The sequence below is a fragment of the Micromonospora sp. WMMD712 genome, from assembly GCF_029581295.1.
GTDB classification, from domain to species: Bacteria; Actinomycetota; Actinomycetes; order Mycobacteriales; family Micromonosporaceae; genus Micromonospora; species Micromonospora carbonacea.
The window spans coordinates 4,578,185-4,804,867 of sequence record NZ_CP120743.1 but is presented as its reverse complement, the minus strand read 5'-3'; the positions used below and the strand labels follow the sequence as shown (position 1 = coordinate 4,804,867).

General features: G+C 73.8%; 212 protein-coding genes, 4 tRNA genes, 7 pseudogenes and 1 riboswitch (2 of these 224 only partly in view). Of the genes and pseudogenes, 105 read left to right on the top strand and 118 right to left on the bottom strand.

Going from position 1 to position 226,683, the window contains the following annotated elements; translation table 11 throughout:
• The 19 genes from nuoN to mqnC form a co-directional block, all read right to left on the bottom strand.
• Positions 1-1,538, bottom strand: the 5' portion of a protein-coding gene (gene nuoN, locus O7633_RS20935; RefSeq protein ID WP_074475425.1) for an NADH-quinone oxidoreductase subunit NuoN. Its footprint begins 16 nt before the window's first position; only the first 1,538 of its 1,554 coding nucleotides appear in the window; it begins with the start codon at positions 1,536-1,538; its stop codon lies off the left edge, out of view.
• Positions 1,535-3,070 (bottom strand): NADH-quinone oxidoreductase subunit M, encoded by a 1,536-nt coding sequence (locus O7633_RS20930; protein WP_278131026.1) that lies wholly within the window; start codon positions 3,068-3,070, stop codon positions 1,535-1,537. The genes nuoN and O7633_RS20930 overlap by 4 nt, the downstream gene beginning before the upstream one ends.
• 64 nt (positions 3,071-3,134) lie before the next feature.
• Positions 3,135-5,078 (bottom strand): NADH-quinone oxidoreductase subunit L, encoded by a 1,944-nt coding sequence (gene nuoL / locus O7633_RS20925; protein WP_178067032.1) that lies wholly within the window; start codon positions 5,076-5,078, stop codon positions 3,135-3,137.
• 26 nt (positions 5,079-5,104) lie between these two features.
• Positions 5,105-5,404, bottom strand: coding sequence for an NADH-quinone oxidoreductase subunit NuoK (gene nuoK, locus O7633_RS20920; RefSeq protein ID WP_007074133.1), 300 nt, complete (start codon positions 5,402-5,404; stop codon positions 5,105-5,107).
• Positions 5,401-6,171: an NADH-quinone oxidoreductase subunit J gene (locus O7633_RS20915; protein WP_278131023.1), complete on the bottom strand. Its 771-nt coding sequence runs from the start codon at positions 6,169-6,171 to the stop codon at positions 5,401-5,403. Before O7633_RS20915 ends, nuoK begins: the two co-directional genes overlap by 4 nt.
• Positions 6,168-6,809 (bottom strand): NADH-quinone oxidoreductase subunit NuoI, encoded by a 642-nt coding sequence (gene nuoI, locus O7633_RS20910; RefSeq protein WP_074475428.1) that lies wholly within the window; start codon positions 6,807-6,809, stop codon positions 6,168-6,170. Before nuoI ends, O7633_RS20915 begins: the two co-directional genes overlap by 4 nt.
• Before the next feature lies 1 nt (position 6,810).
• A complete protein-coding gene (gene nuoH / locus O7633_RS20905; RefSeq protein ID WP_278131020.1) occupies positions 6,811-8,163 on the bottom strand; it encodes an NADH-quinone oxidoreductase subunit NuoH in 1,353 nt (450 codons plus the stop codon).
• The gene (locus tag O7633_RS20900; protein ID WP_074475430.1) at positions 8,160-10,661 is read right to left on the bottom strand and encodes an NADH-quinone oxidoreductase subunit G; all 2,502 of its coding nucleotides are present in this window, start codon (positions 10,659-10,661) and stop codon (positions 8,160-8,162) included. Before O7633_RS20900 ends, nuoH begins: the two co-directional genes overlap by 4 nt.
• Complete coding sequence (gene nuoF / locus O7633_RS20895) at positions 10,661-11,977, bottom strand: NADH-quinone oxidoreductase subunit NuoF (protein ID WP_282323612.1); 1,317 nt, start codon at positions 11,975-11,977, stop codon at positions 10,661-10,663. The genes O7633_RS20900 and nuoF overlap by 1 nt, the downstream gene beginning before the upstream one ends.
• Positions 11,974-12,969 (bottom strand): NADH-quinone oxidoreductase subunit NuoE, encoded by a 996-nt coding sequence (nuoE, locus tag O7633_RS20890; RefSeq protein ID WP_282323611.1) that lies wholly within the window; start codon positions 12,967-12,969, stop codon positions 11,974-11,976. The genes nuoF and nuoE overlap by 4 nt, the downstream gene beginning before the upstream one ends.
• Complete coding sequence (locus tag O7633_RS20885; RefSeq protein ID WP_282323610.1) at positions 12,966-14,291, bottom strand: NADH-quinone oxidoreductase subunit D; 1,326 nt, start codon at positions 14,289-14,291, stop codon at positions 12,966-12,968. Before O7633_RS20885 ends, nuoE begins: the two co-directional genes overlap by 4 nt.
• Complete coding sequence (locus O7633_RS20880) at positions 14,288-15,025, bottom strand: NADH-quinone oxidoreductase subunit C (RefSeq protein WP_278131010.1); 738 nt, start codon at positions 15,023-15,025, stop codon at positions 14,288-14,290. The genes O7633_RS20885 and O7633_RS20880 overlap by 4 nt, the downstream gene beginning before the upstream one ends.
• Positions 15,026-15,080: 55 nt before the next feature.
• Positions 15,081-15,758, bottom strand: coding sequence for an NADH-quinone oxidoreductase subunit B (locus tag O7633_RS20875; protein ID WP_007074124.1), 678 nt, complete (start codon positions 15,756-15,758; stop codon positions 15,081-15,083).
• Positions 15,759-15,772: 14 nt separating this feature from the next.
• Positions 15,773-16,138: an NADH-quinone oxidoreductase subunit A gene (locus O7633_RS20870; protein WP_043961418.1), complete on the bottom strand. Its 366-nt coding sequence runs from the start codon at positions 16,136-16,138 to the stop codon at positions 15,773-15,775.
• Positions 16,139-16,274: 136 nt separating this feature from the next.
• Positions 16,275-17,549 carry a geranylgeranyl reductase family protein gene (locus O7633_RS20865; RefSeq protein WP_282323609.1) on the bottom strand — a complete coding sequence of 425 codons (1,275 nt, stop codon included), beginning with the start codon at positions 17,547-17,549 and terminating at the stop codon, positions 16,275-16,277.
• 133 nt (positions 17,550-17,682) lie between these two features.
• Positions 17,683-17,934, bottom strand: coding sequence for a hypothetical protein (locus O7633_RS20860; protein WP_282323608.1), 252 nt, complete (start codon positions 17,932-17,934; stop codon positions 17,683-17,685).
• Between the two features lie 65 nt (positions 17,935-17,999).
• Entirely contained in the window at positions 18,000-18,713 is a 714-nt protein-coding gene (locus O7633_RS20855) for a demethylmenaquinone methyltransferase (protein WP_074475436.1), read from the bottom strand.
• A 104-nt stretch (positions 18,714-18,817) separates the two neighbouring features.
• Positions 18,818-20,056, bottom strand: coding sequence for a cell wall anchor protein (locus tag O7633_RS20850; RefSeq protein WP_282323607.1), 1,239 nt, complete (start codon positions 20,054-20,056; stop codon positions 18,818-18,820).
• A 508-nt stretch (positions 20,057-20,564) separates the two neighbouring features.
• Positions 20,565-21,755: a cyclic dehypoxanthinyl futalosine synthase gene (mqnC, locus tag O7633_RS20845; protein ID WP_282323606.1), complete on the bottom strand. Its 1,191-nt coding sequence runs from the start codon at positions 21,753-21,755 to the stop codon at positions 20,565-20,567.
• 176 nt (positions 21,756-21,931) lie between these two features.
• Between mqnC and O7633_RS20840 the strand changes: the two genes are divergently transcribed.
• From O7633_RS20840 to O7633_RS20830, 3 genes are all read left to right on the top strand, one after another.
• Entirely contained in the window at positions 21,932-23,152 is a 1,221-nt protein-coding gene (locus O7633_RS20840; RefSeq protein WP_282323605.1) for an ATP-binding protein, read from the top strand.
• An 82-nt stretch (positions 23,153-23,234) separates the two neighbouring features.
• A complete protein-coding gene (locus O7633_RS20835) occupies positions 23,235-23,888 on the top strand; it encodes an RloB family protein (RefSeq protein ID WP_282323604.1) in 654 nt (217 codons plus the stop codon).
• Complete coding sequence (locus tag O7633_RS20830; RefSeq protein ID WP_278130994.1) at positions 23,885-24,322, top strand: hypothetical protein; 438 nt, start codon at positions 23,885-23,887, stop codon at positions 24,320-24,322. Before O7633_RS20835 ends, O7633_RS20830 begins: the two co-directional genes overlap by 4 nt.
• 65 nt (positions 24,323-24,387) lie before the next feature.
• Here O7633_RS20830 and O7633_RS20825 read toward each other — a convergent pair whose 3' ends face one another.
• Entirely contained in the window at positions 24,388-24,582 is a 195-nt protein-coding gene (locus tag O7633_RS20825) for a DUF397 domain-containing protein (RefSeq protein WP_282323603.1), read from the bottom strand.
• 7 nt (positions 24,583-24,589) lie between these two features.
• On the bottom strand, positions 24,590-25,438 hold the full coding sequence (locus tag O7633_RS20820) for a helix-turn-helix transcriptional regulator (protein ID WP_282323602.1): 849 nt from the start codon (positions 25,436-25,438) through the stop codon (positions 24,590-24,592).
• Positions 25,439-25,575: 137 nt separating this feature from the next.
• Here O7633_RS20820 and O7633_RS20815 point away from each other — a divergent pair, with 137 nt between their 5' ends.
• A complete protein-coding gene (locus O7633_RS20815; protein WP_282323601.1) occupies positions 25,576-25,938 on the top strand; it encodes a hypothetical protein in 363 nt (120 codons plus the stop codon).
• A gap of 525 nt (positions 25,939-26,463) precedes the next feature.
• Here the strand turns inward: O7633_RS20815 and O7633_RS20810 are convergent.
• Together O7633_RS20810 and O7633_RS20805 are read right to left on the bottom strand one after the other, a co-directional pair.
• Positions 26,464-26,883 (bottom strand): hypothetical protein, encoded by a 420-nt coding sequence (locus O7633_RS20810; RefSeq protein WP_278127552.1) that lies wholly within the window; start codon positions 26,881-26,883, stop codon positions 26,464-26,466.
• Positions 26,880-27,713, bottom strand: a complete 834-nt coding sequence (locus tag O7633_RS20805; protein WP_278127551.1) for an IS5 family transposase — start codon at positions 27,711-27,713, stop codon at positions 26,880-26,882. Before O7633_RS20805 ends, O7633_RS20810 begins: the two co-directional genes overlap by 4 nt.
• Before the next feature lie 238 nt (positions 27,714-27,951).
• Between O7633_RS20805 and O7633_RS20800 the strand changes: the two genes are divergently transcribed.
• The gene (locus O7633_RS20800) at positions 27,952-28,857 is read left to right on the top strand and encodes a Fic family protein (protein ID WP_282323600.1); all 906 of its coding nucleotides are present in this window, start codon (positions 27,952-27,954) and stop codon (positions 28,855-28,857) included.
• 244 nt (positions 28,858-29,101) lie between these two features.
• Here O7633_RS20800 and O7633_RS20795 read toward each other — a convergent pair whose 3' ends face one another.
• The 7 genes from O7633_RS20795 to paaA all read right to left on the bottom strand — a co-directional run bounded on the left by O7633_RS20795 (position 29,102) and on the right by paaA (position 34,313).
• Positions 29,102-29,752, bottom strand: coding sequence for a hypothetical protein (locus tag O7633_RS20795; protein WP_278130984.1), 651 nt, complete (start codon positions 29,750-29,752; stop codon positions 29,102-29,104).
• Between the two features lie 91 nt (positions 29,753-29,843).
• Positions 29,844-30,536, bottom strand: a complete 693-nt coding sequence (locus tag O7633_RS20790; protein ID WP_282323599.1) for an SDR family NAD(P)-dependent oxidoreductase — start codon at positions 30,534-30,536, stop codon at positions 29,844-29,846.
• Between the two features lie 64 nt (positions 30,537-30,600).
• Positions 30,601-31,740, bottom strand: a complete 1,140-nt coding sequence (gene paaE / locus O7633_RS20785; protein ID WP_282323598.1) for a 1,2-phenylacetyl-CoA epoxidase subunit PaaE — start codon at positions 31,738-31,740, stop codon at positions 30,601-30,603.
• Positions 31,737-32,237, bottom strand: coding sequence for a 1,2-phenylacetyl-CoA epoxidase subunit PaaD (gene paaD / locus O7633_RS20780; protein WP_282323597.1), 501 nt, complete (start codon positions 32,235-32,237; stop codon positions 31,737-31,739). The genes paaE and paaD overlap by 4 nt, the downstream gene beginning before the upstream one ends.
• The gene (gene paaC, locus O7633_RS20775; protein ID WP_282323596.1) at positions 32,231-32,956 is read right to left on the bottom strand and encodes a 1,2-phenylacetyl-CoA epoxidase subunit PaaC; all 726 of its coding nucleotides are present in this window, start codon (positions 32,954-32,956) and stop codon (positions 32,231-32,233) included. The genes paaD and paaC overlap by 7 nt, the downstream gene beginning before the upstream one ends.
• Positions 32,953-33,246 carry a 1,2-phenylacetyl-CoA epoxidase subunit PaaB gene (paaB, locus tag O7633_RS20770; RefSeq protein ID WP_282323594.1) on the bottom strand — a complete coding sequence of 98 codons (294 nt, stop codon included), beginning with the start codon at positions 33,244-33,246 and terminating at the stop codon, positions 32,953-32,955. Before paaB ends, paaC begins: the two co-directional genes overlap by 4 nt.
• Positions 33,243-34,313, bottom strand: coding sequence for a 1,2-phenylacetyl-CoA epoxidase subunit PaaA (gene paaA / locus O7633_RS20765; protein WP_282323593.1), 1,071 nt, complete (start codon positions 34,311-34,313; stop codon positions 33,243-33,245). The genes paaB and paaA overlap by 4 nt, the downstream gene beginning before the upstream one ends.
• A 375-nt stretch (positions 34,314-34,688) precedes the next feature.
• On the opposite strand from paaA, the gene O7633_RS20760 reads away from it, so the two are divergent.
• Positions 34,689-35,639 carry a hypothetical protein gene (locus O7633_RS20760; protein WP_282323592.1) on the top strand — a complete coding sequence of 317 codons (951 nt, stop codon included), beginning with the start codon at positions 34,689-34,691 and terminating at the stop codon, positions 35,637-35,639.
• Positions 35,639-36,631, top strand: a complete 993-nt coding sequence (locus O7633_RS20755; protein WP_282323591.1) for a hypothetical protein — start codon at positions 35,639-35,641, stop codon at positions 36,629-36,631. The genes O7633_RS20760 and O7633_RS20755 overlap by 1 nt, the downstream gene beginning before the upstream one ends.
• Positions 36,632-36,725: 94 nt before the next feature.
• On the opposite strand, the gene O7633_RS20750 is transcribed toward O7633_RS20755, so the two are convergent.
• A complete protein-coding gene (locus O7633_RS20750; RefSeq protein ID WP_282323590.1) occupies positions 36,726-37,577 on the bottom strand; it encodes a menaquinone biosynthesis protein in 852 nt (283 codons plus the stop codon).
• Between the two features lie 242 nt (positions 37,578-37,819).
• On the opposite strand from O7633_RS20750, the gene O7633_RS20745 reads away from it, so the two are divergent.
• Together O7633_RS20745 and O7633_RS20740 are read left to right on the top strand one after the other, a co-directional pair.
• Positions 37,820-40,063 (top strand): M4 family metallopeptidase, encoded by a 2,244-nt coding sequence (locus O7633_RS20745; RefSeq protein WP_282323589.1) that lies wholly within the window; start codon positions 37,820-37,822, stop codon positions 40,061-40,063.
• 152 nt (positions 40,064-40,215) lie between these two features.
• Entirely contained in the window at positions 40,216-40,680 is a 465-nt protein-coding gene (locus O7633_RS20740; RefSeq protein WP_282323588.1) for a hypothetical protein, read from the top strand.
• On the opposite strand, the gene O7633_RS20735 is transcribed toward O7633_RS20740, so the two are convergent.
• Both O7633_RS20735 and O7633_RS20730 read right to left on the bottom strand, forming a co-directional pair.
• Positions 40,670-42,058: an MFS transporter gene (locus tag O7633_RS20735; RefSeq protein WP_282323587.1), complete on the bottom strand. Its 1,389-nt coding sequence runs from the start codon at positions 42,056-42,058 to the stop codon at positions 40,670-40,672. The two genes, O7633_RS20740 and O7633_RS20735, sit on opposite strands and share 11 nt — an antisense overlap.
• 53 nt (positions 42,059-42,111) lie before the next feature.
• The gene (locus O7633_RS20730; protein ID WP_282328606.1) at positions 42,112-42,693 is read right to left on the bottom strand and encodes a winged helix-turn-helix domain-containing protein; all 582 of its coding nucleotides are present in this window, start codon (positions 42,691-42,693) and stop codon (positions 42,112-42,114) included.
• A 121-nt stretch (positions 42,694-42,814) separates the two neighbouring features.
• Between O7633_RS20730 and O7633_RS20725 the strand changes: the two genes are divergently transcribed.
• The 6 genes from O7633_RS20725 to O7633_RS20700 all read left to right on the top strand — a co-directional run bounded on the left by O7633_RS20725 (position 42,815) and on the right by O7633_RS20700 (position 50,638).
• Positions 42,815-44,113: an amidase gene (locus tag O7633_RS20725; RefSeq protein WP_282323586.1), complete on the top strand. Its 1,299-nt coding sequence runs from the start codon at positions 42,815-42,817 to the stop codon at positions 44,111-44,113.
• Positions 44,114-44,338: 225 nt separating this feature from the next.
• Positions 44,339-46,348, top strand: a complete 2,010-nt coding sequence (locus O7633_RS20720) for an AAA family ATPase (RefSeq protein ID WP_282323585.1) — start codon at positions 44,339-44,341, stop codon at positions 46,346-46,348.
• 124 nt (positions 46,349-46,472) lie between these two features.
• A complete protein-coding gene (locus O7633_RS20715) occupies positions 46,473-47,807 on the top strand; it encodes a serine hydrolase domain-containing protein (protein ID WP_282323584.1) in 1,335 nt (444 codons plus the stop codon).
• Positions 47,808-47,928: 121 nt separating this feature from the next.
• Entirely contained in the window at positions 47,929-48,873 is a 945-nt protein-coding gene (locus O7633_RS20710; RefSeq protein ID WP_282323583.1) for an ABC transporter ATP-binding protein, read from the top strand.
• 13 nt (positions 48,874-48,886) lie between these two features.
• Complete coding sequence (locus O7633_RS20705) at positions 48,887-49,624, top strand: ABC transporter permease (protein ID WP_278130951.1); 738 nt, start codon at positions 48,887-48,889, stop codon at positions 49,622-49,624.
• Positions 49,625-49,834: 210 nt separating this feature from the next.
• A complete protein-coding gene (locus O7633_RS20700) occupies positions 49,835-50,638 on the top strand; it encodes a VOC family protein (RefSeq protein WP_282323582.1) in 804 nt (267 codons plus the stop codon).
• Positions 50,639-50,779: 141 nt separating this feature from the next.
• Here the strand turns inward: O7633_RS20700 and O7633_RS20695 are convergent, their stop codons facing one another.
• The 4 genes and pseudogenes from O7633_RS20695 to O7633_RS20680 form a co-directional block, all read right to left on the bottom strand.
• The gene (locus tag O7633_RS20695) at positions 50,780-51,538 is read right to left on the bottom strand and encodes an ABC transporter ATP-binding protein (RefSeq protein WP_074475463.1); all 759 of its coding nucleotides are present in this window, start codon (positions 51,536-51,538) and stop codon (positions 50,780-50,782) included.
• A 74-nt stretch (positions 51,539-51,612) separates the two neighbouring features.
• On the bottom strand, positions 51,613-52,695 hold the full coding sequence (locus tag O7633_RS20690; RefSeq protein ID WP_178062955.1) for an iron ABC transporter permease: 1,083 nt from the start codon (positions 52,693-52,695) through the stop codon (positions 51,613-51,615).
• A gap of 42 nt (positions 52,696-52,737) precedes the next feature.
• Positions 52,738-53,676: an ABC transporter substrate-binding protein gene (locus tag O7633_RS20685; protein ID WP_282323581.1), complete on the bottom strand. Its 939-nt coding sequence runs from the start codon at positions 53,674-53,676 to the stop codon at positions 52,738-52,740.
• A 371-nt stretch (positions 53,677-54,047) separates the two neighbouring features.
• Positions 54,048-55,361 (bottom strand): annotated as a pseudogene (locus O7633_RS20680) (M14 family metallopeptidase); the annotation flags it as partial.
• A 217-nt stretch (positions 55,362-55,578) separates the two neighbouring features.
• On the opposite strand from O7633_RS20680, the gene O7633_RS20675 reads away from it, so the two are divergent.
• Positions 55,579-56,919: a peptidase C39 family protein gene (locus O7633_RS20675; protein ID WP_282323580.1), complete on the top strand. Its 1,341-nt coding sequence runs from the start codon at positions 55,579-55,581 to the stop codon at positions 56,917-56,919.
• A gap of 3 nt (positions 56,920-56,922) precedes the next feature.
• On the opposite strand, the gene O7633_RS20670 is transcribed toward O7633_RS20675, so the two are convergent.
• From O7633_RS20670 to mqnE, 3 genes are all read right to left on the bottom strand, one after another.
• Positions 56,923-57,189: a DUF4229 domain-containing protein gene (locus O7633_RS20670; protein WP_178062952.1), complete on the bottom strand. Its 267-nt coding sequence runs from the start codon at positions 57,187-57,189 to the stop codon at positions 56,923-56,925.
• A gap of 71 nt (positions 57,190-57,260) precedes the next feature.
• Positions 57,261-57,695: a hypothetical protein gene (locus O7633_RS20665; RefSeq protein ID WP_074475469.1), complete on the bottom strand. Its 435-nt coding sequence runs from the start codon at positions 57,693-57,695 to the stop codon at positions 57,261-57,263.
• Positions 57,696-57,717: 22 nt separating this feature from the next.
• The gene (gene mqnE / locus O7633_RS20660) at positions 57,718-58,887 is read right to left on the bottom strand and encodes an aminofutalosine synthase MqnE (RefSeq protein ID WP_178062951.1); all 1,170 of its coding nucleotides are present in this window, start codon (positions 58,885-58,887) and stop codon (positions 57,718-57,720) included.
• A 240-nt stretch (positions 58,888-59,127) separates the two neighbouring features.
• On the opposite strand from mqnE, the gene O7633_RS20655 reads away from it, so the two are divergent.
• The 4 genes from O7633_RS20655 (at position 59,128) to O7633_RS20640 (ending at position 66,214) form a co-directional block, all read left to right on the top strand.
• Positions 59,128-60,612, top strand: a complete 1,485-nt coding sequence (locus O7633_RS20655) for an NlpC/P60 family protein (RefSeq protein WP_282323579.1) — start codon at positions 59,128-59,130, stop codon at positions 60,610-60,612.
• Between the two features lie 1,698 nt (positions 60,613-62,310).
• A complete protein-coding gene (locus tag O7633_RS20650; protein ID WP_282323578.1) occupies positions 62,311-62,679 on the top strand; it encodes a hypothetical protein in 369 nt (122 codons plus the stop codon).
• Between the two features lie 659 nt (positions 62,680-63,338).
• Positions 63,339-65,447 (top strand): DEAD/DEAH box helicase, encoded by a 2,109-nt coding sequence (locus O7633_RS20645; RefSeq protein WP_282328605.1) that lies wholly within the window; start codon positions 63,339-63,341, stop codon positions 65,445-65,447.
• 104 nt (positions 65,448-65,551) lie between these two features.
• The gene (locus O7633_RS20640) at positions 65,552-66,214 is read left to right on the top strand and encodes a putative glycolipid-binding domain-containing protein (RefSeq protein WP_282323577.1); all 663 of its coding nucleotides are present in this window, start codon (positions 65,552-65,554) and stop codon (positions 66,212-66,214) included.
• A gap of 74 nt (positions 66,215-66,288) precedes the next feature.
• Here O7633_RS20640 and O7633_RS20635 read toward each other — a convergent pair whose 3' ends face one another.
• Entirely contained in the window at positions 66,289-67,380 is a 1,092-nt protein-coding gene (locus tag O7633_RS20635; RefSeq protein WP_074475475.1) for a PLP-dependent cysteine synthase family protein, read from the bottom strand.
• Between the two features lie 134 nt (positions 67,381-67,514).
• A complete protein-coding gene (locus O7633_RS20630; RefSeq protein ID WP_043961353.1) occupies positions 67,515-67,973 on the bottom strand; it encodes an Lrp/AsnC family transcriptional regulator in 459 nt (152 codons plus the stop codon).
• A gap of 268 nt (positions 67,974-68,241) precedes the next feature.
• Here O7633_RS20630 and O7633_RS20625 point away from each other — a divergent pair, with 268 nt between their 5' ends.
• A complete protein-coding gene (locus tag O7633_RS20625; RefSeq protein ID WP_043961351.1) occupies positions 68,242-68,508 on the top strand; it encodes a BldC family transcriptional regulator in 267 nt (88 codons plus the stop codon).
• A gap of 136 nt (positions 68,509-68,644) precedes the next feature.
• Here O7633_RS20625 and O7633_RS20620 read toward each other — a convergent pair whose 3' ends face one another.
• Entirely contained in the window at positions 68,645-69,274 is a 630-nt protein-coding gene (locus O7633_RS20620; RefSeq protein WP_282323576.1) for a UbiX family flavin prenyltransferase, read from the bottom strand.
• Between the two features lie 133 nt (positions 69,275-69,407).
• Between O7633_RS20620 and O7633_RS20615 the strand changes: the two genes are divergently transcribed.
• Positions 69,408-70,415: a terpene synthase gene (locus tag O7633_RS20615; protein ID WP_282323575.1), complete on the top strand. Its 1,008-nt coding sequence runs from the start codon at positions 69,408-69,410 to the stop codon at positions 70,413-70,415.
• A 60-nt stretch (positions 70,416-70,475) separates the two neighbouring features.
• On the opposite strand, the gene mqnP is transcribed toward O7633_RS20615, so the two are convergent.
• On the bottom strand, positions 70,476-71,387 hold the full coding sequence (gene mqnP / locus O7633_RS20610; RefSeq protein ID WP_074475479.1) for a menaquinone biosynthesis prenyltransferase MqnP: 912 nt from the start codon (positions 71,385-71,387) through the stop codon (positions 70,476-70,478).
• Positions 71,387-72,847, bottom strand: a complete 1,461-nt coding sequence (locus O7633_RS20605) for a menaquinone biosynthesis decarboxylase (RefSeq protein WP_278130923.1) — start codon at positions 72,845-72,847, stop codon at positions 71,387-71,389. The genes mqnP and O7633_RS20605 overlap by 1 nt, the downstream gene beginning before the upstream one ends.
• A 222-nt stretch (positions 72,848-73,069) precedes the next feature.
• On the opposite strand from O7633_RS20605, the gene O7633_RS20600 reads away from it, so the two are divergent.
• Positions 73,070-73,942, top strand: coding sequence for an alpha/beta hydrolase (locus O7633_RS20600; protein ID WP_282323574.1), 873 nt, complete (start codon positions 73,070-73,072; stop codon positions 73,940-73,942).
• Here O7633_RS20600 and O7633_RS20595 read toward each other — a convergent pair.
• On the bottom strand, positions 73,931-74,263 hold the full coding sequence (locus O7633_RS20595; RefSeq protein ID WP_282323573.1) for a hypothetical protein: 333 nt from the start codon (positions 74,261-74,263) through the stop codon (positions 73,931-73,933). The genes O7633_RS20600 and O7633_RS20595 overlap by 12 nt on opposite strands.
• Positions 74,264-74,292: 29 nt before the next feature.
• On the opposite strand from O7633_RS20595, the gene O7633_RS20590 reads away from it, so the two are divergent.
• On the top strand, positions 74,293-74,454 hold the full coding sequence (locus O7633_RS20590) for a hypothetical protein (RefSeq protein ID WP_282323572.1): 162 nt from the start codon (positions 74,293-74,295) through the stop codon (positions 74,452-74,454).
• Between the two features lie 112 nt (positions 74,455-74,566).
• On the opposite strand, the gene O7633_RS20585 is transcribed toward O7633_RS20590, so the two are convergent.
• The 3 genes from O7633_RS20585 to O7633_RS20575 form a co-directional block, all read right to left on the bottom strand.
• On the bottom strand, positions 74,567-74,755 hold the full coding sequence (locus tag O7633_RS20585) for a DUF397 domain-containing protein (protein ID WP_282323571.1): 189 nt from the start codon (positions 74,753-74,755) through the stop codon (positions 74,567-74,569).
• Positions 74,746-75,540 (bottom strand): helix-turn-helix transcriptional regulator, encoded by a 795-nt coding sequence (locus tag O7633_RS20580; protein WP_282323570.1) that lies wholly within the window; start codon positions 75,538-75,540, stop codon positions 74,746-74,748. Before O7633_RS20580 ends, O7633_RS20585 begins: the two co-directional genes overlap by 10 nt.
• Positions 75,541-75,729: 189 nt before the next feature.
• Positions 75,730-77,217 carry an ATP-binding protein gene (locus O7633_RS20575; RefSeq protein WP_282323569.1) on the bottom strand — a complete coding sequence of 496 codons (1,488 nt, stop codon included), beginning with the start codon at positions 77,215-77,217 and terminating at the stop codon, positions 75,730-75,732.
• A gap of 99 nt (positions 77,218-77,316) precedes the next feature.
• On the opposite strand from O7633_RS20575, the gene O7633_RS20570 reads away from it, so the two are divergent.
• Both O7633_RS20570 and O7633_RS20565 read left to right on the top strand, forming a co-directional pair.
• Positions 77,317-77,505 (top strand): hypothetical protein, encoded by a 189-nt coding sequence (locus tag O7633_RS20570; protein WP_282323568.1) that lies wholly within the window; start codon positions 77,317-77,319, stop codon positions 77,503-77,505.
• 111 nt (positions 77,506-77,616) lie between these two features.
• The gene (locus O7633_RS20565) at positions 77,617-78,978 is read left to right on the top strand and encodes a DNRLRE domain-containing protein (RefSeq protein WP_282323567.1); all 1,362 of its coding nucleotides are present in this window, start codon (positions 77,617-77,619) and stop codon (positions 78,976-78,978) included.
• A gap of 46 nt (positions 78,979-79,024) precedes the next feature.
• Here the strand turns inward: O7633_RS20565 and ccsB are convergent, their stop codons facing one another.
• From ccsB to hemL, 6 genes are read right to left on the bottom strand one after another with little or no spacing between them, the layout of a single operon-like run.
• Positions 79,025-80,014, bottom strand: a complete 990-nt coding sequence (ccsB, locus tag O7633_RS20560) for a c-type cytochrome biogenesis protein CcsB (RefSeq protein ID WP_282323566.1) — start codon at positions 80,012-80,014, stop codon at positions 79,025-79,027.
• The gene (locus O7633_RS20555; RefSeq protein ID WP_282323565.1) at positions 80,014-81,735 is read right to left on the bottom strand and encodes a cytochrome c biogenesis protein ResB; all 1,722 of its coding nucleotides are present in this window, start codon (positions 81,733-81,735) and stop codon (positions 80,014-80,016) included. Before O7633_RS20555 ends, ccsB begins: the two co-directional genes overlap by 1 nt.
• Positions 81,735-82,661 (bottom strand): cytochrome c biogenesis protein CcdA, encoded by a 927-nt coding sequence (locus O7633_RS20550; protein ID WP_282323564.1) that lies wholly within the window; start codon positions 82,659-82,661, stop codon positions 81,735-81,737. The genes O7633_RS20555 and O7633_RS20550 overlap by 1 nt, the downstream gene beginning before the upstream one ends.
• Entirely contained in the window at positions 82,661-83,236 is a 576-nt protein-coding gene (locus tag O7633_RS20545; RefSeq protein WP_282323563.1) for a TlpA disulfide reductase family protein, read from the bottom strand. The genes O7633_RS20550 and O7633_RS20545 overlap by 1 nt, the downstream gene beginning before the upstream one ends.
• The gene (locus O7633_RS20540) at positions 83,236-83,883 is read right to left on the bottom strand and encodes a histidine phosphatase family protein (protein ID WP_043961327.1); all 648 of its coding nucleotides are present in this window, start codon (positions 83,881-83,883) and stop codon (positions 83,236-83,238) included. The genes O7633_RS20545 and O7633_RS20540 overlap by 1 nt, the downstream gene beginning before the upstream one ends.
• Positions 83,884-83,886: 3 nt before the next feature.
• Positions 83,887-85,224: a glutamate-1-semialdehyde 2,1-aminomutase gene (hemL, locus tag O7633_RS20535; protein WP_278130902.1), complete on the bottom strand. Its 1,338-nt coding sequence runs from the start codon at positions 85,222-85,224 to the stop codon at positions 83,887-83,889.
• A 176-nt stretch (positions 85,225-85,400) separates the two neighbouring features.
• Between hemL and O7633_RS20530 the strand changes: the two genes are divergently transcribed.
• A complete protein-coding gene (locus tag O7633_RS20530) occupies positions 85,401-85,736 on the top strand; it encodes an STAS domain-containing protein (RefSeq protein WP_282323562.1) in 336 nt (111 codons plus the stop codon).
• Between the two features lie 134 nt (positions 85,737-85,870).
• Here the strand turns inward: O7633_RS20530 and O7633_RS20525 are convergent, their stop codons facing one another.
• Positions 85,871-87,520: an ABC transporter permease gene (locus O7633_RS20525; protein ID WP_282323561.1), complete on the bottom strand. Its 1,650-nt coding sequence runs from the start codon at positions 87,518-87,520 to the stop codon at positions 85,871-85,873.
• A complete protein-coding gene (locus tag O7633_RS20520; protein ID WP_282323560.1) occupies positions 87,517-88,434 on the bottom strand; it encodes an ABC transporter ATP-binding protein in 918 nt (305 codons plus the stop codon). The genes O7633_RS20525 and O7633_RS20520 overlap by 4 nt, the downstream gene beginning before the upstream one ends.
• 87 nt (positions 88,435-88,521) lie before the next feature.
• On the opposite strand from O7633_RS20520, the gene O7633_RS20515 reads away from it, so the two are divergent.
• Positions 88,522-89,034, top strand: coding sequence for a MarR family transcriptional regulator (locus tag O7633_RS20515; protein ID WP_278130896.1), 513 nt, complete (start codon positions 88,522-88,524; stop codon positions 89,032-89,034).
• Between the two features lie 151 nt (positions 89,035-89,185).
• Here the strand turns inward: O7633_RS20515 and O7633_RS20510 are convergent, their stop codons facing one another.
• Positions 89,186-89,740, bottom strand: a complete 555-nt coding sequence (locus O7633_RS20510) for a response regulator (protein ID WP_074475491.1) — start codon at positions 89,738-89,740, stop codon at positions 89,186-89,188.
• Positions 89,737-94,104 (bottom strand): HAMP domain-containing protein, encoded by a 4,368-nt coding sequence (locus O7633_RS20505; protein ID WP_282323559.1) that lies wholly within the window; start codon positions 94,102-94,104, stop codon positions 89,737-89,739. Before O7633_RS20505 ends, O7633_RS20510 begins: the two co-directional genes overlap by 4 nt.
• 212 nt (positions 94,105-94,316) lie before the next feature.
• On the opposite strand from O7633_RS20505, the gene O7633_RS20500 reads away from it, so the two are divergent.
• On the top strand, positions 94,317-96,398 hold the full coding sequence (locus O7633_RS20500; RefSeq protein WP_282323558.1) for a SpoIIE family protein phosphatase: 2,082 nt from the start codon (positions 94,317-94,319) through the stop codon (positions 96,396-96,398).
• A 221-nt stretch (positions 96,399-96,619) separates the two neighbouring features.
• Here O7633_RS20500 and O7633_RS20495 read toward each other — a convergent pair whose 3' ends face one another.
• A complete protein-coding gene (locus O7633_RS20495; protein ID WP_282323557.1) occupies positions 96,620-97,978 on the bottom strand; it encodes an FAD-binding oxidoreductase in 1,359 nt (452 codons plus the stop codon).
• Between the two features lie 110 nt (positions 97,979-98,088).
• Here O7633_RS20495 and O7633_RS20490 point away from each other — a divergent pair, with 110 nt between their 5' ends.
• Positions 98,089-100,185, top strand: coding sequence for a S9 family peptidase (locus tag O7633_RS20490; RefSeq protein WP_282323556.1), 2,097 nt, complete (start codon positions 98,089-98,091; stop codon positions 100,183-100,185).
• A gap of 55 nt (positions 100,186-100,240) precedes the next feature.
• Here the strand turns inward: O7633_RS20490 and O7633_RS20485 are convergent, their stop codons facing one another.
• Both O7633_RS20485 and O7633_RS20480 read right to left on the bottom strand, forming a co-directional pair.
• Positions 100,241-101,188, bottom strand: a complete 948-nt coding sequence (locus tag O7633_RS20485) for a threonine/serine dehydratase (RefSeq protein ID WP_282323555.1) — start codon at positions 101,186-101,188, stop codon at positions 100,241-100,243.
• Positions 101,189-101,218: 30 nt separating this feature from the next.
• The gene (locus O7633_RS20480; protein WP_282323554.1) at positions 101,219-101,788 is read right to left on the bottom strand and encodes a TIGR03086 family metal-binding protein; all 570 of its coding nucleotides are present in this window, start codon (positions 101,786-101,788) and stop codon (positions 101,219-101,221) included.
• A 32-nt stretch (positions 101,789-101,820) separates the two neighbouring features.
• On the opposite strand from O7633_RS20480, the gene O7633_RS20475 reads away from it, so the two are divergent.
• Entirely contained in the window at positions 101,821-102,726 is a 906-nt protein-coding gene (locus O7633_RS20475; protein ID WP_282323553.1) for a helix-turn-helix domain-containing protein, read from the top strand.
• Between the two features lie 56 nt (positions 102,727-102,782).
• On the opposite strand, the pseudogene O7633_RS20470 reads toward O7633_RS20475, so the two are convergent.
• A pseudogene (locus O7633_RS20470) lies at positions 102,783-102,872 on the bottom strand (DUF397 domain-containing protein); the annotation flags it as partial.
• A 204-nt stretch (positions 102,873-103,076) separates the two neighbouring features.
• Here O7633_RS20470 and O7633_RS20465 point away from each other — a divergent pair.
• Positions 103,077-103,316, top strand: coding sequence for a hypothetical protein (locus tag O7633_RS20465; protein WP_278130880.1), 240 nt, complete (start codon positions 103,077-103,079; stop codon positions 103,314-103,316).
• Between the two features lie 45 nt (positions 103,317-103,361).
• Here O7633_RS20465 and O7633_RS20460 read toward each other — a convergent pair whose 3' ends face one another.
• The 6 genes from O7633_RS20460 to O7633_RS20435 are packed head-to-tail and all read right to left on the bottom strand — an operon-like array spanning position 103,362 to position 108,957.
• Positions 103,362-104,903, bottom strand: coding sequence for a SpoIIE family protein phosphatase (locus O7633_RS20460; protein WP_282323552.1), 1,542 nt, complete (start codon positions 104,901-104,903; stop codon positions 103,362-103,364).
• 2 nt (positions 104,904-104,905) lie between these two features.
• A complete protein-coding gene (locus O7633_RS20455) occupies positions 104,906-106,231 on the bottom strand; it encodes a sensor histidine kinase (protein WP_282328604.1) in 1,326 nt (441 codons plus the stop codon).
• 32 nt (positions 106,232-106,263) lie between these two features.
• Positions 106,264-107,280 carry an ATP-binding SpoIIE family protein phosphatase gene (locus O7633_RS20450; RefSeq protein WP_282328603.1) on the bottom strand — a complete coding sequence of 339 codons (1,017 nt, stop codon included), beginning with the start codon at positions 107,278-107,280 and terminating at the stop codon, positions 106,264-106,266.
• On the bottom strand, positions 107,277-107,696 hold the full coding sequence (locus tag O7633_RS20445) for an ATP-binding protein (RefSeq protein ID WP_178062929.1): 420 nt from the start codon (positions 107,694-107,696) through the stop codon (positions 107,277-107,279). The genes O7633_RS20450 and O7633_RS20445 overlap by 4 nt, the downstream gene beginning before the upstream one ends.
• A complete protein-coding gene (locus O7633_RS20440; RefSeq protein WP_278130875.1) occupies positions 107,693-108,097 on the bottom strand; it encodes an STAS domain-containing protein in 405 nt (134 codons plus the stop codon). The genes O7633_RS20445 and O7633_RS20440 overlap by 4 nt, the downstream gene beginning before the upstream one ends.
• Complete coding sequence (locus O7633_RS20435) at positions 108,097-108,957, bottom strand: STAS domain-containing protein (protein ID WP_278130873.1); 861 nt, start codon at positions 108,955-108,957, stop codon at positions 108,097-108,099. Before O7633_RS20435 ends, O7633_RS20440 begins: the two co-directional genes overlap by 1 nt.
• Before the next feature lie 164 nt (positions 108,958-109,121).
• Between O7633_RS20435 and O7633_RS20430 the strand changes: the two genes are divergently transcribed.
• Entirely contained in the window at positions 109,122-109,478 is a 357-nt protein-coding gene (locus O7633_RS20430) for an STAS domain-containing protein (RefSeq protein WP_178062926.1), read from the top strand.
• Between the two features lie 9 nt (positions 109,479-109,487).
• On the opposite strand, the gene O7633_RS20425 is transcribed toward O7633_RS20430, so the two are convergent.
• Positions 109,488-110,642 carry an MFS transporter gene (locus O7633_RS20425; RefSeq protein WP_278136306.1) on the bottom strand — a complete coding sequence of 385 codons (1,155 nt, stop codon included), beginning with the start codon at positions 110,640-110,642 and terminating at the stop codon, positions 109,488-109,490.
• A gap of 290 nt (positions 110,643-110,932) precedes the next feature.
• Here O7633_RS20425 and O7633_RS20420 point away from each other — a divergent pair.
• The 4 genes and pseudogenes from O7633_RS20420 to O7633_RS20405 all read left to right on the top strand — a co-directional run.
• Positions 110,933-111,595: pseudogene (locus tag O7633_RS20420) on the top strand (FCD domain-containing protein); the annotation flags it as partial.
• Between the two features lie 40 nt (positions 111,596-111,635).
• A complete protein-coding gene (gene mscL, locus O7633_RS20415; RefSeq protein WP_282323551.1) occupies positions 111,636-112,109 on the top strand; it encodes a large conductance mechanosensitive channel protein MscL in 474 nt (157 codons plus the stop codon).
• Positions 112,110-112,190: 81 nt separating this feature from the next.
• Positions 112,191-112,430, top strand: coding sequence for a hypothetical protein (locus O7633_RS20410; protein ID WP_278130867.1), 240 nt, complete (start codon positions 112,191-112,193; stop codon positions 112,428-112,430).
• A gap of 45 nt (positions 112,431-112,475) precedes the next feature.
• On the top strand, positions 112,476-112,859 hold the full coding sequence (locus O7633_RS20405; protein ID WP_278130865.1) for a hypothetical protein: 384 nt from the start codon (positions 112,476-112,478) through the stop codon (positions 112,857-112,859).
• 155 nt (positions 112,860-113,014) lie between these two features.
• Here the strand turns inward: O7633_RS20405 and O7633_RS20400 are convergent, their stop codons facing one another.
• Positions 113,015-114,340 (bottom strand): benzoate/H(+) symporter BenE family transporter, encoded by a 1,326-nt coding sequence (locus tag O7633_RS20400; protein ID WP_282323550.1) that lies wholly within the window; start codon positions 114,338-114,340, stop codon positions 113,015-113,017.
• A gap of 56 nt (positions 114,341-114,396) precedes the next feature.
• Here O7633_RS20400 and O7633_RS20395 point away from each other — a divergent pair, with 56 nt between their 5' ends.
• The 4 genes from O7633_RS20395 (at position 114,397) to O7633_RS20380 (ending at position 117,831) form a co-directional block, all read left to right on the top strand.
• Positions 114,397-114,981, top strand: coding sequence for an XRE family transcriptional regulator (locus tag O7633_RS20395; RefSeq protein WP_278130861.1), 585 nt, complete (start codon positions 114,397-114,399; stop codon positions 114,979-114,981).
• A 126-nt stretch (positions 114,982-115,107) separates the two neighbouring features.
• The gene (locus O7633_RS20390) at positions 115,108-115,830 is read left to right on the top strand and encodes a protein phosphatase 2C domain-containing protein (protein WP_278130859.1); all 723 of its coding nucleotides are present in this window, start codon (positions 115,108-115,110) and stop codon (positions 115,828-115,830) included.
• Positions 115,827-117,023, top strand: a complete 1,197-nt coding sequence (locus O7633_RS20385; protein WP_282323549.1) for a GNAT family N-acetyltransferase — start codon at positions 115,827-115,829, stop codon at positions 117,021-117,023. Before O7633_RS20390 ends, O7633_RS20385 begins: the two co-directional genes overlap by 4 nt.
• A 61-nt stretch (positions 117,024-117,084) precedes the next feature.
• Positions 117,085-117,831 (top strand): ZIP family zinc transporter, encoded by a 747-nt coding sequence (locus O7633_RS20380; protein ID WP_282323548.1) that lies wholly within the window; start codon positions 117,085-117,087, stop codon positions 117,829-117,831.
• A gap of 23 nt (positions 117,832-117,854) precedes the next feature.
• Here the strand turns inward: O7633_RS20380 and O7633_RS20375 are convergent, their stop codons facing one another.
• Positions 117,855-118,937 carry an NAD-dependent epimerase/dehydratase family protein gene (locus tag O7633_RS20375; RefSeq protein WP_282323547.1) on the bottom strand — a complete coding sequence of 361 codons (1,083 nt, stop codon included), beginning with the start codon at positions 118,935-118,937 and terminating at the stop codon, positions 117,855-117,857.
• A 45-nt stretch (positions 118,938-118,982) separates the two neighbouring features.
• Positions 118,983-119,288: a hypothetical protein gene (locus tag O7633_RS20370; RefSeq protein WP_282323546.1), complete on the bottom strand. Its 306-nt coding sequence runs from the start codon at positions 119,286-119,288 to the stop codon at positions 118,983-118,985.
• Positions 119,289-119,381: 93 nt separating this feature from the next.
• Here O7633_RS20370 and O7633_RS20365 point away from each other — a divergent pair, with 93 nt between their 5' ends.
• A complete protein-coding gene (locus O7633_RS20365) occupies positions 119,382-120,290 on the top strand; it encodes an AraC family transcriptional regulator (RefSeq protein WP_282323545.1) in 909 nt (302 codons plus the stop codon).
• Positions 120,291-120,430: 140 nt separating this feature from the next.
• On the top strand, positions 120,431-123,196 hold the full coding sequence (locus O7633_RS20360) for a LuxR family transcriptional regulator (RefSeq protein ID WP_282323544.1): 2,766 nt from the start codon (positions 120,431-120,433) through the stop codon (positions 123,194-123,196).
• Here O7633_RS20360 and O7633_RS20355 read toward each other — a convergent pair.
• Positions 123,132-123,734, bottom strand: coding sequence for a ferritin-like domain-containing protein (locus tag O7633_RS20355; RefSeq protein ID WP_282323543.1), 603 nt, complete (start codon positions 123,732-123,734; stop codon positions 123,132-123,134). The genes O7633_RS20360 and O7633_RS20355 overlap by 65 nt on opposite strands.
• A 360-nt stretch (positions 123,735-124,094) precedes the next feature.
• On the opposite strand from O7633_RS20355, the gene O7633_RS20350 reads away from it, so the two are divergent.
• The 3 genes from O7633_RS20350 to O7633_RS20340 all read left to right on the top strand — a co-directional run bounded on the left by O7633_RS20350 (position 124,095) and on the right by O7633_RS20340 (position 126,091).
• Positions 124,095-124,400, top strand: coding sequence for an antibiotic biosynthesis monooxygenase (locus tag O7633_RS20350; RefSeq protein WP_074475517.1), 306 nt, complete (start codon positions 124,095-124,097; stop codon positions 124,398-124,400).
• 63 nt (positions 124,401-124,463) lie between these two features.
• The gene (locus tag O7633_RS20345; protein WP_178062915.1) at positions 124,464-125,465 is read left to right on the top strand and encodes an alpha/beta hydrolase; all 1,002 of its coding nucleotides are present in this window, start codon (positions 124,464-124,466) and stop codon (positions 125,463-125,465) included.
• Positions 125,462-126,091, top strand: a complete 630-nt coding sequence (locus O7633_RS20340; RefSeq protein WP_282323542.1) for an SAM-dependent methyltransferase — start codon at positions 125,462-125,464, stop codon at positions 126,089-126,091. Before O7633_RS20345 ends, O7633_RS20340 begins: the two co-directional genes overlap by 4 nt.
• A 53-nt stretch (positions 126,092-126,144) precedes the next feature.
• On the opposite strand, the gene O7633_RS20335 is transcribed toward O7633_RS20340, so the two are convergent.
• Positions 126,145-127,137: a P1 family peptidase gene (locus O7633_RS20335; RefSeq protein ID WP_282323541.1), complete on the bottom strand. Its 993-nt coding sequence runs from the start codon at positions 127,135-127,137 to the stop codon at positions 126,145-126,147.
• A 75-nt stretch (positions 127,138-127,212) separates the two neighbouring features.
• On the opposite strand from O7633_RS20335, the gene O7633_RS20330 reads away from it, so the two are divergent.
• Complete coding sequence (locus tag O7633_RS20330; RefSeq protein ID WP_282323540.1) at positions 127,213-128,250, top strand: LacI family DNA-binding transcriptional regulator; 1,038 nt, start codon at positions 127,213-127,215, stop codon at positions 128,248-128,250.
• Here the strand turns inward: O7633_RS20330 and O7633_RS20325 are convergent.
• Together O7633_RS20325 and O7633_RS20320 are read right to left on the bottom strand one after the other, a co-directional pair.
• A complete protein-coding gene (locus O7633_RS20325; RefSeq protein ID WP_278130840.1) occupies positions 128,192-129,103 on the bottom strand; it encodes a siderophore-interacting protein in 912 nt (303 codons plus the stop codon). The genes O7633_RS20330 and O7633_RS20325 overlap by 59 nt on opposite strands.
• Positions 129,100-130,149: an ABC transporter substrate-binding protein gene (locus O7633_RS20320; RefSeq protein ID WP_278130837.1), complete on the bottom strand. Its 1,050-nt coding sequence runs from the start codon at positions 130,147-130,149 to the stop codon at positions 129,100-129,102. The genes O7633_RS20325 and O7633_RS20320 overlap by 4 nt, the downstream gene beginning before the upstream one ends.
• A gap of 102 nt (positions 130,150-130,251) precedes the next feature.
• Between O7633_RS20320 and O7633_RS20315 the strand changes: the two genes are divergently transcribed.
• Genes O7633_RS20315 through O7633_RS20305 form a run of 3 tightly spaced genes read left to right on the top strand, consistent with a single transcriptional unit; the run spans position 130,252 to position 133,162 of the window.
• Positions 130,252-131,277, top strand: a complete 1,026-nt coding sequence (locus tag O7633_RS20315; protein ID WP_278130835.1) for an iron ABC transporter permease — start codon at positions 130,252-130,254, stop codon at positions 131,275-131,277.
• A complete protein-coding gene (locus O7633_RS20310; protein WP_278130832.1) occupies positions 131,274-132,296 on the top strand; it encodes an iron chelate uptake ABC transporter family permease subunit in 1,023 nt (340 codons plus the stop codon). Before O7633_RS20315 ends, O7633_RS20310 begins: the two co-directional genes overlap by 4 nt.
• Positions 132,297-132,340: 44 nt before the next feature.
• The gene (locus O7633_RS20305; protein WP_278130830.1) at positions 132,341-133,162 is read left to right on the top strand and encodes an ABC transporter ATP-binding protein; all 822 of its coding nucleotides are present in this window, start codon (positions 132,341-132,343) and stop codon (positions 133,160-133,162) included.
• Between the two features lie 137 nt (positions 133,163-133,299).
• On the opposite strand, the gene O7633_RS20300 is transcribed toward O7633_RS20305, so the two are convergent.
• The gene (locus tag O7633_RS20300) at positions 133,300-136,212 is read right to left on the bottom strand and encodes a BTAD domain-containing putative transcriptional regulator (protein ID WP_282323539.1); all 2,913 of its coding nucleotides are present in this window, start codon (positions 136,210-136,212) and stop codon (positions 133,300-133,302) included.
• Positions 136,213-136,479: 267 nt separating this feature from the next.
• Between O7633_RS20300 and O7633_RS20295 the strand changes: the two genes are divergently transcribed.
• The gene (locus tag O7633_RS20295) at positions 136,480-137,640 is read left to right on the top strand and encodes a hypothetical protein (protein WP_282323538.1); all 1,161 of its coding nucleotides are present in this window, start codon (positions 136,480-136,482) and stop codon (positions 137,638-137,640) included.
• A 338-nt stretch (positions 137,641-137,978) separates the two neighbouring features.
• Here O7633_RS20295 and O7633_RS20290 read toward each other — a convergent pair whose 3' ends face one another.
• Both O7633_RS20290 and O7633_RS20285 read right to left on the bottom strand, forming a co-directional pair.
• Positions 137,979-139,820: a tetratricopeptide repeat protein gene (locus tag O7633_RS20290; protein WP_282323537.1), complete on the bottom strand. Its 1,842-nt coding sequence runs from the start codon at positions 139,818-139,820 to the stop codon at positions 137,979-137,981.
• A gap of 370 nt (positions 139,821-140,190) precedes the next feature.
• Positions 140,191-140,571 carry a hypothetical protein gene (locus O7633_RS20285; RefSeq protein WP_178062903.1) on the bottom strand — a complete coding sequence of 127 codons (381 nt, stop codon included), beginning with the start codon at positions 140,569-140,571 and terminating at the stop codon, positions 140,191-140,193.
• Between the two features lie 256 nt (positions 140,572-140,827).
• Here O7633_RS20285 and O7633_RS20280 point away from each other — a divergent pair, with 256 nt between their 5' ends.
• Both O7633_RS20280 and O7633_RS20275 read left to right on the top strand, forming a co-directional pair.
• A complete protein-coding gene (locus O7633_RS20280; RefSeq protein WP_278130822.1) occupies positions 140,828-141,031 on the top strand; it encodes a hypothetical protein in 204 nt (67 codons plus the stop codon).
• A 534-nt stretch (positions 141,032-141,565) separates the two neighbouring features.
• Entirely contained in the window at positions 141,566-142,093 is a 528-nt protein-coding gene (locus O7633_RS20275) for a DUF6244 family protein (RefSeq protein ID WP_282323536.1), read from the top strand.
• 188 nt (positions 142,094-142,281) lie between these two features.
• On the opposite strand, the pseudogene O7633_RS20270 reads toward O7633_RS20275, so the two are convergent.
• Positions 142,282-142,710: pseudogene (locus O7633_RS20270) on the bottom strand (cellulose binding domain-containing protein); the annotation flags it as partial.
• 72 nt (positions 142,711-142,782) lie between these two features.
• Positions 142,783-144,033, bottom strand: a pseudogene (locus O7633_RS20265) (glycosyl hydrolase family 28 protein); the annotation flags it as partial.
• Positions 144,034-145,003: 970 nt separating this feature from the next.
• Between O7633_RS20265 and O7633_RS20260 the strand changes: the two are divergent.
• The 3 genes from O7633_RS20260 to O7633_RS20250 all read left to right on the top strand — a co-directional run bounded on the left by O7633_RS20260 (position 145,004) and on the right by O7633_RS20250 (position 146,076).
• Positions 145,004-145,075: transfer RNA gene (locus O7633_RS20260), tRNA-Lys, on the top strand.
• Positions 145,076-145,181: 106 nt separating this feature from the next.
• Positions 145,182-145,364, top strand: coding sequence for a hypothetical protein (locus O7633_RS20255; protein WP_282323535.1), 183 nt, complete (start codon positions 145,182-145,184; stop codon positions 145,362-145,364).
• 232 nt (positions 145,365-145,596) lie between these two features.
• Positions 145,597-146,076: a GNAT family N-acetyltransferase gene (locus tag O7633_RS20250; RefSeq protein WP_282323534.1), complete on the top strand. Its 480-nt coding sequence runs from the start codon at positions 145,597-145,599 to the stop codon at positions 146,074-146,076.
• Positions 146,077-146,940: 864 nt separating this feature from the next.
• On the opposite strand, the gene O7633_RS20245 is transcribed toward O7633_RS20250, so the two are convergent.
• Positions 146,941-147,216 (bottom strand): helix-turn-helix domain-containing protein, encoded by a 276-nt coding sequence (locus tag O7633_RS20245; RefSeq protein WP_282323532.1) that lies wholly within the window; start codon positions 147,214-147,216, stop codon positions 146,941-146,943.
• 168 nt (positions 147,217-147,384) lie between these two features.
• Between O7633_RS20245 and O7633_RS20240 the strand changes: the two genes are divergently transcribed.
• Positions 147,385-147,777, top strand: coding sequence for a helix-turn-helix transcriptional regulator (locus O7633_RS20240; protein WP_282323531.1), 393 nt, complete (start codon positions 147,385-147,387; stop codon positions 147,775-147,777).
• Positions 147,778-148,112: 335 nt separating this feature from the next.
• Entirely contained in the window at positions 148,113-149,744 is a 1,632-nt protein-coding gene (locus O7633_RS20235; protein ID WP_282323530.1) for a serine/threonine-protein kinase, read from the top strand.
• Between the two features lie 69 nt (positions 149,745-149,813).
• On the opposite strand, the gene O7633_RS20230 is transcribed toward O7633_RS20235, so the two are convergent.
• The gene (locus tag O7633_RS20230) at positions 149,814-150,350 is read right to left on the bottom strand and encodes a hypothetical protein (RefSeq protein ID WP_282323529.1); all 537 of its coding nucleotides are present in this window, start codon (positions 150,348-150,350) and stop codon (positions 149,814-149,816) included.
• 185 nt (positions 150,351-150,535) lie between these two features.
• Between O7633_RS20230 and O7633_RS20225 the strand changes: the two genes are divergently transcribed.
• Positions 150,536-150,793 (top strand): hypothetical protein, encoded by a 258-nt coding sequence (locus O7633_RS20225; RefSeq protein ID WP_278130745.1) that lies wholly within the window; start codon positions 150,536-150,538, stop codon positions 150,791-150,793.
• Between the two features lie 79 nt (positions 150,794-150,872).
• On the opposite strand, the gene O7633_RS20220 is transcribed toward O7633_RS20225, so the two are convergent.
• A complete protein-coding gene (locus O7633_RS20220) occupies positions 150,873-151,730 on the bottom strand; it encodes an SAM-dependent methyltransferase (protein ID WP_282323527.1) in 858 nt (285 codons plus the stop codon).
• A gap of 192 nt (positions 151,731-151,922) precedes the next feature.
• Here O7633_RS20220 and O7633_RS20215 point away from each other — a divergent pair, with 192 nt between their 5' ends.
• Together O7633_RS20215 and O7633_RS20210 are read left to right on the top strand one after the other, a co-directional pair.
• Positions 151,923-152,414: a hypothetical protein gene (locus O7633_RS20215; RefSeq protein WP_282323526.1), complete on the top strand. Its 492-nt coding sequence runs from the start codon at positions 151,923-151,925 to the stop codon at positions 152,412-152,414.
• Positions 152,415-152,702: 288 nt separating this feature from the next.
• Complete coding sequence (locus tag O7633_RS20210) at positions 152,703-153,314, top strand: phosphatase PAP2 family protein (protein WP_074475548.1); 612 nt, start codon at positions 152,703-152,705, stop codon at positions 153,312-153,314.
• 144 nt (positions 153,315-153,458) lie between these two features.
• On the opposite strand, the gene O7633_RS20205 is transcribed toward O7633_RS20210, so the two are convergent.
• Positions 153,459-154,169: an A24 family peptidase gene (locus tag O7633_RS20205; RefSeq protein WP_282328602.1), complete on the bottom strand. Its 711-nt coding sequence runs from the start codon at positions 154,167-154,169 to the stop codon at positions 153,459-153,461.
• A gap of 671 nt (positions 154,170-154,840) precedes the next feature.
• Here O7633_RS20205 and O7633_RS20200 point away from each other — a divergent pair.
• From O7633_RS20200 to O7633_RS20145, 12 genes are all read left to right on the top strand, one after another.
• Positions 154,841-155,380: a hypothetical protein gene (locus O7633_RS20200; RefSeq protein ID WP_282323525.1), complete on the top strand. Its 540-nt coding sequence runs from the start codon at positions 154,841-154,843 to the stop codon at positions 155,378-155,380.
• 98 nt (positions 155,381-155,478) lie between these two features.
• Complete coding sequence (locus O7633_RS20195) at positions 155,479-156,399, top strand: hypothetical protein (protein ID WP_282328601.1); 921 nt, start codon at positions 155,479-155,481, stop codon at positions 156,397-156,399.
• The gene (locus O7633_RS20190; protein ID WP_282323524.1) at positions 156,396-157,055 is read left to right on the top strand and encodes an SAF domain-containing protein; all 660 of its coding nucleotides are present in this window, start codon (positions 156,396-156,398) and stop codon (positions 157,053-157,055) included. Before O7633_RS20195 ends, O7633_RS20190 begins: the two co-directional genes overlap by 4 nt.
• 2 nt (positions 157,056-157,057) lie before the next feature.
• Entirely contained in the window at positions 157,058-157,858 is an 801-nt protein-coding gene (locus O7633_RS20185; RefSeq protein ID WP_043961256.1) for a hypothetical protein, read from the top strand.
• Positions 157,848-159,419, top strand: coding sequence for a CpaF/VirB11 family protein (locus O7633_RS20180; protein WP_282323523.1), 1,572 nt, complete (start codon positions 157,848-157,850; stop codon positions 159,417-159,419). The genes O7633_RS20185 and O7633_RS20180 overlap by 11 nt, the downstream gene beginning before the upstream one ends.
• Positions 159,416-160,321: a type II secretion system F family protein gene (locus O7633_RS20175; protein WP_278130734.1), complete on the top strand. Its 906-nt coding sequence runs from the start codon at positions 159,416-159,418 to the stop codon at positions 160,319-160,321. The genes O7633_RS20180 and O7633_RS20175 overlap by 4 nt, the downstream gene beginning before the upstream one ends.
• Positions 160,321-161,184 (top strand): type II secretion system F family protein, encoded by an 864-nt coding sequence (locus tag O7633_RS20170; RefSeq protein WP_278136301.1) that lies wholly within the window; start codon positions 160,321-160,323, stop codon positions 161,182-161,184. Before O7633_RS20175 ends, O7633_RS20170 begins: the two co-directional genes overlap by 1 nt.
• A gap of 28 nt (positions 161,185-161,212) precedes the next feature.
• The gene (locus tag O7633_RS20165; protein ID WP_278130732.1) at positions 161,213-161,422 is read left to right on the top strand and encodes a hypothetical protein; all 210 of its coding nucleotides are present in this window, start codon (positions 161,213-161,215) and stop codon (positions 161,420-161,422) included.
• A 284-nt stretch (positions 161,423-161,706) separates the two neighbouring features.
• Entirely contained in the window at positions 161,707-162,057 is a 351-nt protein-coding gene (locus O7633_RS20160) for a TadE family protein (protein ID WP_278136300.1), read from the top strand.
• Entirely contained in the window at positions 162,054-162,533 is a 480-nt protein-coding gene (locus O7633_RS20155; RefSeq protein ID WP_282328600.1) for a TadE/TadG family type IV pilus assembly protein, read from the top strand. Before O7633_RS20160 ends, O7633_RS20155 begins: the two co-directional genes overlap by 4 nt.
• Positions 162,534-162,709: 176 nt before the next feature.
• A complete protein-coding gene (locus O7633_RS20150) occupies positions 162,710-163,081 on the top strand; it encodes a hypothetical protein (protein ID WP_246384636.1) in 372 nt (123 codons plus the stop codon).
• Between the two features lie 16 nt (positions 163,082-163,097).
• The gene (locus tag O7633_RS20145) at positions 163,098-164,297 is read left to right on the top strand and encodes a LysM domain-containing protein (protein WP_282323522.1); all 1,200 of its coding nucleotides are present in this window, start codon (positions 163,098-163,100) and stop codon (positions 164,295-164,297) included.
• Positions 164,298-164,493: 196 nt separating this feature from the next.
• Here the strand turns inward: O7633_RS20145 and O7633_RS20140 are convergent, their stop codons facing one another.
• The 5 genes from O7633_RS20140 to O7633_RS20120 form a co-directional block, all read right to left on the bottom strand.
• A complete protein-coding gene (locus tag O7633_RS20140) occupies positions 164,494-165,345 on the bottom strand; it encodes a Rieske 2Fe-2S domain-containing protein (RefSeq protein ID WP_278130730.1) in 852 nt (283 codons plus the stop codon).
• A gap of 94 nt (positions 165,346-165,439) precedes the next feature.
• Positions 165,440-165,781 carry a hypothetical protein gene (locus tag O7633_RS20135; protein ID WP_278130728.1) on the bottom strand — a complete coding sequence of 114 codons (342 nt, stop codon included), beginning with the start codon at positions 165,779-165,781 and terminating at the stop codon, positions 165,440-165,442.
• Positions 165,782-165,854: 73 nt separating this feature from the next.
• Entirely contained in the window at positions 165,855-166,499 is a 645-nt protein-coding gene (bluB, locus tag O7633_RS20130) for a 5,6-dimethylbenzimidazole synthase (protein ID WP_278130726.1), read from the bottom strand.
• 35 nt (positions 166,500-166,534) lie between these two features.
• Positions 166,535-166,734, bottom strand: a riboswitch (cobalamin riboswitch).
• A 17-nt stretch (positions 166,735-166,751) separates the two neighbouring features.
• A complete protein-coding gene (locus tag O7633_RS20125; RefSeq protein ID WP_282323521.1) occupies positions 166,752-167,702 on the bottom strand; it encodes a helix-turn-helix domain-containing protein in 951 nt (316 codons plus the stop codon).
• Between the two features lie 156 nt (positions 167,703-167,858).
• Positions 167,859-168,890: an AraC family transcriptional regulator gene (locus O7633_RS20120; RefSeq protein WP_282323520.1), complete on the bottom strand. Its 1,032-nt coding sequence runs from the start codon at positions 168,888-168,890 to the stop codon at positions 167,859-167,861.
• A gap of 256 nt (positions 168,891-169,146) precedes the next feature.
• Here O7633_RS20120 and O7633_RS20115 point away from each other — a divergent pair, with 256 nt between their 5' ends.
• Complete coding sequence (locus tag O7633_RS20115) at positions 169,147-169,908, top strand: crotonase/enoyl-CoA hydratase family protein (protein ID WP_282323519.1); 762 nt, start codon at positions 169,147-169,149, stop codon at positions 169,906-169,908.
• A gap of 11 nt (positions 169,909-169,919) precedes the next feature.
• Here O7633_RS20115 and O7633_RS20110 read toward each other — a convergent pair whose 3' ends face one another.
• Positions 169,920-171,368, bottom strand: coding sequence for an NAD(P)/FAD-dependent oxidoreductase (locus O7633_RS20110; protein WP_282323518.1), 1,449 nt, complete (start codon positions 171,366-171,368; stop codon positions 169,920-169,922).
• A gap of 139 nt (positions 171,369-171,507) precedes the next feature.
• Here O7633_RS20110 and O7633_RS20105 point away from each other — a divergent pair, with 139 nt between their 5' ends.
• A complete protein-coding gene (locus O7633_RS20105) occupies positions 171,508-172,608 on the top strand; it encodes a serine hydrolase domain-containing protein (RefSeq protein WP_282323517.1) in 1,101 nt (366 codons plus the stop codon).
• Positions 172,609-172,672: 64 nt separating this feature from the next.
• On the opposite strand, the gene O7633_RS20100 is transcribed toward O7633_RS20105, so the two are convergent.
• A complete protein-coding gene (locus O7633_RS20100) occupies positions 172,673-173,935 on the bottom strand; it encodes a deoxyribodipyrimidine photo-lyase (protein WP_282323516.1) in 1,263 nt (420 codons plus the stop codon).
• Positions 173,932-174,855 (bottom strand): phytoene/squalene synthase family protein, encoded by a 924-nt coding sequence (locus O7633_RS20095; protein WP_282323515.1) that lies wholly within the window; start codon positions 174,853-174,855, stop codon positions 173,932-173,934. Before O7633_RS20095 ends, O7633_RS20100 begins: the two co-directional genes overlap by 4 nt.
• Positions 174,856-174,919: 64 nt before the next feature.
• On the opposite strand from O7633_RS20095, the gene O7633_RS20090 reads away from it, so the two are divergent.
• The 11 genes from O7633_RS20090 to O7633_RS20040 all read left to right on the top strand — a co-directional run bounded on the left by O7633_RS20090 (position 174,920) and on the right by O7633_RS20040 (position 183,406).
• A complete protein-coding gene (locus tag O7633_RS20090; protein WP_282323514.1) occupies positions 174,920-176,074 on the top strand; it encodes a polyprenyl synthetase family protein in 1,155 nt (384 codons plus the stop codon).
• Between the two features lie 28 nt (positions 176,075-176,102).
• Positions 176,103-177,584 carry a phytoene desaturase family protein gene (gene crtI, locus O7633_RS20085; protein WP_282323513.1) on the top strand — a complete coding sequence of 494 codons (1,482 nt, stop codon included), beginning with the start codon at positions 176,103-176,105 and terminating at the stop codon, positions 177,582-177,584.
• 25 nt (positions 177,585-177,609) lie between these two features.
• Entirely contained in the window at positions 177,610-178,236 is a 627-nt protein-coding gene (gene idi, locus O7633_RS20080; protein WP_282323512.1) for an isopentenyl-diphosphate Delta-isomerase, read from the top strand.
• Positions 178,226-179,185 carry a MerR family transcriptional regulator gene (locus O7633_RS20075; RefSeq protein WP_282323511.1) on the top strand — a complete coding sequence of 320 codons (960 nt, stop codon included), beginning with the start codon at positions 178,226-178,228 and terminating at the stop codon, positions 179,183-179,185. Before idi ends, O7633_RS20075 begins: the two co-directional genes overlap by 11 nt.
• A gap of 72 nt (positions 179,186-179,257) precedes the next feature.
• On the top strand, positions 179,258-180,055 hold the full coding sequence (locus O7633_RS20070) for a polysaccharide deacetylase family protein (protein ID WP_282323510.1): 798 nt from the start codon (positions 179,258-179,260) through the stop codon (positions 180,053-180,055).
• A 154-nt stretch (positions 180,056-180,209) separates the two neighbouring features.
• A tRNA-Glu gene (locus tag O7633_RS20065) sits at positions 180,210-180,282 on the top strand.
• 40 nt (positions 180,283-180,322) lie between these two features.
• Positions 180,323-180,396, top strand: a tRNA-Asp gene (locus tag O7633_RS20060).
• A gap of 103 nt (positions 180,397-180,499) precedes the next feature.
• Positions 180,500-180,573 (top strand) — tRNA-Phe (locus tag O7633_RS20055).
• A gap of 971 nt (positions 180,574-181,544) precedes the next feature.
• A complete protein-coding gene (locus tag O7633_RS20050) occupies positions 181,545-182,189 on the top strand; it encodes a hypothetical protein (RefSeq protein ID WP_282323509.1) in 645 nt (214 codons plus the stop codon).
• A 6-nt stretch (positions 182,190-182,195) separates the two neighbouring features.
• The gene (locus O7633_RS20045) at positions 182,196-182,654 is read left to right on the top strand and encodes a hypothetical protein (protein ID WP_282323508.1); all 459 of its coding nucleotides are present in this window, start codon (positions 182,196-182,198) and stop codon (positions 182,652-182,654) included.
• A gap of 233 nt (positions 182,655-182,887) precedes the next feature.
• Entirely contained in the window at positions 182,888-183,406 is a 519-nt protein-coding gene (locus O7633_RS20040; RefSeq protein ID WP_282323507.1) for an SRPBCC family protein, read from the top strand.
• 2 nt (positions 183,407-183,408) lie between these two features.
• Here the strand turns inward: O7633_RS20040 and O7633_RS20035 are convergent, their stop codons facing one another.
• Positions 183,409-184,116, bottom strand: coding sequence for a DUF2786 domain-containing protein (locus O7633_RS20035; RefSeq protein WP_282323506.1), 708 nt, complete (start codon positions 184,114-184,116; stop codon positions 183,409-183,411).
• 123 nt (positions 184,117-184,239) lie between these two features.
• On the opposite strand from O7633_RS20035, the gene O7633_RS20030 reads away from it, so the two are divergent.
• Entirely contained in the window at positions 184,240-184,674 is a 435-nt protein-coding gene (locus tag O7633_RS20030) for a hypothetical protein (RefSeq protein ID WP_282323505.1), read from the top strand.
• A gap of 42 nt (positions 184,675-184,716) precedes the next feature.
• On the opposite strand, the gene O7633_RS20025 is transcribed toward O7633_RS20030, so the two are convergent.
• Positions 184,717-185,106, bottom strand: coding sequence for a hypothetical protein (locus O7633_RS20025; protein WP_043961233.1), 390 nt, complete (start codon positions 185,104-185,106; stop codon positions 184,717-184,719).
• Positions 185,107-185,275: 169 nt separating this feature from the next.
• Between O7633_RS20025 and O7633_RS20020 the strand changes: the two genes are divergently transcribed.
• A complete protein-coding gene (locus O7633_RS20020) occupies positions 185,276-186,619 on the top strand; it encodes an ABC transporter substrate-binding protein (RefSeq protein ID WP_282323504.1) in 1,344 nt (447 codons plus the stop codon).
• 90 nt (positions 186,620-186,709) lie between these two features.
• Here the strand turns inward: O7633_RS20020 and O7633_RS20015 are convergent, their stop codons facing one another.
• Complete coding sequence (locus O7633_RS20015; protein ID WP_074475579.1) at positions 186,710-187,453, bottom strand: enoyl-CoA hydratase/isomerase family protein; 744 nt, start codon at positions 187,451-187,453, stop codon at positions 186,710-186,712.
• Positions 187,450-188,307 (bottom strand): 3-hydroxyacyl-CoA dehydrogenase family protein, encoded by an 858-nt coding sequence (locus O7633_RS20010; RefSeq protein ID WP_282323503.1) that lies wholly within the window; start codon positions 188,305-188,307, stop codon positions 187,450-187,452. Before O7633_RS20010 ends, O7633_RS20015 begins: the two co-directional genes overlap by 4 nt.
• Positions 188,308-188,468: 161 nt before the next feature.
• Between O7633_RS20010 and O7633_RS20005 the strand changes: the two genes are divergently transcribed.
• Positions 188,469-188,756, top strand: coding sequence for a hypothetical protein (locus tag O7633_RS20005; RefSeq protein ID WP_043961229.1), 288 nt, complete (start codon positions 188,469-188,471; stop codon positions 188,754-188,756).
• 60 nt (positions 188,757-188,816) lie between these two features.
• Here O7633_RS20005 and O7633_RS20000 read toward each other — a convergent pair whose 3' ends face one another.
• Entirely contained in the window at positions 188,817-189,596 is a 780-nt protein-coding gene (locus O7633_RS20000; protein ID WP_282323502.1) for a methyltransferase domain-containing protein, read from the bottom strand.
• A 53-nt stretch (positions 189,597-189,649) separates the two neighbouring features.
• On the opposite strand from O7633_RS20000, the gene O7633_RS19995 reads away from it, so the two are divergent.
• Positions 189,650-190,060: a PPOX class F420-dependent oxidoreductase gene (locus tag O7633_RS19995; RefSeq protein ID WP_278130672.1), complete on the top strand. Its 411-nt coding sequence runs from the start codon at positions 189,650-189,652 to the stop codon at positions 190,058-190,060.
• A gap of 72 nt (positions 190,061-190,132) precedes the next feature.
• Here the strand turns inward: O7633_RS19995 and O7633_RS19990 are convergent, their stop codons facing one another.
• Positions 190,133-190,342, bottom strand: a complete 210-nt coding sequence (locus O7633_RS19990; RefSeq protein ID WP_007073996.1) for a BldC family transcriptional regulator — start codon at positions 190,340-190,342, stop codon at positions 190,133-190,135.
• 286 nt (positions 190,343-190,628) lie between these two features.
• Positions 190,629-191,468 carry a hypothetical protein gene (locus O7633_RS19985; RefSeq protein WP_278130669.1) on the bottom strand — a complete coding sequence of 280 codons (840 nt, stop codon included), beginning with the start codon at positions 191,466-191,468 and terminating at the stop codon, positions 190,629-190,631.
• Positions 191,469-191,674: 206 nt separating this feature from the next.
• Between O7633_RS19985 and O7633_RS19980 the strand changes: the two genes are divergently transcribed.
• Together O7633_RS19980 and O7633_RS19975 are read left to right on the top strand one after the other, a co-directional pair.
• On the top strand, positions 191,675-192,757 hold the full coding sequence (locus O7633_RS19980; RefSeq protein ID WP_282323501.1) for a Glu/Leu/Phe/Val dehydrogenase dimerization domain-containing protein: 1,083 nt from the start codon (positions 191,675-191,677) through the stop codon (positions 192,755-192,757).
• 420 nt (positions 192,758-193,177) lie between these two features.
• The gene (locus O7633_RS19975; protein WP_036373645.1) at positions 193,178-193,393 is read left to right on the top strand and encodes a DUF3073 domain-containing protein; all 216 of its coding nucleotides are present in this window, start codon (positions 193,178-193,180) and stop codon (positions 193,391-193,393) included.
• Between the two features lie 145 nt (positions 193,394-193,538).
• Here O7633_RS19975 and amcA read toward each other — a convergent pair whose 3' ends face one another.
• The 5 genes from amcA to O7633_RS19950 all read right to left on the bottom strand — a co-directional run bounded on the left by amcA (position 193,539) and on the right by O7633_RS19950 (position 198,264).
• Entirely contained in the window at positions 193,539-193,775 is a 237-nt protein-coding gene (gene amcA / locus O7633_RS19970) for a multiple cyclophane-containing RiPP AmcA (RefSeq protein WP_074475586.1), read from the bottom strand.
• Positions 193,744-194,850: a cyclophane-forming radical SAM peptide maturase AmcB gene (gene amcB / locus O7633_RS19965; RefSeq protein ID WP_347405234.1), complete on the bottom strand. Its 1,107-nt coding sequence runs from the start codon at positions 194,848-194,850 to the stop codon at positions 193,744-193,746. The genes amcA and amcB overlap by 32 nt, the downstream gene beginning before the upstream one ends.
• 131 nt (positions 194,851-194,981) lie before the next feature.
• A complete protein-coding gene (gene purM, locus O7633_RS19960; protein ID WP_282323500.1) occupies positions 194,982-196,136 on the bottom strand; it encodes a phosphoribosylformylglycinamidine cyclo-ligase in 1,155 nt (384 codons plus the stop codon).
• Between the two features lie 65 nt (positions 196,137-196,201).
• A complete protein-coding gene (purF, locus tag O7633_RS19955) occupies positions 196,202-197,740 on the bottom strand; it encodes an amidophosphoribosyltransferase (protein ID WP_282323499.1) in 1,539 nt (512 codons plus the stop codon).
• 158 nt (positions 197,741-197,898) lie between these two features.
• On the bottom strand, positions 197,899-198,264 hold the full coding sequence (locus tag O7633_RS19950; RefSeq protein ID WP_043961208.1) for a sterol carrier family protein: 366 nt from the start codon (positions 198,262-198,264) through the stop codon (positions 197,899-197,901).
• Between the two features lie 160 nt (positions 198,265-198,424).
• Here O7633_RS19950 and O7633_RS19945 point away from each other — a divergent pair, with 160 nt between their 5' ends.
• Complete coding sequence (locus O7633_RS19945; RefSeq protein WP_282323498.1) at positions 198,425-200,650, top strand: carboxypeptidase regulatory-like domain-containing protein; 2,226 nt, start codon at positions 198,425-198,427, stop codon at positions 200,648-200,650.
• 149 nt (positions 200,651-200,799) lie between these two features.
• On the opposite strand, the gene O7633_RS19940 is transcribed toward O7633_RS19945, so the two are convergent.
• The 4 genes and pseudogenes from O7633_RS19940 to purS form a co-directional block, all read right to left on the bottom strand.
• Complete coding sequence (locus tag O7633_RS19940; protein WP_282323497.1) at positions 200,800-201,561, bottom strand: 2-phosphosulfolactate phosphatase; 762 nt, start codon at positions 201,559-201,561, stop codon at positions 200,800-200,802.
• A gap of 429 nt (positions 201,562-201,990) precedes the next feature.
• Positions 201,991-204,471: pseudogene (gene purL, locus O7633_RS19935) on the bottom strand (phosphoribosylformylglycinamidine synthase subunit PurL); the annotation flags it as partial.
• A gap of 64 nt (positions 204,472-204,535) precedes the next feature.
• Complete coding sequence (gene purQ / locus O7633_RS19930) at positions 204,536-205,219, bottom strand: phosphoribosylformylglycinamidine synthase subunit PurQ (protein ID WP_282323496.1); 684 nt, start codon at positions 205,217-205,219, stop codon at positions 204,536-204,538.
• A complete protein-coding gene (purS, locus tag O7633_RS19925; RefSeq protein ID WP_043961200.1) occupies positions 205,216-205,479 on the bottom strand; it encodes a phosphoribosylformylglycinamidine synthase subunit PurS in 264 nt (87 codons plus the stop codon). The genes purQ and purS overlap by 4 nt, the downstream gene beginning before the upstream one ends.
• Positions 205,480-205,845: 366 nt before the next feature.
• On the opposite strand from purS, the gene O7633_RS19920 reads away from it, so the two are divergent.
• Entirely contained in the window at positions 205,846-206,529 is a 684-nt protein-coding gene (locus tag O7633_RS19920; protein WP_278130648.1) for a DUF1986 domain-containing protein, read from the top strand.
• A gap of 24 nt (positions 206,530-206,553) precedes the next feature.
• A pseudogene (locus tag O7633_RS19915) lies at positions 206,554-207,119 on the top strand (YbjQ family protein).
• A 3-nt stretch (positions 207,120-207,122) separates the two neighbouring features.
• Here O7633_RS19915 and purB read toward each other — a convergent pair.
• From purB to O7633_RS19885, 6 genes are all read right to left on the bottom strand, one after another.
• Positions 207,123-208,547 (bottom strand): adenylosuccinate lyase, encoded by a 1,425-nt coding sequence (gene purB, locus O7633_RS19910; RefSeq protein WP_282323495.1) that lies wholly within the window; start codon positions 208,545-208,547, stop codon positions 207,123-207,125.
• A gap of 84 nt (positions 208,548-208,631) precedes the next feature.
• Positions 208,632-209,276: a hypothetical protein gene (locus O7633_RS19905; protein ID WP_282323494.1), complete on the bottom strand. Its 645-nt coding sequence runs from the start codon at positions 209,274-209,276 to the stop codon at positions 208,632-208,634.
• 76 nt (positions 209,277-209,352) lie between these two features.
• Positions 209,353-209,838, bottom strand: a complete 486-nt coding sequence (locus tag O7633_RS19900; RefSeq protein WP_282323493.1) for a hypothetical protein — start codon at positions 209,836-209,838, stop codon at positions 209,353-209,355.
• Between the two features lie 97 nt (positions 209,839-209,935).
• Positions 209,936-212,317 carry a hypothetical protein gene (locus O7633_RS19895; RefSeq protein WP_282323492.1) on the bottom strand — a complete coding sequence of 794 codons (2,382 nt, stop codon included), beginning with the start codon at positions 212,315-212,317 and terminating at the stop codon, positions 209,936-209,938.
• Positions 212,310-213,365, bottom strand: a complete 1,056-nt coding sequence (locus tag O7633_RS19890; protein WP_282323491.1) for a glycosyltransferase family 2 protein — start codon at positions 213,363-213,365, stop codon at positions 212,310-212,312. Before O7633_RS19890 ends, O7633_RS19895 begins: the two co-directional genes overlap by 8 nt.
• 173 nt (positions 213,366-213,538) lie before the next feature.
• Positions 213,539-214,831, bottom strand: coding sequence for an acetyl-CoA C-acetyltransferase (locus tag O7633_RS19885; protein WP_282323490.1), 1,293 nt, complete (start codon positions 214,829-214,831; stop codon positions 213,539-213,541).
• A gap of 56 nt (positions 214,832-214,887) precedes the next feature.
• Here O7633_RS19885 and O7633_RS19880 point away from each other — a divergent pair, with 56 nt between their 5' ends.
• The 7 genes from O7633_RS19880 (at position 214,888) to O7633_RS19850 (ending at position 221,864) form a co-directional block, all read left to right on the top strand.
• Positions 214,888-216,243, top strand: coding sequence for a 3-oxoacyl-ACP reductase (locus O7633_RS19880; RefSeq protein WP_282323489.1), 1,356 nt, complete (start codon positions 214,888-214,890; stop codon positions 216,241-216,243).
• Positions 216,243-217,124 carry a MaoC/PaaZ C-terminal domain-containing protein gene (locus O7633_RS19875; RefSeq protein WP_282323488.1) on the top strand — a complete coding sequence of 294 codons (882 nt, stop codon included), beginning with the start codon at positions 216,243-216,245 and terminating at the stop codon, positions 217,122-217,124. Before O7633_RS19880 ends, O7633_RS19875 begins: the two co-directional genes overlap by 1 nt.
• Positions 217,125-217,245: 121 nt before the next feature.
• A complete protein-coding gene (locus O7633_RS19870) occupies positions 217,246-217,998 on the top strand; it encodes an NUDIX domain-containing protein (protein ID WP_074475603.1) in 753 nt (250 codons plus the stop codon).
• Complete coding sequence (locus O7633_RS19865; RefSeq protein WP_282323487.1) at positions 217,995-218,981, top strand: serine/threonine protein kinase; 987 nt, start codon at positions 217,995-217,997, stop codon at positions 218,979-218,981. Before O7633_RS19870 ends, O7633_RS19865 begins: the two co-directional genes overlap by 4 nt.
• Before the next feature lie 10 nt (positions 218,982-218,991).
• On the top strand, positions 218,992-219,954 hold the full coding sequence (locus O7633_RS19860; RefSeq protein ID WP_278130629.1) for a hypothetical protein: 963 nt from the start codon (positions 218,992-218,994) through the stop codon (positions 219,952-219,954).
• On the top strand, positions 219,951-221,204 hold the full coding sequence (locus tag O7633_RS19855) for an adenylosuccinate synthetase (protein WP_282323486.1): 1,254 nt from the start codon (positions 219,951-219,953) through the stop codon (positions 221,202-221,204). Before O7633_RS19860 ends, O7633_RS19855 begins: the two co-directional genes overlap by 4 nt.
• Before the next feature lie 42 nt (positions 221,205-221,246).
• Entirely contained in the window at positions 221,247-221,864 is a 618-nt protein-coding gene (locus tag O7633_RS19850; RefSeq protein ID WP_074475607.1) for a DedA family protein, read from the top strand.
• Between the two features lie 72 nt (positions 221,865-221,936).
• Here the strand turns inward: O7633_RS19850 and O7633_RS19845 are convergent, their stop codons facing one another.
• Positions 221,937-223,163 (bottom strand): hypothetical protein, encoded by a 1,227-nt coding sequence (locus O7633_RS19845; protein WP_282323485.1) that lies wholly within the window; start codon positions 223,161-223,163, stop codon positions 221,937-221,939.
• A 94-nt stretch (positions 223,164-223,257) separates the two neighbouring features.
• Positions 223,258-223,893 (bottom strand): TetR/AcrR family transcriptional regulator, encoded by a 636-nt coding sequence (locus O7633_RS19840; protein ID WP_282323484.1) that lies wholly within the window; start codon positions 223,891-223,893, stop codon positions 223,258-223,260.
• Between the two features lie 73 nt (positions 223,894-223,966).
• Between O7633_RS19840 and O7633_RS19835 the strand changes: the two genes are divergently transcribed.
• The 3 genes from O7633_RS19835 to O7633_RS19825 all read left to right on the top strand — a co-directional run.
• The gene (locus O7633_RS19835) at positions 223,967-224,419 is read left to right on the top strand and encodes an SCP2 sterol-binding domain-containing protein (RefSeq protein ID WP_074475610.1); all 453 of its coding nucleotides are present in this window, start codon (positions 223,967-223,969) and stop codon (positions 224,417-224,419) included.
• A gap of 2 nt (positions 224,420-224,421) precedes the next feature.
• A complete protein-coding gene (locus O7633_RS19830) occupies positions 224,422-225,636 on the top strand; it encodes an acyl-CoA dehydrogenase family protein (protein ID WP_074475611.1) in 1,215 nt (404 codons plus the stop codon).
• Positions 225,637-225,749: 113 nt separating this feature from the next.
• A protein-coding gene (locus tag O7633_RS19825) for an AMP-binding protein (protein ID WP_282323483.1) crosses the window boundary here: on the top strand, positions 225,750-226,683 show its 5' portion. 629 nt of this gene lie beyond the right edge of the window; only the first 934 of its 1,563 coding nucleotides appear in the window; its start codon is at positions 225,750-225,752; its stop codon lies beyond the right edge, outside the window.

Below are 226,683 nucleotides of genomic sequence, written 5' to 3'. Positions count from 1 at the left end.
GCGGCGCCGTTGGCGAGGTCGAGCAGCGGGCCCGGCACGACGCCCAGCACCAGCGTGGCCAGCACGCCGATCATGAGCGCCGCCGAGGTCAGCCCGCCCGGCACCATCACCGTCGGGGTGGACTCCCCCGGCTCGGACAGCCACATCATGACCACGACCCGCAGGTACGGGAACGCGAGCACCATGCTCGTCAGCACGCCGGCCACCACCAGCCACGCCTGGTCGGCGTCGAGGGCCGGGGCGAAGACGGCGAACTTGCTCATGAAGCCGCTGGTGAGCGGGATGCCGGCGAAGGCCAGCAGGATGAAGGTGAAGATCGCCGCGAAGAACGGCGACCGCTTCCCCAGCCCCGCCCAGCGGGACAGGTGGGTGGCCTCCCCGTCGGCGTCGCGGACCAGGGTCACCACCGCGAAGGCGGCCAGCACCGAGAAGCCGTACGCGGCCAGGTAGAACATCGTGCCGGCGAGCCCGTCCCGGCTCGGTGCGAGCACCCCGACCAGCAGGTAGCCCGCGTTGGCGATCGACGAGTAGGCCAGCAGCCGCTTGATGTCGGTCTGGGTGACCGCCAGCACCGCGCCGACCAGCATGGTGAGCACCGCCACCGCGCCGAGGACCGGGGTGAAGTCCCACGCCGCCCCGGCGAACGCCACGTGGAAGACCCGCAGCAGGGCGCCGAACGCGGCGACCTTCGTGCAGGCCGCCATGAAGCCGGTGACCGGCGTCGGGGCGCCCTGGTAGACGTCGGGCGTCCACACGTGGAACGGGGCGGCGGCGGCCTTGAACAGCAGGCCGATGGCGAGCAGCGCCATGCCGGCGAAGAGCAGCACCTGGCTCGCCGGGGACTCGGTGACCGCCGCGTGGATGGTGGCGAAGTCGACGCCGGCCGGGCGGCCCGGGATGCCGGAGGTGAAGCCGTAGACCAAAGCCACGCCGAACAGGAAGAACGCCGAGGCGTACGCGCCGAGCAAGAAGTACTTCATCGCCGCCTCCTGGCTCAGCAGCCGCCGGCGACGGGCCAGCGCGCAGAGCAGGTAGAGCGGCAGGGAGAAGACCTCCAGGGCGATGAACATGGTCAGCAGGTCGTTCGCCGCCACGAAGATCAGCATGCCGCCGATGGCGAAGCTGGCCAGCGGGTAGACCTCGGTGGCCCCGTTGCTGCCCTCGGCCTGCCGCCGGTCCTCGGCCGACTCGGCGGTGACGGCGGCCTGGGCGACGAACGCCCCGCCCCGCTCCACCGAGCGCTCGCCCATGAGCAGCAGCGACATGGCGGCGAGGACCAGGATCGCGCCCTGGAGGAACAGGGTCGGCCCGTCCACGGCGAGCGCCCCGCCGGCGGTGATCAGCCGGTCGTCGGCGTTGAAGATCACCATCACCAGCGCGGCGAGCACCGCGAGCAGCCCCAGCGAGAGCTGGACGAGGTGGCGGCGCTTGCGGGGCACGAAGGCCTCGACCAGCACGCCCAGCAGGGCGGCGCCCAGCATGATCAGGATCGGAGCGAGCGCCGCGTAGTCGATCGACGGCAGCTTGAGCTCGGTCACTTTGCGGCCTCCTGCACGACACCGCCGACCTCAGGGGCCGGATCGGTCCTGCCGACGTCCTCCATGGTGGCCCGGACGGCGGGGTTGATGACATCGGTGACCGGCTTGGGATAGAAGCCGAGCAGCACGATCAGCGCGATCAGCGGCGCGACCACGAACTTCTCGCGCAGGTTGAGGTCGCGGCGCATCGGCTCGACCTCGGTCAGGGCCGGGTTGAGGGTGCCCTGGGTCGTCCGCTGCACCATCCACAGCACGTACGCGGCGGCCAGGATGATGCCGAGCGTGGCGATCACCGCGACCGGCTTGTTCACCGTGAAGGTGCCGATCAGCACCAGGAACTCGGAGACGAACGGCGCGGTGCCGGGCAGGGCCAGCGAGGCCAGGCCGGCGAAGAAGAGCACCCCGGCCAGCAGCGGCACCAGCTTGCCCGCGCCGCCGAAGTCGCTGATCAGGGCCGAGCCGCGCCGGGCCACCAGCATGCCCACCACCAGGAAGAGCAGGCCGGTGGCGAGGCCGTGGTTGAGCATGTAGAGCACCGCGCCCGTGCCGGCCTGCGTGGTGAAGGCGAAGATGCCGACCCCGATGAACCCGAAGTGCGCGATCGAGGTGTACGACACCAGCCGCTTCAGGTCGTTCTGGCCGACCGCCAGCAGCGCGGCGTAGATGATGCCGATCACCCCGAGCGCGAGCGCGTACGGGGCGAACCACTTCGACGCCTCCGGGAACAGCGGCAGGCAGTAGCGCAGGATCCCGAACGTGCCGACCTTGTCCAGCACGCCGACGAGCAGCGCGGCGGCCCCGGCGGGGGCGGCCCCACCGGCGTCCGGCAGCCAGGTGTGGAACGGGAAGAACGGCGCCTTGATCGCGAAGGCGAGGAAGAAGCCGAGGAACAGCCAGCGCTCGGTGCCGGTGGAGATGTCGATCTGGGTGAGCGCCTGCCAGTCGAAGGTCTTCCCGCCGACGACCCACAGGCCGATCACGGCGGCCAGCATGAACAGGCCGCCGACCAGCGAGTAGAGGAAGAACTTCACGGCCGCGTACTGCCGCTGGTGGCCGCCGTAGCTGCCGATCAGGAAGTACATCGGCACCAGCATGACCTCGAAGAACACGTAGAACAGGAAGACGTCGGCGGCGGCGAAGACGCCGATCATCGTGGATTCGAGGACGAGCAGCAGGGCGAAGTAGACCGGGATCGAGCGCTTCGACGACTCGGCGTCGTGCCAGGACGCGAGGATGACCAGCGGCACCAGCACCGCGATCAGCATCAGCATCACCAGGGCGATGCCGTCGGCGGCGAAGGTGAACCGGGCGTCCCACTGCGGGATCCAGGTGTACGACTCGCGGAACTGGAGCCGCTCACCGCCGGTCTTGAAGGCCAGCCACATGACCACGGACAGGGCGAGCACCAGCAGCGACCACCCGAAGGCCACCTGCTTGGCCAGCTCCGGCCGGCGGCGCGGCAGGACGGCCACGACCAGCGCGCCGACCAGCGGCGCCACGGTCAGCACCGAGAGGAACGGGAAGTTGGACATTATGCGGCCTTACCTCCGTCGTCACTGCGTGGTCCGCCGGCGGGGGCGGCCGTAGAGAGGTCGATCACGCCAGCCACCCCGCCTGCACGGCCAGGAACGCCGCCACCACCAGCAGCGCACCGGTCAGGATGGACGTCGCGTACGACCGGACGAAGCCGGTCTGCAGCCGCCGAAGTCGGCCGGAGCCCCCGCCCACGGCGGCGGCGAGGCCGTTGACCAGCCCGTCGACGCCCCGGTTGTCGAGGAAGACCAGCGCCCGGGTGAGGAAGATCCCCGGCTTCTCGAAGACCGCCTCGTTGAAGGCGTCGGTGTAGAGGTTGCGCCGGGCGGCGGTGACCAGCACACCCGCCGGCTGCGGCTCGGTGGCCGTGCCGTTGCGGAACAGCGACCAGGCGAGCCCGGCCCCGGCGATCGTGACGACCAGCGACAGGATCGTGATCACCGTGTGCGACAGCACGGCGTGGTGCTCCTCGCCGGCCTCGCCGAGCACCGGCGTCAGCCAGGAGGCCAGGCCGTCGTTCCACACCATCAGGCCACCGGCGACCACCGAGCCGATCGCCAGCAGGATCAGCGGGATCGTCATCAGCTTCGGCGACTCGTGCGGGTGCTCGATGTCCTCGGTCCACCGCTTCGGGCCGTGGAAGGTGAGGACGAACAGCCGGGTCATGTAGAACGCGGTGAGCCCCGCGCCGAGCAGCGCCGCGCCGCCGAACAGCCACGCCGTCCAGTCGTCCCGAGTGAAGGCGGCGACGATGATCGGCTCCTTGGAGAAGTAGCCGGACAGCGGCGGCAGGCCGATGATGGCCAGCCAGCCCATCATGAACGTGATCCAGGTGACCTTCATGTACTTCGACAGCCCGCCGAAGCGGCGGATGTCCACCTGGTCGTTCATGCCGTGCATGACCGAGCCGGCGCCGAGGAACATGTTGGCCTTGAAGAAGCCGTGCGCGAGCAGGTGGATGATCGCCAGGGCGTACGCCCCGCCGCCGAGGCCGACGCCGAGGAACATGTAGCCGATCTGGCTGACCGTCGACCAGGCGAGCACCCGCTTGATGTCGTCCTTGGCCGCGCCGATGATGCAGCCGAGCAGCAGGGTCAGCGCGCCCACGCTGACCACCACGAGCTGGAGCGTCGAGTTGGCCGAGAAGACCGGGTTCGACCGGGCGATCAGGTAGACGCCGGCGGTGACCATGGTGGCGGCGTGGATGAGCGCCGACACCGGGGTCGGGCCCTCCATCGCGTCCGGCAGCCACGCCTGGAGCGGGAACTGGCCGGACTTGCCGGCCGCGCCGAGCAGCAGCAGCAGGCCGAGCACCAGCACCGTGGTGCCGGTCAGCGAGCCGACGCCGTTGAACACCTCGTCGTACTGCGTGGTGCCGAGGGTGGCGAACATGATGAAGATGCCGATGGCCAGGCCGGCGTCGCCGACCCGGTTCATCAGGAACGCCTTCTTGCCGGCGGTGGCCGCGCTCGGCCGGCCGTACCAGAAGGAGATCAGCAGGTACGACGCCAGGCCGACGCCCTCCCAGCCGAAGTAGAGCATCACGTAGTTGTTGCCGAGCACCAGCAGGAGCATCGCGGCGACGAAGAGGTTGAAGTAGGCGAAGAACCGCCGCCGACCCTCGTCGTGCGCCATGTACTCGACCGCGTACAGGTGGATCAGGAAGCCCACCCCGGTGATCAGCAGGACGAAGACCGCGGCCAGCGGGTCGAACAGCAGGCCGAAGTCCACGTGCAGGTCACCGACGGCGATGAAGTCCCAGAGGCTCAGCTCCGCCGACTTGTTCTCCAGGCCGCGGAGCTGGAAGAAGTAGGTCAGGCCGAGCACGAAGGCGGCCCCGATCGCGGCCACCCCGAGCCAGTGCCCCCACCGGTCGGCCCGCCGGCCCAGCAGCAGCAGGACCGCCGCGCTGGCCAGCGGGATCGCCACCAGCAGCCAGAAGCTGCCCAGCAGGCCGCTCGCCGCAGCGTAGGCGACTTCACCTGCCGGCTCAGCCGGGGCGTTCATCAGAATCGTTCCCACCGCAGGGCCCCTTAGTACTTCAGCAGGTTGGCGTCGTCGACGCTGGCCGAGCGCCGGGTCCGGAAGATGGACATGATGATCGCGAGGCCGACCACGACCTCCGCCGCGGCCACCACCATCACGAAGAACGACATGATCTGGCCGTTCAGGTCACCGTTGATCCGGCTGAAGGTGACCAGGGTCAGGTTGGCCGCGTTCAGCATCAGCTCGACGCACATGAACAGCACGATCGCGTTCCGGCGGACGAGCACCCCCACCGCACCGATGGTGAACAGCACCGCGGCGAGCACGAGATAGTAGTCCGGGGTCACCGGTCCGTCCCCTTCAACGTGGTCTCCTCGGCGGTCAGCTCCCGGGCCGGCAGGATCTCCGGGATGCTGCGCTCGGTCAGCCGGCCGTCGGGCAGGCGGGCCGGCGTGGCCACCGAGGACGAGGTGGCGAAGACACCCGGGCCGGGCTTCGGGCCGGGGTAGTTGCCCGGGGCGAAGCGGGCCTTCATGGTGGCGATCTGGTCCATCTTGTCCTCCCGACGCCGCTCGATGTGCGCCAGCACCATCGCGCCGACCGCTGCGGTGATCAGCAGCGCCGAGGTCAGCTCGAAGGCGAAGACGTACTTGGTGAACAGCAGCCGGGCGATGCCCTGCACGTTGCCCTCGGCGTTGGCCTGCTCCAGGCCGACCGCCGAGACGCCGCCGAGGCCCCGGTAGAGGCCGCCGCCGACCAGGCCGGCGAAGCCGAGGCCGAGCACCACGGCGGCGACCCGCTGGCCGCGCAGGGTCTCGATCAGCGAGTCCGAGGAGTCCCGGCCGACCAGCATCAGCACGAACAGGAAGAGCATCATGATCGCGCCGGTGTAGACGATGATCTGCACCATGCCGATGAACGGCCCGGCCTGGAGGACGTAGAACACGCCCAGGCAGAGCATCGTCAGCACCAGCCAGAGCGCCGAGTGCACGGCGTTGCGGGCCGCGATCATGCCGATCGCGCCGAGCAGCGCCAGCGGGGCGAGGATCCAGAAGGTGACCTCCTCGCCGCCGGAGACCCCGCCCGCCGCGGCGAGCACCGTCTGCGTGGTCATGCCTCGTCCCCCTTGCCCGCCGCCGCCCGCTGGGCCTGCTGCTCGGCGCCGGGGAAGGTCACCCCGGGGTGCTCCTCGACCTGGTAGCGACCGGGGCTGTTCGCCGCGTGCTCGGCCCCGGCGGAGGTGCCCGGGTTGCTGAGCGCGCCGACGTAGTAGTCCTTCTCGCTGTCGCCGAGCCGCATCGGGTGCGGCGGCTGCTCCATGCCCGGCAGCAGCGGCGCGAGCAGCTGCTCCTTCGTGAAGATCAGGTCCTGCCGGTTGTCCCGGGCCAGCTCGTACTCGTTGCTCATGGTGAGCGACCGGGTCGGGCAGGCCTCGATGCAGAGCCCGCAGAAGATGCAGCGGGCGTAGTTGATCTGGTAGATCGACGCGTGCCGCTCACCCGGAGACAGTCGGTTCTCCTCGGTGTTGTCCCCGCCCTCGACGTAGATCGCGTCGGCCGGGCAGGCCCAGGCGCACAGCTCGCAGCCGATGCACTTCTCCAGGCCGTCCGGGTGCCGGTTGAGGATGTGCCGCCCGTGGTAGCGCGGCGCCGAGACCGGCGGCTTGAACGGGTAGTCGGTCGTGACGACCTTCCTGAACATGTGCGAGAAGGTGACCCCGAAGCCCTTGAACGTTCCGGTGATCGCGCCCACGTCACACCTCCCTGGAGTCCGAGCCGGCGGCGACGTTGGCCGGCTCCCGCTCGGCGACCACGCGCTTGGTGCGCGGGCTCGGTGGCACTTGCAGGTCCATCGGTGGCAGCGGGAAGCTGCCGTGCGGACGGCTGTTGACCTGCTCCTGGAGCGTGGGCTGCGGCTCCTTCTTGCGGCTCGGCCACAGCAGCGTCACCAGCAGCAGCACGCCCGCGCCGAGGCCCGTGGCGAGCAGCCGGTCCCGGGTCTGCCAGCCCTCGATCGAGCGCAGGCCGGCCAGGACCAGGATCCAGACCAGGTTGATCGGCAGCAGCACCTTCCAGCCGAACCGCATGAACTGGTCGTAGCGGAGCCGGGGCAGGGTGCCCCGCAGCCAGACGAAGACGAAGACCAGCGCCAGCACCTTGCCGAAGAACCAGAGCATCGGCCACCAGCCGGTGTTGGCGTCCGCCCACAGCGTGATCGGCCAGGGGGCCCGCCAGCCGCCGAGGAACAGCGTCGTGGTGACCGCGGACATGGTCACCATCGCCACGTACTCGCTGAGCATGAAGAGCGCGAACTTCAGCGAGCTGTATTCCGTCATGAAGCCGGCGACCAGCTCCGACTCGGCCTCGGGGAGGTCGAACGGCGCCCGGTTGGTCTCACCGACGGTGGCGATGAAGAAGATGATGAAGCTCGGCAGCAGCAGGATCGCGTACCAGCCGGGGGCCGGCACCTCGACGCCGGCGACGGTGAACCGGGTGGCGTCGCCCTGGGCGGCGACGATCCCGCTGGTCGACATCGTCCCGGCGGTCATGAACACCGCCACGATGCTCAGCCCCATCGCGACCTCGTAGGAGATCATCTGGGCGCTGGAGCGCAGGCCGCCGAGCAGCGGGTACGTCGAGCCGGAGGCCCAGCCGCCGAGCACGATGCCGTAGACGGCCAGCGACGAGCAGGCCAGCAGCACCAGCACCGCCACCGGCACGTCGGTGACCTGCAACGGCGTCCGGTGACCGAAGATGCTCACCATCGGGCCGAAGGGGATCACCGACAGCGCGGTGACCGCGCAGACCACCGAGATGACCGGCGCGAAGAAGTAGACGACCTTGTCGGCGGCCTTCGGGAGGATGTCCTCCTTGAAGGCCATCTTCAGGCCGTCGGCGAGGGTCTGGAGCAGGCCGAACGGGCCGACCTGGTTGGGGCCGGGCCGCACCTGCATGTAGCCGACGACCCGCCGCTCGAACCAGACGCCGAGCAGCGTGGCCAGCAGGCCGAAGACGAAGGCGAACAGGACCTTGATCAGGACCAGCCACCACGGGTCCTTGCCGAAGTCGGCCAGCGTCGGGTCCTGCGCGAGGTAGACCGCGTTCACTGGGAAACACCCCCGGAGTTGAGGAGGGGACCCGGGCGGCCGGCGACGTCGGCGGCGACCGGGGCGGTCGCGGCGGGCGCGCTGATCCGTACCACCGTGCCGGACGTCGCGCCGAGGCCACGCCGGACGGTGGAGCCGGGTGAGTTGGTCGGCAGCCAGACGACGCCGTCGGGCATCTCGGTGATTGCCGCCGGCAGGGTGATCGCCCCACGGTCGGTGCCCACCGTCACCGGGTCGCCGTCGGCGACGCCGAGGGCCTCCGCGGTGCCCTTGCCCAGCCGGGCCACCGGCGGGCGGGCCGTGCCGCCGAGGTGCTCGTCGCCGTCGGTCAGGCTGCCCAGGTCGACGAGCTGGTGCCAGGTGGCCAGCACGGCCTCCCCGGCGCCGGGCTGCGGCACCGTGGCCGGCTGCACCGACGGCGTGGACGGCCGGTCGGCCCGGGTCGGCGGCAGGCTGCCCAGCTCGCGGCGGACGCTGAGCACGTCGCCGGTGCCGAGCTGCACGTCGAGCAGCGCGGCGAGGGCGTCGAGCACCCGGCCGTCGGTCATCGCGGCGGTGTGCAGGACCGCCTCGAAGGGCCGCAGGCGGCCCTCCCAGTCCAGGAAGCTGCCGGCCTTCTCGACCACCGGGGCGACCGGGAGGACCACGTCGGCCCGGCGGGCCACCGCGCTCATCCGCAGCTCCAGGCTGACCAGGAACGGCACCGCGTCCAGGGCCTGCTCGGCCAGCCGGGGGTCGGCCAGGTCGGCCGGGTCGACGCCGGCCACCACCAGCGCGCCGAGCTGGTCGCCCGCCGCCGCCGCGAGGATGGCGTCGGTGTCCCGGCCGGCCTGGCTCGGGATCACGCCGGCCGGGATGTCCCACGCCTCGCCCAGCTCGGCCCGCGCGGCCGGCTCGGTGACCGGACGGCCGCCGGGGAGCAGGTTGGGCAGGCAGCCCGCGTCGACCGCGCCCCGGTCGCCCGCGCGCCGCGGCACCCAGGCCAGCTTCGCGCCCGTACGCCGGGCCACGTCCGCCGCCGCCGACAGGCCGCCGGGCACCTCGCCCAGCCGCTCGCCGACGATCAGGATCGCGCCGGGGGTGCTCAGCGCCTCGGCCACCGTGGCGTGCTCGGCGAGCACGCTCGCCTCCTCGCCCGGCACCACCCGGGCCAGCTTGGCCCCGAGCTTCTCCAGGCCGCGGGTGGCGAACGGCGCGATCGCGTACACCGTCAGCTTCTTCTTCAGGTACGCCTTGCGCAGCCGCAGGAAGAGGATCGGGCACTCCTCCTCCGGCTCCAGGCCGACGAGCACCACGGCGGGGGCGTTCTCCACGTCCGCGTAGGTGACGTCGGTGCGGCCGGCGACCGAGCTGGCCAGGAAGTCGGACTCCTCGCGGGAGACCGGCCGGGCCCGGAAGTCGATGTCGTTGGTGCGCAGGGCGACCCGGGCGAACTTCGCGTACGCGTAGGCGTCCTCGACGGTGAGCCGGCCGCCGGTCAGCACCGCCGTGCCCCGGGCGGAGTCCCGGGCCGCGGCCAGCCCCTCGGCGGCGACGGTCAGCGCCTCGCTCCACGACGCCTCGCGCAGCTCACCGGTCTCGGCGTCGCGCACGAGCGGGTTGGTGATCCGGTCGAACGCGCGGGTGTACTGGAAGCCCCAGCGGCCCTTGTCGCAGTTCCACTCCTCGTTGACCTGCGGGTCGTCGCCGGCCAGCCGGCGCAGCACCTTGCCGCGCCGCCAGTCGGTGCGCTGGGCGCAGCCGGCCGAGCAGTGCTCGCAGACGCTGGGGCTGGAGACCAGGTCGAACGGGCGGGCCCGGAACCGGTACTGCGCGCCGGTCAGCGCGCCCACCGGGCAGATCTGCACGGTGTTGCCGGAGAAGTAGGAGTTGAACGGGACGTCGCCGCTGTCCTCGCCGGCCTCCGCGCCGTACTCCTCGTCCCGGTAGATGTTGATCTCCTCGGCGGACGACCGGCCCATCAGGTCGATGAACTTGTCGCCCGCGATCTCCTCGGAGAACCGGGTGCAGCGCTGGCAGAGCACGCACCGCTCGCGGTCGAGCAGCACCTGGGTGCTGATCGGCAACGGCTTGGGGTACTCCCGCTTGTGCTCGTGGAACCGGGAGTCCGTGCGGCCGGTGGACATCGCCTGGTTCTGTAGCGGGCACTCGCCGCCCTTGTCACACATCGGGCAGTCGAGGGGGTGGTTCATGAGCAGCAGCTCCATGACCCCCTCCTGCGCCTTCTTGGCGACCGGCGAGGTGAGCTGGGTGCGCACCACCATGCCCTCGGCGACGGTCTGGGTGCAGGAGGCCACCGGCTTGCGCTGGCCCTCCACCTCGACCAGGCACTGCCGGCACGCGCCGGCCGGGGCCAGCAGCGGGTGGTCGCAGAAGCGCGGGATCTCGGTGCCCAACTGCTCGGCGACCCGGATCAGCAGCGCGCCCTTGGGTGCGGTGACCTCGACGCCGTCGATGGTGAGCGTGACGGTCTCGGTCTGCTTGGCTACGTCGGTCATCAGTGCGCTCCCACCAGCTGCTTGTCCGACAGCTTCGGCGCGGTACGTCCCTCGATGTAGTCGAGGTAGTCCTGCTTGAAGTACTTCAGCGACGAGGTCACCGAGCTGGTCGCACCGTCACCCAGGCCGCAGAACGAGCGGCCGAGGATGTTGTCGCAGGTGTCGAGCAGGGTGTCCAGGTCCTCGTGGGTGCCCTGGCCGGCGAGGATCCGCCGGTAGACCCGGACCATCCAGTAGTTGCCCTCGCGGCACGGGGTGCACTTGCCGCACGACTCGTGGTGGTAGAACTCCAGCCACCGGTACGTCGCGTAGACCGGGCAGTCCTGGTCGGAGAAGAGCTGGGTGGCCGTGGTGCCCAGGATCGAGCCGGCCGCCGCCACCCCCTCGAAGTCCAGCGGCACGTCCAGGTGCTCGGCGGTGAGCAGCGGGGTGGACGAGCCGCCCGGGGTCCAGAACCGCAGGTGGTGGCCCGGCTGCATGCCGCCGGCCAGCTCCAGCAGCTCGCGCAGCGTGACGCCCATCGTGCACTCGTACTGGCCGGGGTTGGCGACCCGGCCGGAGAGCGAGTAGATCATCGGCCCGGACGACTTCTCCGTGCCCATGGTCTTCCACCAGTCGGCCCCGCCGAGCACGATGTACGGCACGCTGGCGATGGTGCCGACGTTGTTGACCACGGTGGGGCTGGCGTAGAGGCCGTGGGTCGCCGGGAACGGCGGGCGCAGCCGGGGCTGGCCCCGGAAGCCCTCCAGCGAGTCCAGCAGCGCGGTCTCCTCGCCACAGATGTACGCCCCCGCGCCCGAGTGCACCACCAGGTCCAGGTCGAACCCGGAGCCGAGGATGTTGCGCCCGAGGTAGCCCTTGGCGTACGCCTCCTGGACGGCGCTGCGCAGCCGGCGCGCGGCGTGCACCGCCTCGCCCCGGATGTAGATGTACGCCCGGCTGGCCCGGATCGCGTACGACCCGATGATCACGCCCTCGACCAGCGAGTGCGGGTCGTGGGTCATCAGCGGCAGGTCCTTGCAGGTGCCCGGCTCGCCCTCGTCGGCGTTGACCACCAGGTAGTGCGGCTTGCCGTCGCCCTGCGGGATGAAGCCCCACTTCAGGCCGGTCGGGAAGCCCGCGCCGCCGCGACCGCGCAGCCCGGAGTCCTTGATGAGCTGGATCAGGTCGTCCGGGTGCGCCTTGAGCGCCTTGCGCAGGGCGGCGTAGCCGTCGAGCTTCTCGTAGGTGCCGATCCGCCAGGCGTCCGGCGACAGCCAACGCTTGGTGAGCACGGGGGTGAGCTTGGCCAGGGTCTCCGGCCGGGGAGTCGTCACTGCTGGGCCTCCGCTTCCTTGAGGGAGCGCTCCTGGGCTTCGGCGTCGTCGCCGGCGGGCTTGCGGTCGCCGGCCGGCGGGTTCGCGGCGGCGCCCGCGGCCTGGGCCTGCTGGGCGTCGCGCGGGACCGGGGGCGCCCCGTCGACCGGCACCGCCACGCCGGGCGCGGCCGGCGCGGGCTCGGGCTCGGCTGCCGGAGCCGGCTTCGCGGCCTGGGCCTTCGCCTCGGCGGCGGCCTTGTCGGCCTCGGCCTTCGCCTTCTCGGCGTCCGCCTTCGCCTTCGCCTCGGCGGCGGCCCGGTCGGCCTCGGCCTTGCTCCGGATCGGGGTGTTCGGGTCGTAGCCCGGCACCGAGATGCCGTGCTGCTCGGCCAGCCGCAGGCCCCGCAGGGTGGGCTCGCCCGGGCCGCCGTCGGCGACCGCGCCCTCGCGCTCGTCGGCGAAGCCGGCGAGCTGCACCGACATCTCCTTGAGCGTGCAGAGCCGCGCGCCCCGGGTCGGCATCGGCCGGCCGCCGGCCCGCAGTTCCTCGACCACCCCGACCGCGGTCTGCGGGTCGACGCCGTCGAAGAAGTCGTAGTTGACCGTCATGACGGGGCCGTAGTCGCAGGCCGCGAGGCACTCGGCGTGCTCCAGGGTGACCTTGCCGTCGGCGGTGGTCTCGTCGTGCCCGACGCCCAGGTGCTCGGCGAGGGTGTCGTAGACCTCCTGCCCGCCCAGCACGTTGCACATGGTGTTGGTGCAGACGCTGACCAGGTAGTCACCGGTCGGCCGGCGCTTGTACATCGTGTAGAAGGTGGCGACCGCGCCGACCTGGGCCTTGTTCAGGCCGAGCACCTCGGCGCAGAACTCGACGCCGGCCGGGGAGACGTACCCCTCCTCCGACTGCACCAGGTGCAGCAGCGGCAGCAGCGCCGACCGGGACCGGTCGGCCGGGTAGCGGGCGATGATCTCGCGCGCCCGCTCCCGCGTCTCGTCAGTGAAAACGCTCATCGGTCACAACCACCCATCACGGGGTCCAGCGAGGCGCCGCCGGCGATCACGTCGGCGATCAGGCCGCCCTCGGCCATCGCCGGGAGGGCCTGGAGGTTGACGAAGCTCGGCTCCCGGTAGTGCACCCGGTAGGGCCGGGTGCCGCCGTCGGAGACCGCGTGCACGCCCAGCTCGCCCCGGGGCGACTCGATGCCGACGTACACCTGGCCCGGCGGGACCCGGAAGCCCTCGGTGACGAGCTTGAAGTGGTGGATCAGGGACTCCATCGACTGGCCCATGATCTTGGCGACGTGCTCCAGCGAGTTGCCCATGCCGTCGACGCCGATGGCGAGCTGCGCCGGCCAGGCGATCTTCTTGTCGGCCACCATCACCGGGCCCGGCTTGAGCCGGTCGAGCGCCTGCTCGACGAGCTTCAGCGACTCCCGGATCTCGGCGACCCGCACCAGGTAGCGGCCCCAGACGTCGCCGTCCGGGTGGGTGGGCACGTCGAACTCGTAGGACTCGTAGCCGCAGTAGGGCATCGTCTTGCGCAGGTCCCAGGCGAGGCCGGCGGAGCGCAGCACCGGGCCGGTGACGCCCAGCGCCAGGCAGCCGGTCACGTCGAGCACCGCCACGTGCTTGGTGCGCTCGGTCCAGATCGGCTGGCCGGAGAGGAGGTCCTCGTACTCCTTGAGCTTCTTCGGCATCATCTTCAGGAAGTCGCGGATCTTGCGGATCGCGTCGTCCGGGACGTCCTGCGCCACGCCGCCCGGCCGGACGTACGCGTGGTTCATCCGCAGGCCGGTGATCGTCTCGAAGATGTCGAGGATGTACTCCCGCTCGCGGAAGCCGTACAGCATGATCGAGATCGCGCCCAGCTCCATGCCGGTGGTGGCCAGCCAGACCAGGTGCGACGAGATCCGGTTGAGCTCCATCATCAGGACCCGGATCGTGGTGGCCCGCTCGGTCACGTCGTCGGTGATGCCGAGCAGCTTCTCCACCGCGAGGCTGTAGGCCGTCTCGTTGAAGATCGGGGAGAGGTAGTCCATCCGGGTCACGAACGTCGAACCCTGCACCCAGTTGCGGTATTCGAGGTTCTTCTCGATGCCCGTGTGCAGGTAGCCGACGACCGACCGGGCCTCCCGGACGGTCTCGCCCTCCAGCTCCAGGATCAGCCGGAGCACGCCGTGGGTCGACGGGTGCTGCGGACCCATGTTGACGACGATCCGCTCGTCGTTGATCGGGTCCGTGCCGGAGACCACCTGGTCCCAGTCCCCACCGGTGACGGTGAAGACCTTGCCCTCGGTCGTCTCACGCTCGGTGGCGTAGTTCGACGTCGTCACTGGTAGGACCTCCTACGGTCCGGCGGCGGGATCTCCGCGCCCTTGTACTCGACGGGCACGCCGCCGAGCGGGTAGTCCTTGCGCTGCGGGTGCCCCTCCCAGTCGTCCGGCATGAGGATCCGGGTCAGGTTGGGGTGGCCGTCGAAGACGATGCCGAACATGTCGTACGCCTCCCGCTCCTGCCAGTCGGCGGTCGGGTAGACGGCGGTGACGCTCGGCAGGTGCGGGGCCTCGGCGGAGACCGCGGCCTCCAGCCGCAGCCGGCGGCGGTAGGTCATGGAGGTGAGCTGGTAGACCACGTGCAGCCGGCGCTCGTCCGCGCCCAGGTAGTCGACGCCGGACACCGAGGAGCACAGCTCGAAGCGGAGCGCGAGGTCGTCGCGCAGCACCTGGCAGACCTCGGCGATGCGCTCCGGGCGCACGTGCAGGGTCAGCTCGCCCCGGTCGACCACGACCTTCTCGATCGCGTCGCCGAAGTCCGGGTACGCCTCCTCCAGCGCGTCGCGGACCTCGTCGAAGTAGCCCCCGTACGGCCGGGGGGTCTCCTCGATCGGCTGCTGCCGGCGGACCAGGCCGCCGAAGCCGGAGACGTCGCCGGTGCCGTGGGTGCCGAACATGCCGCGCCCGGCCGGGCTCGACGGCGGGTGCTCGGCCGGCGCGCCGCTGCTGGCGCCGGCCGGCGTCACCGGCACGGGCAGACCGCCGGTGCTGTTCCTGTCGTTCGGTGCGGTCACTGTGCCTGCCCTCCGATCGCGACTGCGGGGCTCCGCTCCGCTGCACTCCTCGCGCTCACTTGGGGCCCCCGTGCGGGTGGAGGTGATTCTGCGCGTTCATCCAGTTCTCGATCCGCAGCTGCTCCTCGCGCCCCTCGCGGACCGCCCGGGTCCACTCGGCGCGGCGGGCCTTGTCGTTGCGGTACGACGAGGGCATCGAGCCGTACGGCACGACGGGGACGTCGCCGCGCTCCTGGCGGGCCTGGAGCATCTTGCGGCCGTTCGGGCCCAGCGGCTCATACATGATCTTCTCGCGGAGCTTGAGGATCGCGTCGATGAGCATCTCCGGCCGGGGCGGGCAGCCCGGGAGGTACATGTCGACCGGGACGATGTGGTCGACGCCCTGCACGATGGCGTAGTTGTTGAACATGCCGCCGCTGCTGGCGCAGACGCCCATCGAGAGCACCCAGCGGGGCTCGGCCATCTGGTCGTAGATCTGGCGCAGGACCGGGGCCATCTTCTGGCTCACCCGGCCGGCGACGATCATCAGGTCCGCCTGGCGGGGCGAGGCGCGGAACACCTCCATGCCCCAGCGGCCCATGTCGTAGTGCGGGCCACCGGCGGCCATCATCTCGATGGCGCAGCAGGCCAGGCCGAAGGTGGCGCCCCAGACGGACGACTTCCGCGACCAGTTGACCAGCTTCTCCACGGAGGTGAGCAGGACGCCGGCGGGAAGCTTCTCCTCGATACCCATCTGACGTACCTCCCTCAGTCCCAGTCCAGGCCGCCGCGCCGCCACACGTAGGCGTACGCGACGAAGACCGCGACGATGAACAGGACCATCTCCACGAAGCCGAAGATCGGCAGGGCGTCGAACGAGACCGCCCAGGGGTAGAGGAAGATGATCTCGATGTCGAAGACGATGAAGAGCATCGCCGTCAGGTAGAACTTGATCGGGAACCGGCCGCCCCCGACGGGCTGCGGGCTGGGCTCGATGCCGCACTCGTACGCCTCGAGCTTGGCCTTGTTGTACCGGCGCGGGCCGGCGAAGCGGGCGGCGGCCACGGAGAACAGCGAGAACGCCGCGGCGAGGGCGAACAGCCCGATAATGGGTGCGTAAGGCGAGAGCGTCATCGTGGTCTCCTGCTCGTCCTTCCCTGCCCTCGGCGGTGGTGGGCCAAAATCACACTATTCACGTCCCTCACGACGACTGTCGGCGGGGGTCGATCTCTGCCTGGCCGGTGTCCTCGTCGACCTCGGCCTCCACGGCTCACACGGCGGGTGCCGCCTTCGTCATCGCGTTGATGACCCGGTCCATCGCGTCCCCGCCGCGCGGGTCGGTCAGGTTGGCCAGCAGCTTGAGCACGAAGCGCATGAGGGCGGGGTGCGGCATGCCGTGCTTCGTGGCGACCCGCATGATCTCCGGACGGCCGATCAGCTTCACGAAGATGCCGCCGAGCCGGTAGTAGCCGCCGAAGCGGGCCTTCAGCTCCTGCGGGTAGGCCTGTAGCGCCCGCTCCCGCTTGGCGCCGGCCGGCCGGGCGAGGGCCTGCACCGCGACCTCGGCGGCCAGCTCGCCGGACTCCATCGCGTAGGCGATGCCCTCGCCGTTGAACGGGTTGACCATGCCGCCGGAGTCGCCGACCAGCAGGACGCCCCGGGTGTAGTGCGGCACCCGGTTGAAGCCCATCGGCAACGCCGCGCCGAGGATCGGCCCCTCGGCGTTCGTCTCGTCGGTCAGCCCCCACTCCTCGGGGGTGTTGGCCAGCCAGTCGGTGAGCAGCCGCCGGTAGTTGGTCTTGCCGAAGGCGGTGGAGGAGTTGAGGATGCCCAGGCCGGCGTTGACCCGCCCGTCGCCGAGGCCGAAGATCCAGCCGTAGCCGGGCAGCAGCTCGCCATTGCCCTTGCCGCGCAGCTCCAGCCACGACTCCAGGTAGTCGTCGTCGTGCTTGGCGGGCGAGCGGTAGTAGCGCCGGACGGCCACGCCGATCGGCCGGTCCTCGCGCTTGGCCAGCCCGAGGGCGAGCGGGAAGCGGCCGGAGACGCCGTCGGCCGCGACCACCAGCGGCGCGCGGAAGGTGGCGGGCTCCTTCTCCGGGCCGACCTCGGCCACCACGCCGACCACCCGGTCGTCGGCGTCGAGCACCGGGCCGGTCACGTTGACGCTGGTGCGCAGCTTCGCCCCGGCCGAGACGGCGCGCTGGGCGAGCAGGTCGTCGAAGTCGAGCCGGGTGCGGACCAGCCCGTAGTTGGGGAAGCTGGCCAGGTCGGGCCAGTCCAGCTCCAGCCGGACGCCGCCGCCGATCACCCGCAGGCCCCGGTTGTGCAGCCAGCCCGCCTCGGTCGAGGTGTCCACACCCATCCGGATGAGCTGCCGGACCGCGCGCGGGGTCAGCCCGTCGCCGCAGACCTTCTCCCGGGGGAACTCGGTCTTCTCCAGCAGCAGCACCCGCACGCCGTGCCGCGCCAGGTGGTACGCCGTCGCCGAGCCGCCGGGACCGGCGCCCACGACGATCACGTCGGCGTCGTTCTCCACCGCGGTCATCTGCGCCTCCTCCCCATGCTCGTGAAATGCTTCACAAGCCAGTCGGGTGGAGTCTATGACCGACGTGACACGCGCGCCCGGTTAGGTGGCCCTAACTTGCCGAGGTGAGGGCCACCAAGGTCCACTTCGGTCGTCAGCGCGGGGCGGGAACGGTGGCGTTCAGCCCGGCATCGGCCACGGCGTCCAGTCCGGCGTCGGCCCGGATCGACTCGGGCAGGTGTTCGCGCAGCGCGCCGCCGGCCACCCGGTCGAGCGCGGCCAGCACCTCGGCGACCACGCGGCGCACGTCGGCGGGATCGGCCCCGGCGAGGTCCCGGAGCTGCGCGACCAGCTCCGCCGCGTCGTCGTCGGGCGGCGCGCCGCCCGCCTGGTCTGCTCCGGTCATGCCGCGAGCCTAAGCAGCAAAGTGGACTATTTGCCCACAATTGGGAAAAGCGTGGGCGGCTCGGGTCAGGCGCGGCGGGTCGCGCGGTGCAGCGCCACGACGCCGCCCGTGAGGTTGCGCCACGCCACCCGCTCCCAGCCGGTCGCGCCGATCCGCCCGGCCAGGGCCGGCTGGTCCGGCCACGCCCGGATCGACTCGGCCAGGTAGACGTACGCCTCCGGGTTGCTCGCCACCGTGCGGGCCACCGCCGGCAACGACCGCATCAGGTACGACAGGTAGACCGTCCGGAAGGCGGGGTTGACCGGCGTGCTGAACTCGCAGACCACCAGCCGGCCGCCGGGTCGGGTGACCCGGGCCAGCTCGCGCAGCGCGGCGTCGGTGTCCGACACGTTGCGCAGCGCGAAGGAGATGGTCACCGCGTCGAAGCTGGCGTCGGCGAAGGGCAGCCGCAGCGCGTCACCGGCCAGCAGCGGCACCGTCGGGCGGGACCGCTTGCCGGCGTGCAGCATGCCGAGGGAGAGGTCGACGCCGACCGCGTACGCGCCGGGCTGGGACAGCTCCTCCGTGGAGACGCCGGTGCCCGCGCCCACGTCCAGCACCCGGTCGCCGGGGCCGAGCCCCAGTGCCGCCCGGGTGGCCCGCCGCCACGAGCGGTCCTGCCCGAAGGAGAGGACCGTGTTGGTCAGGTCGTAGCGGGCCGCCACCCCGTCGAACATCGCGGCGACCTCGTGCGGCTGCTTGTCCAGGCTGGCGCGCTGGCCCTGCGGGGTACGGCTCACCCCTCCACTCTGCCAGCCGCCGCCCGGACGCGGTACGGGCGGGGTGGTCGCCCACCCCGCCCGTACCGTCGCGCCCGGTCGCTGACCGGCTGTCGTGCCCCGGGTCAGTCGGTCGACTTCTCGTCGCCCGGCGTGACCAGCACCACCCGGCGACGGCGGGCCAGCATGAGCAGCACGCCGCCGGCCAGCAGCACGGCCGCGCCGACGCCACCGATCAGGCCGGCCTGCACACCGGTCACCGGCAGCCCGCCGCCGCCACCGCTGCTGCTCGGCGAGGGGGTGACGCCCGGCCCGCCGGAGGGCGACGCGGTCGGCGTGGCGCTCGGCTCACCGGTCGGGGTCGGCGTGGGGGTGGGCTGGGCCGACAGGTCCACGAACACGTCGAAGACGGCCTGGTTGTCGACCTCGTCCGTCTCGTCGAAGGCGCGGCGCTGCGCCGAGGAGGCGACGCGCGGCTCCTCCTCGGGCTCGCCCTCCGCCCCGTCCAGCCCGTACGCGAACAGCTCGCCCGGGCGCAGGACCGGCTCGGCCGCGTCCTCGGCGACCTTCACCTGCACGTCGTCGGTGTAGTACTCGCCCGGCTTCACCACCGCGCCCGCGTCCTCGCAGAGCGCCTGGGCCAGCCCGCCGATCTCCTGCTCGACGCAGTTGTCGGGGAGCTTCGCGAAGCTGACCTTCGCCGGCAGGGTGAGCATGTAGAAGATGCCCGTCGCCCGGCGGCTGCCGTCGTTGTAGACCGCCCAGTCCAGCGGGGCGGTGCCGCCGCGCGGGATCGGCTTGAGGTCCGGCTCGCTGTTCTGCGCGCCGTCGACCACGACGTTGGCGTACCCGTCCTGCACCCAGGAGGTGAGGTCGTAGCCGGGGCGGGTCACGGTGATGTCGACGGTCTCGGAGTTGTCGTCGGCGTTCGGGTCGGCGGTCGCCGAGGTGATCGTCACCTTCAGCGAACCGCCCTTGCCCCGGAAGCCCGTGCTGAACAGCGGGATGCCGAAGTCCTCGGTGGTGCCCCCGGCCAGGTCGCCGAGCAGACAGGTGAACGTGGTGCCGGCGACGTCGCAGCCCTGCGGGACGACGAAGCCGACCCGCTGGGTCAGCCCCTTCGTCTCCACGGTCACCCGGACGTCGCGGGCCACGGCCGAGCTGCGGGTGTTGTCGACGGTGAACTTGAAGGGCTTGGCCTTGGCCGCCTGCACGCCCCGGGCCAGGTTCTGGCTGAGCGGGACGAGCGCCAGGTCGGCCTGGTCGGCCGCCTGCGCCGGGGCGGCGGCGGTGGCGAGGCCACCGGCGGCCAGCAGCGCCGCGGCGCCGACACGGGCCAGCGCCGAACGGTGGAACGAGGTCATTGATCCCCCGAGACTGGAAGAGGGAGGTTGCGGAATCGAGCGGACGTTATCCGAGGTAGATCGTTCGCGCCAGCGGCGGCACGGGTTGTTCACCGCTTCGACCACGGCCCGTACCGACAGTGAGGGCGGGATGGTCGCCCATCCCGCCCTCGCTGCGGTGCGTTATGTGAACGGCCCTCATGGGCCGATGGAGGATGTGGCCCGCCGGCCGTTCCACCCCGGCCGACCCGCTCCGACCTGCGTCGGAGGGTGCGCGCCGCACGTTATCGGCCGCTGGGCGACGCCGCCACCCCCCGCGCCGACGATGCCCGGACCATACGTTCGGTCACCTTCAGGGATTGTCGGGATTGGCCGCTTGTGGGGCGGGCCCGCAACCGGGCGCGTCCCCCGAACGGCGACCACTAATGGCCTCCCGACGACCGGTCACGGGACTTTCGGGCGGTCACGTTGCGGACCGCCGTCGACACCGTGCGTCACGGTCGGGTGCGGCCCGGGGATCGCCCTCCCGTCAGCGGGCGTCGACCAGCGGCAGGGTCTTCCCGACCCCGCCGCCCGGCAGCGCGATCGAGGAGAAGTGCGAGACCACCCGGTCGTCGGTCGGGTCGTCGGCCGGGGTGTGGTGCACCGCGAGCCGGCGGTAGAGGGTGTCCCGCTGGGCGGGGATGCGGTCCGCCGACCGGATCATGCCGATCAGCTCGTGCAGGTTGGACCGGTGCCGCGCGCCCGCCGAGGAGATCACGTTCTCCTCCAGCATGATCGAGCCGAGGTCGTCCACCCCCATGTGCAGGGCGAGCTGGCCGACGTCCTTGCCGGTGGTCAGCCAGGACGCCTGGAGGTGCGGCACCGTCTCGAAGAAGAGCCGGGAGACCGCGACCAGGCGCAGGTATTCCAGCGTCGTCGCCTGGGTGCGCCCCTTGAGGTGGTTGTTCTCCGGCTGGTACGTCCACGGGATGAACGCCCGGAAGCCCCCGGTGCGGTCCTGCACGTCGCGGATCATCCGCAGGTGCTCGATCCGCTCGGCGGCCGTCTCGCCGGTGCCCATCATCATCGTGGCGGTCGACTCCAGGCCCTGCCGGTGGGCCAGCTCCATGACCTCCAGCCAGCGCGCGCCGGACTCCTTGAGCGGGGCGATCGCCCTACGCGGCCGGTCCGGCAGCATCTCCGCGCCGGCCCCGGCGATCGAGTCGAGCCCGGCCGCCTTGATCCGCGCGATCGCCTCGTCGAGGCTCACGCCGGAGACCTTGGCCATGTGCAGGATCTCGCTCGGCCCGATGGAGTGGATGGCGAGCTGCGGGTAGGCCTGCTTGACCGAGGAGAACAGCTCCTCGTAGTACTCCACGCCGTAGTCGGGGTGGTGGCCGCCCTGGAGCATGACCTGGGTCGCGCCCAGCTCGACCGCCTCGCCGCAGCGGCGCAGGATCTCCTCGGTCGGGTGGGTCCACCCCTCCTTGTGCTTGGGCGCACGGTAGAAGGCGCAGAACTTGCACGCCGTCACGCAGACGTTCGTGTAGTTGATGTTGCGGTCGATCAGGTAGGTGACGATGTTGTCGGGGTAGCGCCGCCGACGCACCGCGTCGGCCGCCTCACCGAGGGCGTGGAAGGGCGCCTCGGTGTAGAGCAGCAGGGCCTCCTCGGGCGTGATCCGCCCGCCGTCCGCGCCGCGTTGCAGGATGTCGTCGATCTCCCGGCTCACCGTCACGCCTCCGAGCGTACGTCGCACGCGCCGGCAGCCGCCCGCACCCTACCCAGAGCCGATCCGGTGAGCCACGACACGTGGCTCCATGGGCCACCAGCAGGCCCTGAGCGTCACTTTCTGACGCTCAGGGGAGTGAGAGGAGGTAAAGTATCCACTGTTAAAGGATTGGAGTACGGGCGATGCTTCTACGCTTCCGGGTGACCAACTTCGCCTCGCTGCGGGACGAGGCCGAGTTGAGCCTCGTGGCGAGCGACCCGCATCCAGGCCTCGCCACCCGCCCGGTGCCGCGAGAGAAGTTGGATGCGCTGCCCGTCGCCGGCATCTTCGGGCCGAACGCCTCCGGCAAATCCAACGTCATCAAGGCCCTGGGGTTCGCCCGCGACGCGGTGCGCCTCTCCCACCAGCGGTGGCTGCCCGAGGAGCCGATCCCGGGCAGATGGCCGTTTCGGCTCGACGACGACAGCGGAACCCGACCGAGCGAGTTCGTCTTCGACCTCGTCGTCGACGACGTCAGATACGAGTTCGGCTTCGCACTGAATGACGAGGCGATCCAGCAGGAGTGGCTGTACGCGTTCCCCAAAGGACGGCGGCAGGTCTACCTCGAACGCGAGGGCAGTTCCCTGCACTTCGGCAACCACCTGACGGGGCCACGTGAGCTGATCGCGGAGACGGTGCGGCCCAACAGCCTGTTCCTCTCCGCCGCCGCCACCCACAACCACGCCCAACTTGGCCGCATCTACCGCTGGTTCAGCCCACGGCAGATGATCGCGCCGGGAGACGAGCCGCCTTCTCGGCGCCCGCCGCACACCCTGCCGGACGAGCGGATGCTTGCGCTACTGCGCTTCGCAGACCTGGGTATCGTCGGCGCGGCGGTCGTCCAGAACGATGCGACCAGGGGGCCTGCGCCGTTCGAGCCGCAGATCGAGTTCCTGCACTCCGCGTCCACCGAGAACGGCAGGGCCACCCTGCCCTGGCAGTGGGAGTCGGCAGGCACCCGCAGTTGGTTCGATCTGCTGCAACTGGCGGTGCGAGCCCTCGACGTCGGCGGACTACTGGCCGTCGACGACCTGGGTGCCGAGCTGCACCCACTCCTCACCGCCGCGCTGATCCGCCTGTTCCATCAGCCGGAGACCAACCCGCACGGCGCTCAGCTCATCTTCAACAGCCACGACGTCGGCCTTCTCGGCCGCCACCGCGAGATCCGGCTCGCCAGGGACCAGGTGTGGCTCACCGAGAAGGACGGCTCCGGGGCGACCCGGCTGTACCCCCTCAGCGAGTTCCGGGTGCGCGGAGGGCTCGACGATGTCGAGGGCAGGTATCTGAAGGGCCGCTACGGGGCGGTGCCCTTCCTGGATCACGAACTGCTGGACCTCCTGGTCCCGCCGACCCGAGCGGCCTGACCCTTTAAACTTCAAACACTGGAGCGTTGTGCATTGGTGGCCAGTGCTTTAGTGGGTAGAGTTGGGGCATGTCCACCGAACCATGCCTTCGAACAACCGGGCAGTGACCCGGGCCGGCACGCCGCTGCGGCGTCGACCAGGTCGCCGCGACGAGCGGAAAACCTATCTGATCTGCTGCGAAGGCGAGAACACCGAAACCCTCTACTTCAAGGGGTTACGGCGTGAGCTTCGGGCCAGCACCATCCGGATCGAGGTCTTCTCGGGCCGGGGTGAGCCGTACGGCGTGGTCGAGAAGGCCGTGGCCGAAGCGGCCCGGGCCGCAGCCAACGGTGACGAGTACGACGAGGTGTGGTGTGTCTTCGACGTGGAAGCTCCCCGCGCGCACTCCCGACTCGCTCCCGCGCTCGCGTTGGCGGCACGCCACGACATCAGGTGCGCCATCTCGAATCCGTGCTTCGAGGTCTACCTGCTCCTGCACTACGAGGAGCTCACCGCCTACCTGACCACCAGCGAGGCGTCCCGTCGGCTCGAACAGCACCCGTGCGGATACAGCCTGCGAGGCAAGCAGGTGGACTTCGAGGCCCTACGGCCTGGCCGTGCGAAGGCATTCAGCAGGGCGGCCATGCTGGATCGCCTGCACCTGGGGAAGCCGGTGACCGCCCGCAACCCCTCCACCTCCGTCCCAGGCCTGGTGACCGTTCTCATGTCACACACCGGCCTCCACTCCACCAGATGACCGTCGATCAAGAGGAGCGGGCAGTGGCAATGCACAGGATCGAGATCGACGACGAGGTGTACGCCCTGCTGCAACGACACGCGCGACCGTTCGTCGACCGCGAGAACGACGTTCTTCGCAGGTTGTTGCAGCTCGATGCCGGCACCGTGGCGGCAGCTGCCCGGGGTGCCGGCGACCTCGCCGACCTTGTCAAGGCCGGGCTGCTGAAGCCGGGCGACGAACTCGAACACGTGCAGACACGCAAGCGTCTGACTCATCGCGCCGTCGTCACGGCGGACGGGAAGATCAGGCTGCCCGACGGGTCCACCTTTGCCAAGCCATCACCCGCGCTCAAGGCCTGCGTGGGCCACGACATCAACGGCTGGGGGCAGTGGACCCACGTCCGCAGCCGTCGCACCCTCCAGGCGCTCCGCGAAGAGGTGAGGGGTCGATGAGCACGACCTGAGCGTCGCCGCCCGACGATCTGCCCGAGAGCAGAACCAGGCCCACACGCGGACGGTCAGGCCCGGCCCGGCAGGCCGGCGACGAAGGCGGTCCAGGCCCGCCGGTCGAAGGCCAGCACCGGCCCGGTCGGGTCCTTCGAGTCGCGTACGCCCACCGCCCACGCCGTCTCCGCCACCTCCACGCAGTTGGCGTTGGATCCGCTGCGGGTCGACTTGCGCCAGGTCGCGCCGGACAGCTCGGGGGTGGTCATCCTCGGCTCACTCTCGCTCGTGCTCCGCCGCGTAACGCGCGACGAGCGCCACCGAATCGACGGGGCTCAACGCCGCCTCGGCCAGCCTATCCGCCTCCCGCCGGAAGTGCGCCACCTGCGCGGCCTCCTCCAGGAACAACCCGGTCAGCTTGTGGTCGAGATAGACCACCGACCGGTTGCGCGGGAAGTCGAAGAGCGCGAACGAGCCGTCCAGGCCGGTGTGCGCGCCGGCCGCCAGCGGCACCACCCGCAGCGTCACCGTCGGCCGCTCGGCCGCCTCGACCAGGTGCCGGAGCTGCCGGGCCATCACCCGGGGGCCGCCGAGCGCCCGGCGCAGCACCGCCTCGTCGAGCAACGCGTGGAGCGCGGGCGGGCTGGGGCGGCTCAGGATCGCCTGCCGGCCCAGCCGGGCCGCCACCCGCCCCTGCGCGTCTGCGGGCGGCACCCCGCAGCCGACCATCACGGCGTGGGCGTAGTCCGGCGTCTGCAACAGACCCGGCACCAGCAGCGGTTCCCAGTTCACGATGCCGACCGCCTCGGCCTCCAGCCGGATCAGCGTGCGCGACTCGTCGGACAGCCCGCCGATCGCCTCCCACCAGCCGGTCTCGGCCGACCGCTCGGCCATGGCGAGCAGCCGCTTGCGCTCCTCCCCGGTGATGCCGTAGATCACCAGCAGCGAGGCGACGTCGGCGGCCTGGATGCCCTGGATGCCGGTTTCCATCCGGGACAGCTTGGACGCCTGCCAGTCCAGCCGGGTCGCCACCTGCCGCAGCGGCAACCCACGCGCCTTCCGCAGTTCGCGCAACTCGCCGCCGAGCCCACGCCCGACGACCGTCGGCAGATTCGCCTTGGCCATGCCGTCCCCTCCACCACCTCGCCGGCCGTCACTCTGACGACACGCGCCGTGGCGTTGAGTATTGACTCCAGGCGACCGCAAAGCAACTATGGCAAGCAACGTTGCCAGCTATCGTCGCCACAAGTTGAGGAGTTGCGATGCGGACCATTCAGCCCACCTGGCTGCGCCCGTACGATCCGGCGGACTCGCCCGGCCCCATCCCGTCCGTTGTCGAACGCTTCCGCCGCCGACGGCGGGACGAGCCGGAGCCACCCACCGAGGCGGAGCGGGAAGCCGCCCGCTACACGGTGGTGCTGGTGCCGCCCGACGCAGCCGAGGCGCTCGGCGACGACCGGGGCGAGGTCGGCCTGCACCTGTTCTGCGACGACGACTGGGATCACCAGCCGGCACACCTGGACGACGCGGCCAAGATGATCGGGGAGGCCTGCGGCGAGCCGGTCGTCCTCACGGAGCACCACTCCGACCTCACCTACTGGACCGCACACGTACGCAAGGGTTGAAGCCCGCGTCGCACCTCTCACAAAGAGGAGATCTTGGAAGAATGAGGCCCCTCCAGGGGCCGGAATCTTCCAAGATTCACCCCGACCCCGACCCCGACCCGGCCCGGGGCGCGGCACGAGCCGGCCGCGCCGTCCAGACCTTGGACACTTGCGGTCGGCTCCTCGCAGCAACTGTCCGAGATTCGGAGGGCCACCACGCCCGTCGTCGGGTCAGCGGAGGGTCAGGGCGGTGATGGGGAAGTCGTACCAGGACAGTTTGAGCGGCGAGCCGGTCGTCCTCACGGAGCACCACCCCGACCTCACCGACTGGACGGCACACGTACGCGAAGGCGCCTGACCACCCGCAGCCTGAAACGCCTCCATGATTCCTGCATGCTGTACGCGACGCCGAGGCTGACCAGCGAGGACCACCGCGTCCTAGCCGAGCTGGAGACAATGCGGGAGGCTCTTCGCTATCAGAGGGTGGTTCGGGAGGCTTTGTCCGATGCGGGTTTGACGGTTCGTTAGCGGCCCTGGTGGTGGGGGTTACGCGGACGCCGTCGGCGGGGCCAGGGTGAACAGTCCGGCCTCGGGTTCGGTGAGGATCTGGCGGGCGACGAGGCGTTTGAGCTTCGCGCGGAGATTCTCGGTGTCCTTCGCGGTGGTGCCGGCGGCGAGGGCCTGGCAGATGTCCTTGGCGCGCATCGGTGCGTTGGCGCCGTGGAACACGGCGAGGATCTGTTGGTAGGCGGGGCTGGCGACGGTCGGGTCAGCAGGTGCCGCCGGATCGAGTGGGCCGCCCAGGCTCAGGAGCGTCTTGCGGGTGATGGCGAGTTCGGCGACCTCGGTCTCGGCCGCGGTGAGCTGCTCGTCGAGGGAAGCGATCTGGGCGCGGAGCCGCTCGACGGCCAGGCCGGCGGCGTTCTCGCGTTCGGTGAGCAGGGCCAGCAGCGTCGGCTGCGTCACCGTTGGTCGCGCCAGGACGTGGTGGCGGTGCCGGTCAACCGGCGGATGAGGTTCGCCGTCGAGGCCCACCAGGTGCGTGACACCGCGGAGGCGGGTCGGCTCTCGTACTCGCGGACCAGACGGCGGTGCAGCATCAACGTGCCGTTGGTCTGCTCCACCACCCACCGGCGCTTCACCGGCACGAACCCGGCCGTCGTGTCGGACCGCAGGACCTGCTCGACATCGATACCTCGGACCGCGCCGTGGATCTGCACGTCGTCTTTGAACCCGGCATCGACCCACGCCTTGGTCACCGTCGGCGTGTGCGCGAGGACGTTGTCCAGCAGCCTCACACCGATCGCATTGTCGGTGACCGACGCCGCGGTGACCACCACCGCGATGATCAACCCCAGCGCGTCCACCGCCAGGCCCCGCTTACGGCCCGGCACCTTCTTCGCCGCGTCCTTGCCGGTCGTCGCCGCCGGGACGTGGTTGGCCGCCCGAATCGACTGAGTGTCCAGCACCACCGCGGTCGGATCCTCCCGACGGCCGGCCTTCTCCCGCGCCTGACACCGCAGCAGATCATGAATCACCTGGTCAGTGCCGTCGTCACGCCACTGGGCGAAGTAGTAATACGTCGCGGACTTCGGCGGCAGATCGTGCGGCAGGTACGCCCACTGACAACCCGTCCGGTTCTGGTAGAAGATCGAATTCACGATCTCCCGCAGCTCGTAGCGACCCTGATGCCCCGACACCGACGGATGCCGGTCCTTCCACGCCTGCAGGAACGGACCCACCACCGCCCACTGCTCATCGGTCAGGTCACTCGGATACGCCGCACGCTCACCCATGATCAGCCCAACGCCGGCCGGACCTACCGGTTACGACCACGGCTCACATTCACATGCCAGCCCAAACCCATATTGGACGAAAGCTACCGAACCACCCTCTCAGGCCGCCGAGCCACGCCGGTGGATCAGGCACCTGCGCAGGTCACTGATCGCCCACGCCATCCAGGGGTCCAACTCGATCGAGGGCTATCAGGTCGGCCTGGACGACGCCGTAGCCGCGGTGACCGGGGAAGACCCGATGGAGACCAGTCCGGGCACCTGGGACGTCATCACCGGATACCGGGACGCCCTCACCTACGTGCAGCAACTGGGGCATTCCCAGGAGTTCGCCTGGCATCACATGCTCCTCAACGCCCTGCACTTCATGATGATGCGCAACGATCTGGCCAAGTGGCCGGGTCGGTACCGCCCCGGTGACATCTACGTCGACGAGGCCCACACGGGCCGGCGCGTCTACACGGGGCCCGACGCCGACGAGGTGCCGGCCCTGGTCTCCGAGCTGGTCGACTGGCTCGCCGACGGAGAGCCCGACAGCCCGCTTCTGGTGCGCGCGTCAATGGCGCACCTGAACCTGGTCAAGATCCATCCGTGGCGCGACGGGAACGGGCGCATGTCGCGGTGCCTGCACACCCTGGTCCTGGCCCGCGACGGCGTCCTGGCCCCCGAGTTCTCCTCCATCGAGGAGTGGCTGGGCAACGGGCGGAACACCTACGCCTACTACGACGTGCTGGCCGAGGTGGGTGGTCCGAGCTGGCAGCCGGCCAACGACGCCGGGCCGTGGATCAGGTTCTGTCTGAGCGCCCACCACCAGCAGGCGCAGTTGGTCCGGCAGCGCCTCGACCAGGCCGCCCGTCTGTGGGAACTGCTCGACGACCGGGCCCGTCAGGGCGGGCTCCCCGAGCGCGTGGTTAGCGCTCTGCAACTCGCGGCGACCGGCGGTCGGGTCCGCCGCACCGTCTACCAGCGCGACGAGGCCCTTACCGACGACCAGGCAGTTCGTGACCTTCGCGCTCTCGTGAGAGCGGGATTCCTGCAACAGCACGGTCAGACGCGCGGCAGGTACTACGTCGCGTCGGCCACACTGCGCGAACTCGCCGCCCCCGCGCTCCGACCCCGGGAGATCACCGATCCCTACCGGCGCTGACGACTCCAACGTGCTCAGTGAGCGCGGCAGGTCTGACAAGGCCGAAAGCGCGAAACCCGGCCCACCCACCGTCCGGAAGGCTGCCGGGTCCACTTCCAGCGGCTACTGCCCCTGGCAGGTACAGCTTACCTTCGGCCGGAACTTTGGGATGAGGCAATGGGTCAGGCACCGTAGTCGATCGTGAGGTGTCGGTGGTAGCGGTGCAGCAACTGTCCAAGGCCCGAAGGGCTCGCAACAGAGCGCGTCAGCGGAGGGTGAGGTCGGTGGCGGGGAAGTCGTACCAGGACAGGTCGAGCGACGAGCCGGCCTGCGGCGCGACCGGGAACACGGCCCAACTGGCCAGGTCACGGCCGGGCGCGAGCTCGATCGACTCGCCGGGCCGGGTGGAGCAGTAGGTGCTCTCCGGGCGCACGGTCCGGCCGTCGGCCAGGGTGAGCAGCACCAACTCGCGGTCCTCGTCGACGGGCGAGCACTCCAGCGCCCAGGGGGCCGTCGCCGAGCCGTTGCGGTAGCGGACGTTCAGCCGCAGCTTGCTCCCGGTCACCTCGGCGCTGACCAGGGTGACCGTCATCGACGACTGGTTGTAGAAGGTCCGGTCGAGGCGGTACGTCCGCGTCCCCCCACCCGACGAACCCGATGAGCCCGAGGAGTCGGAGGAATCGGGCGAGGCCGTGGTGGCGCCGGACGACGGGCGCGCCGGCTGGGCCGGGGCGGCTCCCCCGTCGGCTTCGGGGCCGCCCGTCTGCCGGCCCGCGTCCATGGTGCTGCCGGCGTCCACGGTGCGGTCCGTCGTCGCGCTGTCGCCCCGGGTGGCCAGGTAGGTGCCGCCGACCGCTCCGACGACCGCCACGACAGCCAGTACGACGACCAACGTGCCGACGTGCCTCTTCTCCATCATCGCTCCCAGTCCGACCGACGCTGCTGGCGTGACCGTAACAAAGCCTGGCCAGCCGCCGTCGCGGCCGACTTCACCGCTGCGGCCGATCTCACCGGCGCGCCCGCACGTTCAGCACCACCCCGGCGGTACGCGCCAGCGCCGCCATCCGTCGCGGCCGTGAGACGACCGCTGCGCGGGTACGCAGGCAGTCCAGCACCACGTCGGCCGCCTGGTCCACCGACAGCATCATCGGCTTGACCCGCGCCTTGGCCATCTTGGTGTCGACGAAACCGAACCGGACGACGCTGACCCGCACCCCATGGGACCGCAGGGCCCCACCCAGCCCCAGCAGGTACGACGACAGCCCGGCCTTGCCTGCGGCGTAGCCGGGCGCCTCCGCCGAGGGTGCCACGTCGGCGAGGCTCGACAGGCCGACCACGTGCCCCGCCCCGGCGCGCGCCATGACCGGCACCACCACCTCCATGGTGCGCGCGGCGCCGACGAGGTTGACCTCCAGCGCCCTGGTCTGCGCGGCCAGATCGTCCACGTCGAAGAAGTCACCGATCCCGGCGGCGTAGATGCAGACCTCGACCCCGCCGAGGGTGTCCAGCGCCCCGGCGAGCACCTCGCGGTAGCCGGCATCGGCGACGTCGGCGAGGTGGTGGGCGTAGCCGCTGGACGTCAGCGGGCTGCTGCTGCGCGACAGGCCCGCCACCGTCCAGCCGTCGGCCAGCAGCCGACGGGTGACCGCCAGCCCGATGCCGTCACTGTTACCGACCACGATGGCCCGTCGCCTGTCCACAGCGCCCTTCATACCAGCACGGCGGCCGCGCCCCGCCGTCGTGTCCAGCGGCCCCGCCTGCCTGCTACGCGTCGTAGTCGACGGTGAGGGTGTCGGTGGTGGGGGTGGACTGGCAGGTCAGCACGTACCCTGCGGCGACCTCGTCCGGCTCCAGGGCGTAGTTGCGGGCCATCGTCACCGCGCCGGAGACCACCTTCGCCCGGCAGGTCGAGCAGACCCCGCCCTTGCACGCGTACGGCAGCTCGCCGCGCACCCGCAGCGCCGCGTCGAGGACCCGTTCCTCACGGCGCATCGGGAAGGTCGACGCCCGGCCGTCCAGCACGATCGTCACCTCGGCGTCCCCGGTCGGCCCGGCGGGGCGGCGCTGCGTCGGCGCGGGCGTCTCGGCGACGTGGAACAGCTCCGCGTGCACCGCCGACTCCGGCAGGCCCCGCGCGGCGAGCACCGCCTTCGCGTCGACCACCATGCCGTACGGGCCGCAGAGGAACCACTCCTCGATCGCGTCGCCCGGCACGATCGTGTCCAGCAGGCGGCCCAGCCGGTCGGCGTCGATCCGCCCCGACAGCAGCGGCGACTCGCCGGGCTCCCGGGACAGCACGTGCACCAGGTGCAGCCGCGTCGGGTAGCGGTCCTTCAGGTCGGCCAGCTCCTCGGCGAACATCACGGAGTTGGCCGTGCGGTTGCCGTACACCAGGGTGAAGGTGCTGGCCGGCTCGACGGCCAGGGCCGTGGCGACCAGCGCGAGCACCGGGGTGATGCCGGAGCCGGCGGCGACCGCGCCGTAGCGGCGGGCCCGGCCCGGGTCGAACGCCGTGGTGAAGTGCCCGAGCGGCGGCAGCACCTCGACGGTGTCGCCGTGCCGCAGCACCGAGCAGGCGTAGGCCGAGAACGCGCCGCCGGGGACCTCCCGCACCCCGATCCGCAGCCGACCGTGCCGGGCCAGGTCGTCGGGCGTCGAGCAGATCGAGTACGACCGCCGCACGTCCGCCCCGCCGGCCGCGCCGGAGCCGGTAGCGCCCGGGGCGCTGGCGGGCAGGCGCACGGTGAGGTGCTGGCCGGCGGTGAACGTGAAGAGCGCCCGCAGCTCCTCCGGCACGGCGAAGGTGATCGCCACGGCGTCGGCGGTGAGCCGGTCGACGGCGGCGACGGGCAGCGGGTGGAAGGCCGGCCGGCGGCGGGCCGGGCGGGTGATCGTGACAGTCACAGCGCCTTCAGGTGGTCGAAGGGTTCGCGGCAGGCGCGGCAGCGCCACAGGGCCTTGCAGGCCGTGGAGCCGAACCGGCTGACCTGCTCGGTCTCCGCCGAGCCGCAGAGCGGGCAGCGGACGGCGAGGGTCAGCGGCACGACCGTGCCGGCCCCGGCGGCCGGGGCGGCCCCGCCCGGGGTCGCGGGCGGCGGGGCGATGCCGGCGGCGGCCAGCTTGGCCCGGCCCGCGGCGGAGATCCAGTCGGTGCTCCACGCCGGGCTGTAGACCGTGCGGACGTCGGCGTCGGGGTGCCCGGCGGCGGCCAGCGCCCGCCGGATGTCGGCCCGGATCACGTCCATCGCCGGGCAGCCGGTGTAGGTGGGGGTGATGGTCACGATTACCCGACCGGTGGCCGGGTCCTTCTCGACCGCCCGCAGGATGCCCAGCTCGTCGATGGTGACCACCCGGATCTCCGGGTCCACCACCGCCGCCACGGCCGTCCTCGGGTCTACCACTGCGCCCCCGGGTGGGCGCGGTGCAGCACCTGCATCTCCGCCAGGAGGTAGGACAGGTGCTCGGTGTGCACGCCGGCCCGCCCGCCGGCCGGGGCCCAGCCGTCCGCCGGCCGGGTCAGGGTCGCCTCGGCCAGCACCGGCCCGACGTACGCGTCGAACTCGCCGCGCAGGCCGGCCGGGTCGACCGGCGCGCCCGGCCACGGCGCGAACAGCTCGTGCGCGTACGGCCAGACGTGGTCGACGGCGGCCTGCATGCGGCGGTGCGACTCGGCGGTGCCGTCGCCGAGCCGGCGCACCCACAGCGCGGCGTGGTCCCGGTGGTAGGCGGACTCCTTGCGCGCCTTCGCCCCGATCGCGGCGAGCCGCTCGTCGGCGCAGCCGGCCAGCGCGGAATAGAGCGGGAGCTGGTAGGCCGACAGGAGCAGCAGCTTCGCCATGGTCACCGCGAAGTCGCCGTTGGGCAACTCGACCAGCAGGCAGTTGCGGAACTCCCGGTCGTCGCGCAGGTACGCCAGCGCGTCCTCGTCGCGGCCCGCCCCCTCCAGCTCGCCCGCGTAGGTGAGCAGGAGCCGGGCCGCCCCGAGCTGGTCGAGGGCGATGTTGGCCAGCGCGACGTCCTCCTCCATCTCCGGGGCGCGGCTGGTCCACTCGCCGAGGCGCTGCGCGGCGACCAGCGCGTCGTCGCCGAGGGCGAGGGCGAAGTCGAAGGGCTGCCTCACAGGTGGGCCACCCCGTCCGGCACCTCGTAGAAGGTGGGGTGGCGGTAGACCTTGTCGGCCGCCGGGTCGAAGAAGGCGTCCTTCTCGTCGGGGCTGGACGCGGTGATCGCGGCGGCCGGCACCACCCAGATCGACACCCCCTCCTGGCGGCGGGTGTAGAGGTCCCGGGCGTTGCGCAGGGCCAGCTCGGCGTCGGGGGCGTGCAGGCTGCCGACGTGGGTGTGCGCCAGGCCGCGCCGGGCCCGCACGAAGACCTCCCACAGGGGGCTCGGGCTGTCGGTCCCGGTCATGCCGCCACCGCCTCTCTCGCAGTCGACCGCTTCGCGGCGTACGCGGCGGCGGCCTCGCGGACCCACGCGCCCTCGGCGTGGGCGCGACGGCGGTGCTCCATCCGCTCCCGGTTGCACGGGCCCTCGCCGGAGATCACCCGCATCAGCTCGGCGTAGTCCGGCTCGGTGAAGTCGTAGGCCTGGCGCTGCTCGTTCCAGCGCAGGTCGGGGTCGGGCAGGGTGAGGCCGAGGATCTCCGCCTGCTGCACGCACATGTCGACGAAGCGCTGGCGCAGCTCGTCGTTGGAGAACCGCTTGATCTTCCATGCCATCGACCGGGCGGAGTGGGTGGAGTCGCCGTCGGGCGGGCCGAACATGGCCAGCGACGGATACCACCAGCGGTCCACCGCGTCCTGGGCCATGGCCTTCTGTTCCGGGGTGCCGTGGGCGAGGGTGTGCAGGATCTCGTAGCCCTGGCGCTGGTGGAACGACTCCTCCTTGCAGACCCGGATCATGGCCCGCGCGTACGGGCCGTAGGAGCAGCGGCACAGCGGCACCTGGTTGACGATCGCCGCGCCGTCGACCAGCCAGCCGATCACCCCCACGTCGGCCCAGCTCAGGGTCGGGTAGTTGAAGATCGAGCTGTATTTCTGCCGCCCGTCGAGCAGGAGCTGCACCAGCTCGTCCCGGCTGACGCCGAGGGTCTCGGCGGCGGCGTACAGGTAGAGGCCGTGCCCGGCCTCGTCCTGGACCTTGGCCAGCAGGATGGCCTTGCGCTTGAGCGAGGGGGCGCGGCTGATCCAGTTGCCCTCCGGCTGCATCCCGATGATCTCGGAGTGCGCGTGCTGGGCGATCTGTCGGATCAACGTCTTCCGGTACGCCTCGGGCATCCAGTCGCGGGGCTCGATCTTCTGGTCGGCGTCGATGACGTCGGCGAAGTATGCCTCCGGGTCGGCGTCGGGGCCGGGGGCGTCGCCGCCCCGCTGCCGGGCCGCCGCCTCGCGCAGCGCCGCCTCCGCCGCCGCCACCTCGCCGAGCAGGCCACCGCCGGGCGCGTCCTCCGGGGCGGAGAAGTCGTTGCCATACATGATGACAAGTGTTACAGCTCGCGCCCGTCGACACCAGAGGGTGTCACAGGTTTCCGAACACACCTTCCGTCACGGGTCGACCCCTTTTCGCATTGACCCAGGCCAGCGCGCAGGTATGACATGGGTCACTAAGCAGAGATGAATCCCCCCAAGACCGGCATAACAGGTCACAATCCCGCCTTCATAGCGACTTGACAGGCGTCGGTTCCTGGCGTGTCGGCCATCCGGACGTAGACTTTCCCGGTCACACCGACCGGCTGCGACGACCGTCGGGCGTATGACGCGGGCCACTCCCCCGGCCCCCAGCGATCAGGACGAACCAGTTCGGAAAGCAGTCGGTCCCCCCGGCCCCTGACATCTGGAGCTCACCCACTCATGCGACCTCGCGTGGCCCTGGTGCTCGCCGTCGTGGCGATCCTCGTCGGCAGCGCCATGCTGGTGCCCGCCGCGTACGCCAAGCTCTCCGGCGACGACAGCGGATCCGGCGGGGGCGAAGCGGAAGCCGTGGCGGCCCCCGAGCCGACCGCCCCGCCGCCGCCGACCCTGGCCGCCGGCCCCGTATCGGTGAACTTCACCGGCGAGTTCTTCTCCTGGGCCCTGATGGACCGCGAGAGCGGCAGCATCTCCGGCTCGAAGAACCTGACCAAGACCAGCTCGACCGAGTCGATGATCAAATCCTGGTTCGCGGCCGACTTCCTCCGGTCGCTCGGCGACAAGGAGCCCACGGCCGCGCAGAAGAAGTCGATCAGCGCCGCCATCCGGGACAGCAACGACGACGCGGCCAACTATCTGTACGTGGCCAACGGCAGGGGCAACTCGATCCAGCGGATGATCAAGATCTGCCGGCTGACCGACACCAAGCCCGGTAACGTGCCCGGATACATCGGGTGGTGGGCCTTCACCCAGATGTCCCCCCGCGACGCCGTCCGGCTCGGCGACTGCATCGGCGACGGCACGGCCGCCGGCGCGAAGTGGACGCCCTACCTGCTGGACGAGATGAGCAAGGTGCGGGGCAGCGTCAAGGACCAACGGCAGCGCTCCGGCGGCGGCAAGTGGGGAATCGTCGACGGCCTGCCCGCCGAGATCAAGGCCCAGGGGCCGGTCAGCATCAAGAACGGCTGGACACCGTTGAACTACGACGGCAACTGGCACGTGAACTGTCTTGCGGTCACCGAGAAGTGGAGCCTCGCCGTCATGTTGCGCTACCCGCAGAAGTTGGGGCTGTCGTACGGTGCGAAGGTCTGTGCCAGCGTCACCACCCAGTTGGTCACCCCCCAGCCCGGCGCCGCCCTGAAGGTGCCGCAGCAGCCGATCGGCAAGCTCTGATGGCGGGCAGCCGCCGCCGGGCCGGCGGTGGAGAGTCGGCGCGGGAGGGCTCGGCTCGCCGGGGCCCGGCGCGGGGCGAGGCGTCGCCGCTGCGGCTGATCGCGGTCGCGGCCGTCCTGATCGGGCTCGTGCTGGTGTCGCTGCGGCTGCTGCCCGGCTCGCCGATGGCGTCGACCGCCGCCGCGCAGTGGGGCGACGCGTCCGCGCCCGTCGACCGCGCCGCCGACACGGCCTCGGACCGTAAGTCGCGTCCCACCGCCTCGCCCAGCCCCTCGCCGACGCTGGAGCCGCTGCCGTTCGCCGACAAGCAGATCGACCTCGACATCGAGGGCTGGTACGCCTGGAGCGTCCTGGACACCCGCACCGGCGAGATCATCGGCTCGAAGAACATGGACGAGACCAGCACCACCGCGTCGCTGATCAAGTCCTGGATCGTCGCCGACTACCTGCGGCGCACCGACGAGCAGGGGCAGAAGCCCAGCGACGCCAAGCTCGCCGACGCCACCCGGATCATCCGCGACAGCGACAACACCCGCGCCGAGCAGTTCTACAACACCGTGGGCCGGTCCGCGTCGATCAAACGGATGATCTCCATCTGCAAGACCACCGACAGCAGCCCCGCCGCCGACGGCGGCTGGAGCCGGACGAACCTCTCGCCCCGGGACACCGCGCGCCTCGGCGCCTGCATCAAGGACGGGCGGGCGGCCGGGCCGGAGTGGACCAAGTGGCTGATCAACGAGATGCGGCTGGTGCGCGGCTCCGGTGACTTCGGCATCCGCAAGGCGTTCCCGGCGGCCGAGCAGAAGAAGATCGCCATCAAGAACGGCTGGATCGACCGGACCCGCGAGCAGGAGATGCACATCAACTGCCTGGCCATCGGCGACAACTGGACGATGGGCGTGATGGTCCGCTACCCGATCAACATGGGCTACGAGTACGGCATGAAGAACTGCCAGAAGATCACCGAGGCGGTGCTGCGCTCCGGCACCTGACGCGCGCCCCGCGACCGTCTCCTCCCGGCGGCGGTCGCGGCGTACGCCGGATCGCCGGCGGCGGTCGGTCCCGCCGGACGCCGGGTCGACTGCCTCAGCCGGCGAAGAACCGGGGGCCGTCCGCCGGCAGCGGCGGGGCCTCGCCGATCTCGGCGGCCCGGCGGGCGAACTCGCGCAGCCCGGCCACCTGCCGCTCGCCGAGCGAGAAGTCCAGCGCCCGGAAGTACGTGGCCAGGGTGGCGGCGTCGAACGACTCCCACCGGGCGGCGGCCTCGGCGACCTGGTCGAGCTCGGCCAGGCACAGGTCGCGGGAGCGCAGGAACGCCTCGTGCACCTCCTTGACCAGGCCGGGGTGGGCGGCGGCGAACTCCCGGCGCACCGCCCAGACGGCGAAGACCATCGGCAGGCCGGTCCAGTCCCGCCAGGCCTGCCCGAGGTCGGTGACCTCCAGCCCCCGCTGCGGGGCCTCGTACAGCGCCCGCAGCGCCACGTCCCCGATCAGCACCCCGGCGTCCGCCTCCAGCAGCATCTGCGTCAGGTCGGGCGGGCAGCGGAAGTAGTCGGGATGGACGCCGTACCGCTCGCCGAGCAGCAGCCGGGCGAGCAGCACGCCGGTGCGCGACGTCGAGCCGAGGGCCACCCGGCCGCCGCCCAGCTCGGCGAGGGGCCTGGTGGACACCATGTTGACCGAGAGCACCGGGCCGTCGCTGCCGACCGCCAGGTCGGGCAGGAGCAGCAGATCGTCGGCGTGGCGCAGGTATTCGACGTGCGAGATCGGCCCGATGTCCAGGTCACCGGCGACCAGCGCGGCGCTCAGCCGGTCCGGCGAGTCCTTGTGCAGGTCGACGTCGATCAGCGCGCCGGAACGCATCAGGCCCCAGTAGATCGGCAGGCAGTTCAGGAACTGGATGTGTCCGACCCGGGGACGGGCGATGCGGTCAGCCATGCTGCGACCGTATCCCCGCCCTGCCGGCCGGGCTCAGCGGGTGGGCCACGGAGTGGCCAATCCCGCACGGCGTCGCGCCCGGCGCGCCTCCCGTCGACCATGGCGGCCCGCCGGTCATACCACCGCCGGGATGGACAAGTCGGTATGTTTATCCATCGATGACCGTATTCCCAGTCCGTCCCCGGCGGACGAGGATCTCGCTATCGACAGATGCGAGTGCATCTCGTATTGGGGAGGTCATCTTGAGATCAGCCCTGGCGCTGGCCGGCGTCACCATGCTGGTCGGCAGCGGCCTCGTGGTCACCACCACGAGCGCGTCCGCCGCCCCGCCATCCACCCCGGGACCGGCGCTGGTCGCCGCCGCCGACACCGCCCTGAAGGAGCACTCCCGAGCCGTCAGGTCCTCGGCGAAGGACCGCTTCGCGGTGCACAGCAGCAAGCGGGACGCCGAGGGTCGGGGCGTGGTCCGCTACACCCGCACCTACGACGGGCTCCGCGTCTACGGCGGGGACGTCGTCATCCGCACCGAGGCCGACGGCGACTACGCGGGCAGTTCGGTCGGCCTGGCCGCCCCGCTGAGCCTCGCCACCACCCCGAAGGTCAGCGCCGCGAAGGCCCGCAAGGCCGCGGTCGCCGGGTTCTCCGGCCGGGTCACCGGCACCGGCCCGGCGGAGCTGTTCGTCGACGCCAGCAGCGGAACCGGGCGGCTCGCCTGGGAGACGGTGGTGACCGGCTGGGCCCCGGACGGCCAGACCCCCGCCAGGCTGCACGTGATCAGTGACGCGCTCACCGGCGCCCGGATCGGCTCCTTCGACGAGATCGAGTCCGTCGTCGGCACCGGCAACAGCATCTACGCCGGCCCGGTCTCGATCGACACCACGCTGTCCGGTTCGACGTACAGCATGATCGACCCGACCCGGGGCAACGGGCGCACCTGCGACATGAACAACGGCACCTCGACCTGCACCACCTTCACCGACGCCGACAACGTGTGGGGCACCGGCGCGACCTCGAACCGGCAGTCCGCCGCGGTAGACGCGCACTTCGGCGCGGCCACGACCTTCGACTACTTCACCGAGGTGCACGGCCGCAACGGCATCTTCGGCAACGGCACCGGCGTGCCGAGCCGGGTGCACTACGGCAACGCGTACGTCAACGCCTTCTGGGACGGCGCGCAGATGACCTACGGCGACGGCGCGGGCAACGCCCGGCCGCTGGTCGCCCTCGACGTCGCCGGCCACGAGATGTCCCACGGCGTCACCGAGAACGTGGTCCCCGGCGGCCTGACCTACTCGGGCGAGTCCGGCGGCCTGAACGAGGCCACCAGCGACATCTTCGGCAACATGGTGGAGTTCTACGCCGACACCCCGGTCGACCCGGGCGACTACCAGGTCGGCGAGAAGATCAACATCAACGGCAACGGCACCCCGCTGCGCTACATGTACGACCCGACGCTGGACGGCAAGTCGCACGGCTGCTGGTCGACCGGCACCAACAGCCTCGACGTGCACTACTCCTCGGGCGTGGCCAACCACTTCTTCTTCAACCTGGCCGAGGGCTCCGGCGTCACCCCCTACGGCACCTCGCCGCTGTGCGGGTCGGCCCCGCCGGTGACCGGGATCGGCCGGGAGAAGGCGGAGAAGATCTGGTTCCGGGCGCTCGACGCGTACTTCGTGTCGAACACCCGCTACGTGAACACCGCGCAGCCGACCAACACCGCGCGCCTGCACAGCCTGTCGGCCGCCACCGACCTGTACGGCCTGTGCAGCACCGAGTACAAGGCGGTGATGGCCGCCTGGACGTCGGTGAACGTCACCGGCACCGAGTCGTGCGCGGCCAACGACTTCACCGTCTCGGCCACCCCGGCGGCGCTGACCCTGGACCCGGGCACCTCGGGCACCGCCACGGTCGGCACCACGGTCGTCCGGGGCACCGCCGAGCAGGTCACCTTCTCGACCGGCCCGCTGCCGGCCGGGGTGAGCGTGTCGTTCGCGCCGTCGTCGGTCACCGCCGGCGGGTCGACCACGGTCACGGTCACCGCCGCCGCCACCGCCGGCAGCGGCACGGTGGCGATCACGCTGGTGGGCACCTCCCCCTCGGTCGCCCGGACCACCACGCTGAGCCTCACGGTGAACGGGCTGCCGGGCTGCTCCGGCACGAACGGCACCGACGTCGCGATCGCCGACAACACGACGGTGGAGAGCGCCATCGTGATCAGCGGCTGCGCGGCGACCCCCTCGACCGCGAGCAAGGTCGAGGTGCACATCGTGCACACCTACATCGGTGACCTGGTGGTCAGCCTGATCGCGCCGGACGGCAGCGCGTACGTGCTGCACAACCGCTCCGGCGGCGGCACCGACAACATCGACCAGACGTACACCGTGAACCTCTCCTCGGAGGTGGCGAACGGGAGCTGGCGGCTGCGGGTGCAGGACGCGGCGAGCCTCGACACCGGTTACCTCAACAGTTGGAGCCTGAACCTCTGACCGTGACGACGCGGGAGCGGGCCACCCGGGTTTCCGGGTGGCCCGTTCCGTGGGCCGACGCCGGGGCGCGGCAGGAGCCGGGCGGGCCGGCGGCCGTGGTCACCGCCGGCACCGGCCGCCGGGCGTCGGCCGCCGGCCACTACCCTGACGCGATGCGATACCAAGAGGTCGAGAAGGCCATCCAGCAGCTGATCGACGCCGCCGGCGAGGACGAACTGCACGCCTTCGGCTTGGCGACCATCACCCGCCTGACCACCGCCGACCTGGTGGACGAGGCCGACGAGGAGGACCTCGACGAGGACGCCCAGGCGGCGCTGGCCACCGCCCTGGAGACCGTCACCACCGCCGGCGCGGCCGAACTGCGTGCCCTCCTGGACCGCATCGACGAGGGCACCCTCGCCGACGGCGACATGGACCCCGGCCTGCTGATCGTCCTCACCGCGCTCGAACACTGGACCACCTACCTGGAGGAGCACCGGCGCGGCGAACTGTACGAGCTCGCCATCCGCTCCCTGGAGGAGGTCGACTACCGGGTCTCGGCCGAGCTCGACGACTTCCTGGCCGATCCGGAGATGGCCGCCGAGTACGCGCGGATCCGGCAGTCGCTCACGGCGTAGAGCCCGCCGCGCGGGCCGCCCCGCGCCGCTGCCCCGGGCCGCCGCCAGTCGCGGCGGCACCCGGGACGACCGCACGTTCGGCGACCTGTCCGGTGGCGCGATCGGTGGCCCGGTCGGCGCGGGCCGCGCGGAGGACCGGGACGGCGAAGGCGGCCACCGCGAGCAACCCCACGGTGCCGCACGCCGCCACCAGCGGCCGGGGGTCGGCCAGGTCGAGCAGCAGGCCGCCGACCGCGAGACCGACCATGCCCGCGCCCTGCACGGCCGCGCCGAGCACGGCGTACGCCCGGCCGCGCGCCGCCTCGGGCACCCGGCGGGCCAGCAGCACGTTGCTGACGACGTTGTTGCCGCCGTTGAGCAGCCCGCCGAGCAGCCAGATCGGCACCAGCAACCAGGCGGACGGCACGGCGGCGGAGACCAGCACCGCGAGGCAGCACCCGCCGAGCAGGAGCAGCCCCACGCCGAGCAGCCGACCGTCGTCGGTGAGCCGGCGGGTCAGCGGGGCGAGCGCCCACGCCCCGGCCACGATGCCCAGCGGCCAGGCCCCGGTGACGAGCCCGTAGACGGTGGTGGAGCTGCCCAGCGTCTCGCGGATGAAGAACACCTCGATCACGTTGATCGCCCCGACCGCGCCGACCACCCCGGCGAGCGAGGCCACCATGGCGAACAGCAGCCGGTCGGGGCGCAGCCGCCAGCCCCGGGTCGGCCCGTCGGGAGCCGGGGTCGGGTGGGCGTCGGCGGCCGGGCGCGGCTTGACGGTCGGCCGGGACTTGACGGCCGGGCGGGGCTTGGTGGCCGGGCGGGCGCCGCCGCGGCGGGTGCGGATCAGCAGGCCGGCGGCCACCAGGGCGAGGTAGCTGACGGCGTCCAGCAGCAGCGGCACGCGGGTGCCGAACTGCCCCACCAGCAGCCCGGCCAGCGCCGGGCCGGCCAGCGCGCCGAGGGTGCCGGCCGTCTGGTTCAGCGCGCTGGCCCGGGGCAGGTCCCCGGGCGTGACCATCGCCGGGACGAGGGCGGCGAGCACCGGCTGGGTGACCGCGAGCCCGGCGGCCAGCAGCGCCACCAGGCCGATCACCAGGGCCGGGTGTCCGGCGTACGCGAGGGCGAGGCAGATCGCCGCCTGGACCACGCCGGCCGCGACGAGCAGGGTGCGGGAGTCCACCCGGTCGGCGAGCCGGCCGGTCAGCGGGGCGAGGGCGACGAGCGGCAGGCTGGCGGCGATCAGCAGCCCCGCCACGGCCGGGCCGCCGGCCCCGGCGGACTGGAGGGCGAGGGTGAGCGTGCTCGCGGCCAGGAAGTCGCCGCAGCTGGAGATGCCCCGGGCGGCGGTGGCGAGCCAGACGTCGGGCCAGCGCGACCGACCAGATGCGAAGGACATACTTCGAAAATAATCCTTCACACCTGGTGTGGGCAATCCCCGTCGCCGCCCGTTCAGTCCACGGGCACCGACCGGTACTGGATGGCCACGGAACGCGCCCCGGCCGGCGGATCGGTCCGCACCCGACGCCGGTAGGGCGCAATCAGGTCCTGGACCGCCTCGTTGAGCGCCGACAGCTCCTCGGCGGTGAGCAACAGCACGGTGTCGCTGAACGACCCGGCGCGATACCACTCCGGCGGCTCATCGGCCATCCGGCGGAACCACTCCCGGGTGCGCTGCGCGTCCCGGGCGAGGTGCGCCTCCACGAGAGCCAGCTCGGCGGCCCGCGCCTCGGAACCGGCCGCCTGCCCCGCCTCCACGTTGTACGACGGGCTGAACGCCCGCCACACCCGCTCCCGGGCGTCCCCCCGGCTCGGGGCCTGCTCGATCAGGCCGAACTTCGCCAGCTCGCGCAGGTGGTAGCTGGTCGCGCTCGGCGACAGGCCGGCGATCTCCGCGCACTCGGTGGCGGTGGCCCCCGACTCGATCGAGGCGAGATGTTCCATGATCGCGAGCCGCGCCGGGTGGGCCAGGGCGCGCATCACCTGCGGATCGCTGATCGTCACCCGCTGCCGGCCCGGCGGCGCCTCGCTCATGCCCCCATGATCCCGCCCGCCACCCGCGCCCGCCATCGGCCCCGCCGCTACGCTCGACGGCGGCACCTCGACGGCGGCGCGGAGCGCGACCGCCGGCACGGCGACGAGCGAGGCCCCCACGATGGACACCGCACCACCCGGCGCCCCCGGCAGCCCGGCCTCCTCCGCCGATCCCGGCACACCGGACGGCCCGGCCCACTCCGCCGATCCCGCCGCGCCCCGGAGCGCCGTCGAGATCGCCGAGCTGGTCAACGCCGGCCGGCTCCGCCCGGTCGACGTCGTCGAGGCGGCCCTGGCCCGCATCGGCTCCGCCGACGTCACCCTGCGGGCCTTCCGCGAGACCTGGCCGGAGCGGGCCCGGCACGCCGCCCGCGAGCTGGAGCACGCCCTCGCCGCCGGCCCGCTGCCGTTGGCCGGCGTGCCGCTGGGCGTCAAGGCCACCGAGGGCGTCGACTCGCTCCAGGCCCGCCGGCTGGTCGCCGCCGGCTGCATCCCGGTCGGAGCAACCGCCGTCCCCCGGGGCACGCCGTGGCAGACGTGGGGCCACACCGACCGGGGCCCCACCGTCAACCCCTGGCGCGCCGACCGTACGCCCGGTGGGTCGTCGGCCGGGTCGGCAGCCGCCGTCGCCGCCGGGCTCGTCCCCCTCGCCACCGGCAACGACGGGGCCGGCTCGGTGCGCATCCCCGCCGCCTGGTGCGGCGTCGTCGGCATCAAGATCACCAACGGGCTGCTGCCCGCCTCCGACGCCGCCGGGCTCAACGCGCCGGGCCCGCTGGCGCGTACGGTCGCCGATGCCGCCGCCTATCTCGACGCCCTTCTCGGTACCCGCCTCGCCGGCCAGGCTCGCGGCGGCCTCCGCGCAGCCGTCGGCCGGCACGACCTCGACCCTGCCGGCGGCGGGCCGCTGCGGGCGGTCTGGTCCACCACGCTCGGCCACGCCGAGGTCGACCCCGCCGTCGCGGGGCCCGCCCGCGCCGCCGCCGACCGGCTCGCCGACGCGGGACACCTCCGGTGGGTCGCGTACGACCTGACGCTCGCCGATCCCGCGCCGGCCTGGCGAGCCCTGCGAGCGCCCGGCGACCGGGACGCCGCCGCGCGCCTGCGGACCGGCAACGACGCGCGCCTGGCCCGGCTCTTCGCCGTCGCCGACCTGCTGCTCACCCCCACCACCCCGGGCCCGGCCCACGGCCACGCCGGGCCGGGAGACCGGATGAGTGTGGCGCTGACCTGGGCGTTCAACCTCAGTGGACACCCCGCCGCCAGCGTCCCGGCCGGTTTCGCCCCCGACGGCACCCCGGTCGGCCTCCAGATCGTCGCCCGCCACCGCCACGAACACCTGCTCGTCCACACGGCCGCCGCCCTGGAGGCGCTCCACCCCTGGCCCTTCCACCCCCACCCCCGCCGCCCAGTCCGGTGATCAAGAGGTTTGCGTCATCGCAGAGATCGACTCTGACGCTTTTCTCTTGATCACCGGACTCGGGGTGGGGTGGGTAAAGCGGCTGAGCGAGTGGGTGGGGCGGAGTAGACTGTTTCCCCCGCCGACGGCCGAGGTGTCCAGCACCGCAGCGGACGTCCCCGCGCCGGCCTTCCTTGCCGGAAACGCGAGCGGCAGTGTTGTCCCCCGCGCCGAGGAGTAGGTCGGATGACCCCGCACGCCCCCATGTCCCTGGACACCGAGCTGGCCGCCGAACGGGCCCACCTGGACGCGTCCCGGGCCGCGCTGGCCCGCATGCGCGAACGGACCGAGGCCCTCTTCGCCACCGGCCACAACGTCGCCGGTGACGCGTACACGGCGGAGACCCTGGGGCGTACCCTGTCCCGCCGCGTCGCCGAGCTGGCCGACCAGCCCGACACCCCGCTGTTCTTCGGGCGGCTCACGTTCGGCGACGAGGAGCACCACGTCGGCCGCCGGCACGTCACCGACGATCTCGGCGAGCCCATGGTGCTCGACTGGCGGGCCCCGATCTCCCGGTCGTTCTACCGGGCCAGCGCCCGCGACCCGCAGGGCGTGACCGTGCGCCGCCGCTTCGGCTTCAGCGCCGGGGCGCTGACCAGCTTCGAGGACGAACACCTGGACCGGGGCGAGGAGCTGGGCACCGCCAGCCGCATCCTCACCGCCGAGATCGAGCGCCCCCGCGTCGGCCCGATGCGCGACATCGTCGCCACCATCCAGCCGGAGCAGGACGAACTGGTCCGCGCCGACCTGGCCGCCTCGATCTGCGTACAGGGCGCGCCGGGCACCGGGAAGACGGCCGTCGGCCTGCACCGGGCGGCGTACCTGCTCTATCTGCACCGGGAGCGGCTGCGCCGGTCCGGGGTGCTGATCGTGGGGCCGAACCGGGCGTTCCTGTCCTACATCGCGGCGGTGCTGCCGGCGCTCGGCGAGGTCGAGGTCGAGCAGGCGACCGTGGAGGACCTGATCACCCGGGTGCCGGTGCGGGCGGTGGAGGACCCGACCCAGGCGGCGCTCAAGCACGACGCGCGGATGGCCGAGGTGCTGCGGCGGGCCGTCGAGGCCCGGATCGCCGCCCCCACCGAGCCGATCATGGTCTCCGACGGCTCGTTCCGCTGGCGGATCGGCCTCGACCCGCTGCACCGCGTCGTCGAGGAGACCCGCCGGGAGGGGCTGCCGTACGCCACCGGCCGGGAACGGGTCCGGGCCCGCGTGGTCGGCCTGCTGCAACGCCAGGCCGAGGCCCGCCGGGCCGAGTCGCCCGGCGACGCCTGGCTGCGCCGGATGGGCAGGTGCCGTCCCGTCGCCGACTTCCTGGACGCGGTCTGGCCGGCGCTCACCCCGGAAGGGCTGGTGCACGAGCTGCTCGCCGATCCGGCGGCGCTCGCCGCGGCCGCCGACGGCGTCCTCACCGGGGCCGAGCAGGCGCTGCTGACCTGGGCGAAGCCGCCGCGCACCCCGAAGGCGACGAAGTGGACGGCCGCCGACGCGGTGCTCGTCGACGAGGCCGCCGGGCTGCTGGAGCGCCCCGCCGGCTTCGGGCACGTGGTGGTCGACGAGGCGCAGGACCTCTCCCCCATGCAGTGCCGGGCCATCGCCCGGCGCAGCGAGCACGGATCGATCACGTTGCTCGGCGACCTGGCGCAGGGCACCGCCCCGTGGGCCGCCCGCGACTGGCGGGAGTCCCTGGCCCACCTGGGCAAGCCGGACGCGACGGTGGTGCCGCTGAGCGTCGGCTTCCGGGTGCCCGCCGCCGTGGTGGCGTTCGCCAACCGGCTGCTGCCGGCGCTCGCGGTGGACGTACCCCCGGCGGAGTCGCTGCGCCGCGACGGCGAGCTGGACGTGCGTACGGTGGATGACCTGGTGGCGGCGACGGTGGACGAGGTGCGGGCGGCGCTGGCCCACGACGGCTCGGTCGGGGTGATCGCCGCCGACGACGCGGTCGGCGGGCTGCGGGCGGCGCTGGCCGCCGCCGGGATCGACACCGCGACCGCCGACGACGTGGCGGCCTCGACGCGGGTCACGGTGGTCCCGGCGACGCTGGTCAAGGGCCTGGAGTACGACCACGTGGTGACCGTGGAGCCGGCGGCGATCGTGGCGGCCGAGCCGCGCGGGCTGCACCGGCTGTACGTGGTGCTGACCCGGGCGGTCTCCCGCCTGACGGTGCTGCACACCGCCCCGCTCCCCGCCCCGCTGTAAGGAAGGGCCCCCTGTTAACGCATACGGTCGAGAAGGGTCCCCTTCTTGCCGCCGAAACACCATCGGCGAGGCGGGTTGTGGCGATCGGTGATGATGGGTGCACCTCGTCCGCTCGGGAGGCACCATGCACCTGTCACGCCGCGATCTCCTGCTCGCCGGGGCCGGCACCGCGCTGGCGGCCACGCCCCTGCTGGCCGCCGCCCCGGCGACGGCCGCACCCGCCGGGGCCGCCACGCCCGCCGGGCCGGCCGCACCCGACGGATCGGGCGTGGCCACCGGGTCGGGAGCGGCGGCGGGGCGGCTGCCGGCGGACGCGCTCGACGCCGGGATCGGCGCGATCACCGACGCCGGAATGGTGGGGGCGTTCGCCGAGGCCCGCGACGGCCGGGACCGGTGGCGCGGCGCGAGCGGCGTCGCCGACCTCGACACCGGCCGGTCGATGCGGCCCGGCTTCCAGCACCGGGTCGGCAGCATCACGAAGACGTTCGTCGCCGCCACGCTGCTGCGCCTGGCCGGCGAGGGCCGGGTGGCGCTGGACGCCCCGCTCGGCCACTATCTCCCGCAGTACGCCGTGCCCGGGGTCACCGTCGCGATGCTGCTCAACCACACCAGCGGCATCGGCGACTACGACACCGTGCTGTTCACCAGCGGCTACGACGTCGAGCGGCTCCGGTTCACCACGTTCACCCCGGACCAGCTCGCCCGGATCGGGCTCGACGAGCCCCGCACCGGGGCGCCGGGGGCGGGGTTCGCCTATTCGAACACCAACTACATCCTCGCCGGCCTGGTCGTCGAGCGGGTGACCGGCCGCAGCGCGGCCGACGAGGTGCACCGGCGGGTCATCCGGCCGCTGGGGCTGCGCCAGACGTACTTCCCGGGGCGGCGCACCCGGATCGCCGGGCCGCACAGCGAGGCGTACCTGCCCTGGTACGACGGCCAGCTCCGCGACTTCAGCGTGACGAACATGTCGTGGGCGTGGACGGCCGGCGCGCTGGTCTCCACGGCGGAGGACCTCAACCGGTTCTTCCGCGCGCTGCTCGGGGGCCGGCTGCTGCGCCCGGCCGAGCTGGCCCGGATGCGGACCACCGTGCCGCTGGACCCGGCGCAGCCGGAGGCCGGCGGGTACGGCCTCGGCCTGCTGTGGCTGGCGCTGCCCGGCGGCCGGTTCTGGGGGCACGACGGGGTGGTCTTCGGGCACGCCACGATCTCGCTGCACGCCCCCGACGGCTCCCGCCAGGTGACGCTCGGCACGAACGTCACGCACTACCAGGTGCCCGGCCAGCCCGACCCGATCGGGGCCGCCACCGGCGCGTTCCTGGTCACCGCCCTGTCCGGCCCGGCCGCCGCCCGGTCCCGGGGCGCGACCGGGGAACTCCCGGCGACCCCGACCCCGACCCCGACCCCGGGCGGCCCGGCGCTGGTCCGGCCCGCTCCGGCGCTGGTCCGGCCGCCCCGCTGAGCCGGGGCCGGTCCGACCGACCGATGCGCCCGCGCTGGTCCGGCCGACCGATGCGCCCGCGCTGGTCCGGCCGACCGATGCGCCGGCGCTGGTCCGACCGACCCGCTGAGAAGGAGCGTTCATGATCCTCGCCCGCGCCGACCAGGCCACCCGCCGGTACGGCGACGTGCTCGCCCTCGACCGGGTCGACCTCGACGTGCGCGCGGGTGAGCTGGTCGGCCTGCTCGGGCCGAACGGTGCCGGCAAGAGCACACTGCTCAACCTGCTCGTCGGGCTGCGCCGGCCCACCGCCGGCCGGGTCGAGCTGTTCGGCGGCGACCCCCACGACCCCGCCCACCGCCTGGCGGTCGGCGTCACCCCGCAGGAGACCGGCCTGCCGGCCACCCTCCGGGTCGGCGAGGTGGTCGACTTCGTCGCCGCGCACTACCCGGACCCGGTCCCCCGGGGCGAGTTGCTCGACCGGTTCGGCCTCGCCGACCAGGTACGCCGGCAGACCGGCGGGCTCTCCGGCGGCCAGCGCCGGCGGCTGGCCGTGGCGCTCGCCTTCGTCGGGCGGCCCCGGCTGGTGCTCCTCGACGAGCCGACCACCGGACTGGACGTCGAGGCCCGGCACACCCTGTGGGAGGCGATCCGCGGCTTCCACGCCGACGGCGGCACGGTGCTGCTGAGCAGTCACTACCTGGAGGAGGTGGAGGCGCTGGCGCACCGGGTGGTGGTGATCGGGCAGGGGCGGGTGCTGGCCGACGACAGCACGGCGGCGATCCGCTCGGTGGTCGGCGTACGCCGGGTCAGCCTGGTCGCGGGCGACCTGCCCGACCTGCCGGGCGTGGTCCGGGTCGAGCGGGTCGACGACCGCACCCACCTGCTCACCAGCGACTCCGACCGGCTGGTCCGGGAACTGGTGACCAGCGGGGTGGCCTTCCGCGACCTGGAGGTTCGCCCCACCTCGCTGGAGGAGGCGTTCCTGGCCATCACCTCCCCCGGCGGGCACGGGCCAGCCGTCCCCGGAGGACACGGGCCAGCCACCCCGGGTGGGCGGGGTGCCGCCACCCCGACCGCCGCGTGAGGAGACCGCCCCCGTGAGACTCGCCCTCGTGCACGCCCGCTACCAGCTGTTGCAGACGCTCCGCATCCCGGTGGCGGTCTTCGGCAGCGCCTTCTTCCCGGCCGTGGCGATGCTCTTCTTCGTGGTCCCGTTCGCCGGGGACGATCCGACGGGCGCCACCTACGCCACCGCCGCGATGGTCACGTTCGCGGTGATGAGCGCCAACATCTTCCAGTACGGCGTGGGCGTGGCCGAGGACCGCGACCAGCCCTGGAACCCGTACACCCGGACCCTGCCGGCCGGGGCGGCGCCGGCCTTCGCCGGACGGGTGCTCGCGGGCCTGGCGCTGACCTTCCTCTCCCTGCTCCCGGTGGTGGTGATCGCGGCGCTGTTCACCGACGCCCGGATCAGCCCCGGGGCGTTCGGCCTGGCCGTGGCCGTGGTCGGGCTGATCTCCGTGCCGTTCACGCTGATGGGGCTCGCCATCGGGTACGCGCTGCCGAGCAAGGCGGCGATCGTGGTCGCGCAGATCGTCTTCTTCCCGCTGGCGTTCGGCGGCGGGCTGCTCTCCGCCCCGGACGCCGCGCCCGCCTTCGTCAGGGCGATCGCGCCGTACCTGCCGACGCGGGGCGCGGTCGAGCTGATGTGGGCGGCGGTCGGCGACTGGCGTCCCGCGCCGGTGTCGGTGCTGATGCTCGGCGTCTGGGTGGTGGCGCTGGCGGCGCTCGCCGGCTGGGCGTACCGGCGCGACGAGGGCCGCCGCTTCCGCTGAGACGGCCCGATCAGGTGTCCGGCGAGCCCGTGGGCGCGGGTCGGGGCCGGCGGCCCCCGGCAAGGGACGGGGCCGGCGGTCGCCGGCAAGGGACCGGGCCCGCCGCCCGGCCGGGGCGTTTCGTCCCGTTCCCGCCCGTTCCATCGGGTGACGGTGCCAGGATGCGGGCAGGGCGTCCCGCCGGGCCGCCACCTGTGGAGGGAGGGCAGCGTGAGCAGCGTCCCGCCGCCGGGCACGCCGTGCTGGGCCGACCTGGCCACCCCGGGCCTGGCGGACGCCCGGCGCTTCTACCCGGAGCTGTTCGGCTGGACCACCCGGATCGCCCCGCAGCCGGAGGCCGCCGGCTACACCACCTTCCTGCTCGGCGGGCGCGCGGTGGCCGGGGCCGGACCGCCGGCCGCGCCCGACCAGGTGCCGATCTGGTCGACGTACGTGGCGACCGACCACGCGGACCTCGTCACGACCCGGGTCGAGGCGGCCGGGGGGCAGGTGCTGGTCAGTCCGTTCGACGTGTTCGACCAGGGGCGGATGGCGGTCTTCGCCGACCCGGCCGGCGCGGTGTTCAGCGTCTGGCAGCCGATGGCCCACCCCGGGGCGGAGCTGTTCGACACCCCCGGGGCGATGAGCTGGAACGAGCTGGTCACGCCCGACCCGGAAGGCGCGAAGGTCTTCTACGAGCTGGTCTTCGGCTGGCGTCCGGAGGAGCAGCCGGCGGGCCCGGTCCCGCCGGAGACGGGCGGGACCACCCGTCCCTCCTACACCGGCTGGCGGTGCGGCGAACGGATCGTCGGCGGGATGATGCCGCCGCTGGCCGACGACTTCCCGGCCGACCTGCCGGCGTACTGGACGGTGTACTTCGCCGTGGCCGACGCCGACGACGCCGCCGCCCGCGCGACCGGGCTGGGCGGTTCCGTCCTGGTGCCGCCGCACGACACCCCGCAGGGCCGTCTCGCTGCGCTGCGCGACCCGCAGGGCGCGCTGTTCTCCGTGATCACCCGGCCCGCACGCGGCTGACGGCCGACGGCTCCGCAAGGCGGGCGGCTCCGTTCCGGCGGGCGGCTCCGTTCCGGCGGGCGGCTGCACAAGGCGGGCGGCTTTGATTGCAGGGGCCCCTTCCTATACAGAAAGCGTTAACAGGGGGCCCTTCCTTACGCCTCAGCGGGGGCGGACCGGGACCACCAGGGGGCCGTGCTCGCCGGGCAGGACGCGAACCGAGGCGCGGTAGTGCCTCGCCAGCAGGTCCTCGGTGAGCACGTCGCGCGGCGGGCCGGCGGCGGCGACCCGGCCCGCCGCGAGCAGGACCATCCGGTCGGCGTACTCGCCTGCCAGGGAGAGGTCGTGCATGGTGGCGAGGACGGTGAGACCGTGCGCGCGGCGGAGCTGGTCGACCAGTTCGAGCACCTCCTGCTGGTGGCCGATGTCGAGCGCGCTGGTCGGCTCGTCGAGCAGCAGCAGGGTCGCCCCCTGCGCCAGCGCCCGGGCCAGGAAGACCCGCTGCCGCTCGCCACCGGACAGGGTGGCCAGCTCGCGGCGGCCGAAGCCGTCGAGGTCGAGGCGGGTCAGCACGTCCCGCACGGCGGCGAGGTCGGCGGCGGACTCCCGGCCCAGCGGGGGGACGTACGGGGTGCGGCCGAGCAGCACGTAGTCGAAGACGGTCATGCCGGCCGGGACGACGGGGGACTGCGCGACGGTGGCCACCACCCGGGCCCGGTCGCGGCGGCGCAGCGCCTCGCTCGGCGTACCGAAGATGCGGATCGCGCCCGGCGCGGGCAGCAGGCCGCCGAGGGCGCGCAGCAGGGTCGACTTGCCGGCGCCGTTCGGGCCGATCACGGTGACCCACTCGCCCCGCTCGACGGTCAGGTCGACGCCGGCCAGGATCGGCGTGCCGTCCAGGCTGACCCGCAGGTCCCGCACCTCGACGGCGGGCGGGGCGCCCGGTGGCGGACCGGCGGGCGGGGAGGCCGACGCGCCCCCGGTCGACGCGGCGGTCACGTCAGCACCCGACGGGCGGTGCGCAGCACCAGGACGAAGAACGGGCCGCCGAGCAGCGCGGTGACCACGCCGATGGGCACCTCGGCGGGCGCGGCGGCGGTCCGGGCGACCACGTCGGTCAGCGCGAGGAAGGCCCCGCCGAAGAGCAGGGACAGCGGCAGGATCACCCGGTAGCTGGAGCCGGCGAGCAGCCGCACGGTGTGCGGGACGATGATCCCGACGAAGCCGATCAGCCCGGACGCGGAGACGGCGGCGGCGGTGCCGAGCGAGGCGGCGGCGATCAGCAGGTAGCGGGAGCGCTGCGGGTGCAGGCCGAGGCTGCGGGCCTCGTCGTCGCCGACGGAGAGGACGTCCAGCTCGCGCCGGTGCAGCAGCACGACGACCGTGGTGAGCAGGAAGTACGGCAGGACCAGCCGGACGTCGTGCCAGCCGGCGGTGGCCAGCCGGCCGAGCAGCCACGAGTAGACCTGCTGGATGCTGTCGGAGTTGCGCTGGAGCAGGTAGGTCTGCCCGGCGGAGAGGAACGCGGAGACGGCCACCCCGGCCAGGATCAGGGTGGCCGTGGAGCGCCCCCGCCCGCCGGCGACCCCGAGCAGGTACGTCATGGCGACCGCGCCGAGCGAGCCGACGAACGCGGCGAGGGGAACGGTGAGCGGCAGCCCGGTCGGCGCACCGCCCGCCACGGCTCCGAGGGAGATCACGGCGGTGACGGCGAGGCCGGCGCCGGCCGCCACCCCGAGCAGGTACGGGTCGGCCAGCGGGTTGCGGAACACGCCCTGGTAGCAGCCGCCGGCCAGGGCGAGCAGGCCGCCGACGAGCAGCCCGAGCACGACCCGGGGCAGCCGCAGCTCGGTGACGATGGCGATCTCGCGTTCGCTCAGTCCACTGTCGAGGCGTACCCCGGGCAGCAGGTTGAGCAGTTCGGCGGCGACGCTGCCGGGGGGCAGGCTGACCGGGCCGAGCGACACCCCGGCGACGAGCGCGACCAGCACGGCGGCCACCCCCGCAGCCAGCCAGCCGGGCCGCAGCCCGGCCGGCCGCTGCGCGAAGGAGGGGCCCCTTGTTAACGCTTTCTGCATAGCAGGGGCCCCCTCCTAACGCCCCTCACCGCACGCCGAGGGTCACGCCGGCACCTTGGCGACGGCGTCGACGACGGCCCGGAGCAGGTCGACGACCCGGGGGCCCCAGCGCGAGGCGATGTCGTCGTCGAGCGCGACGACCTGGTTGTTCTTGACGGCGGTGACGCCGGCCCAGCCGCTGCGCGCCTTGACCGTCTCCGGGCTCTGCTTGCAGCACTTGGTGTCGGCCAGGAAGACGAAGTCGGGGTTCGCCTTGACGATGGTCTCCTGGGAGAGCTGCGGGTACCCGCCGTTCTTGCCGTCGGCGTCCGCGGCGTCGGCGATGTTCTCCAGCCCGGCGAGGGCGTAGATCGAGCCGATGAAGGTCCTGCTGGTCGCGCTGTACAGCTCCGGGCCCAGCTCGTGGTAGTAGGTCAGCTTCGCCGACCGCTGCGGCAGGTCCTTGGTGAGCTTGGCGATGTCGTCCTTCATCCGGGTGACGACGTCGGCGGCCTCGTCCGGGTGGCCGGTCAGCGTGCCGAGGTCGGCGAGCTGCCGGTAGGAGTCCTCCAGGGTGGTCGCCGCCGGGGTGACCAGCACCGGGATCTTCAGCGTGGTGAGCTGGTCGACGATCTTGTTGGTGTCGTTGGAGAGCACCACCAGGTCGGGGCTCTTGCCGGCGATCGCCTCGGCGTTGGGCTGGAAGCCGGACAGGTCGGTCTTCGGCGCGTCCGGCGGGTAGTTGGACTGGTCGTCGACGGCGGTGACCTGCTTGCCCGCGCCGATGGCGAAGAGCATCTCGGTGGCGGTCGGCGAGAGCGAGACGATCTTCTCGGGCCGCTTGTCGAGCGTGAGCTTGCCGACGGTGGCCGGGAAGGCGGCGGCGGCCGAGCTGCCACCGGGGGCCGGGGCGTCGTCGGAGCTCTTCTCGGCGCACGCACCGAGCGCGAGCGCGGCCACCGCGAGGGTCGCGGCGAAGAGCCGGGGGGTACGTCGGAACACTGGTCCTCCTGTCGGTCGAGGAGCGTGGTGCTTCGCCGACAGGAGCCCGGTGGGTGCCCGTCCGCGAGGCGCCCTTCCTCGAGAGCGCGTGTCGCGACCGTGCCGCAGGCGACCTGGCTCGCCCCACACACGTCGGCGTCGGCCGGCGGGCCGACGCCTGGTCGACGGCGGCCGGGGGCCGACGCCGCGGGTGGGGCATCACAGTTGCGGGACAGCGCCGGATTCGCACCGGCTTCGCTGCGGTTTGGTCGGTGCCACCGTAGCGCACGCCCCGCCGGCACCTCGTTGATCTAGGGACTACGTCTCAGCGTGACGATGCCGACACGGGTGCGGGGCCCCGGGCGGGGCCCCGCACCAACGGGCAATCAGGAGCAGTACTGCGCCTGCTTGTTGATGACCCGGTACGGGCAGTCGGCGTACTCGGAGAGCAGCAGGACCGCCTCCTTGTTGCGCGACGTCTGGGCCGGGATGACCTCGTCGGGCGGGTAGAAGCCGCCGCCGGCGCCGGACGAGCCGGGGTACATCTCGAAGGTGTACGCCCAGATGCCGTGCGTCGCCCACATCCAGTCGAGGCTGTCGCCGTCGGTGATGTAGAGGTCGCTGGACTGCTCGGGGGTGTAGCCGTTGGTGGCGGCCATCCGCTGACCGAGGGTGGCGAAGGTGTTGTACTGGTCCGCCGTCATGCCGGTGGTGGTGTTCGCCGTCGTGTAGCCGAAGGGCCAGAGCACGAGCTGCGAGTACGTGTGCCAGTCGATGTTGGCCTTGATCTGCTGGACCCCGCCGACGACCCGGCTGTTGACGAAGTCACGCAGCGCCTTCGTCTCGGGGGCGGAGAAGGCGGACGGCCCGCGGTAGGTCGACGACGACGGCACGCCGGACGACCCGCCGCAGCAGCCCCAGTTGTAGCCCCAGTTGCGGTTCAGGTCGGTGCCGACCGCGGCCGCGCCGCTGTTGGGCTGCCGGTTCTTGCGCCAGGACCGGTACGAGCCGGTGGCGATGTCGTATTCGCTGCCGTCGGGGTTGACGGTGGGGACGATCCAGATCTCCCGGCTGTTGACGATGCTGGTGATCCGGGAGTCGCTGCCGTAGCTGTCGGTGAACAGGTCGAGCAGGTAGATCGCCATCTCGACGGTCAGGTGCTCGCGGGCGTGCTGCTGCGAGTTGAACAGGATCTCCGGCTCGGCCTCGTCGGTGGCCACGTTGTCGGAGATCTTCACGGCCATCAGGTCGCGGCCCTCGTACGACTTGCCGATGCTGATCTTGCGGGCGATGGTCGGGTGGTCGGCGACCACCTTGTTCACCACGGCGGTCAGCTCGGCGTAGTCGTGGTAGTTGGAGTCGGCCGACGGGAAGCCGGTCGTGCCGACGCCGTCGGAGTGGACGGGGTCCGCCTGCTTCTCCACCTGGTAGCCGAGTCGCCTGATCGCCGCCGCCTCGGCGTCGGTCGCCGTGACGTGCAGGATGCCGTGCTCGGCGGCGTCGACGGCGGCGCCGGTGCGGGCGATGGCGGTGCGGGCGGCCAGGGTGCGCACGCCGAGCACGTCGTACTCGGCGGCGACCGGCTCGGCGGCGGGCTCCGGGGCGGGGCGCGCGGAGACCGGCCCGGTGGCGACGGTGAGGCCCAGGCCGGCGGCGGTGGCGAGCACCAGTGCGCGACGCAGGCGGGTCGAGGTGCGGAAGGCCATGGACAACCTCCTGGGGGTACGGGGATATCCCGTCTCGTGGTCAACACTTCACCACTTGTCACATGGTCAGATCAATATCTTTCACTATGTGATCCATCCCGACCGCATCCTCACTCCGGCAAGGAGTTTCCTGACCCGAACATCTGGCGAAACTTCCCGACGGGCGGGATAGTGACCGGCAAGCATGCCCCGACCCGCCTCACCCCGCGGAGATCAGATGGCCAGCACAGCCCTACGCGCGCTCGCGCTCACCGGCGTCGCCGCGCTCGCCCTCGCCGGCACGGCCGTTCCCGCCCACGCCGGCCGCCACCGCCCGCCCGTCGAACACGACGAGCAGATCACGTTCCAGGAGTGGTCCCGCCACCCCGACTGGCGTACCGGCACCCACCGGGGCACCCGGGCCGTGCCCGGCCACCGCGCCGGGATCACCATCGGCCGGCCCGCCGGGACGACCGAGTTCACCGACGAGCACGCCGGCACCACCAGCACCTGGGAGTACGCCACCTGGACCTCGCCGGCCACCCGGATCGGCTTCGACGCCACCGAGCTGGTCGCCTCGTGGAACGCCGACACCCCGGCGGGCACCTGGCTCCAGGTCGAGCTCCAGGGCACGTACAACACCGGCGACCGGACCCCCTGGTACGTCATGGGCCGGTGGGCCTCCGGCGACGCCGACATCAAGCGGGCCACCCTCGACGGTCAGGGCGACCCGTGGTCGAGCGTGTGGACGGACACGTTCGCCATCGACGACGCCGACGCCGGGGTGCTGCTGCGGTCGTACCAGCTTCGGCTCAGCCTCTACCGCAAGCCCGGCCAGACGGCCTCGCCCCTGGTCCGGATGCTCGGCGCGATGAGCTCGAACGTGCCGGACCGGTTCACCGTCACGCCGAGCCGGGGCGGCATCGCCTGGGGGAGGGAGCTGCCCGTTCCCGCCCACTCCCAGATGATCCACAAGGGCAACTACCCCGAGTGGGGTGGCGGCGGGCAGGTCTGGTGCAGCCCCACGTCGACCACGATGGTGCTGGAATACCACGGCCGGGGCCCGTCGGCCGAGGACCTGGCCTGGGTCACCCCCGGCTACACCGATCCGCAGGTCGCCCACGCCGCCCGGATGACCTGGGACTACGAGTACGAGGGCGCGGGGAACTGGCCGTTCAACACCGCGTACGCCGCGAGCTTCCCCGACATCGACGCCCGGGTGACCCGGCTGCACTCCCTCGACGAGCTGGAACGCTTCGTCGCCGCCGGCCTGCCCGTCATCACCTCGCAGTCCTTCCTGGACACCGAGCTGGACGGGTCGAACTACGGCACCTCCGGGCACCTCTTCGTGGTCGTCGGCTTCACCGCCGACGGCGACGTGATCGTCAACGACCCGGCGTCGTCGTCGAACGCCGAGGTACGCAACGTCTACCGGCGGGAGCAGTTCGAGCAGATCTGGCTGCGCACCAAGCGCTACCGCGCCGACGGGACGGTGGCCAGCGGCTCGGGCGGCATCGCGTACCTGATCAAGCCGGCGGACCAGCCGTGGCCGGTGGTGCCGGGCTCGACCAACTGGTAGCCGTCAGCTCTTGTCGCCGGGCTGCTCGTCGTCGCCGGCCAGGGCGGAGCGCAGCCGCTCCTTCTCGGCCCGGCGGCGCTCGGCGGCCCCGGCCATCTCCCCGGCCATCTCGTCCCGCCAGCCCCGCAGCAGGAAGAACGAGAGCGCGGCGGAGAACGCCAACGCCAGCATGAGCTTCAGGAAGATGTTCAGGTCGACCGGCCAGAGCGCCGCGACGACCACCACGAACAGACCGATCCGGCCCAGCGTGTACTTGACCGCCGCGCTCACGTCGCACTCCGTTCTCCGCCGGCGGGGCCGGCCGTAGGATTCGCCCCGGCTGACCCCGCCGGGCGGGGGTTTCAGCCCGTCCGGCGGGCCAGCCAGTGCACCCCGGGAAACCAGACCACCGCGTAGACCACGGTGAAGGCCGCCGCGCCGAGCCCGCCGCCCAGCAGCGGCGGCAGCCCGTCGGCCAGGCCCGCCACCACCAGGCCGGCGACCACGGCCAGCCCGGCCGCCGCCAGCGCGGCCACCACCCGGGCCGCGCCGAACTCCCAGGCCCGGAAGTCCTCCCAGTAGAGCCAGGCCGGCAGGATGATCGCCAGCCAGCCGTTGGCCCGGCCGAAGTCGCCCGCGCCGACCGTGGCGAAGCCCCAGTCGAACAGCAGCAGCGCGAGCAGGCCGATCACCAGACCGGCGAGGCTGATGCCCAGCAGGTCACCGAGGGCGACGATCCGCCCGTCGGCGTCCCGCCGCGGGAACCCGCCCTGACCCTGCCGGCTCGACTCGCTCATGACCCACCAGGGTACGGGCTGCTCAGGCCCACACCTGCTGCGGCTCGGACCGGCGCTCCGCCAGCGACGGGGGCCCGTCGTACTCGCGGACGATCTCGTAGCGGGTGTTGCGCTCGACCGGGCGGAAGCCCGCGTCCCAGATCAGGTGCAGCAGGTCGTCGCGGTGCATGGTGTTCGGGGTGCCGTACGAGTCGGCGTCGTGGGTGATCTTGTATTCCACGACGGAGCCGTCCAGGTCGTCCACGCCGAAGTTCAGCGAGAGCTGGGCCACCGACAGGCCGTGCATCACCCAGAAGCACTTCACGTGCGGGACGTTGTCGAACAGCAGCCGGGAGACCGCGAACGTCTTCAGCGACTCGGCCGGCGAGGCCATCGTGGTCCGGGCCTGGATCCGGTTACGGATCTTGCCGTCCGCCGAGTCGACGAAGTCGTGCTGGTAGCGCAGCGGGATGAAGACCTGGAAGCCGCCCGTCTCGTCCTGCAACTCGCGCAGCCGCAGCACGTGGTCGACGCGGTGCCGGGGCTCCTCGATGTGGCCGTAGAGCATCGTCGACGGGGTCTTCATGCCCTTCGAGTGGGCCAGCCGGTGGATCCGCGACCAGTCCTCCCAGTGGCAGGCGTGGTCGACGATGTGCTGGCGGACCTCCCAGTCGAAGATCTCCGCGCCGCCGCCGGTCAGCGACTCCAGGCCGGCGTCCATCAGCTCGTCGAGGATCTCGTCGGCGCCCAGGCCGCTGATCTTCTCGAACCACTGCACCTCGGTCGCGGTGAACGCCTTCAGGTTGACCTTCGGCAGCGCCGCCTTCAGCTCGCGCAGCACCTTCGGGTAGTAGCGCCAGGGCAGCGTCGGGTGCAGGCCGTTGACGATGTGCAGCTCGGTGAGCTGCTCGTCCTCCATCTCCTTGGCCTTGCGGACCGCCTCGTCGATGCGCATCGTGTACGCGTCCTTCTCGCCCGGCTTGCGCTGGAACGAGCAGTACGCGCAGGAGGCGCTGCACACGTTGGTCAGGTTGAGGTGCCGGTTGACGTTGAACATCACCCGGTCGCCGTTGAGCTCCGTGCGCCGGTGGTGCGCCAGGCGGCCCAGCCAGGTCAGGTCGTCGCTGTCGTAGAGGGCGATCCCGTCCTCTCGGGTCAACCGTTCGCCCGCGTACACCTTCTCTTCGAGCTCGCGCTTGAGTCCGGCGTCCATCGAAAGCCACGTCCCTTCCACCTGCGGTCCCGTCGAGCCTACGTCGGGTCGTCGACCCGCCGCCGGTCCGGTCGGCCCCAGCGACGTACCTCACCGGACTCTCAGCCGCTCGTGACCTGTTACGCCATCGACATCACTGCCCGGGTGCGGTAAGACAGGGTGGGGCGCGCCACATTCGGGGCCGCCCCCGCCGTCGCGCCACCCGAGCGCGACGCCCACCCACGCCGGACGGGGAGCGGAATGGTGCAGAGCACGCGACGACAGCGACGGCAGCGACGGAGGGCGCCCCTGTTCTCGCCGGTGCTCCGGCCAGCGCTGTGGTCCGCCCTGCTCAGCGCCGTGGCCACGGCCGCGCTCGCCACCCCCGCGTACGCCGAACCGCCGCTGCCCAACGTCGTGCCCGACACCGGTTCCCGCCCCGTCGCCGTCGGCGGGCTCCCGGTGCCCGGCCTGAACGGCCCGGCCCTCCCCGGCGCCGGCGCGCCGGTGACGCCGCTCGGCACCGGGCCGCTCGCCGCCGCCATCGCGGCCGCCGAGGCCCAGGTCGGCCTCCTCGGTGACCAACTGCTCGGGCTGCGCCAGACCCGCACCGAGGCGGAGGGCCAGCTCGCCACCGCCGACCGGGACCTGAAGACGGCCCGCGACGCCCTGGCCCGCGCCCAGGAGGGCGCCGACGCCGCCGCGGCCGGCGCGCTCAAGGCCGCCGCCGCGCTGCCGCCCGGCGAGTTCGCCGAGGACCTGCACGGGCTCAACATGCTCCAGCAGATCACCCGCGGCGAGGAGGCGGAGGGGGCGACGACCGCCGCAGCCGGCGAGCTGACCCGCGCCCGCGCCGCCGAGCAGGTCGCCTACCAGGCGTGGCTCGCCGCCGACACCCGGGTGCGTTCGGTCCGGGACCAGTACGCCGCCGTGGAGAAGTCCCTCCACGAGCAGGAGAAGAAGCTGCTCAAGCTGCGCAAGGACAACGCGGCGCAGATCATCGAGCTGGAACGCCAGCAGGAGGCCCTGGAGCAGCAGCTCGGCGCGGGCTACGTCGACGGGCAGAGCAACAACGGCCTCACCGCGAGCCCGACCGCGCTGGCCGCCGTCCGCTACGCCCTGGCCCAGCTCGGCGACCCGTACGTCTGGGCCGCCGAGGGTCCGGACGCCTTCGACTGCTCCGGGCTGATGTGGGCCGCCTACCGGTCGGCCGGCTACAACCAGCTGCCCCGGGTCTCCCGCGACCAGTACTACGCGACCCGGGGCCGCACGGTGAGCCGCAGCGCGCTGCTCCCCGGCGACCTGCTCTTCTTCGCCTCCGGCAGCAGTTGGACGACGATCCACCACGTCGCGATGTACATCGGCAACGGCAAGATGGTGCAGTCCCCCACCACGGGCCAGACGGTGAAGATCAGCACGGTGGGATGGTCCCGGCTCTATGCCGCGACCCGCGTGGTCGGCGCGGTGCCCGCCCCGACCCCGACCCCCACCCCGGCTCCGACCACTCCCAAGCCCACCGCCACCCCCAAGCCGACGAAGACTCCGACGCCGAAGCCGACCACCCCGACGCCGAAGCCCACGACGCCGACGCCGAAGCCGACCACGGCGAGCCCGACGCCGACTCCGACGCCGACGCCGAGCCCGTCGGACACCCCGTCCCCGTCACCGGCGCCGACCACCCAGGCCAGCAGCCCGGCACCGGAGGACAGCGCCTCGCCGGACGCCTCGGCGAGCGTGGCCGGCTGACCATCCGTCCGCTCCGGCTGTGCTGCCGGGCGGGAATGTGGCACCGTGACACCCATACACTTCCGGCCCGACGCCTCGGGCCGGAGGCGAGCGTGGGCACGGAGGACGACCATGGGCGAGCAAGAGGTTCCGGCGGGAACGACCGACCCCGGATCCCGGCTTGACCCCGGATCCACACCCGCCCCCGGCGGTGGTCCGGCCGGCTCCACACGCACCCCGGTCGGCACCGCGCCGGCCGAGGGGTCGCCGCCCGGGTCGGCAGGGCGGGCAGCGGTGCCCGCCGCGACGGCACGGGCCCGGGTGAGCGTCACCGGCGTGACCGCCCCGCCCGACGGCGTCGCGTTGCCGGTCGCGGGCAGCAGCGGGACCACGTACCGCGCGGGTGCCCCGGCGATCGATCCCGTTCCGGGCCAGCCGTCGACACCGCCCGCCGGGGCGGCCGGGGGCGTCGCCAGCGGATCGACGCCGGGCCCGGGGGACGGGGCGTCGGCACCGGCGACACGCCCGTCGGGCAGCGCGCCCGTGACCGGCGGGTCGACCGGGCCGGACGCCCGGGTCACGCCGGATCCCGGCGGCGGCGCGGCAGCCGCGTCGGGAAACGCCCGGCAGGGCGTCATCGTGCCGAGCCAGCGGAGCGGCGGCACCGGCGCCGCCCGCGCCAGCGCCTCGGTGCCCGGCCTGAACCGGGTCTCCGCCGGTGAGGCGGCAGGCGTCGTCGGGGCGGAGGCGGCAGGCGGCGCGAAGCCCGGCAACGCCAGGGTGTACCGGTCGGCCCCGGTGAGCCCGGAGCCGCCCGAGCCCGCACGGCCCCCGGGGCCAGCCGAGCCCCCGACGCCGGCCGAGCCCCCGACGCCGACCGGGCCGCCCGCGCCACCGGAGCCGGAGCCCGCCCCGGCGCCCACCCCCGTTCCCGGGCCGAACCCACCCACACCGCCCGTACCGGGTCCCACCCCGCCGTCGCCGAACCCGCCGGTTCCCGAGCCGACGCCGCCCGCCCCCGCCCCGTACCCGCCGGTCCCGACGCCGCCGCCCGGCCCGGCCGTGCCGCCGCCCCCGGCGCCCGGTCCCGTGCCGCCCGTGCCCGGCCCGCCGGTCCCGCCGCCCGGCCCGCCGGTCCCGCCGGCCCCGCCGCCGCCCGGCCCGCTGCCGGCACCGCCGTTCCCGCCGCCACCGCTGACCGCCCCGGCCACCACCGCGCCGCCGCCGGCCGCCCCCGCATGGCCACCGGTCGGCCCGGCGGCCGGTACCCCGCCGTCGTCGGCACCGCCGTCGTCCGAGGCCCGGCCGTCATCCGGTGCTCCGGCCGGCTGGCCGGTGGGCCACGCCGCACCGCCGTTCCCGGCGGAGCCACCGTCGCCGGTCGCCCCGCCGCCCCCGGTCGTGCCGGCCCCGGCGCTCCCGGTCTGGCCGCCGCCGACCAACCCGGCCACCCAGCGGGACGGCACGCCCGCCGCCAGCGGCGTGGCAACGACACCGGCACCCGCCGCGCCGGCGTCGGGCGCTCCCGCCCCGGGCATCCCGGCTCCGGGCATTCCTGCGTCGGGCGTCTCCGCACCGGGCGCTCCCGTCTCGGGCATCCCAGCCTCGGGCATTCCGGCGTCGGGTGCTCCCGCCTCGGGTGTTCCCGCGGCCGGGCCGCAGGCCGCAGGCCGACCGACGTCCGGCCTGTACGGCGCAGCCCCGACCACCGCCTGGCCGGTGGCACCCCCGGATGGGCCGCCCGCACCCCTGGGCGGGGCCCAGGGCGGCCGGGCCACCGTCGGCAGCCCCGCCGCCCGGCCGGAACCGGGCACGGCCGACCTGGCCAGCACCGCGTACGGCACCGACGGGCCGGGCTTCGCCACGGTCTCGCTGCCCACCGGCAACCAACTGGACAATTCCGGCTCGCTGACCGGGCACATCCTGGCCCAGGGCTGGACGGACGCCCCGACCGCCCGGTCCAGCACCGCCAAGGTGTTGATCGTCCTGGTGGCGTCGCTCGGGCTGCTCGTCGCGATCGGTGTGCTCGTCGTGCTGCTGGCCGGCGACGCGATGGACGGTCTGGTCGGCGGCCTCCTCAACAGCTGAGCGGGCCGGAGGGGCGACTGAGCGGGCCGGGAGAAACAGCCGGACAGGTCGGGAGAAGGGGCCGAGCCGGACCGGAGCGCGGCGGGGCCGACCCGGGGTGGTGAGCCCAGGAGGGTGAGCCCGCCCACTCCGGTCTCGTGACACGGTGGCAGGTTTGCTATGTCGCCGTACACTTGTCGGGATCACTGACCCGGCGCGCATGAGGCGCGCCCATGGGCGATCTTGCGGGCGATCCGGCGGCGTTCAGCTGCGGCAGGCCATCGCGAAGATGCGCCCCGCTTGAAAGGCATTTCTTGACCACGTTTGCTGACCCCAGCACGTTCCCGTCCGTCTTCGACACCTCGGCCGAGCCGGCCGACACCGCCGCCGCCGAGGCCGCCGCGCCCGACGTCGCCGCGACCGCTCCCCGCGACACCGTCGACGGCAGCGCGCCACTCGCGCTCGCCACCGCCGACGAGCCCGTAGCCGACGAGCCCGTAGCCGCCGAGGCGGGGGCCGCACCCGTCGCCGCCGAGGCTGTCGCCGCCGAGGCCGGGGCTGCACTTGTTGCCGCCGAGGCCGGGGCCGTTGCCGCCCGGGCCGACGCCGAAACCGTCGCCGCCGAGGCCGACGACGCGGACACCGCCGCCGACGCGGATGTCGACTTCGCCGCGCTCGGCCTGCCCGACTCGCTGGTTCAGGCTCTCGGCCGGCTGGGCATCACCACGCCGTTCCCGATCCAGCGGGCCACCGTGCCGGACGCCCTCGCCGGGCGCGACGTCCTCGGTCGGGGCCAGACCGGCTCCGGCAAAACCCTCGCCTTCGGCCTGCCGGTGATCGCCCGGCTCGCCACGCGCAACCGGGCCCGCCCGCTGCACCCCCGGGCCCTGGTGCTGGTGCCCACCCGGGAGCTGGCCATGCAGGTCAACGACGCGCTGGTGCCGCTCGGCAAGGCGGTCGGGATCTTCCTCAAGACCGCCGTCGGCGGCGTGCCGTACGACCGGCAGATCGACGCGCTCCGGCGGGGGGTGGAGATCGTCGTGGCCACCCCCGGCCGGCTGGGCGACCTGATCAACCGGGGCGTCTGCCACCTCGACGACGTCGAGGTGACCGTGCTCGACGAGGCCGACCAGATGGCCGACATGGGCTTCCTGCCGGAGGTCACCGAGCTGCTGGCCAAGACGCCGGCCGGCAGCCAGCGGCTGCTCTTCTCGGCCACCCTGGACGGTGACGTGGACTCGCTGGTCAAGCGGTTCATGACCGACCCGGTCACCCACTCGACCGCCCCCGCCACCGCCGCCGTGTCCACGATGGACCATCACCTGCTGCTGATCCCGCCGCACGACAAGTTCGCCGTGGCGGCGTCCATCGCCGCCCGGTCCGGCCGGACGATGCTCTTCGCCCGCACCCAGCTCGGGGTGGACCGGCTCGTCGAGCAGCTCGCCGCCGTCGGCGTCCGGGCCGGCGGGCTGCACGGGGGCAAGACGCAGCGGATGCGCACCAAGACCCTCGCCGAGTTCCGCGAGGGCCGGATGAGCGTGCTGGTCGCCACGGACGTCGCGGCCCGGGGCATCCACGTGGACGGCGTCTCGCTGGTGCTGCACGTGGACCCGCCGAAGGACCCGAAGGACTACCTGCACCGGGCGGGGCGTACCGCCCGGGCCGGCGAGTCGGGCGCGGTGGCCACGCTGGTGCTGCCCAAGCAGCGCCGGACCACCCTCGCCATGTTGCAGAAGGCCGGCGTCGAGCCGGCGGAGACGCGGGTCCGGGCCGGCGACCCGGCCCTGGCCGAGCTGACCGGTGCCCGGGAGCCCAGCGGGGTGCCGGTCCGCGACGAGCCGCCCGCCCCGCGCCGCTACGGCGACCGTCCGTCCGGTCCGCGCCGATTCGAGGAGCGGGGCGAGCGCCGGCACGGCGACCGGGACGGCCGGGGCGAGCGCCGCTACGGCGACCGGCCGACCGGCGACCGGCCCGGCGGCGGCGAACGCCGTTTCGGCGACCGGCCGTCGGGCGAGCGCGGCTTCGGCGAGCGCCGCTACGGCGACCGACCCACCGGCGAGCGGTCCTTCGGCGACCGGCCGACCGGCGAGCGCTCCTTCGGCGACCGGCCCACCGGCGAGCGGCGCTACGGCGACGGCCCGACCGGCGAGCGCCGCCACAGCGACAGGCCTACCGGCGAGCGGTCCTTCGGCGACCGACCCACCGGCGAGCGGCGCTACGGCGACCGGCCCGGCGGCGACCGCCCCGTCGGCGAGCGGCGGTACGGCGATCGGGAGCAGCGCGGCGGCGGGGATCGCCGGTTCGGTGACCGACCGACGGGTGAGCGCCGCTACGAGGACCGGGGCGAGCGGGGCTTCGGCGACCGGCGGTTCGACGAGCGCGCCGGTGGCGAGCGCCGCTACGGCGACCGACCGACCGGCGAGCGCCGCCACAGCGACCGGCCTACCAGCGAGCGGTCCTTCGGCGACCGGCCGACCGGTGACCGGGCCACCGGCGAGCGCCGCTTTGGCGACCGGCCGGCCGAGCCGCGCCGGTTCGACGAGCGCGCCGGTGGCGACCGCCGCTACGGCGACCGGCCCACCGGCGACCGCCGCCACGACGACCGGCCCGGCGGCGACCGGCCCATGGGCGAGCGCCGCTTCGGGGATCGGGCCTTCGGCGAGCGGGGCGGGGACGCCCGTACCGGCGACCGACGGGGTGGGTTCCGCCCCGAGGGGCGCGGGCGGGACGACCGGCCCCGGGACGACCGGCGTGGCTTCGGCGGGCGGCCGCCGGCGCGTACCCACTGATCGCAACGCCGCCACTGGTCGGCACGCCGCCGCGGAGCCCACGCTCCGCGGCGGCGTTTCCGCTTGTGCTGCCGGCGGGTCCGGCGTGCCGTAACGTCCGGTTCATGCCGACAATGCCGAAGTCGCTGTTCTGGGCCCGGACGGACACCGCCGGCAGCGAGCACGTGGTGTTCGACGACGGCGCCGGGCTCGGCGCGCGGGGCGTCGTGCTCGCGGTCGACCCGATCCCCTACACCTGCCGGTACCGGCTGACGGCCGGGTCGGACTGGGCGACCAGCCGGCTGGAGGTCGAGGTGGAGGGCGCGGGCTGGCAGCGGAGCGTACGCCTGGAAGCGGTGGATGGCCGGTGGCGCGTGACCGCCGCCGAGCAGGGCGACCTGGACGCTGCCTTGCGGGCGGCCGGGCATCCGGCGGCCGGTCTGCCGGGCACCGACGATCCGGAGCGGCTGGCCGCCGCGGTGGACGTCGACCTGGGCGGTTCGCCGTTGTTCAACACCCTTCCGGTACGCCGGCTCGGGCTGACCGCCGCCTCCCCGACCACGACGTCGTCTCCGGCTACGGCGGAGCCGGGGGCGGCGCACCGGATCACCGTGGCGTGGGTGCAGGTGCCCAGCCTGCTGGTGCTGCCCGCCGAGCAGGTCTACGCGGCGCTCGGGCCCGGGCGGGTCCGCTTCGCCAGCGAGACGTTCACCACGGAACTGGCCGTCGACCCGGGCGGCTGGGTGCTGCACTATCCGGGCCTGGCCGACCGCATCGCGCCGCGCTGAACGCTCCCGGCCTGACGCGAGCGTTAGCAGGGGTCCCCTGTACAACAGAATGCGTTAACAGGGGGCCCTTCCTTTCACTCGGGCCAGGCGCCGGTCGCCAGGAAGCGGTCGACGGTCGCCAGGTGCGGGGCGAGGTCGAGGCCCTGCCCGGCCACCCAGTCGTCGGCGTAGTAGGTGTCGGCGTACCGGTCCCCCGGGTCGCAGATCAGGGTGACCACCGAGCCGGTACGGCCCTCGGCGAGCATCCCGGCGATCAGGCCGAACGCGCCCCACAGGTTGGTGCCGGTGGAGCCGCCGACGCGGCGGCCGAGCAGGGCCGAGCCGGCCCGCATGGCGGCCAGGGACGCGGCGTCGGGCACCTGGACCATCCGGTCCACCACGGCGGGCAGGAACGACGCCTCGACGCTGGGCCGGCCGATGCCCTCGATCCGCGAGCCCCGGCCGGTGCACACCGCCCAGTCGGCGGCCTGCCAGGCGGGGTAGAACGCCGAGTTCTCCGGGTCTACCACGCAGAGCTTGGTGGGCAGCCGCCGGAACCGGGTGTAGCGGCCGATGGTGGCGCTGGTGCCGCCGGTGCCGGCCCCGACGACGATCCAGGCCGGCACGGGGTGCCGTTCCAGCGCGAGCTGGGCGTAGATCGACTCGGCGATGTTGTTGTTGCCCCGCCAGTCGGTGGCCCGCTCGGCGTACGTGAACTGGTCCATGAAGTGCCCGCCGGAGTCCTCGGCGAGCCAGCGCGCCTCGACGACCACCTTCGCCGGGTCGTCGACGAGGTGGCAGCGCCCGCCCTGGAACTCGATCTGGGTGATCTTCTCGGGCGAGGTGGACGCCGGCATCACCGCGATGAACGGCAGCCCCAGCATCCGGGCGAAGTACGCCTCGGAGACCGCCGTCGAGCCGGAGGACGCCTCGACGATCGTCGTCCCCGGGCCGATCCAGCCGTTGCAGAGCCCGTACAGGAACAGCGAGCGGGCGAGCCGGTGCTTGAGCGAGCCGGTGGGGTGCACCGACTCGTCCTTGAGATAGAGGTCGATGCCCCACTCGCGGGGCAGCGGGAACGGCAGCAGGTGAGTGTCGGCGGACCGGTTCGCGTCGGCCTCCACCGTGGCGATCGCCTCGGTCACCCAGCGCCGGCTGGCCTCGTCGCACCGGTCGAGATGAGTCATGTTCGGAAACGTAGCAAGCGGATCGGCCCTGGTCGCGGGCCGGTCAGGACCGGGTCGGGCAAGGCCGGTCAGGGCCGGGTCGGGCAAGGCCGGTCAGGGCCGTTCGCGGGGCGGCCCGGCTCGGGGCGGGCCCGTCAGGTCGCGGGTCGGGCCAGCGGCTGCGGGCGGTTCTCCCACTTGGTGGACAGCGCGATGCCCGTCCGGGTCGAGGCCACCCCGGGGGTGCGGTTCAGCCGCACGATCAGCTGCTCCAGCTCGGCGATGGTGCCGACCCGGGCCTTCAGCAGGAACGACTCGACGCCCGCCATGAAGTAGCAGGACTCGATCTCGGGCATCCGCCGGAACGCCTCCAGCACGTCGTCGGTGTCGCCGCCGGAGTCCTCGACGATGCCGATGAGCGCGGTGACGCCGAGGCCGATGGCCTCGGGCTCGACCTCCGCCCGGTAGGCCCGGACGACGCCGCTCGACTCCAGCTTGCCGACCCGCTCGTGCACGGCCGGGGCGGAGAGGCCGACCTGGCGGGCCAGCTCGGCGTACGAGAGTCGGGCGTTGCCCTGCAACAGCTCCACGAGGCTGAGGTCGATGGCGTCCACGGACTGTGACCCTAGTCGTTGGGGCGTAACGCCGGTCGCCCGGCATGCGTTGCACATGACAGTAGGTGAGTGTCCGCAGACCTTCGGTCGAGGGAGAGCAGAACCGCCCCAGTTTACTAACTTCCCACTCAGTGCGTTTTTCGCGTTTGGCGGACAGGCCAGGTCGCTGGTGCTGTAATTGCCATACGTCCCTCATGACGGCTCTGGGCTCGCACCGGCCGGGGGCAGTGTGTTCAGCCGGGGGCTTCGTCGACGCGAGGAGGGGGCTGTGGACACTGGAGATCGCCTGCTGACACCGGGTGAGGTCGCCGCGCTGTTTCGGGTTGACCCGAAGACTGTGACGCGCTGGGCGGCGGCCGGCCGGATAGGCAGCATCCGGACTCCAGGCGGGCATCGCCGGTTTCGGGAATCCGAGGTGCGGGCCCTGCTTGAGGGGGAGGGCATGCTGGACGAGGCGGACGAGATGGGGAAGGCCCGTAACGTCGGCCCCGCCGCGTCGACCGGCCCTGGCCCGGCCAATGCCGGGATGTACTGAGCAGGTGTGCTGACGGGCACGGGCCGGCCAGTCCGGCCCGCGTCCGGCCACCGGCCCCGGCGTCGGGAGTGCCACGGCGGCGGGGCCGACGACCGGCCCCGGACCGTGGGGCGGGAGCGACCGGCCCGGGCCCGGTTCAGGAGCGGGCGGTGCCCAGCTCGCCGGACCAGCGGCGGAACAGCGTGTGCGGCACGCCCAACGCGTCGAGCACCTTTCCCGCCACGAAGTCGACGAGCTGCTGCGCCGAGGCGGCCGCCCCGGCCCCGTAGAAGCCGGGGCTGGCCGGCAGCACCACCGCCCCGGCGTCGTGCAGGGCGATCAGGTGCTCCAGGTGGCTGCGGGTCACCGGCGTCTCCCGGGGCACGACCACCACCGGCCGGCGCTCCTTGAGGTTGACCTCGGCGGCCCGCTGCAACAGGTCCTTCGACAGGCCGATCGCGATGCCGGCGCAGGCCGCCGTGCTGGCCGGCACGACCGCCATGCCGCGTACCCGGTAGGAGCCGCTGCTGGGGCCGGCGGCGAGGTCACCGGCGGGCCAGTGCCGCACGTTGGCGTCGCCCAGGTCGCGCCCGAGCCAGGCCACGAGGTCCTCGGCCCAGTGCCCGTCGCGGAACGCCCGCCCGGTCTCGTCGAGGATGGTCAGCCGGGCGGCCCGGGAGACGACCAGGTCCACCGGCTCGCCCGCGTCGAGCAGCCCCCGGATGACCGCCGCCGCGTACGGCGTGCCCGATGCGCCGGAGACTCCCACCACCCATGGTTCCCGCATGCCCTCCAGCCTGCCTGGTCACGGCGGCGGGCCGCCGGCCGCCCCCACCCCGGGGGACGGGGCGGGGGCAGCCGCGCGGGGCCGACCTGCCATGCTGCCGAGAACGATTCACATCCCACAGGGGGAATCGGTGATGACCGACGACGTCCTCCGGTCGCTGCGCGCCGACTGCCCGATCCCGCCCCGGCTGTCGCCGCACGCCGACCGGGTGCAACGCTGGCTCGACGACCGGCTGCCCGGCGTCGGCCTCCCGTTGGACTCCCCTGCCCTGGACCGGTTGTCCCGCGCCCGGTTCGCCCGGTACGCGGGCCGGCTCTACCCGCAGGCCACCGAGCCCGACCTGCGCGTCATCGCCGCCCTGTTCACCTGGTTCTTCCTGGTCGACGACGCCTGCGACAGGCCGGGCCGGCTGTGCCCCGACGAGATCCTCGCGCTGCGGGACGGGACGCTCCGGCTGCTGCGCGACGGGCCCCGGGGGCGGCATCCGGGCCTCACGGGTCCGCTACGCCGGCTGCTGGTGCGGGCGTGGCGGGAGCCGCGCCGCCGGATGCCGGCCCGCTGGCAGGAGCGGTTCACGGACGCGGTCGGCCAGCACCTGCACGGCGCGTGGCTGGAGGCGGTGGGGAAGACCTCCGGCCGCCCGCCGGACGTCGCCCGGTACGTCGAGCTGCGCCGGGCCACCTCGGCGGCGTACGTGTCGTATCCGCTGATCGAGTTCGTCACGGGCCGGCCGCTGCCCGACGCGGTGTACCACCACCCGCTGCTGCGCGAGATCGGCGATCTCGGCAACGACCTGCTCTCCTGGTACAACGACATCGCCTCGCTGGAGCGGGACCGGGTCACCTCCGGCGGGCACAACCTGGTGCTGGCGCTGGCCGCCGAGCGGGGCATCGGGGTGGCGGCCGCGCTCGGCCCGGCCGCCGAGCGGTGGCGGGCGGCGATGCGCCGCTTCGGCGAGCTGCGCGCGGGCGTGCCGTCGTTCGGGCCGGCGCTGGACGAGGCGGTCGCCGACCACCTCGACGGGGTCGCCGCCGCCGTCCGGGGCACGATCGACTGGACGCTGGAGAGCGCCCGCTACGGGGACGACGGTAAGGAGGGGCCCCTTCTTAACGCTTCCGGTAGAGCAGGGGCCCCTTCTTAACCACGCTGGGCAGCGGCAGCGGCAGCGGGGGGAGCAGCGGGCGGGGCGGGCTCGGCTCGCTCAGGGGCGCAGGCCCAGCCTGGCCACGAGGTCGACCAGCGCGAACACGAACAGCGCGATGCCGACGAACCCGTTCGCCGTGAAGAACGCCCGGTTGACCTTGCTCAGGTCTGTCGGGCTGACCACCAGGTGCTGGTAGCCGAACGCGGCGGCGGTGAGCGCCAGCCCGATCCACCACGGCCAGCCGAACCCGACGAGCGCCCCGAACCAGACGAACAGCGCGAACGTCACCACGTGCGCGACGGTGGAGGCGTGCAGGGCGAACCGCAGCCCGTACCGGGCGGGGACGCTGTGCACGCCGATCTCGCGGTCGACCTCGGCGTCCTGGCAGGCGTAGATCAGGTCGAAGCCGCCGATCCACAGGCCGACGGCCGCGCCGAGCAGCCACGCCGGCCAGGAGCCGGCGAAGGTGCCGGTGACGGCGAGCCACGCGCCGACCGGGCCGACCGCCTGGGCGACCGCGAGGATCGCGTGCGGCCAGTTGGTGAACCGCTTGCCGTACGGGTAGACGACCAGCGGGACGACGGCCAGCGGCGCGAGCGCCAGGCAGAGCGGGTTGAGCAGGGCGGCGGCGGCGAGGAACACCACGAGCGCGACGCCCGCGCCGGTCCAGGCCGTCCGCACGCTCACCGCCCCGGTGACCAGCTCCCGGGCGGCGGTACGCGGGTTCCGCGCGTCGATCCGCCGGTCGAGGATGCGGTTGGCGGCCATGGCGAACGTCCGCGCCCCGACCATCGCCACGGTGATCAGCAGCAGGTCGAGCCAGCGGACCCGGCCCCCGTCGACCTGCATCGCGGTCAGCGCCGACAGGTACGCGAACGGCAGCGCGAAGACGGAGTGCTCGATCGCGACGAGCTTGAGGAAGGACTTGACGCGGCCCGGCCGCGCCGGCGCAGCGGCGGCGGTGGCCATCAGATCCCGTACTCCTTCCAGCGCTTGTCGACCAGGGAGACGACCTCGGGAGCCATGGTCATCTCCTCGGGCCAGCCTCGGGTGTAGCCCTCGGTGGGCAGCTTGCGGGTGGCGTCGACGCCGACCTTGCCGCCCCAGAACTGCTGGTAGGAGGAGTGGTCGAGGTGGTCGACGGGCCCCTCGGTGAGCAGCAGGTCGCGGGCGTAGTCGACGTTGCCGAACGCCCGGAACGCGACCTCGTGGTAGTCGTGCACGTCGCAGTCCTCGTCGACGATCACGATCAGCTTGGTCAGCGACATCAGGTGCGCGCCCCAGATGGCGTTCATCACCTTCTGGGCGTGCTTGGGGTAGCGCTTGCGGATCGACACGATCGCGCAGTTGTGGAAGACCCCGGCGGCCGGCAGGTCGTAGTCGACGATGTCGGGGATCAGCAGCTTGAGCAGCGGCTGGAAGATCCGCTCGGTGGCCTTGCCGAGGCCGTGGTCCTCCTGCGGCGGCTTCGAGGTGACGATCGAGTGGTAGACGGCGTCGCGCTGCATGGTCATCGTCTCGATGTGCAGCACGGGGAACGGTTCGACCGGGGTGTAGAAGCCGGTGTGGTCGCCGAACGGCCCCTCGGGCAGCCGCTCGCCGGGCTCCAGGTAGCCCTCCAGCACGATCTGGGCGTGCGCGGGCACCTGGAGCGGGACGGTGAGGCAGTCGACCATCTCGACCCGCTCGCCGCGCAGGAACCCAGCGAACAGGTATTCGTCGATGTCGCTGGGCAGCGGCGCGCTGGCCGCGTACGAGACGACGGGGTCGCAGCCGATCGCGACCGCGACGGGCAGACGCTGGCCGAGCCGCTCGGCGACCGCGTGGTGGGCGGTGGAGTCCTTGTGTATCTGCCAGTGCATGCCGAGGGTGTTGCGGGAGTGCTGCTGGAGCCGGTAGAGGCCGAGGTTGCGCTTGCCGGTCTCGGGGTGCTTGGTGTGGGTGAGCCCGTAGTTGTGGAAGATCCCGCCGTCGCCGGGCCAGACCTGGAGGCCGGGCAGCCGGCCCAGGTCGACGTCGTCGCCGGAGTAGACCACCTGCTGACAGGGGGCCGTCTTGACCTTGCGCGGCGGCACCGACTTGAGCTGCATGACCTTGCCGAGGCCCTCGCGGATGCCGGACCACCCGACGGGCAGCTCCGGCTTGATCAGCGCGCCGATCCGCGCGCCGACCTCGTCGAGCGAGTCGACGCCCAGCGCCATCGCCATCCGCTTCTCGGTGCCGAACAGGTTGATCGCCACCGGCAGCTCGCCCCGGGTCGGGCGCTCGAACAGCAGCGCGGGGCCGCCCTCGCGCACGGTCCGGGTGACGATCTCGCTGATCTCCAGCGTCGGGTCCACGGGGACGCGGACGCGGCGCAGCTCCCCCGCCCGCTCCAGGGCCGCGAGGAAGTCCTTCAGATCGGTGTACGGAAACCCACGAACCGCCATGCCCCCAGTCTCCCGCACCGCGCTGAGGTGCAAGGAAGGGCCCCTTGTTAACGCCTTCTGTAGAGGAAGGGCCCCCTGTTAACAAGCCCGGTCGCCGGGCGGCGCGCGTCTCCCCAGTCGACCGGCGCTCGTTGGTACGGGTGGCGGCGCGCCGGATGATCGGCCGCCGGGGTCGGGACGGGGCGGGACGGGGGCGGGACGGGGGCGGCGATGGGGGCGGCGATGGGCGACGGACGGGTGCCGGCGGGGTTCACCGAGCAGCGGACCCGGGTCGGCGCGGTGGCGATCAACTACGTCCGGGGCGGCCGGGGGCCGACCCTGGTGCTGCTGCACGGCTACCCGCAGTGCTGGCGGATGTGGCGGGGGCTGCTGCCGGAGCTGGCCGACTCGTACCACGTGATCGCCCCCGACCTGCGCGGCTTCGGCGACAGCGACGCCCCGCCCGGCGGGTACGACAAGAAGACCCTCGCCGCCGACCTGCACGGGCTGCTGACCGGCTTGGGCCTGGCCGAGTACATCCGGCTGGTCGGCCACGACGTCGGCACCATGGTCGCGTACGCCTACGCCGCCGCGCACCCCGATCAGGTGTCCCGGCTGGTGCTGACCGAGGCGCCGATCCCCGACGAGAGCATCTACGCGTTCCCCGCGTTGACCGCCGCCGGGCCGGCGGTCTGGAACTTCGGCTTCTTCAACCTCGCCAACGGCCTGCCGGAGGAGCTGGTCGCCGGCCGGGAGGCGCTCTGGGTGGACCGCTTCACCGACTCGCTCATGGTGCGCAAGGGCAGCATCGACGCGGGCGACATCGAGGAGTACGCCCGGCATCTGACCGACCCGGCGCACCTGCGGGCCAGCTTCGCCTACTTCCGGGCGTTCGGGCAGGACGTCGCGGACAACGCGGCGTACCGGAAGCGGCCGCTGCCGATGCCGGTGCTCGCTGTCGGGGCCGCAGCCAGCCTCGGCGGGCAGGTGGCCGACCAGGTGCGCCGGTACGCCCGCACGGTCGAGGGCCGCGTCGTCGAGGACTGCGGCCACTGGCTCTTCGAGGAGCGCCCGGCCGAGCTGACCGCCCTCCTGCTCCCCTTCCTACACGACTGACCCCACCCCTGCCCCGCACCGCCCCGGATCGGGAAGAGCCGGGTCGAGGGGGGCATGCAGCAGGCGGTTGACGAAGGTGGAGATGGTGTGCGCGCCGATGCCGAGCACGGCGTCCAACGCGAGCCGGGGCCGCCAGCCGGCGGCGAGGAAGGCGGCCAGCTCCTCGTCGGGGACGTCGCCCAGGTGATCGACGAGTACGGCGGCGGTGAACCGGCGCAGCGCTTCGAGTCGCGGTTCGGGCAGCGCCGCCCCGACGCGCAGCGCTTCGATCAGTGCCGCGGTGCCGGCGTGTCGGGCCAGGATGGCGATGTGCATGGCCACGCAGAGGTGGCAGCCGTTAGCTGCGGCCGGTGCACGGCTTCGTCCTCCAGGCCGTCGGCCCGGCCGGCACGACCGCCAGCGAGCTGGGTCAGCTGGGCGAGCAGCGGGTGAACGCCCTGGAGGACGACCTGCGCCGGGTCGCCCAGCCGAACTTCTTCCGGCTCGACGTCCCGGGCTGGTTCGGCACCTGACCGACCACCGGGGCCCGCACCGGCAACACCCGGAACAGGTGAACAGGAAGCAGTAGGCGCAGCCAACGACAAGCCAGCGCAGGCTACCGGCAGCAACAGCGCACAGGCCGGCTCAGCCGGCGGTGGCCAGCTCCACGAAGGACCGCCAAGCGCTCGGCGTGAAGGCCAGCACCGCGCCGTCGCGGTCCTTGGAATCGCGTACGAGCACCCGGCCGGGCAGGTTGTCGGCCACCTCGACGCACGCGCCGCTGTTGTTGCCGCTCCGGGCGGACTTGCGCCACCGGGCACCGGTCAGGTCCATGGCTTGAGGATCTCCTCGATCAGGTCGATCGACTGCTGGCGGGACAGTGCGTCGCTGCGCACACTCTCCCACCTTCGCAGCAGCGTCGCCATCCCCTCGACCTCGTCCACCACCGTGCCGCCGATCTGGTTGTCGAGGAAGCCCGTCCAGTCGCCTTCGGCCGACCAGCCGAGGATGAACGGCCCGAACAGCCCGGCGTGCAGCCCCAGCCCCATCGGCAGCAGGTGCACCCGGATGTGTGGCCGCCGGGCGCAGTCGAGCAGGTGGCGCAACTGGCCGACCATCATCTCGGCCGTGCTCTCGGAGAATCGGCGTAGCGCGGTCTCGTCGATCACGGCGGTCAGGTGGGCCGGGTCGTCCCCGCCGAGGATGCCCTGCCGGTCGAGGCGGGCGGCCACCATCTCCTCGACGCGATCGGGCGTGAGGGCGGAGTCCAGCCGGAAGACCGCCCGCGCGTAGTCGGCCGTCTGCAACAGGCCGGGCACCATCATGGGCTCGAAAGTACGGAGCTGGGCGGCCTCCCGTTCCGCCTCCAGCCAGGGCCGGAACCAGATCGGCTCCCGCTCCCGGCGGCCCAGCGCGCGCAGCGCGACGAAGAGCCCGCCGGTGCCGAGCACCTCGTCGGCGCGCTTCAGGTAGGTGAGCGTGGGGGTGGCCTGCCCCAACTCCACCGCCGAGATCAGCGACGGCGAGTAGTGCGCTCGCCGCCCGTACTCCTCCTGGTTGAGCCCCGCCGCGCCCCGCAACCGACGAAGCTGGGCGCGGATCACCACCGCTGTAGACATCTGCTCACCCATCCGACACTCCGCGCTGGAGAAGAGAAACCCACCGGGTGGACGGCGGGACACGACCTGCCGGAACGTAGCGACTCGCGCGCGGAATGTCAGCACTTGGCGGGCAAGTTGTGGAGAGGTTGTGGAACGACGATGGCCGAGATGCGTCGGCAAGAACGGGTGACCTGGGCTGAGCGCCGCTCAGTCCGCGTACAGGCGGGCGGCGTCGACGAGGACGACGTCCGGCCGGCGCGCGGACTCCCAGACCACCTCGTCGGTGAAGCCCTCGGCACTGGCCAACAGCAGCCGGGCGCCCGCCGCGTCGAGCCCGGGGCGCCCCACCAGCAGGTCACGTGCCCGGCCCAGCCGCTCCAGGTCGGGGCGACCCAGGATCCGCCCCCACTTGACCTCGCCGATCGCCAACAGCGGCCGCGCGCCGTCACCGAGGGGCGGCTCACCGTAGGCGACCAGGTCCAGTTCGTGGGCGGTCCGGGTGGACGGATCGGTCAGGGTAGCCGCGCTCGCCTCGGCCACGACCCCGCCGAACGTGTCGGGATCGGCGAAGCGGAGGGCCCACTGGCGCACGAGTTCCTCGAAGGTGGGCCCCAGCACCGCGCTGGCGTACCGACGCTGGGAGCGCCGCCAGACGTCCGCGCCCCGCCGCTGCTCCAACGCCGTCCAGGCCGGTCGCATCACAGCCTGGTAGAAGGCGATGAGAGGCTCGGTGATCCGGTACCGGCTCCGCCCGCTACGCAGCGGATCCGGCTCCCGCGCGAGCAGGCCCGCATCCTCCAGGATGGTCAGCGGGTGTTGCAGGTCCGTCGCCTTCCGACCGATGTAGCCGGCGATGCCACCCCTGGTCGCGTTCCCTTCCGCCACCGCCGCCAGGACCGAGTGGTAGAGCGCGGTGTCCCGCAGGTCGGGGTCCTCGGCGAGCAGGTAGCGCGCCTCGCGGAACAGCGGACGGGCCGGGTTCAGCACCGCGCGCACCACCCAGTCGTCGAAGTCGTCCGGGCCGGTCGGCGCGTCGTCTTGGACGTACTCGCGCCGGTAGGCGGGCGTCCCGCCGACGATGGAGAAGACCTCGACGGCCAGAACGGGGTCGCCGAGCCCCCAGAAGGCCGCCGCTGCCCGATGGTCCAGCGGCTGCACCGGAAGCTCCAGCCCGGCGCGGCCCCGCAGCGGTGCCGAGCCGGCGAGCAGCCCGCCCATGAAGGAGAGCGCGGACCCGCACAACAACAGTCGGGTACGGGAGCCGGTGCGCTCCGGACGGCCCGGGGTCAGCGCGTGCTGGATGATCGACGGCAGGTCCCGCGCAGCCCGCACCAGGTACGGGAACTCGTCGATCACCACGGTTACCGGCCGGTCGCGGCCGAGCGCGAGGAGGGCGTCCACGGCGCTGCCCCAGTCGGGCAGCTCGACGGGGCCCGGCGCACCGCTGAACTGCCCGAGCGCCGCGCCGAGGCGGCGGAGCGACTCTGTGGCCGTGGCCTCGGTGGCACCGAAGTAGAAGCCGCCCGTCGCCCGCGCCAGCTCATACAGCAACAGCGTCTTGCCCTGGCGTCGCCGGCCGCTGACGACTCCGAGGGTCGCGCCCTCCCGAGAGTCTGCGGCGAACCGGGTCAGCTCGGCCCACTCGACGTCCCGGTCGAAGATGCCTTCAGGCTTGCCCAGTACCACCGCAGCCACCACATTTCTTATAAGTACAGTTCTAAGAAGTGTAGTTATACATCTCGCAGAAGCGGGTTCGTGCTCGCCGGAACGAGCACCCGGCGACACGATGGGGGCATGAGCGACGCGTACGTCTCCGGCGACCCGGACGGCCTCTCGCCCCTGCTGGTCCGCATCCGCGACGCCGTGGCGCGGGAGCTGCACGCCCAGCTCGCCATGCGGTCGGACCGGATCGAGCTGGCCGACGTTCCGGAGATCGCCTACCAGGTGACGCGCCGGGTCGACGAGGTGATCACCCGACGGTGACCGGACGTTGACACGACGGTGACGGGGCCCGGGGTCCACTCGCCGGGCATGGGCGGGCCGGGAGGCAGCGCCGCGAGCCGTGGCGGTCGGCCGGCCCGGACGGAGATCACCATGAGCAGACGCGCTCCCCACAGCGTGCTGGCAGCCCTCGCCCTCGTGGCCGGGCTGCTCGGCGGCGCGCCGCCGGCAGCGGCGGCGACCACCACCGTGACGTTCCTCCCCAGCCAGGACACCTACGTCAGCTCGTCGAGCCCGAACACGAACTTCAACGACACCAACTCCCTCATGGTCGGGGCATCCCCGACCCGGATCTCGTACCTCCAGTTCACGGTCACCCGGCTGTTCGATCCGGTCACCAGCGCCCGCCTCCGGCTGCACGTCCAGAACACCGCCAACGCGCCCAGCCCGGCCGGCGGCACGGCGCGGGAGGTCGGCACCGACTGGTCGGAGCGCACGCTGACGTACGCCACCCGGCCGCCGTCGATCGGCGGACCGCTCGGCTCGCTCGGCACGGTGCGCAGCAACACCTGGTACGAGCTGGACGTCACCAGGGCCGTCACCGGCAACGGCTTCGTCGCCTTCTCCCTGTCGTCCGACAACCCGAACGGGGCCTTCTACGACAGCCGGGAGGTCCCCAATCTGTCCCCGCAACTGATCGTCCAGACCGGGCCGCCGGCCACCGGCAACAACGTGCTGCTCAACGGCGGCGACATCTCCGCGTGCAGCACCACCGGGGCGGCGCAGACCGCGCAGATCGTCGCCCGCGAGCCCGGCACCGTGATGGCCGGCGGCGACCTCACCGACAGCGGTACGGCGGACCAGCTCGCCAACTGCTACGGCCCGACGTGGGGCCAGTTCAAGGACCGGACGAAGCCGATCCTCGGCAACCACGACTATCTGACCGCCAACGCCAAGCCCACCTTCGACTACTTCGGCCCGGTGCTGCCGCCCGGCAAGGGGTACTACTCCTTCGACCAGGCCGGCTGGCACATCGTCGTGCTCAACACCAACTGCTCGGAAGTGGGCGGCTGCCAGGCCGGCTCGGCGCAGGAACGGTGGCTACGCGCGGACCTGGCCGCGCACCCGACCCGCTGCACCCTGGCCCACTACCATCACCCGCTGTTCAGCTCCGGCGGCCGGCAGTCGTCGAACGTCCGGCCCCTGTTCCAGGCGCTCTACGAGGCCGGTGCCGAGATCGTCATCAACGGGCACAACCACCAGTACGAACGGTTCGCCCCGCAGGACCCGTCCGGGGTCGCCGACCCGGCCCGGGGCATCCGGGAGTTCGTGGTGGGCACCGGGGGGCGTTCGCTCCAGAGTTCGTTCCCCGAGCCCGCCGCCAACAGCGAGGTCAAGAACGGGCGCACCTTCGGGGTGCTCAAGCTGACGCTCTCCCCGGCCAGCTACACCTGGCAGTTCCTGCCGGTGGCCGGCGCCACCTTCACCGACTCGGGCACCGGCACCTGCCACTGACCCGGTCCGGGTCCGGCGCGCGCGTGCGGGTCGGGCCCGGCGGGGGTCAGCTCACCCCGGCGTACGAGTGCAGGCCGGTGAAGAAGAAGTTGACGCCGAACAGGTTCATCAGCACGGTGAGGAAGCCGACGACGGCGAGCCAGGTCGCCACGTTGCGGCGCACGCTCGGGGTGGCCCGGGCGTGCAGGTAGCCCGCGTAGACCACCCAGGAGATGAACGCCCAGGTCTCCTTCGGGTCCCAGCCCCACGGCCGGCCCCACGCGGCCTCCGCCCAGATCGCCCCGGCGATCACCGCGAAGGTGAAGACCGGGAACGCGAAGGCGTGCAGCGAGAAGGTCAGCCGCTCCAGGCCGGCGGCCGCCGGCAGCCGCTTCGCCAGCGTGTACGGGAAGCTGCGCTTGCCCTGCTCGTAGCCGTTGCGCATGAGGAACGCCACCGCCGGCACGACACCCAGCAGGAAGATGCCGGACGAGAAGCTGATCGTCGACACGTGCACGACGAACCAGTAGGAGTTGAGCGCCGGCGTCAGCGGCACCACCTCGACATAGAGCTTCAGCTCGGCGAACGCCAGCAGCAGCACCATGACGAGGGTGAGGAACAACCCGAGGCGACGCAGCGAGGGGCGCTTCCACAGCACGGCGAGCCACGCCGCCGTGCCGATGAACGACACGGTCAGCACGAACTCGTACATGTTGCCCCAGGGCATCCGGTCGGCGGCGATGCCGCGGGTGACCGTGGCCCCGAGGTGCAGTGCCGCGGCGAGCACGGTGATCCACACCGCGACGCGGCCGGCGAGCCGGCCCCGGGCCGTCGCACGGTCGACACCGGCCGGCGGGGCGTCGGCCTTGGCGACGGGACCGTCGGAGCGGGCGGCGCTCCCGGCACCCACCCCCGCCCCGACCAGCTCGCGCGCGGGCGCGGCGGGCCGGGCGACGGCGCGGGCGTTGCCCAGGGCGTACTCGACGGCGTGGCTGATCATCGCGATCAGGTACGCCAGGGTCGCGAACGTGACCAGCTGGTCGGAGAGTGCGGACATCACTGCGCTCCTTCTCGCGTCCCGGCCGGGCCACGCGCTGTCGCCTCGCCGGCCCGCTCGCCCGGCGTCCCGTCGCCGCGGATGGCGGCGACGAGCTGCGCGAACTCGTCGGCGAACCCTGGATAGTCGGTGCGCGGCAGGCCACCGGCCTCCACCAAGCTACTACCGGCCGTCGGAGATCCACCGGCGGGGTCCGCCGCGGACTCCGCCGCCCCGGTCGCCGGGGGCGTCCCGGCCGGCGTGACGCGGAACCAGACCCGGCGGCGCTTGCCGACCAGCGCGCCCATGAGGCCGATCAGCAGCGTCGTCGAGCTGACCAGCAGCAGAGCCGAGCCGGGGTCGTACCGGACCGAGATCGTGACGTACGGCTGCGTGCCGACGAACTCCAGCACGCTGCCGTCGTCCAGCGTCCACTTCTCGCCGACGGCGAGCTTGCGGTCGCCGATCTGCTTGAGCTTGCCGTTGCTGACCTGGCGCTGGTCGAGCTGGTAGACCGAGCCGGGGATGCCGGCGTCCATGCCCAGGTTGCCCCGGTAGGCGACAAGCACCACCGCCGGGTTGCGCTCGGTCGGGAACTCCGACCGGGTGAACGGGGGCTGCTGCGGCGCGGTGGGCAGGTAGAGCCCCTCGAAGGCGACCTGGAGGTCGGCGTTCCGCTTGCCGGTGGCCGGGTCGACGTTGACGTCGGGGAACGCGGCCACGCCCTCGCTGGTGAGGGTGGCGTCCCCGGTGGTCAGGAACGGGAAGTTGCTGGTCTGCGTCTTGCCGTAGCGGTCGGTGTAGCGCAGGACCGGCGCGTAGCCGTGGCCGAGCAGGTAGACGTTGGCGCCGCCGAGGCGCAGTGGGTCGTTCACCGAGAAGGACGCGGTGCGGGTGGCCCGGCCCGCCTCCTCCACGTCGACCGTGGCCCGGTACGACTCCGGCTGCGTCGACTCCAGGAACGTCGCGTCGAACCTCTTCAGCGTCAGGCAGAACGGCGGCAGGTCGGCGCTGTCGACGCGCGGGCCGAGCTTGGCCTCGGCGTACTGCTGCCGGGTGTTGCAGAATGCGTTGTCCGCGCCGGCCACCAGCAGCTTGTTGCCGTGCCAGCCGTACCACGAGCCGAGCGCGACCCCGAGCAGCACGGCGATCAACGAGGTGTGGAACAGCAGGTTGCCGGTCTCCTTGAGGTAGCCCTTCTCGGCGGAGACCTCGGTGCCGCGCACCTGGACCCGCCAGCGGCGGCGGCGCAACTCGGCGGCGATGGCCTCGACGGCCGCGGTCCCCTCGACGGTTGCGGGACCGGCGGTGGCGACGCCGGCCAGCACGGCGTGCTGGGGCAGCCGGTCCAGCCGCCTCGGCGCGGCCGGCGGCTTCGCCCGCAGGGCGCGCACGTGGTCGCGCAGCCGGGGCACGATGCAGCCGATCAGCGAGGTGAACAGCAGCAGGTAGATCGCCGAGAACCAGACCGAGCCGAACACCTCGAACGCGCCGATCCGGTCCAGCTTCGGGGCCAGGTCGGGGTGCTCGACGAAGTACTTGTTGACGTTCTCCGGGTTGACCCCGCGCTGCGGCAGCACCGAGCCGGGGACGGCGGCGACCGCGAGCAGGAAGAGCAGGATCAGCGCCGTACGCATGCTGGTGAGCTGCCGCCACGAGTTGCGCAGCAGGGCCAGCACGGGGTTGGGCCGGCGGCGGGGGGCGTCGGCCGGCGGGGCCGGCCGGTCCTCGACGACCGTCATCAGATGCTCACCTCGCCCACGCCGACGGTGGTCTGCAACCAGATCACGAAGTTGGTCCACCCGCCGGTGACCAGCGCCAGGCCGATCAGGATCAGCAGGACCCCGCCGACCCGGGTGACCCAGCGGCTGTTGCGCCGCACGGCACGGAACACCCCGAGCAGCCGGTGGAAGGCCAGCCCGAAGACGACGAACGGCACCCCCAGCCCGAGGCAGTACGCCACGGCGAGCACCACGGCCCGGTCGAGCTGCCCGCCGGGGGTGGCCATGCCGAGCACCGCCGCGAGGGTCGGGCCGGTGCAGGGCATCCAGCTCAGCGCGAAGACCGCGCCGAAGACGGGGGCCCCGAGCAGACCGGCGGCGGGCAGCCGCTGGATGCGGAACTCCCGTTGCAGGCCGGGGAGCACCCCGACGAAGGCCAGCCCCAGCACGACGATCAGCGCCCCCGCGCCGATCTCCAGCTGCCGCTCGTACTGGATGAGGACCCGGCCGACGCTGGCGAAGAGGATCGCGGTGGCGGTGAAGACGGCGGTGAAGCCGGCGATGAAGAGCAGCGTCCCGGCGAGCACCCGCCCCTTGACGGCCGCGCCGGTCCGGCCGCCCTCCCGGGTACGCTCCGCCGTCCGTTCCTGCACGGCGACCCCGCCGCCGGCCGGGTCGCCGGGGCCGGTCGCCGCCCTGCCACCGGCCGGCTCCCCCGACCGGGGGGTGTTAACAGGGGGCCCCTGCTCTACAGAAGGCGTTAACAGGGGGCCCTTCCTTGCGCTCTCCAGGTCGGTGCCGGCGAGGCCCGTGACGTAGGACAGGTAGCCGGGGACCAACGGGAGGATGCACGGGGAGAGGAAGCTGACCAGCCCGGCGAGCGCCGCCGCGCCGATGGCCAGCAGCAGCGGGCCGCCGCTGGCGATGTCGTGGAAGGTCTCGCCCATCAGCGGGAACCGTCGGACGCGGGCTGCTCGGCGGCGATCCGCTCGACGATCGGTCGCAGCCGGTCCTGGGTGACCGCCGACCGGATGACCACGGCGACCCGGCCGTCCCGGTCGAGGATCACGGTGGCGGGGATGGTGTTCGGCGCGATGTCGAAGGCGAGGGCGAGCCGGCTCGGCGGGTCGAACAGGCTCGGGTAGGTGACCCGCCCCTCCTCGAACGCGAGCGCCTTGTCCCGGTTGTCCTGCACGTTGATGCCCAGGAACGTCACCCCGGAGCCCTTCGTCGCCTGGTAGGTGGCCTCCAGGTCGTCGGCCTCGGCCCGGCAGGGCGGGCACCAGGAGCCCCAGAAGTTGACCACGACGACCTGCCCGAGGTCCTTCGCGATGTCGTAGCTGCCGCCGGTGAGCAGCTCGCCGGTCAGCTTCGGCGCGGCGGAGCGCTGGTCGGGGGCGCACTCGATGACCCCGTCGGTGGTGGCGCAACGCCGCTCCTGGCTGTCGCCGGAGCAACCGGCCAGCGCCGCCGTGGCCGTCACGGCCGCGAGCAGTCCGGCGATCCACCTTCGGGCTGGCATCAGGCCCCCTTGGCCGTCCGGGCGGTCGGCGATGTGGCGACGAGGTGCGCGGCGGGCTCCGAGTAGCCGATGCCCACCACCTTCGCGCCGTCGAAGTGGAACGAGGTGAGGCTGGCCAGCCCGCACTGCCGCTTGCGCGGGTCGTGCCAGAGCCGCTTGCGCTCGACGTACCGGCGCAGGGTCCAGATGGGGAGCTGGTGGGAGACCAGCACGGCCTCCCGGCCCTCGGCGGCGACGCGGGCGGCGTGCAGGGCGGCGAACATCCGCTCGGCGATCGCCCGGTAGGCCTCGCCCCAGCTCGGGGTGACCGGGTCGCGCAGCACCCACCAGTTGCGCGGGTCGCGGAACGACCCGTCGCCCGGGGAGACCTTCTTTCCCTCGAACCAGTTGGCGCTCTCGATCAGCCGCTCGTCCACCCCGACGGGCAGGCCGAACTGGGCGGCGATCGGCTCGGCGGTCTGCTGGGCGCGTTCGAGCGGGCTGGCCACCACGTGCACCACGTGCCGCTCGGCGAGCCCCTGGGCCGCCGCCTTGGCCATCTGCACGCCCAGCTCCGACAGGCGGAAGCCGGGCAGCCGGCCGTAGAGGATCTGGCCCGGGTTGTGCACCTCGCCGTGCCGCAGCACATGGACCACCGTCTTGCTCACCGGTTACCCCCCGTTGCCTGCCGCTGCCGCCGCGCCCGCCGCCGCCGGCAGGGCCGAGGCGATCCGCTCCAGGGCGGCGTCGTCGATCGCCGCCGAGACGAACCAGGACTCGAACGCGCTCGGCGGCAGGTAGACGCCGTCGGAGAGCATCGAGTGGAAGAACGCCCGGAACGCCGGGACCTGCTGGGTCCGCGCGCTGTCGTAGTCGACCACGTCGGCGTCCGTGAAGAAGATCGAGAACATGCTGCCCGCGTACGACAGGCGGTGCGGGACCCCGGCGGCGGCCAGCGCGTCGGAGGCGAGCTTGCCCACGACGGCGGCCGTGTCGTCGAGCCGGCGGTAGACGGCGTCGTCGGCCAGCCGCAGCGTGGCCAGGCCGGCGGCGCACGCGAGAGGGTTGCCGGAGAGCGTGCCGGCCTGGTAGACCGGCCCGGCCGGGGCGAGCCGCGCCATGATCTCCGCGCGCCCGCCGAAGGCCGCGGCGGGCAGCCCGCCGCCCATGACCTTCCCGTACGTCCACAGGTCGGCGTCGACCGGGTCGAGCCCGTGCCAGCCGGAGCGGGACACCCGGAACCCGGTCATCACCTCGTCGACGATGAGCAGCGCGCCGTGCGCGTGGGCGATCCGGGCGAGCTGGGCGTTGAACCCGTCGCGCGGGGCGACCACGCCCATGTTGCCGGCCGCCGCCTCGGTGATGACGGCGGCGATGTGCTGCCCCTGCGCGGCGAACGCCTCCTCGACGGCGGCGACGTCGTTGTACGGCAGCACGATGGTCTCGCCCGCCGCCGCGCCGGTGACGCCGGGCGAGTCGGGCAGGCCGAGGGTGGCCACGCCGGAGCCGGCGGCGGCGAGCAGCGCGTCGACGTGCCCGTGGTAGCAGCCGGCGAACTTGATGATCTTGGAGCGGCCGGTGTGGCCCCGGGCCAGCCGGATCGCCGACATGGTGGCCTCGGTGCCCGAGTTGACCAGGCGGACCTGCTCGACCGGGGTCCGGTCGACGATCTCGGCGGCCAGCTCGACCTCGCCGGGGGTCGGGGTGCCGAAGCTGGTGCCCCGGGCGGCGGCGGCCTGGACGGCGTCGACCACCTCGGGGTGGGCGTGCCCGAGCAGCAGCGGGCCCCAGGAGCAGACCAGGTCGACGTAGCGCCGGCCGTCCGCGTCGTAGAGCCAGGGGCCCTCCCCCCGGACCATGAAGCGCGGCGTCCCGCCGACGGCCTGGAACGCGCGCACGGGCGAGTTGACCCCGCCCGGCACGATGGCGCGGGCGCGGTCGAACAGGGCCTCTGAGGCCGGCGCGTCGGCCGGGTAGCGGCCGGATCCGGCGGAAAAGTCATCGGTCACGATGCGGCCATTGTGTCAGCGCCGGACGGCGAATCGGCAGCCACCCCTGATCGGGGTTACCGGGCTCACCCCGGCGATGGGGCTCGACGGGGGGCTGGGACGGTCGCTGCGGCGGGCCCCGCCGCGCCTGGTCGCCTCAACGGGCCGGGTGAGCGGGATCGCGCTAGGCTGACCGGGTGGATCGTGCCGAACTGTCCATCACGGTACACCGGACGGGCGATGAAGCCGTGCTTCGCCTCGCCGGTGAGATCGACATGCTCACGGCCGCCCAGCTCTCGACCGCCGTCAACGAGGCGCTGGCCGACCCGCCGCCGCGCATCGTCCTCGACCTGAGCGGCGTCACCTTCTGCGACTCGCAGGGCCTGGGCACCCTGGTCGTCCTGAGCCGCAAGGCCAGCCACGCGCAGAGCCTGCTGGTCCTGACCAACGTCGGCGACTTCCTGCTGCGCGTCCTGGACATCACGGGCCTGCGCTCGGCCCTGATGATCCGCAACGGCGCGGCCGCCGACTGACCCGGGCACCGGCCGGGCTGATCGCGTCAGCTCGCCGGCCGGGCCGCGTCACTCGGCGGCTGGTCGCGTCAGCTCGGCGGCCGGGTCGCGTCAGCTCGGCGGCCGGGTCGCGTCAGCTCGGCGGCCGGGTCGCGTCAGCTCGGCAGGTCGCGGCGGCGGAACGCCAGCAGACCCGCCGCCGACAGGGCCGCCGCGACGGCGGTGAGCGTCAGCAGCGGCGTCCGGGGCACGGGCCCGCCCAGCACCTGCGGGGTGTGGGTGAACGGCGACAGGTCCAGCAGCCACTGGCTCAGCTCCAGCACCGCGCCGAGCTGGCCGAGCAGCAGGCAGGCCGCGAGCGTCGCCCAGGCCACCCCGACGCTGACGCGCGGCAGCAGGCCGAACAGCAGCACCGCCACGCCGACCAGCACCCACACCGCCGGCACGTGGGCCAGCGCCGCCCCGGTCAGCCGGGGCACCCGCCCGGCGACGTCGCCGGTGCTGAGGCCGTACGCCAGGCCCGTCGCCAGGCCCGTGACGACCAGCACGACCGCCGGGCCGAGCAGGGCGAAGGCGAGGTGGCCGAGCAGCCAGCGGGGCCGGCTGACCCCGGTGGCGAGCACCGGCTCGGCCCGCTGGGCGGTCTCCTCGGCCCGCATCCGCAGCGCGGCCTGGATGCCGTAGCCGGCGGCGGCGAGGGCGGTGATGCTCAGGGTCGCCCCGAGGTACGCCTCCGCGACCGACGCGCTGCCGCCCAGCCGCTCCATCAGCCGGGCGACGGCCTCGTTGCCGTCCACCGCGCCCCCCGCCGCCTCCGCCGCGCCGCCGAGCACCGCGCCCAGCCCCGCCGCGCCCACGGTCCAGCCGATCAGGGCGACCCGGTTGAGCCGCCAGGCCAACCCCAGCGGGCCGGCGAGGGCGGCACCGGCGGTGGCCGGGCCGAGCCGCTGCGGCAGCACGCCAGCGCCGAGGTCCCGCCGGGCGGCCAGCCGCGACGCCAGCGCACCGACCAGGGCGGTCAGCCCGGCCAGCACCGCCAGGGGCCACCACCGCTCGGCGGTGTAGGGGTGGGTGCGCTGGGCCAGGCCCAGCGGGGAGAGCCGGCTCAGCCACTCCACCCCGCCGGCGTCCCCGGCGAGCCGGACCAGGTAGGCCACGCCGAGGACCGCGAGGCCCAGCCCCCGTGCGGCGCCCGCGCTCTCGGTGAGCTGCGCGGCGAGCGCGCCGACGGTGGCGAAGAACATCCCGGCGAGGGTCACCGACAGCCCGAACGCCACCGAGCCGGCGGCCGGCAGGTCGGTGGCGACCAGGCCACCGGCGACGAGCAGCCCGAGCAGCAGGTCCGCCGCGTACGTGACGAGCAGCGCGGCGGCCAGCGGCGCGGCCCGGCCGAGGACGGTGGCGCCGAGCAGCTCCCGCCGGCCCGCCTCCTCCTCGGTGCGGGTGTGCCGGACGACGACGAGCAGGCTGATCAGGCCCACGATCAGGTGCAGCAGCCCGGCCCGCTGGGCGGCGAGCGCGCCGACGCTGTCGCCGTACGCGGGGCCGAGCAGCGCCTCGACCGACGGGTTGCCGGCGGTGGTGGCCAGGTATTCGGCGCGCTGGGCGGCGGTCGGGTACAGCTCGGCGTAGGTCGCCGCGTAGCTGGCGGGGAGGGCGGCGATCACCAGCACCCAGATCGGCAGCAGGACGCGGTCGCGCCGCAGGATCAGCCGGGCCAGGTGCCGGGTGCCGGTGAGCGGCCCGCCCCGCCCGGCGGCTGCACGGCTCGGCGCGCCGCCCGGTGCGGCGACTGCGCGGCTCATCGCGCCGCCCCGGCCGGGGCGGCGTCGGGCGCGGCCGTGCCGTAGTGCCGCAGGAACAGCTCCTCCAGCGTGGGCGGCCGGCTGACCAGGCTGCGTACGCCGATCTCGGTGAGCCGGCGCAGCGCGGCGTCGAGGGCCGGGGTGTCCACGTCGAAGCGGACGCGGTCGCCGTCGACCCGCAGGTCGTGCACGCCGGGCAGCCCGGCCAGCCCGTGCGGCGGCCCGGCCAGCTCGGCGTCGACGCTGGTGCGTTGGAGGTGGCGCAGCTCGCTCAGGGTGCCGGCCTCCGCGGCCCGGCCGGCGCGGATGATCGTCACCCGGTCGCAGAGGGCCTCGACCTCGCCGAGGATGTGGCTGGAGAGCAGGACGGTGCGGCCGTCGGCGCGGGCCCGGCGGACCCAGTGCTGGAAGACCTCCTCCATCAGCGGGTCGAGCCCGGAGGTGGGCTCGTCGAGGATCAGCAGCTCCGCGTCGGAGGCGAGGGCGGCGACCAGGCCGACCTTCTGCCGGTTGCCCTTGGAGTAGGCCCGGCCCTTCTTGCGCGGGTCCAGCTCGAAGGCGGCGAGCAGCTCGTCGCGGCGGGCGCGGTCGAGGCCGCCGCGCATCCGGCCGAGCAGGTCGATCACCTCGCCGCCGGTCAGGTTGGGCCACAGCGTCACGTCGCCGGGCACGTACGCGAGCCGGCGGTGCAGGGCGACGGCGTCGCGCCAGGGGTCGCCGCCGAGCAGCCGGACGGTTCCCGCGTCGGCGCGGAGCAGGCCGAGCAGCACCCGGATGGCGGTGGACTTGCCGGCCCCGTTGGGGCCCAGGAACCCGTGCACCTCGCCCGCGCGGACGGTCAGGTCGAGCCCGTCGAGCGCCCTGGTCCGGCCGAAGGTCTTCACCAGGCCGGAGATCTCTATCGGAGTTTCCACGATTCCGAAGCTACAGTGATTTCAGAAAGTTGTGAAGCATGTGGAACCTGAGGCACGATCTGATACCCGACTGCCAAGGAGAACCCGATGAGCGCCGCCGATCCGCCCCGCCGCAACGAGGAGGCGGTCCACCACTTCGTCGAACGGATGGCCATGGCCTTCGCGGAGGTCGGCTTCCCCCGGATGGCGGCCCGGGTGCTGTTCACGGTCATGAGCGCGGACGACCCGCTGACCGCCGCCGAGATCGGCGAGCGGCTCGGCGTCAGCGCGGCGGCCGTCTCCGGCGCGGTCCGCTACCTGACCCAGTTCGGCATGCTGGTCCGCGAGCCGGTGAAGGGCTCCCGCCGCGACCGCTACCGGCTGCCCGACAACCCCTGGTACGAGGGGACCCTCACCAAGACCGGGATCTACAAGAACCTCATCGACCTCGCCGACGGCGGGGTCGACGCCCTGAACGGACGCGGCACCGTGGCCGGCGAGCGGGTCTCCGAGATGCGCGACTTCTTCGTCTTCGTCCAGGAGGAGATCGACGCGCTGGGCGAGCGCTGGCGGGCCCGGCGCGCCGCCACCGGGCACGACGGGCACCCGGCCGGCCGCTGACCGCCCCGCCGGCCGCCACTCCACCGGCCACCGCGCCTGCCGACCGCCCCTCCGCCGGCCACCGCCCCACCGGTCGACGCGGCCGGCCCGGTGTCACGCGTTCCAGCGGCTCCGGTGCCGCGCGATCCAGAGGACTCCGGTGCCGCGCGGTCTAGAGGCTGTTGCCCCAGCGGGCCTGTTCGAGGAGCTCCACGGCGCGGGCGCGGCCGTCCGGCGCGTCGCCGCGCAGCAGCGCCGTGGCCTCGTCGACCGCGTCGGTGAGCGCCCGCCACTGCGTCTCGCGTTCGCGGACCAGGTCGGACTGCGCCGCCAACTGCCGGGTCTTCACCCACAGCTCCACGAAGACCGACACCTTGGCCCGCAGCACCCACGGGTCGAAGGGCTTGGTCAGGTAGTCCACCGCGCCCACCGCGTACCCGCGCAGGGCGAGCTGGGCGTCCTTGTCGGCGGCGGTGAGGAAGATGATCGGCACGTGCCGGGTGCGTTCCCGCCGCTTGATGTGGCTGGCGGTCTCGAAGCCGTCCATGTCGGGCATCTGCGCGTCCAGCAGGATGACCGCGAAGTCGTCCACCAGCAACTGCTTGAGCGCCGCCTCGCCGCTCTCCACCGCCACCGACTGCACGGGCAGTCCCTGGAGGATCGCCTCCAGGGCCATCAGGTTCTCCCGCCGGTCGTCGACCAGCAGCGCCTTGGCCGTCTGAATCACGAACTCTCCTCGCCTCGGCTGCCGCTCGCCCAGGACGACATCAGCTCGATCAGCTCGTCCAGGTCGACCGGTTTGGTGATGTAGTCGCTGCCTCCCGCCGCGAGCGCGGACTCGCGGTCCCCCGGCATCGCCTTCGCGGTCAGGAAGACGATCGGGAGGTCGGCGAAGTGGTGGTTGCGGCGGATCTGCCGGGTCGTCTCGTAGCCGTCCTGGTCGGGCATCATCGCGTCCATCAGCACGATGTCCACCTCCGGATGCTCGGCCAGCAGGCGGACCCCGTCCGCCCCGTTGTCCGAGTACAACACGGTCATACCGTGCAACTCCAATGCGCTGGTCAGAGCGAAGACATTTCGCACATCGTCGTCGATGATCAGCACGGTCACGCCCTCCAGCCGGCGGGTCCCCGGCGTGTCGGCCGGCTCCGGAAGCTCCAGCGGGGGCATGAGCAGCGACGACGGCAGGCCCGCCCGGGCCGGCGAGGGCGGCGCGGGCGCGACCACCGCGTCCGGCGCCAGCACCTCCGGCACGTAGAGGGTGAACGTCGAACCCTCCCCGGGCGCCGAGCTGACCGTGATCGAGCCGCCGAGCAGGCGGGCCAGGTCCCGGCTGATCGACAGGCCCAGCCCCGTCCCGCCGTAGCGGCGGCTGGTCGTGCCGTCCGCCTGCTGGAACGCCTCGAAGATCAGCGACAGCTTGTCGTCCGAGATGCCGATGCCCGTGTCGATCACCGTGAAGGCGATCACCTGACGGGCGTTGGTCAGCGCCGGCACGTCGAACACGACGTTCTCGGGGGCCGGGGCGATGCGCAGCGTCACCGCGCCGTTGTCGGTGAACTTCACCGCGTTGGAGAGCAGGTTGCGCAGGATCTGCTGCAACCGCTGCGCGTCGGTGACCAGCGCCGGGGGCAGCTCCTTGGCCAGCCGCACCTGGAAGTCGAGGCCCTTCTCCTCCGCCTGCGGGGCGAACGCCTGCTCGACGTACCCCCGGATCTCGGCGAACTGGACCTCCGTCGGCTCGACGTCCATCCGGCCCGCCTCGATCTTCGACAGGTCGAGGATGTCGTCGATCAGGCGCAGCAGGTCCGAGCCGGAGCCGTGGATCGTCCGGGCGAACTCGATCTGCTTCGGGGTGAGGTTCTGCTCCGAGTTCTCCACCAGCAGCCGCGCGAGCAGCAGCAGCGAGTTCAGCGGCGTACGCAGCTCGTGGCTCATGTTGGCCAGGAACTCCGACTTGTACGCCGACGCCCGGGTGAGCTGCTGCGCCTTGTCCTCCAGGCCCAGCCGGGCCAGCTCGATCTCCCGGTTCTGGGTCTCGATGTTGGCCTTCTGCTCCGACAGGAGCTGGGCCTTGTCCTCCAGCTCGGCGTTGGTGCGCTGCAACTCGGCCGACTGCTCCTGGAGCTCGTGGGCCAGCCGCTGCGACTGCGCCAGCAGCTCCTCGGTGCGCCGGTTGGCCTGGATGGTGTTGACCGCCACGCCGATGGTCAGCACCAGCCGTTCCAGGAACGCCAGGTGCAGGTCGGGGAAGGCCGCCACACCGGCGAACTCGATCACGCCGAGCAGCTCGCCCTCGAACAGGACGGGGAGCACCACCAGGTCGGCCGGCGGGGTGTTGGCCAGCCCGGAACGCAGGGTGAGCCGGCCGTCCGGCGAGGCGCTCACCCGGATCGTCCGCCGGGAGAGGGCGGCCTGCCCGACCAGTCCCTCGCCCGGCCCGAACGTGACGTCGTGCCCCCGCGCCACGTACCCGTACGAGGCGGTCAGCCGCAGCCGCATGCTGCCGTCGGAGGTGTCCGCCAGGAAGAACGCGCCGAGCTGCGCGTCGACCAGCGGGGTCACCTCCATCATGATCATCCGGCAGACCTCGCCGAGATCGCGCTGCCCCTGGAGCAGGCCGCCGATGCGGGCCAGGTTGGAGTCCAGCCAGCCCTGCTCGGCGTTCTTCTTCGTCGTCTCCCGGAGGGTGACGATCATCTGGTTGATGTTGTCCTTCAGGTCGGCGACCTCGCCCTGCGCCTCGACCGCGATCCGCTGGGTCAGGTCGCCCCGGGTCACCGACGTCGACACCTGGGCGATGGCCCGGAGCTGGGTGGTGAGCGTCGAGGCGAGCTGGTTGACGTTCTCCGTCAGGTCCCGCCACGTGCCGGAGACGCCCTTCACCTGGGCCTGCGCGCCCAGCTTGCCCTCGATGCCGACCTCGCGGCCCACCCGGGTCACCTCGTCGGCGAACGACCGGAGCTGGTCCACCATCGTGTTGACGGTGTTCTTCAGCTCCAGGATCTCGCCCTGCGCGTCCACCGTGATCTTCTGGCTCAGGTCGCCCTTCGCCACCGCCGTGGTCACCGAGGCGATGTTGCGCACCTGCGACGTCAGGTTCGACCCCATCGAGTTCACGTTGTCCGTGAGGTCCCGCCACGTGCCGGAGACGCCCTTCACCTGCGCCTGACCGCCCAGCTTGCCCTCGGTGCCCACCTCACGCGCCACCCGCGTCACCTCGTCGGCGAACGAACTGAGCTGGTCCACCATCGTGTTCACCGTCGACTTCAGCTCCAGGATCTCACCCCGGGCATCCACCGTGATCTTCTGCGACAGGTCACCCTTCGCCACCGCCGTGGAGACCTGGGCGATGTTGCGCACCTGGGCGGTGAGGTTCGACGCCATCGAGTTGACGTTGTCGGTCAGGTCGCGCCAGGTGCCCGCGACGCCGCGCACCTGGGCCTGACCGCCCAGCTTGCCCTCGGTGCCCACCTCACGCGCCACCCGCGTCACCTCGTCGGCGAACGAACTGAGCTGGTCCACCATCGTGTTCACCGTCGACTTCAGCTCCAGGATCTCACCCCGGGCATCCACCGTGATCTTCTGCGACAGGTCACCCTTCGCCACCGCCGTGGTCACCGAGGCGATGTTGCGCACCTGCGACGTCAGGTTCGACGCCATCGAGTTCACGTTGTCCGTGAGGTCGCGCCACGTACCCAGAACGCCCTTGACCTGGGCCTGACCGCCCAGCTTGCCCTCGGTGCCCACCTCACGCGCGACGCGCGTCACCTCGTCGGCGAACGAGCTGAGCTGGTCCACCATCGTGTTGACGGTGTTCTTCAGCTCCAGGATCTCGCCCTGCGCGTCCACCGTGATCTTCTGGCTCAGGTCGCCCTTCGCCACCGCCGTCGAGACCTGCGAGATGTTGCGGACCTGGCTGGTCAGATTGCCGGCGAGCTGGTTGACGTTCTCGGTGAGGTCGCGCCAGGTGCCGGAGACCCCGCGCACCTGGGCCTGCCCGCCCAGCTTGCCCTCGATACCCACCTCACGCGCCACCCGCGTCACCTCGTCGGCGAACGAACTGAGCTGGTCCACCATCGTGTTCACGGTGTCCTTCAGCTCCAGGATCTCGCCCTGGGCGGCGACGGTGATCTTCTGCGACAGGTCGCCCCGGGCGACGGCCGTCGAGACCTGGGCGATGTTGCGCACCTGCGCGGTCAGGTTCGACGCCATCGAGTTGACGCTGTCGGTCAGGTCCTTCCAGGTGCCGGCGACGTTCGGCACGTCGGCCTGGCCGCCGAGTTTGCCCTCCGTGCCCACCTCGCGCGCCACCCGGGTCACCTGCTCGGCGAAGAGGCGCAGCGTGTCGGTGAGCGAGTTCATCGTGTCGGCCAGCTCGGCGACCTCGCCGCGCGCCCCGACCGTGATCTTCTGCGACAGGTCGCCCTTCGCCACGGCCGTCGCCACCTGGGAGATCGACCGCACCTGGCCGGTCAGGTTCCACGCCATGGTGTTCACCGAGTCGGTGAGGTCCTTCCAGGTGCCGGCCACGCCGCGCACGTCGGCCTGGCCGCCGAGCTTGCCCTCGGTGCCCACCTCCCGGGCCACCCGGGTCACCTCGTTGGAGAACGACGAGAGCTGGTCGACCATCGTGTTGACCGTGCGGCCGATCCGCAGGTACTCGCCCCGCAGCGGGCGGCCGTCGATCTCCAACGCCATGTGCTGGGAGAGGTCGCCGTCGGCCACCGCCACGATCACCCGGGCGATCTCGGTGGTCGGCCGGCCCAGGCCGTCGATCAGCGAGTTGACCGCCCGCTGGTCCTCCGCCCAGGAGCCCTCCAGCCCCTCCTCCTCCAGGCGCTCGTTGAGCCGGCCGTCGCGGCCGACGACCCGGCTGATCCGCAGCAGGTCGCGGTGCTGCCGCTCCTGGAGCGCCACCACCTCGTTGAACGCGTCCGCCACCTCGCCGGCCGCGCCCGCCCGGGGGCGCAGCCGCACCTTCAGGTCGCCACCGCGCACGCGCCGCAGCGCCTCTGCCAGTTCGCCGAGCAGCGCGGCCTGGTCCGGCGCGGACGGGTCCGCGGCTACCTGGTGTTTCGCCGTGGTCATCGCATTCCTCGCTGAGTTCCGGGGGCCGCCGGCGCCCGTCGAACGCACCGGCCGTTCCCTCATTGTGCCCGGCTGGGCTCCCCGGACGCGCCGCCCGCCGGCCCGCCACGCCCGGCGACGCCGCCGTCGCCGGGCCGCGGCCCGTCCGGCGCGACGGCCCCGAGTGCCGGATCAGCTTGGCGCGGGGCCCGGCGGCGGTGGAGGATACGGAGGTGTCAGCGGAGGCGGGGCCGGCGGCGTTCGACGGTCCGGACGAGCGCGTCCGGCGGGTCCGGCTGCCCGCGGACCGGCGCACACCGGCCGCCGCCCGCGCCCTGGTCCGCTCCGTGCTCGCCGCCGCGCGCCTCGACGACCTGCTCAACGAGGCTCTGCTGCTCACCACCGAGCTGACCACCAACGCCGTCGAACACGCCCGCACCGAGCTGGACATCGAGGTCGTCGGCGACGACGTCGGCCTCACCGTGACGGTCTCCGACTTCGCCGCCGGGTCCGTCGACGAGCTGACCATCGGCGTACGCAACGACACCTCGGAGATCAACGAGGTGTCCGAGCGGGGCCGGGGGCTGCTGCTGGTGGACCACTTCGCCAGCCGGTGGGGCACGACCTACCTGCCCACCGGCAAGGGGGTGTGGTTCCGGCTGGACCGGGCCGGCGTCGCCGACGGGCAGCGGGTCGCCGCCGGCCCCCAGGCCGGCGCCGCCGGGGGCACGCCGACGTCGGCCGGCGGCGCGGAGCACGCGGGGCCCAGCGCCGGGGCGATGAGCGAGCTGATGCAGACCGCCCCCGACCAGTACGCCGACGACCCGCTGCCCGACTTCGCCACCGACCTGCTCACCCGGCTCGCCGAGATGGTCGGCGCGGCCGGCGGACTCGTCCGACTCGACCGGGGCGACGGGCTGGGCCGGCAGGTGCTGGCCCGCTACGGTCGCACCCCCCGCACCGGCAACGAGCTGCTGCGGGTGCCGCTGGCGGTGCACCGGCCGTACTCCGGGGAGCTGGAGCTGGACGCGGCCCCCTCGACGTACGCGAGGCCGCTCGCCGTGCTGACCGCCGAGCGGCTCTCGCTGCACCTGGAGAACGACCGGCTGCGCCGGGCCGACGTGCGGCGACAGGCCTGGCTGACGTTCCTGGCCGAGGCGGGCGAGCTGCTCGCCCAGTCCCTCGACGTCGAGCTGACGATGGTGCTGATCCCGCAGCTCGTCGTGCCCCGGCTCGGCCAGTGGTGCGCGGTGCACACGGCCGACGAGTGGGGCCGGCTGCGGCTCGCGGCGGCCACCCACGCCGACGAGTCGGTGCTGCCGCAACTGCACAAGGTGCTCCGCGAGACGGGGACGGACTCGGTGCAGTCCCGGCTGCGGGAGGCGTCCCGGATCGGGTCGCAGGTGCCGCTGGGCGGGCCGATGGAGGGCTTCGCCGTCCCGCTGGTGGCGCGCGGGCAGCGGCTCGGCACCCTGGCGGTGGGCCGCCACCAGCGGCACCGGCACGACCCCGACGAGGTGGCCGTGCTGGAGGACGTGGCCCGGCGGGCGGCCCTGGCCATCGAAAACGCCCGGATCCACGCCGAGCGGCGGCGGGTGGCGCAGACGCTCCAGCGGTCGCTGCTGCCGCCGGTCCTGCCGGTCGTCGACGGCATCGGCTTCGCCGCGGAGTACGTGCCGACCGGCGACGACGCCGAGGTGGGTGGCGACTTCTACGACGTGCTCCCCCTGCCCGACGGGCGCTGGCTCGTGGTGGTCGGCGACGTGTCCGGCAAGGGGGTCGAGGCGGCGGCCGTCACCGGGCTGGTCCGCGACGTCATCCGGGTGCTGGTCAGCGACGGCAAGCCGCTGCCGGAGGCGCTGGGCCGGCTCAACAACACGCTGGTCGAGCGGGGCGGCGGGCGCTACTGCACGCTGGCGCTGGCGGCCGTCGGGCCGGGCGAGGGCGACCAGCTCGACGTGTCCCTGCACCTGGCCGGCCACGACCGCCCGGTGCTGCTGCGGGCCGGCGACGGGGCCGCGTTCGTCGGGGCCGGCGGCACCGCGCTCGGCCTGCTCGACGCGATCGCCTCCCCGGCCACCGAGCTGACCCTGGCCCCCGGCGACTCGCTGATCTTCTACACCGACGGGGTGACCGAGCGTCGGCGCGGCCGGGAGCTGTTCGGCACGGAGCGGCTGCGGGAGTCCGCCGCGCCGCTGGCCGGCTACTCGGCCGACGTGGTGGCCGCCCGGCTGCGGACGACGGCGATCGGGTTCTCGGCCGAGACGCCCCGCGACGACATCGCGATCCTGGTGCTGCGCAACGACCGTCGCTGACGCCCGGCCCTGGCGCGGACCTGCGCCGGGGTCCACGCGGGGGCGGGCCTCCGCGGGACGAGTCCGCGCCGAGCGGGCCTGCGCCGGGCGGGCCGCGCCGGACGGGGCCGCGCCACAATGTCGGCGACATGAGGGTATCCCGGCCCCGGGGATACCGCGATGTCGCCGACATTGCGAGCCGCCCCCACGCCCGGCCGCCCCGGCGAGCCTGCGCGGGCCGGTCAGAGGCCGCCGGGGAGACGGCCCGGGGCCAGGCGCTGGTGCGGGTCCAGGTATTCCTTCGCCGCCCGCAGCCGGGGCAGCGAGGCCAGCTCGCCCCACAGGTCGACAGCCTCCCGCACCGGCGGCGGCGCGGCGACCACCACGCACCGGCCCCGCCGGGCGAGCAGGACGGCCCGCACCCCGGCGACGATGGACGCCACCCGCTCGGCGGGCAGGGTGCCGGGCAGGCCGGCGTGCAGCACCCCCTGCCCGGCGGAGCCCCGCACCGGCACCGGGCCGCCGGCCGCGTCGCGCAGCGCGTAGACGGCCGCGTGCAGATCGCTGACCGGCACCTCGATGCGCAGCGCGGTCTCGCCGGGACCGAACGGATAACGCCGCCACCACTGCGGCGCCGAGCTTTCGATCTTGGCCTCCCCGCCCAGCAGGCCGCGCAGGCCGTCGGCGCGTTCGGCGACGTCGGCGGGACCGCCCTCCAGCAGCACGGTCAGGCTGCCCGCCCCGGCCGGGGTCACCGTGCGCCGGAACATGGCGGGGTGGCGGGCCCTGGCCAGGGCCTCCGGGGAGTCGGGGTGCAGCGGCGGGCGCACCCGGTTGGCCCGGGCCGGCAGGTCCAGCTCCACGGCCGCCGGGTCGAGCCGGGCGGCGAGCACCTCCCGGACCAGGTCGTCGACCTCCAGTGGGCTCCACACCGGGCGGGTGACCCAGGCCTGGCTGGCCGGCACCGGCTGTACCCGCAGGGTGGCCGAGACGAGCACGCCGAGGCCGCCCTGCGACCCGCACAGCAGCCGGGCCAACTCCAGGCCGGGCGCGCCGCCGCCGGCACTGATCAGCTCGCCGGCCGCGTCCAGGTAGCGCAGGCCGACCAGTTGGTCGCAGGGACCGCCGTGGCGGTGCCGCAGCGGGCCGGACTCGTCGGTGGCCAGCACCCCGCCGACGGTGGCCCCGGGCGAGGGCGCGTCGAGGGCCAGCCGCAGCCCCGCCCGCTCCAGGGCGGCCTGGGCGGCCCGCAGCGGGGTGCCCGCGCCGATCTCGGCCACGCCGCCGTCGACCGGCCGGTGGCAGATGCCGGCCAGCCGCCCGGTGTCGAGCATGATGTCGACGTGCGCGGGGGCGACCCCCCAGTCGATCTTCGTGCCGGCGCCCCGGGGCACCACCGTCAGGTCGTGGGCGGCGGCCAGCCGCAGCACCTCGGCCGCGGCCTGCGGGGCGCCGGGCACGGCCACCCACCGGGCCTGCGCGCCGGCCACCTCGTCGGCCGCCCCCGCGAACCGCGCGAAGGGCGGGCCACAGATCTCCGCCAGCCGACGGGTGATGCCCACTGCCCCGGACCGATCGATGGACCCCGCTGCTGCCGCCATGGCCGCAATCGTACATGTGTTCGAACAGTCGGTCGTGCCGCCGGGCCGGCGTCGGGCGTCGATCTCGCCGGGCGGGTGCCGGCGTCCCGACGGACGGTAACCTGACCGGCGTGACCACCGAGACTCCCGTGCCCGTCGCCAAGCGGGTCCCCAGCGAGCGCACCCACCACGGCGACACCGTCGTCGACGAGTACGCCTGGCTGGCCGCCAAGGACGACCCGGAGACGATCGCCCACCTGACGGCGGAGAACGCGCACACCGAGGCGCGCACCGCGCACCTGGCGGAGCTGCGGGCCGCCCTGTTCGAGGAGACGCGCCGGCGCACCCAGGAGACCGACCTGTCGGTGCCGGCCCGCAAGGGCGACCACTGGTACTACACGCGCACGGTCGAGGGCCAGCAGTACGGCGTGCACTGCCGCCGCGCGGTGCGCGACGGCGAGACCGACCCGCCGGTCAGCGTGGACGGCGCGCCGCTCGACGGCGAGGAGGTGCTGCTCGACGGCAACCTGCTCGCCGAGGGGCACGACTTCTTCTCCCTCGGCGCGTTCGACGTGAGCCCCGACGGGCGCTGGCTGGCCTACTCGACGGACTTCAGCGGCGACGAGCGGTTCACGCTGCGGGTCAAGGACCTGACCACCGGCGAGGTGCTGGCCGACGAGGTGCCGGGCACGTTCTACGGCACGGCCTGGTCCGCCGATGCCTCGGTGCTGTTCTACGTCACCGTCGACGACGCCTGGCGGCCCCACCGGGTGTGGCGGCACCGGATCGGCACCCCGTCCACCGAGGACGTGGTGGTCCACCAGGAGGACGACGAGCGGTTCTGGGTCGGCGTCGAGCTGACCCGGTCGGAGAAGTTCGTCCTGATCGACATCCACAGCAAGATCACCAGCGAGGTGCTGGTCATCCCCGCCGGCAACCCCACCGGCGAGCCGGCGTCCGTCGCGCCCCGACGGCAGGGCGTGGAATACAGCGTCGAGCACCACGGGCACCGCTTCCTGATCCTGCACAACGACGACGCCGAGGACTTCGCGCTCGCGTACACCTCGGCGGACGCGCCCGGCGACTGGGTGCCGCTGATCCCGCACACCCCCGGCACCCGGCTGGAGTCGGTCGACGCGTTCGCCGACCACCTGGTCGTGTCGCTGCGCACCAACGGGCTGACCGGGCTGCGGGTGCTGCCGGTCGGCGGCGGCGACGGTCACGACATCGACTTCCCCGAGCCGCTCTACAGCGTCGGGCTGGACAGCAACCCGGAGTACCGCACCCGGCAGGTCCGGCTGCGCTACGCCTCGCTGGTCGCTCCCGAGTCGGTGTACGACTACGACCTGGTCACCCGGGAGCTGACCCTGCGCCGCCGCAAGCCGGTCCTGCCCGGCCCGGACGGCCGCGAGTACGACCCGGCCGACTACGAGCAGCACCGGGACTGGGCGCTCGCCGACGACGGCACGCGCGTGCCGATCTCGCTGGTCTGCCGGGCCGGCACCCCCCGCGACGGCTCGGCCGGCTGCGTCATCTACGGCTACGGCTCGTACGAGGCGAGCATGGACCCGTGGTTCTCCGTCGCCCGGCTCTCCCTGCTGGACCGGGGCGTGGTCTTCGCCGTCGCGCACGTGCGGGGCGGCGGCGAGCTGGGCCGGCGCTGGTACGACCAGGGCAAGATGCTGGCCAAGAAGAACACGTTCACCGACTTCGTGGCCTGCGCCCGGCACCTGGTCAAGTCGGGCTGGACGTCGGCCGACCGGCTGGTGGCCCGGGGCGCGTCGGCCGGCGGCCTGCTGATGGGCGCGGTGGCCAACCTCGCGCCGGACGCGTTCGCGGGCATCGTCGCGCAGGTGCCCTTCGTGGACCCGCTCACCTCGATCCTCGACCCGTCGCTGCCGCTGACCGTCACCGAGTGGGAGGAGTGGGGCAACCCCCTCGACGACCCGGAGGTGTACGCGTACATGAAGTCGTACGCGCCGTACGAGAACGTGGCGGCGGTGGACTACCCGGCGATCCTCGCGGTGACCAGCCTCAACGACACCCGGGTGCTCTACCACGAGCCGGCCAAGTGGATCGCCCGGCTGCGGGCGGTCGCCCCGCAGGGCGACTACCTGCTCAAGACGGAGATGGGCGCCGGGCACGGCGGCCCCAGCGGCCGGTACGACTCGTGGCGCGAGGAGGCGTTCGTCAACGCCTGGATCCTCGACCGCCTGGGCGCCGCGTAAGGAAGGGCCCCCTGTTAACGCATCCGGTCGAGAAGGGCACCCTTCTCACCACTGGTCACGCGGTGGTGAGAAGGGCGGCCAGCACCTGCGGGTCGGCGTTGCCGCCGGTGATCACCGCGGCCGTACGCCCCGGCGGCAGCTCGTCCGCGCGGAACAGCCGGGCGGCCGTGGCCACCGCGCCGCTGGGCTCGACGACCAGCCGGGCCTCGCGGATCAGGCGACCGGCGGCCGCCCGGATCTCCTCCTCGGTCACCGTGACGATGCCGTCGAGGCGGTCCCGCAGGTGGGCCAGCGTCAGCTCCGACAGGTTGGTACGCAGCCCGTCCGCGCAGGTGCGGTAGGCCAGCTCCACGTCCCAGGTGACCACCCGCCCGGCGGCGAGCGACTCCCGCGCGTCGGCGGCGAGCAGCGGCTCGACGCCGTACACGGCGGTCGACGGGCGCAGCGCCTTCACCGCCGTGGCGACCCCGGAGGCGAGGCCACCCCCGCCGACGGGCACCAGCACCACGTCGACGTCGGGCAGGTCGGCGACGATCTCCGCCCCGACGGTGCCCTGGCCGGCGATGATCCGCCGGTCGTCGAACGGCGGCACCAGGGTCGCCCCCGTCTCGGCGACGATCCGCTGGGCCTCCGCCAGCCGCCGGGCCGGCGGGACGAGCAGCACCTCCGCCCCGAACGCCCGCATCCGGGCGACCTTCACCTCCGGCGCGCCCTCGGGCACCACCACCGTGCACGGCACGCCGGCGGCCCGCGCCGCGTACGCGAGGGCCTGGCCGTGGTTGCCGGACGAGTGGGTGACCACCCCCCGGGCCCGCGCGTCGGGGTCGAGCCGGGCGACCGCGTGGGTGGCCCCGCGCAGCTTGAACGACCCGACCGGTTGCAGGCTCTCCGGTTTCAGCCACAGCCCGTCGTCCCACGGCGCGGCCAGCAGCGGCGTGCGCAGGACGGTCGGCGCGATGTCGGCGGCGGCGGCCCGGATGTCGTCGAGCGTCACGAGGTCCACGGCCCCATCCTGCCCTGCCGAGGGTGGGGGTCAGTTCGGGGACCAGTTGGGGTCGCGGCCCATCCGGGCTACGGCACGCTCCAGGTCGGTGGCGTTCGGCGGGGCGGTGACCGGGGCGGCGAAGGCACCCTGCTGCTGGCCCATCTCGCCCATCCGGTCCATGAACGCGTCAAGCGTGGCGATCACGGCCGGCGCGGCCTCGTACGGCTGGCCGGTGGCCCGCGCCAGGTCCCACGCGTGCACGGTCAGGTCGATCAGCGCCATGTCGCCGATGGTCTCCTGCGGCAGGCCCATCCCCGGCGACACGCCCTCCAGCGCGGCCGGATCGGCCCACGCCGCCACCAGCCGCTCCGTCTCGGCGGCGAACCGGTCCCGCCAGCCGTCGGTGAGCAGGTCGGTCTTGTCGGCCCAGTCCGCCGACTGCCGGGCGGCCATCGCCTGGAAGTTGACCACCACCTGAAAGAGATGCCCGAGCAGGTCCCGCACGGTGTAGTCCGCGCACGGGGTCGGCAGGTCGAACTGGTCGTCGGAGATCGCCCGGACCACCGCCACGGCGCGTGGCGCGGCATCCGCCAGCAGTTCACTAGTCTTCGTGGTCATAGGGGCAGCGTATGCAGCCCGGGAGGGCAAGCTTGAAGAAATGCGACAGCGGCCCGCGCGCCGACAACCGGGGCATCCTCGACCCCGCGCGGCTGCGGCGCGAGGTCCGCTTCCGCCGCCGGCTGCCCGCCGCCGCCCTGCTCCCGTACGTCGAGCACTACTGGCTGATCGACTGGGACCTCGATGAGCCGTTCGAGCAGCGGGTGCTCCCGCACCCGGCGGTCAACCTCGTCTTCCGCCGCGACCCGGCGGACGGTCCGGCTTCCGGGTCCGCCGAGGTGGCCGGCGTCGGGCGGGGGCTGTTCCGGATCACCCTCGCCGGCACCGGCCGGGTCAGCGGCGTGCAGTTCCGCCCCGGCGGGTTCCGCCCGTTCTGGCCGGGGCCGGTCGCCGAGCTGACCGGCGAGCGCCGCCCGCTGCCCGCCGGGCTCGTCGGGGGCCGGCACCCCTGCGACGGTACGGACGACGAGCGCGCCGCCACCCTCGACGCCCTCCTGCTCACCTGGCACCCCCGCCCCGCCTCGCTGCCGGCCTCCCCGTCGGCGGCCGGCGTCGCGGCGGCCAGTGTCCCGGCGGCCGACCCGCCGACGGCGGAGGCGCTGGCGCTGGCCGGGGAGATCCGCACCGACCGCAGCGTGTTGCGGGTCGACGACCTGGCCCGCCGGCACGGCACCACCACCCGACGCCTGCAACGGCTGTTCCTCGACCACGTCGGCGTCGGCCCGAAGTGGGTGATCCGGCGGTACCGCATCCAGGAGGCGATCGAGCACGCCGCCAGCGGTGGGCCGGTGGACTGGGCGGCCGTCGCCGCCGACCTCGGGTACGCCGACCAGGCCCACCTGATCCGCGAGTTCGCCGCCGAGACGGGCCTCACCCCGGCCGCGTACGCCCGCTCGCTCCACCGGCCGGCGAGAAGCTCGCTCAGCCGGCCGGGGTGAAGCGGGTCAGCCAACGGGGGGTGAAGCGGGTCAGTTGGACGGGGCGAGGCGGGTGGGAAGGCTCCCCACGTCGCCGGGGCGAACGCCAGCACCGGGCCGGTGCGGTCCTTCGAGTCGCGCACGACCACCACGCCGGGCAGGTTGCCATGGGACCTGCGGAATCGCGGCCCGGACGCCCGGACGGCCCGGGCCGCGACCATTCATACAGTAACCGTCACATCAGCGGAATGTGACCCCAGTAGGCCCGTTCGGTCGTCTTCCCCCGCGATTCCCCGACCCGGGCGGAACCACGCGGGGGCGCGACTGGCACGACGGCACGTCCCCGCACCAGTCGAGAAGGGACAGCCACAGTGGATGAACGGCCCCGGGACCCGGCCCGCGAACACGCGACGCAGGCTCGCGAACGCCCGCCGGCCCGGGGGCATCTGCCGGTCCGGTCGATCCGGCTCTGCCGGGTCCGCGGCGGGCCGTGGCCCTGCTCGCCTGCCCGCCGCCGGCTCCTGCACGAGTACGCTGACGCGCCCGTCACGCTCGCCGTCCACCTCGCCGGGCTGATGCTGAAGGCGGGCGAGCAGCGCGACGGGTGTTAGGAAGGGGCCCCTTTACAACAGAAAGCGTTAACAAGGTGCCCTTCCTTACCTGCGGCGGACCGCCACCACCGCCACGTCGTCCTGGATCTCCGTGGGGGCCAGCTCGACCACCAGCCGCTGGCAGAAGCCCTCCAGGTCGTCGTCCACCGTCTCGGCGCAGCGGGCCAGGGCGGCCAGCCCCTCGTCGATGGTGGCGTCCCGCCGCTCGATCAGCCCGTCGGTGTAGAGCACCAGCGTCGACCCGGCCGGCAGCACGAACTCCAGGTCGGCGGGGCGGTCCGCGCGCACGCCGAGCAGCGGCGCGGAGTGGTTGACGTACTCCACCTGGCCGGCGCGGCTGATCAGCGGCGGCAGGTGACCGGCGCTGGCCAGCCGGATCCGGCCGGTGCCGGGGTGCAGCAGCAGCACGCAGAGGGTGGCCAGCTCGCCGGGGAGCAGCGCGCGCATCAGCGCGTCGACCCGGGTCAGGACCACGCCGGGCGGGTGCCCCTCGACCGCGTACGCCCGCACCGCGTGCCGCAGCTCGGCCATCACCGTCGCCGCGTGCAGCGAGTGGCCGGCCACGTCGCCGATGGCCACCAGCAGCTCGTCGCCGAGCATCACCAGCTCGTAGAAGTCCCCGCCCACCTCGGTCTGCGCGCTGGCCGGCTCGTAGCGGACGGCGAGGTCCAGCCCGGTCACCTCGGGCAGCCGGCGCGGCAGCAGGCTGCGTTGCAGGGTCACCGCGATCCGGTGCTCCTCGTCGAGGGTGCGCTGCGCCTCCACGGCCGCCGCGAGGGCCTGGGCGAGCTGCCGCACCACCGGGGCGTCGGGGAGCAGGGCCCGGGGCGGCACCGCCACGTAGATGGGGGACCGGTCGGGGCGCAGCCGGGCGACCGCGACGACCAGCTCCGGCTCGCCGCCCCAGTCGTGCACCGCCCACTCGGCCGGGTCCACCTGCTCGCGCAGGATCGCCCCGATCGGCACGTCGCCGGCCGGCATCGGCCAGGGCCGGACCACGGGCTCCGCGCCGGGGCCGGTGGTGGCGGCGGCGAGCGTGGTCCCGTCCATGGTCTCGGCCAGCACGACGACGGGGGTGGCGAGCATCTCCGCCGCGCCCTTCGCCGCGGCGACCATCAGGCGGGGGAAGCTCGGTGCGGAGTTGACGGCGAGGGTCGTCTCGGCGAGCCGGCTGAGCCGGTCGGCGAGCAGCTCGGCGCGCTGCCGGGCCCGGTAGTAGCGCAGCACGGCATGGGTGGTGGCGACCAGCTCGTCCGGCTCGATGGGCTCGGCCAGGTAGGCGTCCGCGCCCCGGGTCAGGCCCTGCGCCCGGTCGTTGACGTCGACCGCGTGCGCCGAAACGTGGATCACCGGCATCGCCGGGTGGGCCTTCTTGATCCGTTCGCAGACCTCGAACCCGGTCAGGTCGGGCAGCCGGACGTCGAGCACCACCAGGTCGATCGGGTCCACCCCGACCCGCGCCAGGGCCTCGCCGCCGCTCTCCGCCTCCAGCGTCGCGAAGCCGGCCCGGCTCAGCCAGCTCACCAGGAGGTAGCGCTTGGTGCGGCTGTCGTCGACGACCAGCACGGTCCCCTGACCACCGTCCACCGTCACGCTCCGCCCACGGGCAGGACGACGGTGAAGGTGCTCCCCTGTCCCAGGCTGCTGACCAGCTCCAGGGTGCCGCCGAGCAGGTGCGTCACCCGCCGGGCGTACGGCAGGCCGAGGCCGGTGCCGCCGATGCGGGTGCTCCCGGGCACCTGATAGAACTCCTCGAAGATCCGCTCGTGCAGCTCGGGGGCGATACCCGCGCCGGTGTCGGAGACGGCCAGCCGCCACCGCCCGTCGCGGACCTCGGCCCGCAGCCGGACCTCGCCCCGCTCGGTGAACTTGAGCCCGTTGTGCAGCAGGTTGCGCAGCACCTGGGCGAGCAGCACCTCGTCGGAGCGGACCGTGCCGGGCGGCGGCGGGTCCTCCACCACCAGGTCGACGCCGGGCTTGGTGGACAGTGCCCGCAGGGTGCCGCGGAGCTGGCCGAAGACCGCCCGTAGGTCGACCTCGGTCCAGTTCGGCTCCAGCCGCCCGGACTCGGCCTTCGCGAGGTCGAGCAGGTCGTTGACCAGGCCGAGCAGGTCGGTGGCGGAGTCCCGGATCAGCCCCACCTGGCGGGCCTGCTCGGCGGTGAGCGGGTCGGACGCGGAGTCGGCCAGCAGCCGGCTCAGCCCGATGACCGCGGTCACCGGGGCGCGCAGCTCGTGGCTGACGTTGGCCAGGAACCGGCTCTTGGACTCGCTGGCGGTGCGGAGTTGGGCCGACTTCTCGTCCAGCTCGGCGTAGAGCGCGACCACGCCCCGGTTGGTCTCCTCCAGCTCCTCGGTGAGCTGGTTGTAGAGCGCCATCACGCCCCGGTTGGTCTCCTGGAGCTCCTCGTTGAGCACGGCCAGCTCGCCGCGCTGGCTGCGCACCTCGTCGAGGGCGGCGATGAGCTGCTCGTTCTGGAGGGCGAGCTCGTCCAGGGCACTGGCCGGAGCGGAGCTGCCGAGTTCGGCGCGCAGCTCGGCGAGGCGCTCCGGGGTCAGCGCCTGCGCGTTGGCCGGGACACGTCGGGACATCCTCACGACCGTATCGCCCCCGCGGCCCACCACGCCCAGCATGTCCACGAGGCGTGCCACCGCGCCGGACTGCGGCTCGTACCGGCCGCCGGGGAGTGGGCGCACCAGGGCCAGGTCGACGCGCAGGTGGACCGGGCCCTGCACCTCGACGACGGCGGAGAAGGTGACGTCCGCACCGCCGCAGAGGCGCAGCAGGTCCCGGGCCACCTCGCTCAGCGCGGTGGCGAGCCGGACCTGGTCCTGGTGTTCCAGCCCGACCGCCTCGGCCACCTCCCGGCCCCGCTGCCGGACGAGGAAGATGTCGTGCTCGACCCGCAGCGCCATCTGGAGCAGCGCCGGGCCGCCCGCCGGGCCCGTCACCAGGGTGCCCTCGCGGCGAGTACGCACGCGTCGTCCCGCCGCACCCCGGCGTCGCGTAGCACGGTCGCGGCCAGCACCAGCGGGGCGCGCCCGGCCAGGCCGGGATAGTCGTCGAACTGCCAGCGGTCCGCCACCCCGTCACTGTGCATCACCAGCGTCGCCCCGGCGGGGAAGGCGTACTCGTATTCGCGGACGACGGGTCGCTGGTGGCCGGCGATGCCGGGCAGGGAGACGAGCCCGCGCCGCCGCTCGCCCTCGGCGAGCACGGTCGCCGCGATGTTGCCGAGTCCGGCGTACCGGAGCAGGTGGGCCTCCCCGTCCAGCTCGGCGACGGCCAGCGCGGCCCCCCGGGTATGCGACATCGACCGGTGCAGGTGCTGCACCACGGCGGCCGGCGGGGCGGCCGGGGCGGCCCGGAACGCGGCGAGCGCCGCGTCGGTCGCGGCCGCGGCCAGGGGGCCGTGCCCGAGCCCGTCGCAGACCAGCACCTGGTGCCGTCCCTCGGCGACGCGGACGGCGTATCCGTCGCCGCTGACCTGCTCGCCGGTCAGCGGCCGGGTCAGCGCCCCGGCCCAGGACTGCTCCGGGGCGGGCCCCTTCGGCCAGATCTGCACGGCGAGCACGGTGCCCCGGCCGGGGCGGGAGTAGCCGTCGAACCAGTCCGCCTGGCGCATGATGGCGCCGAGGCCGATGCCGAGCGTGCCGGCGGTGGAGTGGCCGTCCCGGGAGGAGACCGTGAGGTCGGCCATGCCCGGCCCGGAGTCGATGGCGACGAGTTCCACGCCGGCCCGGTCGCCGACGCGCACGGGGCGCAGCAGCAGCACGCCGTCCTCGGCGTGCTTGACCAGGTTGCTGGTCAGCTCGGCGGCGACGATGGCCAGGTCGGCGGTGCGGGCGTCGCCGATGCCGAGCTGCGCGCCCAGCCGTTCGGCGGCCCGCCGGACCGAGCTGGCCGCGCTGCCGCTCTCGACCCGGAACCAGAGGCCGTGGTCGGAGACGGCGTCCGGGGTCATCGGGACCACTTGGTGACCGTGATCCGGGTGCCCCGCCCCGGGCCGGTGTCGATGGCGAACTCGTCGACGAGGCGGCGGGCGCCGCTGAGGCCGAGCCCGAGGCCGCCGCCGGTGGTGTAGCCGTCGGTGAGGGCCAGGTCCAGGTCGGCGATGCCGGGGCCGTCGTCGGCGAAGACGATCCGCACCCCGCGCCGCAGGCCGTTGTCCACGACGGACACCTCGGCGCTGCCGCCGCCGCCGTAGACCAGGGTGTTGCGCGCGAGTTCGCTGGCGGCGGTGACCAGCTTCGTCTGGTCGACCAGCGAGAGCCGGACCGCCACCGCGACCGTACGCACCAGCTGGCGGACCCGCACCACGTCCTCGTCGCTGCGGATCGCCTGGGCCTGCGGGTGGCCCAGGTCGACGCCCGCGGTCACCTCGTGTCCGTGGGCTGGTCGCCGGGCTCGTCGACGTCGTAGTGGTCGTCGCGGGTCGCCGCGATCAGCTCCATGCCCCGCTCCACGTTGAGGGCGGTGCGGATGCCGTTGAGCGACAGGCCCAGCTCGACCAGGGTGATGGCGACGGCGGGACGCATCCCGACCACCACCGTCTCGGCGTCGAGCACCTTGGAGATGGAGGCGATGGTGGAGAGCATCCGGCCGACGAACGAGTCGACGATGTCCAGCGCCGTGATGTCGATGATCACGCCGTGGCAGCCGGTGGCGACGATCCGCTCGGCCAGGTCCTCCTGGAGCTGCACCGCCGTCTGGTCGGACATGTCGACCTGGATCGAGACGAGCAGGATGTCGCCGATCTTCAGGACCGGCACCCGCTCCATCAGGACTCCCGGCGCGGCTGGCGGCGCGCCGTTTCCACGCCTGTCAGCCGCAGCACGTGTCGCAGCGCGTCGGCGAGGCTGGCCTTGGTGGCGATGTCGCCGAACTCGATGCCGAGGGCGACGATGGTCTGGGCGATCTGCGGACGGATGCCGGAGATGATGCAGTCGGCGCCCATCAGCCGGGCGGCCACCACGGTCTTGAGGATGTGCTGGGCGACCTGGGTGTCGACCGCCGGCACGCCGGTGATGTCGATGATCGCGTACGGCGAGCTGGTGTCGACGAGGGTCTGGAGCAGCCGCTCCATCACCACCTGGGCGCGGGCGGAGTCGAGCGTGCCCACCAGCGGGACGGCGACCACGCCCTCCCAGATCTTGACGACCGGGGTGGAGAGTTCGAGCAGCTGCTCGGCCTGGTCGGCGATCAGGCTCTCCCGGGTGCGGACGAAGCTCTCGAAGGTGAACAGCCCCATCTGGTCGACCAGGGCGGAGAAGGCCACGTAGTCGCGCAGCGCCGTGTCGGCGGCGTCGGCCTCCAGCAGCTCCAGCAGGACGTCCTTGAGGGCGTACACGCTGATCGCCGTCTCGGTGGCGGTGAAGCCCTGCCGGGCCCGGCCCCGGGACAGCTCGGCCAGCACGGCGCGCAGCTCGCCGGCCGATTCGGACTCCAGGTCGAACCCGCCGCCGCGGGCGGCCTCGATGACGGCGTGGTGCAGCTCCTGCACCTGGCGACGCAGCTCCGCCTGGCTGAGCCGGCCGCGTAGCGAGGCGGCCAGCAGCTCCGCCCAACGCTGGGTGATCCGCTCGGCGTGCTCGTCGAGCAGACCGGTCAGGCGACCGCTTTCCTCCGCGCTCAACGCCACGGCATCCTCCCTAGGACCTGGATCGGCCGGACTCTACCACCGGGTAGCCGGGAAGTAGTTGTCCCACGGCAACGACATGACGACCGGCACCCCGGCGCTCCCGGTTCTGCGCCGAACCCCGCTCGTGGGATACGGTTCCACCGATAACAGCAGGAGGTCGGCGAATGTCCTTGACGGTGCAGACGGAACAGCGCGGCGACGTGGTCGTCGTGTCGGTCGCGGGCGAGCTGGACATGGCGACGGCCCCGCAGCTCCAGGACCAGATCACGGACCTGCTGGACAAGGGCCGCAGCCGTCTCGTGTTCGACCTGGCGGAGGTTTCGTTCTGCGACTCGACCGGGCTGTCGGTGTTCGTGCGCGCCAAGAACAGCTGCGACGAGGCCGGGGGCGTGGTCCGGCTGGCCGCGCCGCAGCGCGGGGTGCTGCGCATCCTGGAGGTCAGCGGGCTCGTCGAGGTGCTGCACACCTACCCGACGGTGGAGCAGGCCGTCGCGGGCGACCCCACGCCGACCTCCTCCTGACCGTCCCGCTCAGCGCTCGTCCTCGACGAAGCGGGGGCGGGCGATGACCAGGCCCGCGCCCGTCTGCACGGCGAGGGCGACGAGCAGGAACCCGATCGGCGCGGTCCACCCGCCGGTCGCCTCGTAGAGGACGCCGACCAGCAGCGGCCCGAGCGCCGCGATCACATAGCCGGTGCTCTGTGCGAACGCCGACAGCGCCACCGTCCCCTCCGCCGTGCGGGCGCGCAGCCCGATGGTGGTGAGGATCAGCGGGAACGCGCCCTGGCCGAGGGCGAGCAGGGCCACCCAGAGCAGCGCGCCGCCGCGCGGCGCGAGCGCCAGCCCCAGGTAGGACACGGCCGAGAAGGCGGTCAGCCCGAACACCAGCGGGCGCAGCGTCCGCAGCCGGCCGGCGAGCGTCGGCATCAGCAGCGCCACCGGCACGCCGAGCGCGGTCACCCCGGCCAGCAGCAGCCCGGCCGTCTCCGGGCGGAAGCCGGCGTCGCGGAAGAGCTGGGCCAGCCAGCCCATGATCGCGTACCCGCTCAGCGACTGCGCGCCGAAGTAGACCGCCATCGCCCAGCCGAGCCGCGTCCGCGCCGGCCGCACCCGGGCCGGGGCGGCGACGGCCACCGCGCCGGTGGCGGCCCGTCGCGCGGCGCGGGCCCGCAGCGCCAGGGGCACCCACGGGAGTACGGCCAGCGCGGCCAGCCCGGCCCAGACCCCGAGCCCGGCCCGCCAGGAGCCGAAGGCGTGCGCCACCGGCACCGCCGACGCGGCGGCCACCGTCGTGCCCGTCGTCAACGCCATCGTGTACGCCCCGGTGACCAGCCCGGTGCGGTGCGGGAAGTGCTGCTTCACCAGCATCGGCAGCAGGATGTTCGCCACCGCGATGCCGGCCAGCGCGAGCGCGCTGGTGGCCACGAAGACCAGCGCGGAGTCGGTGACCACGCGCAGCACCTGCCCGACGGCGAGGGCCGTCATGGCGACCACGAGCACCCGGGCCGGGGCGTACCGCCGGACCAGCCAGGGGGTGAGCGCGCCGAGCCCGGCGAAGGCGATCGTCGGCAGGGTGGTGACGAGACCGGCCATCGCCCCGGAGAGCCCGAGGCCGGTGCGGACCTCGCCGAGCAGCGCGCCGAGGCTGGTCACGGCGGCGCGCAGGTTGAGGGCGACCAGCAGCATCCCGGCCAGCACCAGCAGGCCGCCGGTCGCGGGCTTCGGGCCGGGGGCCGGCGCGACGGGCGCGGGGGCCGGGGCCACGTCGACGGTCGGTCGGGGCCGGGCTGCCCCGGTGACGGGTTCCGCGATGACGGTCGGTGGCGGGGTCATGGTCTTCAACCTACAATCATGGGATGAATCCTGGGCAGGTGATGTAACCAGTGCCACCGTCGGCTGATTCCGCACCTCCGCCCGACCCCGCCGCCCGCCCCGGCCCCACGCCCCCGCCCGACCCCGCATCCCCGCCCGGTGCCGCCGCGCCCCCGCCCCGGGGCCAACGCGTCCGGCAGACGACCGAGCAGCTCCGGGCCCGTATCCTCGGCGGCGAGTGGCCGGTGGGCGGCCGCATCCCCACCGAGCCGCAGCTCGTCGCCGCCCTCGGGGTGGGGCGCAACACCGTCCGGGAGGCCGTCCGCGCCCTGGTGCACGCCGGGGTGCTGGAGTGCCGGCAGGGCTCCGGGACGTACGTGGTGTCGACCGACGAGCTGGCCCCCGTGGTGGCCCGCCGGCTCACCGACGACCGGATGACCGAGGTCGTCGAGGTGCGCCGCGCCTTCGAGGTGGAGGCGGCGCGGCTGGCCGCGCTGCGGCGTACCCCGGCGGACCTGGCCGCCCTCGACGGCGCGCTCGCCGCCCGCGAGGCCGCCTGGCGCGCGGGCCGGGTCGACGAGTTCGTCGAGGCCGACGCGGCCCTGCACACGGCGGTGGTGGCCGCCGCACACAACCGCATGCTCGCCGAGCTGTACGCGTCGGTCGGCGCGGCGCTGCGCAGCACGATCAGCCAGGCGACCGGCGACGCGCTGGAGCCCGAGCGGTACGTCGACCACGCCCGGCTGGTGGACGCGATCCGGGCCGGCGACCCGGCCTTGGCGGCCCGGGAGGCTGGTGCTTTCCTGGAGCCCTCCCCGGGGGAATAGGTTGCCCGGGAAACCGAACCGGACACCACGGGAGTGACGGATGCTCAAGGGCTTCAAGGACTTCATCATGCGCGGCAACGTCGTCGACCTCGCGGTCGGCGTCGTCATCGGCGCGGCGTTCACGGGCGTGGTCACCCAGCTGACCAAGTCGTTCCTGGAACCGCTGATCCGCGTCTTCGTGCTGCTGATCACCGGCAGCAAGGACGGGCTCGCCGGCACGGCCCCGGAGTTCCGGGGCATCGCCTTCGACTGGGTCGCCTTCGTCAACGCGGCGATCACCTTCGCGCTCACCGCGGCGGCGCTCTACTTCCTGGTCGTCTACCCGATGAACAGGCTGGCCGAGCGGCGCAAGCGCGGCGAGGAGCCGCCGCCGGCCGCTCCCAGCGAGGAGGTCAAGCTGCTCACCGAGATCCGGGACGCGCTGGTGGCCGCCGGCCACACCACCCCCGGCCAGCAGCGGGGCGCCCTGGACGACGTGCTCGGCCGCAACCCGGAGCCCCCGGCCGCGCGCTGACGCCCACCGCGACACATCCGGCCCTCACGGGATCCCGTGGGGGCCGGACCCTGTCGTACACATGTTCGATAGAGTCCGGCCATGGAGCAGCGTAAGCACTGGTGGAACGGCAAATGGGGGCGGCTGGCCCGGCGGGACGTCTTCCTCCGGGTCGACGGCGACCGGTGGCACGTCGAGCAGCGCGCCGGGGGCGCGGAGGGGGTCTCCCGGTTCTACGAGCACCCCAGCGCGGAGGAGGCCGAGGAGACCGTCCGCGCGCTGCTCGCCGGGGCGGACGGGTGGCGGGAACTGTCTCCCCGGCCGCCGTCCGGGTGGGCCTGACCGGCGCGGCGTTTAGTCCGGTGGCCGGGCGGGAACCGCCCCGGGATGGAGCAGCAGGGGACGGATCAGCAGGCGGGCATCTCCCGCGTCACCACCGGGATGCCCGTGGTCGACGTGACCGGCGTCGAGGTCGGCACCGTGGACCTCGTCCAGCGGGGCGACCCGAACGCGCTGACCGTGCAGGCGTCGACCGCCCCCACCGCCGACCCGGGCGGCAGCCTGGACGAGTTGATCGAATCCGCGGCGGTCGAGGAGCCGGACGTCCCGGCCGACCTGGCCGCCCGCCTGCTGCGCACCGGCTACCTGAAGGTCTCCACCGACCACGCCCCGACCGGCGCGGTCTACGTGCTCGCCGACCAGATCGCCGCCGTCGCCGACGGCCGGGTACGCCTCGGCGTCCTCGCGGCGAGCCTCCCCGCCGAGGAGTGACCCCAGCGGGCCTCGATCGCCGTCGGCCTTGACCGCCCCGGGCCACTTGGTCGACTCCGGTTGGTCGACTCCGGGCCCCTTGATCGACTTCATGTCGGCGACATTGGGGTATCCCGGGGCGGTTTTCCCCACCATGTCGCCGACATGGAGTCGATCTAGCGCTCCGCCGGCCCAGCCGACGCCCGCCCAGCCGACGCCGGCTCGACGGGCTCGACGAGCGCTACCGGCTCGACCGGCGGAACCGACCGCGCGGGCTCGACGGGCGCGGGCGGCTCGACCGGAGCCGGCTCGACCGGCGCGGCGGGCGCAGTCGGCGCGGCGTGGTCGCCCGCGCGGCGGCGACGCAGCAACAGCAGCATCAGCCAGCCGGCGAGCAGCCCCCAGAACGCGCCCCCGACGCCGAGCAGGCTCACTCCGGAGGCGGTGACGACGAAGGTCACCACGGCCGCCTCCCGGGTCGCCGGGTCGGCGACGGCCGCCGACACCGCGCCGGCGAGCGCGGCGAGCAGCGCGAGCCCCGCCACGGCCTCGATCAGCACGGGCGGGGAGAGCAGCACGAGGGCGGTGGCGACGCCCGCGCCGAGGCCGAGCAGCGCCAGCCCGACCCCCGCCGTGACCGAGGCGACCCAGCGGCGCTCCGGGTCCGGGTGGGCGTCGGGGCCGGCGGCCAGCGCGGCGGTGATCGCGGCGAGGTTGACCGCGTGCCCGCCGACGGGCGCACCGATCGCGCTGGCCAGGCCGGTGACCCGCAGCGCGGAGCCTAGCGGGGGGCGGTAGCCGTACCCGGTGAGCACCGCCATGCCGGGGACGTTCTGCGCGGCCATGGTGACCAGGAACAGCGGCAGGGCCAGACCGATCACCGCCGGCACCGTCCACTCGGGCGCGGTGAGCACGAACACCGGCCGCAGGCCGTGCGCGCCGATGCCGCCCGGCGTGGTCGCGGCGATGGCGACCGCCGCCGCGACGAGCGCGGCGGGCACCGCCCAGCGCCGGGCGAAGCGGTGCAGGACGAGCCAGGTGACGACCACCGGCGCGGCCAGCTTCGGCACCTCGACCAGGGCGCGGACCGGCGCGGTGCACAGCGGCAGCAGCACCCCGGCCAGCATCGCGGCGGCGATCGGCCCGGGGATCGCGGCCACCGCCCGGCCGAGGGCCGGGAAGAGGCCGGCGGCGACGATCAGCGCACCGCAGACGACGAACGCGCCGACGGCCGCCGGCCAGCCGCCGGGGACCGGGCCGGTGGCCACCAGCAGCGCCGCACCGGGGGTGGACCAGGCGATCGCCATCGGCAGCCGGTGACGCAGGCCCAGCCACACCGCGCAGAGGCCGGACGCGACGCTGACCGCGAGCAGCCCGGAGGCGGCCTGCCGCTCGTCGGCGCCGACGGCGCGCAGCCCGGCGAGCACGACGGTGAACGAGCTGGCGAAGCCGACGAGCGCGGTCACCACCCCGGCGAGCACGGGTTGCAGCAGGCCGGCCACGTCTTCCCCCTTCGCCGTTCCGTTTACGGAACGATGGCGTGTAGCACGATAGCGGGATGGAGTCGCCGACACCAACCCCCCGAACGGCCCGGGAGCAGGCAGCCCGGGAGCAGGCAGTCACGGACGCCGGCACGGTCGGCGCCCGGGTGCGCGCCCTGCGCGAGGAGCGCGGCCTGTCACTGTCCACGCTGGCCCGGCTCGCCGGGGTGGGCAAGGCCACCCTCTCCGGCCTGGAGAACGGCACCCGCAACCCCACCCTGGAGACGCTCTACGCCGTGACCGCCCAGCTCGGGGTGCCGCTGACCGCGGCCCTCTCCGGGCCGGCGGCGACCCCCACGGTGCGCGGGGCGGCGGTGAGCGCCACCCTGCTGGAGGTGTTCACCGAGGCCGGGGCGACGTACGAGCTGTACCGGATGCGGGTCGCCCCCGGCGTCGGGCAGCTCTCCCCCGCGCACCAGCCCGGGGTCACCGAGCACGTCACCGTCTTCGCCGGGCAGCTCCGCGCCGGGCCGGTGGACGCCCCGCTGACCGCCGGTCCCGGCGGCCACCTGCGTTGGACGTCGGACGTGCCGCACGGCTACGCGGCGATCGGCGACGAGGAGGTGTGGGCGAGCCTGCTGCTGCGCTACCCCCGCCGCTGACCCGTCGGGCCGGTCGACCGTTCGGGCCGCCGGCCGGTCGGCCACCCGCGCCGACACAAGATTCTTTTCGGGCCGACCCCGGAGGGCGTAGAGACGCCGGGCGGGTCTTCTTGGCAAGCTTGTCGTATGACGCTGATCCTCCGCTCGGCCATCCTCAACGACGTCGGCCTCGTGCGGACCAACAACGAGGATTCCGCCCTCGCCGGTGACCGCCTCGTCGCCGTCGCCGACGGGATGGGTGGCCTGCCGGCTGGTGAGGTGGCGAGCGAGATCGTCATCCGCATCCTCGACGAGCTGGACCCGCCCACCACGACCGAGGGGGCCGCCGACGCGCTGCGGGCCGTGGTGAGCACCGCCAACCAGCGGATCCGGGCCGCCATCTCCGTCGACCCGGCGCGCGAGGGCATGGGTACGACGCTCACGGCCGGCCTGCTCGCCGGGGACGTCCTGGTCCTCGCGCAGGTCGGCGACTCCCGCTGCTACCTGCTGCGGGACAACGAGCTGACCCAGCTCACCCGGGACGACACGTTCGTGCAGGCGCTCGTCGACCAGGGCGCCCTCTCCCCGGACCAGGCGCGGCACCACCCGCAGCGGTCGCTGGTGACCCGCGCCGTGCAGGGCGCCGACACGCCCCCGGCGATCGGCACGCTCACCGTCTTCGGCGGCGACCGGCTGCTGCTGTGCAGCGACGGGCTCTCCGACTACGTGGACGACGCGGCGATCGCCGCCGCCCTCGCCATGTACGGCGACCGCCAGCAGTGCGGCGAGCAGCTCGTGAAGCTCGCCCACCAGGCCGGCGCGCCCGACAACGTCACCGTCGTCGTCTCCGACGTCAGCGCGCTCGCATGACCATCCGCCGGTTGACCAACGCCGAACGGCCGGCCACCTCCTTCCCGCTCCAGGCGTACGCCTTCGAGGCGTCCCCGATGCGGGCCGGGCGGGCCGAGGAGTTCCGCAGCTACCTGCCCTACCACGAGGCCACCCGCACCCTCGTCGCCGAGGAGGGCGGCGAGACGGTGGCCACCGTGTCGGCCATCCCGATGCGCCAGAACCTGCGCGGGGCGGTGCTGCCGATGGCCGGCGTCGCCGGGGTCGCCACCCACCCGCTGGCGCGGCGGCGCGGGCACGTCCGGGACCTGCTGCGCCTGCTCCTCGACGAGATGCGCGACGAGGGGCACCCGCTGACCACGCTGTACCCGTTCCGCGCTTCGTTCTACGAGCGCTTCGGCTACGTCGGGCTGCCCCGGGCGCGTACGGTGGCCTTCGCCCCGGCCGACCTGTCCCCGCTGCTGCGCGCGGACCTGCCCGGCGAGCTGGCCTGGGGCCGCAGCGGCGTCGGATACGCCGACCACCGCGCCTTCACCGAGCGCTGCCTGGCCGAGCGGCACGGGTTCGCGGTCTTCCCCGAGACGCGGGCGGTGCGGCAGCGCGACGACGACGACCGGTGGCAGCTCACCGCCCGCGTCGACGGCGAGACGGTCGGCGTGCTGACGTACCGGATCGACGACCACGGCGGCGAGCTGATCGGCGACGACCTGCTGGTCGTCGACCCGTACGCCCGGGCCCTGATCCTGCAGTTCCTCGCCCGGCACGTCGACCAGGTGGAGCGGGTCCGCCTGCGGGTCCCGGCGGACGAGCTGCCCGAGCTGTGGCTGACCGACCTGGCCGTGCACGTCGAGGCGCGGGTCGCCCGGCCCGGATCGTCCGCGCCGATGGCCCGGCTGCTCTCGCTCGACGCGCTGGCCGGGCTCCCCGCCGGGCCGGGCCGGGTCCGGGTGGAGCTGACCGGGGACCGGTGGCTCGCCGGCACCCACCTGCTCGACGGCGCGACCGGCCGGCTGGAGCTGCCCGGCGACGCCGGCACCGCCGGGTCCGTGCCGGCGGCGACGCTCACGGCGGCCGGGCTCTCCGCCCTGGCGTACGGGGTGCTGGACCCGGCGGAGGTCGACGTCCGGGGCCTGGGCCGGGTGCCGGCGGACGCCGCCGCCGAGCTGCGCCGGCTCTTCCCCCGCCGGTTGCCGTACCTCTTCGCGGACTTCTAGACCCTGGCCGCGGCGAGCGGGTGCTGTTTCGCGGCTCGGGGGCGCGGGTAGCGTCCTGCGGGTGCCGGAATGGTCGCAAGCGGGTGGTTGGGGGCTGCTGGCCGGGTCGGCGCTGCTGCTCGGGGCGGCGCTGGGCTGGTTCGTGCCCGTACCGCGCCGGGTCATCGCGTCGGTCATGGCCTTCGGGGCCGGGGTGCTGCTCTCCGCCGTCTCCTTCGAGTTGATCGCCGAGGCGCACGAGCAGGGCGGCCTGTTGCCCACCGCGGTCGGGGCGGCCGGCGGCGCGGTCGCGTACACCGGGGCGAACGTCCTGCTGGCCCGGCGGGGCGCGCGGCACCGCAAGCGCTCCGGCGCGCAGCCGTCGGAACGGGACGCGCCCGGCTCCGGGTCGGCGATCGCGGTGGGCGCGCTGCTCGACGGGATCCCCGAGTCGGTGGTGATCGGCGCGAGTCTGCTCACCGGCGGCCCGGTCAGCCTGGTCACGGTCGTCGCGGTCTTCCTCAGCAACGTGCCGGAGGGTCTGTCCAGCGCCGCCGGGATGCGCCGGGCGGGCCGGAGCAGCCGGTACGTCTTCGCCCTGTGGGCCGGGATCGCGCTGGTCAGCGGCCTCGCGGCGCTCGCCGGCTACACGCTGTTGGGTGGCGCGCCGCCGGAGGTGCTGGCTTCGATCACCGCGCTGGCGGCCGGCGCGATCCTCGCAATGATCACCGACACCATGGTCCCCGAGGCGTTCGAGGACGCGCACCTGCTGGTCGGCCTGATCACGGTCGCCGGCTTCCTGACCGCCTTCGCGCTCTCCCACGCCTGAGTGCGCCCCGGGCGCGGGCGAGGTCAGTAGGGGTTGGTCTGGCCCGGCGGGCGGGCGCGGAGCAGGGCCGCCGGGCGGCCCGGGCGGTCCGGGGCGGCGGACATCGGCGGGCTGGCCGTGTGCCCGCCGTGCGCCATCCCGGCGAACAGGTCCCGCAGGGCGGCCAGCGCGTCCATTTTCGGCCGCCAGCCCAGCTCGGCCTCGGCCCGGTCGCTGGACATCAGCGGGGCGTTCAAGGCCAGCTCGACCCAGCCGGCGTCCACCGGTTGCAGCCGGGCCCGCCAGGTCAGGGCCGCCGCGCCGCGCAGCAGCGGGGCCGCCACCGGCACCGTCCAGCCGTGGAAGTGCCGGGCCACCAGCTCCGGGGTGAGCACCGGGTCGGCCGCCAGGTTGAACGCGCCCCGCGCGTCGCCCAGCACCGCCCGGGCGTACGCGTCGGCCACGTCGTCGGCGTGCACGGCCTGCATCCGCAGGCGGCGGTGCGTGGGCACCAGCGGGAGGCGGCCGTACCGCAGCAGCCGCACCGGGGCCAGCGGCCCGAGGAAGTAGCGGGTGATCTCGGTGCCGGCGTCCCGCTGGAAGATCAGCCCGGGGCGCATCCGCACCACCCGCAGCCCCGGATGCTCCCGCTCGACCGCGTCGAGCAGCGCCTCCACGGCGGCCTTGTCCCGGCTGTACGACGACCCGGGCACCCCGGTCGTCGGCCACCGCTCGCTGACCGGGTGGTCCTTCGGGCCGGGCGCGTACGCGCCGACGGACGACGCGTACACCAGGGCGGGCGCCCGCGCGCGGAGCACCGCGTCGACCACGGCCCGGCTGCCGTCGACGTTGGTCCGGCGCAGCACCCGCTGGTCGTGGCTGGGCTGGATCTGCCAGGCCAGGTGGACCACGGCGTCCGCCCCGGCGAAGACCTCGGCCAGCCGGGCGGCGGCACCCGGTGCCCCGACGTCGCAGGGGTGCCACGCCAGCCCGTCGTACGGCTCACCGGCGTCCGGGCCGGGCGGGCGGCGGGCCACCCCGACCAGGTCCAGGCCCCGTTCCCGGCGTAGCCGGCGCAGCAGCGCCGTCCCGGCGTTCCCGCTCGCCCCCACCACCACGATCCGCATACCTGGCCCCGTACCCGCTGTGCGGGGGCCGAACCGCGCGGAGCGTCAGGGTCGGGGGGAGGTGCGTACCCAGCTCTGCCGCTGCCGGCGGTCCCGGCTGCCGCCGGTGGCGGCCAGGCAGCGCGAGCAGACGCGGCCCACCGCGTCGGCGGCGGTGAGCACGTCGGTCGAGGAGTAGTCGAAGCGGACGTGCGGGAAGCGGCGCAGCCTCGTCCGGCTCAGGGGCAGCCCGCACAGGGTCTGGTTCTGCCCGGACAGCCAGGCGTGCACCTCGCCGCCGGGCCGGCGTACCCCGTCGGGGCCGGTCTCCTCGCTCGACGCCGCCACCGCCGGCGCGCTACTGATCCGCATGCCCTCCGGTTCCCCTTCGGGGGCGATCCATCCGCCGGTCGCGGCGGGATCGGTCGGGGCCCTGGTCCTGGCCACGGTGCTTCAATGGTGGGCATGCCACTCGACGAGCTGCGCGTTCTGCTGGCCCGGCATGCCCGGCCCGACCTGAGCACGGGCATCCCCGATGTCCGTATCTTCCGCGCCGACCGGCCCAACCCGCCGACGCCGACCACCTACGGCAGGGTGCTGGCCCTCGTCGCCCAGGGCACGAAGCGGTTCGCGCTCGGCGACCGCGTGTACGAGTACCAGGCCGGCGACTATCTCGTCGCCTCGGTCGACCTGCCGGTGACCGCGCACTTCGCCCGCGCCAGCCCGGAGGAGCCGGCGCTCGGCTTCGGCCTGACCCTCCACCCGGCGGCCGTCGCCGAGGTGCTGCTCCAGGCGGACCCGGCGGACCTGCCGGAGCCTGCCGCCGACACACCGGCGGGCCTGGTCGTCAGCCGGGCCCCCGTCGAGCTGCTCGACGCCGCCGTCCGGTTGCTGCGCCTGCTCGACCAGCCCCGCGACATTCCCATGATCGCGCCCCTGATCAAGCGGGAGATCATCTGGCGGCTGCTCACCGGCGAGCAGGGCGGCGTCCTGCGCCAGTTCGGCCTGCCCGACAGCAGCCTCAGCCACGTCGCCCGGGCCGTCCAGTGGATCCGCGACAACTTTGCGCAGCCCTTCCGGGTCGAGGACGTGGCGCAGCAGGCGGGGATGAGCGTCTCCGCGTTCCACCGCAACTTCCAGGCCGTCACCTCGATGAGCCCGATCCAGTACCAGAAGCAGATCCGCCTGCAACGCGCGAGGCTGCTGCTCGCCGCCAGCCCCGGCGACATCGCCGGGGTCAGCCGCCGCGTCGGCTACGAGAGCCCCGCACAGTTCAGCCGCGAATACCGCCGGCAGTTCGGGGGCCCGCCCCGCCAGGACGCGGCCCGCCTGCACGCCCGGACCGCCCCGCGGGTCACGTCCCACGACAGTTGACCAGAACTCGCGTTTCCTTGCGCGATCCTGCCCGCCTGCCGGACGGACGTCCGGATGGCGAAACGTCCCCGGTAGCCTGCCCGGACAGGAAGGCAAGGTCGGCCGGGGCCGACGGACGACGACGGGCACGTGAGGTACGGGTGGCCGGTAGCGAACTGTTCGGACGCCGCGCCGACCTGGCGCAGCTCGCCGAGTTCCTCGACGGTGTACGCCAGGGCGGCGGCGCGCGGCTGATCTGCGGCGAGCCGGGGGTCGGCAAGTCCGCCCTGATGACCGCCGCGACGGAGTTCGCCCTCGCGGACGGGATGCGCGTGCTGCGGGCGTCCGGGTCGGAGTTCGAGGCCGACGTCAGCTACTCCGGCCTGCACGAGCTGCTGCTGCCCGCGTACGCGGCTCTCGACCGCCTCCCGCCCGGCCCGCGCGAGGCGCTGTCGGTGGCGCTCGGCTTCGGCGTCGGCGCGCCCCCGGACGTCCTCCTGGTCTGCAACGCCGCCCTGCTGCTCGTCACGGAGCTCACGGTCGACGGCCCGGTCGTGCTGGTGGTCGACGACGTGCACTGGCTCGACCGGGCGAGCGCCGTCGTCCTGGGCTTCGTCGCCCGGCGGCTGGCGGGTCGCCGGGCCGGGCTGCTGGCGTCGACCAGAACGGGTTCGGTGAGCTTCCTCGACCTGCGGGGGCTGGCCGAGCACGTCGTCGGGCCGCTCGACGACGAGGCCGCGGGGCGGCTGGTCGACGCCCGCCACCCGCAGTTGCCGGCGCGGGTGCGCCGACGCCTGCTCGACCTCGCCCAGGGCAATCCCCTCGCGCTGATGGAGCTGCCCGCCACGCTGCTGGGTTCCGTGCGACGCACGGAGACGCAACCCGAGGTGGTCCCCCTCAGCGACCGGTTGCAGGCGATCTTCGCGGCCCGGTTGACCGGGCTGCCCGAGGCGACCCGGCGGGTGTTGCTGCTCGCCACCTTCGAGGGCACCGGCGACGTCCGGGTGCTCCGCGCCGCCCTGCCCGACCAGCCCAGCCTGGCCGACCTGGCCCCCGCCGAGCGGGCGCAGCTCGTCCGGGTGGACGACGCCACGGCCCGGATCGCGTTCCGGCATCCGCTGATCCGGTCGGCGGTCGTGGCCCTGTCCACCCACGAGGAGCGCCGCACCGCGCACGTCGCCCTCGCCGGAGCCCTGCCCGACGACGGGGAACGCCGCGCGTGGCACCTCGCGGCGGCCGCCGTAGGCCCGGACGAGGCGGTGGCGGAACTCCTGGAGGAGGCGGCGCACCGGGTGATGCGCCGCGGGGACGGGTTCGCGGCGGTGGCGGCCCTGGTCCGCGCCGCCGAGCTGAGCGCCACCAGCGCCGGCCGGGGACGGCGGCTCGCCGAGGCCGCGTACATCGGCGCGGAGGCCAGCGGCACCATCGACGACGCGAAGATCCTGCTGACCGACGCCCGTCGGGCGGCTCCCGACTCGGCCGGTTCGCTGCACGCCGCCAACGCGACCGCCTTTCTCATGATCAACGGCGACGGCGACGTGAACACCGCCCACCGGCTGCTGGCGGGCGCCATCGAGACCGGCGACCACGGCTACCGGGCCGACGACCCCGCGCTCGTCGAGGCCATGCACACCCTGCTCCTGCTGTGCTGGTACGGCAGCACCCCGGAGTACTGGGAACCGTTCTTCGCGGTGCTGCGCCGGATGCGGCCCCGGCCGCCGGACGTGCTCGCGCTGGCGAGCGACAGCTTCGCCGACCCGGTGCGCACCGGGAAGGCGGCGCTGGGCCGGATCGACGCGGTGCTGCGGACGCTGACCGAGGACGCCGACCCCACCCGCATCATGCGGATCGGCACGGCCTCCGTGTATCTCGACCGTCTCGGCGACTCGCGGGAGGCGTCCTGGCGGCTGGTCCAGCACGGGCGCAACGGCGGCGCGCCCCGCCGGCACCTCGGTGCCCTGATGCACCTGTGCCTCGACGACTTCCTGACGGGCCGCTGGGACGAGGCCGGGGAACTCGCCGCCGAGGGCCAGCGGACCTGCGACACCAGCGGCTTCTCGTTCTTCGCGTGGTACTTCAGGTACAACCGGGCGATCCTCGCCGCCGGCCGGGGGCGGTTCGACGAGGCGTACGCGCTCGCCGACGAGATCACCCACTGGGCGCTGCCCCGGGGCGTCGCCGCCGCCGCGTTGTTCGCGCAGCACCCCCGGGTGCTCGCCGCCATGGGGCAGGGCGACTACGACGCCGCCTTCGGTCACGCCGCCGCGATGAGCCCGCCCGGCGTGCTCGCCTCCCACGTGCCGCACTGCACCTGGGTCATGTTCGACCTGGTCGAGGCAGCCGTACGCACCGGGCGCACGGCCGAGGCCCGGGCGCACGTCCGGGCGATGCGGGACGCGGACGTGGCCGCCCTGTCGCCCCGGATGGCCCTGCTCCAGGCCGGCGCGGAGGCTCTCGTCCTCGACGACGACGAGTCGGTGACCCGCCTGGAGGCCCTGCTGGCCGACGCCGCGACCCGGCGGTGGCTGTTCGACGCGTCCCGGGTGCGGTTGGCCCTCGGGGAGCGGCTGCGGCGGACCCGCTCGGCGACGGAGGCCCGGCGGCACCTGCTCGCCGCGCGCGACGGGTTCGCCGCCCTGGCGGCCGAGCCCTGGCTCGACCGGGTGGAAGGGGAACTGCGCGCCGGCGGTCACCGCCCGGCCCCCCGGCAGCGGGGTGACCTGACCGCGCTGACGGCGCAGGAACTCCAGATCGCGGAGCTGGCGGCCAGCGGCATGACCAACAAGCAGATCGCCGAGCGCCTGTACCTGTCCCACCGGACCGTCGGCGCCCACCTGTACCGGATCTTCCCCAAGCTGGGCGTCACGTCCCGGGCCGCGCTCCGGGACGCGCTGTCGCCGCCTGCTGCTGGGCAGGCTGCGCGCTGAGCTCGTCGGCCTGCGTCTCCTTCGCTTCGAGCAGCCGCTCCAGGAGCCGCCGCGTGGTGGGGTCGTCGTCGCCGATCCAGCGCACCGCCTCCTGCAACGTCTGAACGAGGATCCGCGCCCCGACGAGGTTCTGCGTCACGATGCCGACGACGTCACCGTCGGGGAACGCCCGGAAGGCGACCCGGGACCGGGCGCTCAGGTGCTGCGGGTCGTAGTCGCCGGCGCCACCGAGCTGCCGGATCCGGGTGGCGACCAGCCGGGCGTCGCCCCGGTCGCGGTCGGCCCCGGCGAACAGGAGCTCCGCGAGCGGCCGGGCCGACGGGGCGCGCACGGCCAGCGCGTGCTGCTCGTACTGCAACGAGGACACGACCAGGCTCGCCAGCAACACGTTGAGCAGGCGCGTGGTCGCCGTCAGGTCGGCCCGGTTCGACGGCGTGACCGGCCCGTCGTCGAGGTCGAACAGGGCCCGGTCGCGGACCTCGCGCATCCGCAGCACGCTGGGCGGCGGTGCAGGGTTTTCCCGTCCTGATGGCGTCACGCCGTCGATGGTGCGACGGGGCTCTCGACCCGCGCATCTGTCGAATGACCTAACCCGGGGACGAGGTGCCGGCGGCGGAGGGTCCTCGCAGCCGCGCCCCGATGCACCGGGGCGCGGCCCGGCCGGCGGCTCCGCCCGCGTCGCCGGCCGGGCCGACCTGGCCGTCTCCGCCCACGCCGGTCCCACCCGGGCGCCGGCCTGCCCGGTTCCGGCACGACCGGCTAGGTCACCGGCCGGCGGCGGCCCGAACTGGGAAGTCGGATGACTGATGGGGGCCGGCCGGGCCGCCCCGAGAGTGGAGCCCAGCCAGGCAACACCGTCGCCGCCGGATCCGGCGGCCGCCGCCGAGGAGAGTGCCCGATGACCGTCAGCTACGGCTTCCACGCCACCATGACCGCCCGCCCCGGCAAGGGCGACGAGCTGGTCGACTTCCTGCTCGCCTCGCCGTCGCTCACCAACGACGACTGCGTCGTCTTCCTGGTCGGCCGGTCCGCCGCCGACGCCGACGTGGTCCACGTCACCGAGGGCTGGACGACCGAGGAGGCACACCACCGGTTCTTCGCCACGGACGCGGCGCAGGCCCTGGTGGCCCAGCTCCAGCCGCTGCTCGACGGCGAGTCGACGTACCTCGACGAGGTGCCGGTCGGCGGCAAGGCCGCCATCTGAGACCCGCCCGTCCGTCCACCGCCCCTCCCGTTCGTCCACCTCGAACACGACAGGAAACCCCTCATGGCACTGACACGTCCCCCCGTCGACCCCGAACTGCGCGCCCTCCTCGCCGACATGCCGCTCGTGCCCGAACTCAACCGCGAGGTGCTCCCGCAGATCCGGCAGTTCTCGTCGATGCCCGTGGAGCCGCTGCTCGACGGCCGGGCGATCGACCGGCGCGAGGTCCGCATCGCCGGCCCGGACGGCGCGGACATCCCGCTGTCCGTCTTCAGCCCCGCCGGCCGGGACCGCACCGGGCCGGCCCCGTGCGTCTACTGGATGCACGGCGGCGGCATGGTGATGGGCGACCGCTTCTCCCAGATCGACATCCCCCTGGAGTGGCTCGACCTGTTCGGCGCCGTCGTGGTCTCCGTGGACTACCGGCTGGCCCCCGAGGCCACCGGCACCAACCTGATCGACGACTGCTACCACGGCCTGCTCTGGGTGGCCGCGCACGCCGACGAGCTGGGCGTCGACCCGGACCGGATCATCGTCGCCGGGGTCAGCGCCGGTGGCGGTCTCACCGCCGGGGTCGCCCTGCTGGCCCGCGACCGCGGCGGCCCGGGCATCGCCGCCCAGGTGCTGATCTGCCCCATGCTCGACCACCACAACGACACCACCTCCAGCCGCCAGTACTCCGGCGAGCCCGGTGTGTGGACGCGCGAGATGAACGAGTTCGGCTGGCGGTCGGTGCTCGGCGACCTGGCCGACGACGACGTGCCCGGGCACGTCTCCCCGGCGACGGCCGACGACCTGTCCGGCCTGCCGGACACCTACGTCGACGCCGGCACCGCCGAGGTGTTCCGCGACGAGGCCGTCGCCTACGCCGCCCGCATCTGGGCCGCCGGCGGGCAGGCCGAGTTGCACGTCTGGGCCGGCGGTTTCCACGGCTTCGACGCCCTGTACCCGCAGGCGCGCATCTCGGCCCAGGCCCGCCGCGCCCGCACCGACTGGCTCGCCCGGCTCCTCACCCCCGCCGGGTCGGACCAGCCGCAGCTCGCCGGTCAGCAGGCCGGGCGATGAGCGGCAACCACCGGGCGGAGTTCCTGCGCGAGTTCCTCCGCGATCCGCTCACCGTCGCCGCCGTCGCCCCCAGCGGCGCGCCGCTGGCCAATCTGGTCACCGCGCCCGTGCCCGACGCCGGTGAGCCGCTGGTGGTCGAACTCGGCCCCGGCACCGGCGCGTTCACGGCCGCCATCCAGCGCCGGCTCGCCGGCCGGGGTCACCACCTCGCGGTCGAGGTCAACGGGCGGTTCGCGGGCCTGCTGGCCGACCGGTACCCCGGGGTCGACGTCGCCGTGGCCGACGCCCGCGACCTCGGCGCGGTGCTGTCGCGGCGGGGACCCCGCCGGGCGGACGTGATCGTGAGCGGGCTGCCGTGGGCGGCCTTCGCCGGGGGCCAGCAGGACGAGCTCCTGCACGCCGTCACCGACGCGCTCACCCCGGACGGGGCGTTCACCACGTTCGGCTACACGTTCGCCCGCTGGGCCCCGGCCGCCCGGCGACTGCGGCAGGCGCTGGGCGACCGGTTCGAGGAGGTCGTGACCGGCCGCACCGTGTGGGCCAACGTGCCGCCGGCGTTCGTGTACTACTGCCGGCGGCCCCGGGTCACCGCGCGACCGCGCACGCTGGTGTCCCTGGCCCGCTGAGCGGCGGCACCGCGAGGAGGGCGCCGCCCCGGCCGGCGCGGCGGGCACTCTCGTCACGGGCCGGCGACGCTGGCGAGGACGGCGTCCCAGGCCAGTTCGGCGGCGACCGTGCCCAGCCGCAGCGACGGGGCGGGCACCGTCACCTCGTCGGTCGTCAGGGCGAACAGGGTGTCGCCGTCGGCGATGGTGTGGAAGGGCTGGATCGCCCGGTGCATGGAGCTGTGCACCTGGGTGGCGAACTGGGCGAGCTCGGTGTCGCTCATCCGGACGTTGGTGACCACGGCGGTCAGGGTCGTGTTGCCGCCGGCCGGCGCGAGGTCCGGCGTGGCCGCCGCGAGCAGCTCGGCGTAGTCCTCGGCCGGGTGGCGACGCCGGCCGGTCGCCGGGTCGAGGTTGCCCCGCACGATGCCGCCGTCCCGGTCGACGATCACGCCCATCGCGTTCACCACCGTCAGCACCAGCAGCCGGGCCGCGCCGATCCGGGCGAAGGCCGCACCCTGCCCGCCCCACTCGGCGCGGGAGTTGTCGACCTTGCCGACGGTCGCGCCGACCCCGGCGCCGACCCTGCCCACGGCCACCCCGTCGGTGCGTACCGCGCGCAGCCCGGCGGCGCCGAGCTGGGCGTCCGGGTAGACGGCGTTGTCCCGGGGGGTGAAGTCGTAGACGACGGCCCCGGAGACCACCGGCAGGCTGCCGAAGTCGGTCGCGTAACCGGTGCGGCGGAGCAGTTCGTCGTAGACGCCGGAGGCGGCGGCGAGACCGAAGCTCGACCCGCCGGCGAAGCACAACGCATGGTGGTACGGGAACCCGCCGCTGACGCCGACGGCCCCGCCCCGCTTGTCCACGGCCGTACGCGCGCCGCCGGGGATGCTCAGGACGGTCACGCCGGTCGGACCGTCGGGATACTCGGCGGTGCCGATCCCGACGCCGGGCAGGTCGAACTCGACCCACCCGTCGCCCGCCGCGCCGAGCACGGCGGGTCGTTGCCGATGGTCGTTGCCGACGGGCGACGTCGCACGCGGCGGGGCCGGATGGTGCTTGGACATGAGGGTCACCGTCTTCCGTGGGGGGGTGTGGTGGTGCCGTGTCCCGGCCGGCGCCCGGTTCCCTAGACTGGGCCGATGCCCCGTCCGGTCACGCTGCACGACGTCGCGCGCCGGGCGGGTGTCGGCAAGTCCACCGTCTCCAATGTGCTGTCGCGTTCCGGCCGGGTCTCCGAGGCGACCCGGGATCGGGTTCGCGCGGCGATGGACGAGCTGGGCTACGTCCCGAACCGCGCGGCCCGGCAGTTGCGGGGTGGCCGCACCGGCACCATCGGGGTCTACGTTCCCGGCGTGCCGTCCACTTCGGAGTTCTACATGCGGTTCGTCTTCGGCATCATGGAGCGCGCCGCCGCCCGCGACCGGGACGTCACCATCCTGACCGCCTCCGAACGCCGGTCGCCGCGGGCGCTCGACGGGGTGATCGTGGCCGACCCGCACCAGGACGACGAGTTCGTGCCGGTCCTGATGCGGGGCGGCATGCCGGTCGTGTGCTTCGAACGTCCCCCGGACGGGATGCGACCGGAGGTCGTGCTCTGGGCGGACCACCACCGGGCGCTGACCGGGCTGCTGGACCGGATGGCCGCCGCCGGCGCCCGGTGCCCCGCCCTGGTGGTGCCGCCGGAGACCGGCGACTGGGCGGCCCAGCTCGCGGCGGGACACCGCGACTGGTGCGCCCGGCACGGCGTCGCCGCCGTCACGGCGCAGCACCCGTGGGTGCCGTCGCCGACGGAGGTGTCCCGGGCGGTCGAACAGGTGCTCGCCCGGCCGGGGGTGGACGCCCTGGTGTGCGCCTCGGTGGACACCGCGCCGCTGGCCGTGCAGGTGCTGCACCGGCTGGGCCGCCGGGTCGGGCGGGACGTCCTGCTGGCGAGCGCCACCGAGTCGAGCGCCCTGCGGCTGGGGCAACCGCCGATCACCGCGCTCGACCTGTCGCCGTTGGACGCCGGACGCCGCTGCGCCGACCTGCTCGACGACCTGGTCGGCGGCGGTCCGGGTGGGGTCTACGAGCACCCGGTGCGCCTGTGGTGGCGGGATTCCACCCGGGGGCCGGAGCCGGTCACCGGGTCATCCGTTCCAGTGCCTCCTCCATCCGGTCACCGGCCTCCACCGGGTTGAGCCCGGCCGCGAGGGCGTCCTGGTAGACCTGGTCGAGGAGGGGACGGAAGCGGGCGTACCGGTGTTCCCAGTCGGCCGCGTCGGTGCGCCAGTAGCCGACGCAGACGGCGCGGTCGCGGGGCAGGCGGTGCACGGTGCGCAGCACGGACCGGGCCTGGCGGCACTCGCCGGCCTCCCCCGCGACCCAGACGTAGCCGGGGCCGTCGGGCAGGCTCGTCTCCCGCAGCCGGTCGACGAGGCTGCCCGGGCCGTGGCCGTTGCCGACCCCGACCCGCACGTCGATCTGCACCGTGGGGTCGCCGCCGGCGGCGGCGAGCAGGTCCCGGGCGTCGGCCAGGTCCGGCAGGTCCACCAGCACCCGCACCGGTACGCCGGGGGTCCGTTCCGCGACGATGCGGGTCGCGGCCGGCAGCCCGGCGAGGTCGGCGGCGAGCACCAGCCACCGGGTGTCCGCCGGCGGGCGGAACCAGGCGCGGCAACGCCACAGCAGGAGACCGACGCCGGTCTCGGCCCGCTGCGCCCAGGACGTCGCGAAGCCGTGGTCGTGCAGGGCGAAGTCGACGGTGAGCCGCGCCCCGACCGGGTCGACGGACCGGACGGAGTAGTTGCGACCGGTGGGCGGGTGCGGCTCGTCGTGGTAGCCCCACACGTCGCCGCGCAGGGTCATCGGCGGCGGGGCCGGCTCGCCGGGGCGGGGGAAGTAGAGCGTCACCGACTCGTCCGGCAGGCCCAGGGCGGGGAAGCGGGCGAGGTCGGGGCCGCCGAGGACGACCCGTTGCAGGTGCGGGGTCAGCCGCCGGACCTCGTGCACGGTGGCGGTCCAGAAGCCGGGCCGGGTGAGCGTGTCGGTCATTTCGCGCTGAACTCCGAGTCGGTGGCCGGGTCGCCGTCGACCGCGGCGGCGAGCGCGGGGACGATCTTGTCGAGCACGTAGGGCAGGCTCAGCACGGAGGAGAACGCCAGCGCGCCGTTGGCCTCGGTGCCGAGGAAGACCTCGCGGCGCTGGGCGCGGACGTCCAGCCGGGTGTAGAGCGGGTCGCCGAGCAGGGTGGTCACGCCGGGGTCGGTGGCCGCCTCGGACCAGACGGCGACGTCCACGTCCACCAGGTCGAACCGTTCGCGGCTGATGGTGGCGGACTGGTTGGCGTTGTCGGTGAGCGTGGTGACCTCGGGCGCCATGGTCAACCCGAGGTCGAGCAGGACCTTCGAGGCGGTGGTCTCGGGGCTGAACAGGTAGTACTGGCCTTCGTACGTGGAGGCGAACACGGTGCTGGCCCCCTTGAGGCGGGGCTGCGCGCCGGCGACGGAGGCGATCCGCTTCTCCAGGTCGGCGACGAGCGTCTCGGCCTCGGCGGTGCGGCCGGTGATCTGCCCGGCGGCCCGGGTCATCTGCTGCCAGGTCACGGCCCAACTGCCGTCCCCCGCCGGCTGGGCGACGGTGGGGGCGATCTTCGCGAGCAGGTCGTACTCCTGGCGGGACATGCCGGAGGAGAGTCCGACGATGACGTCGGGGCGCAGCGCGGCGATCTGTTCGTAGTCGAGTTCGGCGCGGGCCAGCACCTCCGGCTTGGCCCCGCCGAGCCGCTCCCGGGCCCACGGCCAGGTCGCGTTCGGCATGTTGCCGTACCAGTCGCGGATCGCGACGGGCACCTCGCCGAGGGCGAGGAAGTAGTCCTGTTCCTTGAGGCCCACCACCACGATCCGCGCGGGCTTGGCGGCGATGGTGGTCGTGCCGAAGGCGTGGGTGAGCGTGGTGGGGAACGCGGCGCCGGCCGATCCGGACGCCGCGTCGGCCGGGCCCGCCTCCTCTCCGGCGCAACCGCTGGCCACGAGCGTGACGAGCGCCAGCGTGGCGGCGGTCAGGAGTGTTCTCAGCCGGCGTGGGCGGGCGTGTGACATGGCATTCGATCCTCTGAGGGGCGGCGAAACGAGATTCCCATGGGGCTTAGGGTAGGTTTACCTTAGCCAGCGATGGAACGTTCCACCATGAAGTGAGTCACAGTGTCGGTAGCCACCCCCACCGGCTTACGCCGCCCGCGCCTGCTCGCCGCCGGGCTGCTCGCCTGTGCCCTCGCCCTGCTGGCGTCGATCGTCGCCAGCCTCGTCGTCGGCGCCCTGCCGCTGACGCCCGGCACCGTGCTACGGGAACTCGTCGCCCACGGCGACAGCGAGGCGAGCCTCGTCGTCTGGGAGGTCCGGCTACCCCGTACGGCGATCGCGATCTGCGTCGGAGCGGCCCTGGCGCTGGCCGGCGTCCTCATGCAGGCGCTGACCCGCAACCCCCTCGCCGACCCCGGGTTGCTGGGCGTCAACGCCGGCGCCGCCGCCGCGGTGGTGGCCGGCATCCTCGCCGGGGTGACCGGCCAACGCGGCCACCTCGTGCTCGCCCTGCTCGGCGCGGGCGTAGCCGCCGGCCTGGTCACCGTCGTCGGCGGCACCCGGGGCCCGGGCACGGCCGAGGACGGCCGGCTGGTCCTGGCCGGCGCGGCCGTCGGCGCCTGCCTGACCGGCATCGTCGCCGGGGTCACCCTGCTGAACCAGACCGCGTTCGACCGGTACCGGTTCTGGGCCGTCGGCAGCCTCGCCGACCAGCCGCTGTCCGCCCTGCTCACGGCGGCACCCGCGCTGCTCGCCGGCGTGGCCGTCACCGTGGCCGTGATCCGGCCGCTGGACGTGCTGCGCTTCGGCGACGACAGCGGCGCGGCCCTGGGCGTCAGCCCCGGGCGCACCCGGGCGCTCGCGCTGGCCGCCACCACCCTGCTCTGCGGCGGCGCGACCGCCGTGGCCGGTCCCATCGGGTTCCTCGGGCTCGCCGTCCCCCACGCCGCCCGCGCGATCTGCGGCCCCCGGCTCGGTTGGGTCGTCGCCTACAGCAGCCTGCTCGGCCCGATCCTGCTGATCATCGCCGACGTGCTCGGCCGGCTCCTGGCCCGCCCCGGAGAGATCGAGGTCGCGATCGTCATGGGCGCCATCGGCGCCCCCGTGTTCATCGCCCTGATCCGCGCCCGGAGGATCCCCCGCCCATGATCACCACCCCCGCCAGCGGTCCGGGCCGACGCGCCCTCCGTCGGCAGACCCGCCGCGCCACCCTCGCCTGCCTCGTCGCGCTCGCGCTCAGCGCCGGCCTGGCCGTCGCCGCCCTGGCCAGCGGCCGGTACGCCACCCCACTGCCCGAACTGTGGCCGGCGCTGACCGGGGGCGGCAACCCCGGCCTGCGGTTCGTCCTCTTCGAGCTGCGACTGCCCCGGATCGGCACCGCGCTCGTCGTCGGGGCGGCCCTCGGCGCGGCCGGCGCCCTCTTCCAGAGCGCCAGCCGAAACCCCCTCGGCAGCCCCGACATCGTCGGCTTCACCGTCGGCGCGGCCACCGGCGCGCTCGTCGTCCTGCTGGTCCTGCGCGACGACCGGCTCACCCCGGCGGTGGGCGCGGTGCTCGGCGGCGCCGCCGTGGCCGGGGCGGCGCTGCTGCTCGGCGGGACCGGGCAGCGCCTCATCCTCGTCGGGATCGGCCTGTCCGCCCTGCTCACCTCCGTCAACGCGTACCTGCTGACCCGCGCCGAGGTGACCGACGCGCAGAACGCCGCCGTGTGGCTCGTCGGCAGCCTCAACGGCAGCGGCCACCACCTGCCGCTGCTGCTCGGCGCGCTCGCCGTGCTGCTGCCGCCCGCCGTGCTGGTGGCCCGGGGGCTGCGACTCGTCGAGAACGGCGGCGACAAGGCCCTCAGCCTCGGCGTACCCGTGCGCCGGCAGCGCCTCACCGCCACGGCCCTCGCGGTCGCGCTCACCGCCGTCGGCGTCGCCGGCGCCGGGCCGGTCGGCTTCGTCGCCCTGGCCGCCCCCCACCTGGCCCGCCGGCTCACCCGCGTCGCCGCGCCCCTGGTGACCACGAGCGCGGCGCTCGGCGCCGCCCTGCTGCTCGCCGCCGACCAGCTCGCCCAACGGCTCGTTCCCGGGCAACAACTGCCCGTCGGCGCGGTCACCGGCGTCCTCGGCGGCGGCTACCTGGCCCTCGTCCTGACCTGGACCTGGCGGGGGCGGTCCTGGTGAGCAAGCCCCCGTCCCGCACCGCATCCGCCGCCCCGGAGGCAACCATGAGCGCCCCACCCGCGATCGAGCTGGACTCGGTCACCGTCGGCTACGACCGCCGCACCGTCTGCCGGGACGTCACCCTGCGGGTCGCCGAGGGAAGCTTCACCGTCTTCATCGGACCGAACGGGTGCGGCAAGTCGACCCTGCTGCGCACCGTCGCCCGCGTGTTGCGGCCGAGCGGAGGCCGCGTCGCCGTCCTCGGCCGCGACGCCCGGGGCTACAGCCGGCGGCAGTACGCCCGCACCGTCGGGCTGCTCCCCCAGGGCGTCGAGGCACCGGCCGGGATGACCGTCACCGATCTGGTGCTGCGCGGACGACACCCGCACCGGTCGGCGCTGAGCCGCTGGACGGCGCAGGACGAGCGGGCGGTCACCGCGGCGCTGGCCGCCACCGGGACCGCCGAGTTCGGCGACCGGGCGCTCGCGGAGCTCTCCGGAGGCCAGCGGCAACGCGCCTGGCTGGCCATGCTGCTGGCGCAGGACACCCCGATCCTGCTGCTCGACGAACCGACCACCTACCTCGACATCGCCCACCAGTACGAGGTCCTCGACCTGCTCGCCGACCTGCACGCCGGCGGCCGGACCGTGGTCGCCGTCCTGCACGACCTCAACCAGGCGGCCCGCTACGCCACCGACCTGGTGGTGCTGAGCGACGGCCACGTCGCCAGGACCGGTCACCCGTCGGCGGTGCTCACCCCGGACCTCGTCGCCGACGTGTTCGGGCTGCGCTGCCGGGTCGTGCCCGACCCGGTGACGGGCACGCCCGCGGTGTTCCCCGAGCCCGCCCGTCCCCGCCCGACCGGTCCCGCGCCGGCGGGCGGGTGACCAGGCGACCGGCACGGCACCGGCCGTCGCCGACGTAGCTCCCCGGCCCCGACGTCGCCGGACCGGCGGACGGCATCCGGCCGACATGCCCGTTCGACGCGCCCGGCCGACGGCATCCGGGCCGCCGCCCGGGAGGCTCACGCCGACCGCTCCTCCCTCCGTCCCGGGTGGTCGTGGTACATGGCGAGCCGGTCCCGGACGGCCTGCCGCTGCGGGTGGTCCGTGTCGTCGAGGAGACCGAGGGCCTCCCGGCCCCGGACGAGGGCGCCGTCGTGGTCGCCGGCCGCGCTGAGGGCCTCCGCCGACACGACCAGGGCGCGCGCCTGCCGCAGCGGGTCGGCCAGCTCGTCGCCGACGGCCCGGGCCAGGGCGGCATCGGCCAGCGCGTCGCGGTGCCGGCCGAGGCGCAACTGCGCCTCCGCCGAGATGATGAGGGCGTCGCACCGGATGGTGTCGTCGGTGACCCGGTCGTGCAGGCCGAGGGCGATCCGGCCCTGGGCGAGGGCGACCTCGGGCTGGCCCGCCTCGAGGCTGAGTTCGGCGAGCCGGACGTGGGTGAGGCTTCGTCCACGCAGCGAGCCGATCCGGTCCCAGACGACAAGAGCCTGCTGGTACAACGCGCGTGCCTCGTCGCGGCGCCCGAGCCGGTGGTGCGCATCACCCAGGTTATGGAGGGCGTACGCCTCCCCGGTAGCCTCCCCGACCGCGCGGCAGTCGGTCAGCACCTCGCGGAGGGTGTCGATGGCGTCGAGGGTCGCCCCGGTGCGCAGTTGTACGGAGGCGAGGTTGTGCCGACAGACCCGCTGCATCTCGGCGCAGCCGTGCTCCCCGGCGAGGCGCAGGGCCTCGGTGAAGAGGCGGCCGGCGCGGTGGTAGTCGTGGGTGGTGAAGTAGCTCGCGCCGAGGTTGACGAGGGTGCCGACCCGACCCAGGTCATGACCGTCGGCAGTCGCGTTGTCGAGGGCGATCCGCAACATCTCCCGCGTGTCCTCCTGGTCGCCGGACCGGTCGACAACCTCGTGCACGGTGTCGACGATCTGCCAGGCGTGCCGGTGGAAGCCCTCGGCCGCCGCGCGACGGACCATGGCGAGCAGATTGGTCCGTTCCACCTCGCACCAGCGCAGGGCGGCACAGTCCGAGCCGAACGTCATCGACGTCACCCCACCCGGCTCGGGCAGGTCGGGAACGGCCGGCCGGCCCGGTGCCAGCAGGCCGACGGCGGTGACGGCCGTGTGCAGGTACCAGTCCAGCAGCCGACGGAGCGCCACGCGGCGCTGCGCGGGTGGCACGTCCTCCCTGGCCCGGTCGGCGGCGTACTGGCGCAACAGGTCGTGCATCCGGTACCGGCGGACGGTGTCGTGGTCGACGAGGTGGGCGCGGGCGAGCCGGTCGAGGGCCCGCTCGGCTCCGGCGACGTCCACCGCCAGCATCGCCGCGGCGGCCTCGACCCCGATGGTGCTGCCCGGGAAGAGGCCGAGCGCGAGGAACAGCCGCGCGGGCATCGGGTCGAGCGCGTTGACCGACCAGGCGAAGACGGTCCGCAGGGTCATCTCGTCGGTGTCGTCGCCCTCGACGTCGAGCAGCCGACCGGCCAGTTCGTCGGCCAGGTCGCCGAGCCGCGCATCGGGCCGGGAACCCACGTGCTCGCCGATGACCCGCAGCGCGAGCGGCAGTCCGCCCGACAGTCGGGCCAGCGTCTCCAGCGCCGCGGGCTCCGCGCCGGTGCGTCTTGCTCCGACGATCCGGCCGAGCATGCGCTGTCGTTCGAGGTGCGACAGCGGCGCGACGGTGAGGCTGCGGATGCCGTGCCGGACGCTCAGCCCGGGGAGCCGGTTGCGACTGATCACGACCGTGAAGCTGGTCTCGGAGCGGGGCAGGAGCTGCCGCGCGTGGTCGGAGTCGACGACGTTGTCGAGCACGACGAGCATCCGCCGCCCGCTCATCAGGCGGTGGTACAGATCGAGGCGTCGTTCGGCCTCGGCGGGCACCCGCTCGGCCGGGACGCCGAGGGCGACGAGGAAGCGGTGCAGCGCCTCCTGCGGGCGGACCGGCGGGGCCGGTCCGTGCGCCTCCGCGTTCAGGTAGAGCTGCCCGTCCGGGAACCAGCCCCGCCGGCGGTGCCCCCAGTGCCCGGCGAGGGTCGTCTTGCCGACTCCGGGCATCCCGGTCAGCACGACCGCCTTCGCAATGCCGTCGCCGGTGGCGAGAGCGTCCAGTTCGTCGAGCAGTGCCGCGTGCCCGGTGTAGTCGGGTACGTCGTTCGGCAGTTGCCGGGGCATCGGCGCGGTTGCGTCCGCGGCGGCGGGTTGGCTCCGCGCCGGCGCGGCGGTTTCGAGGGCCGCCATGTCCAGCACCGGGTCGGTTCGCATCGCCCGGCGATAGCGTCGCCGGTAGGCGGCGACGAAGTCCCGCGCATCTTGGGTACGACCGGCCGCCTGCAGTGCGGCGGCCCACAATCGGGCCAGCCCCTCGTCGAGCGGGTTCTCGATCAGCAATGGTTCGAGCCGGGTCAACGCCCGTTCGTGCCGGCCGGTGGCCAACTCACTCTCCGCCAGAAGTTTCTCCGCCCTGAATTGCTTCTCCCGCATATCCCGCCGCAGGTGTTCGCAACGCGCGCCGCGCAGGTCGGCGAGCGGGTCGTCCCGCCACATCTCGATTGCCCTGGTGAGCAGAGCAATTCCCCGATCATGCTGATGCCGATCAATTGCCTGCCGCGCCTCGGCGGTCAATCGCAGGAACCGGTGGTAATCGACCAGCTCCGGATCCACCGCCAACCGGTACGCGCCCGTGCCGGGCACCCGCACCAGGGCATCCTGGAGGCCGACCAGCCGCAGGGTCGACCGCAACCTGCTGGCCAGCGTGTAGAGCAGCGGGCGTCGGGCATGGACTGCGGAGTCCTGCCAGAGGAACTCCACGATCGTCTCGACCCGCACGGGATCACCGGCGTGATAGAGAAGGACGGCGAGCAGGCCGCGCTGTTTTGCCGCCCCCAGCGAGATCGCCCGCCCGTCGACCGTGAGTTCGGTGGGACCCAGAATCGTGAACTCCATCAGCTCTCGCCCCCATTAGATCTTGATCGACGTTCACCTATCAATTCTTGATCCGGCCGACCGAAAGCCACAGGCCTTTCTCCACAGAGTCCAAAATCAGACATTCCCCTTCCCAGCCTCCTGCAAGCCCACTGCAAGTCGACCGACAAGGTGATCCGCAACCGGCCACTCGACGCTGATTCCCGTCCAGACAGCGCGCCGGAGGGGAAGCAAATGACGTCATTGGAATGGTCGGCCAGCCCGATCGGAATCGACGCGAGTCGCTGGGTGAGCCGATCCGGCTGCCGTACGGTGCTCGTCGTCGCCCACACCATCACGAGCTGCCAGCGGCTGCTGGACGTGATCGAGCTCGTCGAGAGCGACCCCCGGGTGCAACTGGTCTTCACGGTGGCGCCGGACGTCTTCAACCCGTACGTGCGGCGGTTCCTCGACCGGCTCGGCGCCCTCGTGGTGCCCTGGCACCAGGCCGTCCGGGAGCGGTTCGACCTCGGCCTCGCCGCCGCCTACGGCGGGCTGCACCAGTTGCACGCCCCCCTGCTGGTGATGGCCCACGGGGCGGGGCACAGCAAACGGGTGCGCCCCGCGCCGTTCGGCGGACCGGTGCTCGCGGAGCCGCCCGTGTACGGCCTCGACGCGCAGCGGCTGACCCATGGCGGGCGGGTGCTCCCGACGGCCCTCGCCCTCTCCCACGACGGCGAACTGGAGGTGCTGCGCCGGCAGTGCCCCGAGGCGGTCGAGGCCGCGGTGGTCGTCGGCGACCCCTGCGTCGACCGGCTCGTCGCCAGCCTCCCCCACCGCCGGGACTACCGCCGGGAACTGGGGCTGGACGACCGGCAGGAACTCGTCGTCGTCTCCTCCACCTGGGGTCGGGACGGCGTCTTCGGACGCTGGCCGGACCTGCTACCCCAGTTGATGACTCAGCTGCCGGAGCAGCGGTACCGGATCGCCGCTCTCCTGCACCCGGCGGTGTGGGACGCGCACGGGCACCGTCAGATCCGCGCCTGGCTCCGGGACTGCCGCGACGGCGGCCTGCTGCTACCCGATCCGACCGTCGACTGGCGCGGCCCGGTGGTCGCCGCCGACCACGTCATCGGCGACCACGGCTCGGTCACCGCCTACGCCGCCGCCATCGGACGCCCGACCCTGCTGCTGCCCGCACCCCGGTCGATGCCCGCCGCAGGCACGGCCCAGCATCTGCTCGCCACCAACGCGACCCACCTGGACCCGCACCGGCCGCTGCCACCCCAGCTCGCCCCGGCCGCGACGGTCGACCCGCAGGCGGTGATGGCCGCGCTGACCGCCCGGCCGGGGGAGGCCGGCGTGCTGTTGCGGCGCACCATGTACCGGCTGCTCGAGCTTGCCGAGCCGGGCCGGCACCGGCAGACCGCCCCGGTGCCGATGCCGGTGCCGCTGGACGGCCGGGCATGAGCGCCGCAGCCGAGCCCGTCGTCGTCGCGCTGCCGCCGGATGGCCCGCTGCCGCCCCGCGCGGCACGGCTCGCCGACGTCGTGGTGACCGTCACCGGCGGCGATCCGACCCGGGTCGGCGCGAGCCTGCTCACGGCCTACCCCGGGATCGCCCTCGCCGTCGTCGGCACCCCGGCGGGCGACGTCACCGTCGGCGTACGCAACGGCCCGCCGCTGGATCTCGGCCGGATGGCCCCGCCCGGCCGGCTGACCGTCGGGCTGCTCGCCGCGGCGGCCCGGCTGCTGCACACCCGCTGGGCCGCCGGAACCCTCCACCACCGACGGACCGCACCGGACGCGCTACGCCTCGCCCGCGCCGCCGCCCGCCTCGTCGAGCAGGCGGAGCACCGCGGGCAACCGGGGAGAGGCGAGCCGCTCGAAGACGTCGGCGGCCTCCCGGTAGTGCTGCCGTGCGGCCTCGTCGTCGCCGCGCCGCCGCGCGATGCGGCCGAGCAGCACCACCGCCTCTGCCCGCTCGTTGTCCGACCCGAGGTCGGCCATCCGGCGCACCGCCTCGGCGGCGCAGCGCTCTGCGGCGGCCAGGTCACCGAGGCCGAGGTGGGCGTCGGCCAGCCCGGACAGCACCCGCACGGCGTTGTACGGGTCGACGTCGGACAGCCCGGCGAAGATCTCCCCGGCCTCCGTCAACAGCGGTAGTGCGTCGGCGGGTCGACCGGTCCGGGTGAGCAGCATGCCCAGGTTGAGGCAGGACAGGCCCACGCTCCGCGCGTCCGGCAGCGCCCGCCGCCCGGCGAGCACCCGGGCGTACGCCTCCGCCGCCTGTTCTTCCTGGCCGGTGTCGGCGTAGAGGGTGGCCAGGCCCTCCTCGGCGTCGACGACCCCCTGGGCGTCACCCGCCTGGCGGTACCGGTCGACCGCCGCCCGCCCGTGCTGCTCGGCCTCGTCGTACGCGCCGACCCGGCTGCGGGCCCGCGCCAGCCGCTTGAGCATGTCCGCCTCGGCCCACACGTTTCCCCAGGCGCGGGCCGCCCGAACACCAAGATCATCGATTTCCAGCCGGTCCCGGTAGTTCTTCACGTAGAGGAGCAGGGGCCACATCACGTCGCTGAGCTGCCAGGCCAGCTCGTGGTGCCCCAGGCCGAAGGCGACCCGGCCCGCCTCCATCAGGTTGCCCCGCTCCCGCTCCAGCCAGGCGAGGGCGGCGGCGCGGTCGGCGAACTCGGGCGGCCCCTCCAGGGGCCGCAGGAAGGTGTACGGCAGCCGCCGCCGGTAGGGGGTCACCACCAGGTCCGCCCGGCGCGCGGCGGCGAGGTAGAACTCCAGCATCGTGCGTACCACCGCCTGTCGGTCGGCCTCCGGTTCGTGCTGCTCCGCGACCTCGCGGGCGCAGAGCCGAAGGATGTCGTGGAGCCGGAAGCGGTCCTCGGACACCTCGTCCAGCAGGCTCGCGTCCAGCAGCTCACCCACCAGCGCCGCCGCCCGGGCCGCGCCGCCGGCCCCCGCGCCGGCCACCGCCGCGACCAGGTCCACCCCGAACTCCGTCCCCGGGTGCAGGGCCAGCCTGCGGTACAACACCGACGCCTCCGGCGTCAGCGCCTGGTACGAGCACTGGAACATCGCCCTGATCGGCGAACCGTCCACCGTCGAGAGCCGGGCCAGCCGCTGCGCCTCGTCGGCCAGCTCGGCGACAATCCGTCGCACCGTCAGCTTGGGACGGAAGGCAAGCAGGCCGGCCGCCACGACGAGCGCGATGGGCAGCCCGCCGCAGAGCCCCGCCAACTCCCCGGCCGGCCCGGACTCCCGCAGGATCCGCTCCGGGCCCACCGCCCGCCCCAGCAGCTCCACCGCCTGCTCGGCCGGCAACGGACCCACGTCGAGCATGCAGGCCCCGTCGGGCAGCAACCCGGTCAACCGACGCCGGCTGGTCACCACCACCACCGCGGACGTCGAGGCCGGCAGCAGGTGCCTGACCTGGCCCGCCGAGAACGCGTCGTCGAGCAGCACCAGCAGCGACCTGTCCGCGGTCACCGAACGGTAGAGGGCGACCTGCTCGGCCAGGTCCACGGGGATGCGGTCCGGCGCCACCCCGAGGGCCCGGAGGAAGGCGCCCAGCGCCACCCCCGGATCCAGCGGCCGGTCGCCGCTGAACCCCCGCAGGTCGGCATGGAGCTGACCATCCACGAACCGATCCCGATTGCCGTGGGCCCACTGTCTCGCCAGCGCCGACTTACCCACGCCGCCGGGCCCGCACAGCACGGCGATGCTGTTTGCGCCCTCAGCGAGCAGGCTGTCCAGTGCTGACAACTCACTCAGCCGGGCGGTGAAATTCCGCGACGGGGCAGGCAGTTGCCGGGGAATCGGAAAACGATCGGCGGGAACGCCGTTGAAATGCACACCCCCGTGAATCACGCCGGCCTGGATGCTGGATCCGGACACGTGACCCGACTGCTCGTTGGACGTGGCGGACGTTACCGCTTCCCCGGCCCCGCGGAATTCCGTTCCCAATCGCCGCGCCCCCATACGACTCGCCGAAGACCCATTGAGGGCAGGCCTAGAAAATGATGTCTCCCTGCACGTCACGCGCCTGGACGACCTTCCCGGCCGTCCCGCTGAAGTGGTTCACCACCTGGCCCTGAACAGCGACGACGCCCGCCCGCGACAGCCTGCGCCACTCTTCGTCGAGGGCAGCGGCGAAGTCGGGATCCCGGGCCATCACGTCAGCCAGAGCCGAGGCGAGCGCGGCCTGTCGCCAACGCTCCTGCGGATGCTCGATCGCGGCATCAAGAACAGCCGACTCCTGCGTTTCCGCCCCGAACCGGGCGCGGACCAGTTGGAACAGCGAGCCGATCGCGCTGCGGGCACCGGCCGCGAGCGCCTCCGCCCCCTTGGTCGACAACGCCGTGGCGACAGCAAGGACTACCTGATCCTCCACACGCGCCCCCCGAATCAGGATTCACATAGACGTTAGGCGTTTCAGGTTTCGATCAGCCTAACGCATTCAGTCAACAGCTCCGAGCCCTCAGCAAGCGCCGCAAAGCAGCAGATTCTCATCTATTTCTCAACAGAGACCCACGAATCAAGCAATAAGGCATCCTGCACAAACAGGGCCATGCAGTCATTTCGGACAGGCGATCGACCGCCTCCAACGGATCGACTTACCGCCCCCTGAGGCGATAACGTCCACCCTCATGATCGAACCAACGCTGATAGCGCTGGCCATCGCAGGCATCGCCACCAAGCTATCGGCACTTCACTCGGAGTTAGCACATAACTTCGCTTTGCACATGCCCGAGACGGAGACAGTCCTAGTGTATTCATCGTTCTGGTATAAGTGGGTCGCTTCCACTGGGGCGCACGTCATGGACCTGCTGATCAACTCGATGACGTTCTGAAAGCTTTGACTACTTAACGCAGTTACGGCGATTGCGTTACGTGTGCGCTGCCGGCCACGGCCGGCAGCGCACACTCCCTTCCAGCGCTCTCGATGCAGCGACTCGCCCGGAGACACCGATCCCGGAATACTCCGGACGCTGGCGGCCCTCCGGCAGGCGTGGCCAGCCGGACCCCGCCGGAAGCTACCCGCCCCGTCCTGTCGCCAGCACGGCGAGACGAGGCCCTGTTCCGACCGAGAGAAGCCGTCCCTCTGCCGACGACGGCAACCGGCACCACAGCCAGGAGGATGCCTGCGCAGGTCTGCTGATGAGGCTGCCGGACTCTCCAACCGCTCCCGCTTCGCCTGCACCCCCCGCTACGGCACGATCAACGCGACGCCCGTCAGGGCGAGATCGCGGTCCAGCACGGTGAGTCCATTCGCGTCGGAGACGGGGAGCGTCTGCCGGTCCACCGGCGGCGGCTGGTGGTCGTGGTGGCGTGCCGGTAGTTTCGGGTCGAATGCGGTTTCTGTCTTTGATCGGGGAGTCGGCTTCGTGTCGCACATCGAGAGGATCGCCGGTGAGTTGCGTGCGCTTTCGCTGGGTGTCGAGCGTGCGCAGGGTCTGGTGGCTGCTGCCCGTGATCAGGCGCAGGAGGTGGCGTTGCGGGCTGCGGGTGCCGGTTTCGTCGCGGTGGCGGCGGGGCTGACGCGGGTCGGCAGCGCCATCGCGGCGGTTCAGGGCGGCCTGGGCAGTGTTTCCGCTTCGATCGGGGAGGCGGCGAAGGCGACTGCGGCGGTGCCGCGCGAGGCCACCTCGCAGGAGACGATCGCCGGGTTGGGCCCTGTTCAGGCCGCGGTGGGTAGCGCGCGCGACGTCACGGCCGGCGTCATCGCCCAGGTCGGTGAGGCACAGCAGCTCGTTGCGATGATCCTTCAGGGTGGGCAGCCCGGTCCGCTGCTCCAGTCCCTCGACGGCATCAGGCAGGTTCTGGTCCTGGTGGTCCAGCGCACCGGCACCGCCCGGCAGCATGTCGAGGCGGCGATCGCCGAGGCGCGACAGCTCGGCTCCTCGGGAAACTGACCGGGTCCGGCGGTCCCACACCGACCGGCCCGACCCCGTCCCCAACCAGCACCCCGACCGAGTCGCCGTACCCGACGGTGGGCCGCGCCGGGCAGACGGGCGAACCGGAGGACGGATGCTCTGCGTGGTCGGCCGGTGTGGCCGCGCCCGAGACAGGCGCGGCCACACCGGCCGGTTCGATGCCGGCGTCAGGAGATGGCGCAGCTGACGCCGTTCAGGGCGAAGGAGCCGGGCTTGCCGGTATTGCCGGTGTGGGTGGCCTGGAAGCCGATCTCAGTGGAGTCGCCCGCCGCCAATGCCCCGTTGTACGAGACGTTGCGTGCGGAGATCTGACCGCTGGAACCGGTGTACGTGGCGTTCCAGCCGTTGGTGAGGGCCTGTCCGTTGGGCAGGGTGAACGTCAGGGTCCAACCGTTGATCGCCGAGTTGCCACGGTTGGTGATGCGGATGCTGGCGGTGAACCCGTCGTTCCAGGAGTTCATCGTGTAGCCCACCTCGCAGGCCCCGGACTGGCCCGGTGGCGGGGTCGTCGGGGGAGGAGTGGTCGGAGGCGGGGTCGTCGGGGGAGGAGTGGTCGGGGGCGGGGTCGTGGGCGGCGGGGTGGTCGGGGGCGCGGTGGAGAAGGTGATGTTCGAGACGTAGGCGTTGATGTTCCAGGTCGCGTCCGAGTCGGTCTGGCTGGTGACCGGCTTGCCCTGGACGGTGAAGTTGCTGAAGTGCACGCCGCTGATGTTGACGGTCGACGACTTCCCGTGCAGGTTGACGACCTTCTTCACGTCGGAGGACACGTTCGTGAAGTAGGCGTTCCGGATGGTCGAGGTGTTCTTCACCGTCCGCCAGGACGGCGGCCGATCCTCCTGGAGGTCGATCAGGCTGTCGGTCTGCTCGACCCTGACGTCCTCCCACCGGGTGTTCGAGACGACGGCGGTGTCGACCGCGTCGATCACCATCGAGCGCCCCGCCTTCACCACGTCGATGTCGCGGAAGACGATCCCGTCCATCGAGGTGCCTTCGGTCTTGGTGCCGATCTTCGCGCAGGCGGAGTTGCTGTAGCAGACGACGTGCTCGTGGATGACGTTCCTGGTGTTGACCGTGCCGCTGGCGAACTCGTTCTTGGTCGCCATGTTGTCGTCGCCCGTGTAGAGGAACGCGTTCGACAGCAGGCTGTTGGTCGACTCGTCGAAGTCCACACCGTCGGTGTTGTTGTACCCCGTCGTGGGCCGGCAGTTGATCAGTTTGTAGTTCTTGATGGTGACCCTGTCACTGCGGTAGACGAGCGTGTTCCAGTAGCTGGAGTCGCGGACGGTGACGCCGTCGACCAGGATGTCGGCACTCTCCTCGATCTTCAGCACGGCCAGATTGATGCCCTGGGCCCGCAGGTACTTCCCGTTGCCGTCGATGACGCCACGACCCAGCAGCTTGGCGTTCCTCACCTGGTACATCCGGAGGGAGGCGTGCTGCATGCCCTCGATGTTCACCCCACCGCTGCCGGTGTTGAAGTCCGCCTTCTGGTTCGAGCCGTAGAGGACCGCACCGGCTGCCAGGTACAGGGTCATGTTGCTCTTCATCCACAGCTCACCGACCTGGTACCGGCCCGGCGGCACGTACAGGATGTTGCGGGTCGCGCCGGACGCGGCATTGATGGCGCTCTGGATCTTGGCCGTGACCAGCGTCGCCCCGGTGTTGTCGACGCCGTAGTCGGCGAGGTTCTTGACGTCGGCGTCCCCCAGCTGGGGCGCGTCCGTCTCGGGTGCGTCGATCAGGACGAACAGCAGTTCCTTGGAGTCGAACTGGACGATCAGGTAGTTCGGGCCGCTGTTGAAGGTGATGGTGTTGCCGCTGCGGGCGACGGCGAGCTTCCGGCTCTTGGGGCTGACGGTGTACGAGCTGAAGCCCTCGGCGACGGTGACCGAGAACGCGGCCGTGCCCGCGCCCGCCATGGAGCAGTGCGCATAGTGCACCTGCATCTCGGGGGCGTACTTGGTCATCTTCTCGACGAACAGCGGCGCGGCGTCCGCCGTGACGGTGTAGAGCGGGCTCCTCGTCGCACCGCTCGGGGCAGGCTCCGCGACGCAGCCGCCGGCGGCCAGGCCGGGTGAACCGTCCCCGGCCACGGTGGTCGCACCGTAGACCGGCGCCACCAGGGCACCGGTCCCGACGCCTCCGAAGACGAGGAGAGCGATCGTTGCCCAGATCGCGAGACGTTTGTTCCTCATGGGGACCTTTCTCGGGGGTCGACGAAACTGCCGGCACGGCCGGTGGACCGCTGCTCGCTGGGGGCGGGCCGGTGCCGGCTTGCCGACGAAACAGGTGCCGTGAAGCCCTCGCTGCCGTCGGTCGGGACGATCGTGTCGTCGCCGAGGACCGGCACGGTGGCCGCCCATCGGCGGCTTACGACCGCAGTGTCGTTCCGCGCCCGGGTGACGCGCCGTCCCGGATCGCTCTGTTTCCTCGCGTGGGGATGTAGAGCCGGGTCAGAGCTTCGTCCAGAAACGTTTCTAGCTGGACGCTACGCCCTGACATGGAAGTTCGTCAATTGGATGCGCTCCGGAAGCCGGAAACTATCGGGCACCGGGCTTGAAAGTTTCCGAAGGCGGCACCCCTGCGGCGAGGGCGAGCAACGAGCGGAGCCGACGGGCCACCCACCGCCGCGCAGCCGGGAGCGCCACCCGGCCGGCGCGAGCGCCAGCCGGGGACGAGCGGCCCCCGTAGGCCAGGTCGAACTGGTCGCAGCGCTGACCGTACGGCGACATCACGGCCGCCCGACCCGCGAGCCGCTGCGGGCAGTCGGCACATCGGGGCTGCATCCGGATGTGGCTTCCAGCGCGTCCGGCCACACCCCGGGACCGGAGGAGCTTCCCGCAGGCGGACCCGACCCGGGAGAGGCATTCGGGTAACCTGTGGCTCAGCGGGCCGTTAGCTCAATGGCAGAGCTGAGGACTTTTAATCCTTAGGTTCTGGGTTCGAGTCCCAGGCGGCCCACCGTTCAGCTGGCAAGTCAGCCCGACATCACTTCATGCCGCCGCCCTTTGCGCGAGTATTGTCGGGCACTGGCTTGGCTTGCGAGCACCCGCGAGCATCCCGCTCGGTGAGAGCAGCATGGGCGCGTCGCGTCGCCGCCGGCCTGGCGTGGTTGGCCGCGCGGGTCATGGACCACACGCTGACACCGCACATCGCCAGGCGCGACAACTGGAAGGATGCCGGCACCACCATCCAGGCGCCGAATGAGGAACGGGTGCACGGCGAGATCGTCCTCGACATCGGCCACTAGCCGCAGTGCTCCGAGGCCGGGGCCTTCAGGACTGCGCCCGGCCCGGGACTCGGAGGAGCAACCGGGTGCCCGACCTTCGTCCGGCTGAAGCAACGCGGGCGGCTGTCGGAGGAAGATGGTGGTCCATCCTGGCCGGTCAGCCGGAACGAACAGTTCTGCCCGGCCCCACGGCTGCCCTCGGATGTCGAGGAGATTTGCAGCGGCCTCGATGCTGGAGGGAGTAAGGCGAGGAATGGCACGACCACGTAGGGCCGTCCCCGGCGACGCGGCTGCGCTGGTGCGACTTCGCGTCACCATGCTGGAGGCGATGGGGGCACCCGTCGGCGACGCCACCGCGCCATGGCGGGCCGCCGCCCTGGACTGGTTCACCCGTTCGCTGAGCGACCCGCAGACGTTCGCCGCATTCGTGATCGAAGACCCCGAGCACGGCATCGTCAGCAACGCCGCCGGCCTCTGCGACCGCCACGCGCCAGGCCCCGGCAATCCGGGCGGCCTGCGCGGTCACGTCTTCAACATCAGCACCCTGCCCCACGCCCGCGGACGCGGCCACGCCCGAGACTGCCTGACCGCCCTCCTCCACTGGTTCGCCGACGACACCACCGTCAGCGTGGTCGACCTCAACGCCACCCCGGGCGGCGAACGCCTCTACCGCACCCTCAGATTCGCCCCACCACGCCACCCCGCCCTGCAACTGCGCCGCGACCAGATGTAGGGCTGCCTACGTACCGGAACCTTGAATCCCGATTCGGGATCGATCGTGGTCAGGCGGACGGCAGCACACCGCGTGCGCCTCGCCCGGGCCCGACTACCGCCACCTTCGGTCGTGGGCAATGTCACACTACTTTGCATGCTGCAAATTGCAGTCAGCTAGAAGCTTCCCGCTGCATTTCATCAAGCGTGTCCGCTACACGCAATTCGGGGGGTTTTGTGGTGGTGGAACGCAGAGTCCGGCCCAAATGTCAACGTACAGGCCGTGTGGCAATACGGTGAGGCAATAGTCACGGTGACCGGCTGCTCCCGGGACCGCGCCCGCGTTTCCGCCACCATGTCCGTCACTCCCGCCCCTGCTGAGCGTTGAGTCGAACGCGAGGGGAGTGCGTGGACTCCTTCGGGTCACCGGTGTCCGAAGAAGAAATGGTGCCTGACGGCCCCGACGAAACAATCCCCGCTCGGCCCGGGAGGCAGCCAGCACCCCGGGGCGACACGGTCCGGGCAGTGGAGGCGCTGGCCGCCGTGTCCGAGCTTGCAGCAGTAGTGCTGGAGGCCCGGGGCAACGGTGGCCCTGCTGACGCAGCCAGGGCCACCGCCCATCTGCTACGCCTGATCGCCGCACTCGCAAAGCTCAACGATCAGGGGTAGCCGTTCCTGGTGCGGGGCCGGCGCATGCCGGTCCCGCACCATTCTCAGCATCCAACGAGGACGGTGCAATAACGACGCGGCACTCTTGCAAGTACGCACTGAAGTGCGAAAACTTCCGACTGGGCACAAGATAGTCGGCCACCGATCGCACATCGTGCAGTGCCGCCTCCGACCCGACCGGTCGGGGGCGGCACTGCACTGCGGGTCGGGACGGCCGTCAGCCGTGAGGGGCATCCGGGCGGCGCGCCGGATCGGCGCCCTCGCCGGCACGGGGTGACTCACCGCGCCCCCCTTTCGCGATTGTGATGGTGTGGGCCTCGATGTAGGCGCGGAGGCTCCGGAGCGGAATGCGGACGCTGCCATTCGGCCCGTCGCTCTTGATCGCCTCCAGCGCTCCGGCCCCGATGTAGCGCCCGACGCTCCACCGGGAGACCCGGAGGATGTCCGCGACCTCTTGGACGGTCAGGAAACGGTCGGCGTCCAGCTCCGCCATCGGAGACCACCTTGCATCGAATAGCAGCGCATCCGTGCGTTACGCGATGCTACCCGACGCACACTCCCGCCGCAAAACGCCACGAGGCAGGAGGCGCGATGCGGCGCTGAGCTGGGCTGCCCTCGCCGGGGCTATGTCCGGATCATGCACTCGTGCTACAACATGCACGTGACTCAGGGGCCCGAAAGGGGCGTAGCGTACGACTTCTGGTGGCGCGTGCGCACCGAGCAGGGCGCACGCGGTTGGACGGACGAGGAGCTACGCGCCCGGACCGGCGTCGCCCGCACGACGGTCGACCGTCTCCAGGCCGGCAGGCGACCGCCCACCGCCCGCGTCGTCAACGCCCTCGCGGAGGCCCTCGACATCGACCTCACCGAGGCGCACCGGCTCGCCGGCCGCACGCCGGCCCCGCCGGTCGCCTCTACCGACGAGGACAGCGGGCCCCGGGTGAGCGCCCGCGAGGCGGTCCGGCGCGACCCGGCCTTCACCGACCAGCAGCGCAGGACGCTGCTGGACCTGCTCGACATCTTCGAGCAGGCCAACCGCGGCCGCCGGGCCTGAGCACGGGCGCGGCCGGAGACGCCCCGGCCAGGCCGCCCGTTGGTCCGCCGTACACCGGACCGCGTCGCCGGGCACGGCGGACGGCCGGGGCGCGGCGGGCGCACCGGGCGGCCCGCCTTGGGCGGGGGCACCGGCCGGCCGGGGCGCGGCGGGCGGGACGGCGCCTGCCGGCCGCTCCCCCGTCGCCCCAGCCCTGCGGCCCGCCTGCCGCCGGACGGCATCGGCGGGGCTGGGTGGGGCGGCAGCTAGGCTTCGGGTGGCGTCCGAGCGGCCTGAGGAGAACGGGTGGTTGGCAAGATGGTTCGCGCAGTGGTCGCGGCCTGCGGGCATCCGGCGTGAACGACGGGCTGCGGCCCGGCGACCCGGCCCGGCTCGGTGGGTACGAGCTGCTCGGCCGGCTCGGCGACGGCGGCATGGGCAGCGTCTTCCTCGCCCGTTCGCCGCAGGGGCGGCGGGTGGCGGTCAAGGTCGTCCGCCCGGAGCTCTCGCACGACGACGAGTTCCGGGCCCGGTTCCGCAGCGAGGTGAACCGGGCCCGGCAGGTCCCGCCGTTCTGCACCGCCGAGGTCCTGGACGCCGACCCGGACCACGACCCGCCATACCTGGTGGTGGAGTACGTCGAGGGTCCCAGCCTGGCCCAGTTGCTCCGGGAGGACGGGCCGCTGGGCGCGGCGCGACTGCACAGCATCGCGGTCGGGGTGGCCACGGCGCTCACCGCGATCCACGGCGCCGGGGTGATCCACCGCGACCTGAAGCCGGCGAACGTCCTGGTCGCGCCGGGCGGGATCCGGGTCATCGACTTCGGCATCGCCCGCGCGTTCGAGGCGACCAGCCAGCACACCCGGACCAACCAGATGGTCGGGACGGTGTCGTACATGGCCCCGGAGCGGTTGGACACCTCGTCCGGCCAGCCGGCCGGCCCGGCCGCCGACATCTTCGCCTGGGGCGCCCTGGTCGCCCACGCGGCCACCGGCCGCAACCCGTTCGGGGGCGACTCCGCCACCTCCATCGCGATGCGGATCCTCACCCAGCCCCCGGACCTGGCGGGCCTCGACGGGCCGCTGCGGGAGCTGGTCTCCCGGGCGCTGGAGAAGGACCCCGCCGCCCGGCCCACCGCCCGGGAACTGCTCGACGGGTTGCTGACTGCGGCGGGCCAGGGGGGCGGGGCGGGCGTCCGGAGCGCGCCGCCCACGGCCGCCCCGGGCGTGGCGTCGGCGGCGGGCGCGCCCCACGCGGCCGGCGGCGACCGGGGCGAGGGGTCCGCGCCGTCGGGGGCGGGCACGACCGGCCGCACGGGCTCGACGCGGCGTCGGGGGCTCACCGGGCTGGGCGTGACCGCGGCGGTGAGCGCGGTGCTGGTGCCCGCCTTCCTGTTCGGCCCGCGCCTGCTGGGCCCGTCCGAGCCGGGCCCCACCGGGTCGACCTCGGTCGGCGGGCCGGCGACGACCGGCCCGGCCTCCACCACGCCGACACCCGCCTCGGGTACGCCGAGCGGGTCGCCGTCGTCCGCCGAGGCCGACCGCACCCGGGCCATGCTGGCCGGGCAGCGACGCATCCTGCTGCACGTCGTGGAGATCGACCGTGACCTCTCGCTGCCGTACGACGGCAAGGTCCACGTCGGGGACGGCACCGGCCGGGACGCCCTCTTCGTGCTCGAACCGGTCGGCGTCGACTACCTGATCCGGTCGCTGAACCCGGACATCGCGCACCAGCCGTGCCTCGGCGTCAAGATCGACTCGGCGGGGTACGCGTCCCTGGTGGGCACCGACTGCCAGCCGACCGACGCCACCCTGTTCGGGATCTCCCGCGAGGGCAAGGACGACAAGGGACGCACCTCCTACGCCATCGTCAGCGAGAAGTACGGGGTGGTGCAGTGGAGCCCCAGCCGGAAGAAGATCTACGTGGAGGTCCTCGGCGACGCCCCGGTCGGCACGACGTTCAGCATGGTCGACCGAGGCGCGGCCTGACCAGGGGACACGACCCGACCAGGGGCAGCCTCGACCAGGCGACGCGACCGGCTCAGGCAGGTGGCCGGCTCAGCTCGCGTTCGCGGGGCCGAAGAGGGGATCCGGCGCGCCGGCGGTGATCGGCTCGACGTGGTGCTCCGGCGGCGGGAGCTGCCTCGCCGGCTGGCGGGAGTGCAGGCGTACGCCCGCCTCCGCGCGCCGTGCGGCGACGGTGAGGGTGACCATCCGCACCGGCTCCGGCGGTGCGGCGAAGCCACGGGAACCCCAGCGCACCCAGATGGGCACCCGCCCGGCGGCGGCTTCGGCGCACAGCTTCTCGACCGTACGACGCCGGTCGGTGTGGTCGACCTCGATCACCACCGGCGGCGCGGCCGGCCGGGCACACGCGACGTCCACGACCGACCGTTGCCCGGACATCGGCGGCGGCAGCGGCATGACGCTGGCCGCCCGGCGGTAGACCCGCCACCCCTGCGCCGCGCCCCAGTCGGCGATCGTGTCGACGAGCAGCTCGGTCACCCGCTCGGTGGTGAGGTCGACGAAGGTGAGGGCGGCGAGCCGGTCGGACAGGGCCCCGGCCAGGCGTGCTCCGTCGTCTGGGTCGCTCATGGCACCTGGTCCGCCGCTGCCCCGCCGTGGCCCGCGGCGGCGCCCCGCCCGGTCACGGCCCGCCCGGTCACGGCTCGTCCGTCGTCGGCATGGTCGCACGATAGCCACCGCCGCCACACCTTCGCCATTGATCGACAGGCGACTATCATCTACGCATCCAGCTCGTTCGATCGAGAGGTGCCTCAGTGAAGAAGCTCGTGCGGAACGCCGTGGTGGCCACCCTGCTGACGGTCGCCGGCACCACGGCGGTCGTGGCCAGCCCCGCCCACGCCCTCCCGTACCCCAAGGACAACGAGAGCATCACCATCACCTACTACTCCGACGCCAGCAAGACCGTGCAGGTCGGGATGGTCGTCTACGGCAACTGTCTCGACGACTTCCAGTACGGCATCCGCACCGCCTACTCGACCATCAACCACACCGTCTGCCCCGGGGACCTGTAGGGGACCCGGGTGGGGCCCGACGACCAGCCGGGCCCCACCCTCCTCCGGAGGGGGCAGCCCTGCGGCCCGGCCGGGCGGCTCAGCGGCGGAGGCCCACCCCACCGAAGCCGTGCGACACCCCCGCCCGCGGCTCGCCGTCCGGACGCCAGTCGGCAAGCCAGGACAGGCCCGGCTCCACCAGCTCGTACCCGTCGAAGAAGCGCAGGATGTCGGCGCGGGTGCGGGGCACCAGCGGCGCGGTGCTCTGCTGGTAGACGGCGCGGCCCTGCTGGGCGGGCACCGGCGGCGCGCCGTCGAGGGTCAGGTGGGACAGCAGGAGCTGACTGCCGGGGGCGGTGGCGTCGCGCAGCCGGGCGACGGCCGCGTAGGGATCCTCCGCGTCGGGCACGAAGTGCAGCACCGCCACCAACAGGACCGCGACCGGCCGGGTGAAGTCGATCGACGCCGTCACGTCGGGGTGGGCGAGCAGCTCGTCGGGCCGCCGCAGGTCACCCTCGACGACGACCGTGCGGGCCGCATCCCCGAGCAACCGCCGGGCGTACGCGACGGCGACCTCGTCGTAGTCGACGTAGACGACCCGGGAGTCGGGGGCCACCGCCTGCACCACCTCGTGCACGTTGCCCTGGGTGGGCAGCCCCGCGCCGATGTCGAGGAACTGCCGCACGCCCCGCTCGGCGGCGTACCGCACGGCGCGGCGCAGGAACGCCCGGTTGGTCTGGGCGGCGACCCCGGTGTCGGGGAAGATCTCCAGGACCTGACGGGCGGCGGCCCGGTCGACGGCGAAGTTGTGGCAGCCGCCGAGATAGTAGTCGTACATCCGGGCGACGTTCGGCCTGCTCTCGACGCCCGCGGCGGAGGGGGCCGCGGGCGGTGGGGTCGCCGGCGCGGAGTTCGCCGGCCCGGGGCTCGCCGCGGTCGGTGCCGGCTCGCTGGTCACGGTGTCCTCCACGAGAGTGGTCCGGGTCCGCCGCGTGACGACCCGCAATGAGCGCGCCCTGAATGTCTAGCACCCCGCGCGGCTGCCCACGGACCCGCCGTGTCGTTGATCCGGTTGTGTCCGTCGACCACCCGGGCGACGGTGGGCTGCGGACGTCGGCCGGGCCGACGCCGCAAGGTCGAGGAGGTCGCCATGACCCGCCAGCGGGAGACCGTCGAGGTCGATCCGGTCCTGTTCCGCGCCGTGTACGACTCACCGGCCTCGTTGCCCGGCCGGCACCGCTGGGTCACCCCCGAACACGACGTGCGCCGGATCGAGAAGCTGCTCGGCATGCCCGCGCGCAGCATCGGCGCGCCGCTGTGGGTCAGCGGCGACGAGCCGGACTGCCCGAAGTGCGGCCGGCGGATGACCTGGCTGGACATCGTCTCGTCGGCCCTGCACGGGGTGCACGACCCCGCGATGATCGCCCGGGTGATCCTCGGCGACCGCCGGTACGTCAACACCGAGGTCCCGGACGCGATCCCCGGGGTGCACTGCGTCGACTGCCGGACCCCGATCGACGGGCTGCGCAGCTTCAAGTGCCACAACTGGGCGTACGCCTTCGAGGCGCTGGAGGCCGTCGTCGAGCGGATGTCCGGCGTGGTGCAACAGCCCGTCCCCGGCCCGGCCGCACCCCCGGCGTAAGCGTCCCCGCCCCCGGCGTAAGCGGGCTCGCCTCAGGTGTAAGGAGGGGACCCTTCTCTACCGTATGCGTTAACAAGGGGCCCCTCCTTACCGCCGGGCGGGGTGGCGGTCGGGTGGGGACGGCGGTTCCGGGCCCGGGTCGGGAAGCTCCCACCGCCGAGGGTCCGCCAGGGGAACGTCGCCCCGGCCAGCCGCAGCTCGGCGGCAACTCCCGGCGCTGCGGTGGTCCGGTCAGTTTCCTCGCGCGGGGCCCGGTAAACGGCAGATGAACTTTTGGTAGGCTGGGTCATGATCAACGCTGGTTTGTCACCTGTTCCACCCTTCAGCGATGGTCTGTACCGTGAGGTCGTCCGCTTCGCCGACGGCACGCCCGAGCCGGTCCAGTGGTTCGCCGCGCACTTCACCGAGTGGTCGATCGTCCTGCTCGGGCTGCTCCTCGTCGCGGCCGCCCTGCCCAAGCTGGGTGCCGGGCCACGCAACCTGGCCCTCGCCGTGGCCGCGCCGGTCACCGTGGTCCTCGCGTACGGCGGCAGCGAGCTGCTCAAGACCGTCGTGGACCAGGACCGCCCCTGCCGCGTACCGACCGATCTGTTGATCATCGCCGAACGGTGTCCGCCCGTGGGCGACTGGTCCTTCCCGAGCAACCACTCGACGATCGCCGGGGCGCTGGCGGCCGCGATCGTCCTGCTCTCCCCCCGGCTCGGCTGGTACGCGGTCCCGCTGGCCGCGCTCGCCGCGTTCTCCCGCGTCTTCGTCGGGGTGCACTACCCGCACGACGTGCTCGCCGGCCTGCTGCTCGGCGCGCTCGTCACCGGCGTCGGCGCACCGCTGCTGGCCCGGCCGGCGGCCGAACTCCTGCGCCGCCTGGCCCGCCCGGTGAAAGGAGGGGCCCCCTGTTAACGCATACGGTAGAGAAGGGTCCCCTTCTCACGACCGGAGCGAGCGCGACGACAGGGCGGCGCGGCAGCGGGCACGGCAGGGCGGCCGGCAGCGGGCGCGGCAGGGCGGCGCGGCGGGCAGCAGGCGTAGCCCGGGGCGGGTCGGTCAGCGGGCCAGCAGCAGGGCGGCGACCGCGCCGAGAACGAGGAACGGGCCGAACGGCAGGTGGCTGGACCAGCGGACCCGGCGGGCCAGCAGCAGCGCCAGGCTGGTCAGCGCGGACAGCGTGAACGTCACCAGCAGGCCGAGGACGAGCACGGGCCAGCCGTACCAGCCGAGCAGCGCGCCCACCCCGAGCGCCAGCTTGGCGTCGCCGAGGCCGAAGCCGCGCCGCCCCAGCAGCAGGGTGGTGGCGGCGAAGGCCAGCGCGAGCCCGACCCCGGCGACCGCGGCGCGCAGCCAGGGGGCGACCCCCGCCGAGGTCGCGGCAGCCACGCCGTAGAGGGCCAGGACTCCGGCGGCGGCCGGCCAGGTGAGCCGGTCGGGCAGCCGGTACACGGCCACGTCGATTGCGACCAGGGGCACCGCGAAGCAGAGCCACCAGGCGAGGGCCGCCCGTTCGACCGGCGCGCCGGGCACCGCCACGAGCACCGCCAGGGCCGCCAGGGCGGCGAGTTCGACCGTCCCGGGCGGTGCGCCGACCCGGGCCCGGCAGCCGCCGCACCGCGCCGCGGGGCCGAGCGCGGGCCAGGGCCGGTCCAGGCCGAGCGGCGTGCCGCAGCGCGGGCAGGCCGTCCGGTCCGGCTCCCCCGATGGTACGGCGTACCGGGCAACCGCGAGGCGGAGCAGCGGCGTGCCGGCCAGGGTGGCCGTCAGGCGTACGCGGGAGAGCCGGCCCGGCGCGCGGGTCGGGACGGACGGTCGCCGCAGCCGTTCCCCGGTCACGCCCGGCTCCACGACCGGGACACCCCGGGACGGGGCGACACGGTGAGTAACTCTCGGCTTGCCGACGTGTAGCGGATGGTGCGGAATCCGACGGTCGCCCGCCCCACCGGGTCGGCGTCCAAATGGGACACCCAACTGGCGGCGTTCCCCCGTCGGCCGGGGGGCAATTCGGGCCTACCCACCTGGAGCGGGCCGCCATTCGCGCCGAACGGACCAACCGCCGTCGGCACCTCGACACTGTGACGGCGGCCACCGTACAGCAACGGGGCGCGACACAGGACATCGACTCCCGCCATCCGCGATCACCGCCGCTCGTCACTCAGAGTATTCGAACAGATTGCCTCTGTTGCAATGCCGGACGCCAGCTTATGCTCGCCCCTTGAGTACGGCGCAACCCCAGCATGAGGCGTCGGAGGCCACAGAAGACATCGGTGCACGGCTCTTGGAAGATCAGCACAGGTAAATACGGCGGTGGACAGAAAGGCCCGGATGAGTCGATCCGGGGCGCACTGCCGCATGCCCCGGAGACGGTCGGTGCACCCCCCGACCCGGGTCGCCAGCGAGGAGGCACGGCGTTGCGAACACGGCGCCCCGGCCGATGGATGATCTTACTGGTCACGGCCCTGACCGCCGCACCGGTGGCCGCCTGCGGCGCGAAGCCGGAAGCCGCCGCGCGGCCCCACGCGACGGCAGGGCCGAGCGCCACCGCGACCCATTCCGCGGCGGAGGAACGGGCGGCCCGCGAGGCGGCGCTCGCCGCCTATTCCGGATATCTCGCGGCATCACGGGCGGCGAGCCGACGCAGCGATCCGCGCCACCCTGAACTGGCCAAATTCCTGGCCGACCCGTTGTTGACCAGGGTCCGACTGGCAATTCGCGAAGCTAAGGAGCACGGTGCCGTGCGTACCGGAACTTTCGTTTCCGACCCCACCGTCACCTCGGTGAGCCTGGACTCCGTCCCCGCCACGGTGGAGATCCAGGACTGCCTGGACACCACCGGCTACCGGCTGGTCGATGCCAAGACCAAACGGGTGGTGCCCGGCTCGGGCGGCGGTCGGCACCTGGCCACCGCGACGGCCACCCGGTACCACGGCCGGTGGCTGATCAACTACGGTGCCGGCCACGAGGACCAGCCGTGCTGACCCGGTGGGCCCGCCGCGTGGCTGACTCCGCCGCCCGCCCGGCACGACCGCCCGCCCCCCGCCCCGGCCTGCCCTCCGCGCCCCGCCCCGGGCGGCTGCTGGCCACGACCCACCTCGCACGACTGCTGGCCGCGATCGGCGTGGTCCTCGCGCTCGCCGTCGCGGCGGCCCCGCCGACCGCCACCGTCGCGGCGGCCCGCGAGGGCGGCATCGAGTGCCCCATCGGCCAGAACGACTGCGACGTCTGGGACGACGACCCGGGCACCCCCGGCAACCCCGGCGGCGGGGACCCCGGCGACGGCGACGGGTCGAGCGGCGGCAGCGGCACGTGCCAGTGGAACGGCAGGGTCATCGCCTGCTACGACGACGTCCTCGGCTGGTTCAACAACGGCGACGGCTGCTACTACAAGCTGTCGCAGCCGCAGCCGGAGGGCACGCCCGAGGGCAAGCAGTGGTACACGGCCACCTGCAACGGTGGCGACCTCGGCACCCAGCACGAGGTTCTGCTGGACGCGCCGCCGCCCGGCTACGGCACCCCGCCCGACCCGGAGGAGCTGGCCCGCCGGGCGCTCGCCTCGATCTCGCTGCTGCCGCCCCGGGCGACCGTCGCGCCCCGCAAGAGCATCGGCCCCGGGCTGGTCGGCCTGCCGGTGTGGATGTGGGCGAGCCCCGGCAAGGCCTACTTCGGCACCCTGGAGGCCTCGGCCTCCGACCGGGGCCTCACGGTGAGCATCACCGCGAAGGTCGACGACATCGTGTGGGACATGGGCAACGGCGACAAGGTCACCTGCCACGGCCCCGGCACCCCGTACGACCCGCAGGGCCCGAAGGCCGGCGGCCCCTCGCCGGACTGCGGCTACGACGGCGGCTACGCGAAGGCCGGCACGTACCGGATCTTCGCCACGACCCACTGGACCGTCCACTGGACCGGTGGCGGCCAGAGCGGCGAGATCCCGCAGACCCGCACCAGCGGCACCGTCCAGATCCAGATCGACGAACTTCAGGTGGTGACGCGGTGAGTCTCGCTACGCGCAACGCAGCCGGGCAGCCGGTGGACGCTCCCGTCGCACCGCCCCGGGTGGTCCGGCAGCGGCGCGTCCGGCCCGGCCTGCTCGGCCTCGCCGTGCTGCTGATCGCCCTCGGCGGCCTCGGCGCGGCGTTCGCGGTGACCTCCGTGCGGGCCACCGGCAGCTACCTGGCGGTCGCCCGCGCCGTCGAGGTGGGCCGCACGCTGGGCGCGGACGACCTGGTCACCGTGCAGGTGGCCGGCGGCCAGGGGCTGCGGCCGGTGCCGGCCTCCCAGCTCGACGACGTGGTCGGCATGCGGGCGGCCGTCGCCCTCACCCCGGGCACCCTGCTGACCCTCGGCCAGCTCACCGACGACCCGCTGCTCGGCCCCGGCCAACAGCAGCTCGCGCTCGACCTCGCCCCGGGCCGCGTGCCGGCGAAACGGCTGCACCCCGGCGACCGGGTGCTGCTGGTCAGCACCCCGGACCGCAGCTCCGGCGGGCAGTCCGCCTCCAGCACCCGGTTCGAGGCGACCGTCATCGACACGGCCACCCCGAGCACCAGCAGCGTCGTGGTCTACGTCGCGCTCACCGCCCGCGACGTGCCCGCCGTGGTGGCGCTCGCCGCCCAGAGCCGGATCGCGGTCGTGCTGACCCGGGCGGCCTGAGCATGGCGATCATCGCGCTGGTCTCGGCCAAGGGCTCGCCGGGCGTCACCGCGTCCGCGCTCGCCTGCGCCCTGACCTGGCACCGGCGGCTGATCCTCGCCGAGTGCGACCCGGCCGGCGGCTCGATCCTCGCCGGCTATCTCGGCGGCGCGCTGGACGGGCCCCGGGGCATCGGCGAGCTGGCCGTCGGGGAGCTGCGCGACGGCAGCCTGGAGACGGCGTTCTGGTCGCAACTGGTCGACCTGGACGCCCCGCGTCGGGAGCGGCTGCTGCTGCCCGGCGTCGTCGACCCGGCCCAGGCCGGCAGCGTCGCCCCGCTCTGGCAGCGGTTCACCGACTTCTTCCTCGACCTGGAGCGCGGCGACCCCCCGTACGACGTGCTCGTCGACTGCGGCCGGCTCCAGGTCGCCGGCCCGCCGTGGCCGATCCTGCGCGCCGCCGCCGTGGTCCTCCTGGTCACCCGGGCGCGGCTGCCCGACCTCTCCGCCACGCAGGCCATGGTGCGGGCGATCGAGCGGGACTTCACCGAGCACCGGGTCCCGCCGGGCACGCTGCGGCTGCTGCCGGTCGGCGACGGCCACGGCCGGGGCGAGATCAGCAAGGCGCTGCGGCTGCCGGTGATCGCGCGGCTGCCGGACGACCCGCGTACCGCGGAGGTGTTGACCCTCGGCGGGACCCTGCGGGCCGGGCGGCCGCTGATGCGCGCGGCCGGCGCCCTGGAGGTGCCGGTCCGGGCGCTGCTGGACCGCCGCCGGGCGCGGCTGGCCTGGCCCGTCACCCAGGGGGTGCCGGGTGCGGTTTGAGCCGGTGTCGCACGACCCCCGGGTGGCGCGGCAGCCCGCCGCGACCTCCATCGCGCCGCCGCTCGCCCCCGCGCCGGCCGGCGGCCAGCCGACCCTCCCGCCGGGCAGCCACCCGCAGTCCGCGCCGCCGGCGGGGGCACCGCCCGTCGCGCCGGCACCGCCCCGGCCCCGGGTCGACTTCGCGGTGGTACGCGAGCTGCGCCGCGAGCTCAGCGAGCGGCTCACCCTGTGGCAGCGCGGTCGGGAGTTCGACGCCGACGCCGAGGACGTCGAGCGGGCCCGGCTCGCCGTCGTGGTGGTCGCGGAATACGCCGACGCGGTGCGCCGGGCCGGCACCCCGATGGCCGCCGGCGAGGAGCGGCTGCTGCTCGACCAGGTGACCGCCGAGCTGGTCGGCCTGGGGCGGCTCCAGACGCTGCTGGTCGACGACAGCATCGAGGAGGTGCACATCCTCGGCTGCGACCAGGTGCGCATCACCCGGCACGGCGGCGGGGTCGACTGGGCCGACCCGATCGCCGACAGCGACGACGAGCTGGTGGAGATCCTCCAGGCGGCGGCCCGCCGGGCCGGGGCGACCGAGCGGTCGCTGTCCACCTCGAAGCCGACCCTGGACCTCCAGTTGCCCGACGGCAGCCGGCTCGCCGCGGTCTTCCTGGTCAGCCACCGCCCGTACGCGGTGATCCGCAAGCACAACACCCTCGAGGTGAGCCTCGACGACATCGCCGGCGGCCGGGGCGACCTGGACGAGATGATCGACCCGCTGCTGCGCGACTTCCTGCGGGCGTCCATGCGGGCCGGGCTGAACATCATGGTCGCCGGCCTGGCCGGGGCCGGCAAGACCACCGTCATCCGGGCGCTGATGGACGAGATCCCGGCCGACGAGCCGTACGTGCTGCTGGAGGAGAGCCGGGAGCTGCTGCCCACCCGCCGAGGGCACAAGCACCGGGCGGTGATGAGCTTCGAGGCCCGCGAGGGGCACGGCGAACGCGGGCTGGACGGCCGCCCGGCCGGCGAGGTGAGCATCGCCGACCTGATCCCCGTCTCGCTGCGGATGGGCGTGCTGCGGATCATCGTCGGCGAGGTGCGGTCCCGGGAGATCGTGCCGATGCTCCAGGCCATGACCACCAGCCGGGGGTCGATGTGCACCATCCACGCCCGGTCGCCGGGCGGGGTGGGCGAGCGGATCGTCGAGCTGGCGCTCTCCCACGGCCGGGAGATGACCGTCGACCAGGCCCGCCGGATGGCCGGCAACGCCCTCGACCTGATCGTCTACGTCACCGTCGAGGACGAGACCGCGATCGGCGGGCGCAAGCACCGCTTCGTCTCCCACGTCGAGGAGGTCATCGGCGTCGGCGAGGGCAGCCGGATCACCACCACCACGGTCTTCGGTCCGGGCCCGGACGGCCGGGCGGTCCCCCGGCACCTCCCGGAACGCGTCCGCGACCAGTTGCTGCGGGTGGGCTACGACGCCCGGCTGCTGGGCCGGTGGATCGACGCCGGCACGGGCGCGTGGCGGCGGCCCCGGCACACCCGGCTCGGTGCGCGGGTGGTGGCCCGGTGACCGCCGACATCGAGCTGATCGCGGTGGTCTCCGGCGCGGCGTGCGTGGCCGGCCTGGTGCTCGCCGTCGTGGCGCTGGTCGGCACCACCCGACCGGCCGGTCCGGCCCCCGGCGCGGGGTCCGGCGGTGGGCTGAGCCGGCTCTGGCTGGGCTCCGGCACGCCCCGGCAGCGGCGCAACCACCAGCTCCTGCTCGGCGGGGCGGTGCTGGCCGGCGCCCTGGCGTTCCTGCTCACCGGGCTGCCGGTGGTCGGCCTGCTGGTCGCCGTGGCGGTGCCCGGCGCGCCGTGGCTGTTCACCGTCGGCCGGGCCGAGCAGCGGGCCATCGCCCGGATCGAGGCCGTGGGCGAGTGGACCCGCCGGCTCAAGGACGTCTCGTCGACCGGTCAGGGCCTCCAGCAGGCCATCCTCGGCACGCTGGCCACCGCTCCGGCGGAGATCCAGGAGGAGGTACGCCTGCTCGCCGCCCGCCTCCAGGCCGGCTGGCTGGCGAAGTCGGCGCTGCTCGCGTTCGCCGACGAGATCGGCGACCCGGTGTGCGACCAGGTCGTCGCGGCGCTGATCCTGCACCTGTCCGACCGGGGCGAGCGGCTCGGCGACGTGCTCGGCTCGATCGCGGGTGCCGCCGCCGCCGAGGTCGCCACCCGGCGGGAGATCGAGGCCAAGCGCACCCAGCCGCGCTTCGCGGTGCGCTTCCTCACCGGGATGACCCTGCTGACCGTCGCGTACGGGCTGGTCAACACCGACTACGTCCGCCCGTACGGGACGCCGGTCGGGCAGGTCGTGATGTTCGTGCTCGGCGCGGCGTTCGTCGGGCTGCTGGCCTGGGTGCGGTCGATGAGCCAGCCGCCCCGGCCGGCGCGTTTCCTGCCCGCCCCCGACCCGGCGGAGGCGATCGGATGATCCTCAACTGGCATCTCACCCTGGCCGTCGTCGGCGGGGCGGCGGTGGGCCTCGGGCTGTTCCTGGTGGTCCGGGAGGCCCTGCCGGCCGCACCGGCGCTCGGCCCCGCCCTGCGCCGGCTGCACCAGCCGCCGGGCACCGGCCGGGCCGCCACGGGGCGCGGGCCCGACTGGATCGGCGGGTTCGCCCGCTGGCTGCGCCCGCCGCACCGGCAGCTCGCCCTGCTCGACCGCACCCCCGAGCAGTACGCCCTGTCCCTGCTGCTCTCCGCCCTGGTGGGGCTGGTCACCCCGACCTTCCTCGGCGCGGTGCTCTTCCTCGGCGGCGTGTCCGTGCCGCTGGCCGTGCCGCTGCTGGGCAGCCTCGGCATGGCGTTCGTCGCCGCCCTGATCGCGCACCGCAGCGTGCTGACCCGCGCGGACGCCGCCCGGGACGAGTTCCGCCAGGCGGTCTGCACCTACCTGGACCTGGTGGCGTTGCAGCTCTCGGCCGCGCACGGCCCGGTGCAGGCGCTGGAGCGGGCCGCGGCGGTCTGCGACGGCTGGGTGTTCGACCGGATCCGGGAGTCGCTGCGGATCGCCCAGATGCAGATGCACTCGCCGTGGGACGAGCTGCGCGAGCTGGCCGACCGGATCGGCATCCCGGAGCTGGGCGACGTCGGGGCGATCATGCGCTCGTCGGGCAGCGAGGGCGCGCAGGTGCACGAGACGCTGCGCAGCCGGGCCGACTCCCTGCGCGACCAGATCCGCACCGACAACCTGGCCCGCGCCGAGGGCGTCACCAGCCGGCTGGACATTCCGGGCTCCCTGCTGGTCTTCGTGCTGCTCGGCTTCGCCGTCTATCCGTTCCTCGCCCGGTTGTGAAACCCCTCCCCCTCCGAAGGAGCACGCCATGCACCTCATCGCCTACCTGCACGTTGCGCTCACCACACGGCTGGCCGAACTGCGCCGCGACGGCGAGCGGGGCGACAGTCCTGTCCCGACCGCAGTGATCATCTTTGGGCTGGTCGCCGTGGCGATCGCCGTCACCGGCTTCGCCCTGGCCAAGGCCAACGACTGGATGAGCAACATCCCCGACCACCAGGCCCCGACGGCACCGTAATGACCCACCGCACCGCCTTCGTGGACCGGAGCCGGTCGGCACCCGCCGACCGGCCCGCCGGCCTGCGTCGCCACGGGCCACCCCGGCCAGGGGCCGGTCCCGACCGGCAGGCCCCGCGGCGGCTCGGCGGCGGCGTATGGCTCGGCCGGGCGGCCCGGCGGCGGCTCACCGGCGGTCTACGGCTCGGCCGGGCGGCCCGGCGGCAGCTCACCAGCGGTCTACGGCTCGGCCGGGCGGTCCGGTGGCGGCTCACCAGCGGCGGGGCGGACCGTGGGGCCAACCCGGTGGAGCTGGCGGTGGTGATGCCGGCGATCCTCGTGCTGCTGTTCGCCTCGATCCAGGTCGCCGCCTGGTTCGTCGCCCGCGCCACCGCGCTCAACGCCGCGCAGAGCGCGGTCAACGCCCAGCGCCTGTACGAGGCCCCCGCCGGGGCCGGCGAGGCGCGGGCGGTCGACTTCCTCACCGCCGCCGGGGACTGGCTGGTCGGCTGGGACCAGCCGGGGCCCGCCTGCGTCACCGGCGTCGCCGAGGTGACCTGCACGGTCAGCGGGGACTCGTTGTCGGTCATTCCCGGCGTCAGCTTCCCGGTGCGCCAGACCGCGCACGGCACGATCGAACGGTGGACGACCGGATGAGCCGCCGCCGTCGCTTCGCAGCCGAGCGCGGCTCGGTCGCCATCGAGGTGGCCGTCCTCGCCCCGGCGTTCATCGGGTTGATGGTGCTGGCCGGCGTCGCCGGGCGTACCGCGATCGCGCAGGAGGCCGTCCAGTCGGCGGCGCACGACGCCGCCCGCGCCGCGTCCATCTCGCGGGACGCCGAGACCGCCCGCGAGCAGGCCCTGGCCGCCGCGCAGAGCCAACTCGACTGGCAGCGGGCCAACTGCGCCGGCCAGCCCTCGCTCACCCTGCGCGGCTCGGTGGGCGGCGCGCCGACCAGCTTCGCCGAGGCGTTCGACAGTGGCCCCGGCACGACGGCCGCCGTGACGGTGCAGGTCACCTGCACCGTCTCCTTCACCGACATCGACCTGGCGCTGCTGCCCGACATGGCGGCCAGCCGGACGATCTCGGCCAGCTTCACCTCCCCGCTGGACCGCTACCGGAGCCGGTCGTGACCGCCCGCGTCCCCGGTGCGGCCGCGCACCCCGCCCCAGCCGAAGACCGGGGCGAAGGTGCGAGCTCCACCCGCGCCACCGGCGGGGGCGGGGGTGCGGGCTCCGCCCACGTCGACGGCGCGGGGCGTCGGTGGCGCGGCGACGACGGCCGGGTCAGCCTGTTCCTGGCGGCGGCGATGATCGGCGTCCTGGCGATCATCGGCCTGGCCTTCGACGGCGCCGGGCAGTTGCGCTCCCGGCAGCTGGCCGACAACCTGGCCGCCGAGGCGGCCCGCACCGGCGGCCAGTCCATCGACCGGGCGAAGGCCATCCAGGGCGGCCGCAAGGAGATCGACGAGGCGGCGGCCAGGGCGGCGGTGACGAGTTACCTCGCCGCGGCCGGCGCCACCGACCACAGCGTCGAGTTCCCCGTCGTCGACGGGGAGAAGCTCATCCGCGTACAGGTCACCGTCACCTACGACCGCTACCTGCTCGGCTTCTTCGGCTTCGGCGCCGACGTCACCGTCTCCGGCGAGGCCACTGCACGCGCCCTCACCGAGGGCCCCTAGGAAGGGAAGGCACGCCATGGCCGCACCGGGTCGCTCCGCCGCACGGCGGGTCGGGCAGGTACTCACCGGGTTCGGCGCGCTGGTCGTGCTGATCGCCGTGCTGGTCGGGGGGCCGGTGGCGCTGATCGCGTTCGCCGGGAACCCGCTGCCCGATCACCTGCCCACCCTCGCCGAGGTCGGCACCACGCTGACCAGCCGCGACGACGGCCAGCTCTTCCTGCGGGCGCTGGCCCTGGTCGGCTGGTTCGGCTGGATCACCTTCGCCTTCTCCGTGCTCGTGGAGCTGGGCGCGCAGACGCTGCGCCGGCCGGCGCCCCGGCTGCCCGGCATGAGCCGGCAGCAGCGCGCCGCGGCGGCGTTGGTCGGCTCGGTGGCCCTGATCATCGCGGCGAGCCCGGCCGCCGCCAGCGCGGCCACCGTGCTGTCCGGCCCGTACCCCGCCGCCGCACCCGCCGCCGTCGTCGCCGGGGTGCCGGCGGCCCGCCCGGTCGCCGCGCTGCCGGTGGTCGACGCCCGGGCCGCGACGCCGCCGGCCGCCGCGGCGGCCGGGCTCCGGCAGGAGGCGGAGCCGGCGGTGTACCGGGTGGCGAAGGGCGACTACCTGGGCGAGGTCGCCGAGCGCTACCTCGACGACTTCGACCGCTACCGGGACGTGGCGAAGCTCAACCGGCTGGGCGATCCGGACCGCATCCGCCCCGGGCAGCTGATCACGCTGCCCGACGGCGTCCACGACGCCGGGGCCCGCCGGCACGCCACCGGGAAGCTGGTGGTCCGGCCCACGACGCCCACCCCCGGCGGTACGGTCACCCCCCGGCCGCCGTCGGCCCCCGGCACCCCGCCCGCCGCCGACGCGCCGGGTGCGGCGCAGCCCTCGCCCATCCCGCCCTCGCCCACCTCGCCACGGGCCACCCGCCCCGCCCCCGGCCCCTCCACCGCCCAGCCGCCCGCCGGTTCGTCGTCGGACGGCTCGTCACACGGCACCCAGCAGGTCGCCCAGCCACCCTCCGGCCCGCAGCCGGCGATGGCCGCCGGAGCGTCCCGGGCGGGCGCGGGCGACCAGGTGAACCGGCCGCTCGCCGTCTCGGCGGTGCTCGCCGTCGCCAGCATCGTCGGGGCGCAGATCGGGGCGGTTCTCGGCCTGCGCCGCCGGCCGGCGGTCGTCCGGGCCACCAACAGCGCGCGGGCCCTCGTCACCGGACGGCACCGCCGGGACTGACCCCAGCCGGCGCGGGCCGGGCGGACCGGCGCGGGCCGGCGCGGGCCGAGCCGGGCGTGGCCCAGGCGGGTCCCTTGATCGATTTCATGTCGCCGACATGGGGGTATCCGGCGCGAGGGAAACCGCCATGTCGCCGACATGGCGGCGGTCCCGCCGGGCCCGGCCCGAAGCGCGGCGCGGGCCACCGAACCCGGGCTCAGGGCAGCCGGGCCTCCAGGACCCCGTCGACCACCCGGGTCGGCAGGATCTGCTGGTCGTTACCGGACGGGCCGTGCATGACCTCGCCACCGTTGAGCCGGAACGCGCTTCCGTGCCACGGGCAGACGACGCAGGCGTGCCCGTCGATCTCGGTGACGTCGCCCTCGCCGAGCGGGCCGCTCTGGTGCGGGCAGCGCTCCAGCATCACCGTGACCTCGTCGCCGTGCCGGTAGAGGATCACCGAGACGTCGTCGACCTCGCGGGTGACCAGCTTCCGTTGCGGCAGGTTGGCCATGTCCGCCAGCGGGTGCCAGCCCTCGCCGATCCGGTGCAGCTCGGAGATGCTCTGGTTGACCTGCGCCCCCTGCTTGTACGCGAGGTGCCCGCCGAGGTACGCCCCCGCGCTCGCCGCGCCCAGCCCGAGGTACGCCAGCGCCCGCCCCGTGCCGTGCCGCCCGCGCAGCCGGGCCGCCAGCGAACCCGCGTACAGGGTGAGGCCGACCGCGTTGGCGGCGGCGTGCACCAGTCCGACGCGGCGCTGCTCCCGGGAGAGGGCCGCCCAGTCGTTGAGGCCGGCGATCGCCGCGGGGAGGGCGCTGACGGTGCCCAGCCCGACCAGGGCGGTGGCCGCCCGGCGTTGGCCGGGCATCAGGTCGAGCACGGCCGCGCTGATCCAGGAGCCGACCGGCACCTGCACCAGTGCCGGGTGCAGCGGATGACCGATGAAGACGCCGTGCAGCAGGTCACGCACCCGCTGCGGGCGCAGGGTGGCCTGGACGACGCGTTGCAGCCGGTCACCGGTCCGGTCCAGCGTCGAGGCCTGTTCGAGTTTCGTCAAGAGTGCCCGCATTCCGTCCGACTTCCCGGCAGAAGCGGTCGCAAACCGGGCAGCCGCAGCGGGTCTCCAACGTACGCGGGTCCGCGCGTACGCCGGACGGGGCCGGCTACAGCCAGGGGCCACTGCGGCAGATGAACTGGGTGGTCCCGCTGTACTGGGTGGCGCTGCCGTCGAAGTAGCTGTAGCTGGCCCGTACGGGGTGGCCGAGGTTGCTGGCCGGGCAGGTGGCGAAGAGGGTCGACCCGGCGGTCGTGAAGGTGCCGACGCTGCCGGAGTACCAGGTGACGGTCCACGTCGTCGTGCCGGTGCTGCTGGCGTCGCAGTAGAACTGCGACGCGCCGGACTCGCAGAAGGGCGCCGGGGCGGCGGCGAGGGCCGGGGTGGCGGCGGCGGCCAGACCCAGGGTGGCGAGGACGGATGCGGCCAGGACCTTGACGGTGGTACGCATGGAACCCCTCCCGACGTAGCCAAGCGATGACTCAGGGCGACGTCAGCCTAGCCGCCGCATAGACGTACCTGAATTAGCTGTTCGGTCGGTCAGCCGACCGTCGCGCCCAGCGGTCGTGGTGCAGCGCCTCGGCGAGGGGTCGGCCCCGCCGCCACCCGTGCCGCTCCAGGTCGGGCACGGTCTCCAGGTGCGTCACCGGCCCGACGCAGAGCCAGGCCACCGGCCGGATGCCGGCCGGCACGCCCAGCAGCTCGGCGAGGAACGGCTCCCGGTAGAAGGAGACCCACCCGACGCCCAGCCCCTCGGCGGTGGCGGCGAGCCAGAGGTTCTGGATGGCCAGGCAGACCGAGTAGAGGCCGGCGTCGGCGATGGCGTGCCGACCGAGCACGGCCGGGCCGCCGCGCTGCGGGTCGTAGGTGACGACGACCGACAGCGTCGACTCCAGCACCCCGTCGATCTTGATACGCGCGAACCGTTCGGCCGCCGCGCCGTCCAGGGTGGCGGCGAAGGCGGCCCGCTCGGCCTGCACGTGCCGGTGGAACCGGCGGCGGACGGCGGGATCCCGGACCAGGACGAAGTCCCACGGCTGCGAGTAGCCGACGCTGGGCGCCGCGTGCGCGGCGACGAGGATCCGGTGCAGGGCGTCGGCCGGCACCGGCTCCCCGGTGAACTGGGCCCGGACGTCCCGGCGGCGGCGGATGGCGTCGTAGAGTTCCACAGGCAGGCTCCCGCTGCGCTCGGCCCACCTCGACGGGTGGGCGGTCGACGCGAGGCCGGTCTTCGGACTCCCGGATCGACGCCTGCCCGTCCGCCTTCCCAGCCGCACGGCCAGTGGCTGCGCTCCTCGCGCGTGGACGGTGGCTCCCCGGTCACCGCGGCGGGCCCGTGCCGGATTCACACCGGCTTCCCGATTCTCCCCGCGCAGGCGGGGCACCTCGCATGATCGTGCCGCCGGCGATGCTAACCCGCGTCAGCGGCGCAGCGTCCGGCCGGGCAGCTCCCCGTACGTGGCGAGATAGCGGGCGGCGAAGCGGCGCGGGTCGGCGAATCCCCAGCGGGCGGCGACCACGGCCACGGAGACGCCGTCGCCGGGCACGGCCCGGGTCAGTTCCTGGCGGGCCAGATCGAGCCGCACCCGGCGCAGGTAGGCCAGCGGGGTCGTGCCGAGCTGACTGCGGAACGCGAGCTGCACCGCGCGGGGGGTGGTGGCGGCGGCGCGGGCGATGTCGACGAGACCGATGTCGGTCCCGGCGGCCGATTCGATGAAGGCGATCGCCCGGCGCAGGGTCCCCTGGTGGGCGTCGGTCCGGTCGCATGACCGGTCCGCCACGACGGCGTTGCTGGGGAACGCGGCGAGCGTGGCCGCGGCGAGCAGGCGGCCGAGGCCGCCGAGCACGAGCGGGGACGCGCCCGGCGCGCCACCGGCGGCGATGACGGACTCCGCGTACCGGACGGTCCGCCGCCACCGCCACTGGGCATCGGCGCAGACCGGCCGGAAGCTGGCGAACCGCAGGGGGGCCAGCGGGCGGTCCGGGTCGACGCGGGCGACCTGGTCGAACAGCGAGAGGTCCAGCAGGACGGAGGTCACGTCCACGTCGCTGGACCACGAGGAGCCGGGCAGGTCGGGCTGGTAGAGCACGCCGACCTCGCCGGGCCCGATCAGCTCGTCGACCCCGTCGCACCGGTGCCCGAAGCACCCCCGGCGGGGGGCGGCGAGCAGGACGTACCCGAGCGGTTCCGCCTGCACCCGCAGGTCCAGGGAGATGCTGATGTCGTCGATGCAGAACGCGCCGGTGCTCCACCGGTCGTGGCGCAGCGGAAGCCCGGTCGCCACCGCGGCCAGTCGCACGCTGCGGCCGTACGAGGTCTCGAAGACGTGCGCCGCCTCGGCCGGATCGCTGGTCGAGAACCGGGTGAGCACCGGCGGGCCATTATTACTGCAAGTCACCTATCCACATCCCTCAGTCACGAGGGAGCCTAGCCACCCGGCGCGGGCGGGCCGCGCAACGGCACGCCGGGGCGGTTCCTCCCCCGCCGGCGACCGGCGCGGCCGACGGGCCGGGGTTCGCGCCGTCCGTCAGCCCCGCAGGGTCTGGCTGGGCGGCTGCCCGTAGGCCCGGCGGTACTCGGTGGCGAACCGGCCCAGGTGGGCGAAGCCCCACCGCGCGGCGGCGGCGGCCACGGTGAGGCCCGCGCCGGGCTCGGCGGCCCGGAGGTCGCTGTGCACCCGTTCCAGGCGCACCCGTCGCAGGTAGCGCGTCGGCGTGGTGTCGAGGTACTTCCGGAAGGCATGCTGGAGCGCCCGCGCGCCCAGCCCGGCCGCGACCGCCACGTCGGTCAGGGTCAGCGCCTGGTCCGCGTACTGCTCGATGTGGGCGACCGCGCGACGGACCGCGGCCGGCGCGACGGCCCCCGCGCCGCGCGTCGGCGCCTCGGTCATCGTCGTGTTGGGGAACGTGGCCAGCGCGACGGCCACCAGCAGGCCCGTCGCCTCCGCCTGCACCAGGGCGTTCGTCCCGAACGCGGCGCCCGGCAGCGCCACCTGGGTGAGATAGCGCGTGGTGTTGCGCCAGAGCTGCGCGGCGGACGGGGACACCGGCAGCAGCCCCTGGAACCGCAGGTCGACCGGCGCGAGCCCGCACCGCTCCTGCGCCACCCGCCGCACGTCGGCGAGGGGCAGCTCCACCGCGACGACCTCCATGTCGCGGTGCAGGATCGCCCTGGTCCGCCGGGGCGGCACCAGCAGCAGGCCCCCCGCGCCGGCCATCACCTCCCCGGCCCCGTCGTCGACCCCCCAGCCACCGGAGAGCACCTCCGCCACCCCGACGACGTCCCGGGTGGACACGTCGTTGTCCGCGTTCATCGGATAGCGCACTCGGGCGACGCTGGTCGCGCCGAACCGCGCGTGGGCAGCCCGGAAGATGCCCCCCGCGCGACGGTCGAAGGCGCGTAGCCGGTGTTCCGGATAGGCCGCCAGCAGCCAGCGGTGCGCCTCGTCCGGGTCGTCCGTGACGAGCCGCGACCACGACCCCGGCGGGTCGGCGGGCGCCTCGTCGCCGCAGTCGACCTGCTGCCTCGCCGAGAGCCCCGCCCTGGTTCCTCCTGTCACGACCTCTCCCCGCATCGCCGACCGGCGTCCCTCGCCTCACCCGCACCACGGGCGCGACGCGTACGGCGCGAACTCGCTTCACCACTGTCCGTGGCCCTCCAGCGGGCATTGTGTCCGTCGACGGCAGACGAGAGAAGTGGCCACGGACCGGGCTGTCCGCGGCGCGAAGCCGATGTACGAAGTACGAACACCGCGGCCGTCCGCCCGGATCCCGTCCACGCTGGTGCGCCGCCGCCCGGGCAGGCATGCTGTCCCGATGGGGGTACGGGTCGAGCACGCCGCCGCGGTGACCACGGTGATCCTGGACCGGCCGGCGTCCCGCAACGCCGTCGACGGTCCCACCGCCCGGGCCCTGGCCGACGCGTTCCGCGCCTTCGAGGCCGACCCGGCGGCGGCGGTGGCCGTGCTGTGGGGGGCCGGCGGCACGTTCTGCGCCGGGGCGGACCTCAAGGCGATCGGCACGCCGAGCGGCAACCGGGTCGAGCCGGACGGCGACGGCCCGATGGGCCCGACGCGGCTGCGGCTGTCCAAGCCGGTGATCGCCGCGATCTCCGGCTACGCCGTGGCCGGCGGGCTGGAGCTGGCGCTCTGGTGCGACCTGCGGGTCGCCGAGTCCGACGCGGTGCTCGGGGTGTTCTGCCGGCGCTGGGGCGTGCCGCTGGTCGACGGCGGCACCGTCCGGCTGCCGAGGCTGGTCGGCGAGAGCCGGGCGATGGACCTGATCCTCACGGGCCGGCCGGTGCCGGCCGAGGAGGCGTACGCGATGGGGTTGGTGAACCGGCTGGTCGCGCCGGGTGCGGCCCGCGTGGAGGCCGAGCGGCTGGCCGCCGAGATCGCCCGGCACCCGCAGGCGTGCCTGCGCAACGACCGGGCGGCCGTGCTGGCCGGCGCGAACCTGCCCGAGCCGGAGGCCCTCGCGGTGGAGCTGGCCTACGGCGCGGCGTCCCTCGCGGCCGACGCGACGGCGGGGGCGGCCCGGTTCGCGGCCGGCGCGGGCCGCCACGGCGCCCCCGCCTGAGGGCCGGCCGGCTACGCCAGGTCGCGCAGGGCGGTCTCGATGGCGCGGTGGAACGTCGGGTACGCGTAGATCATGTGCCGGAGCCGGGCCAGCGGCACCTCGGCGTGCACCGCCACCACCAGGCCCGACAGCACCTCGCCGCCGGCCGGGCCGGCCGAGGTGGCCCCGACCAGCACCCCCCGGTCGGCGTCCGCCACCAGCTTGACGAACCCGTCGCCCCGGTGGATCCAGCCCCGGGTGGACGAGTCGAGCCGGCTCACCCCGACCTGCACGTTGATGCCCCGCTCGCGGGCCTGGCGCTCGGTGAGCCCGACCGCGCCGATCTCGGGATCGGTGAAGGTGACCCGGGGCAGCGCCCGGTAGTCGGCGTGCGGCACCCCGCCGGCGATCCCGACGCCCTCCGTGCGCGCCACGCCGCCGACCGCGCTGGCGCTGCCGCTGGCGTCCGCGCCGGCCTGCGCCCGCCTGACGTGGTCGAGCACGTCGGCGACCACGATGGCCGCCTGGTACATGGCGATGTGGGTGAACGCGCCCTCCCCGGTCAGGTCGCCGACGCCCCAGATCCCGGCGGCGGCGCGCATCCGGTCGTCCACGGCGAGGAACCGCTGGCCCGGGTCGAGGCCGACCGTGTCGAGGCCCAGCTCGTCGAGGTGCGCCCGGCGGCCGGTGACCACGAGCAGCCGCTCGGCGGTGAACTCGGCGCCACCCGCCGCCCGCAGCGTGAACGCCCGCCCGTCGTGGTCGACCCGCTCCGCGCGTACGTCGGTGGCGATCCGCACCCCGTCGGCGCGCAGGGCGGCGGCGGCCACCTCGGAGGACTCGGGCTCCTCGACGGCGAGCACCCGGCCCGACGCCTCCAGCACGGTCACCTCGACGCCGAACCGGGCGAAGACCTGGGCCAGCTCCAGCCCGATCGCGCCGCCGCCGAGCACCAGCAGGCTGCCCGGCAGCTCCTCGACCTCGATGGCCTGCTGGTTCGTCCAGTACGGCGTGTCGGCCAGCCCGGGCAGCGGCGGCACGAAGGGCCGGGTGCCGGTGCCGAGCACGATGCCGTGCCGGGCCTGGAAGACCCGGTCGCCGACGCGGACCCGGCCGGGGCCGTCGAGCGCCCCGCTGCCCCGCACGAACCGGCCGCCCTTGCCGGTGAACCGCTCCACCGCGACCCGGTCGTCCCAGGTGTCGGTGGCCTCCTCACGGATGCGCTTCGCCACCGGGGCCCAGTCGGGGCGGACGTCGGCCTCGCCCGCGAACTCGGCGACCCGCCGAGCCTCGGCGACCGCGTTCGCCGCCCGGATCATCATCTTGCTCGGGATGCACCCCCAGTAGGGGCACTCGCCGCCGACCAGCCGCCGCTCGACGCCGACGACGCTCAGGCCCGCCTCGGCGAGCCGGCCGGCGACCTCCTCGCCGCCGACGCCGAGCCCGAGCACGACCACGTCCACCAGTTCCGGTTCCGCCATCGGACCAGCATTCCGCACCGACGGACCGCCGGCCACCGCGCCGGGCGAATTCCCGGCCCGGCTGCCCTCGCCCGCCTCCCCTCGCTCCGCTCTCGGAAATTTCCGCGCCCCGGGCCCGCCGGGCCCCTACCGTGGCCGGATGCGCGCACGCTTCGCCCCCGTCCGGGACTGCTTCCACGACCTGTTCGCCGCCGGCCGGGAGACCGGGGCCGGCCTCGCCATCTGGTACGACGGCACGCCGGTCGTCGACCTCGTCGCCGGCTCCCGGGCCGCCGTCGCACCGGGCCGGTCGGTGCCGCCAGCCGGGGGCGGCGACCCGTGGCGGCCGGACACGCTGGTGGACGTCTACTCGGTCGGCAAGCCGGTGGCCGCGCTCTGCCTGCTCCTGCTCGTCGACCGGGGACGGCTCGACCTGGACGATCCGGTCGCCGACCACTGGCCGGGGTTCCGCGCGCCCGCCACGGTCCGCCAGGTGCTCAGCCACACGGCCGGGCTGCCGGCGTTCCCGGTGCCCCGCCCGGCCGAGGCGGTCGCGGACTGGGACCTGCTCTGCGCCGACCTGGCCGCCGCCGAGCCGCGGTGGACGCCGGGGACCGTCGCGGGCGAGCACGCCTGGACGTACGGGCACCTCGTGGGCGAGCTGGTGCGCCGGGTGGACGGGCGGCCGGTGGGCCGGTTCCTGGCCGAGGAGATCGCCGGCCCGTGGCGGCTCGACCTGGGCTTCGGGCTCGGGGCGGCCGACCGGCGGCGGTGCGCCGACCTGTCGTACGCCGATCCGGGCTGGCCGGTCCGCACGCTCGGCGAGCCGGGGTCCCTGCGGGCGGCGGCCCTGGGCAACCCGGCCGGCGGCCTGGACGTGGCGGTGCTGAACAGCGCGCTGTGGCGGGGCGCGCAGGTGCCGGCGGTGAACCTGCACGCGACGGCCGCCGGGCTGGCCCGCTGCTATGCCGGGCTGCTGGCCGGCGGCACCCTGGACGGGGTGCGGCTGTTCAGCCCGGAGCTGGTCGCCGAGGCGACCCGGACCCAGTACGACGGGCCGGACCTGGTGCTCGACCGACGGGCGTGCTGGACGCTGGGCATGCAGCGGGAGCCGGACGGGAGCTGGGGCATGGGCGGGATCGGCGGCAGCAGCGCCTGGGCCGATCCAGACCGGGGTTACGTGTTCGCTTACGCGACCGCGCGGCTGGCCGACCACGACCGCGTCGACGAGCTGGTCGAGGCCCTGCACTCCTGCCTCTGAGCGCGCGCTGCGGCCCGCGCCGGGGCCGGGGTGTTAGGAGGGGTCCCTTGTACAACAGAATGCGTTAACCAGGGGCCCTTCCTTTCACCCAGCGGCGGACGTACGTGCCGTCGGGGTCGAAGCGGGCCGCCTGGCGCACGGGGTTGAACCCCCGGTGCGGCCGGCTGTCGTTGCCGGTGCCCGCCACCCACTGCCAGTTGCCGGCGTTGTTGGCCACGTCGCCGTCGAGCAGCCAGCGGGAGAAGACGGCCACCCCCTCGCGCCAGTCCAGCCCGAGCACCTTGGTCAGGTAGCCGGCCGTGATCAGCCGGGCCCGGTTGTGCATCCAGCCCTCGGCGCGCAGCTGCCGCATCCCCGCGTCGACGATCGGCATGCCGGTGCGCCCCCGCGTCCAGGCGTCGAGCGCCTCGGGGTCGTGCCGCCAGTCCTCGGTGGCCCCCCGCCGGTACGCCTTCGTGGCGATCTCGGGGAAGACGGCGGTGACCTGGTGGTAGAAGTCCCGCCAGCAGAGCTGCCGGACGAACGGGCCGAACCGCGCGCCGCCCGGGTCTTCGGCCCGCGCACCGGCCCGGTTCGCCAGCTCCAGCGGCGACAGGCAGCCGAACCGCAGGTACGGGCTGAGCCGCGAGGTCGCGTCGCCGGCCAGGTCGTCGTGGATGTCGCCGTACCGGTCGACGGTGGGCAGCCACTGCGCGAGGCGGCGACGGGCGGCGGCCTCCCCGCCCGGCACGGCGTGCGGGGACTCTCCCGGCGGCGGGGCGGGCAGCTCCCCGACCGGCGGCCCGTCGGGCGATGCCCCGGGCCTCAGCCGCTCGGGCAGCCGGATCCGGTCGGGCGGGGCCAGCTCCTCCCGCCACAGCGCCCCCTGCCAGGCCCGGAAGTAGGGGGTGAAGACCCGGTAGTGGTCGCCGCCGGCCGGACGCACCGCGCCCGGGTCGACGATCGTGAGGCCGGGGAAGAGGCGCAGGTGCAGGCGGTGCCGCTCGCACTCGGCGCGCAGCCGGCGCTCCCGGGTGCGGGCGTGACGGCTGACGTCGGCGGAGAGGGCGACGCCCTCGGCGCCCACCTCGCCGGCCAGCCGGATCGTCTCGGCCACCGGGTCGCCGTGCCGGATCACCAGGTCGCCGCCGCGGTCCCGCAGCGCGTCGCGCAGGGCGGCGAGGCTCTGGTGCAGGAAGCGCGTCCGGTTGGGCGAGCGGCCGGCGAGCGCCGGGTCGAGCACGTAGAGGGGGACGACGCGGTCGAAGGCGGCGCAGGCCGCGGCCAGCGCCGGGTGGTCGTGCACCCGCAGGTCGCGGGTGAACAGCATGATCGCGGTACGCGTCATCGGCCGGCGGGCGTCAGGGCCGGGCCGGGGACCACGACGGGGGTGCCGGCGGGGGTGAGCAGGGCCCGCCCGGCCACCGCCATCCGCCGTCGGCGGGGCACCAGCGCCCGGCGGGTGAACACGTCGTAGTCCTGGGCGGCGACCTCGTCGAGGATGCCGCCGTAGAGGGCGTACGCGGTGCGCATGCACGCCTGGGAGGCGGGCGCGAGCAGGGTCACGCCCGGCGCGGCGGCCTCGTAGTGCGTCTGGGCGCGGCTCACCTCGTATTCGACGAGGTCGCGGATCCTCGGGGTGGCCCGGCCCCGGGCGGCGGCGGCGAACAGGTCGTCGCGGGTGACGTCGAACTTGGCGAGGTCCTCGTCGGGCAGGTACGTCCGGCCGCGCGCCAGGTCCTCGGCGACGTCCCGGATGAAGTTGGTGAGCTGGAAGGCGAGGCCGAGCTGCCGGGCGGGCTCGCGGGCGGCGGCGGGGTCGGAGCTGCCGAGGATCGGCAGCATCATGGTGCCGATGACGGCGGCCGAGCCCTCCATGTAGTCGAGCAGGTCGTCGTAGGTGGGGTAGGCGGTGACGGTCAGGTCCATCGCCATGCTGCGCAGGAACGACGCGAAGTCGGCCCGGTCCAGGTCGAAGACGGCGATGGTGTGCAGCACGGCGGGCAGCAGCGGGTCGTCGACCGGGGCCCCGCCCAGCCCGGCCAGGAAGCGGGTCGACCAGTCGTCGAGCCGGGCGGCCCGCTCGGCGGGTGGCAGGTCCTCGGTGCGGTCGACGATCTCGTCGGCGTACCGGGTGAATCCATACAGGGCGTGCACGTGCCGCCGTTTCCAAGCGGGGAGCAGGCGGGTGGCGAGATAGTAGGTGCGGCCGTGACGTCTGTGCAGCTCGCGGCAGCGGTCATAGGCAGCGGTGAGGTCGACGTCCACCGGCCCTCCTCGAATTCGACGCAGCAATCGACGCAACTCGTAACCCTAGGGTACGCTCGCCGACATGGCCAACGACGCAGTTGCGGGTAATGCGCTCCGCGTCGCGCCGGCACAGCCGGAAGCGACGGACGATCCGGTCCGCGGCGTACTGGCCGCGTTCACGAAGGACCTGGTCAAGGGGGTCGACGACACTCTCGCGGAGTTCCTCGCCGCCGAGGTTTCCACGCTCGCCGAAATCGACTCGGCGATGGGCGAATTCGCCGCGACGGCGCGCGACTGCGTGCTGGCCGGCGGCAAGCGGGTGCGCCCCACCTTCGCGTACTGGGGCTGGCGAGGGGTCGCCGGCGGGGACGAGCCGCTGCCGGCGGTGCTGCCGGCGTTCGCGGCCCTGGAGCTGCTGCACACGTTCGCCCTCGTGCACGACGACGTGATGGACGCCTCCGACACCCGGCGCGGCCGGCCCACGGCGCACCGGTCCGCCGCCGCCCGGCACGTCGCCGCCGGGCACACCGGCGACCCGGACCGGTTCGGCGAGGCGGTCGCCGTGCTCGTCGGCGACCTCTGCATGGTCTGGGCCGACCGGCTGCTCGGGCACGCCGCCGTGCCGCCGGCCCGGCTGCTCGACGTCCGGCGGTGCTACGACCAGATGCGCGTCGAAACGGTCGCCGGGCAGTACCTCGACGTCCTGGGCGAGAACGACGCGGCCAACTGGTCGCTGGACCGGGCCCTGCGGGTCGCCCGCTACAAGACCGCCAGCTACACCGTCCAGCGTCCGCTGCTGTTCGGGGCGGCCCTGGCCGGCGCCGACGCCGACGGGCCGCTGACCGCCGCGTACACCCGCTACGGCCTGGCCGTCGGCGAGGCGTTCCAGCTCCGCGACGACCTGCTCGGCGTCTACGGCGACCCGGCGACCACCGGCAAGCCGGCCGGCGACGACCTGCGCACCGGCAAGCCGACCGCCCTGCTGATGCTCGCCCGGCAGCTCGCCACCGCGAGCCAGCGCCGGGCGCTGGAGCGGGCCGGCCGGGTCGCCGCCGCCCGCGAGGTGGCCCGGCTCGCCGAGCTGGTCGCCGACACCGGTGCCGTCACCCGGGTCGAACGGATGATCTCCGACCGGGTCGCCGACGCGCTGGCCGCGCTCGACACCGCGTCGATCGACGGGACCGCGCGCACCGCGCTGACGGGCCTCGCCGTCGCCGCCACCGCGCGGCGGGCATGATGGGCAACTTCGTGAGGGAGGTGGTCGCGTGCGCACCGTGACCGGACGTACGGACCGGGTGGTGGTCGTCGGGGCGGGACTCGGCGGGCTGGCCTGCGCGCTGCATTTGGCCGGCAGCGGCCGGCAGGTGACCGTGCTCGAACGCGAGGCGGTGCCGGGCGGCCGGGCCGGCCGGCTCGGCGTCGACGGCTACGAGTTCGACACCGGCCCCACCGTGCTCACCATGCCCGACCTGATCGCCGAGGCGCTCGGCGCGGTCGGCGAGGAGCTGGGCGACTGGGTCGAGCTGATGCCGCTGGACCCGGCCTACCGGGCCTACTACCCGGACGGCTCGACGCTGGACGTCATCACCGACACCACCCGGATGGCCGCCGAGATCGCCTCGGTCTGCGGGCCCCGGGAGGCCGACGGCTACCTGCGCTTCGTCGACTACGCCCGCGAGCTGTGGCGGCTGGAGCGGGCCGACTTCATCGACCGCAACCTCGACGCCCCCACCGACCTGCTCACCGGCAACCTGCTGAAGCTGCTGGCGGGCGGCGCGTTCCGCCGGCTCCAGACGAAGATCGAGCAGTTCTTCCGCGACCCGCGTACCCAGCGGATCTTCTCCTTCCAGGCCATGTACGCCGGGCTCGCCCCGCACGACGCGCTGGCCATCTACGCCGTCATCGCGTACCTCGACTCGGTGGCCGGGGTCTACTTCCCGCGCGGCGGCATCCACGCGGTCTCCCGGGGGATGGCCGGCGCGGCCGAGAAGCACGGCGTGCAGATCCGCTACGGCACCACGGTGGCCCGGGTGGAGACCGCGAACGGCCGGGCGACCGGCGTGGTCACCGCCGACGGCGAGTTCGTCGGAGCCGACGTGGTGGTGCTCAACCCGGACCTGCCGGTCGCCTACCGGGACCTGCTCCCGCCGACCCGGCGACGCCGGTTGACGTACTCGCCGTCGTGCGTGGTGCTGCACGTCGGCTCGCGGCAGGGCTATGAGAAGATCGCCCACCACAACATCCACTTCGGACGGTCCTGGAAGGGCACGTTCGACGAGGTGATCCGGCGGGGGGAGCTGATGACCGACCCGTCCCTGCTGGTCACCAACCCCAGTCGCACCGACCCGGCGGTCGCCCCGGCCGGCGGGCACACGTACTACGTGCTCGCCCCGGTGCCGAACCTCGACCGGGCCCCGTTCGAGTGGCGCGGCGACCTCACCCGCCGGTACACCGACCAGCTCGTCGGCACGCTGGAGGAACGCGGGTACGTCGGCTTCGGCGCCGGCATCGAGGTGCTGCGCGCGGTCACCCCGGCCGAGTGGGCCGAGCAGGGCATGGCCGCCGGCACCCCGTTCGCGTCCGCGCACAGCCTCTTCCAGACCGGCCCCTTCCGCCCGTCGAACCTGCACCGCACGCTCGGCAACGTGGTGTTCGTCGGCTCCGGCACCCAGCCCGGCGTCGGCGTGCCCATGGTCCTGATCTCCGGCAAGCTGGCCGCCGCCCGCGTGACGGGCGGCGACCGGTGAGCGCCCGGGTAGTGGGAGGTGTGCGATGAGCGTGCGCGAGGAACACCTGGTCGAGCTGGTCGACGACGACGGCCGGGCGCGGGGCGAGGCGACGGTGTCCGCCGCCCACCAGCCACCCGGCCGGCTGCACCGGGCCTTCTCCGTGCTGCTCGTCGCCCCGGACGGCCGGGTGCTGCTCCAGCGCCGGGCCGCCGTGAAGACCCGGTTCCCGCTGCGCTGGGCCAACTCCTGCTGCGGCCATCCCGCGCCGGGCGAGTCGCTGGTCACCGCCGCGAACCGCCGGCTGGGCGAGGAGTTGGGCGTCGGGCCCGTCGAGCTGACCGAGGCCGGCGTGTACGTCTACTACGCCGAGGACCCGGCCACCGGGCGGGTCGAGTTCGAGTACGACCACGTGCTGCGCGCCGACGTCCCGGCCGACCTGCCGGTGCGGCCGGACCCGGCCGAGGTGGCCGAGCTGCGCTGGGTCGACCCGGCGACCCTGGAGGCCGACCTCGACGTCGACCCCCGGGCGTACGCCCCCTGGCTGGGCGGGGTGGTGAACCGCCTGCTGCGCCCGTCCCCGGCAGCGGGCACCGCCGGCCCCGACGCGACCCCGGCCGGTCCCTGCGCGGACGAGGTGAACGAGGCGGCGGAGCGGTCGGGTGGGCGATGAGGCGTTGAGCGCGGGGGCCGTGGCGCGCCGCCTGGGCGTCGCGGTCACCACGCTGCGCACCTGGCACCAGCGGTACGGCCTGGGCCCCAGCCAGCACCTGCCGGGTCACCACCGGCGGTACACGCCGGCCGACCTCGCGCGCCTGGAGATCATGCGCAAGCTCACCGCCGAGGGGGTCACCCCGGCCGAGGCGGCCCGCTGGGCCCGGCAGGTGCCCGCCCCGGGGCCGGACGGCGAGCCGTCCGCCGTCGTCGCCAACCGGATCCGGCCGGGCGGCGGGCGCGACGGCGGCGGGCAGACCATCCCGGTCGGTCGGGCCGGACCGGCGGCCCGAGGGCTGGCCCGGGCCGCCATGCGGCTGGACTCGGTGGCGATCGGGGAGACGATCGCGCACGCCCTGGCCACCGACGGGGTCGTCGGCACCTGGGAGGGGCTGCTGCGCCCGGTGCTCGTCGGCATCGGCGAGCGGCACGCCGCCACCGCCGGCCTCATCGAGGTGGAGCACCTGGTGTCGCGGTGCGTCTCGGAGGCGTTCGCGGCCGTCGCCCGCGCCTCCTCGGCCACCGGCCCGGCCCGCATCCTGCTCTCCTGCGCCGACGAGGAGCAGCACACCCTGCCGCTGGAGGCGCTCGCCGCCGCGCTGGCCGAGGCCGGTGTCGCGTACCGGATGCTCGGCGCCCGGGTGCCGACGGCGGCCTTGGTCGAGGCGGTCAACCGCACCGGCCCGGCGGCCGTGGTGGTCTGGTCGCACATCCGGGCCACCGCCGATCCGGCCCAGCTCACCGCACTGCTGGCCAGCCCGCGCCGACCGCTGCTGGTGCTGGCCGCCGGCCCCGGCTGGCGGGCCGAGTCGCTGCCGGCCGGGGTGGTCCGGCCGGTCGACCTGGCCGAGGCGGTCTCGCTCGCCCTGGCCGTGCGGGACTCCCTGGACCAGTCGACGGGGGACTGACCGCCCTGCCGCCGTTCGCGTTTCGTCCACTACGGTCGAGTGGCCCACGGCCCCCGACCCCTCGGAGCGACGATGAGCGCACGGAGAGTTCTCGTTTTCGGCCTCTGCCTTGCATTGTTCCTGGCCGGCTGCGGCGAGCGGACGACCGACCGGCGTCCGGGTGCCGCCGCCTCCCCGTCGACACCGACCGCGCCCCCGGCGGAGCCGACGCCCAAGCCGACCGTCACCCCCAGGCCCACCCGCACCAGCCCGCCCCCGCTGCGCCCGCGCCCCACCAAGCTCCCGGCCGGGTTGCGTCGGACCACGGGCGTCAAGGCCGTGGCGTTGACCTTCGACGACGGCCCCGACCCGGCCTGGACGCCGAAGATCCTCGACCAGCTCAAGGCAGCCGGGGCGAAGGCCACCTTCTGCGTGGTCGGCACGCAGGTGCGCAAGCACCCGCAGTTGGTCGCCCGGATCGCCCGCGAGGGACACCAGCTCTGCAACCACAGCTGGCGGCACGACATCGACCTCGGCCGGCGACCCGTCGCCGACATCCGCGCCGACCTGACCCGCACCAACCGCGCCATCCGGGCGGCGGCGCCCGACGCCAAGGTGACCCTCTACCGGCAGCCGGGCGGGCGGTGGACCCCCGAGGTGGTGACGGTGGCGAAGCAGCTCGGCATGCGATCGCTGCACTGGGCCGTCGATCCGCAGGACTGGGCGAAGCCCACCGCCCCGACGATCAGGAAACGGGTCACGGGCGCGACGAAGCCGGGCTCGATCGTGCTGATGCACGACGGGGGCGGGAACCGGGCCGCCACGGTCGCCGCCTGCGCCCACCTCATCGGCGACCTGAAGCGGCGCTACGGGCTCACCCGGATCGGCTAGACCGCCCGTGACCTGCTGGTTTCCGGCTTCATGTGCCGCCGGCCATACCGATTTGTTTCGTGGGCCGACCGTCACGTATGCTTTCGAAGCCTCCGGCGGGGCCGGATGGGAGCAAGTCCGCTAGAAGTTGCGAGTGTGCAATGATGGCGGGGCCGCCCTCATCGTCTAGCGGCCCAGGACGCCGCCCTTTCAAGGCGGTAGCACGGGTTCGAATCCCGTTGGGGGCACGACCGGCGCAAGCCGGAGCAACACCGGTAACACCAGCAAGGTCCTGTGGAGCAGTCGGAGTGCTCGCCGCCCTGTCAAGGCGGAGGTCGCGGGTTCAAGTCCCGTCAGGACCGCAAGCGCTGACGCCGCGCGTAAGATGCGCGGCGTTCTGCGTATCGGAGCAGGTGCCCTGCCGGCGGTGATCCCGTCACTTGGGTACGATGAGCCGAGCAGCACGGCCAGGTAGCTCAGTTGGTACGAGCGTCCGACTGAAAATCGGAAGGTCGGCGGTTCGACCCCGCCCCTGGCCACATAGCCTTTCGCCGGGCTACAGAGGTCCCCACCAGCGGTAACGCAGGTGGGGATCTTGCTTATGTGGCCTGGGTCGGAGCGATCAACGCTGTCCGTGGTTGACCGCTGGGCACCCATGATCACCGCCGCTAGTTGCACGTAGGTTGCACGCCAAGTTCACCCCCGCATGCGCAGGGAACACGCTATGCAGGGTGATGCCGGCCGCTTCGATCCGAGTTCAACCCCCGCATGCGCGGTGGACACACTTCCCGGCCTGGACCGCCAAAGATCAACAGAACCGATCTCATTCACTTGCCCGCCCATGACCCTCCCCGCCCGTGCCGCCCTGGTTGCTGGCGACAAGGTACTGCTGACTCGCGGTGACGTGGGACGGGTCCGGCGTGGGCGCAACGCGGGGCCGGGGTGACCGACGGCCCCCGGGGCGTGCGGTCCGGCGGGGCGTGGCTGGGTTGATCGACTTCATGTCGGCGACATGGCGGCATCAACGCGCCGGGATACCCCCACCTGCCCGACATCCCGTCACCCCTCCACCGGAATGCGTGGATTGTCCGGCCCGGCGGGGTGCGTGGAGTGGGATGGGGTCGAGCCGGGCCGGGCCGGGGTCGGGGTGGTGACCGGCGGTACCCCTGCGGCCGGAATCCTGGCCGGCTGCCCCTGACGCGCACCGCACCCCCGCTCCTGTACGCCGCACCGGTTCTGCCGTCCTGAAGGACGCGAAGCAACTCGGCTGGCGCTTCGAGCCCGCCACGGGCGGACGAGCGCACATCTTCGGCAAGCTCCTGTGCCCGGGCGGCCTCTGCCAGCCGGTCTGGGTGCTCAGCACGCCGCGAGGCGACGCACAGAGCAGGATCCTTCGACGCAGCATGGCGCGCTGTCCACACCGCGACCACCGAGAGTGAGAAACGCGTCCGGCTTGTATGTGTACTCAGCTGAGTGCGGTCCGGTACCGTAAGCCCATGCGAGGGGAGCGGTGGTAACGATGATTCGGACATCCCGCGACCGGACGTACCTGTTCACGCTGGCGATAGACGGGGTCGATCTCGCAGACGAGGACGTCGTGGAGGCACTTGTCTCCGGCGAGATCGAGGTATATCCGGCCGTCGTGGCCGAAAAGGCGACCCTGACATACCGCCTGTCCGCCGAGAGCAGCTACGACGCCGTTATCGACGCCGTGACACATGCGCATTCACTGCTCCCCCACGTGAAGGTGTGTCGCGTGGAGGTGGACCTCGTCTCCATCAGCGACATAGCCGGCCGCCTGGGTCGACCCCGCGAGTCGGTGCGTGCCTGGGTGGTGGGCTCGCGAGGGCCGAAGGACTTTCCCGCGCCGGTGACCGTCATCGGCGACGGCGTGCGGGTCTGGGACTGGCCCAGCGTGAACCAGTGGCTCAAGCGCGAGGGAATTGCGGGGCACGACGAGGAACACCTCCTCTCCCGTGAGGAGATCGACGAGTTGAACGTGATGCTGGTCCGCCGCTTCTCCGGCCTACGCGACAGCGCCTTCCGCCCGGACGGCTCGGTCTCGCGATCCGCGATGCTGACCATGAGCAGGACCAGGGTCGCGTCTCCCAGTGCCACCTACACGTCTTCCTCGTCATCCTTCACGAAGGCATAGGCAACCATGAGCGAAACTCGGTCCGACGAAGAGCTGCTCCAACAGGCCGACGATCTGATTCGTCAACTGGAGCTGGTCAGCGTCACCTTCGACCGGGCCGCTGGTGAGATCAGAAACCGGTCGGCGCTCGATGTTCCGAGCGGCCAGGATGTGCCTACGCACGTGACCCTGATGTTGGCGCATCGCTTCGACGCGGAGGGTCTCACCTTCAAGCACGACGCCAAGGTCACCATCGGTGGCAGCGACGAGGACGCGGACGATGCGGCCGCGATCGTGGAGGCTTCCATCGTCGTTCAGTTCAAGGCTGAATCGCCTCTCGTGCCCGACCACGAGCGCGCGCTGGCCTTGGGGCAGACGCACAGCCACCGGGTCATGTACCCCTACCTCCGGGAGTTGGTGCAGAGCATGCTTGCCCGGTTGGGAGTTTCAGGCGCAACCTTGGGCCTGATCAAAGCCGTGGGATAGCTTGCGGAGTCCAGGCCGGGCGGTTCTGGACGGGGATGGCAAACTCGGGTTATTTCGGGCGATGCCCTACTCAGGGGAGTCGCCGCAAGCAGCCAGATCGACCCCGGCGCGGGGCAGCAGCGCGTTGCTTGACGACCACTCGGCGCGACTGTCCGACATCCGGGCGCAGCGGGTCTGCAAGCCGGCACTTTGCAAGCTGCACTTCAGGACACCAGCCGGTATGGTCCGGGCCTATGGGACAGGAGATCGACGGTCCGACAGCCGTCCGGCAGGACGTCGCACAATACTCGCTCCGCAGCAGCCTCCTCGTTCCCGCCCCCGCCGAACGGGCCTTCGCGGTCTTCACCGGCGCCCTCACCGACTGGTGGGTGCCGGAATACACCTGGTCCGGGCCGGCCGAGCTGGTCGAGTTGGGCGTCGAGCCGCACGCCGGCGGGATGCTCTACGAGATCGGCCCGCACGGCTTCCGCGCCGACTGGGGCCGGGTGCTCACCTGGGATCCGCCCCGCCGCCTGGTGTTCGTCTGGCAGATCGGGCCCGACCGCGTCCCCGTCCCCGACCCGGCGCGGGCCAGCGAGGTGGAGGTGCTGTTCCTCCCCGAGGGCCCGGAGTGGACCCGGGTGGAGGTCGAGCACCGGCACTTCGACCGGCACGGCGCGGCCGCCGAGGGTTACCGGGAGGCGCTCACGGCCGGCTGGCACGAGCTGTTGACCCGCTATCTCTCCTGCGTCCTGCACCCCCACGACAGCTGACGTCAGCCGGTGAGGCCCCGTGCCGGCCGGGCTGCGGGGGTCACCCCCCGGCCGCCGAGGTCCGCACGTCGACCCGCCGCCGCGCCCGAGCCGAAGCCGGTGCCGGCGAGCCGCCTCGGCGCGGCCGTGCGCAGCCGGGGATAGACCTCGGCGACCCGACGCTGGACCCGGTCCGAGCGGTCGGCCAGCACGAGCGCGACGGAAGGGCCGCCCGAGTCGGCGACCGCGTCGGCCTCCGCCGCCGCCAGCCGCGCGCCGACCACCTGGGCGAACCCGGCGAGCCAGGACCGCCGGAACGCGGCCGGGTGCTCGCCCGCCGGGACCCCGGCGGCGGCCAGCCCGTGCGCGGCCTGCACCAGCAGCGAGGTGAAGAGCAGGTCGACCCGTTCCAGGTCGCTGGCGAAGCCGAACAGGTGCATCGCGAAGCCGTCGCCGTGCCGGCGGCGCACGCAGCGGCAGCGCAGCGGATCGGCGACGGCCGCGAGCAGGCCGGCCTTATCCCGGGCGTACGGGGCGACGACCTCGACCACCCGGTCGCCGACCGGGTCGGTGGTCGGGTCGCGGGCCGCCAGCAGGGCCCGGTCCACGCCGTAGCGGGCGATCAGCTCGGTCGCCTTGGCGGTGAAGGCGGCCGACTCCTCGGGCGTGCAGGCCGGGTCCTCGGCCTTCGCCAGCAGCTTGCGCACCTTGGCGAGCATGGCCTGCGACATGCCACCAGAGCTATCACACCGGCCCCGCCACGGCCGGGCCGACGCCGGGAAGATCGACCAGTATCATCGTCCCGGTCGGTCGGCCGTCCCACCCGGACGGTCAACAACCCGTTGGAGGCACCCATGTCGTCCCCGGTCGTCCGCCTGCTGTCCACCTCCACGGCCGCGGCCGTGTCGGCGCTCGCCGTCGCCGCGCCCGCCGTCGCCGCCCCCGCCCAGCCGCTGGTGGCCGGCAACCTCGCCGGCACGTACGCCACCTGCTACGGCGGCGCCGTGCGCTCGTACTTCCAGACCGGAAGCTGGGGCGGCGAGGCCGGGACCTACCGGACCACCAGCCGCTGCGCGGACGTCAACGTCCGCAACGACAGCAGCTTCGGCACCCAGGCGTGCGTGGTCTTCGTCGACAAGACAAACAACTGCAACTACCTGACCTACCTGCCCGCGAAGTCGGGGTGGATGACGATCGCCACCAACGTCCGCGACGGGGTGAACTTCCGGGTCCGGTTCCAGAACCTGCGCTACGAGTACGAGCCGCTGGTCGCCTACCACGCGTTCTGACCGACGACGCCCGACGCCCGGCCCGCTGTCGGGTGTCGGGCGTCAGCCGGCCCGGCTGCGCAGGGTCGCCACCGTCGAGCCGGCGAGGGTGAGCAGGCAGTCCGGCAGCAGGCCGTCGGCGACCGCCGCGCCGAAGAGGGCCTCCCCCGTGTCGGCGTCGGCGTTGGCGTACGCGCTGACGAAGCGCGCCACCCAGCGGGTGTCGTAGCCGGCCTCGTCGATGCCGGGGAAGTCCAGCGCCGCGCCGCCGGGGGCGGGCACGTCCCCGACCATGGTGGCCGCGAGGCACCAGGCCACCCCGTACGCTCCGGCGAGGCCGGCCCGGTCGACCACCTTGTCGAAGGTGCCCACCACCGCGTCGCCGTCGCCAGCGAGGGCGGAGTGGAGCACGGCGGTCGCGTCGTCCAGCGTCTGCTGCGGTACGTCCGTCACCCGCCGAACTGTACGTCCGGTGGTCAAGCGGTGACCACCCGAGAGCGCGCACCCTGTGACGGTCCGTGCGCCCCTGGGGCTAGCTGGGGTTCGACCCTCCTCCACGGTCCCGCCGATCAGCCAGGCACGCTAATGTGCGCAGCGGACCTTTCCCGGAGGAAGGACGACCATGCTCGTATCACCCGGCTCGCGCGTCGCCGCCCTGGCGGCGTGCGGGGCGCTGCTCCTCGCCGGCGCCGGCTGCGGCGCCGACAAGCCCGAGGAGGCGACCACCACCCCACAGGTCCGCCTCTACGGCAGCGACGGCAACATGACCAACGCGTATGCTGCGGAATTCAAGGAGCGCGCCGACCTGCTCGACGGCATGAAGGGCACGACCCCGCTCACGCCGTTGCCGGAGGCCTTCAAGAACCGGCTCCGCGCCGTCGACCCGAAGCTGACGGACTACCTCTACTCCGCCGAGTCGTACGACGCCGTCATGATCAGCGCGCTGGCCGCGCAGCTGGCCGGCAGCACCGATCCGGCCGCGATCGCCAAGCAGATCGTCGGCGTCACCAACAACGGCGAGCGGTGCGAGAAGGCGGCGGACTGCCTGCGGCTGGCGCGGGAGGGCCGGGACATCGAGTACCGGGGCGTCTCCCTCAACCGGGCCGGCTTCACCGACGCCGGCGAGCCGGCCACGGCCAGCTACGCCACGCTTACCTTCGGCGAGGAGAAGCTCGACGACGGCAAGACCGAGTTCGTCGGCGCAGGCGACGAGTCGGCGGCGAGCACCAAGAACCCGCCCCGGCCGCACCGGCAGCGCACCGGCAAGGCCCCCTCGGCGCCCCTGGTCCTCGGCGGTCTGCTGCCGCGCACCGGCGACCTGGCCATCGCGTACCCGCCGCTGGCCGCCGGGGCCGAGCTCGCCCTCAAGGAGATCAACGCCGCGGGCGGCGTGCTCGGCGAGGACGTGCGCTGGGTCGACGGGGACGACGGCACGAACCCGGCCGTGGCGAAGGCGACCGTGGAGAAGCACATCGCCGACGGCGTGCACGTCATCATCGGCGCGGGCGCGTCGGGCATCTCCCGGGCCGTCCTGCCGGACGTGGTGGCCGCCGGCCTGGTCCTCTTCTCGCCGTCCAACACCGATGCCGGGCTGACCTCGATCGAGGACAAGGGGCTCTACTTCCGCACCGCCCCGCCGGACAGCCTCCAGGGGCGGGCCCTGGCCGACGTGATCCTGCGCGACGGGCCGCACCGGATCGCCCTGGTCGCCCGGAAGGACTCCTACGGCGAGGGCCTCCAGGAGAACGTCCGCGCCGAGCTGGAGCGGGCCGGCATCGACGGCGACCGGGTGAAGCTGCTGACGTACGAGCCGCCGGCCGACGCGAAGGCCCCGCCGCCGGACTTCACCGCCGGGGCCCGCGAGATCAAGGAGTACGGCGCGGATGCCGTGCTGGTCATCGGCTTCGGCGAGTCCGCGCAGGTGATCCGGGCGCTGGCCGACTCCGGGATGCAGATCCGGCACTGACGGCCCCGGTCGAGCTGTTCGCGCGACGGCCGCCCCCGCAGGATCGCGGGGGCGGCCGTCGCGGTTGCGGCTCCGGTCGCACAGCGGCGGTCACCGGTCCCGGCGGCGCTCCAGGAACTCGGTCATCCGCCGCCGCTTCTCCTCGTCCTCGAACAGCACCGCCTGGCTGACCAGGTCGAGGTGCGGGTGGGCGGCCGGGGGCGCGTCCACGGCCAGCTTGGTCAGCCGCAGCGCCAGCGCGGACCCCTTCGCCATCTCGTCGAGCAGCCCGTGCGCGGTGGGCAGCAGCTCGGCCGGCTCGTCGACCACCCGGTTGACCAGGCCGATCCGCAGCGCCTCGGCGGCGTCCACCCGGCGGCCGGTGAAGAGGAGCTCCTTGGCGAGGGCCTCGCCGACGAGCGCCGGCAGCCGGTGGGTCGCGCCCGCGCCGGCCAGGATGCCCAGCCGCACCTCGGGCTGCCCGAACACCGCGCGGGCCGTGCACACCCGCAGGTCGCACGCGTACGCCAGCTCGGCCCCGCCGCCCAGCGCCGGCCCGTCGACGGCGGCGACGGTGGGCATCGGCAGCGCCCGGACCCGGGCGAACACCGCCGAGTTGATCGCGGCGAGCGCGTCGAGCCGGCCGCGCTCGCGGAGCTGGCCGATGTCCGCCCCGCCCGCGAAGATCCCCTCGGTGCCGCCGGTGAGCAGCAGCAGCCGGGGCCGGGCCTCCAGCTCGGCGCAGACGGCGTGCAGCTCGGCGACCAGGTCGGCGTCGATCGCGTTGCGCTTCTCCGGCCGGTCGAGCGTCACCACGAGCCGGTCGGGGCGCTCCTCGACGCGCAGGCCGCTCACCGTCTGCCGCCCTCGTCCCAGTGGTAGAAGCCCTGCCCGGACTTCCGGCCCAGCTTCCCCTCGGCGACCATCTGCTCCAGTAGCGGCGGCGGCGCGAACCGGTCCCCGTACGCGGCCTGGAGGGTGCGGGCGATGTCGAGCCGGACGTCCAGCCCCACCAGGTCGGTCAGCTCCAGCGGGCCGACCGGGTGCCGGTAGCCGAGCACCATGGCCTTGTCGATGTCGGCGGGGCTGGCCACCCCGTCGGCGACCATCCGGATCGCCTCCAGGCCCAGGGTCACGCCGAGCCGGGAGGTGGCGAAGCCGGGCATGTCGCGTACGACGACGGGGTCCTTGCCCAGCCGGCCGGCGAGCGCGACGGCCGCCGCGGTGGTCTCGTCGGCGGTGGCCGGGCCCACCACGACCTCCAGCAGCGCCATCGCCCAGACGGGGTTGAAGAAGTGCAGGCCGAGGAAGCGTTCGGGCCGGTCCAGCCCGGCGGCCAGCTCGGCGATGGCGATGCTCGACGTGTTGCTGCCGAGCAGCGCGGGGCGCAGGGCGGCGGCGTCGCGCAGCACCGCCCGCTTGAGGTCGAGCCGCTCGGGGACGGCCTCCACCACCACGTCCGGCTCGGCCGCGACCCCGCCGAGGGACGGGCGCAGCGTCAACCGGTCCCGGTTGGCCGCCACCGCGTCGGCGGTGAGCTTCCCGCGCTGCACCGCCCGCTCCCACAGCTCGCCCAGCCGCTCCCCGGCGGCGGTGGCCCGGCCAGGGTCGACCTCCACCAGCTCGACGCGGTATCCCGCGCCGGCCGCCACGTAGGCGATGCCGAGGCCCATCGTGCCGGCCCCGACGACGACGAACCGACCGCTCATGACGTCTCCCCGCTCCGCCCGGCGCGCGGGGTCTCCGCCGCGCCGGGGCGCTCGCTGCACTGGCTCATGGGTGCGACCCTATGCAGCACCGCCACCCGGCGGATGCGTGGGGGCGCGTCGATCCGGGTAAGGACGGCCGTCAACCGAGGGAAGGACCCGACATGAGCCAGGCACCGGAGAGTGTGGAGACCAACGAGACCGTGGAGACCCGGGGCGACGAGCGGGTCGACCTGCTCCGCGCGGACACCAACAACGACGGGAAGACCGACGTCTGGGTGGTCGACACCGACGGTGACGGCCGGGCCGACCTGTTCCAGTTCGACACGGACGGCGACGGCAAGGTGGACATCACGATGGTCGACCTCGACGAGGACGGCACCCCCGACGAGGTCGTCGACGGCGACGGCGGCCTCCCGCCGGAGCAGCTCCCTCCGACCGTCCAGGTCTGACGTGCAAGGAGGGGCCCCTTGTTAACGCATTCTGTTGTACAGGGGGCCCCTGCAAACAGCTCAGCCCGTGAGCGTCAGCGTCGCCAGGTAGTACGGGGCGTCCCGGTCGTCCACGTCGGCCAGCCGCCACGGGGTGTCGCGCACGAGGTCGGCCAATTCGGCGACGGAGCAGACCAGGTAGTCGAACCACTCGGTGCCCAGCTCGCGGTAACGCAGCCGCAGCCGGAGCTGGCCGCCGAGCCGGCCCCGCCGGCGGTTGCGCTCGTGGTAGCCGGTGTGCACGGGGTCGGTGGTGCCGTACGGGTCGGTGCCGTGGGCGATGACCTGCGCTCCGGGCCGGGCGAGCGCGGCCAGCGCGGCGAGGAACGCCGGCGCCCGGTCCCGCCCCTCGATCAGTCCGAGGTTGTTGCCGAGCAGCAGGAACGTGTCGTACCGCCGGCCGTCGGCGACGTGCTCGTCTACCGTGCCGTGCACCAGGTCGCGTACGCCGCGCCGCCGGCACACCTTCAGCGCGCCGAGCGAGGTGTCCAGCCCGGTCACGGGCACGCCGCGCTCCTGGAGCAGCAGCGCGATCCGGCCGGCGCCGACGCCGACGTCCAGCGTCTCGCCGCGCACCCGGTCCACGGCCCGGTGGTCGTACGGCTGCCAGTCCTCGGGCCCGGCCAGGTAGTGGGCGGCGGGGGCCCCGTTGATCAGGCCGTCGTCCCGCTCGATGACCTCGATGACCGGTCGGGGCAGTCGCCCTCCGGCCAGCGGCCGGGCACCGACTCCGCGTTGCACGGCGAGCGCGTCGCGCAGCAGCTCGCCGAAGACGTCGCCGATCCTGGGTTCCCCGGTCACAAGGTTCACGCTATCCCCGCTGTCCCCGGGTCGCGCGGCCGTATCCTGGCGGCGTGACCACCTTGGACCGGCTGGGCGCCGAGAAGTACGTGCTGTTGACCACGTTCCGCAAGGACGGGCGGGCGGTGCCCACTCCGGTGTGGGTGGTCCGCGACGGTGACGCGCTGGCCGCGTGGACCGTCGCCGACTCGGGCAAGGTGAAGCGGATCCGGCGCAGCGGCGAGGTGACGGTCGCCCCGTGCGACGTGCGGGGCCGCCCGCACGGTGCGGCGGTGCCCGGCCGGGCGGCCATCTGCGACCCGGCGCAGACCCGCCGGATCCGCGAGTTGCTGAAGCAGAAGTACCGGCTGGTGGGCCGCCTCAGCCTGCTGGGCAGCCGGCTGCGCCGGGGGGAGGGCGGGACGGTGGGCATCCGGGTGGTCCTCACCGAGGGGGCCGGGCCGGGAGACGAGGGGCCCCGGTGAGGGGGCCGGACATGGATCAGGGGCGGCAGAATCGCTCTGCCACCCCTGATCCGTACGTCTGAAGGAACTGGTTCAGTCGCCTTGGCGTTGCTGGGGGATCTGCCCCTGCAGCAGGGCGCGAACCTCCGACTCGCGGTAACGGCGGTGGCCGCCCAGGGTGCGGATGGCACTGAGCTTGCCAGCCTTGGCCCACCGGGTCACCGTCTTCGGGTCGACACGGAACATCGACGCCACCTCGGCCGGTGTGAGCAGCGGCTCCGGTTCGTGCGTTCGCGATGCCATATCGGTCACTCCTCCACAGGTATAGACATCGGCCGGGGTCCCGCCGGCCGACGCGTCTCCCATGGTCCGGCTAGTCCCCGATGTCCGACATGGGCCGAACGGCCGAAGGTCCCTAGACGGACGGATGAACCATGCCCGATTTATACGACTAATACACGCCAGAACCCACCTTATTTGGACTCATAATCACTGGTCGTGATGCTCCAACTACGAGAGCATCTCACCTTGGGAGCGCTTCCAAGGGGGGTTTGCGCCCCCTTGCGGCCTTCTTTACCCAGGTCAGCGGCTAGTTGCACCGTTCGAGCAACTGGACCGCACGCCACCGCGCGACGAGCCGGTCGTACGCCGCCGACGCCTCGTCGGCCTCACCCTTGGACAGCCCGGCGAGACCGCCCGCGACGAGCGCCGGGGAGTCGTCCTCGGCGAGGGTCTCGTCGGAGAGCAACTGGACCAGGCCGCCGTAGTCCAGCTCCACCACCGAGCGCGGGTGGAACTCCTCCAGCCACCGCGCGGCCTCCTCGACCGCCTCCGTGATCGGCGCCTCGCCGACGGTCTTGCGCAGCACCGACAGCGCCCGCGACGACCGGCGGCGGGCCTTGGAGATCTCCGTCCGGTAGCGCAGCGCCCGCCGCCCGGGCCGGGTCACCAGGTCCCGCTCCTCGAAGTCGAACAGGACGAACCAGCGCAGCGGCACGCCCCACGTCGCGATCTGCTCGTGCACCCTCGGCACGCCGTGCTCCAGCACCCGGGCCCCGCTGCGCCAGTCCTCCACGACCGCCTTGGCCTGCCCGGCCAGGATCGGCGGGACGAACGCGTCGGCCAGCACCGACGGCACGCCGTCGCGGGCGCTCAGCGCCGCCTCGGCCACCCGGATCCGCAGGTTCCACGGGCAGACCAGCAGGGCGTCGTCGACCTCCAGGACGTACGCCTCCTCGGGCAGGTCGGGCAGGCGGGTCCAGCCCGCGCCGAGCGCCTCGATGACCGCCGTCCGCTGCCGCAGGGGCCCCTCCGACGGGGCCACCGCCCGCCCCTGTTGCACGTAGCGCCGCCAGAAGGACTGGCGATCACGGTCGAAGGCGGTCAGCGGCTCGTACACCCGCAGGTACGAAGCGAAGAGCGACGGCACGGCGCGATCCTCCCACGAGACGGAACCCGGACGCCCGCAGCGCCCCCCGATCAGGCGCGCTGCCCGCCCGGACGCCCCTGGACGGGCACGCTGCGCACGACGGTACGGCGTCGGCCGGTACTAGGCTCGGCAGCACCGGCACCATCCCGCCGGGCGCGCCACCAGGTCCACGTCCCACAAGGACGCACACCGCACAGGAGTCAGCCATGGGCGTTTTCACCAGTCTCGACGACCCGTCCTCCACCGGCCACGAGCAGGTCGTGTTCTGCCAGGACACACAGACCGGCCTCCGCGCGATCATCGGCATCTACTCCACCGCGCTGGGCCCCGCGCTCGGCGGCACCCGCTTCTACCCGTACCCGAGCGAAGAGGCCGCGCTGGCCGACGTGCTCGACCTGTCGCGCGGCATGGCGTACAAGAACGCGCTCGCCGGGCTGGACCTGGGCGGCGGCAAGGCGGTCATCTGGGGCGACCCGGACCAGCTCAAGAGCGAGCCGCTGCTGCGCGCCTACGGCCGCTTCGTCGAGTCGCTCAACGGCCGCTACTACACCGCCTGCGACGTCGGCACGTACGTGGCAGACATGGACGTGATCGCCCGGGAGACCCGCTTCGTCACCGGCCGCAGCGTGGAGCACGGCGGCGCGGGCGACTCCTCGGTGCTGACCGCCTGGGGCGTCTTCCAGGGCATGCGGGCCGCCGCCGAGCACGTCTGGGGCGCGCCCACCCTCAACGGCAGGCGGGTCGGCGTGGCCGGGCTGGGCAAGGTCGGCAAGCACCTGACCCGGCACCTGCTCGACGACCACGCCGAGGTGGTGGCGACCGACGTCGACCCCCGGGCGCGCGACTGGGTACGCGCCAACCACCCGCAGGTCGAGCTGGTCGACGACGCCGCCGCGCTCGTCGCCGCCGACATCGACGTGTACGCCCCGTGCGCGCTGGGCGGCGCCCTCGACGACGACACGGTGCCGGCGCTGCGGGCGAAGGTGGTCGCCGGCGCGGCGAACAACCAGCTCGCCCACCCGGGCATCGAGAAGCTGCTCGCCGACCGGGGCGTCCTCTACGCCCCCGACTACGTGGTGAACGCGGGCGGGGTGATCCAGGTGGCCGACGAGATCGAGGGCTTCAACTTCGACCGGGCCAAGCTCCGGGCCACCCGCATCTACGACACGACCCGGCAGATCCTGCGGCTCGCCGACGACGAGGGGGTGCCCCCGGCGGTGGCGGCGGACCGGCTCGCCGAGCGCCGGATGGCGGAGGTCGGCCGGCTGCGGACGATCCACCTGAGGTGACGGCCACCGCGCGGCGCTGAGCCTGGCCCTGCGGTGGGCGCTGAACGCGGGCCTGCGAGCTGGGCGCCGGCCTTGCTAGCTGAGCGCCGGCCTGCGAGCTGCGGCGAAGGTCACAGTCCGGCCCGGGGCGTGCCCGACCCCGGGTCGGGCGACCGGGCCGGGCCCGGGGGCAGGCGGCGTTAAGCTGGAAATCGGGGTGATTACTGCCCAACTGCCCGATGTCACGAGTGATCCGGTAGCGACCCCTTACCTCAGTACAATCGGTGACGGCCGGATGACTGCGACGCGCAGAGCCGGCCTGCGGTAACCCGAGGTGCCGAAGGGCGGCATCCCCATGTACCGTAAGAGCCACGAGAGATGCCTGACGTCATCGGGGCCCGCCTTCGGGCTGCCCCGAATTCTGTGCGAGGGGGTCGAGCCATGGGGCGCGGCCGTGCTAAGGCCAAGCAGACGAAGGTGGCCCGGGAGTTGAAGTACCACTCCCCGAACACCGACCTCACCGCCTTGCAGCGCGAACTGGCGGGTGCTGGTAAGTCGAACCACGACTTCGACGACGACTACAAAGAGTATGTCGACGACGACGACGAGGATCACGCGGACGAGGACCCGGACCCCTGGGTCCGTCCGACCCGTTGACCCCCGGGAGCAGCTGAGCACGCGGCAGTCCGCGTGCTTGCGTTTGTGCCCGTCCCGGGGCCGGCGTACCAACCGATGATCAAGGATCTGTCCACCGGACCCCGTTCCGGGCGATCGGCAGGTCCTTGATCTCGGAGCCGTGTCCTCAGCGGGGCCGGTTGTTCCAGTTGTAGAACGTCGGGATGTTCTCGAAGTGGTTCCAGGCGCACACTGCGCCCGCGCCCTCTCCACCCGTCGCCTCCGACCGCAGCCGGCGCGCGTCCTCCGCCTCCTGGAGCAGCGCGGCGAGCCCGTCGGCGGCATCCCGCACCCGGTCGACGACCGGGCCCTCCGTGGCCCCTCCGACGCGCTCAGACCGCCGGTGTCCGGTGTTCTCGGGCATGGTCCAACACTCCCTCCAGTAAGCGGATCTTGCTGTTACGGCAGTGCTCGGTCTCCGTACCGTCGAAACGCCCCAGCTCGAAGTAACGGTTGGCGGCGTGCCCACCCCCGCAGAACCCGAAGTACGGGCAGGACGCCCGGCACGCCTCCACGCCGGCCAGGAACTCACCCACCCAGCCGGTCGTCCGCTCCGCGCCGGCCACGATCTCGGCCAGCGGGGTCGTCAGCACGTTGCCGCTGCTGAAGTCGCCGTAGCGGGGGTCGGAGAAGCCGGCCAGCTCCGGGGAGAGCACGACCACGGAGCCGTCGTGGCCGACCGTGGGGATCGGGTCCAGCCGCCGGGGCAGCAGCCCGTCGACGCCGCCGTCGAGGACCGCCGCCGCGTACCGCAGCGACCACTCCACCTCGCGCAGGTGGATGCGGGGGTCCCGCCGCCAGGCGGCCACCAGTTCCGCCCAGAACGCGCGCACCCGGGCCGCCTCGTGGGCGTTGCTCCGGGTGTTGACCCCCTCCGTCTCCTCGATGTTGACGCCCAGCACCTCGCAGCCCAGGCCGAGGAAGTAGTCGTACAGCTCGGCGGCCCGGCCCGGATCCGGGTCGTTGACGACGGCCAGGGCCGAGAAGGGCAGCCCGTGCCGGCGCAGCGCCGCCACCCCGCGCATGATCCGGTCGTACGCCGGCCGGCCGGCCCGGGTGACCCGGTCGCCGTTGCGCCCGCGTGGCCCGTCCACGCTCACGCTGACCCGCACCCGGTGCGCGGCGAGGAACTCGCACCAGGCGTCGTCGATGAGGGTCGCGTTGGTCTGCACGTGGTGTTCGACCTCCGGGCCGAACGGGGCGATCAGCGCGGCGAGGTGCTCCCGGCCGGCGGCCAGGGGCTCCCCGCCGTGCCACACCACCGAGAAGCGGTCGGCCTCCGCCCAGCGGTTCACCGAGGCCGCCACCGCCTCGGCGACCGGGACCGGCATCCGCCGGTCGGCCGCCCGCATCGGGAGGTAGCAGTATGCGCAGTCGAGGTTGCACAGGGTCGTCGGCTGCATCACGACGTACGACGGGACCGGGGAGATCCCCCGCATCCCGCTCAACGGCCGTCCCCGAGCAGCCATCGCCCTCCTTCCCGACCCGAAGGGTGCCCCTCAGGCTAGGCGGCGACGGCCGCTCGGGTGAACCCCCGACCAGACGCCGAGCAAATCAATGAACCTCGATGTTATCCCCGAGTGTGCTGGCCGACCATCTGCACCTTGCCGGTGCCCTCGATGATCTCACCGGCCTGCCAGGCGTCCACGCCCCGCCCGGTCAGCGTGGCCAGCGCCCGGTCGGCGTCCTCGGCGGAGACGATCGCGAACATGCCGACGCCCATGTTGAACGTCGACTCCATCTCGTTGTCGTCGATCCGGCCCTTGGACTGGATCAGGTCGAAGATGGGCTGCGGCTTCCACGTGGAGCGGTTGACCACCGCGTCGACGTTCTCCGGCAGGATGCGCACCAGGTTGCCCGGGATGCCGCCGCCGGTGACGTGCGCGATCGACCGCACCTCGGCCTCGGCGATCAGCTTGAGGCAGTCCTGGGCGTAGATCTTGGTCGGGGTGAGCAGTTCCTCGCCGAGGGTGCGCTGCCGGCCGAAGTCCTCGATCACGACGTCCAGGCGCATCCGGCCCGCGCCCAGCAGCACGTGCCGCACCAGCGAGTAGCCGTTGGAGTGCAGGCCCGACGAGCGCATCGCGATGACCACGTCACCGGTCTCCACCCGCTCCGGGTTGAGGATCTCGCTCTCCTCCACCACGCCGACGCCCGTGGCGGAGACGTCGTACTCGTCCGGGCGCAGCACGCCGGGGTGCTCGGCCGTCTCGCCGCCGAGCAACGCGCAGCCCGCGTAGCGGCAGCCGTCGGCGATGCCCGCGCCGATCTCGGCCACCTTGTCGGGGACGACCTCGCCGCAGGCGATGTAGTCGAGCAGGAACAGCGGCTCGGCCCCGCAGGCCACCAGGTCGTCGACGACCATGGCGACCAGGTCGATGCCGATCGTGTCGTGGATGTCGAGCTGCTGCGCGATCACCAGCTTGGTGCCCACCCCGTCCGTGGAGGACGCCAGGATCGGGTTCTTGTATTTCTTCGTGTCCAGCCGGAACAGGCCGGCGAAGCCGCCCAGGTCGCCCATGACCTCCGGGCGGCGGGTCTGCTTGACCTTGGACTTGAGCAGCTCGACCGCGCGGTCGCCCGCCTCGATCGAGACGCCGGCGTCCGCGTACGAGACCGAGCGTTTGCGCGCCGGGCGGCCGTTGCCGGCCGTCCAGGGCTGGCGGTCACCGCCGGCGCCGGTCGGGCTGCTTCCTGTGCCGCTGCGCTCGGAAACGTGCGTCACGGTTCTCCCCTTTTGTGGTTCTCGCGGGCTCCGGCGGTTGGCCGGTCGGCCCGCGTCGGGCGGTGCTACTGGCGGTGTACGGTCGCGCCGCCCGAAGTGGCGACGAGCGGTGGGACGGTGTGCCCGGGGGCGTCCGGGGCATCGGCGACCCGGCGTCCCACCCCTTCGAGCACGTGCTTGCCGATCAGGTTCCCGGCCGGCAGCTCGATCGGGTATTCCCCGTCGAAGCAGGCCCGGCAGAGCCGGGTCTTCGGCTGCTCGGTCGCGGCGATGAGGCCGGGAAGCGAAACATAACCCAGCGTGTCGGCGCCGATGGACCGCCGGATGCCCTCGTTGTCCAGCCCGTTGGCCAACAACTCGGCCCGGGTGGCGAAGTCGATGCCGTAGAAACACGGCCAGTTGACCGGCGGGGAGGAGATCCGCACGTGGACCTCCAGCGCGCCCGCCTCGCGCAGCATCCGCACGATAGCCCGCTGGGTGTTGCCGCGCACGATCGAGTCGTCGACCACCACCAGCCGCTTGCCCCGCACGTTCTCCCGCAGCGGGTTGAGCTTCAGCCGGATGCCGAGCTGGCGCAGGGTCTGCGACGGCTGGATGAACGTCCGGCCGACGTAGGGGTTCTTCATTAGGCCGGCGCCGTAGGTGATGCCGGACTCCTCGGCGTAGCCGATGGCGGCCGGGGTGCCGGACTCCGGCACCGGGATGACCAGGTCGGCCTCGACCGGGTGCTCCTTGGCGAGCTGGCGGCCGATCTGCACCCGGGCGGCGTGCACGTTGCGCCCGGCGATGGTGGCGTCCGGGCGGGCGATGTAGACGTACTCGAAGAGGCAGCCCTTCGGCTCGGGCGCGGCGAACCGGGCCGAGCGCAGGCCGTTCTCGTCGATGGCGATCAACTCGCCCGGCTCCACCTCGCGGACGACGCTCGCGCCCACGATGTCGAGCGCGGCGGTCTCGCTCGCCACCACCCAGCCGCGCTCCAGCCGGCCGAGGACCAGCGGGCGCACGCCGTGCGGGTCGCGGGCCGCGTAGAGCGTCGACTCGTCCATGAAGACGAAGCTGAACGCCCCGCGCAGCTGGGGCAGCACCTCCAGCGCGGCGGCCTCGACCGAGAGATCCGGACGGCTGGCCAGCAGCATCGTGACCAGCGAGGTGTCGTTGGTCGAGCCGTCGGCGGCCAGGCCCCGCTCGGCCACCTCACGCTGCAACTCGGCGGTGTTGACCAGGTTGCCGTTGTGCGCCAGCGCGATGGTGGTGCCCGCGCTGGTGGACCGGATGGTCGGCTGGGCGTTCTCCCAGGTCGAGCCGCCCGTCGTCGAGTAGCGCGCGTGCCCGATCGCGAGGTGCCCGCGCAGGCTCGCCAGGGTCGGCTCGTCGAAGACCTGGGCCACCAGGCCGAGGTCCTTGTAGACCACCACACCGGAGCCGTCGCTGACGGCGATCCCGGCGGCCTCCTGGCCACGGTGCTGGAGGGCGTAGAGCCCGAAGTAGGTGAGGTTGGCGACCTCTTCCCCGGGCGCCCAGACGCCGAAGACGCCGCAGGCGTCCTGGGGGCCGGGTCGTTGGGGATCGAGATCGTGGCTCAGCCGGCCGTCGCCTCGGGGCACCTGCCGCTCCCTCATGCTGGTCGGGACTGGCCGGGCCGGACGGATGCGCTGGTCCGCGTTGCCCGGCCGGGACCACTGTCGTCGCCTGACAGTGTACGCGAATCGGTGTCAATACAGAAAGTCACGATTCGGCTCCTTTCCGTGACCGCCCGGCCGGACTATTCGCCCAGGTGGAGCGGAAGGTGCGCGGAGAGGTCGGCGCGGACCCCGCTGACCCGCACACGACCCTCGGTGACCGCGTCCGCCCAGCTCCGCCGGCCCGTCGCCAGCTCCAGCCAGGTGGTCGGATCCAGCTCGACGACGTTCGGCGGGGTCCCCCGGGTGTGTCGGGGACCGGGAATGCACTGAACTGCACCGTAAGGTGGGACACGCACCTCCACCGATCGGCCGGGGGCACGCTCCGTGAGGGCGGTCAACAAGGCCCGGACCGCCTCCCGGAACACCAGCCGTTCGGGGGTGCGACCCTCGTCGAGCGCGGCGAGCGCCTCGGCGACCGCTGCGGACTTAATGTGCGGAGAGGACACGACGGGACGATACGACCCGGCTCCGGCGCTTTCGACGCTGGCCCTGGGTCGCGCCGATCCGGTCAGACAAGGCATAGTTGCCGACGGCGTATTCGTACCGTGATGATCCCCGGCCCGGCGCCCCGCCGGCGGAGGGAAGTCAGACCGGAAGGCGGTGGACGTGTCAACACACCGACGTGCCTGGCAGCAGCGGGCGGGTGTGGTCGTGGCGCTGGCAATCGGCGCCCTGCTCACCGTCCCCGCCACACCGGCCCTGGCCGCCGGGGTCACGGTCACGCCCGGCTCGATCAACCTGAACGCGGGCAGCGACGCCACCGTGAGCGTCAAGGTGACGCCCAGCGACGACGACGCGAGCGCCCAGATCAGCCTCACCGGGCTGCCGGCCGGCGTGAGCTGCACGGGCGGCTGCGGCCAGATCAGCTTCAACGGCCAGGCCCCGAGGACCCAGCTCCTGACGATCAAGGCCAGCGACAGCGCACCGGACGCCGGCGGGATCAACGTGACGGTCCAGGTGCAGCCCGACAAGTCGGACTCCACGACCGGCAGCTTCCAGCTCAACGTCAAGGGCAAGACCGCACCCACGACGCCCGCCCAGACGCAGACCGTCAAGTCGGTCTCCGGCAAGGTGGTCGCGGCGGCCAACGGCGAGGCGGTGCCGAACGCCGTCGTGATGCTCCAGGACAGCACCGGGGCGAAGTTCGAGACCACCAGCGACGGCAGCGGCAACTTCCGCTTCACCGGCAGCACCGACAAGCCCATCGTTCCCGGGCGGCTCAGCATCGGCGCGATCCAGGGCGAGGTCCGCGTCACGAAGTCCTTCACCGCCAGCGCCGGGCAGAGCATCAGCGGGCAGCGCCTCAGCCTCGCGATCAAGGTCGAGGTGAGCCCGAGCCCCAGCCCGTCGGCCAGCGAGGAGCCGCTGCCCTCCGACGAGGCCACCGACGACGCCGTCGAGGAGCCGACGGAGGCCGCCCCCGGTGCCGCGAACAACGCCGCCTCGACCGAGGAGGACAGCGGCATGTCGTGGCTGCTCATCCTGCTCGGCGGCCTGTTCGTGGCGGTCGGCGTCGGCACCATCGTGCTGCTCTGGATGAAGCGCCGGGAGAACGGCGACGACGTCGACGACGCCCCGAAGGGCGCCGCCGCGGCCGGCGCGATCCCGGCCGCCCGGGGGGCGTACGGCGGGACGGACGACCAGACCCGGGTGGTGAACCGGGTCGGCGCCGGGCCCGACCCGACGATGGTCGGCGGCACCTCGCTCAGTGACGCCCCGACGATGATGCACCGGCCGGTCGTCGACGACGTCCCGCCGGACCCCTACGGCGCTCCGCCGGCCCCGTACGGGGCGGGCGGCCAGCAGCAGGGCGGCTGGGGCGGCGGCGGTTACGGCGACGAGCCCCAGACCGGCGGCTACGGCGCGGCCGGCGGGTACGGCGCCGCGCCGGCCTCCGGTGGCGGCTACGGCACTGCCCCGGCCTCCGGCAGCGGCTACGGCAACGCCGGCGGCGGGTACGGTGCCGACGCGCCCGCCTCGGGCGGCAGCTACGGCGCTGCCCCGGCCTCCGGCGGCGGCTACGGCAGCGCCTCCGCTTCGGGCGGGTACGGCAACGCGCCGGCCTCCGGCGGCGGCTACGGCGCTGCCCCGGCCTCCGGCGGCGGCTACGGCACTGCCCCGGCCTCCGGCAGCGGCTACGGCAGCGCGCCCGCCTCGGGTGGCGGCTACGGCAACGCCGGCGGCGGGTACGGCGCCGAGGCGCCGACCTCCTCCGGCGGCGGCTACGGCAACCGCGACTACGGCGCGCCCGCGCCGGCCGGCGGGTACCCCGGCCAGGGCGGTGGCGGCTACGGCGGCGAGCGCTACGACGAGCCGACCGGGCGGTACACCGGGGACACCGGTTCCTCCTACCCGCCGCCCGCGGCGGACCCCTACCCGACCAGCACCTACCAGCCGGAACAGGGCCACGGCGGCTACGGCCAGCCGGAGCCCCCGCAGTACGGCGGCCGGGGCGGCGGCGAGCCCACCGGCGGCTACGGCGCGGCCGAGCCCACCGGCGGCTACGGCGGCGGCGGTTACGGCCAGCACAGCCAGCAGGGCGGCGGTTACGACGCCGGCCAGCAGCAGGGCGGCTACGACCAGCGTGGCGGATACGGCTCCGAGGGCTACGGCCAGCAGGGCGGGTACGGCCAACAGGGCGGCTACGGTCAGGAGCCCCCCCACCAGCGTGGCGGCTACGACGACCGTGGCTACGAGCAGCCCGGCGGCTACGACCAGCAGCCCGGCGGCTACTACGGCGACCAGAACCAGCAGCCGGGCCGGGCCCGGCCCGACGGCCCGCCGCAGCAGCAGGACCGGGGCGGCCGTCGGCTGGACTGGCTGGACGACTGACCGACGCGGGCCGACGGCCCGCACGACGCGACGACGAGGAGGGCGGCTACCCGGGACGGGGCAGCCGCCCTCCTCGTGGCGACGCGTGAGCCGGGTCGGCTCCGCCCAGGACCGGAAGGCGGCTCCGCCCAGAGTCGGGCCGGCTCCGCTCAGAGCCGGGCGGCGGAGAAGACGCCCCGCCGCAACACAGGCACCACGCCCGAGACGCCGACCTGGACGGCCACCTCCACGTCCCTACCGAAGCCGCCCTCGACGAGTTCCCGGCCGGAGACGCAGCCGCGCACGGCAGCCGGGACGTCCGGCGTCGCGGCGAGCGCGGCCAGCGCCATCGCCGCCTCCACCGACAGCCCGCCGGGGACACCGGAGAGCGCATCGAGCACGCACGCCGCCCCGAGCTGGTCCTCCACGCACGGGCGCAGGGAACCGTCCGGCCAGCGTTCCCCGGAGGCCACCACACCGACCGGGGCGTCGATCGAGCCGTACCCCTGGTCGGTCAGCCAGCGCCCGACGGCGCGGGCGTTACGCAGGCATGCCGCGACCACCGGCAGGCCCGTGGCGCTGGCGGCGGCGCTGATCGCCGAGCCGTTCGGCGAGGGCAGCACCAGGTCGGCGACGGCCGGCGCGGTGCGCAGGGCCGCCGGGGAGAGCGACCACGGCTGTTCCGGGGTCGCCTGCCGGCGGCCCACGGCGGCGACCGCGCCGACCCGGCGGGCGTACTCGGCGGCCTGCTCGCCCCAGGGGAACGGATGCACCCGCATGCCCCGGGCGACCGCCACCTCCACGGCGGTGGTGAACGAGAGGACGTCCACCACCACCAGGACGGCGCAGACCCGGCCGAGTTCCGCCGCGCCGGCCAGTCCCCAGTCGAACCGGGCACCCGAGCCGGGCTGGGCGTGGACCGTCGCGGTCACACCTCAGCGCTGATCGGGCGCGGCGAAGCCGGAGCCGTCGGTCGGCTCTGCGCCGTCGGCCCGCTGCGGCTCAGGCCGGGCCTGCGGCGACCCGTCGTCGGCCGGCTGCGCCGCGTCGGCGACCGGGGCAGCCGCGGTGGCGGGAGCCGGCCCGCCGGGCGCGGGGTCCGTCTCCGCGTCGGCCGGGGCGGCCTGCGCGGCCGGTGCCCCGGCAGCCTGCGGGACGGGCGACGATGCCGCGTCGGCAGCCGGCGTCGCCGCGGCGGGCGGCGCCGGCGTCGCCACCGGGGCGGGCGGTGCCGCCACGGCGGGCTCCGTCGGCGTCGCCGTCACCGGCGGGGCCGGTGCCTCGGCGGCGGGCGGCACCGGCGCAGCGGCGACCGGCACCGCAGCGATGGCCCGTACGACCGGGACGGCCGGCTCGGCCGGCTCCGTCCCGCCGAAAAGGCGGGGCAGCGTGGCGCTGTGCGCGGCCGACAGCTCGTCCAGGCCGATCCGGAACTGGTCGCGCACCTCCAGCGCGCCGCCCGCCGGGTCGGTGACCCCGATGAACTCCCACGGCACCCCGCGCTCGGCGCAGAGCGCGGTGAACGCCTTCTCGTGGCCGCGCGGCACCGAGACCAGGACCCGCCCGGCCGACTCGCTGAACAGGAAGACGAACGGCATCGAGCCGCCGGCGAACTGCTCCGGCACAGCGATCACCGCGCCCACCCCGCGCCGCAGGCAGGACTCGACCAGGCTCTGCGCGAGACCACCGTCGGAGAGGTCGTGCGCGGAGCTGAGGTGCCCGACGCGGGCCGCCTCGGCCAGCAGGTCGGCCAACTGCCGCTCGCGGCCCAGGTCGACCTGCGGCGGGATGCCGCCGAGGTGCTCGTGGGTCACCCAGGCCCACTCGGAACCGGAGAGCTCCACGTGCGTCTCGCCGAGCAGGAAGAGCTGGTCGTGGTCGCCGCCGCTGCGCGGGACGAAGCCCATCGGCACCCGGCTGGCCACGTCGTCCAGCACGCCGAGCACGCCCACCACCGGGGTGGGGTGGATCGCCGCCGCGCCGGTCTGGTTGTAGAAGCTGACGTTACCGCCGGTCACCGGGATGCCCAACTCCAGGCAGCCGTCCGCCAGGCCGCGCACGGCCTCGGCGAACTGCCACATCACGCCCGGGTCCTCGGGCGAGCCGAAGTTGAGGCAGTTGGTCACGGCGATCGGCTTCGCGCCGGTCACGGCCACGTTCCGGTACGCCTCGGCCAGCGCCAGCTTGGTGCCGTGGTACGGGTCGAGGCGGGCGTACCGGCCGTTGCCGTCCAGCGACAGGGCGACGCCCAGGCCGGTGCGCTCGTCGATGCGGATCACGCCGGAGTCCTCCGGCTGGGCGAGCACGGTGTTGCCCAGCACGTACCGGTCGTACTGCTCGGTGACCCAGGTCTTGTCGGCGAGGTTCGGCGACGCGATCATGCGCAGCACGGTCTCGCGCAGGGCCTCCGGCGTCGACGGCCGGGGCAGCGTCTCGGCGCGGTCGGCCTGGAGCAGGATCAGGTCGGCCGGCTCGCGCATCGGGCGGGCGTAGACCGGACCGTCGTCGACCAGCGAACCCGGCGGGACGTCCACGACGAGCTGGTCGCGCCAGGTGATCACGAGACGGCCGGGCCGCCCGTCCGGCGACGGCGCGGTGACCTCGCCGATCGCGGTGGCCCAGACGCCCCACTTCTCGGCGGTCTTGAGCACCGCCTCCAGCTTGTCCGGGGCGACGACCAGCAGCATCCGCTCCTGGGACTCGCTGGCCAGGATCTCCTGCGGCTCCATCGACGCCTCGCGCAGCGGGACCCGCTCCAGCCAGACCCGCATGCCGGTGCCGGCGGACGCCGCCGTCTCGGTGAGCGCGCAGGTCAGGCCCGCGCCGCCGAGGTCCTGGATGCCGACGACCAGCTCGGCGTCGTACAGCTCCAGGCACGCCTCGATCAGCAGCTTCTCCATGAACGGGTCGCCGACCTGCACGGACGGGCGGCGCTGCTCGCTGCCCTCGTCGAAGGTGGCGCTGGCCAGCACCGACACGCCGCCGATGCCGTCGCGGCCCGTGCGGGCGCCCATCAGCACCACGACGTTGCCGGGGCCGGTGGCCTCCTTCTTCTGCAGCCGGTCGACCCGCAGCACACCCAGGCAGAGCGCGTTGACCAGCGGGTTGCCCTGGTAGCAGGGGTCGAAGACGACCTCACCGCCGATGTTGGGCAGACCGAGGCAGTTGCCGTAGCCGCCCACGCCGGCCACCACGCCGGGCAGCACCCGGGCGGTGTCGGGGTGCTCGGCCGCGCCGAAGCGCAGCGGGTCCATGACGGCGACCGGGCGGGCGCCCATGGCGAGGATGTCCCGGACGATGCCGCCGACACCGGTCGCCGCGCCCTGGTACGGCTCGACGAAGCTCGGGTGGTTGTGCGACTCGACCTTGAAGGTCACGGCCAGCTCGTCGGAGACCTGGACCACACCGGCGTTCTCGCCGATGCCGGCCAGCAGCCGGTCGCTCGGCGGGGCCTTCTCGCCGAACTGGCGCAGGTGCACCTTGCTCGACTTGTAGGAGCAGTGCTCGCTCCACATGATCGAGTACATGGCCAGCTCGGCCTGGGTGGGTCGCCGGCCGAGGATCTGCCGGATCCGGTCGTACTCGTCGTCGCGGAGGCCCAGCTCGGCGTACGGCTGGAGCTCCTCGGGGGTCTCGGCGGCGCGCGGCACGGTGTCCAGGCCGTGCGCCCAGTCGGCGGCCGGGACGGGCCGGGACGACTCGGGGTGGACCGGCTCGCCGGGACGGGCGGCCGGGTCGACCGGGCCGGCCTGCGGCGCCACGGTGGCCGCGAAGGGCTCCGCCGGGACGGCCGGCTGGCCGCCCGGGGTCTCCCGTACCGCCGGGTCCGGATGGGTGGTCATGACCTCTCCTCGCTGCGCTCGCCGCCGCAGGGGCGGTGGAGCCGACCGTTGGTGCCGCGCACGGTCACGCCGGCGCCCCCACCAGGTGCTTGAGCACCGAGGTGAAGAAGCCGAGGCCGTCCAGGGAGGGGCCGGTGAGGGCCTCCACGGCGTGCTCGGGGTGCGGCATGATGCCGACCACGTTGCCGGCGGGGTTGGTGATGGCGGCGATGTCGCGCTGCGACCCGTTGGGGTTGCCGCCGACGTAGCGGGCGACGACCCGGCCCTCGGCCTCCAACTGGTCCAGCGTGGCGGCGTCGGCGACGTAGCGGCCCTCGCCGTTCTTGACCGGGATGAGGATCTCCTGGCCGGACTGGAAGGCGTTGGTCCACGCCGTGCCGACCGCCTCGACCCGCAGGACCTGGTCGCGGTTGCGGAAGTGCAGGTGCTGGTTGCGGGTCAGCGCGCCGGGCAGCAGGTGGGCCTCGCAGAGGATCTGGAAGCCGTTGCAGATGCCGAGCACCGGCAGGCCGCCCCGGGCGGCGTCCACCAGGGTCTCCATCACCGGCGCGAACCGGGCGATGGCCCCGCAGCGCAGGTAGTCGCCGTACGAGAAGCCGCCGGGAAGGACGACGGCGTCCACCCCGCGCAGGTCCGGGTCGCCGTGCCAGAGCCGGACCGGCTCGGCGCCGGCGATCCGGACGGCACGGGCCGCGTCCCCGTCGTCGAGCGAGCCGGGGAAGGTGACCACACCGACCCGGGCGGTCACGGGTGCGCGCCCGCGGTCTCGTCGGTCTCGACCAGGCGGACGGTGAAGTCCTCGATGACCGGGTTGGCGAGCAGCTTGTCGGCGATCTCCCGGGCCCGGTCCAGGTCCGGTTCACCGGTGAAGTCGATCTCGATCCGCCTGCCGATCCGGACAGAGGCGACGTCGCTGACGCCGAGCCGGGGCAGCGCGTTTGCGACGGCCTGGCCCTGAGGATCGAGGATCTCGGGCTTGAGCATGACGTCGACGACGACGCGAGGCACTGGGCACTCCTGACTGTGTACGCAGTTGGGTGCCGACCCACAACGGGCGAGCGCAGCCAGCCTACCTGGCAGATACCGCCTCAGCCGCACCGGCCGGGCGCGGTTCAGGCAGTGATCAACATAACCACCGGGACGCGGGGCCGTACCATGTCCGATCCCACGCGAAACGTCCCGGAGCAGGCGGTTCACCACGCCAGGGGTCGCCAAATTGTTACATCGGCTAGTCTCGATCGCAGCCTTGCCGCCAGAATCGGCCACCCCTAGTATCCATCGATACAGGTCAATGGAAGTCCTGGCGGGTGACCCCCGCGCCCGCCGGCACGACCGACCCGGCGACCCCGGGTCCTAGGCAAGGAGTACGTCCCCATGCGTATCCGTTCCCTGCTCGCCGTGGCCGGCGCCGCCCTGGCCGGCGTCCTCGGCGTCACCAGCGGCGCCACCGCCGCACCGGCCGGCCCCCAGCCCATCATCGGCGGCGGCACCGTCTCCTCCGCACCGTGGGCCGCCGCCGTCTTCAGCAACGGCTCCTTCACCTGCTCCGGCAGCGTGATCGCCTCGACGTGGGTGCTCACCGCCCGGCACTGCGTCAGCGGCACCATGTCCGTCCGGATCGGCAGCGTCTACTACGCCTCCGGCGGCACCACCCGCACCGTGAGCGCCTCGTACACCCGCTACGACCTGGCGCTGCTGCGGCTCTCCAGCGCGGTCAGCACCTCCACCGTCTCGCTGGCCAGCAGCAACCCGCCGGTCAACTCCACCAACACCATCTACGGCTGGGGCATGACCTGCTACAGCGGCTGCGGCGCGTCCAGCCAGCTCAAGACCGCCAGCGTGCGGGTGACCAGCACGAACGTCACCGACGCGTACGGCGGCCAGGCGATCCGGAGCACCGAGATCAACGGCAACGCGTGGCGGGGCGACTCGGGCGGCCCGCAGTTCTACAACGGCCAGCAGGTGGGCGTCGCCTCCACCGCCGACGGCGTGAGCATCCAGAATTACGGCAGTGTCGCGTACAACCGGGCCTGGATCACCTCCGTGGCCGGTGTCTGACGGTTAGCACCCGCCTCGGCGCGGATGGTCGGCCACGCGCCGACCGTCCGCGCCGACCCCTTTTGCAGCATCCGATCAGGTGACCACGGCCGACGAACCGCCGCCCGCCGGTGCGACAGCATCAGAACGTGCTGGTCGTGACGACGGATCAACTGCCCGGCTACGAGATCCGCCAGATCCTCGGCGAAGTGGTGTCCTCGATGGCCAGGACGCGCAACCCGTACCGCGAGGGGGTGAAGAACCTCCGCGGCGGCGCGTACGACCCCATGGCCCCGGACAACCTGACCCGCTGGCGTACGGACTCGGTGGCCCGCCTCGGCGAGGAGGCCCGCCGCCTCGGCGCGAACGCCGTGATCGGCATGCGCTTCGACAGCCGGGACTGCGGCGAGATGTGGATGGAGATCTGCGCGTACGGCACCGCCGTCATCGTGGCCGCCAAGACCCCGGACGTCATGCCCCCGGACCAGCCGACGATCGCCGCCGACACGGCCCACGACCCGGCGATCGCCGAGGCCCCGGGCGGCATCGCCGAACCGGCCAGCGCCCCCAACCTCTCCTCGGCCGCCGAAACCCCCACCCGCAACCCGTGAGGGTCAGAGGATGGGGGGTGGGGTGTAGGCGGCCGCCCCGGGGTGGGCGAGGGCGATCTTGGCGATGCGGGTGGTCACCCGGTCGACCTGGGCGCCGGCGGTGCCCACGAAGGCGGTGCGGTCGGCGATCAGCGCGTCGATGTCGGCGCGGGACAGGCCCAGGCGCGGGTCGGCGGCGAGGCGGTCGAACAGGTCGTTCTCGGTGGCGCCCCGCTCCCGCATGGCCAGCGCCACGCCGACCGCGTGCTCCTTGATCGCCTCGTGCGCCGCCTCCCGGCCGACGCCCCGGCGCACCGCCGCGACCAGGATCTTCGTCGTGGCCAGGAAGGGCAGGAAGCGCTCCAGCTCCCGGTTGACCACCGCCGGGTACGCCCCGAACTCGTCCAGCACGGTGAGGAACGTCTGGAACAGCCCGTCGGCGGCGAAGAACGCGTCGGGCAGAGCGACCCGGCGCACCACCGAGCAGGAGACGTCGCCCTCGTTCCACTGGTCGCCGGCCAGCTCGCCGACCATCGACAGGTAACCCCGGATGATCACCGCGAAGCCGTTCACCCGCTCGCTGGACCGGGTGTTCATCTTGTGCGGCATCGCGCTGGAGCCCACCTGGCCGGGCTTGAAGCCCTCGGTGGCCAACTCCTGGCCGACCATCAGCCGGATCGTGGTGGCCAGCGACGACGGCGCGGCGGCGACCTGGGCCAGCGCGGCGAGCACCGCCAGGTCGATCGAGCGCGGGTAGACCTGGCCGACGCTGTCCAGCACCCGGGCGAAGCCGAGGTGCTCGGCGACCCGGCGCTCCAGCTCGGCCACCTTGTCGGCGTCGCCGTCGAAGAGGTCGAGCTGGTCGGCGGCGGTGCCGACCGGGCCCTTGATCCCCCGCAGCGGATACCAGTTGATCAGGTCCTCCAGCCGCTCGTACGCGATCAGCAGCTCCTCGGCGGCCGACGCGAAGCGCTTGCCCAGCGTGGTGGCCTGCGCGGCCACGTTGTGCGACCGGCCGGTCATGACCAGGCCGGAGTGCTCGTTGGCGAGCCGGGCGAGCCGGGCGAGGGTGGCCACCACCCGGTCCCGGATCAGCTCCAGCGACGCGCGGACCTGGAGCTGCTCGACGTTCTCCGTGAGGTCCCGGGAGGTCATCCCCTTGTGCACGTGCTCGTGCCCGGCGAGCGCGCCGAACTCCTCGATGCGGGCCTTCACGTCGTGCCGGGTGACCCGCTCGCGCTCGGCGATCGAGGCCAGGTCGACGTCGTCGAGCACCCGCTCGTACGCCTCGACCACGCCGTCGGGGACGGCCACGCCGAGGTCGCGCTGGGCGCGGAGCACGGCGAGCCAGAGCCGCCGCTCCATCCGCACCTTCTCCTCCGGCGACCAGAGTGCGACCAGTTCGGGCGAGGCGTACCGGTGGGCGAGCACGTTCGGGATCGTCGTCACGTGCCCCATTCTCCCGTACGCCGGGACCGCCGCCCGAGCCAGCCCGCCCCTTCGGCCGGGGCGGGCCGGCGGTGACGTCGCTGGTCAGACGCGCGGGATGTCGTGCACCTTCGCGGTCACCACGAGGGTCTTCGCCTGCTTGCCGTGCGCGTTGCGGACGGTCAGCGTGTAGGTGTGCTCCTGGACGTCGCCCTCGCCGCCGGAGCAGGGGAAGTTGACCGTCTCGCTGCCGGCCGGCGGGTAGTTGTCGCCGTACACGCCGGGGCCGTCGACCGAGAGGGCGACCGAGTCGACGTTGCCGGTCTTCCACTCCAGGACGACCGGGGTGCCGGCGATCGGGTTGACGTTGGTCCCGGCCGGGCAGGTCGGCTTCTGGGCGACCCGGAAGTATCCGATGGTGGGGCCGCTGGACTTCGTGCCGGATCCGCCGCCGCTGCTGCCGCCGGTCGACCCGCCGCCGGTGGAGCCGCCGCCCGTCGACCCGCCGCCCGTCGTGCCGCCGCCGGTCGTGCCGCTGCCTCCGTCGCCGGTGCCCGTGCCCGTACCCGTGCCACCGGCGGTGACGGCCGAGGCCCGCGCGTCGCCGGGTGCTTCCGTCACGGTCGTCTTCGCGGTGGATCCCCCGGAACCCGAGGCGGTGGACGCGCAGCCGGCGGCGGCGAGCACGACGGCCAGGCCGAGGGCGACGGGGACGACGGGGGCGGGGCGGAGCAGGACTCGACCGGGCATGGCCACTCCTCGACGGGTGCCGCCGGTGACGTCCGGGCGGGCTGGATCCACAGTAGGAACGCCCGGCAACCGGAGGTCAGTACGGCGCGGGCCGACCCGTCAGCGCCGTGTAGAGGCCGGCGGCGGCCGCCTGCTCGGAGTCGTACGCCTGGCGGACGTCGTGCGTCCCGCGCTCGTACAGGCCGATCTCCCAGCGTCCGTCGGGCGAGCGGCGCAGGAACCAGAAGTCGGGCGGGACCGGCACGTGCTCGTGCACGCCCTCGATCTCGAAGGCGTCCGGGGACAACCCGGCCGCCAGCAGCGCGGCGCGTACGTGGTGCCGGTCCACACCCGACCTCCGTTCATCCGATTCATCGTCAGCAGACGGCCGGGACGCCGCCGCGCCGGATCGGGGCGAGCCCTGGCGGCCCGGCCCCGGGCCCCAGAGGCCCCCGGCGGCGGACCGGTCGGCGACGAGCCGCGTGCCGTCGGCGTCGGTCGGGGCGGCCTGGGCCGCCACGGCGGGAAGCAGGGCCAGGGCCGCGCCGGAGAGCGCGGCCAGGGCCCAACGACGTATTTTCACGTCGAACCTCCAGGAAAAGGACCGGAGCTGCCCTCATCTTCTGGAGATCGGACCTGGGATGTGAGTTTTCGTGCTGTTTATACCGGTAAGGGGTTGGTCAGCGCAGCCGGTAGACGGTCACCGGGCCGGCGACGAACGCCGGTTCGGCGAGCCGGGCCAGCTCCGGCGACACCGGGCCGGCGGCCGGGTCGGCGAGCAGCCACCGCACGCCGTCCTCGCGACGCGCCCGGTCCAGCTCCCCGGCGGTCGGCGCGGTGAACAGCCGCTCGTTGCGGGCGAACAGCTCCGGGTCGGGGGCGGGCTGCCGGGGGTAGGAGAAGCCGTCCCGGGCGTGCCCGGCCAGGGCCGCGTCGGTGTAGCCCCAGCTCTCCACGAGCGTGCGCCGGCCGCCCAGCCCGCTCACCCAGAAGGCCCGCGCGTCGCAGTGCGCGACGGTCCGCACCGGCCGGCAGTGCACGTTGGTGGCCACCACGTCCGCCGGGCCGGCGTGGGCGTCCAGCCAGAGGGCCGCCCGCGCCTCGTCCCGGGTGAGCGCCCAGGGACGTTCGGCGGCGGTGAGCACCCGGGGCGGGTCCCCGATCCGGCGCGCGGTCCACTCTAGGCCGCCGGCCACGCTCGCCCCGCACAGCGCGGCGACCACCCCGGCCACCGCCGTTCGGAGCAGCAGGACCGCCGGGAGCCGACCCCCGGGCGACGCCGGGCCCCGGGCGCGTCGGGCGCGCAGCGCGACGAGCAGGACGGCGAGCAGCGCGGCGACGCCGGCCAGCGCCAGCACCCGGCCCGCCGGCACGGCCATCGCCCACAGCCAGGCCCACCCGGTCCGCTCGGGCGGGGCCGGCGGGTCGAGCAGCCACTGGGCCGCCGCGCCCACGGTCGCGGCGACCGCCACGACCGGCCACCACGGGCGCGCCTCGGCCAGCAGCCACGCGGTCAGCAGCGCCCCGAGCGGGACCACCGCCAGGAAGAAGTAGAGCTGGCTGACCGACGGGTGGAAGAAGGACCAGGCGCCGCCCGCCCCGGCCAGCAGCGCCCCGGCCAGCAGCCACGCCGCCGGGTCACCCCGGGTGCCCCGGCGGGCCAGGAGCAGCACGCCGACGAACCGGGGCGCCTGGAGCGCCGACCACCAGCCCAGCACGGCGAGCGCGAAGATCCATCCGGACACGCCGGCCGCCGCGAGGCCCGGCGGCAGCAGGCCGCCCGCCGCGATGCCCCCGCCCGCGCCGACGGTCTCCCGCCACGGCGCGAGGAACCGCAGCACCCCGAACACCTGCGGGGAGAGCACCCCCGCGCCGCCCCCGGCGAACAGCCGGTATCCGACGGCCATCGCCGCGACCAGCACCGCGAGCAGCGTCACGACCGCCCACGGCACCCGGCGGGCCCGCCGGGCGACGACCACCCCGGCCAGCGCCACGCCGGCGATCAGCGGGGGCAGGCCGCTGGACTTGGCCCCGGCGACGGCCAGGCCCGCCGCCGGCACCAGCGCCCAGCCCCACCCGGGCCGCCGGCCGCGCACCACGTCCGCACAGACGCCGGTGAGCAGCAGGAGCAGGGGCAGCAGGTACGTCTGCGAGGGGCTCTCCACGGACAGCGGGAGGGTGCCGCTGGCCGTCGCGGCGGAGCCGAGGGAGAGCGACACCCCGAGGTACGCGGTCGCGGCGGCGACCGGCCCGGCCCACCAGCGCCCGCTGAGGTCCCGGGCCAGCCCGGCGGTGACGACGACCGCCGTCGCGGCGACCGGCACCAGCCACAGCCGGAGCAGGACCGTCGCCGGTTCCGTACCGGTGATCATGCTGGCGCTGGCCAGGTGCGCGTCGACCAGGTAGTGGTAGCGCAGCGGTTCCCCGGCCAGTTGCGGCAGCTCGAACGGCATCGTCCGGGTCAGCTCGTGCACCAGCCCCAGGTGGTAGAGCAGGTCCTGGTAGTAGACGTGGTCCACCGGCGGCAGCGGGTTCGCCCGCCAGCCCACGGCCGCCCAGGCCACGACGAGGACCAGCACCCCGGCGACCGCGAGCGTCCAGCGCAGCGGCAACGGCCGGGGGCTGGCGATCCGCCAGTGCCGGCGCAGCCGGGGCACCGCGACGAACAGCGTCAGCACCGGCACCGGCCACCAGCGCAGCGCCGGCTGGGCGCCGGTGGCCGTGGCGAGCGCCCAGGCGGCGAGTTCCAGCAGCAGGCCGACGGCGGCACCGTGGCCCAGGTCCTCCGGCAGGTTGCCCCGGCTGCCCCGCAGCGCCCGGTGCGCGAGCGTGCCCGGCAGCACCAGGGCGAGAGCCCAATAGGCGACGTACCGGGCGACGTCGCCGCCCGGGGTGCCCGTCCACCACCAGCCGGCGACCAGCGCGCCGAGGACCGTCGACCAGGCGAGGGCCGCCGCGACCCGGCGGGCCGCCGGGCCGCCCCGACCGGCAGGCGCGTCGCGTGGGGCGGGCGCGTCCGACGCCGTCGGCGGGTCCTGCGTCAGCACCGCCGGTTCAGTCACCGGTCCGGCCAGCCGCCACCGCCACGGCCGGCGCGTCGGACGCCGGGCCGGCGGGCACCCCGCCGGGGAGGAAGGGTTCCCCGGCGGCGTCGAAGCGGGCTTCGGCGGAGTCGAAGCCGACGAGGTGGGTGGGCCGGTCCTGCACGGTGCGGTAGATCCGGCCGACGTACTCGCCGAGCAGCCCGAGGCAGATCAACTGGACGGCGCTGAACAGCAGCACCGCCACGAACAGCGAGGTCCAGCCCGGGATGGTCGCGCCGTCGGCGTACGCGACCAGGCCGAGGACGGCCAGCACCAGGCAGGCCGCGAAGCTGACCACGCCGAGCCAGGTGGCCAGCCGCAGCGGGGCGGCGGTGAAGTTCGCCGTGCTGTCCCAGGCCAGCGCGATCATCCGGCGCAGCGGGTACTTCGTCTCCCCGGCGGCCCGCGCCGCGCGGGAGTAGCGCACCTCGGCGGCGGCGAAGCCGAGCGAGGGCACCAGCAGCCGGTAGACCGGGGTGCGCTCGGGCAGCCGGCGCAGCACCTCCACCACGTCGCGGCTGACCAGCCGGAAGTCGCCCGCCTGCGCGGGCAGGTCCGCGCCGACGATGCGCCGCATCAGCCGGTAGTACAGGCCGGCGGTGCCGCGCTTGAACGGCGTGTCGGTGCTGCGGTCGGCGCGCACCCCGTACACGACGTCGACGCCCCGGTCGCGGGCGGCGGCCAGCATCTCGGGGATGACCTCGGGCGGGTCCTGGAGGTCGGCGTCGATGCTGACCACCCAGCGGCCCCGGGCCCGGTGCAGCCCGGCGGTGAGCGCGGCCTGGTGGCCGCTGTTGCGGCGCAGCCGGACCAGCCGGAGCTGGGGCCAGGACCGGGCGTGGTCGAGCAGCAGCCGGGCCGTGGCGTCGCGGCTGCCGTCGTCGACGGCGACCACCTCGTAGGTGGCGTCGGTGCGGTCGAGCACCGGCCGGAGCCGCTCGACGAACACCGCGACGACGTCCTGCTCGTTGTACATGGGGACGACCACGGACAGGTCCGGTGTCGCCCCGGCTGCGCTGATGTCCATCGCCGGCCACCCTGCCGGCCCGAGGCCACCACAGCCACACACCGAGTTGAACGCCCGGTGAACGTCGGCCGCCCGGCACCGGACGGCCGCACGGCGGCGGGTCAGCGCGGCGAGCTGCGGCGCGGCCCGGCGAGGCGGGGCGAGGCAGCGGGGCGAGGCAGCGGGGCCGGGCGTCAGCGTTCCAGGATCGCGGTGACCCCCTGGCCGCCGGCCGCGCAGATCGAGATCAGCCCCCGCCCGGAACCCGACTCGGCGAGCAGCTTGGCCAGCGTGGCGACGATCCGCCCGCCGGTGGCGGCGAACGGGTGGCCGGCGGCCAGGGACGAGCCGTTGACGTTGAGTTTGTCCCGGTCGATCGACCCGAGCGGGGCGTCCAGGCCGAGCCGGTCCTTGCAGAACTCCGGCGACTCCCAGGCGGCGAGGGTGGCCAGCACCTGCGAGGCGAACGCCTCGTGGATCTCGTAGTAGTCGAAGTCCTGCAACGTCAGCCCGGCGCGGGCCAGCATCCGGGGCACGGCGTAGGCCGGGGCCATCAGCAGCCCCTCGTCGCCGTGCACGAAATCGACGGCCGCCGTCTCCGACCAGGAGAACCAGGCGAGCACCGGCAGGTTGCGCTCGGCCGCCCACTGCTCGGAGGCGAGCAGCACCGTGGACGCGCCGTCGGTGAGCGGGGAGGAGTTGCCGGCGGTCATGGTCGCCTGTTCGGCGTCCGGGCCCCGGTGGCCGAAGACGGGCTTGAGCGAGCCCAGCTTCTCTGCGGTGGTGTCGGGGCGGAGGTTCTGGTCCCGGGTCAGCCCCAGGTAGGGGGTCAACAGGTCGTCGAAGAACCCCCGCTCGTACGCGGCGGCGAGCCGCTGGTGCGAGCGGAGCGCCAGCTCGTCCTGGGCCTGCCGGTCGACGTGCCAGCGCAGGGCGGTGCGGGCGGCGTGCTCGCCCATCGACAGCCCGGTGCGCGGCTCGGCGTTGCGCGGGATCTCCGGCTGGAACGGCTGGAGCGGACGCAGCTTCGCCGCGGTCTTCAGCCGTTCGCCGAGGGTGCGGGCGGAGTTGAGCCGGAGCAGGGTGCGCCGCATTTCCTCGTTGACGGCCAGCGGGGCGTCGGAGGTGGTGTCGACGCCGCCGGCGATGCCGGCCTCGATCTGCCCGAGGGCGATCTTGTTGGCGACGAGGATCGCCGCCTCCAGGCCGGTGCCGCAGGCCTGCTGGATGTCGTACGCCGGGGTGTGCGGGTCGAGCTTCGAGCCGAGCACCACCTCGCGGGTGAGGTTGAAGTCCCGGGAGTGCTTGAGCACCGCCCCGGCGACGACCTCGCCGACCCGCTGCCCGGCAAGCCCGAACCGCGCGACGAGCCCGTCGAGGGCCGCGCCGAGCATGTCGGAGTTCGAGGCGCTGGCATACCGCGAGTTGGACCGGGCGAAGGGGATGCGGTTGCCGCCGATGACCGCGACCCGCCGGATGCTCTGCACGATCCCGCCTCCGTTTCAGGGCTTGCCCACAACCTACTGGCCAGTAGGCTACGCCTATGACCGACAGGTACGCGAGCTTCGTCCGATCGGGGGCCGGCCGCGCGCTGGTCAAGCGCCTCGGGCTGCCCGACCCGCCACGGCTGCGCCGGCACGCCCCGGGGGATCCGCTGCTCACCGGGCCGGCCCTGCTCGGCGCGGCCACCGGCGGCCGGCTCGCCGGGCCGGTCGGCACGATCCTGACCGCCGCCGGGGTGGAGCTGCGCGACCCGGCCACCGCCGACGCCCAGGAGCGCTTCGGCGCGCTGGTGTACGACGCCACGGGCATCACCGACTCCACCGGGCTGCGCCAGCTCTACGACTTCTTCCACCCGCGGGCCCGCGCGGTGCTGCCCGGCGGCCGGGTGATCGTGCTCGGCACCCCGCCCGACGAGTGCGGCACGCCGCGCGAGGCGACCGCCCAGCGGGCCCTGGAAGGGCTGACCCGCAGCATCGGCAAGGAGTTCGGCCGGGGCGTCACCGCCCAGCTCGTGCACGTCACGGCGCACGGCGACGCCGGCACGGCCACCGGCCTGGAGGCCACCCTGCGGTTCCTGCTCTCGGGCCGCTCGGCGTACGTCTCGGGGCAGGTGGTCCGGGTCGGCGCCGGCGCGGCCGAGCCGCCGGCCGACTGGGACCGGCCGCTCGACGGCCAGGTCGTCCTGGTGACCGGGGCGGCCCGGGGCATCGGCGCGGCCCTGGCCCGGGTGCTGGCCCGCGACGGCGCGCAGGTCGTCGCGCTCGACGTCCCGGCTGCCGGGGACGAACTGGCCGCCGTCGCCAACGAGATCGGCGGCACCGCCGTGCAGCTCGACCTGACCGCCCCGGACGCGCCCACCCGGCTCGCCGGGCATCTCGCGTCCCGGCACGGCCGGGTCGACGTGGTGGTGCACAACGCCGGCATCACCCGGGACCGGACGCTGGGCCGGATGGACGCCGACCGGTGGGACAGCGTCATCGACGTCAACCTGTCCAGCCAGGAACGCATCAACGACGTGCTGCTGGAGCGCGGGCTGATCCCGGCCGGCGGGCGGATCGTCTCGGTCTCCTCGATCGCCGGGATCGCCGGCAACCGGGGCCAGACCAACTACGCCACCTCGAAGGCGGGCGTGATCGGGCTGGTGCAGTCGCTCGCCCCGGCCCTGCGCGAGCGCGGGATCAGCGTCAACGCGGTCGCCCCCGGGTTCATCGAGACCCGGCTGACCGCCCGCATCCCGCTCGTCGTGCGGGAGGCGGGCCGGCGGATGAACAGCATGGCCCAGGGCGGCCTGCCCGTGGACGTCGCCGAGACGATCGGCTGGCTGGCCTGGCCGGCGAGCGGGGCGGTCAGCGGCAACGTCGTGCGGGTCTGCGGCCAGAGCCTGCTGGGGGCGTGATGACCGACGCGGACACGCAGGGCCGGACCCTGCTGGAGCTGCCCCGGCTGCCGCAGGCCGGCCCGCTCTACCGGCGGGCGCTGCTCGGGGCGCTGCCCGGCCCGGGGCGCCGGCGCGGCGACGCGCTGCCGCAGGTCGAGCTGGCCGTCGCCGGGGTCACCGTCGACCGGGCGCACCTGGCCGACTACGACCGGGTCTGCGGGTTCCGGCTGGCCGACCGGCTCCCGGGGACGTACCCGCACGTGCTGGGGTTTCCGCTGGCGCTGCGGCTGATGACCGCGCCGCAGTTCCCGCTGCCGCTGGTCGGGCTGGTGCACGTGGCCAACCGGATCACCGTGCGCCGGCCGGTCGAGGCCGGCGAGACGCTGGACTTCCGCGCGTACGCCGAGCACCTGCGCCCGCACGAGCGGGGTCGGCAGGTCGACGTGGTGCTGGTCGGGGCGGTCGGCGGCGCGGAGGTGTGGCGCGGCGTGTCGACGTACCTGGGCAGGGAGCGCACGGCCGGCGGCGGCGCGCGGCGCGACCGGGGCGAGCGGCCCGCCGCGCCGGCCGCCACCGCCTCCTGGCGGGTGCCGCCGAGGGTGGGCACGGACTACGCGCGGGTCTCCGGCGACCATAACCCGATCCACACGTCCCGGCTGGGGGCGCGGCTGTTCGGCTTCCCCCGCCCCATCGCGCACGGCATGTGGAGCAAGGCGCGCTGCCTGGCCGCGCTGGAGAGCCGGCTGCCGGAGGCGTACGCGGTCGAGGTGGCGTTCAAGCTGCCGGTGCCGCTGCCGTCCACGGTGGCCTTCACCGCCACCGCCGACGGCCCGGCCTGGGAGTTCGCCCTGCACGACGCGCGCAGCGGCAGGCCGCACCTGGCGGGCTCCGTGCGCTGACCGGGGTTTCTTGCGCTGATCGGCGACTCAGGCTGGTGTCCCGGCGCGAGGGCTTGGCATTCACTCTTTCGTGCGCTAAGTTGTTCTCACGTTGAGATGTTCTCAGAGTGAGAGAGACGCCGTGAACGAGCAGGAGTTCCTCGCCGCCTACGACCCCCGGGCCTACCCGGCGGTCGCCGTCACCGTCGACGTGGTCGCCCTGACCGTCCGGTCCGACGCGCTGCACCTGCTGCTCGTCCGCCGGGGCGTGCCCCCGTTCGAGGGCCACTGGGCCCTGCCCGGCGGGTTCGTCCGCCCCGACGAGGACCTGACGACCGGGGCGCGACGGGAGCTGGCCGAGGAGACCGGCCTCGGCGGCGAGCGGCTGCGCCGGGTCCACCTGGAGCAGCTCGCCAGCTACGGCGACCCCGACCGTGACCCCCGGATGCGGATCGTCTCGGTGGCCTACCTCGCGTTCGCCCCCGACCTGCCCGACCCGGCCGCCGGCAGCGACGCCGACGACGCGATCTGGCTGCCCGTGACCGCGCTGAGCAGCCGGCAGCTCGCCTTCGACCACGACCGGATCATCGACGACGGCCTGGAGCGGGCCCGGTCCAAGCTGGAATACACCCCGCTGGCCACCCGCTTCCTCGACACCGAGTTCACCATCAGCGAGCTGCGGGCCGTCTACGAGACCGTCTGGGGGCACCCGCTGCACCCCGGCAACTTCCACCGCAAGGTGCTCTCCGTGCCGGGCTTCGTCGACAGCACCGGCGCGAGCACCGAACGCGGCGGCACGCGCGGCGGCCCCCGCGCCAAGCTCTACCGGGCCGGCGACGCCCGGCTGCTGCACCCGGCGCTGCTGCGCCCCGCCCGGGAGGAGACGGTGCGGTGAACACCCACGAGGCGATCCGGCTGGTCACCGCCGCCCGCACCGACGCCGACCTGTTCGGCGTCGACCCGTCGGCCCACCGCTACCGCGAGCTGGTCGCGGCCCTGCACCCCGACCGGCTGGGCGCGCTCGACCCGGCCGTACGCGCCGCCGCCACCGACGCGTTCGTGCAGGTCACCAACCGGTGGCGGGCCGGGCGGGCCAGCGCCGACCCGATCGTCCTCGGCGGCCACCGGCTCGGCCCGCTCGCCCACACCGGCGACCTCGCCGACCTCTACGACGTCGGGTCGGACCGGCTGCTCAAGCTGCCCCGCGACCCCGCCGACAACGACCTCGTCGCCCGCGAGCAGCACGCGCTGCGCACCATCGCCGAACGCGGCGACCCCCGCTACCTGCCGTACGTGCCCCGGCTCGTCGACACCCTCCGGCACCGGGACCCGGCCACCGGGGCGGAACGGCGGATCAGCGTGCTGGCCACCGCGCCCGGCCTGCACAGCCTCGACGAGGTGCGCCGCGCGTACCCCGACGGGCTCGACGGACGGGACGCGGCCTGGATGTGGCGGCGGCTGCTGGTCGCCCTCGGCCTGGCCCACCGGGCCGGCATCGTGCACGGCGCGGTGCTGCCCCGGCACGTGCTGATCGAGCCCGACGGGCACGGCGTGGTGCTCGTCGACTGGTGCTTCTCCGCCGCCACCGGGGGCACGGTCCCCGCGCTGGTGCCCGGCCACGAGGACTGGTACCCGCCGGAGGTCGCCGCCCGGCGGCCCTGCGGGCCCGGCACCGACCTGGCGATGGCCGCCACGTGCATGGCGTGGCTGATGGGCGACCGGGCCCCACGCGAGCTGCGCGCCTTCGCCCACGGCTGCCGCCGCCCGGCGCTGGCGTCCCGACCCGACGACGCGTGGCGACTGCTGCGCGAACTGGACGAGGTGCTCGAACGGCTCTACGGGCCGCGCACCTTCCGACCCTTCACCCTCAACCCCTAAGGAGGCTGCCATGGGCAGTGGAATGTGGTCCACCGACGTGTACGACGCCGCCGACCGGTACCGCCGGGCCACCGGCAAGAGCGCCTTCGCCTACAGCGACAGCGGGGCGCGCGAGGTGCACCCCGCGCTCGACCCGCGCGACGCGATGCGGGAGAGCCGCGACTCGGCCGAGCACCCGCAGTCGACGGCCATCACGGTGCTGTTCGACGTCACCGGCTCCATGCGGAACGTGCCCCGCACCCTCCAGGCCAAGCTGCCGCAGCTGCTCGGGCTCCTGCTCCGCCAGGGGTACGCCCGCGACCCGCAGATCATGTTCGGCGCGATCGGCGACGCCACCTGCGACCGGGTGCCGTTGCAGGTCGGGCAGTTCGAGTCGGACAACCGGATGGACGACGACCTCGGCCGGATCGTGCTGGAGGGCGGCGGCGGCGGCCAGATGACCGAGTCGTACGAGCTGGCCATGTACTTCATGGCCCGGCACACCGTCACCGACTGCTGGGAGAAGCGCGGCCGGCGCGGCTACCTGTTCATCATCGGCGACGAGCTGGCCTACCCCCGGGTCGACCGGCGGCAGGTGAGCCGGCTCATCGGCGACGACCTCCGCGAGGACGTGCCGCTGGCGCAGATCGTCGACGAGGTGACCCGGCGCTGGGACACCTACTACCTGCTCCCCGCCGGCAGCAGCTACGCGGGCAACACGAAGGTGCTGGACTTCTGGCGCGACCTGCTCGGGCAGAACGCCGTCGTGCTCGACGACCTCGACGCGGTCTGCGAGACCATCGCGCTCACCGTCGGCCTCGGGGAGCAGGCCGTCGACCTCGACCAGGGCATCGCCGACCTCAGGAAGGCCGGCTCGAAGGCCACCGGCACCGTGTCGAAGGCGCTGGCCCGCCTCGGCCGGGGCGCCCGCGACCAGGTGGCCACGCTGCCCGCCCCGTCGACCCCGCCCACCCGTGGGGTGACCCGGCTGTGAACCACGTGCTGGTGGTCGACCTCGGCTACGGCGACGCAGGCAAGGGCACCGTCGTGGACTGGCTCTGCGCCACCCGGCCCGTCCACACGGTGATCCGCTTCAACGGGGGCGCGCAGGCGGCGCACAACGTCGTCCTGCGCGACGGGCGGCACCACACGTTCGCGCAGTTCGGGGCGGGCACCTTCCGCCCCGGCGTGCGGACCCACCTGTCCCGGCACGTGGTGGTGGACCCGCTCGCCCTGGCCGCCGAGGCCGACCACCTCGCCACGGTGGGCGTGCCCGACGCGCTCGACCGACTCACCGTCGACGGGGAGGCGCTGCTGGCCACCCCGTACCACCGGGCCGCCAACCGGGCCCGCGAGCTGGCCCGCGGGGCCGACCGGCACGGCTCCTGCGGGCTGGGGGTGGGCGAGGCCGTCGCGTACGGGCTCGCCCACCCCGACTCCGCGCCCCGGGTGGCGGACTGCCGCACCCCGGCCGTGCTGCGCCGCCGGCTGGCCGCCCTGCGCGACCGGCTCACCGCCGAACTCGGCCCGCTGGACGCCCCGCCCGTCGACGACTGCCTGCCCGCGTTCACCGCGTTCGCCGACCGGGTGGCGATCGTCGACCGGTCCCACCTCGCCGGGGTGCTGCGCGCCGGGACCTGCGTCTTCGAAGGCGCGCAGGGGGTGCTGCTCGACGAGTGGCACGGCTTCCACCCGTACACGACGTGGAGCACCACCACGTTCGCCAACGCCGAGGGGCTGCTCGCCGAGGCGGGGCTCGCCGGCACCGCCGAGCGGCTGGGCGTGCTGCGGATCACCACCACCCGGCACGGCCCCGGCCCGTTGGTCACCGAGGATGCGACGCTGCCGCTGGCCGACGCGCACAACGCGACCAACCCGTGGCAGGGCCGGTTCCGGTTCGGCCACTTCGACGCGGTCGCCCACCGGTACGCCCTCGCCGCGGCCGGCGGCGTCGACGGGCTCGCCCTCACCCACCTCGACCTGGCCCACCGGGGCCTGCGGATCTGCCGCCGCTACGACGGCATGGACCGCCTTGAGCCCGGCCCGCCCGGCGACCTGGACCGCCAGGCCGCCCTCACCGCCCGCCTGCTCGCGGCCCGCCCCGACTACGACGACGGCCCGCCGGCCGACTGGCCGGCGGCGGTCGAGGAGGCGCTGGGCGCGCCGGTGACGCTCACCTCCCACTCCCCCACCGCCGAGGGCAAGCGGGTAAGGAAGGGCACCTTGTTAACGCCTTTTGTATAGGAAGGGCCCCTTCCTAACGCCGCGACGGCAGAGCATGAGGGCATGCAGTCGGTCCTCGGCCTGCTCCACGACACGGTCACCTCGCCGTGGGTGTACCTGGTGATCTTCGCGGTCACCGCCGTCGACGCCGTCTTCCCGGCGGTGCCCGGCGAGACGATCGTGGTGACCGCCGGGGTCTTCGCGGTCGGCGGGAAGCCGGACCTGACCATGGTGATCGTGCTCGCCGCGGGCGGCGCGCTGGCCGGCGACCACCTGTCGTACGCCATCGGCCGCCGCGGCGGCGCGCACCGGCTGGCCCGGTTGCCGGCGGACAGCCGGCGGCGCGCCGGGTCGGAGTGGGCCCGCCGGGCGGTCGACCGGCGCGGCGGCATGATGCTCACCACCGCCCGCTACGTCCCCGGCGGGCGCACGGCGGTGACCCTGACGATGGGCGCGGTCCGCTATCCGCTGCGGTCGTTCGTGCTCTTCGACGCGCTGGCCGCCGGCACCTGGGCGGCGTACTGCGGGCTGCTCGGCTACTTCGGCGGGCTGGCCTTCGAGCGGGAGCCCGTGCTGGGCATCCTGGCCGGGATCGGGCTGTCGGTCGCGATCACCGGCCTGCTGGAGGCCGCCCGCTGGTGTCGGCTCCGCGCCCGCCGCCGCGCCGCCGACCGGCGCTGAGCGACCCACCCGGCTGGCCGGGCGCTGACCGGCCTACGGCCCCGGCGGGTCGGAGGCCGGGGCCGTCGAGGGTCAGGTCGGAGTGCCTTCCAGGTAGGCCAGCATCGCCTCCCGGCTGCGCGGCAGGCCGTAGTCGCCGACGAGCAGGCTGAAGTTGCCGAACGTCGAGCCACCGATCAGCCACACCTCGGGCGACCGGGCCAGCACCTCGACGAGCCGACGCTGCCGGGGAGCCAGCGCCGCACACGGCACACCCCTGGCCAACCTGCCCTCGGGAAACGCCAGGCGCAGGGCCTCGGCCGTCACCGGCAACGTCTGCTCGCCGGTGACGGCGGGCAGCCGGTCGAGCAGCGCGTCGAACGCCCGATCGGTGTGCCGGGGGCCGAGCAGGCGCAGGGACAGCCCCGCGTACCCGTGGAGGTCGCCGTCGAGGAACGGCACCTCGGCCCCGTCGGCCGCCAACCGGTTTCCCGGACCGGCGGCCGTCCAGGCGAGCAGCTCGTCGACCGTCGCCTGGTCGGCGTCGACGCCGAGCACCCGGGCCCGGCCGACCGCGGCGGCCCAGCGGATCACCGGGCGCGGGTCGGTCAACAGGCCGGCGTCGGGCGCGGCGCCGAGCAACCCGGCCGCCACCAGGGCGGTCGCTGCCTCGTCCTCGTCCACCTGTGCCGCGGCTTCGGCCGCCGCGACGACCGCCGGGAGGCTGCCGGCCGCGTCCTCCGGGAACCAGGCGAGCGCGTACGCCGCCCCGGCGCGCAGCCCCGGGTCGTCGTCGGTGAGCAGGTCGCGGAACAGGGGCACGCCGGCCCGCACGGCGTCGTAGACGGCCAGCTCGACGTAGGCCCACAGCCGCTGCTGGTCCGCCTCGTCGAGCGACTCCACGTACGCGTACTCGACGTGCTCCTTCTGGGTCTCGTCGTCGCCGTGCCACGGCGGCGGCTTGGCGGCGAGCAGCTCCCGCCCGCCGGCGGCGGCCCGGCGGAACTCGGCCACCGGGACGCCCTCGGGCAGCCACCGCTCGTCGTAGCCCACCGCGAGCGCCGTCACCAGGTAGAGCACCAGCTCCCGGTCGGGGGTGGCCGGGTCGGCGAGCAGCTCCAGCAGGAACGGCACGGCGTACGCCGACGCCTCGTAGCGGGAGCCCTGGTGGAAGATGTTGGCGTAGAGCGCGCCGAAGGCGGCCTGCCGCTCATCCTCGGCGGGCGAGCGCAGGGCGCGGAGTTGGCCGGGCACGTCCCCGGCCGAGCCGTAGGCGTGGCCGAGCCGCCGCCAGTCGATGTCGTCGATTCCGTCGAACACGCGCCCATCCTCGCGAACCCCACCGACATTCCCCGGTCCGGCGGGTTAACAGGGGGCCCTTCCTATACGGAAAGCGTTAACAAGGTGCCCTTCCTTACCCCTCGGGGTGCCAGGTGAGGCCGCGCAGGAGCTGGTCGGCGCCGAGCCAGGCGACGTTCATCATCCGGGTGGCGGTCTTCTCCGGGTCGGCGTCCGGATGGTCGGCGAGCCAGTCGCCCAGCGACTCGCTCGCGCCGACCAGGGCGTACGCGACGACCTCCAGGTCGGTGGCGCTCACCTCGCGGCCCCGGGCGCGCAGCGCGTGGTCGAGCATGCCGGCGACCACCTCGACGAGCCGGGCCCGCATGGCGGCGAGTTCCCCGGCGAACGGCTGGGAGCCGCGGGCCTGCCGGTAGAGCACCGCCCAGCCGTCGCGGTGCGCCCCGACGAATCCGAAGAACGCGCGCAGCCCGCGCCAGAGCCGCTCGTCGGCGTCGAGGTCGGGGGCGGCGGCCCCGGCGATGGCCTCCATCATGCGGGTGCCCTCGCGGTGCAGGCAGGCGACGAAGAGCTCCTCCTTGCTGCCCAGGTACGCGTACACCATGGGTTTGGAAATGCCGGCGTCCTCGGCGATCTCGTCCATGCTGGCCGCGTGGAAGCCGCGTCGGGAGAAGACCCGGACGGCCGCGTCGAGCATCTGCTGCTCGCGTACGGCCCGGGGGAGGCGCTTGAACGTGGGGGTGCCGGGCACCTTGCGAGCATACCTACTCGTGCGTAAGGTTACGCTAGAGTAACCACAGTCACCGCGCGAGAGGTTCCTTTCCATGACTGACTTCGACCCGGCAAACTTCGCCAACTACGGCCCCAAGGAGTTCGCCCAGCTGGTCAAGTCCACCCCCGACGACAAGATCGTCGAGGTGATGTCCGGCGAGCTGCGCGGCAAGGTCCTGAGCGAGGTCTTCGGCCGGATGCCCACGCTGTTCCGCGCCGACCGGGCCGGCTCGACCAGCGCGGTGATCCACTGGGGCATCACCGGCCGCCCCGACGGCGGCACCGACACCTACGAGATCGTCGTCGCCGACGGCGCGTGCACGGTCAACGAGACCCCGCAGCACGACCCCAAGCTGAGCCTCACCATGGGTCCCCTGGAGTTCCTGAAGATCGTCTCCGGTGGCGCGAACCCGGTGATGATGTTCATGACCGGCAAGCTGAAGGCCAAGGGCGACCTCGGCCTCGCGGCCAACATCGCCAACCTGTTCGACATCCCCAAGGGCTGACGATGGCCGAGTTCTCGCTCGACCTGAACGAGGAACAGCGGGACCTGCGGGACTGGGTGCACGGCTTCGCCGCCGAGGTCGTGCGCCCGGCCGCCGCCGAGTGGGACGAGCGCGAGGAGACCCCCTGGCCCGTGATCGCCGAGGCGGCGAAGGTCGGGCTCTACGGCTTCGAGTTCCTCGCCACCTGCTGGGCCGACCCCACCGGCCTGTCCCTGCCGATCGCCAGCGAGGAGCTCTTCTGGGGCGACGCCGGCATCGGTCTGGGCATCTTCGGCACCTCGCTGGCCGTCGCCGCCATCTACGGCGCGGGCACCCCCGACCAGCTCGTCGAGTGGGTCCCCCAGTGCTTCGGCGACGCCGACTCCCCGGCCGTCGCGGCGTTCTGCACCACCGAGCCGGAGGCCGGCTCCGACGTCGGCGCGATGCGCACCCGGGCCGTCTACGACGAGGCCACCGACGAGTGGGTGCTGCGCGGGCAGAAGGCGTACGCCACCAACGGCGGGATCGCCGGGGTGCACGTCGTCACCGCCTCGGTCGACCCGACGCTCGGCTCGCGCGGGCAGGCCGCGTTCGTCGTACCCCCGGGCACCGCCGGGTTGAGCGCGACCCGGAAGCTGCGCAAGCTGGGGCTGCGCGCCTCGCACACGGCGGACGTCTTCCTCGACGACGTCCGGGTCCCCGGCCGCTGCCTGCTCGGCGGCAAGGAGGCCCTCGACGAGCGGCTGGCCCGCGCCCGATCCGGCCAACGGGCCTCCGGCCAGGCCGCCATGCGCACGTTCGAGCTGTCCCGGCCGACCGTCGGCGCGCAGGCGCTCGGCGTGGCCCGCGCCGCCTACGAGTACGCGCTCGACTACGCCAAGGACCGGGTGCAGTTCGGTCGGCCGATCATCGAGAACCAGGCGGTCGCGTTCGCGCTGGCCGACATGAAGATGGAGATCGACGCCGCCCGGCTGCTGGTCTGGCGGGCCTCCTGGATGGGGCGCAACAACCGCCCGTTCACCGCCGGCGAGGGCTCGATGTCCAAGCTCAAGGCCGGCGAGGTGGCCGTGTCGGTCACCGAGAAGGCCGTGCAGCTGCTCGGCGGGGCCGGCTTCCTGCGGGACCACCCGGTCGAGCGCTGGTACCGGGACGCCAAGATCTACACCATCTTCGAGGGCACGTCGGAGATCCAACGCCTGGTGATCTCCCGCGCCATCTCCGGCGTCCACGTCCGCTGACCCGGGCCGGCCGACCCCACCCGGGCCGCGCCGGCTCGACCCCACCCAGACCCGACCCGGTCCGCGCCGCACGGTCGCCGGGTGGGTCCCGCTCGCCCGAGGGAGGCCCGCGGATGGATCTGCCGTTCACCGTCGCCACGCTGACCCGGCGCGGGCTGCTCACCCCGGGCCAGCCGATCCGGGTCGCCGCCCAGCTCAACGCGCTGCGCCGGTGGGGCTGGAGCCTCGCCGGCGAGCTGCGCCAGGCCGCCGCCCGGGACCCGGGCCGCGCCGCCGTCGTCGACGAGCAGGGCGCCGAGCTGACGTACGGCACCCTGCTCGACCGCGCCGAACGGCTGGCGAAGTCGCTGCGCGGCGGGCTCGGCGTGCACAGCGGGGACCGCATCGGGCTGCTCTGCCGCAACCACCACGGGCTGATCGAAGCCATGGTCGCGGCCACCCTGCTCGGCGCGGACGCGGTGCTGGTCAACACCGGGCTCTCGCCCGCGCAGCTCGCCACCGTCGCCGAGGAGCAACGGCTCAGGGTCCTCGTGCACGACGCCGAGTTCGCCGAGCGGACCCTCGGCCTCCCCGCCGACCTGCACCGCGTCGACGAGGCCCGGCTGGCGGAGCTGATCGCGGCGGCGCTGCCCGGCGACCTCCAGCCGCCGCCGCGCGAGGGCCGCACCATCGTGCTGACCTCCGGCACCACCGGCGCGCCCAAGGGGGCACGCCGGCCCACCCCGCACGGCTTCGGCCCGCTGGTCTCCATCATCGACCGCATCCCGCTGCGCGTCCGGGACACCGTGCTGATCGCCGCGCCGCTGTTCCACACCTGGGGGTACGCGGCCCTCCAGGTCTGCTTCGCCCTGCGGGCCACGATCGTGCTGCACCGCCGCTTCGACCCGGCCGCCACGCTCGACGCGCTCGTGGCGCGCCGCTGCGACGCCATGTTCGCCGTGCCGGTGATGGTGCAGCGCCTGATGGAGGTGCCACCGCCCGACCCGAGGCCGCCCCTGAAGGTGGTCGCCCTCAGCGGGTCGGCGCTGCCCGGCGGGCTCGCGCTGC

Excerpts from the sequence above, each read along its gene's own strand:
- O7633_RS20930 (WP_278131026.1), bottom strand. The coding sequence starts at position 3,070 with ATGTCCAACTTCCCGTTCCTCTCGGTGCTGACCGTGGCGCCGCTGGTC.
- nuoL (WP_178067032.1), bottom strand. The coding sequence starts at position 5,078 with ATGAACGCCCCGGCTGAGCCGGCAGGTGAAGTCGCCTACGCTGCGGCG.
- O7633_RS20915 (WP_278131023.1), bottom strand. The coding sequence starts at position 6,171 with ATGACCACGCAGACGGTGCTCGCCGCGGCGGGCGGGGTCTCCGGCGGC.
- O7633_RS20900 (WP_074475430.1), bottom strand. The coding sequence starts at position 10,661 with ATGACCGACGTAGCCAAGCAGACCGAGACCGTCACGCTCACCATCGAC.
- nuoE (WP_282323611.1), bottom strand. The coding sequence starts at position 12,969 with ATGAGCGTTTTCACTGACGAGACGCGGGAGCGGGCGCGCGAGATCATC.
- O7633_RS20875 (WP_007074124.1), bottom strand. The coding sequence starts at position 15,758 with ATGGGTATCGAGGAGAAGCTTCCCGCCGGCGTCCTGCTCACCTCCGTG.
- O7633_RS20870 (WP_043961418.1), bottom strand. The coding sequence starts at position 16,138 with ATGACGCTCTCGCCTTACGCACCCATTATCGGGCTGTTCGCCCTCGCC.
- O7633_RS20865 (WP_282323609.1), bottom strand. The coding sequence starts at position 17,549 with ATGACCGCGGTGGAGAACGACGCCGACGTGATCGTCGTGGGCGCCGGT.
- O7633_RS20860 (WP_282323608.1), bottom strand. The coding sequence starts at position 17,934 with ATGACCGGAGCAGACCAGGCGGGCGGCGCGCCGCCCGACGACGACGCG.
- O7633_RS20850 (WP_282323607.1), bottom strand. The coding sequence starts at position 20,056 with ATGACCTCGTTCCACCGTTCGGCGCTGGCCCGTGTCGGCGCCGCGGCG.
- O7633_RS20840 (WP_282323605.1), top strand. The coding sequence starts at position 21,932 with ATGCTTCTACGCTTCCGGGTGACCAACTTCGCCTCGCTGCGGGACGAG.
- O7633_RS20835 (WP_282323604.1), top strand. The coding sequence starts at position 23,235 with ATGCCTTCGAACAACCGGGCAGTGACCCGGGCCGGCACGCCGCTGCGG.
- O7633_RS20830 (WP_278130994.1), top strand. The coding sequence starts at position 23,885 with ATGACCGTCGATCAAGAGGAGCGGGCAGTGGCAATGCACAGGATCGAG.
- O7633_RS20825 (WP_282323603.1), bottom strand. The coding sequence starts at position 24,582 with ATGACCACCCCCGAGCTGTCCGGCGCGACCTGGCGCAAGTCGACCCGC.
- O7633_RS20820 (WP_282323602.1), bottom strand. The coding sequence starts at position 25,438 with ATGGCCAAGGCGAATCTGCCGACGGTCGTCGGGCGTGGGCTCGGCGGC.
- O7633_RS20815 (WP_282323601.1), top strand. The coding sequence starts at position 25,576 with ATGCGGACCATTCAGCCCACCTGGCTGCGCCCGTACGATCCGGCGGAC.
- O7633_RS20805 (WP_278127551.1), bottom strand. The coding sequence starts at position 27,713 with ATGGGTGAGCGTGCGGCGTATCCGAGTGACCTGACCGATGAGCAGTGG.
- O7633_RS20800 (WP_282323600.1), top strand. The coding sequence starts at position 27,952 with ATGGAGACCAGTCCGGGCACCTGGGACGTCATCACCGGATACCGGGAC.
- O7633_RS20795 (WP_278130984.1), bottom strand. The coding sequence starts at position 29,752 with ATGGAGAAGAGGCACGTCGGCACGTTGGTCGTCGTACTGGCTGTCGTG.
- paaB (WP_282323594.1), bottom strand. The coding sequence starts at position 33,246 with ATGACCGGGACCGACAGCCCGAGCCCCCTGTGGGAGGTCTTCGTGCGG.
- paaA (WP_282323593.1), bottom strand. The coding sequence starts at position 34,313 with ATGTATGGCAACGACTTCTCCGCCCCGGAGGACGCGCCCGGCGGTGGC.
- O7633_RS20760 (WP_282323592.1), top strand. The coding sequence starts at position 34,689 with ATGCGACCTCGCGTGGCCCTGGTGCTCGCCGTCGTGGCGATCCTCGTC.
- O7633_RS20755 (WP_282323591.1), top strand. The coding sequence starts at position 35,639 with ATGGCGGGCAGCCGCCGCCGGGCCGGCGGTGGAGAGTCGGCGCGGGAG.
- O7633_RS20750 (WP_282323590.1), bottom strand. The coding sequence starts at position 37,577 with ATGGCTGACCGCATCGCCCGTCCCCGGGTCGGACACATCCAGTTCCTG.
- O7633_RS20740 (WP_282323588.1), top strand. The coding sequence starts at position 40,216 with ATGCGATACCAAGAGGTCGAGAAGGCCATCCAGCAGCTGATCGACGCC.
- O7633_RS20735 (WP_282323587.1), bottom strand. The coding sequence starts at position 42,058 with ATGTCCTTCGCATCTGGTCGGTCGCGCTGGCCCGACGTCTGGCTCGCC.
- O7633_RS20730 (WP_282328606.1), bottom strand. The coding sequence starts at position 42,693 with ATGAGCGAGGCGCCGCCGGGCCGGCAGCGGGTGACGATCAGCGATCCG.
- O7633_RS20725 (WP_282323586.1), top strand. The coding sequence starts at position 42,815 with ATGGACACCGCACCACCCGGCGCCCCCGGCAGCCCGGCCTCCTCCGCC.
- O7633_RS20720 (WP_282323585.1), top strand. The coding sequence starts at position 44,339 with ATGACCCCGCACGCCCCCATGTCCCTGGACACCGAGCTGGCCGCCGAA.
- O7633_RS20715 (WP_282323584.1), top strand. The coding sequence starts at position 46,473 with ATGCACCTGTCACGCCGCGATCTCCTGCTCGCCGGGGCCGGCACCGCG.
- O7633_RS20710 (WP_282323583.1), top strand. The coding sequence starts at position 47,929 with ATGATCCTCGCCCGCGCCGACCAGGCCACCCGCCGGTACGGCGACGTG.
- O7633_RS20690 (WP_178062955.1), bottom strand. The coding sequence starts at position 52,695 with ATGCAGAAAGCGTTAACAAGGGGCCCCTCCTTCGCGCAGCGGCCGGCC.
- O7633_RS20675 (WP_282323580.1), top strand. The coding sequence starts at position 55,579 with ATGGCCAGCACAGCCCTACGCGCGCTCGCGCTCACCGGCGTCGCCGCG.
- O7633_RS20665 (WP_074475469.1), bottom strand. The coding sequence starts at position 57,695 with ATGAGCGAGTCGAGCCGGCAGGGTCAGGGCGGGTTCCCGCGGCGGGAC.
- mqnE (WP_178062951.1), bottom strand. The coding sequence starts at position 58,887 with ATGGACGCCGGACTCAAGCGCGAGCTCGAAGAGAAGGTGTACGCGGGC.
- O7633_RS20655 (WP_282323579.1), top strand. The coding sequence starts at position 59,128 with ATGGTGCAGAGCACGCGACGACAGCGACGGCAGCGACGGAGGGCGCCC.
- O7633_RS20640 (WP_282323577.1), top strand. The coding sequence starts at position 65,552 with ATGCCGACAATGCCGAAGTCGCTGTTCTGGGCCCGGACGGACACCGCC.
- O7633_RS20635 (WP_074475475.1), bottom strand. The coding sequence starts at position 67,380 with ATGACTCATCTCGACCGGTGCGACGAGGCCAGCCGGCGCTGGGTGACC.
- O7633_RS20620 (WP_282323576.1), bottom strand. The coding sequence starts at position 69,274 with ATGCGGGAACCATGGGTGGTGGGAGTCTCCGGCGCATCGGGCACGCCG.
- O7633_RS20615 (WP_282323575.1), top strand. The coding sequence starts at position 69,408 with ATGACCGACGACGTCCTCCGGTCGCTGCGCGCCGACTGCCCGATCCCG.
- mqnP (WP_074475479.1), bottom strand. The coding sequence starts at position 71,387 with ATGGCCACCGCCGCCGCTGCGCCGGCGCGGCCGGGCCGCGTCAAGTCC.
- O7633_RS20605 (WP_278130923.1), bottom strand. The coding sequence starts at position 72,847 with ATGGCGGTTCGTGGGTTTCCGTACACCGATCTGAAGGACTTCCTCGCG.
- O7633_RS20600 (WP_282323574.1), top strand. The coding sequence starts at position 73,070 with ATGGGCGACGGACGGGTGCCGGCGGGGTTCACCGAGCAGCGGACCCGG.
- O7633_RS20585 (WP_282323571.1), bottom strand. The coding sequence starts at position 74,755 with ATGGACCTGACCGGTGCCCGGTGGCGCAAGTCCGCCCGGAGCGGCAAC.
- O7633_RS20580 (WP_282323570.1), bottom strand. The coding sequence starts at position 75,540 with ATGTCTACAGCGGTGGTGATCCGCGCCCAGCTTCGTCGGTTGCGGGGC.
- O7633_RS20570 (WP_282323568.1), top strand. The coding sequence starts at position 77,317 with ATGAGCGACGCGTACGTCTCCGGCGACCCGGACGGCCTCTCGCCCCTG.
- O7633_RS20565 (WP_282323567.1), top strand. The coding sequence starts at position 77,617 with ATGAGCAGACGCGCTCCCCACAGCGTGCTGGCAGCCCTCGCCCTCGTG.
- ccsB (WP_282323566.1), bottom strand. The coding sequence starts at position 80,014 with ATGTCCGCACTCTCCGACCAGCTGGTCACGTTCGCGACCCTGGCGTAC.
- O7633_RS20555 (WP_282323565.1), bottom strand. The coding sequence starts at position 81,735 with ATGACGGTCGTCGAGGACCGGCCGGCCCCGCCGGCCGACGCCCCCCGC.
- O7633_RS20550 (WP_282323564.1), bottom strand. The coding sequence starts at position 82,661 with ATGGGCGAGACCTTCCACGACATCGCCAGCGGCGGCCCGCTGCTGCTG.
- O7633_RS20545 (WP_282323563.1), bottom strand. The coding sequence starts at position 83,236 with ATGCCAGCCCGAAGGTGGATCGCCGGACTGCTCGCGGCCGTGACGGCC.
- O7633_RS20525 (WP_282323561.1), bottom strand. The coding sequence starts at position 87,520 with ATGAGCCGCGCAGTCGCCGCACCGGGCGGCGCGCCGAGCCGTGCAGCC.
- O7633_RS20515 (WP_278130896.1), top strand. The coding sequence starts at position 88,522 with ATGAGCGCCGCCGATCCGCCCCGCCGCAACGAGGAGGCGGTCCACCAC.
- O7633_RS20505 (WP_282323559.1), bottom strand. The coding sequence starts at position 94,104 with ATGACCACGGCGAAACACCAGGTAGCCGCGGACCCGTCCGCGCCGGAC.
- O7633_RS20495 (WP_282323557.1), bottom strand. The coding sequence starts at position 97,978 with ATGGCGGCAGCAGCGGGGTCCATCGATCGGTCCGGGGCAGTGGGCATC.
- O7633_RS20480 (WP_282323554.1), bottom strand. The coding sequence starts at position 101,788 with ATGACCACGAAGACTAGTGAACTGCTGGCGGATGCCGCGCCACGCGCC.
- O7633_RS20455 (WP_282328604.1), bottom strand. The coding sequence starts at position 106,231 with ATGGCGCTGCGGGTCGAGCACGACATCTTCCTCGTCCGGCAGCGGGGC.
- O7633_RS20450 (WP_282328603.1), bottom strand. The coding sequence starts at position 107,280 with ATGACCCCGGACGCCGTCTCCGACCACGGCCTCTGGTTCCGGGTCGAG.
- O7633_RS20440 (WP_278130875.1), bottom strand. The coding sequence starts at position 108,097 with ATGGAGCGGGTGCCGGTCCTGAAGATCGGCGACATCCTGCTCGTCTCG.
- O7633_RS20430 (WP_178062926.1), top strand. The coding sequence starts at position 109,122 with ATGTCCTTGACGGTGCAGACGGAACAGCGCGGCGACGTGGTCGTCGTG.
- O7633_RS20425 (WP_278136306.1), bottom strand. The coding sequence starts at position 110,642 with ATGCTGCTGGTCGCCCTCAACCTGCGCGCCGCCGTGACCAGCCTCGGC.
- mscL (WP_282323551.1), top strand. The coding sequence starts at position 111,636 with ATGCTCAAGGGCTTCAAGGACTTCATCATGCGCGGCAACGTCGTCGAC.
- O7633_RS20410 (WP_278130867.1), top strand. The coding sequence starts at position 112,191 with ATGGAGCAGCGTAAGCACTGGTGGAACGGCAAATGGGGGCGGCTGGCC.
- O7633_RS20405 (WP_278130865.1), top strand. The coding sequence starts at position 112,476 with ATGGAGCAGCAGGGGACGGATCAGCAGGCGGGCATCTCCCGCGTCACC.
- O7633_RS20395 (WP_278130861.1), top strand. The coding sequence starts at position 114,397 with ATGGAGTCGCCGACACCAACCCCCCGAACGGCCCGGGAGCAGGCAGCC.
- O7633_RS20390 (WP_278130859.1), top strand. The coding sequence starts at position 115,108 with ATGACGCTGATCCTCCGCTCGGCCATCCTCAACGACGTCGGCCTCGTG.
- O7633_RS20385 (WP_282323549.1), top strand. The coding sequence starts at position 115,827 with ATGACCATCCGCCGGTTGACCAACGCCGAACGGCCGGCCACCTCCTTC.
- O7633_RS20375 (WP_282323547.1), bottom strand. The coding sequence starts at position 118,937 with ATGCGGATCGTGGTGGTGGGGGCGAGCGGGAACGCCGGGACGGCGCTG.
- O7633_RS20370 (WP_282323546.1), bottom strand. The coding sequence starts at position 119,288 with ATGCGGATCAGTAGCGCGCCGGCGGTGGCGGCGTCGAGCGAGGAGACC.
- O7633_RS20365 (WP_282323545.1), top strand. The coding sequence starts at position 119,382 with ATGCCACTCGACGAGCTGCGCGTTCTGCTGGCCCGGCATGCCCGGCCC.
- O7633_RS20350 (WP_074475517.1), top strand. The coding sequence starts at position 124,095 with ATGACCGTCAGCTACGGCTTCCACGCCACCATGACCGCCCGCCCCGGC.
- O7633_RS20345 (WP_178062915.1), top strand. The coding sequence starts at position 124,464 with ATGGCACTGACACGTCCCCCCGTCGACCCCGAACTGCGCGCCCTCCTC.
- O7633_RS20340 (WP_282323542.1), top strand. The coding sequence starts at position 125,462 with ATGAGCGGCAACCACCGGGCGGAGTTCCTGCGCGAGTTCCTCCGCGAT.
- O7633_RS20335 (WP_282323541.1), bottom strand. The coding sequence starts at position 127,137 with ATGTCCAAGCACCATCCGGCCCCGCCGCGTGCGACGTCGCCCGTCGGC.
- O7633_RS20330 (WP_282323540.1), top strand. The coding sequence starts at position 127,213 with ATGCCCCGTCCGGTCACGCTGCACGACGTCGCGCGCCGGGCGGGTGTC.
- O7633_RS20325 (WP_278130840.1), bottom strand. The coding sequence starts at position 129,103 with ATGACCGACACGCTCACCCGGCCCGGCTTCTGGACCGCCACCGTGCAC.
- O7633_RS20320 (WP_278130837.1), bottom strand. The coding sequence starts at position 130,149 with ATGTCACACGCCCGCCCACGCCGGCTGAGAACACTCCTGACCGCCGCC.
- O7633_RS20310 (WP_278130832.1), top strand. The coding sequence starts at position 131,274 with ATGATCACCACCCCCGCCAGCGGTCCGGGCCGACGCGCCCTCCGTCGG.
- O7633_RS20305 (WP_278130830.1), top strand. The coding sequence starts at position 132,341 with ATGAGCGCCCCACCCGCGATCGAGCTGGACTCGGTCACCGTCGGCTAC.
- O7633_RS20300 (WP_282323539.1), bottom strand. The coding sequence starts at position 136,212 with ATGGAGTTCACGATTCTGGGTCCCACCGAACTCACGGTCGACGGGCGG.
- O7633_RS20280 (WP_278130822.1), top strand. The coding sequence starts at position 140,828 with ATGATCGAACCAACGCTGATAGCGCTGGCCATCGCAGGCATCGCCACC.
- O7633_RS20250 (WP_282323534.1), top strand. The coding sequence starts at position 145,597 with ATGGCACGACCACGTAGGGCCGTCCCCGGCGACGCGGCTGCGCTGGTG.
- O7633_RS20245 (WP_282323532.1), bottom strand. The coding sequence starts at position 147,216 with ATGGCGGAGCTGGACGCCGACCGTTTCCTGACCGTCCAAGAGGTCGCG.
- O7633_RS20230 (WP_282323529.1), bottom strand. The coding sequence starts at position 150,350 with ATGAGCGACCCAGACGACGGAGCACGCCTGGCCGGGGCCCTGTCCGAC.
- O7633_RS20215 (WP_282323526.1), top strand. The coding sequence starts at position 151,923 with ATGACCCGCCAGCGGGAGACCGTCGAGGTCGATCCGGTCCTGTTCCGC.
- O7633_RS20210 (WP_074475548.1), top strand. The coding sequence starts at position 152,703 with ATGATCAACGCTGGTTTGTCACCTGTTCCACCCTTCAGCGATGGTCTG.
- O7633_RS20200 (WP_282323525.1), top strand. The coding sequence starts at position 154,841 with ATGATCTTACTGGTCACGGCCCTGACCGCCGCACCGGTGGCCGCCTGC.
- O7633_RS20185 (WP_043961256.1), top strand. The coding sequence starts at position 157,058 with ATGGCGATCATCGCGCTGGTCTCGGCCAAGGGCTCGCCGGGCGTCACC.
- O7633_RS20165 (WP_278130732.1), top strand. The coding sequence starts at position 161,213 with ATGCACCTCATCGCCTACCTGCACGTTGCGCTCACCACACGGCTGGCC.
- O7633_RS20155 (WP_282328600.1), top strand. The coding sequence starts at position 162,054 with ATGAGCCGCCGCCGTCGCTTCGCAGCCGAGCGCGGCTCGGTCGCCATC.
- O7633_RS20150 (WP_246384636.1), top strand. The coding sequence starts at position 162,710 with ATGATCGGCGTCCTGGCGATCATCGGCCTGGCCTTCGACGGCGCCGGG.
- O7633_RS20145 (WP_282323522.1), top strand. The coding sequence starts at position 163,098 with ATGGCCGCACCGGGTCGCTCCGCCGCACGGCGGGTCGGGCAGGTACTC.
- O7633_RS20140 (WP_278130730.1), bottom strand. The coding sequence starts at position 165,345 with ATGCGGGCACTCTTGACGAAACTCGAACAGGCCTCGACGCTGGACCGG.
- O7633_RS20135 (WP_278130728.1), bottom strand. The coding sequence starts at position 165,781 with ATGCGTACCACCGTCAAGGTCCTGGCCGCATCCGTCCTCGCCACCCTG.
- O7633_RS20115 (WP_282323519.1), top strand. The coding sequence starts at position 169,147 with ATGGGGGTACGGGTCGAGCACGCCGCCGCGGTGACCACGGTGATCCTG.
- O7633_RS20110 (WP_282323518.1), bottom strand. The coding sequence starts at position 171,368 with ATGGCGGAACCGGAACTGGTGGACGTGGTCGTGCTCGGGCTCGGCGTC.
- O7633_RS20105 (WP_282323517.1), top strand. The coding sequence starts at position 171,508 with ATGCGCGCACGCTTCGCCCCCGTCCGGGACTGCTTCCACGACCTGTTC.
- O7633_RS20100 (WP_282323516.1), bottom strand. The coding sequence starts at position 173,935 with ATGACGCGTACCGCGATCATGCTGTTCACCCGCGACCTGCGGGTGCAC.
- O7633_RS20090 (WP_282323514.1), top strand. The coding sequence starts at position 174,920 with ATGGCCAACGACGCAGTTGCGGGTAATGCGCTCCGCGTCGCGCCGGCA.
- idi (WP_282323512.1), top strand. The coding sequence starts at position 177,610 with ATGAGCGTGCGCGAGGAACACCTGGTCGAGCTGGTCGACGACGACGGC.
- O7633_RS20070 (WP_282323510.1), top strand. The coding sequence starts at position 179,258 with ATGAGCGCACGGAGAGTTCTCGTTTTCGGCCTCTGCCTTGCATTGTTC.
- O7633_RS20045 (WP_282323508.1), top strand. The coding sequence starts at position 182,196 with ATGAGCGAAACTCGGTCCGACGAAGAGCTGCTCCAACAGGCCGACGAT.
- O7633_RS20040 (WP_282323507.1), top strand. The coding sequence starts at position 182,888 with ATGGGACAGGAGATCGACGGTCCGACAGCCGTCCGGCAGGACGTCGCA.
- O7633_RS20035 (WP_282323506.1), bottom strand. The coding sequence starts at position 184,116 with ATGTCGCAGGCCATGCTCGCCAAGGTGCGCAAGCTGCTGGCGAAGGCC.
- O7633_RS20030 (WP_282323505.1), top strand. The coding sequence starts at position 184,240 with ATGTCGTCCCCGGTCGTCCGCCTGCTGTCCACCTCCACGGCCGCGGCC.
- O7633_RS20020 (WP_282323504.1), top strand. The coding sequence starts at position 185,276 with ATGCTCGTATCACCCGGCTCGCGCGTCGCCGCCCTGGCGGCGTGCGGG.
- O7633_RS20010 (WP_282323503.1), bottom strand. The coding sequence starts at position 188,307 with ATGAGCGGTCGGTTCGTCGTCGTCGGGGCCGGCACGATGGGCCTCGGC.
- O7633_RS20005 (WP_043961229.1), top strand. The coding sequence starts at position 188,469 with ATGAGCCAGGCACCGGAGAGTGTGGAGACCAACGAGACCGTGGAGACC.
- O7633_RS19990 (WP_007073996.1), bottom strand. The coding sequence starts at position 190,342 with ATGGCATCGCGAACGCACGAACCGGAGCCGCTGCTCACACCGGCCGAG.
- O7633_RS19980 (WP_282323501.1), top strand. The coding sequence starts at position 191,675 with ATGGGCGTTTTCACCAGTCTCGACGACCCGTCCTCCACCGGCCACGAG.
- O7633_RS19975 (WP_036373645.1), top strand. The coding sequence starts at position 193,178 with ATGGGGCGCGGCCGTGCTAAGGCCAAGCAGACGAAGGTGGCCCGGGAG.
- amcA (WP_074475586.1), bottom strand. The coding sequence starts at position 193,775 with ATGCCCGAGAACACCGGACACCGGCGGTCTGAGCGCGTCGGAGGGGCC.
- amcB (WP_347405234.1), bottom strand. The coding sequence starts at position 194,850 with ATGCGGGGGATCTCCCCGGTCCCGTCGTACGTCGTGATGCAGCCGACG.
- O7633_RS19920 (WP_278130648.1), top strand. The coding sequence starts at position 205,846 with ATGCGTATCCGTTCCCTGCTCGCCGTGGCCGGCGCCGCCCTGGCCGGC.
- O7633_RS19905 (WP_282323494.1), bottom strand. The coding sequence starts at position 209,276 with ATGCCCGGTCGAGTCCTGCTCCGCCCCGCCCCCGTCGTCCCCGTCGCC.
- O7633_RS19890 (WP_282323491.1), bottom strand. The coding sequence starts at position 213,365 with ATGGACATCAGCGCAGCCGGGGCGACACCGGACCTGTCCGTGGTCGTC.
- O7633_RS19880 (WP_282323489.1), top strand. The coding sequence starts at position 214,888 with ATGACCGACAGGTACGCGAGCTTCGTCCGATCGGGGGCCGGCCGCGCG.
- O7633_RS19875 (WP_282323488.1), top strand. The coding sequence starts at position 216,243 with ATGACCGACGCGGACACGCAGGGCCGGACCCTGCTGGAGCTGCCCCGG.
- O7633_RS19860 (WP_278130629.1), top strand. The coding sequence starts at position 218,992 with ATGGGCAGTGGAATGTGGTCCACCGACGTGTACGACGCCGCCGACCGG.
- O7633_RS19850 (WP_074475607.1), top strand. The coding sequence starts at position 221,247 with ATGCAGTCGGTCCTCGGCCTGCTCCACGACACGGTCACCTCGCCGTGG.
- O7633_RS19835 (WP_074475610.1), top strand. The coding sequence starts at position 223,967 with ATGACTGACTTCGACCCGGCAAACTTCGCCAACTACGGCCCCAAGGAG.
- O7633_RS19830 (WP_074475611.1), top strand. The coding sequence starts at position 224,422 with ATGGCCGAGTTCTCGCTCGACCTGAACGAGGAACAGCGGGACCTGCGG.